The 227,979-nt window shown below is 65.3% G+C and carries 202 protein-coding genes, 4 tRNA genes, 2 pseudogenes and 1 riboswitch (2 of these 209 only partly in view); of the genes and pseudogenes, 76 read left to right on the top strand and 132 right to left on the bottom strand.

Annotated elements, in window-relative coordinates; translation table 11 throughout:
* A protein-coding gene (gene lysM / locus VSR72_RS06935; RefSeq protein ID WP_342951680.1) for a peptidoglycan-binding protein LysM crosses the window boundary here: on the top strand, window positions 1-234 show its final stretch. 276 nt of this gene lie to the left of the window's left edge; only the last 234 of its 510 coding nucleotides appear in the window; its start codon lies off the left edge, out of view; the stop codon is at window positions 232-234.
* 88 nt (window positions 235-322) lie between these two features.
* Here the strand turns inward: lysM and VSR72_RS06940 are convergent, their stop codons facing one another.
* From VSR72_RS06940 to VSR72_RS06965, 6 genes are all read right to left on the bottom strand, one after another.
* Window positions 323-1,351: an asparaginase gene (locus tag VSR72_RS06940; protein ID WP_342951681.1), complete on the bottom strand. Its 1,029-nt coding sequence runs from the start codon at window positions 1,349-1,351 to the stop codon at window positions 323-325.
* A 50-nt stretch (window positions 1,352-1,401) separates the two neighbouring features.
* Window positions 1,402-2,328 (bottom strand): CysB family HTH-type transcriptional regulator, encoded by a 927-nt coding sequence (locus VSR72_RS06945; protein ID WP_342951682.1) that lies wholly within the window; start codon window positions 2,326-2,328, stop codon window positions 1,402-1,404.
* A 76-nt stretch (window positions 2,329-2,404) separates the two neighbouring features.
* The gene (locus VSR72_RS06950; RefSeq protein ID WP_342951683.1) at window positions 2,405-3,460 is read right to left on the bottom strand and encodes a sulfate ABC transporter ATP-binding protein; all 1,056 of its coding nucleotides are present in this window, start codon (window positions 3,458-3,460) and stop codon (window positions 2,405-2,407) included.
* Between the two features lie 2 nt (window positions 3,461-3,462).
* Complete coding sequence (cysW, locus tag VSR72_RS06955) at window positions 3,463-4,443, bottom strand: sulfate ABC transporter permease subunit CysW (protein ID WP_342951684.1); 981 nt, start codon at window positions 4,441-4,443, stop codon at window positions 3,463-3,465.
* Entirely contained in the window at window positions 4,440-5,339 is a 900-nt protein-coding gene (cysT, locus tag VSR72_RS06960; RefSeq protein WP_342951685.1) for a sulfate ABC transporter permease subunit CysT, read from the bottom strand. Before cysT ends, cysW begins: the two co-directional genes overlap by 4 nt.
* Window positions 5,340-5,464: 125 nt before the next feature.
* Window positions 5,465-6,523 carry a sulfate ABC transporter substrate-binding protein gene (locus tag VSR72_RS06965; protein ID WP_342951686.1) on the bottom strand — a complete coding sequence of 353 codons (1,059 nt, stop codon included), beginning with the start codon at window positions 6,521-6,523 and terminating at the stop codon, window positions 5,465-5,467.
* A 292-nt stretch (window positions 6,524-6,815) separates the two neighbouring features.
* Between VSR72_RS06965 and lexA the strand changes: the two genes are divergently transcribed.
* From lexA to VSR72_RS06980, 3 genes are all read left to right on the top strand, one after another.
* Entirely contained in the window at window positions 6,816-7,466 is a 651-nt protein-coding gene (gene lexA, locus VSR72_RS06970; RefSeq protein ID WP_254345208.1) for a transcriptional repressor LexA, read from the top strand.
* A gap of 54 nt (window positions 7,467-7,520) precedes the next feature.
* Window positions 7,521-7,898, top strand: coding sequence for a hypothetical protein (locus VSR72_RS06975; RefSeq protein ID WP_342951687.1), 378 nt, complete (start codon window positions 7,521-7,523; stop codon window positions 7,896-7,898).
* Window positions 7,899-8,005: 107 nt separating this feature from the next.
* On the top strand, window positions 8,006-8,689 hold the full coding sequence (locus VSR72_RS06980; protein WP_342951688.1) for a DUF2939 domain-containing protein: 684 nt from the start codon (window positions 8,006-8,008) through the stop codon (window positions 8,687-8,689).
* A 71-nt stretch (window positions 8,690-8,760) separates the two neighbouring features.
* Here the strand turns inward: VSR72_RS06980 and VSR72_RS06985 are convergent, their stop codons facing one another.
* Window positions 8,761-9,231 carry a universal stress protein gene (locus VSR72_RS06985; RefSeq protein ID WP_342951689.1) on the bottom strand — a complete coding sequence of 157 codons (471 nt, stop codon included), beginning with the start codon at window positions 9,229-9,231 and terminating at the stop codon, window positions 8,761-8,763.
* Window positions 9,232-9,552: 321 nt separating this feature from the next.
* On the opposite strand from VSR72_RS06985, the gene nodI reads away from it, so the two are divergent.
* Together nodI and VSR72_RS06995 are read left to right on the top strand one after the other, a co-directional pair.
* Complete coding sequence (gene nodI, locus VSR72_RS06990; RefSeq protein WP_342952027.1) at window positions 9,553-10,467, top strand: nodulation factor ABC transporter ATP-binding protein NodI; 915 nt, start codon at window positions 9,553-9,555, stop codon at window positions 10,465-10,467.
* Window positions 10,468-10,510: 43 nt separating this feature from the next.
* On the top strand, window positions 10,511-11,347 hold the full coding sequence (locus VSR72_RS06995; RefSeq protein ID WP_342951690.1) for an ABC transporter permease: 837 nt from the start codon (window positions 10,511-10,513) through the stop codon (window positions 11,345-11,347).
* Window positions 11,348-11,373: 26 nt separating this feature from the next.
* Here the strand turns inward: VSR72_RS06995 and VSR72_RS07000 are convergent, their stop codons facing one another.
* The 3 genes from VSR72_RS07000 to VSR72_RS07010 form a co-directional block, all read right to left on the bottom strand.
* Window positions 11,374-11,796: a hypothetical protein gene (locus tag VSR72_RS07000; protein ID WP_042268617.1), complete on the bottom strand. Its 423-nt coding sequence runs from the start codon at window positions 11,794-11,796 to the stop codon at window positions 11,374-11,376.
* A gap of 104 nt (window positions 11,797-11,900) precedes the next feature.
* On the bottom strand, window positions 11,901-12,962 hold the full coding sequence (locus VSR72_RS07005; RefSeq protein WP_342951691.1) for a permease: 1,062 nt from the start codon (window positions 12,960-12,962) through the stop codon (window positions 11,901-11,903).
* 210 nt (window positions 12,963-13,172) lie between these two features.
* Entirely contained in the window at window positions 13,173-14,225 is a 1,053-nt protein-coding gene (locus VSR72_RS07010; protein ID WP_342951692.1) for an NADP(H)-dependent aldo-keto reductase, read from the bottom strand.
* Between the two features lie 177 nt (window positions 14,226-14,402).
* Between VSR72_RS07010 and VSR72_RS07015 the strand changes: the two genes are divergently transcribed.
* On the top strand, window positions 14,403-14,645 hold the full coding sequence (locus VSR72_RS07015; protein ID WP_342951693.1) for a hypothetical protein: 243 nt from the start codon (window positions 14,403-14,405) through the stop codon (window positions 14,643-14,645).
* Between the two features lie 119 nt (window positions 14,646-14,764).
* On the opposite strand, the gene VSR72_RS07020 is transcribed toward VSR72_RS07015, so the two are convergent.
* Complete coding sequence (locus VSR72_RS07020) at window positions 14,765-15,037, bottom strand: hypothetical protein (RefSeq protein WP_028204875.1); 273 nt, start codon at window positions 15,035-15,037, stop codon at window positions 14,765-14,767.
* Between the two features lie 418 nt (window positions 15,038-15,455).
* On the opposite strand from VSR72_RS07020, the gene dusA reads away from it, so the two are divergent.
* Entirely contained in the window at window positions 15,456-16,457 is a 1,002-nt protein-coding gene (gene dusA, locus VSR72_RS07025; RefSeq protein WP_342951694.1) for a tRNA dihydrouridine(20/20a) synthase DusA, read from the top strand.
* An 88-nt stretch (window positions 16,458-16,545) separates the two neighbouring features.
* Window positions 16,546-16,621, top strand: a tRNA-His gene (locus tag VSR72_RS07030).
* 871 nt (window positions 16,622-17,492) lie between these two features.
* On the opposite strand, the gene VSR72_RS07035 is transcribed toward VSR72_RS07030, so the two are convergent.
* A complete protein-coding gene (locus VSR72_RS07035) occupies window positions 17,493-17,699 on the bottom strand; it encodes a hypothetical protein (RefSeq protein ID WP_342951695.1) in 207 nt (68 codons plus the stop codon).
* 94 nt (window positions 17,700-17,793) lie between these two features.
* Window positions 17,794-18,129: a hypothetical protein gene (locus tag VSR72_RS07040; RefSeq protein WP_342951696.1), complete on the bottom strand. Its 336-nt coding sequence runs from the start codon at window positions 18,127-18,129 to the stop codon at window positions 17,794-17,796.
* 408 nt (window positions 18,130-18,537) lie between these two features.
* Between VSR72_RS07040 and VSR72_RS07045 the strand changes: the two genes are divergently transcribed.
* Together VSR72_RS07045 and VSR72_RS07050 are read left to right on the top strand one after the other, a co-directional pair.
* Window positions 18,538-18,858, top strand: a complete 321-nt coding sequence (locus tag VSR72_RS07045; protein WP_342951697.1) for a DUF4224 domain-containing protein — start codon at window positions 18,538-18,540, stop codon at window positions 18,856-18,858.
* A gap of 199 nt (window positions 18,859-19,057) precedes the next feature.
* Window positions 19,058-19,984 (top strand): DnaJ C-terminal domain-containing protein, encoded by a 927-nt coding sequence (locus tag VSR72_RS07050; protein WP_342951698.1) that lies wholly within the window; start codon window positions 19,058-19,060, stop codon window positions 19,982-19,984.
* On the opposite strand, the gene VSR72_RS07055 is transcribed toward VSR72_RS07050, so the two are convergent.
* The 5 genes from VSR72_RS07055 to ssuD form a co-directional block, all read right to left on the bottom strand.
* A complete protein-coding gene (locus tag VSR72_RS07055; protein WP_342952028.1) occupies window positions 19,981-20,229 on the bottom strand; it encodes a hypothetical protein in 249 nt (82 codons plus the stop codon). The two genes, VSR72_RS07050 and VSR72_RS07055, sit on opposite strands and share 4 nt — an antisense overlap.
* Window positions 20,230-20,316: 87 nt before the next feature.
* Window positions 20,317-20,532: a molybdopterin-binding protein gene (locus VSR72_RS07060; RefSeq protein WP_028204871.1), complete on the bottom strand. Its 216-nt coding sequence runs from the start codon at window positions 20,530-20,532 to the stop codon at window positions 20,317-20,319.
* A 52-nt stretch (window positions 20,533-20,584) separates the two neighbouring features.
* Complete coding sequence (locus VSR72_RS07065; protein WP_342951699.1) at window positions 20,585-21,466, bottom strand: ATP-binding cassette domain-containing protein; 882 nt, start codon at window positions 21,464-21,466, stop codon at window positions 20,585-20,587.
* Complete coding sequence (gene ssuC / locus VSR72_RS07070) at window positions 21,463-22,320, bottom strand: aliphatic sulfonate ABC transporter permease SsuC (RefSeq protein ID WP_342951700.1); 858 nt, start codon at window positions 22,318-22,320, stop codon at window positions 21,463-21,465. The genes VSR72_RS07065 and ssuC overlap by 4 nt, the downstream gene beginning before the upstream one ends.
* 38 nt (window positions 22,321-22,358) lie before the next feature.
* Window positions 22,359-23,516 carry an FMNH2-dependent alkanesulfonate monooxygenase gene (ssuD, locus tag VSR72_RS07075; protein WP_342951701.1) on the bottom strand — a complete coding sequence of 386 codons (1,158 nt, stop codon included), beginning with the start codon at window positions 23,514-23,516 and terminating at the stop codon, window positions 22,359-22,361.
* 420 nt (window positions 23,517-23,936) lie between these two features.
* Here ssuD and VSR72_RS07080 point away from each other — a divergent pair, with 420 nt between their 5' ends.
* A complete protein-coding gene (locus VSR72_RS07080) occupies window positions 23,937-24,362 on the top strand; it encodes a hypothetical protein (protein ID WP_342951702.1) in 426 nt (141 codons plus the stop codon).
* Between the two features lie 78 nt (window positions 24,363-24,440).
* On the opposite strand, the gene VSR72_RS07085 is transcribed toward VSR72_RS07080, so the two are convergent.
* From VSR72_RS07085 to VSR72_RS07105, 5 genes are all read right to left on the bottom strand, one after another.
* Entirely contained in the window at window positions 24,441-25,598 is a 1,158-nt protein-coding gene (locus VSR72_RS07085; protein ID WP_342951703.1) for an enoyl-CoA hydratase/isomerase family protein, read from the bottom strand.
* A 72-nt stretch (window positions 25,599-25,670) separates the two neighbouring features.
* Window positions 25,671-26,399, bottom strand: a complete 729-nt coding sequence (locus VSR72_RS07090) for a TetR/AcrR family transcriptional regulator (protein ID WP_342951704.1) — start codon at window positions 26,397-26,399, stop codon at window positions 25,671-25,673.
* A 78-nt stretch (window positions 26,400-26,477) separates the two neighbouring features.
* Complete coding sequence (locus VSR72_RS07095; protein WP_042268605.1) at window positions 26,478-26,762, bottom strand: DUF1488 domain-containing protein; 285 nt, start codon at window positions 26,760-26,762, stop codon at window positions 26,478-26,480.
* A gap of 146 nt (window positions 26,763-26,908) precedes the next feature.
* Window positions 26,909-27,256, bottom strand: a complete 348-nt coding sequence (locus VSR72_RS07100) for a multidrug efflux SMR transporter (protein WP_342951705.1) — start codon at window positions 27,254-27,256, stop codon at window positions 26,909-26,911.
* A gap of 4 nt (window positions 27,257-27,260) precedes the next feature.
* Window positions 27,261-27,758 carry a heme-degrading domain-containing protein gene (locus VSR72_RS07105; protein WP_342951706.1) on the bottom strand — a complete coding sequence of 166 codons (498 nt, stop codon included), beginning with the start codon at window positions 27,756-27,758 and terminating at the stop codon, window positions 27,261-27,263.
* A gap of 240 nt (window positions 27,759-27,998) precedes the next feature.
* Between VSR72_RS07105 and VSR72_RS07110 the strand changes: the two genes are divergently transcribed.
* The 9 genes from VSR72_RS07110 (at window position 27,999) to VSR72_RS07150 (ending at window position 37,429) form a co-directional block, all read left to right on the top strand.
* Window positions 27,999-28,075: transfer RNA gene (locus VSR72_RS07110), tRNA-Met, on the top strand.
* A 336-nt stretch (window positions 28,076-28,411) separates the two neighbouring features.
* Window positions 28,412-30,442 (top strand): S8 family serine peptidase, encoded by a 2,031-nt coding sequence (locus VSR72_RS07115; RefSeq protein ID WP_342951707.1) that lies wholly within the window; start codon window positions 28,412-28,414, stop codon window positions 30,440-30,442.
* A 52-nt stretch (window positions 30,443-30,494) separates the two neighbouring features.
* The gene (locus VSR72_RS07120) at window positions 30,495-32,033 is read left to right on the top strand and encodes a tetratricopeptide repeat-containing glycosyltransferase family protein (RefSeq protein ID WP_342951708.1); all 1,539 of its coding nucleotides are present in this window, start codon (window positions 30,495-30,497) and stop codon (window positions 32,031-32,033) included.
* A 255-nt stretch (window positions 32,034-32,288) separates the two neighbouring features.
* Window positions 32,289-32,834 carry an NUDIX hydrolase gene (locus tag VSR72_RS07125; protein WP_110384546.1) on the top strand — a complete coding sequence of 182 codons (546 nt, stop codon included), beginning with the start codon at window positions 32,289-32,291 and terminating at the stop codon, window positions 32,832-32,834.
* A 26-nt stretch (window positions 32,835-32,860) separates the two neighbouring features.
* Complete coding sequence (gene aat / locus VSR72_RS07130) at window positions 32,861-33,625, top strand: leucyl/phenylalanyl-tRNA--protein transferase (protein WP_342951709.1); 765 nt, start codon at window positions 32,861-32,863, stop codon at window positions 33,623-33,625.
* Between the two features lie 273 nt (window positions 33,626-33,898).
* Window positions 33,899-34,663 carry an arginyltransferase gene (locus VSR72_RS07135; RefSeq protein WP_342951710.1) on the top strand — a complete coding sequence of 255 codons (765 nt, stop codon included), beginning with the start codon at window positions 33,899-33,901 and terminating at the stop codon, window positions 34,661-34,663.
* A gap of 79 nt (window positions 34,664-34,742) precedes the next feature.
* The gene (locus tag VSR72_RS07140; RefSeq protein WP_342951711.1) at window positions 34,743-35,777 is read left to right on the top strand and encodes a quinone-dependent dihydroorotate dehydrogenase; all 1,035 of its coding nucleotides are present in this window, start codon (window positions 34,743-34,745) and stop codon (window positions 35,775-35,777) included.
* 83 nt (window positions 35,778-35,860) lie between these two features.
* Window positions 35,861-36,658, top strand: coding sequence for a transporter substrate-binding domain-containing protein (locus VSR72_RS07145; RefSeq protein WP_342951712.1), 798 nt, complete (start codon window positions 35,861-35,863; stop codon window positions 36,656-36,658).
* A gap of 111 nt (window positions 36,659-36,769) precedes the next feature.
* On the top strand, window positions 36,770-37,429 hold the full coding sequence (locus tag VSR72_RS07150; RefSeq protein ID WP_342951713.1) for an amino acid ABC transporter permease: 660 nt from the start codon (window positions 36,770-36,772) through the stop codon (window positions 37,427-37,429).
* Window positions 37,430-37,488: 59 nt separating this feature from the next.
* On the opposite strand, the gene VSR72_RS07155 is transcribed toward VSR72_RS07150, so the two are convergent.
* The 3 genes from VSR72_RS07155 to VSR72_RS07165 form a co-directional block, all read right to left on the bottom strand.
* Window positions 37,489-38,466: a Gfo/Idh/MocA family oxidoreductase gene (locus VSR72_RS07155; RefSeq protein WP_342951714.1), complete on the bottom strand. Its 978-nt coding sequence runs from the start codon at window positions 38,464-38,466 to the stop codon at window positions 37,489-37,491.
* A gap of 178 nt (window positions 38,467-38,644) precedes the next feature.
* Complete coding sequence (locus tag VSR72_RS07160) at window positions 38,645-39,364, bottom strand: FCD domain-containing protein (protein ID WP_342951715.1); 720 nt, start codon at window positions 39,362-39,364, stop codon at window positions 38,645-38,647.
* Between the two features lie 396 nt (window positions 39,365-39,760).
* Window positions 39,761-41,320, bottom strand: coding sequence for a mannose-1-phosphate guanylyltransferase/mannose-6-phosphate isomerase (locus VSR72_RS07165; RefSeq protein WP_342951716.1), 1,560 nt, complete (start codon window positions 41,318-41,320; stop codon window positions 39,761-39,763).
* A 769-nt stretch (window positions 41,321-42,089) separates the two neighbouring features.
* On the opposite strand from VSR72_RS07165, the gene VSR72_RS07170 reads away from it, so the two are divergent.
* Window positions 42,090-42,824 (top strand): Crp/Fnr family transcriptional regulator, encoded by a 735-nt coding sequence (locus tag VSR72_RS07170; protein ID WP_342951717.1) that lies wholly within the window; start codon window positions 42,090-42,092, stop codon window positions 42,822-42,824.
* A gap of 124 nt (window positions 42,825-42,948) precedes the next feature.
* Here the strand turns inward: VSR72_RS07170 and VSR72_RS07175 are convergent, their stop codons facing one another.
* From VSR72_RS07175 to rnr, 5 genes are all read right to left on the bottom strand, one after another.
* Window positions 42,949-43,560 (bottom strand): hypothetical protein, encoded by a 612-nt coding sequence (locus tag VSR72_RS07175; protein WP_342951718.1) that lies wholly within the window; start codon window positions 43,558-43,560, stop codon window positions 42,949-42,951.
* Window positions 43,561-43,631: 71 nt separating this feature from the next.
* On the bottom strand, window positions 43,632-44,216 hold the full coding sequence (locus VSR72_RS07180) for a hypothetical protein (protein WP_342951719.1): 585 nt from the start codon (window positions 44,214-44,216) through the stop codon (window positions 43,632-43,634).
* Between the two features lie 798 nt (window positions 44,217-45,014).
* A complete protein-coding gene (rpiA, locus tag VSR72_RS07185; protein WP_342951720.1) occupies window positions 45,015-45,710 on the bottom strand; it encodes a ribose-5-phosphate isomerase RpiA in 696 nt (231 codons plus the stop codon).
* A 104-nt stretch (window positions 45,711-45,814) separates the two neighbouring features.
* On the bottom strand, window positions 45,815-46,558 hold the full coding sequence (rlmB, locus tag VSR72_RS07190) for a 23S rRNA (guanosine(2251)-2'-O)-methyltransferase RlmB (protein WP_254314199.1): 744 nt from the start codon (window positions 46,556-46,558) through the stop codon (window positions 45,815-45,817).
* Between the two features lie 220 nt (window positions 46,559-46,778).
* Complete coding sequence (rnr, locus tag VSR72_RS07195) at window positions 46,779-49,241, bottom strand: ribonuclease R (protein WP_342951721.1); 2,463 nt, start codon at window positions 49,239-49,241, stop codon at window positions 46,779-46,781.
* Between the two features lie 394 nt (window positions 49,242-49,635).
* Here rnr and VSR72_RS07200 point away from each other — a divergent pair.
* The 3 genes from VSR72_RS07200 (at window position 49,636) to VSR72_RS07210 (ending at window position 50,510) form a co-directional block, all read left to right on the top strand.
* Window positions 49,636-49,722 (top strand) — tRNA-Leu (locus VSR72_RS07200).
* Window positions 49,723-49,896: 174 nt separating this feature from the next.
* Window positions 49,897-49,983: transfer RNA gene (locus tag VSR72_RS07205), tRNA-Leu, on the top strand.
* 221 nt (window positions 49,984-50,204) lie between these two features.
* Window positions 50,205-50,510, top strand: a complete 306-nt coding sequence (locus VSR72_RS07210; RefSeq protein WP_342951722.1) for a hypothetical protein — start codon at window positions 50,205-50,207, stop codon at window positions 50,508-50,510.
* A 26-nt stretch (window positions 50,511-50,536) separates the two neighbouring features.
* Here VSR72_RS07210 and oxlT read toward each other — a convergent pair whose 3' ends face one another.
* The 8 genes from oxlT to VSR72_RS07250 form a co-directional block, all read right to left on the bottom strand.
* A complete protein-coding gene (gene oxlT / locus VSR72_RS07215; protein WP_342951723.1) occupies window positions 50,537-51,862 on the bottom strand; it encodes an oxalate/formate MFS antiporter in 1,326 nt (441 codons plus the stop codon).
* Window positions 51,863-51,971: 109 nt separating this feature from the next.
* On the bottom strand, window positions 51,972-53,366 hold the full coding sequence (locus VSR72_RS07220; RefSeq protein WP_342951724.1) for an NAD(P)(+) transhydrogenase (Re/Si-specific) subunit beta: 1,395 nt from the start codon (window positions 53,364-53,366) through the stop codon (window positions 51,972-51,974).
* A gap of 9 nt (window positions 53,367-53,375) precedes the next feature.
* Entirely contained in the window at window positions 53,376-54,944 is a 1,569-nt protein-coding gene (locus VSR72_RS07225) for a Re/Si-specific NAD(P)(+) transhydrogenase subunit alpha (protein ID WP_342951725.1), read from the bottom strand.
* Between the two features lie 164 nt (window positions 54,945-55,108).
* Window positions 55,109-55,366, bottom strand: a complete 258-nt coding sequence (locus VSR72_RS07230; protein WP_342951726.1) for a hypothetical protein — start codon at window positions 55,364-55,366, stop codon at window positions 55,109-55,111.
* Window positions 55,367-55,384: 18 nt separating this feature from the next.
* Entirely contained in the window at window positions 55,385-55,819 is a 435-nt protein-coding gene (locus VSR72_RS07235; RefSeq protein ID WP_342951727.1) for a PAS domain S-box protein, read from the bottom strand.
* 156 nt (window positions 55,820-55,975) lie between these two features.
* Window positions 55,976-57,226, bottom strand: coding sequence for a formyl-CoA transferase (gene frc / locus VSR72_RS07240; protein ID WP_342951728.1), 1,251 nt, complete (start codon window positions 57,224-57,226; stop codon window positions 55,976-55,978).
* A 36-nt stretch (window positions 57,227-57,262) separates the two neighbouring features.
* Window positions 57,263-59,011, bottom strand: coding sequence for an oxalyl-CoA decarboxylase (gene oxc / locus VSR72_RS07245; protein WP_342951729.1), 1,749 nt, complete (start codon window positions 59,009-59,011; stop codon window positions 57,263-57,265).
* 342 nt (window positions 59,012-59,353) lie between these two features.
* Window positions 59,354-60,073: a GntR family transcriptional regulator gene (locus tag VSR72_RS07250; protein WP_342951730.1), complete on the bottom strand. Its 720-nt coding sequence runs from the start codon at window positions 60,071-60,073 to the stop codon at window positions 59,354-59,356.
* Between the two features lie 250 nt (window positions 60,074-60,323).
* Here VSR72_RS07250 and VSR72_RS07255 point away from each other — a divergent pair, with 250 nt between their 5' ends.
* Window positions 60,324-60,686 (top strand): hypothetical protein, encoded by a 363-nt coding sequence (locus tag VSR72_RS07255; RefSeq protein WP_342951731.1) that lies wholly within the window; start codon window positions 60,324-60,326, stop codon window positions 60,684-60,686.
* An 89-nt stretch (window positions 60,687-60,775) separates the two neighbouring features.
* On the opposite strand, the gene VSR72_RS07260 is transcribed toward VSR72_RS07255, so the two are convergent.
* Both VSR72_RS07260 and VSR72_RS07265 read right to left on the bottom strand, forming a co-directional pair.
* Window positions 60,776-62,503, bottom strand: a complete 1,728-nt coding sequence (locus VSR72_RS07260; RefSeq protein ID WP_342951732.1) for a long-chain fatty acid--CoA ligase — start codon at window positions 62,501-62,503, stop codon at window positions 60,776-60,778.
* A gap of 81 nt (window positions 62,504-62,584) precedes the next feature.
* The gene (locus VSR72_RS07265) at window positions 62,585-63,358 is read right to left on the bottom strand and encodes an SDR family oxidoreductase (RefSeq protein ID WP_342951733.1); all 774 of its coding nucleotides are present in this window, start codon (window positions 63,356-63,358) and stop codon (window positions 62,585-62,587) included.
* Window positions 63,359-63,728: 370 nt separating this feature from the next.
* Between VSR72_RS07265 and VSR72_RS07270 the strand changes: the two genes are divergently transcribed.
* The 4 genes from VSR72_RS07270 (at window position 63,729) to VSR72_RS07285 (ending at window position 70,079) form a co-directional block, all read left to right on the top strand.
* The gene (locus VSR72_RS07270) at window positions 63,729-64,835 is read left to right on the top strand and encodes a porin (RefSeq protein ID WP_342951734.1); all 1,107 of its coding nucleotides are present in this window, start codon (window positions 63,729-63,731) and stop codon (window positions 64,833-64,835) included.
* A 196-nt stretch (window positions 64,836-65,031) separates the two neighbouring features.
* Complete coding sequence (locus tag VSR72_RS07275; protein WP_342951735.1) at window positions 65,032-66,453, top strand: hypothetical protein; 1,422 nt, start codon at window positions 65,032-65,034, stop codon at window positions 66,451-66,453.
* A gap of 376 nt (window positions 66,454-66,829) precedes the next feature.
* On the top strand, window positions 66,830-68,047 hold the full coding sequence (locus tag VSR72_RS07280) for an MFS transporter (protein ID WP_342951736.1): 1,218 nt from the start codon (window positions 66,830-66,832) through the stop codon (window positions 68,045-68,047).
* Window positions 68,048-68,273: 226 nt separating this feature from the next.
* Window positions 68,274-70,079 carry an AMP-binding protein gene (locus VSR72_RS07285; protein WP_342951737.1) on the top strand — a complete coding sequence of 602 codons (1,806 nt, stop codon included), beginning with the start codon at window positions 68,274-68,276 and terminating at the stop codon, window positions 70,077-70,079.
* A 28-nt stretch (window positions 70,080-70,107) separates the two neighbouring features.
* On the opposite strand, the gene VSR72_RS07290 is transcribed toward VSR72_RS07285, so the two are convergent.
* The 5 genes from VSR72_RS07290 to VSR72_RS07310 form a co-directional block, all read right to left on the bottom strand.
* Window positions 70,108-70,380 carry a hypothetical protein gene (locus VSR72_RS07290; RefSeq protein WP_342951738.1) on the bottom strand — a complete coding sequence of 91 codons (273 nt, stop codon included), beginning with the start codon at window positions 70,378-70,380 and terminating at the stop codon, window positions 70,108-70,110.
* Window positions 70,381-70,546: 166 nt separating this feature from the next.
* The gene (locus tag VSR72_RS07295) at window positions 70,547-72,148 is read right to left on the bottom strand and encodes an FAD-binding oxidoreductase (protein WP_342951739.1); all 1,602 of its coding nucleotides are present in this window, start codon (window positions 72,146-72,148) and stop codon (window positions 70,547-70,549) included.
* 36 nt (window positions 72,149-72,184) lie between these two features.
* A complete protein-coding gene (locus tag VSR72_RS07300; RefSeq protein ID WP_342952029.1) occupies window positions 72,185-73,006 on the bottom strand; it encodes an anti-sigma factor in 822 nt (273 codons plus the stop codon).
* Window positions 73,007-73,077: 71 nt separating this feature from the next.
* Window positions 73,078-73,584, bottom strand: coding sequence for a sigma-70 family RNA polymerase sigma factor (locus tag VSR72_RS07305; protein WP_342952030.1), 507 nt, complete (start codon window positions 73,582-73,584; stop codon window positions 73,078-73,080).
* Window positions 73,585-73,653: 69 nt separating this feature from the next.
* Window positions 73,654-73,800 (bottom strand): hypothetical protein, encoded by a 147-nt coding sequence (locus VSR72_RS07310; RefSeq protein WP_342951740.1) that lies wholly within the window; start codon window positions 73,798-73,800, stop codon window positions 73,654-73,656.
* 555 nt (window positions 73,801-74,355) lie between these two features.
* Here VSR72_RS07310 and hfq point away from each other — a divergent pair.
* Window positions 74,356-74,856 (top strand): RNA chaperone Hfq, encoded by a 501-nt coding sequence (gene hfq / locus VSR72_RS07315; RefSeq protein ID WP_342951741.1) that lies wholly within the window; start codon window positions 74,356-74,358, stop codon window positions 74,854-74,856.
* A 216-nt stretch (window positions 74,857-75,072) separates the two neighbouring features.
* A complete protein-coding gene (locus tag VSR72_RS07320) occupies window positions 75,073-75,261 on the top strand; it encodes a hypothetical protein (protein ID WP_342951742.1) in 189 nt (62 codons plus the stop codon).
* A gap of 154 nt (window positions 75,262-75,415) precedes the next feature.
* Here VSR72_RS07320 and VSR72_RS07325 read toward each other — a convergent pair whose 3' ends face one another.
* Entirely contained in the window at window positions 75,416-76,153 is a 738-nt protein-coding gene (locus VSR72_RS07325) for a DUF2968 domain-containing protein (RefSeq protein WP_342951743.1), read from the bottom strand.
* Between the two features lie 87 nt (window positions 76,154-76,240).
* Window positions 76,241-76,333, bottom strand: a pseudogene (locus VSR72_RS07330) (helix-turn-helix domain-containing protein); the annotation flags it as partial.
* Window positions 76,334-76,569: 236 nt separating this feature from the next.
* Between VSR72_RS07330 and VSR72_RS07335 the strand changes: the two are divergent.
* The gene (locus VSR72_RS07335) at window positions 76,570-77,034 is read left to right on the top strand and encodes a DUF2147 domain-containing protein (RefSeq protein ID WP_342951744.1); all 465 of its coding nucleotides are present in this window, start codon (window positions 76,570-76,572) and stop codon (window positions 77,032-77,034) included.
* 120 nt (window positions 77,035-77,154) lie between these two features.
* On the opposite strand, the gene VSR72_RS07340 is transcribed toward VSR72_RS07335, so the two are convergent.
* From VSR72_RS07340 to typA, 6 genes are all read right to left on the bottom strand, one after another.
* A complete protein-coding gene (locus VSR72_RS07340; RefSeq protein WP_342951745.1) occupies window positions 77,155-77,610 on the bottom strand; it encodes a transposase in 456 nt (151 codons plus the stop codon).
* A gap of 148 nt (window positions 77,611-77,758) precedes the next feature.
* On the bottom strand, window positions 77,759-78,856 hold the full coding sequence (zapE, locus tag VSR72_RS07345) for a cell division protein ZapE (protein WP_342951746.1): 1,098 nt from the start codon (window positions 78,854-78,856) through the stop codon (window positions 77,759-77,761).
* Between the two features lie 115 nt (window positions 78,857-78,971).
* Window positions 78,972-80,402, bottom strand: a complete 1,431-nt coding sequence (gene lpdA, locus VSR72_RS07350; RefSeq protein ID WP_342951747.1) for a dihydrolipoyl dehydrogenase — start codon at window positions 80,400-80,402, stop codon at window positions 78,972-78,974.
* A 101-nt stretch (window positions 80,403-80,503) separates the two neighbouring features.
* Window positions 80,504-81,775 carry a 2-oxoglutarate dehydrogenase complex dihydrolipoyllysine-residue succinyltransferase gene (gene odhB / locus VSR72_RS07355; protein WP_342951748.1) on the bottom strand — a complete coding sequence of 424 codons (1,272 nt, stop codon included), beginning with the start codon at window positions 81,773-81,775 and terminating at the stop codon, window positions 80,504-80,506.
* Between the two features lie 117 nt (window positions 81,776-81,892).
* Window positions 81,893-84,757 carry a 2-oxoglutarate dehydrogenase E1 component gene (locus VSR72_RS07360; RefSeq protein ID WP_342951749.1) on the bottom strand — a complete coding sequence of 955 codons (2,865 nt, stop codon included), beginning with the start codon at window positions 84,755-84,757 and terminating at the stop codon, window positions 81,893-81,895.
* A gap of 338 nt (window positions 84,758-85,095) precedes the next feature.
* On the bottom strand, window positions 85,096-86,922 hold the full coding sequence (gene typA, locus VSR72_RS07365) for a translational GTPase TypA (RefSeq protein ID WP_342951750.1): 1,827 nt from the start codon (window positions 86,920-86,922) through the stop codon (window positions 85,096-85,098).
* A gap of 411 nt (window positions 86,923-87,333) precedes the next feature.
* Between typA and VSR72_RS07370 the strand changes: the two genes are divergently transcribed.
* The 4 genes from VSR72_RS07370 (at window position 87,334) to VSR72_RS07385 (ending at window position 92,559) form a co-directional block, all read left to right on the top strand.
* The gene (locus VSR72_RS07370; protein WP_342951751.1) at window positions 87,334-87,837 is read left to right on the top strand and encodes a MarR family winged helix-turn-helix transcriptional regulator; all 504 of its coding nucleotides are present in this window, start codon (window positions 87,334-87,336) and stop codon (window positions 87,835-87,837) included.
* A gap of 89 nt (window positions 87,838-87,926) precedes the next feature.
* On the top strand, window positions 87,927-89,540 hold the full coding sequence (locus tag VSR72_RS07375) for an efflux transporter outer membrane subunit (protein WP_342951752.1): 1,614 nt from the start codon (window positions 87,927-87,929) through the stop codon (window positions 89,538-89,540).
* A 77-nt stretch (window positions 89,541-89,617) separates the two neighbouring features.
* Entirely contained in the window at window positions 89,618-90,889 is a 1,272-nt protein-coding gene (locus VSR72_RS07380; protein WP_342951753.1) for an EmrA/EmrK family multidrug efflux transporter periplasmic adaptor subunit, read from the top strand.
* Window positions 90,890-90,993: 104 nt separating this feature from the next.
* A complete protein-coding gene (locus VSR72_RS07385) occupies window positions 90,994-92,559 on the top strand; it encodes a DHA2 family efflux MFS transporter permease subunit (RefSeq protein WP_342951754.1) in 1,566 nt (521 codons plus the stop codon).
* A 110-nt stretch (window positions 92,560-92,669) separates the two neighbouring features.
* Here the strand turns inward: VSR72_RS07385 and truB are convergent, their stop codons facing one another.
* The 9 genes from truB to VSR72_RS07430 all read right to left on the bottom strand — a co-directional run bounded on the left by truB (window position 92,670) and on the right by VSR72_RS07430 (window position 105,111).
* Window positions 92,670-93,629 (bottom strand): tRNA pseudouridine(55) synthase TruB, encoded by a 960-nt coding sequence (gene truB / locus VSR72_RS07390; RefSeq protein ID WP_342951755.1) that lies wholly within the window; start codon window positions 93,627-93,629, stop codon window positions 92,670-92,672.
* An 8-nt stretch (window positions 93,630-93,637) separates the two neighbouring features.
* Window positions 93,638-94,003 carry a 30S ribosome-binding factor RbfA gene (rbfA, locus tag VSR72_RS07395; RefSeq protein ID WP_201696748.1) on the bottom strand — a complete coding sequence of 122 codons (366 nt, stop codon included), beginning with the start codon at window positions 94,001-94,003 and terminating at the stop codon, window positions 93,638-93,640.
* A gap of 175 nt (window positions 94,004-94,178) precedes the next feature.
* Complete coding sequence (gene infB, locus VSR72_RS07400) at window positions 94,179-97,136, bottom strand: translation initiation factor IF-2 (protein ID WP_342951756.1); 2,958 nt, start codon at window positions 97,134-97,136, stop codon at window positions 94,179-94,181.
* A gap of 155 nt (window positions 97,137-97,291) precedes the next feature.
* Entirely contained in the window at window positions 97,292-98,767 is a 1,476-nt protein-coding gene (gene nusA, locus VSR72_RS07405) for a transcription termination factor NusA (RefSeq protein WP_116613786.1), read from the bottom strand.
* Window positions 98,764-99,222, bottom strand: a complete 459-nt coding sequence (rimP, locus tag VSR72_RS07410) for a ribosome maturation factor RimP (protein ID WP_110384653.1) — start codon at window positions 99,220-99,222, stop codon at window positions 98,764-98,766. Before rimP ends, nusA begins: the two co-directional genes overlap by 4 nt.
* A gap of 515 nt (window positions 99,223-99,737) precedes the next feature.
* Window positions 99,738-101,516 carry a 23S rRNA pseudouridine(2605) synthase RluB gene (rluB, locus tag VSR72_RS07415; protein ID WP_342951757.1) on the bottom strand — a complete coding sequence of 593 codons (1,779 nt, stop codon included), beginning with the start codon at window positions 101,514-101,516 and terminating at the stop codon, window positions 99,738-99,740.
* Window positions 101,517-101,578: 62 nt separating this feature from the next.
* A complete protein-coding gene (gene scpB / locus VSR72_RS07420) occupies window positions 101,579-102,553 on the bottom strand; it encodes an SMC-Scp complex subunit ScpB (protein WP_342951758.1) in 975 nt (324 codons plus the stop codon).
* Window positions 102,554-102,912: 359 nt separating this feature from the next.
* Window positions 102,913-104,112 (bottom strand): pyridoxal phosphate-dependent aminotransferase, encoded by a 1,200-nt coding sequence (locus VSR72_RS07425; RefSeq protein WP_342951759.1) that lies wholly within the window; start codon window positions 104,110-104,112, stop codon window positions 102,913-102,915.
* Window positions 104,113-104,208: 96 nt separating this feature from the next.
* Window positions 104,209-105,111, bottom strand: a complete 903-nt coding sequence (locus tag VSR72_RS07430) for a LysR substrate-binding domain-containing protein (protein WP_342951760.1) — start codon at window positions 105,109-105,111, stop codon at window positions 104,209-104,211.
* Window positions 105,112-105,537: 426 nt separating this feature from the next.
* Here VSR72_RS07430 and VSR72_RS07435 point away from each other — a divergent pair.
* A pseudogene (locus tag VSR72_RS07435) lies at window positions 105,538-105,924 on the top strand (transposase); the annotation flags it as partial.
* A gap of 306 nt (window positions 105,925-106,230) precedes the next feature.
* Window positions 106,231-106,518, top strand: coding sequence for a hypothetical protein (locus VSR72_RS07440; RefSeq protein ID WP_342951761.1), 288 nt, complete (start codon window positions 106,231-106,233; stop codon window positions 106,516-106,518).
* Window positions 106,519-106,756: 238 nt separating this feature from the next.
* Here the strand turns inward: VSR72_RS07440 and VSR72_RS07445 are convergent, their stop codons facing one another.
* On the bottom strand, window positions 106,757-107,071 hold the full coding sequence (locus VSR72_RS07445) for a hypothetical protein (RefSeq protein ID WP_342951762.1): 315 nt from the start codon (window positions 107,069-107,071) through the stop codon (window positions 106,757-106,759).
* Window positions 107,072-107,429: 358 nt separating this feature from the next.
* On the opposite strand from VSR72_RS07445, the gene VSR72_RS07450 reads away from it, so the two are divergent.
* From VSR72_RS07450 to VSR72_RS07465, 4 genes are all read left to right on the top strand, one after another.
* Window positions 107,430-108,080: a YdcF family protein gene (locus VSR72_RS07450; protein ID WP_342951763.1), complete on the top strand. Its 651-nt coding sequence runs from the start codon at window positions 107,430-107,432 to the stop codon at window positions 108,078-108,080.
* A gap of 159 nt (window positions 108,081-108,239) precedes the next feature.
* Entirely contained in the window at window positions 108,240-108,467 is a 228-nt protein-coding gene (locus tag VSR72_RS07455; protein ID WP_342951764.1) for a hypothetical protein, read from the top strand.
* Between the two features lie 243 nt (window positions 108,468-108,710).
* A complete protein-coding gene (locus VSR72_RS07460) occupies window positions 108,711-108,971 on the top strand; it encodes a hypothetical protein (protein WP_028212153.1) in 261 nt (86 codons plus the stop codon).
* 301 nt (window positions 108,972-109,272) lie between these two features.
* Window positions 109,273-110,568 carry an EAL domain-containing protein gene (locus VSR72_RS07465; protein WP_342951765.1) on the top strand — a complete coding sequence of 432 codons (1,296 nt, stop codon included), beginning with the start codon at window positions 109,273-109,275 and terminating at the stop codon, window positions 110,566-110,568.
* A gap of 4 nt (window positions 110,569-110,572) precedes the next feature.
* On the opposite strand, the gene arfB is transcribed toward VSR72_RS07465, so the two are convergent.
* The gene (arfB, locus tag VSR72_RS07470; RefSeq protein ID WP_342951766.1) at window positions 110,573-110,977 is read right to left on the bottom strand and encodes an alternative ribosome rescue aminoacyl-tRNA hydrolase ArfB; all 405 of its coding nucleotides are present in this window, start codon (window positions 110,975-110,977) and stop codon (window positions 110,573-110,575) included.
* 244 nt (window positions 110,978-111,221) lie between these two features.
* Between arfB and VSR72_RS07475 the strand changes: the two genes are divergently transcribed.
* Window positions 111,222-111,899 carry a VC0807 family protein gene (locus VSR72_RS07475; protein WP_342951767.1) on the top strand — a complete coding sequence of 226 codons (678 nt, stop codon included), beginning with the start codon at window positions 111,222-111,224 and terminating at the stop codon, window positions 111,897-111,899.
* A 107-nt stretch (window positions 111,900-112,006) separates the two neighbouring features.
* Window positions 112,007-114,544: an FUSC family membrane protein gene (locus tag VSR72_RS07480; protein WP_342951768.1), complete on the top strand. Its 2,538-nt coding sequence runs from the start codon at window positions 112,007-112,009 to the stop codon at window positions 114,542-114,544.
* A gap of 21 nt (window positions 114,545-114,565) precedes the next feature.
* Here the strand turns inward: VSR72_RS07480 and VSR72_RS07485 are convergent, their stop codons facing one another.
* Window positions 114,566-114,760, bottom strand: a complete 195-nt coding sequence (locus VSR72_RS07485; protein ID WP_342951769.1) for a hypothetical protein — start codon at window positions 114,758-114,760, stop codon at window positions 114,566-114,568.
* Between the two features lie 112 nt (window positions 114,761-114,872).
* Complete coding sequence (locus VSR72_RS07490; RefSeq protein ID WP_133184185.1) at window positions 114,873-115,334, bottom strand: Lrp/AsnC family transcriptional regulator; 462 nt, start codon at window positions 115,332-115,334, stop codon at window positions 114,873-114,875.
* A 125-nt stretch (window positions 115,335-115,459) separates the two neighbouring features.
* Between VSR72_RS07490 and VSR72_RS07495 the strand changes: the two genes are divergently transcribed.
* On the top strand, window positions 115,460-116,077 hold the full coding sequence (locus tag VSR72_RS07495) for a cysteine dioxygenase family protein (RefSeq protein WP_342951770.1): 618 nt from the start codon (window positions 115,460-115,462) through the stop codon (window positions 116,075-116,077).
* Here VSR72_RS07495 and VSR72_RS07500 read toward each other — a convergent pair.
* The 4 genes from VSR72_RS07500 to VSR72_RS07515 are packed head-to-tail and all read right to left on the bottom strand — an operon-like array spanning window position 116,074 to window position 120,808.
* Window positions 116,074-117,438 (bottom strand): MFS transporter, encoded by a 1,365-nt coding sequence (locus VSR72_RS07500; protein WP_342951771.1) that lies wholly within the window; start codon window positions 117,436-117,438, stop codon window positions 116,074-116,076. The two genes, VSR72_RS07495 and VSR72_RS07500, sit on opposite strands and share 4 nt — an antisense overlap.
* 60 nt (window positions 117,439-117,498) lie before the next feature.
* Window positions 117,499-118,596: a nitronate monooxygenase gene (locus VSR72_RS07505; RefSeq protein WP_342951772.1), complete on the bottom strand. Its 1,098-nt coding sequence runs from the start codon at window positions 118,594-118,596 to the stop codon at window positions 117,499-117,501.
* 36 nt (window positions 118,597-118,632) lie between these two features.
* Window positions 118,633-119,823: an acyl-CoA dehydrogenase family protein gene (locus tag VSR72_RS07510; RefSeq protein WP_342951773.1), complete on the bottom strand. Its 1,191-nt coding sequence runs from the start codon at window positions 119,821-119,823 to the stop codon at window positions 118,633-118,635.
* 37 nt (window positions 119,824-119,860) lie between these two features.
* A complete protein-coding gene (locus tag VSR72_RS07515; protein ID WP_342951774.1) occupies window positions 119,861-120,808 on the bottom strand; it encodes an IclR family transcriptional regulator in 948 nt (315 codons plus the stop codon).
* Between the two features lie 195 nt (window positions 120,809-121,003).
* Here VSR72_RS07515 and VSR72_RS07520 point away from each other — a divergent pair, with 195 nt between their 5' ends.
* A complete protein-coding gene (locus tag VSR72_RS07520) occupies window positions 121,004-122,260 on the top strand; it encodes a CoA transferase (RefSeq protein WP_342951775.1) in 1,257 nt (418 codons plus the stop codon).
* A gap of 23 nt (window positions 122,261-122,283) precedes the next feature.
* On the opposite strand, the gene VSR72_RS07525 is transcribed toward VSR72_RS07520, so the two are convergent.
* From VSR72_RS07525 to VSR72_RS07545, 5 genes are all read right to left on the bottom strand, one after another.
* The gene (locus VSR72_RS07525; RefSeq protein ID WP_342951776.1) at window positions 122,284-124,674 is read right to left on the bottom strand and encodes a mechanosensitive ion channel domain-containing protein; all 2,391 of its coding nucleotides are present in this window, start codon (window positions 124,672-124,674) and stop codon (window positions 122,284-122,286) included.
* Window positions 124,675-124,912: 238 nt separating this feature from the next.
* Window positions 124,913-125,557 carry an NAD(P)H-binding protein gene (locus VSR72_RS07530; protein WP_342951777.1) on the bottom strand — a complete coding sequence of 215 codons (645 nt, stop codon included), beginning with the start codon at window positions 125,555-125,557 and terminating at the stop codon, window positions 124,913-124,915.
* Between the two features lie 105 nt (window positions 125,558-125,662).
* Window positions 125,663-126,118: an Rrf2 family transcriptional regulator gene (locus VSR72_RS07535; protein ID WP_342951778.1), complete on the bottom strand. Its 456-nt coding sequence runs from the start codon at window positions 126,116-126,118 to the stop codon at window positions 125,663-125,665.
* Between the two features lie 124 nt (window positions 126,119-126,242).
* A complete protein-coding gene (locus tag VSR72_RS07540; RefSeq protein ID WP_342951779.1) occupies window positions 126,243-126,707 on the bottom strand; it encodes a hypothetical protein in 465 nt (154 codons plus the stop codon).
* Between the two features lie 2 nt (window positions 126,708-126,709).
* Window positions 126,710-127,246: a GNAT family N-acetyltransferase gene (locus VSR72_RS07545; protein ID WP_342951780.1), complete on the bottom strand. Its 537-nt coding sequence runs from the start codon at window positions 127,244-127,246 to the stop codon at window positions 126,710-126,712.
* A 59-nt stretch (window positions 127,247-127,305) separates the two neighbouring features.
* Between VSR72_RS07545 and VSR72_RS07550 the strand changes: the two genes are divergently transcribed.
* Both VSR72_RS07550 and VSR72_RS07555 read left to right on the top strand, forming a co-directional pair.
* A complete protein-coding gene (locus VSR72_RS07550; RefSeq protein ID WP_342951781.1) occupies window positions 127,306-127,887 on the top strand; it encodes a DJ-1/PfpI family protein in 582 nt (193 codons plus the stop codon).
* Window positions 127,888-128,032: 145 nt separating this feature from the next.
* The gene (locus VSR72_RS07555) at window positions 128,033-128,362 is read left to right on the top strand and encodes a hypothetical protein (protein WP_342951782.1); all 330 of its coding nucleotides are present in this window, start codon (window positions 128,033-128,035) and stop codon (window positions 128,360-128,362) included.
* Window positions 128,363-128,393: 31 nt separating this feature from the next.
* Here VSR72_RS07555 and VSR72_RS07560 read toward each other — a convergent pair whose 3' ends face one another.
* Entirely contained in the window at window positions 128,394-130,175 is a 1,782-nt protein-coding gene (locus VSR72_RS07560) for an ATP-binding protein (protein ID WP_342951783.1), read from the bottom strand.
* A gap of 445 nt (window positions 130,176-130,620) precedes the next feature.
* Between VSR72_RS07560 and VSR72_RS07565 the strand changes: the two genes are divergently transcribed.
* Window positions 130,621-131,823: an ammonium transporter gene (locus VSR72_RS07565; protein ID WP_133184177.1), complete on the top strand. Its 1,203-nt coding sequence runs from the start codon at window positions 130,621-130,623 to the stop codon at window positions 131,821-131,823.
* A gap of 65 nt (window positions 131,824-131,888) precedes the next feature.
* On the opposite strand, the gene VSR72_RS07570 is transcribed toward VSR72_RS07565, so the two are convergent.
* Both VSR72_RS07570 and VSR72_RS07575 read right to left on the bottom strand, forming a co-directional pair.
* Window positions 131,889-132,638 (bottom strand): SDR family oxidoreductase, encoded by a 750-nt coding sequence (locus tag VSR72_RS07570; RefSeq protein WP_342951784.1) that lies wholly within the window; start codon window positions 132,636-132,638, stop codon window positions 131,889-131,891.
* A 140-nt stretch (window positions 132,639-132,778) separates the two neighbouring features.
* Window positions 132,779-133,696, bottom strand: coding sequence for a LysR family transcriptional regulator (locus tag VSR72_RS07575; protein WP_342951785.1), 918 nt, complete (start codon window positions 133,694-133,696; stop codon window positions 132,779-132,781).
* Between the two features lie 216 nt (window positions 133,697-133,912).
* On the opposite strand from VSR72_RS07575, the gene VSR72_RS07580 reads away from it, so the two are divergent.
* From VSR72_RS07580 to VSR72_RS07600, 5 genes are all read left to right on the top strand, one after another.
* Complete coding sequence (locus VSR72_RS07580) at window positions 133,913-135,460, top strand: class I adenylate-forming enzyme family protein (RefSeq protein ID WP_342951786.1); 1,548 nt, start codon at window positions 133,913-133,915, stop codon at window positions 135,458-135,460.
* 486 nt (window positions 135,461-135,946) lie between these two features.
* Window positions 135,947-136,783, top strand: a complete 837-nt coding sequence (locus VSR72_RS07585) for an IclR family transcriptional regulator (RefSeq protein ID WP_342951787.1) — start codon at window positions 135,947-135,949, stop codon at window positions 136,781-136,783.
* A gap of 421 nt (window positions 136,784-137,204) precedes the next feature.
* Window positions 137,205-138,566, top strand: a complete 1,362-nt coding sequence (locus VSR72_RS07590; protein ID WP_342951788.1) for an MdtA/MuxA family multidrug efflux RND transporter periplasmic adaptor subunit — start codon at window positions 137,205-137,207, stop codon at window positions 138,564-138,566.
* Window positions 138,567-138,572: 6 nt separating this feature from the next.
* The gene (locus tag VSR72_RS07595; protein WP_342951789.1) at window positions 138,573-141,692 is read left to right on the top strand and encodes an MdtB/MuxB family multidrug efflux RND transporter permease subunit; all 3,120 of its coding nucleotides are present in this window, start codon (window positions 138,573-138,575) and stop codon (window positions 141,690-141,692) included.
* A 4-nt stretch (window positions 141,693-141,696) separates the two neighbouring features.
* Complete coding sequence (locus tag VSR72_RS07600) at window positions 141,697-144,996, top strand: efflux RND transporter permease subunit (RefSeq protein ID WP_342951790.1); 3,300 nt, start codon at window positions 141,697-141,699, stop codon at window positions 144,994-144,996.
* Window positions 144,997-145,047: 51 nt separating this feature from the next.
* Here the strand turns inward: VSR72_RS07600 and VSR72_RS07605 are convergent, their stop codons facing one another.
* From VSR72_RS07605 to VSR72_RS07630, 6 genes are all read right to left on the bottom strand, one after another.
* The gene (locus VSR72_RS07605; RefSeq protein WP_342951791.1) at window positions 145,048-145,311 is read right to left on the bottom strand and encodes a hypothetical protein; all 264 of its coding nucleotides are present in this window, start codon (window positions 145,309-145,311) and stop codon (window positions 145,048-145,050) included.
* Window positions 145,312-145,354: 43 nt separating this feature from the next.
* Complete coding sequence (gene bamE / locus VSR72_RS07610) at window positions 145,355-145,897, bottom strand: outer membrane protein assembly factor BamE (protein ID WP_342951792.1); 543 nt, start codon at window positions 145,895-145,897, stop codon at window positions 145,355-145,357.
* 36 nt (window positions 145,898-145,933) lie between these two features.
* Window positions 145,934-147,454: a hypothetical protein gene (locus VSR72_RS07615; protein ID WP_342951793.1), complete on the bottom strand. Its 1,521-nt coding sequence runs from the start codon at window positions 147,452-147,454 to the stop codon at window positions 145,934-145,936.
* Between the two features lie 145 nt (window positions 147,455-147,599).
* Window positions 147,600-148,067: a hypothetical protein gene (locus VSR72_RS07620; protein WP_342951794.1), complete on the bottom strand. Its 468-nt coding sequence runs from the start codon at window positions 148,065-148,067 to the stop codon at window positions 147,600-147,602.
* A 155-nt stretch (window positions 148,068-148,222) separates the two neighbouring features.
* A complete protein-coding gene (locus tag VSR72_RS07625) occupies window positions 148,223-148,786 on the bottom strand; it encodes a peroxiredoxin (protein ID WP_342951795.1) in 564 nt (187 codons plus the stop codon).
* Between the two features lie 166 nt (window positions 148,787-148,952).
* Entirely contained in the window at window positions 148,953-150,371 is a 1,419-nt protein-coding gene (locus tag VSR72_RS07630; RefSeq protein ID WP_342951796.1) for an EAL domain-containing protein, read from the bottom strand.
* Between the two features lie 410 nt (window positions 150,372-150,781).
* On the opposite strand from VSR72_RS07630, the gene VSR72_RS07635 reads away from it, so the two are divergent.
* Together VSR72_RS07635 and VSR72_RS07640 are read left to right on the top strand one after the other, a co-directional pair.
* Window positions 150,782-152,749 (top strand): GGDEF domain-containing protein, encoded by a 1,968-nt coding sequence (locus VSR72_RS07635; protein WP_342951797.1) that lies wholly within the window; start codon window positions 150,782-150,784, stop codon window positions 152,747-152,749.
* A 48-nt stretch (window positions 152,750-152,797) separates the two neighbouring features.
* Window positions 152,798-154,240 (top strand): HDOD domain-containing protein, encoded by a 1,443-nt coding sequence (locus tag VSR72_RS07640; protein ID WP_342952031.1) that lies wholly within the window; start codon window positions 152,798-152,800, stop codon window positions 154,238-154,240.
* A 60-nt stretch (window positions 154,241-154,300) separates the two neighbouring features.
* Here VSR72_RS07640 and VSR72_RS07645 read toward each other — a convergent pair whose 3' ends face one another.
* From VSR72_RS07645 to VSR72_RS07710, 14 genes are all read right to left on the bottom strand, one after another.
* Window positions 154,301-155,686, bottom strand: coding sequence for an EAL domain-containing protein (locus tag VSR72_RS07645; RefSeq protein WP_342951798.1), 1,386 nt, complete (start codon window positions 155,684-155,686; stop codon window positions 154,301-154,303).
* 320 nt (window positions 155,687-156,006) lie between these two features.
* Entirely contained in the window at window positions 156,007-156,807 is an 801-nt protein-coding gene (locus tag VSR72_RS07650) for an ABC transporter substrate-binding protein (protein WP_342951799.1), read from the bottom strand.
* Between the two features lie 299 nt (window positions 156,808-157,106).
* Entirely contained in the window at window positions 157,107-158,150 is a 1,044-nt protein-coding gene (gene astE, locus VSR72_RS07655; RefSeq protein WP_342951800.1) for a succinylglutamate desuccinylase, read from the bottom strand.
* Window positions 158,134-159,474, bottom strand: a complete 1,341-nt coding sequence (astB, locus tag VSR72_RS07660; protein WP_342951801.1) for an N-succinylarginine dihydrolase — start codon at window positions 159,472-159,474, stop codon at window positions 158,134-158,136. The genes astE and astB overlap by 17 nt, the downstream gene beginning before the upstream one ends.
* Before the next feature lie 9 nt (window positions 159,475-159,483).
* Window positions 159,484-160,947 (bottom strand): succinylglutamate-semialdehyde dehydrogenase, encoded by a 1,464-nt coding sequence (gene astD / locus VSR72_RS07665; protein ID WP_342951802.1) that lies wholly within the window; start codon window positions 160,945-160,947, stop codon window positions 159,484-159,486.
* 8 nt (window positions 160,948-160,955) lie between these two features.
* Window positions 160,956-161,984 carry an arginine N-succinyltransferase gene (gene astA / locus VSR72_RS07670; protein ID WP_342951803.1) on the bottom strand — a complete coding sequence of 343 codons (1,029 nt, stop codon included), beginning with the start codon at window positions 161,982-161,984 and terminating at the stop codon, window positions 160,956-160,958.
* Window positions 161,981-163,060 (bottom strand): arginine/ornithine succinyltransferase subunit alpha, encoded by a 1,080-nt coding sequence (aruF, locus tag VSR72_RS07675; protein WP_342951804.1) that lies wholly within the window; start codon window positions 163,058-163,060, stop codon window positions 161,981-161,983. The genes astA and aruF overlap by 4 nt, the downstream gene beginning before the upstream one ends.
* A gap of 47 nt (window positions 163,061-163,107) precedes the next feature.
* On the bottom strand, window positions 163,108-164,325 hold the full coding sequence (locus VSR72_RS07680; RefSeq protein WP_342951805.1) for an aspartate aminotransferase family protein: 1,218 nt from the start codon (window positions 164,323-164,325) through the stop codon (window positions 163,108-163,110).
* Between the two features lie 182 nt (window positions 164,326-164,507).
* Window positions 164,508-165,482: a GlxA family transcriptional regulator gene (locus VSR72_RS07685; protein ID WP_342952032.1), complete on the bottom strand. Its 975-nt coding sequence runs from the start codon at window positions 165,480-165,482 to the stop codon at window positions 164,508-164,510.
* Window positions 165,483-165,635: 153 nt separating this feature from the next.
* Window positions 165,636-166,424, bottom strand: a complete 789-nt coding sequence (locus VSR72_RS07690) for an ABC transporter ATP-binding protein (protein ID WP_342951806.1) — start codon at window positions 166,422-166,424, stop codon at window positions 165,636-165,638.
* Window positions 166,425-166,447: 23 nt separating this feature from the next.
* A complete protein-coding gene (locus tag VSR72_RS07695; protein WP_324154122.1) occupies window positions 166,448-167,161 on the bottom strand; it encodes an ABC transporter permease in 714 nt (237 codons plus the stop codon).
* Between the two features lie 13 nt (window positions 167,162-167,174).
* The gene (hisQ, locus tag VSR72_RS07700) at window positions 167,175-167,864 is read right to left on the bottom strand and encodes a histidine ABC transporter permease HisQ (protein WP_028204762.1); all 690 of its coding nucleotides are present in this window, start codon (window positions 167,862-167,864) and stop codon (window positions 167,175-167,177) included.
* Between the two features lie 316 nt (window positions 167,865-168,180).
* Window positions 168,181-168,933, bottom strand: coding sequence for a CbtA family protein (locus VSR72_RS07705; RefSeq protein WP_342951807.1), 753 nt, complete (start codon window positions 168,931-168,933; stop codon window positions 168,181-168,183).
* A gap of 13 nt (window positions 168,934-168,946) precedes the next feature.
* Window positions 168,947-169,165, bottom strand: a complete 219-nt coding sequence (locus VSR72_RS07710) for a CbtB-domain containing protein (protein ID WP_342951808.1) — start codon at window positions 169,163-169,165, stop codon at window positions 168,947-168,949.
* Between the two features lie 40 nt (window positions 169,166-169,205).
* A riboswitch (cobalamin riboswitch) is annotated at window positions 169,206-169,351 on the bottom strand.
* 44 nt (window positions 169,352-169,395) lie between these two features.
* On the opposite strand from VSR72_RS07710, the gene VSR72_RS07715 reads away from it, so the two are divergent.
* From VSR72_RS07715 to VSR72_RS07725, 3 genes are all read left to right on the top strand, one after another.
* Window positions 169,396-170,016, top strand: coding sequence for a histidine phosphatase family protein (locus VSR72_RS07715; RefSeq protein WP_342951809.1), 621 nt, complete (start codon window positions 169,396-169,398; stop codon window positions 170,014-170,016).
* A 187-nt stretch (window positions 170,017-170,203) separates the two neighbouring features.
* Window positions 170,204-170,491, top strand: a complete 288-nt coding sequence (locus VSR72_RS07720; RefSeq protein ID WP_342951810.1) for an AbrB/MazE/SpoVT family DNA-binding domain-containing protein — start codon at window positions 170,204-170,206, stop codon at window positions 170,489-170,491.
* Between the two features lie 7 nt (window positions 170,492-170,498).
* Window positions 170,499-170,837: a type II toxin-antitoxin system PemK/MazF family toxin gene (locus VSR72_RS07725; protein ID WP_342951811.1), complete on the top strand. Its 339-nt coding sequence runs from the start codon at window positions 170,499-170,501 to the stop codon at window positions 170,835-170,837.
* 15 nt (window positions 170,838-170,852) lie between these two features.
* On the opposite strand, the gene VSR72_RS07730 is transcribed toward VSR72_RS07725, so the two are convergent.
* From VSR72_RS07730 to hpnI, 6 genes are all read right to left on the bottom strand, one after another.
* On the bottom strand, window positions 170,853-171,890 hold the full coding sequence (locus tag VSR72_RS07730; RefSeq protein ID WP_342951812.1) for a patatin-like phospholipase family protein: 1,038 nt from the start codon (window positions 171,888-171,890) through the stop codon (window positions 170,853-170,855).
* Between the two features lie 43 nt (window positions 171,891-171,933).
* Window positions 171,934-172,515, bottom strand: a complete 582-nt coding sequence (locus VSR72_RS07735; protein WP_254335794.1) for an outer membrane protein assembly factor BamE — start codon at window positions 172,513-172,515, stop codon at window positions 171,934-171,936.
* An 81-nt stretch (window positions 172,516-172,596) separates the two neighbouring features.
* The gene (locus VSR72_RS07740; RefSeq protein WP_342951813.1) at window positions 172,597-173,697 is read right to left on the bottom strand and encodes a lysylphosphatidylglycerol synthase domain-containing protein; all 1,101 of its coding nucleotides are present in this window, start codon (window positions 173,695-173,697) and stop codon (window positions 172,597-172,599) included.
* Window positions 173,694-174,593, bottom strand: a complete 900-nt coding sequence (gene hpnK, locus VSR72_RS07745; protein WP_342952033.1) for a hopanoid biosynthesis-associated protein HpnK — start codon at window positions 174,591-174,593, stop codon at window positions 173,694-173,696. Before hpnK ends, VSR72_RS07740 begins: the two co-directional genes overlap by 4 nt.
* Complete coding sequence (hpnJ, locus tag VSR72_RS07750) at window positions 174,593-176,014, bottom strand: hopanoid biosynthesis associated radical SAM protein HpnJ (RefSeq protein ID WP_342951814.1); 1,422 nt, start codon at window positions 176,012-176,014, stop codon at window positions 174,593-174,595. Before hpnJ ends, hpnK begins: the two co-directional genes overlap by 1 nt.
* Window positions 176,015-176,086: 72 nt before the next feature.
* Entirely contained in the window at window positions 176,087-177,376 is a 1,290-nt protein-coding gene (gene hpnI, locus VSR72_RS07755; protein ID WP_342951815.1) for a bacteriohopanetetrol glucosamine biosynthesis glycosyltransferase HpnI, read from the bottom strand.
* A gap of 701 nt (window positions 177,377-178,077) precedes the next feature.
* Here hpnI and VSR72_RS07760 point away from each other — a divergent pair.
* Window positions 178,078-179,082 carry an LLM class flavin-dependent oxidoreductase gene (locus tag VSR72_RS07760; protein ID WP_342951816.1) on the top strand — a complete coding sequence of 335 codons (1,005 nt, stop codon included), beginning with the start codon at window positions 178,078-178,080 and terminating at the stop codon, window positions 179,080-179,082.
* 40 nt (window positions 179,083-179,122) lie between these two features.
* Here VSR72_RS07760 and VSR72_RS07765 read toward each other — a convergent pair whose 3' ends face one another.
* On the bottom strand, window positions 179,123-180,232 hold the full coding sequence (locus VSR72_RS07765) for an alpha/beta hydrolase (protein ID WP_342951817.1): 1,110 nt from the start codon (window positions 180,230-180,232) through the stop codon (window positions 179,123-179,125).
* 416 nt (window positions 180,233-180,648) lie between these two features.
* On the opposite strand from VSR72_RS07765, the gene glgC reads away from it, so the two are divergent.
* The 5 genes from glgC to VSR72_RS07790 all read left to right on the top strand — a co-directional run bounded on the left by glgC (window position 180,649) and on the right by VSR72_RS07790 (window position 186,598).
* Window positions 180,649-181,917 (top strand): glucose-1-phosphate adenylyltransferase, encoded by a 1,269-nt coding sequence (gene glgC, locus VSR72_RS07770; RefSeq protein WP_342951818.1) that lies wholly within the window; start codon window positions 180,649-180,651, stop codon window positions 181,915-181,917.
* A 69-nt stretch (window positions 181,918-181,986) separates the two neighbouring features.
* Window positions 181,987-183,477 (top strand): glycogen synthase GlgA, encoded by a 1,491-nt coding sequence (gene glgA / locus VSR72_RS07775; protein WP_342951819.1) that lies wholly within the window; start codon window positions 181,987-181,989, stop codon window positions 183,475-183,477.
* 163 nt (window positions 183,478-183,640) lie between these two features.
* Window positions 183,641-184,513: a pyridoxal kinase PdxY gene (gene pdxY, locus VSR72_RS07780; protein ID WP_342951820.1), complete on the top strand. Its 873-nt coding sequence runs from the start codon at window positions 183,641-183,643 to the stop codon at window positions 184,511-184,513.
* Between the two features lie 98 nt (window positions 184,514-184,611).
* Window positions 184,612-185,073 (top strand): hypothetical protein, encoded by a 462-nt coding sequence (locus VSR72_RS07785; RefSeq protein WP_342951821.1) that lies wholly within the window; start codon window positions 184,612-184,614, stop codon window positions 185,071-185,073.
* 301 nt (window positions 185,074-185,374) lie between these two features.
* Window positions 185,375-186,598, top strand: a complete 1,224-nt coding sequence (locus tag VSR72_RS07790; RefSeq protein WP_342951822.1) for a branched-chain amino acid ABC transporter substrate-binding protein — start codon at window positions 185,375-185,377, stop codon at window positions 186,596-186,598.
* A 7-nt stretch (window positions 186,599-186,605) separates the two neighbouring features.
* Here VSR72_RS07790 and VSR72_RS07795 read toward each other — a convergent pair whose 3' ends face one another.
* The 3 genes from VSR72_RS07795 to VSR72_RS07805 all read right to left on the bottom strand — a co-directional run bounded on the left by VSR72_RS07795 (window position 186,606) and on the right by VSR72_RS07805 (window position 190,906).
* The gene (locus tag VSR72_RS07795) at window positions 186,606-188,561 is read right to left on the bottom strand and encodes a DUF3857 and transglutaminase domain-containing protein (protein ID WP_342951823.1); all 1,956 of its coding nucleotides are present in this window, start codon (window positions 188,559-188,561) and stop codon (window positions 186,606-186,608) included.
* A 7-nt stretch (window positions 188,562-188,568) separates the two neighbouring features.
* Window positions 188,569-189,555, bottom strand: a complete 987-nt coding sequence (locus VSR72_RS07800; protein WP_342951824.1) for an AraC family transcriptional regulator — start codon at window positions 189,553-189,555, stop codon at window positions 188,569-188,571.
* A gap of 100 nt (window positions 189,556-189,655) precedes the next feature.
* A complete protein-coding gene (locus VSR72_RS07805; protein ID WP_342951825.1) occupies window positions 189,656-190,906 on the bottom strand; it encodes an aminotransferase class I/II-fold pyridoxal phosphate-dependent enzyme in 1,251 nt (416 codons plus the stop codon).
* A 130-nt stretch (window positions 190,907-191,036) separates the two neighbouring features.
* Here VSR72_RS07805 and VSR72_RS07810 point away from each other — a divergent pair, with 130 nt between their 5' ends.
* Entirely contained in the window at window positions 191,037-191,915 is an 879-nt protein-coding gene (locus VSR72_RS07810; RefSeq protein ID WP_254356146.1) for a LysR substrate-binding domain-containing protein, read from the top strand.
* Window positions 191,916-191,958: 43 nt separating this feature from the next.
* Here the strand turns inward: VSR72_RS07810 and VSR72_RS07815 are convergent, their stop codons facing one another.
* From VSR72_RS07815 to VSR72_RS07830, 4 genes are all read right to left on the bottom strand, one after another.
* Window positions 191,959-192,609 carry a hypothetical protein gene (locus VSR72_RS07815; RefSeq protein WP_342951826.1) on the bottom strand — a complete coding sequence of 217 codons (651 nt, stop codon included), beginning with the start codon at window positions 192,607-192,609 and terminating at the stop codon, window positions 191,959-191,961.
* Between the two features lie 224 nt (window positions 192,610-192,833).
* A complete protein-coding gene (gene hutC, locus VSR72_RS07820) occupies window positions 192,834-193,529 on the bottom strand; it encodes a histidine utilization repressor (protein ID WP_342951827.1) in 696 nt (231 codons plus the stop codon).
* Between the two features lie 29 nt (window positions 193,530-193,558).
* The gene (gene hutH, locus VSR72_RS07825; protein WP_342951828.1) at window positions 193,559-195,094 is read right to left on the bottom strand and encodes a histidine ammonia-lyase; all 1,536 of its coding nucleotides are present in this window, start codon (window positions 195,092-195,094) and stop codon (window positions 193,559-193,561) included.
* A 124-nt stretch (window positions 195,095-195,218) separates the two neighbouring features.
* Complete coding sequence (locus VSR72_RS07830; RefSeq protein WP_342951829.1) at window positions 195,219-196,151, bottom strand: LysR family transcriptional regulator; 933 nt, start codon at window positions 196,149-196,151, stop codon at window positions 195,219-195,221.
* A gap of 116 nt (window positions 196,152-196,267) precedes the next feature.
* Here VSR72_RS07830 and VSR72_RS07835 point away from each other — a divergent pair, with 116 nt between their 5' ends.
* Both VSR72_RS07835 and VSR72_RS07840 read left to right on the top strand, forming a co-directional pair.
* Window positions 196,268-197,173 (top strand): NAD-dependent epimerase/dehydratase family protein, encoded by a 906-nt coding sequence (locus tag VSR72_RS07835; protein WP_342951830.1) that lies wholly within the window; start codon window positions 196,268-196,270, stop codon window positions 197,171-197,173.
* Window positions 197,174-197,281: 108 nt separating this feature from the next.
* The gene (locus VSR72_RS07840) at window positions 197,282-197,464 is read left to right on the top strand and encodes a hypothetical protein (protein ID WP_342951831.1); all 183 of its coding nucleotides are present in this window, start codon (window positions 197,282-197,284) and stop codon (window positions 197,462-197,464) included.
* Between the two features lie 96 nt (window positions 197,465-197,560).
* On the opposite strand, the gene VSR72_RS07845 is transcribed toward VSR72_RS07840, so the two are convergent.
* Genes VSR72_RS07845 through VSR72_RS07855 form a run of 3 tightly spaced genes read right to left on the bottom strand, consistent with a single transcriptional unit; the run spans window position 197,561 to window position 199,126 of the window.
* Window positions 197,561-198,301 carry a thioredoxin family protein gene (locus tag VSR72_RS07845; protein WP_342951832.1) on the bottom strand — a complete coding sequence of 247 codons (741 nt, stop codon included), beginning with the start codon at window positions 198,299-198,301 and terminating at the stop codon, window positions 197,561-197,563.
* A 34-nt stretch (window positions 198,302-198,335) separates the two neighbouring features.
* The gene (locus VSR72_RS07850) at window positions 198,336-198,740 is read right to left on the bottom strand and encodes an SRPBCC domain-containing protein (protein WP_342952034.1); all 405 of its coding nucleotides are present in this window, start codon (window positions 198,738-198,740) and stop codon (window positions 198,336-198,338) included.
* A complete protein-coding gene (locus VSR72_RS07855; protein ID WP_342951833.1) occupies window positions 198,674-199,126 on the bottom strand; it encodes a metalloregulator ArsR/SmtB family transcription factor in 453 nt (150 codons plus the stop codon). Before VSR72_RS07855 ends, VSR72_RS07850 begins: the two co-directional genes overlap by 67 nt.
* Before the next feature lie 120 nt (window positions 199,127-199,246).
* On the opposite strand from VSR72_RS07855, the gene VSR72_RS07860 reads away from it, so the two are divergent.
* A complete protein-coding gene (locus VSR72_RS07860; protein ID WP_342951834.1) occupies window positions 199,247-199,642 on the top strand; it encodes a hypothetical protein in 396 nt (131 codons plus the stop codon).
* Window positions 199,643-199,768: 126 nt separating this feature from the next.
* On the opposite strand, the gene VSR72_RS07865 is transcribed toward VSR72_RS07860, so the two are convergent.
* Window positions 199,769-201,172, bottom strand: a complete 1,404-nt coding sequence (locus VSR72_RS07865) for an NCS2 family permease (protein ID WP_342951835.1) — start codon at window positions 201,170-201,172, stop codon at window positions 199,769-199,771.
* 473 nt (window positions 201,173-201,645) lie between these two features.
* Between VSR72_RS07865 and VSR72_RS07870 the strand changes: the two genes are divergently transcribed.
* A complete protein-coding gene (locus tag VSR72_RS07870) occupies window positions 201,646-202,671 on the top strand; it encodes a PRC-barrel domain-containing protein (protein ID WP_342951836.1) in 1,026 nt (341 codons plus the stop codon).
* 11 nt (window positions 202,672-202,682) lie between these two features.
* Window positions 202,683-203,933, top strand: coding sequence for an MFS transporter (locus tag VSR72_RS07875; RefSeq protein WP_342951837.1), 1,251 nt, complete (start codon window positions 202,683-202,685; stop codon window positions 203,931-203,933).
* A 280-nt stretch (window positions 203,934-204,213) separates the two neighbouring features.
* Here the strand turns inward: VSR72_RS07875 and VSR72_RS07880 are convergent, their stop codons facing one another.
* Together VSR72_RS07880 and VSR72_RS07885 are read right to left on the bottom strand one after the other, a co-directional pair.
* Window positions 204,214-204,687 carry a DUF3331 domain-containing protein gene (locus tag VSR72_RS07880; protein WP_158758087.1) on the bottom strand — a complete coding sequence of 158 codons (474 nt, stop codon included), beginning with the start codon at window positions 204,685-204,687 and terminating at the stop codon, window positions 204,214-204,216.
* A gap of 783 nt (window positions 204,688-205,470) precedes the next feature.
* Window positions 205,471-206,379 carry a LysR family transcriptional regulator ArgP gene (locus tag VSR72_RS07885; protein WP_342951838.1) on the bottom strand — a complete coding sequence of 303 codons (909 nt, stop codon included), beginning with the start codon at window positions 206,377-206,379 and terminating at the stop codon, window positions 205,471-205,473.
* Between the two features lie 143 nt (window positions 206,380-206,522).
* Between VSR72_RS07885 and VSR72_RS07890 the strand changes: the two genes are divergently transcribed.
* A complete protein-coding gene (locus VSR72_RS07890; RefSeq protein WP_342951839.1) occupies window positions 206,523-207,140 on the top strand; it encodes a LysE/ArgO family amino acid transporter in 618 nt (205 codons plus the stop codon).
* Between the two features lie 59 nt (window positions 207,141-207,199).
* Here VSR72_RS07890 and VSR72_RS07895 read toward each other — a convergent pair whose 3' ends face one another.
* The 5 genes from VSR72_RS07895 to wecB form a co-directional block, all read right to left on the bottom strand.
* Window positions 207,200-208,132: a hypothetical protein gene (locus VSR72_RS07895; protein WP_342951840.1), complete on the bottom strand. Its 933-nt coding sequence runs from the start codon at window positions 208,130-208,132 to the stop codon at window positions 207,200-207,202.
* A 9-nt stretch (window positions 208,133-208,141) separates the two neighbouring features.
* Entirely contained in the window at window positions 208,142-210,640 is a 2,499-nt protein-coding gene (locus VSR72_RS07900) for a tetratricopeptide repeat protein (RefSeq protein ID WP_342951841.1), read from the bottom strand.
* Between the two features lie 74 nt (window positions 210,641-210,714).
* Window positions 210,715-212,895 carry a glycosyl transferase family protein gene (locus VSR72_RS07905; protein ID WP_342951842.1) on the bottom strand — a complete coding sequence of 727 codons (2,181 nt, stop codon included), beginning with the start codon at window positions 212,893-212,895 and terminating at the stop codon, window positions 210,715-210,717.
* Window positions 212,892-215,207, bottom strand: coding sequence for a cellulose synthase (locus VSR72_RS07910; RefSeq protein WP_342951843.1), 2,316 nt, complete (start codon window positions 215,205-215,207; stop codon window positions 212,892-212,894). The genes VSR72_RS07905 and VSR72_RS07910 overlap by 4 nt, the downstream gene beginning before the upstream one ends.
* 126 nt (window positions 215,208-215,333) lie before the next feature.
* Window positions 215,334-216,563 (bottom strand): UDP-N-acetylglucosamine 2-epimerase (non-hydrolyzing), encoded by a 1,230-nt coding sequence (gene wecB, locus VSR72_RS07915; protein WP_342952035.1) that lies wholly within the window; start codon window positions 216,561-216,563, stop codon window positions 215,334-215,336.
* Window positions 216,564-217,016: 453 nt separating this feature from the next.
* Between wecB and VSR72_RS07920 the strand changes: the two genes are divergently transcribed.
* The 3 genes from VSR72_RS07920 (at window position 217,017) to VSR72_RS07930 (ending at window position 219,943) form a co-directional block, all read left to right on the top strand.
* Window positions 217,017-218,009, top strand: a complete 993-nt coding sequence (locus tag VSR72_RS07920; RefSeq protein ID WP_342951844.1) for a ferritin-like domain-containing protein — start codon at window positions 217,017-217,019, stop codon at window positions 218,007-218,009.
* Between the two features lie 224 nt (window positions 218,010-218,233).
* Window positions 218,234-218,983: an electron transfer flavoprotein subunit beta/FixA family protein gene (locus tag VSR72_RS07925; protein ID WP_342951845.1), complete on the top strand. Its 750-nt coding sequence runs from the start codon at window positions 218,234-218,236 to the stop codon at window positions 218,981-218,983.
* A gap of 24 nt (window positions 218,984-219,007) precedes the next feature.
* On the top strand, window positions 219,008-219,943 hold the full coding sequence (locus VSR72_RS07930) for an FAD-binding protein (protein WP_342952036.1): 936 nt from the start codon (window positions 219,008-219,010) through the stop codon (window positions 219,941-219,943).
* An 86-nt stretch (window positions 219,944-220,029) separates the two neighbouring features.
* On the opposite strand, the gene VSR72_RS07935 is transcribed toward VSR72_RS07930, so the two are convergent.
* From VSR72_RS07935 to VSR72_RS07970, 8 genes are all read right to left on the bottom strand, one after another.
* Complete coding sequence (locus tag VSR72_RS07935; RefSeq protein WP_342951846.1) at window positions 220,030-220,833, bottom strand: CoA ester lyase; 804 nt, start codon at window positions 220,831-220,833, stop codon at window positions 220,030-220,032.
* The gene (locus VSR72_RS07940; protein WP_342951847.1) at window positions 220,830-222,209 is read right to left on the bottom strand and encodes an MmgE/PrpD family protein; all 1,380 of its coding nucleotides are present in this window, start codon (window positions 222,207-222,209) and stop codon (window positions 220,830-220,832) included. Before VSR72_RS07940 ends, VSR72_RS07935 begins: the two co-directional genes overlap by 4 nt.
* 45 nt (window positions 222,210-222,254) lie before the next feature.
* A complete protein-coding gene (locus tag VSR72_RS07945; RefSeq protein ID WP_342951848.1) occupies window positions 222,255-223,433 on the bottom strand; it encodes a CaiB/BaiF CoA-transferase family protein in 1,179 nt (392 codons plus the stop codon).
* A gap of 15 nt (window positions 223,434-223,448) precedes the next feature.
* Window positions 223,449-224,612: an acyl-CoA dehydrogenase family protein gene (locus tag VSR72_RS07950; protein ID WP_342951849.1), complete on the bottom strand. Its 1,164-nt coding sequence runs from the start codon at window positions 224,610-224,612 to the stop codon at window positions 223,449-223,451.
* Between the two features lie 38 nt (window positions 224,613-224,650).
* Window positions 224,651-225,496, bottom strand: a complete 846-nt coding sequence (locus VSR72_RS07955) for a MaoC family dehydratase N-terminal domain-containing protein (RefSeq protein ID WP_342951850.1) — start codon at window positions 225,494-225,496, stop codon at window positions 224,651-224,653.
* Window positions 225,497-225,654: 158 nt separating this feature from the next.
* On the bottom strand, window positions 225,655-226,443 hold the full coding sequence (locus VSR72_RS07960) for a citryl-CoA lyase (protein WP_342951851.1): 789 nt from the start codon (window positions 226,441-226,443) through the stop codon (window positions 225,655-225,657).
* Between the two features lie 32 nt (window positions 226,444-226,475).
* Window positions 226,476-227,345, bottom strand: coding sequence for a MaoC/PaaZ C-terminal domain-containing protein (locus VSR72_RS07965; RefSeq protein ID WP_342951852.1), 870 nt, complete (start codon window positions 227,343-227,345; stop codon window positions 226,476-226,478).
* 33 nt (window positions 227,346-227,378) lie between these two features.
* Window positions 227,379-227,979, bottom strand: partial view of an enoyl-CoA hydratase/isomerase family protein gene (locus VSR72_RS07970; RefSeq protein ID WP_342951853.1) — the 3' portion only. The gene runs 191 nt beyond the window's last position; 601 of the gene's 792 nt are visible here — the last part of the coding sequence; the start codon falls outside the window, past its right edge; its stop codon occupies window positions 227,379-227,381.

Here is a 227,979-nt window from a genome sequence, read left to right on the forward strand (position 1 = left end):
GCCGGTAACGTGCAGAACGTCGACAAGGTCGACGACCAGATGACGGTGACGAACCCCGCGCCCGAAGCGCAGCACCACACGGTCGCCTCCGGCGACAACCTGTGGAAGATCGCCGAAAAGTACTACGGCAGCGGCGCGAAGAACGACGTGATCTTCCAGGCGAACACGCCGATGCTCAAGAGCCCGGACAAGATCTATCCGGGTCAGGTGCTCGTGATTCCGCCACTGCAATAAGCGCGACAACACAGAAAGCACGCTCAAAAGCGAAACGGGCTTTGCGGATCGATCCGCAAAGCCCGTTTTCTCTGTGCGCTGCCAGCGCTTAGTACGTGTCGAACACGTCTTGCAGCCCTGCCTTGTCGGTCATGCCCGCTGCCAGCGCGAGCAGCAACAGCACACGCGCCTTGTACGGGCTGAGCGTGCCAGAAGAGACGAAACCGAGCGCGTCGTCCTTCGCCGCACCGTTGTGCATCACGTGTCCCGAGCCGACGCGTGAGGCGCGCACGACCGCCACGCCCTTCAAGGCCGATTCGGCTAGCGACTGCTGCAATGCGCCGTGAATCGAACCGTTGCCGGTGCCGGCCACGACGAGCCCATCCACGCCCGCCGCAACGAGTGCTTCGACCGCGGCGCGCGACACGCCCGCGTAGCTCGTCACGATCTCGACCTGCGGCCATTGAACCGACGCCGTGAACGGCGCATCGACCGTATGCGGGCGCAATGCGCGGCGCTGGAATTCCACGCGTCCATCCTGCACCCAGCCCAGCGCGCCGATTTCGGGCGACTGGAACGCATCCACGGCGTAGGTGCTGGTCTTCGTGACGTCGCGTGCGCAATGAATGCGGTTATTGAACGCCACCAGCACGCCCTGCCCCGCTGCCGCCTCGCTCGCGGCAAGCGTGACGGCGTTGAGCAGATTGAGCGGCCCGTCGGCCGAAAGCGCCGTGGCGGGCCGCATGGCCGCCGTCAAAACGCATGGCTTCGCGCTCTTCACCGTGAGATGCAGCAGATACGCGGTTTCTTCGAGCGTATCCGTGCCGTGCGTGATCACCACGCCGTCGATCTCGTCGCTGGCCAGCAGTTCGTTCACGCGCTGCGCGAGCGTGGACCACAACGCGAGCGACATGTCCTTGCTGTCGATGCTCGCGATCTGTTCGGCCTGAATCTGCGCGATGGCGTCGAGGCCCGGCACGGCTGCCAGCAGTTGCGCCACGCCGATCACGCCGGCCTGGTAACCGGCGGTGTTCGCGGCGTCAGCAGCAGAGCCCGCGATCGTGCCGCCGGTGGCGAGCACGGCGATACGCGGCAGCGCCTTGGGCGCCGCCGCGAAAGAGGAAGTGGATGTGTTCATGGCGGCGATTTTAAGCGATTCGCCGGCCGCCGAGAAAATCAGCCCGTTCTTCAGGTTGCCTCACGCAACTGGCTCGCGATCTGCTGCTCGGTGAGTTGCGGCGCGAACATTTCGATGAGCCGGTACGCGTACTGGCGCAGGAACGCGCCCTTGCGCAGGCCCACTCGCGTCGTGCTCGCATCGAACAGGTGCTCCGTGTCGAGCGCGACAAGTTCAGTGTCACGCTTCGGGTCGTAGGCCATCGCTGCGACGATGCCCACGCCCATGCCGAGTTCGACATAGGTCTTGATCACGTCTGCGTCGATGGCGGTCAGCACCACGTCGGGCACCACGCCCGCTTTCGCGAACGCCTGGTCGATATGCGAGCGGCCCGTGAAGTCCTGGTCGTAAGTGATGATCGGATACTCGGCCACATCTTCAAGCGTGAGATTTTCGCGGCCCACGAGCGGATGCGTCTTCGGCACCACGACCACGTGATGCCACGAATAGCACGGGAACGTGACGATATCGGGGAAACGGTCGAGCGCTTCGGTCGAGATGCCGATGTCGGCCTCGCCGTTGATGATCATCTGCGCGATCTGCTGCGGATTGCCCTGGCGCAGCGCGAGGTGGACTTTCGGAAACACTTCGCGGAACTGGTGCACGACCTTCGGCAGCGCGTAACGCGCCTGCGTATGCGTCGTCGCGACCACGAGGTGACCGCTGTCCTGATCCGCGAACTGGCGGGCCACGCGGCGCAGGTTCTCGGCGTCGAGCAGCATGCGCTCGATCAGCTGATGCACGGCCTTGCCCGGCTCCGTAAGACCCGTGAGGCGCTTGCCGCGGCGAATGAAGATGTCCACGCCGAGTTCGTCTTCGAGATCCTTGATCTGCTTGGAGACACCCGACTGCGACGTGTAAAGCACGTTCGCCACTTCGGTCAGGTTCATGTTCTGACGCACGGCTTCGCGCACGAAACGCAACTGCTGAAAATTCATGGTCTTCTCTCCGAGACTGCTGACCGATTATTCGTTTTTGTCGATGTGAGCACTGTAACGCGCATTGCCGCGCAATTTAAACCGGGAACACGCGCAGGCCGCGCGGCACCGCCGTCACGCCCTCGCCGACCGAAAGGCCCAGCGCGCGCCACGACTCGCGGTCGAGCTCGGCTTCGAGCGCGCCGCCCGTGCGGCTTTCCAGCTCCACGCGCACCGAGCCGCCCAGCGTCACGACGCGGCGCACGTCGACGACAATGCCGTCGCGATGATCGCTTGCTTCGCGGTGCAGCACGAGGTCGTGCGGCCGCACGTAGGCGAGCGCCGGGCCTTCGAAGCTGGCGCGCACCGAGATTGGCTGCGCCGCGCCCTCGGCCACGAAGCCGCGCGCATCCACGCTGCCGCGCAGCCGGTTCGCGGCGCCGAGGAACTCGTAGACGAAAGCCGTCTGCGGATGATCATAGACGTCCTGCGGGCTGCCTACCTGCTCCACGTGCCCGTGATTCATCACGACGATGCGATCGGCCACTTCGAGCGCTTCTTCCTGGTCGTGCGTGACGAAGATCGTCGAGATGTGCAGGTCGTCGTGCAGGCGGCGCAGCCACGAGCGCAATTCCTTGCGCACCTTGGCGTCGAGCGCGCCGAACGGCTCGTCGAGCAGCAGCACCTTCGGCTCCACGGCGAGCGCACGCGCGAGCGCGATGCGCTGACGCTGGCCGCCCGAAAGCTCGGACGGAAAGCGTTGCGCGAGCCAGTCGAGCTGCACGAGCTTGAGCAGCTCATGCACCTTCTCGCGAATCACGGCCTCCGAGGGCCGCTCGCTGCGCGGCTTCACGCGCAGGCCGAACGCCACGTTCTCGAACACCGTCATGTGACGGAACAGTGCGTAATGCTGGAACACGAAGCCCACCTGACGCTCGCGCGCACCCACCTCGCCCACGTCCTGGCCTTGCAGCACGACCTGGCCCGCGTCCGCGTATTCGAGGCCCGCGATCACGCGCAGGAGCGTGGTCTTGCCACAACCGGAAGGTCCGAGCAGCGCAACCAGTTCGCCCGGCGGAAAGTCGAGCGACACGTTGTCGAGGGCGGTGAAGTCGCCGAAGCGCTTTTGCAGATTGCTGACGGTGATGCCCATGGTTACTGCTCCCCCACTTGAATCGGTTGGCGCACGGCGCGCGTCGTTGCGTGTTGCGCTGCGCGTTGTGTAACTTGTTGCGCGGCCGCGGGCTGCGGGCCGGCGTAGGCGGGAATGTCATCCGCGCCGCGCAGTTGCGCCGAAAGGCGGCGCTCCGCGAGCAGTTTCAGGCCAAGCGTGACGAGCGCGAGCAACGCGAGCAGCGATGCCACGGCAAACGCCGCCGCGAAGTTGTACTCGTTGTAAAGGATCTCGACGTGCAGCGGCATCGTGTCGGTCTGGCCGCGAATATGGCCCGACACCACCGAAACCGCGCCGAACTCGCCCATCGCGCGCGCATTGCAAAGAATCACGCCGTACAGCAGGCCCCAGCGGATATTGGGCAGCGTCACGCGGCGGAACATCTGCCAGCCCGAGGCGCCCAGCACATGCGCCGCCTCTTCTTCGTCGTTGCCTTGCGCCTGCATCAGCGGAATCAGTTCGCGCGCGACGAACGGGAACGTCACGAAGATCGTGGCGAGTACGATGCCCGGCACAGCGAAGATGATCTGCACGTTATGGTCTTCGAGCCACGGCCCGAGCCAGCCCTGCGCACCGAACAACAGCACGTAGATGAGACCCGAAATCACGGGCGAAACCGAAAACGGCAGGTCGATCAGCGTGGTGAGCAGCGCCTTGCCGCGAAACTCGAACTTGGCGATCGCCCATGAAGCCGCGAGACCGAACGCCAGGTTCAACGGCACCGCGATCGCCGCGGTGATGAGCGTGAGCTTGATCGCGGAGAGCGCATCAGGATCGACGAGCGACGTGAAGTAGAACCCGATGCCCTTCGAAAGCGCCTGCCAGAACACGGCGACGAGCGGCACTACCAAAAAGAGCGCGAGAAACGCGAGCGCGATGCCGGTCAGCAGCCAGCGCACCCAGGCCGCTTCGGTCACAGGATCTGGCCGGCGTGTGCTTCGTTGTTGCGGCAGCGCACTCATTGCACACCTCCCGCGACGGTTGCGCCCACAACGGCATTCGGCGCGCTGCCGGCCGAGACGCCGCGGCTCGTGCGGCGTTGCAAATACCATTGCAGCGAATTGATGAGAAGCAGCATGACGAACGAAACGCAGAGCATCATCACGGCGAGCGCCGTCGCGCCGGCGTAATCGTATTGTTCGAGCTTCGTGATGATGAGGAGCGACGTGATTTCCGACTTCATCGGCACGTTGCCTGCGATGAAGATGACCGAGCCGTACTCGCCCAGCGCGCGCGCGAACGCGAGCGCGAAACCGGTGATCAGCGCCGGCAGCACCGCGGGCAGCACGACGCGGCGAAACGTGAGCCAGCGCGAAGCGCCGAGGCAGGCTGCGGCCTCCTCCTGCTCACGCTCGAAGTCTTCGAGCACCGGCTGCACCGTGCGCACGACGAACGGCAAGCCGATGAAGGTCAGCGCCACGAGCACGCCAAGCGGCGTGAACGCGATCTTCAGCCCGAGCGGCTGCAGGAACTGGCCGATCCAGCCGTTGCCCGCATACACGGCGGCGAGCGAGATGCCTGCCACGGAAGTCGGCAGCGCGAACGGCAGATCGACCAGCGCATCGATCACCCGTTTGAACGGGAACGTATAGCGCACGAGCACCCACGCGAGCAGGAAGCCGAATACCGCATTCATCAGCGCCGCGCCGAGCGCAGCGGTGAACGTGAGCCGGTACGACGCGATCACGCGCGGCGACCACACAGCGCGCACGAACTGGCTCCAGTCGAGCGTCGCCGTCTTGAGGAAAGTGGCGGCAAGCGGAATGAGCACCACGAGGCTCAGGTAAGCCACCGTGATGCCTAGCGTCAAGCCGAATCCAGGCAGCGCACTGGGCTTGCGCAATCGAAACGTTGTCATGCTCATCGTCCAGACATGGGTTGCGCGCTGGGTTCCCAGGCGGCGCGGAAAAGCGCGCCCGTGGGCGCGCTTCGTTGTTATGCGGCCGTGTCGTTATCGACTTCTGACCGGTGCTGCATGACGGCTTACTGCGGCTGATAGATCGAATCGAACACGCCGCCATCCGCGAAATGCGTCTTCTGCGCGTTGGTCCAGCCGCCGAACGTGTCGTCGACCGTGTACAGCTTCAGCTTCGGAAACTTCGCCGTGAGCGCCGCCGGCACCTTGTCCGAACGCGGACGGTAGAAGTTCTTCGCAGCGATCTCCTGGCCCTCTTCGCTATAGAGGAACTGCAGGTAGGCCTCGGCCTCCTTGCGCGTGCCCTTCTTGTCGACGACCTTGTCCACCACGGCAACCGGCGGCTCGGCCAGAATGCTCACCGAAGGCACCACGATCTCGAACTTCTCCGGGCCGAATTCCTTGAGCGAGAGGAATGCTTCGTTCTCCCATGCAATCAGCACATCGCCAATGCCACGCTGCACGAAGCTCGTCGTCGCGCCTCGCGCGCCCGAGTCGAGCACGCCGGCGTTCTTGTAGAGCTTCGAGACGAAGTCCTTCGCCTTCTGCTCGTTGCCGCCCGGCTGGTGCAGCGCATACGCCCACGCCGCGAGATAGTTCCAGCGCGCGCCGCCCGAGGTCTTCGGATTCGGCGTGACGATCGAGACGCCCGGCTTGGTCAGATCGTCCCAGTCCTTGATGTGCTTGGGATTGCCCTTGCGCACGAGAAACACGATGGTCGACGTGTACGGCGAAGCGTTGTCGGGCAGACGCTTTTGCCAGTCCTTCGCGACGATGCCCTTGTTGGCGAGCGCGTCGATGTCCCATGCCAGCGCGAGCGTCACGACGTCGGCTTGCAGGCCGTCGAGCACCGAGCGCGCCTGTGCGCCCGAGCCGCCATGCGACTGCTTGATGGTGAGCGTTTCGCCCGTCTTGCCCTTCCACTGCTTGATGAAGGCCTCATTGATGTCCTGGTACAGCTCGCGCGTCGGATCGTAGGAGACGTTGAGCAGCGATGTATCCGCGTGAGCGGCTACAGGCGCCATTGCCGCCACTGCCGTGACGCCGACGAGCGGCGCAACGCCGATAACCAGTTTTGCCGCCAGTGTTTTCAGCCAGCCCGCGCGCCCCGTATGTGTCGTGCTCATCTATCTGTTCTCCGTTTTCGTGTGTGCTCGTTTGCGCTGAGTGATGAATTGCAGCTAACGATGGAGGCCAGTCTAGCGATCTGCTTACATTATTAAAAATGATGTTTTTTCATTTTTTAATACGCAAAAGTGGTAAGGGCAGAGGAAGTCGCCGCTGGAGCGCGGTTTCGTCCGCACAAACACGGGAAAGCGGCGTGATAGCAACGCTCAATTGATGAACTTCAAGTAACACTTGAAAAGTGGCGAGTACTGTATAAAAATACAGTTACCTGTTCAAACATACAGTGGCGCCATGACCAAACTCACCGCACGACAGCAGCAGGTTTTCGATCTGGTTCGCCGGGCCATCGAGCGCACGGGCTTCCCGCCCACGCGCGCCGAGATCGCGGCGGAACTCGGCTTCAGCTCGGCCAACTCCGCGGAGGAGCATCTGCGCGCGCTGGCGCGCAAGGGCGTGATCGAACTGGCTGCGGGCGCCTCGCGCGGCATCCGCCTCATGCCGGGGCCCGACGACCTGCCGCACCAGTTCACGCTCCCGCACCCGAGCATCATGCAGCTCTCGCTGCCGCTCGTTGGCCGCGTCGCGGCGGGTAGCCCGATCCTCGCGCAAGAGCACATCTCGCAGAACTACATGTGCGACCCGGCGCTCTTCTCGAGCCGCCCCGACTACCTCTTGAAGGTGCGTGGCCTTTCCATGCGCGACGCCGGCATTCTCGACGGCGACTTGCTCGCCGTGCAGAAGAAGGCCGAAGCGAAAGACGGGCAAATCATCGTGGCGCGCCTTGGCGACGACGTCACCGTGAAGCGCCTGAAGCGCCGTCCGAATGGGCTCGAACTGATCGCCGAGAACCCCGATTACGACAATATCTTTGTCGAGGCCGGCAGCGCGGAATTCGCGCTGGAAGGCATTGCGGTCGGCCTGATCCGCCCCACCGAATTCTAAGAAATCCGTCCGCGCGCAGTTCGCACATCGTTTGCGCACAACCTGGAGAGAGTCATGGAACGCCTTGCCCGCTTGCTGCCCTTCCGCCAATTCGGCCGTCTTCGCCACCTCCGTGGCATCGCTTCGTGCGCAGTGCGCGAAGTGCGCGATTCGGCCGCCGCACTGAGCGGCTCGCTCTTCGAAGACTCGCCTGAGATGGTGGCGGCCAGCACGGCCGACTTGCCTGTGTTGCCCTCGGCACAGCCGGCATTTGCGCGCGTTTCGCTCAACAGCACGCTCAACACCGAACAGCCCATGCGCCGTGCGCCCGTGCGCGTCTACCAGGGTCCTTCGCGGCTGATTCTCGTCGGCACGGTTGACGCGGTGTGCAGAGCGATCGACCGCTGCATCGCCGAGCAACAGAGCGACCTGCCTGCAGCGCTGGCGAAGTAAGCACGAGTTGAACCAAAGCGCGGCTCAAATGTGAGAAGAGGTTACGGTCGGGATCGTTTGGCCCGGTTTGCGGTCAACACCGTGTTTGAACGACTTAGCCTATGCCGATGAAGGAATCTCTCTCGACCCCGCGTAAGACCCAAGGCTGGAAGAAGCCCGTCGCGATCACGGTTGCGGTCGCCATGGTGGTTGCCGCGCTTGGCTACGCGTATGCGTCGCCCTATATCGCGGTCAAGCACATGAAAGCCGCCGCTGACGCCCGCGACGCCGTCGCGCTCAACGAGTACGTCGATTACCCAGCGCTGCGTTTGAGCCTCAAGCAGCAGGTTGGCGACGAACTGCATCGGCGCGTCGAGGGGCAGCACAGCAGTAATCCGCTGCTGATCCTCGGCGCCGTGATTGGCGCGGCATTGATCGGTCCGCTCGTGGATGCTTACGCGACACCGGAAGGTGTGGCCGCACTGCTCAGTGGCATGCCGCCGACGGGCAAACCCGGCGACCGGCCGCACGCGCCGCCGCCAGCGGAATCCGGCGCGCAATCGACGCAATCGGCGCAATCCACCCAATCGGCACCGGCGCCCGCCTCGCCGCCCGGCCCTGCAGCATCGGGCAATCCCGCGCCCGAGGCACGGCCGGTTGCCACAGCCGGCTATCGCGGCCTCAACGAATTCGCGCTCACGTGGGACCGCAGCGATACGGGCGAGCACTATGCCGCCATCCTGCAGCGTCACGGGCTGTTTTCGTGGAAACTCTCGGCTGTCGAACTAAACGAAGGAAACGTCTCGAACTGAGACAAATTTGAAGTGAAAGCGGAAACAGGCCGGTTCGTGCGAGCCGGCCTGCTGGATCCGTGCTTGACCCACTAAGCGGCAGCTTGTTGCTGCTTGTCGTCAGCCGCCGACGAACACGCCACCAGAATGCTGCACGACACGCGGTCGAGCAGCGGCGTGTTGCCCGCGCCCATCCACCAGCGCGAAAGTCCCGTGCGGCAGCGGTGCCCCACCACCACGAGGTCGGCATTGAGTTCGTTGGCCAGATTCGCGATTTCGTCGATCGGATGACCGAACGCGAAGTGCCCCTGGGCGCGCACGCCGCGCTCGGTCAGCCAGTCCACGCCTTCCTGAAGGATTTCGCGCGCCGTTTCCTCAAAGCGGCCGCAGGCCACATCGGTCAGCAGGCCGGCGCTCTGGGCGATCGTCGAACGCATGTCGACTACCGAGAGCAGATGCGTTTCGGCCTGTAGATCGAGCGCAAGATCGGCACCGCAACGCAGTGCCTTGCGGCCTTCGCGCGAGCCGTCGTAACAGAGCAGAATTTTTTTATAGCTCGCCATGATCGCTTCTCCCCGCCCGCGTGATTTGCAGGCTGTGCGATTCTCATGATGGTGCGCCGCAATTCCACACGCAAGGGCTGGAAAACGCCAGGTGTGCATCGAATTACGCCAGATACGTTTTCCACTGCGATCGCGTCTTGCGCAATGTTGAATGCTTGCCGCGACATGTATTCCACTCGCCCGACGTCAACCGGCTTCGAAGCGGCGCCCGACCCGCCAGGCGGCAATGCACTAAAATGGGCCGCCTTGTTTCGCGCGATTTGTCGTTCGATGCTTCGTTCGATTCGCGCGACACCCGTTCGACTCACGTTCAACTGGTCCATGCCCGCACCCGCCATCGAATTCGAGCAGGTCATCAAACATTACGGAGACAGGACGGTCGTCAATGGCCTGTCGTTCGACGTCCTCCCCGGCGAATGCTTCGGGCTGCTCGGCCCGAACGGCGCGGGAAAAACCACGACGCTGCGCATGCTGCTCGGCATCGTTTCGCCCGATGCGGGGCGCATCAGCCTGTGCGGCGAACCGGTGCCGGCGCGCGCACGCCACGCACGCCAGCGCGTGGGGGTCGTGCCGCAGTTCGACAATCTCGACCCCGACTTTACCGTCCGCGAGAACCTGCTCGTGTTCGGCCGATACTTCGGCTTGTCCGCTCGCGAAACGCGCGACCTCGTCGCGCCGCTGCTCGAATTCGCGCGCCTCGAGAGCAAGGCCGACGCGCGCGTGGGCGAGCTCTCCGGCGGCATGCGTCGTCGTCTCACGCTTGCGCGCGCGCTCGTGAACGACCCCGACGTGCTCGTGATGGACGAGCCCACCACGGGCCTCGACCCGCAGGCGCGGCATCTGATCTGGGAGCGGCTGCGCTCGCTGCTCGCGCGCGGCAAGACGATTCTGCTCACCACGCATTTCATGGAGGAGGCCGAACGGCTTTGCAATCGCGTCTGCGTGATCGAGGAAGGCCGCAAGATCGCCGAGGGCGCACCCAAGGCGCTGATCGAATCGGAGATCGGCTGCGACGTGATCGAGGTGTACGGCCCGGACCCGGCCTCGCTGCGCGACGAACTCGCAGCCGATGCGAAGCGCACGGAGATTAGCGGCGAGACGCTGTTCTGCTATGTCGACGACCCCGCGCCCGTGCATGCGAAGCTACGGCATCGATCCGATTTGCGCTACCTGCACCGGCCCGCGAATCTCGAAGACGTGTTCCTGCGGCTCACCGGCCGCGAGATGCAGGATTAACTGCGGCAAGAACAACGGCGGCCTACGAATCGCCAAGGACACCATGCAGACACGCACCAACGACCCGACGCCCTCGCGCCCCGCGCATGAGCCCATACGCGAACCACGCGCCGCGCTGCCTTCGAACGCCACGCACTGGGTGGCCGTGTGGCGGCGCAATTATCTGGTCTGGCGCAAGCTCGCTCTCGCCTCGATGTTCGGCAATCTCGCCGACCCGATGATCTATCTGTTCGGTTTGGGCTTCGGGCTCGGGCTGATGGTCGGCCACGTCGACGGCGTCTCGTACATCGCGTTTCTCGCGGCAGGCACGGTGTCGTCTTCGGTGATGATGTCGGCGAGCTTCGAGTCGATGTACTCGGGCTTCTCGCGCATGCACGTGCAGCGCACGTGGGAAGCGATCATGCACACGCCGCTCACGCTCGGCGACGTCGTGCTCGGCGAGGTGATGTGGGCCGCGAGCAAGTCGATGCTCTCGGGTGTGGCGATCATGGTGGTCGCGGGCCTGCTCGGCTACGCAAGCTTTCCTTCGATGCTGCTTGCGCTGCCCGTGATCGCGCTAGCAGGCCTCGCGTTCGCAAGCTGCGCGATGATCGTCACCGCGCTCGCGCCGTCCTATGACTTCTTCATGTTCTATCAGACGCTCGTGCTGACGCCGATGCTGCTGCTCTCCGGCGTGTTCTTTCCGATCGCGCAACTGCCTGCCGCCGCGCAGCACATCACGCTGATGCTGCCGCTCGCGCATGCCGTAGCGTTGATTCGCCCCGCCATGCTCGACCGGCCTGTCGAGCAGGCCGGCCTGCACCTGCTGGTGCTCGCGATCTACGTGGTGGTGCCTTTCGCGATCGCTTCGGTGCTGTTTCGCCGGCGCATGATGCGCTGAAACCGCACCGCGAGGCACACGGACGCTTAGTCCTCGTCATCCCCCCAGGGAATATCGACGTCCGAAATAAATGCGACCGTCGCGAAGGGGCCGCCTTCCTGACGTCCGACCTTGCCGTCTGCGCGATGCCATTCCACGCGGAACATCGTCGATTGGGTCTGGGCGAGCAAACGCACCGTGCGGATCTCCTCAGGATCCGACTCTTCCACCGGGCCATCGAGCGAAACCAGCAGCGACTGCGGCCAGAGACCGTCGGCCGGGTCGTAGATGCGATCGCCGTCGGGAATCGAGGTGTCCGCCTCGACACCGATCGTCGCCGAAGCCTCGACGATCATCTTGCCGAGCGCGCGCAGCACCGCCGTGGCGCGAGCCGAATTGGCCTGGCGAATGGCGAGATCGCCGCGCGTGAGCGCCTGCTCGAGTTTCGGATTGGTTTTTTGCTTTGCCATGCTGGTTTTCGGGCCTCGGCCCGCTCCGTGGCGGACGGCGAACCGCCCGCGTATTACAAGAATGCCAACGCCGAACGCATGGCGCTTGCCTCGTCCCGGCGTCCCTAGAATCGCAGGGCCACCGCCGCAAGCCCGGCAGCGATCCCGAAGAACACCACCGTCGTGCCGACGACTGCGAGCATGCGCGGCCGGAACGAGCCCGCCAGCATCGCGAACGACGGCACGCTCACGGGCGGCAGCGTCATCAGAAGCGCGCCCGCGGGCCCCACGCCCATGCCGAGCGCGAGCATCGCCTGGATGATCGGGACCTCGCCGGCCGTGGGAATCACAAACAGCATGCCGACCACCGCGAACGTGACGATCCAGCCCAGGCTGCTCGTAACCTCAGGGCCGATGTGCGGGAAGAGCCACGCGCGCGCGGCGCCGAGCAGCAGCACGAGCACGATGTACTCCGGCACGAGACGCCCGGCCATACGCGCAAAGATGCGCGCCCAGCGCACGAAGACGTTACCCCCTTCGGCCTGTTGCTGGGCGAGTTGCGCCAGGCGGTCGTCGGCGGCACGCGATTCCTCGGGCGTGACGAGCCGGTTGCAGACCCAGCCAAGGCCAAACACCATCAGCAGGCCCAGCGTGAGGCGCAGCGCGCTCCACTGCCAGCCGAGCACGAAGCCCATGAACACGAGCGTGGCGGGATTGAGCACGGAGTTGCCGAGCCAGAATGCAATTGCACCGCCCGCCGACGCATTGCGCGCGCGCAGGCCCACGACCACGGGCGCCGCGCAGCAGGTGCACATCATGCCGGGCACCGCGAGCAGGCCACCTGCTGCCACGCTGCCAAAGCCGCGTCGGCCGAGCACGCGCGCGACCCATTGCACGGGCAGCAGCGCCTGCACACCGGAGCCGAGCAACAGACCAAGCACCATGGCCTGCCAGATCGCCTTGCCGTAGGCGAAGGCGTAATCGAGCGCGGCGGAGAATGAGGGATCGGGAGCCGTGGCCGCGCCGCCCATCAGGATCGATTTACCGATGGAATGGGTTTCTTCGGCGGTGAATGCGCGGTGATAGTACGGAAACCACTTCACGTAGAAGAGGCCGGCCACCGCCAGCAAAATAAAAATGGGCCAACCGTAAGACGGGGGCGATTGCGCTGGACGTGCGCTCGTCATTGTGAAAATTCTCCGGGATTGAGCGTGTGGACGGCCGATCGGGGCGCCATCACGCTGCGCGCTTACTGAGCACGTCGCGTGATGGCGCCCCGACCGGCGCATGCTGGATCGTAGTGTATGCCTTGCGAATCGCCAACGATTTTGCTGGGTTGGCGTTGGCGCGGCGCCGCGCGGCCCGGCAAGGGGCCGTGCGGCACGCCTGCGTCCCCCTTAAGGGGCAGGATTGGGCTGCTGCTCGTGCAGCGCGTCGATCTGCGCGAGCAGTTCGGGGCTGAGCTTGACGTCGGCGCTGCCGATATTTTCCTTCAGCTGGTCGAGCGAGGTCGCGCCGATCAGATTGCTGGTGAGGAACGGCCGGCTGTTGACGAACGCTAGCGCGAACTGCGCGGGCGTATAACCATGCGCCCGTGCGAGTTCCACGTAACGCGTCGTCGCGGCCACCGATTCCGGCTTGCTATAGCGCTTGAAACGCTCGAACCGCGTGATGCGCGCACCTTCCGGACGCGCCCCGCCCTCGTACTTGCCCGAAAGCCAGCCAAACGCGAGCGGCGAATACGCGAGCAGGCCCACGCCTTCGCGGTGCGCGAATTCGGACAGGCCGCTCTCGAACGTGCGGTTGAGCAGGCTGTACGGATTCTGGATGCTGACGATACGCGGAAGACCAAGCTTTTCGGAGGCGCGCAGGAACTGCGAGACGCCCCACGGCGTTTCGTTCGAAACGCCGATATGGCGGACCTTGCCCGCCTTGACGAAATCGGCGAGTACGCTGAGCGTTTCCTCGATCGGCACCGTGTAGGCATCGTCGAGATACGGATACATGTTGCGGCCGAACGTCATTGTGCTGCGATCGGGCCAGTGCAGTTGATACAGATCGACGTAATCGGTCTGCAGGCGCTTCAGGCTGCCGTCGAGCGCTTCGGTCAGATTCTTGCGGTCGAACTGGTTCTGCGGCCCGCGGATGTGCTGTGGGTTGTGCGGCTGGCGCGCCGGGCCCGCAATTTTGGTGGCGAGCACGATGCGCTCGCGCGCCGCGCGATGCTGCGCGAGCCAGGTACCGATGAAGCGCTCGGTCTGGCCCTGCGTCTCCGGGCGCGGCGGCACGGGGTACATTTCAGCGGCGTCGATGAGCGTCACGCCCTGGTCGAGCGCGTAGTCGATCTGCTCATGCGCCTCGCGCTCCGTGTTCTGCTCGCCCCACGTCATCGTGCCGAGCCCGATCAGGCTCACCTTGACGTCGGTATCGCCGAGTGTGCGGTATTCCATGGAAACGTTGTCCGTCAGTTCGGTTGGAAAACGCCGAAACTATCACGCCGCGGGAATTTTTTCAGGAAATGCTGAATGCGGCCGAATGCAGCGTAAACGCGCGCCCCGGTTGGTCACGGCGCCGTTCGCCCGGAGACGTGCCAGAATCCGCACAAGCGCCTACGAGGAGACACCGTCATGGAAAACCGCCGCAGCTACGAGTACATGGGCTTCGACATGACCGCTGGCGTGGACGGCGACCACGAAGCCGGCTTTTTCGTCTCGACGCAAATCATCCAGAGCCTCACGGACGCCGAAAACGCGAACGTGCCGGTCGACGGCATCGCCGCCGGCCGCTTCCCGACCCAGGACAACGCCTTTGACGCGGCCTTCGACCGCATGCGCGAGGCTATCGACCAGCGCGTGCGCGCCGCTTCCTGAGCGTCAGCCAGGAAAAAAGCGGGCCCTGAAAAGCAAAAAGCCGGATGTCGAACGACATCCGGCTTTCAGGCCGCCCGTCTGCCGGGCGGCCAGGCAACGAATCGGAAAACCGGCTCGACTTACTGGCCGAAGAAAACCGATTGGGGGCCCGTGGCCTTCGCGTGGCTGCCCGACTGCGAAGCCGAACCGGCAACGCCGCCGTATGCCGTTTGGGCGCCTTGTTCCTGAACGCGCTCGGCGGCCACGGTCTGGACGCTCTGGCCACGCTGCGAAGCCGGCGCGCCGACGTCCGGGCGATAGAACGGTGCCGGGCCGTAGCCGCTGGCGAACGCCGGAGCGGCAACAGAAGCGGTAGCTGCGACGAGCAGCGCTGCGATGAGTTTGGTCTTCATGGTGGACTCCAATATCAGGTTCAATGGCGGATCGGGAAGGCGCCGCGCCTGGGAGGTCAGTGCCCACGAGCTGCGTCAACGAAACTCAGTGTATACACCTACTATCGAAAAATAATCTCGATAATCCGAATTTACTATTCTGCATCTAGCAACAATCGCGTCAGGCAATTCTGACGGGGCTGAGCGACGAACAGACCCTAAAAGCGCCCTCAAAAAAATTTGCGCAACGCAGCAAATTCCATCGGGATTACATAATGCGAGCAGGGTTTTTCGGCTCAAAATGGCTACCTGGCGCGCTTCCTGCGGGGGCTATTTGGCAAATTGGCGCAGTGCGCAAAGGGCACGAAGAGGCGAGTCCGTATGCGTTAAAATGCAAGGTTGATCCACGTCAGCCGCTCATCACCGGTTTTCCATCGCCATGTCCGCCAACCGTCAAGCCAGCCCCCGCCGCGTTTCCGTCGCGCCGATGATGGACTGGACCGATCGTCACTGCCGTTCGCTGCATCGCTTCATCTCCCGGCACACGTGGCTGTATACGGAGATGGTGACGACGGGCGCCCTCCTCCACGGCGACGTGCCGCGCCATCTCGCGTTCACGCCGGCCGAAGCGCCGGTCGCGCTTCAGTTGGGCGGCAGCGAGCCCGACGATCTCGCGCGCGCCGCGAAGCTCGGCGAACAGTGGGGTTACGACGAAATCAACCTGAACTGCGGCTGCCCGTCCGAGCGCGTGCAGCGCGGCGCGTTCGGCGCATGCCTGATGAACGAGCCGCAACTCGTGGCGGATTGCGTAAAGGCGATGCGCGACGTCGTCTCCGTGCCCGTGACGGTCAAGCACCGCATCGGCGTGGATACGGTCGAGGACTATGCGTTCGTGCGCGACTTTGTCGGCACGATCGCCGAAGCGGGCTGCGACGTTTTCATCGTGCACGCACGCAATGCGATCCTGAAGGGCTTGAGCCCGAAGGAAAACCGCGAAATCCCGCCGCTCAAGTACGACTACGCGTACCAACTCAAGCGCGACTTCCCGCAGCTCGAAATCATCATCAACGGCGGCATCAAGACGCTCGACGAAGTCGAGCAGCACTTACAGCATGTCGATGGCGTGATGCTCGGACGCGAGGCTTACCACAACCCCTACGTGCTCGCCGACGTCGATGCGCGCTTCTATGGCGCAACCGATGCCGCGCTCACACGCGAGGAAGTGGAAGCGAAGCTCATCGAATACTGCGCGAGCGAGATTGCGCGCGGCACTTACCTGGGTGCGATCGTGCGCCATGCGCTGGGCCTCTATCGCGGCGTAGCCGGCGCGCGCGGATGGCGCCGCATCCTCTCGGACAGCCGCAAGCTCGCGAAAGCAGATCTCGCGATCTTCGACGAGGCCCGCGAATATCTGCGCGTTCCGGATGAAATTCTTGAATAAAGGGCTAGGCAAGTCAGCTTTGATATGTATATAATCTTGCTTCTTGATTGACGCCGCTTTCAAAGCAGCGCCGGTTGAGAAAACAGCGGTGGCTGTAGCTCAGTTGGTAGAGTCCAGGATTGTGATTCCTGTCGTCGTGGGTTCGAGTCCCATCAGCCACCCCAAAGAATTCAGCAAGATCAAGCAGTGAGCAAAGTCCGGTGATTGCGTAATGTGAAAATCGGAGCGAAATTAAAAGTTTCGGAATCGAGCCCGCAGATAAAACTGCGGGCTTTTTTCGTTTTGCCGTGCGCAAGGCGATGCTCACCACTGCCGCTGGAGGCGCGATGATCGGAGAAGTCACAAAGGAATAGCGCGAGAACATGGCCCGCCGTTTGCACAGCGCGTCCGTACAGCTCGATGTCGCGTGCAACGAGAAAGCTTGGTTGCGTGCGAGGGATTTGCCGGAAGGGTTTTACGACAACGCTGGGCCAATCACGTACTCCGACATGCAGAGGGCAGAAGAGTGGTTCGGGTTGAATTTGATGGCGTCGTGGAAATGGGCGCGCTGTATGCGCGTTCCGAGTCCGGTCGAAATCCCACGGAAAGCGAGTGCTTTGTGATGGTCGGCAGCGGCTTGACCTGCTCAACTCGGACGCGTCGTTTATGACATCCGAGGTAATCAACCCAACGCATTGGCGCGCGTCACGAAACGCGGACAAGCTTAACAACGTAACTGATAGCAAGCCGAGCCAGAAATAATGGCGCGGCCGGGTGCTTCGCGATACCGGGACGATCACGTTCCGCGGGATAGAGACGGCGCAAAATATTACCGACATAAGGCCGCCGCATTCCAGGAATCGGTGGCCTCTTTTCATTGATCACTGTGCAGCCGATGCACCGAAGCACCACTTGCCGAGCTATCGGCGGCGGCTTCGTTGTAAATGGCCGCAATGGCGTGCCTCTCGATCATGGGCTGTTCGCTGTCACGCGCCGCCGCCGTCCGTGAGCCGCTCGAGCCTGTGACCATTCACTCGTGAGCAAATCATAAAAGCACTATTGAACCGCCGCTTGTGTGACCTCGTTTGCCCGATCGAGTGCATCAACGTAGAGCCTGTGTGCCGCTGTTTCCAGAGCGATCAACGCGCGGATCAAATCGTCGTTTGAATGATCAAGGATCAGCGGTGGCAGTTCGCGCGCCACCTTTTCGCGAGCAACAACCCAAGCCTCATGCGCGACTTCCACCGCCTTATCTATTTCCATAGCTTATCCCCGTCGCTCAGTAATGATTGTTTTGACTATTGAGCCAAACTCGCTCGCAGTGCCTCGTTTATGGGCGAGTGCCGCCGCAAGTTGATCACAGGTGATTGGCAGAAACGAACGAAAATATGGAGGCAGCGTTCAGTACATTCATGCGCCCCCACCACGTCGCCGCAGACGTCTCGTTATAGAGGCGCAACTGCGTGAAGTAAGAAAGCGCCATTGCGGCGCCGGCAAGCGCAAGGCCCACGACAAGCAGGTCAACGCGTCGCGTATGGCGTAGCGCCACATTGCGTGTTGAAAACTTGTCGATCGCAACGCCGCCCCCGTCGCCCCTGCTGCGGTAGCGCAGTCCACCGGGCATGAAGGTTTGGAAACCGCCTCCAGGTTGTCCACAGATACGGTGGCGCAGTTCTCCAAAAAAACCGCGCAAAGGATTAGCGACGCAGAGCGCGCTGGAGGCAGCAAATGAGCTGCGTCGAGCCTAGCCCATCAAGATTTCATCGACCATCGCGCGCCCCCAGGCGAACCCGGCGCTTTCCGCATCGTCCCGAGTCCTGTAGCTCGTCTCCAGGTCTTGACTCGAAGCAATGCCGCATTCTGCGCCCCTGCTTACTTTCGCGCGCCAAACCCACATTTCATTGGGGCACTCAAGGGTTTCCGAATGAAGGTCATAACCACGGTAGTCCGTAAAGCGCATGTTCCAACCCATCAGCCGCCTCCTTTCAAATTGAAAGGAAATAGTAGCATGGCCGACGCTGTCACTATGTATGTAACAGCTAACCACACGCCTATCGACGGGAACCGACGCACTCAAGGCAAGTAGCGAATGGAGCAAACGATGAGCGACTACCTGACCACGAGCGAACTAGCCGACCTGATCGGCTGCAAGCTGAACCAGCGCACGAGCATGATCAACTGGCTTTCGGACAACCGCTGGAAGTTCGTCATCGATCGCAACGGCATTCCGAAGGTCGCACGCGTATTCCGCGATTTCCACCCAGCGGCCGTCCCAAACCGGCGCCATCCACCCCAAGCACTGTATAAATATACAGACCCACTAGCGACGGAACCGGCTAAAATACGCCGGAAATTTCGGAATGCCTCGTCGCAAACCCGCGCCAATGCTGGGTCGATAGAGTTCGGTCTCTTCCGAATCTGAATCACAGGGCATTGATTTTGAACCGTAAATGGCTGTTCGGCGACTCGATTGTGATTCCTCTTGTCGTGGGTTCGAGTCCCATCAGCCACCCCAAAGATTTCAGCAGTGAACGAATTAGCCCGCACTGGTTGCGGGCTTTTTTGCGTCTACACTCCTGGAAAACTCGCAGGAAAACTCTCAGGAACCCCCGGGAACGCGTTTGAGCTTCGAGCAATACTACAGGCGGCTGCAACTGCCGGAGACTGCGTCGCCGGCAGAGATCAAGCGCGCCTACCGTCAACTGCGGGCGCAGTACCACCCCGACCGCAACAAAGGGCGCGAGGCGGCGGTCGAGCCGGTGTTCAAGCTCATTCAGGAAGCGTTCGAGATTCTGAGCGGCAGGCGCGTCGCGCCGACGACCAGGACAGCTAGCGCCGCAGGGCCGGTTAGCAAAACCCGCAGTGGAGAAGCGCCGCCCCGACAACGTCGCGCGGCGCCGCCCATGCGCGGCGCGAACTGCCTCGTCGAGCTATTCGTGCCGCTCGAAGTCGCGCTCGATGGCGGCGGCGTTCAGGCCCACTACCCCGTCAAAGGTCCGTGTCCTGCATGCGAGCAAGAAGATCGCGGCGCGCTTTGCGAGCAGTGTCACGGCACGGGCGTGAAGACATGGCGCAAGACCGAAGTCGTCGAGATTCCGCTCGGCGCGTGGAACGGCCAGCGTCTGGTGGTAGAAGGCGGCGGCCACCCCGGCGTGAACGGCGGGCCCCCGGGAGACGCCACTTTCTCGGTCTCCATCGTTTGCGGCCCGGGTTTTACGCGCAACGGGCTCGATCTCACGTGCGAGCTTCCAATCGACTTCGTAACGGCCATGTTGGGCGGCGGCGTTCAGGCGAAGGTCCTCGGCCGCACATTCGAAGTGAAGATTCCGGCGAACGCAAATTCCCGCACGCCGATCCGTGTGCCCGGCCTCGGGCTTGCGGACCGCAACGGCACGCGCGGCAACCTCACGCTGCACCTGGTGCTCACCATGCCGGCCGGCGCCGCACATCTGACCGGTGCGGAGCGCCAGCAACTACGCGACCTGTTCACCACTGCAGAGCGCCGGGCAAGCCAGGCACCTGCTGCGGGTTCGCAAGGCAAACGCTAGCGCGCTTGTGTGCCGCGCGCATCGATCCACGCGCGCGCCGCTTCGAAGCCCGCCTCGGCCGCCGCGTGCTCGGTGGACCACAGGCGCGTGATGTGCACGAGCTGCCAGTCCTCCACGACCGTTTCGCCCTGCAGCACGCGATAGTGCGCTTTCACGCCCGTGAGCACCTGCTCGACTGCGACTTCGATGTCGTAGTCCTTGTAGCGCTCCTGGTAGTCGCCCATGTCGATGCCCTTCGGCTCCATGCTCGCCTCTTTCGTCTTCCGCTGACGGTTCATGCTAGCACTTCCGCCCGCCGCGACTCGCAGGCGGCGCCCACACGCGAGCGACCGTCACAGACGCGCGATCGACACCTCCGTCGACTTCACCAGTGCGACCACCTCCGATCCCACTTTCAATTCGAGCTCGTCGATCGAGCGCGTGGTAATGACCGAGGTCACGATGCCGAACGCCGTGTCGACGTCGACTTCGGAAACGACTGGCCCGCGAATGATCTCCTTGATCTTGCCGCGAAACTGGTTGCGCACGTTGATGGCGGTAATGCTCATAGGTTCGACTCCGTGAACTCGTGTTTAAAAAGAAGGATTCCTGATAATTAATTCAAGCCACTGCGCCCGAAGGTCGCTCGGCTGCTTCCTGCAAGCCTTGGCCAAGCAGACGCTGCAGCACGCTCTCCTCTAGCGCCGCGAAGCGCGCATCGACGCGCGCACGCGGGCGCTCGAGCGGCACGTTCTGATCGAGCGCGATGCGCCCCGCCTCGACGAGCAAAATGCGGTCGCCCAGCGCAACGGCTTCGTGCACATCGTGCGTCACCAGCAGCGCGGTGAAGCGGTGCTCGCGCCAGAGACGCTCGATCAGTGCATGCATCTCGATGCGCGTGAGCGCGTCGAGCGCCCCGAGCGGCTCGTCGAGCAGCAACAGGCTCGGACGGTGTACGAGCGCACGGGCGAGCGCCACGCGCTGGCGCTGGCCGCCCGAAAGCCGCGCGGGCCACTCGTCGGCGCGCGCGAGCAGACCCACCTCGTCGAGCACCGCGCGTGCGTCGTCGCGTGCGCTGCGCCCGAGGCCGAGCATCACGTTCTGCAACACGGTCTTCCACGGCAAGAGGCGCGCGTCCTGAAACATGATGCGCGTATCGAGCGCCGCGCCACCGGCGCCGCGCCGCTCCACTGCGCCTTCATCGGGCGTTTCGAGGCCTGCGATCAGCCGTAGCAACGTGGACTTGCCGCAACCGCTGCGTCCAACGATCGAGACGAAGCTGCCGCGCTCGATCGCGAGGTCAAAGCCGTTCAGCACAGCACGTTCGCCGTAGCGTTTTCCTACGCCGCGAAGTGCAACGGCGGCGTCCAGTTCATGCGTATGCGCGCGCAATGCTGCGCCTTCACGCGCGACTTGCATCCTGCCATTGCGTTCGCGCGCCTGCACGCGTTCGAAGCCGTCCCGCCCCGCGCCGTAGTTCGGCGCCAGTTGGCTTGCGCTCATGCTTCGTTCTCCTGTTGATAAGCGGGATGCCAGCGCAGCGCCACGCGCTCGAGCGACTTTGCAAGCCAGTCGGCGAGCTTGCCGAGCGCCGCGTAAAGCAGGATGCCGACCACCACCACATCGGTTTGCAGGAATTCGCGTGCGTTCATCGTCATGTAACCAATACCCGACTGCGCGGAGATCGTCTCCGCGACGATCAGCGTCACCCACATCAGACCGAGTGCGAAGCGCACGCCAACGAGAATCGACGGCAGCGCCCCCGGCAAAATCACCTCGCGATAGAGCGCGAAGCCCTTGAGCCCATAGCTGCGCGCCATCTCGACAAGATTGGCGTCCACCGAGCGGATGCCATGGAACGTGTTGACGTACACGGGAAAGAACACGCCCAGCGCGACGAGAAAGACCTTCGCTTCCTCGCCAATGCCGAACCAGAGAATCACGAGCGGAATCATGGCAAGCGCCGGAATATTGCGGACCATCTGCACGGTGGAATCGAGCGCGGTTTCAACGGGCTTGAAAAGCCCGGTGGCCAGTCCGAGCACGAGCCCGATGCCGCCGCCGATCGCGAAACCCGAAAGCGCCCGCCAGGTGCTCACGCGCACGTCCGCCCACATTTCGCCCGACTCGATCAGCGACCAGGCCGCTCGCACCACGGCAAGCGGTTCGGGCAGCACGCGCGTCGAGAGCGCGCCGCTCTTTGCGGCGATCTCCCAGATCACGAGCACCGCCAGCGGCACGAGCCAGGGCGCGAGCCGCCGCCGGCTCGCGCGTACAAGTGCCCTTGCGGTTCGCCGCGTGCTGCCTGGGCTGGCGGAGCCGCGCGCAGGCGCGGCCGCTACTATCGATTGCGTCATCGTTGAGTCCTCCACGATTGCTGTCTTGTTCGAGCGTCTCAGCTCTGGCTTACTTTCGGCAGATAGTGATTGCCGACCACCTCGCCGAACGGCCCCGAAAGCGGGCCGCCCGCACCCTTCGCCGCGCGCCCCGGCAGCAGCGGGAACACGAGTTCCGCAAACCGGTAGGATTCCTCAAGGTGCGGATAGCCGGACAGAATGAAGGTTTCGATGCCAAGCGCCGCGTATTCCTTCATGAGCGCGGCTACCTGTTGAGGATTGCCCACGAGCGCCGTGCCCGCGCCGCCGCGCACGAGGCCCACACCAGCCCACAGGTTCGGATACACCTCGAGATCCTCGCGCGTGCCGCGCTTGCCGCCATGCAGCGCGGCCATGCGGCGCTGGCCTTCCGAATCCATTTTTGCGAACGCGGCCTGGGCGCGCGCGACCGTGTCGTCATCGAGGTGGCTGATGAGCTTGTCGGCTGCGGCCCATGCTTCCTCTTCGGTCTCGCGCACGATCACGTGCAGGCGGATGCCGAAGCGGATCGTGCGGCCATGCTCGGCCGCACGTGCGCGAATGTCGGCGATCTTGCGCGCAACGGCTTCAGGCGGCTCGCCCCACGTCAGATAGGTGTCGATGTGCGCGCCCGCCATGGCGTGCGCGGCCGGCGACGAGCCGCCGAACCACAGCGGCGGATGCGCGTGCTGCACCGGCGGATACAGCACCTTCCCGCCTACCGACCGCAAATGCCGCCCCTCGAAGTCGATCGCCTCGTTCGCGTGCGATGCTGAGAGCAGCTTGCGCCAGATGTGCAGGAATTCGTCGGTGATTTCGTAGCGCGTGTCGTGATCGACGAAGAGGCCGTCGCCTTCCAGCTCGGCCGTATCGCCGCCTGTCACGACATTGATGAGCAGGCGGCCATTGGACAGGCGGTCGAAAGTAGCGGCCATGCGCGCCGAAAGCGCCGGCGACGAGAGACCTGGACGGATCGCCACGAGAAACTTCAGGCGGCGCGTTGCGGCGATGAGGCTCGACGCCACGACCCACGCGTCCTCGCACGAACGTCCGGTGGGCAGCAGGACGCCCTCGTAGCCGAGCGTATCGGCGGCGACGGCGATCTGCTGGAAGTACGCGAGATCGGCCGCGCGCGCACCCTGGGTCGTACCCAGATAGCGGCTGTCGCCGTGGGTCGGGATGAACCAGAACACATTCATGCATTGCTCCTGCCGGGCATCTCGAGACATGGGGAGCGAATTGCTGCAAACGCGCGTGGGCACGCCGCGCAAACGAACGCGCCGCTCATGGCTCAATTGAAAGGATTCGAAAACTGACGGAATGCGCCGGCGCGCTTTCAGGCGAACTCCCCGGGGCGCCTCGCGAGAGCGCCCGGCGACGCCGGCGCCGTCTTCATGGGGAACCAGTCTAGGGACGGCTCGCACCCTTTAGAACGATTTTTTTGAGCTTAGGTTTTCCACTTTCGTGCTTTGCCCGACGCTTTAGCATACGGTGCGCCTCGCGCGCACCGCGCGCCGATATAATGGCGCACGCACCCACAAAAACACCGGCACACCGCGCGCAGAACGTTCCACAAGACCCCTTGCGCAGCGAGGCCAAGCAAGCTCTCGCAAGATTCCATGCAAAAACTGATTCTGCCGTTCGTATCCGGCTTCCTGGCGTCGCTCTTCTTTCGCGAGGCGACGCTCGCGCTCCTGCATGCCGCGCAGGTCACCGACGCGGCCGGTTTTTCAACGGACCCGTTCCTGCCGCTCGGGCTGCCCGAGTTCCTCGTGAACGCGATCTGGAGCGCCATCTGGGCCGTGCTGATGGCGTGGCTGCTGCGCGTGTCGCCTTCGCGGCCCGCGCCGTGGGTTCAGGCCTTCGTGTTCGGCGGCATCGTGCTCACCGCGGCGATGGTATTCGTCGTCGATCCGCTGCGCGGCATCTGGCCGAGCGGCAATATGCTGCCGCGGCTCGCCACGGGCTTCGCCTCGAATGCGATGTGGGGCTGGGGCGCGCTCGTTTTCATGCGCGCGTTCATGAGCGAAACACCCGAAGACTGACCGCGCCTGCGGGCCGTGCGCAACGCGCGGCCCTGTTTTCCCGCCGCCTCCCCTCGCCCCTCTCCCGCGCGGGTCGACTCAGCCGTTGAGTTCGCGCAGCGGATGCTCCGTCAAGCTCCAGGGACTTTCGAACATCCGCTCGACATCTTCGCGGCGCAGGTCTTCGATACTCGCGAAGCGCCAGTGCGGATGATTGTCCTTGTCGATGATGCGCGCGCGTATGCCCTCCATCACGTCGCCAATCGCAAAGCTCGAGCGCGTGAGGTCGAGGTCGCGGCGCAGACAATCGGCCATCGTGCCTTCCGCGCGCGACACCACCTCGAGCGACACCGCCATCGAAAGCGGCGAACGCTCTCGCAGCACGCCCACCATCTGCGCGGCCCATTCGGCTTGCGCGCCCTCACCCGCGCGCTGCGCGGCTTCGAGCGAAGCCAGCATGGCCGGCACATCGGCGAGCGAGAAATGCCGGTCGATCCAGCCGCGAACCGAGGCCAGCGACGAACCGTCGGCGAGGCGCTGCAACTCGGGCGCGGGCAGCGCCGCCTGCCGGATGCGCGCGACTACGTCCGCGCCGCTCGCAAACGGCTCGCTCTCGAGCGCGTCGAGCAGCGCAGGCCACGCTGCCTCGTCGAGCGACGTGTCGGCGAGGCCCGCATAAACCGCGCTGGCCTGATCGAGCGTCTCGCCCGTCACCGCGAGATAGCGGCCGATCGCGCCAGGCGTGCGCGCGAGGAACCAGCCCATGCCGACATCGGGAAAGAGGCCAATGCGCGTCTCCGGCATCGCCATGCGCGTGGTCGACCCCACGAGCCGCAGCCCGCCCGTGCGATGCGCGCCCTGGGATATGCCCATGCCGCCGCCCATGACCACGCCGTTGAGCATCGCAATGTACGGTTTCGGAAAGGTGAAGATCGCGTGGTTCAGGCGATATTCGTCGGCGAAGAACGTGTCGAGCGCGGCCTGCTCGCCCGCGCGATACGACTCGTACAGAAAGCGAATGTCACCGCCAGCGCAAAACGCACGCGCGTGACGCGTGCGCACGATCACGGCAAGCACGCCCGGGTCGTCGCGCCAGCGATCGAGCGCCGCGTGCATCGTGCGGACCATGGCGGTGGTGAGCGCATTGAGCGCCTGCGGGCGCTCGAGTTCGATATAGCCGATGCCGTTCGCTACGCGCGTCAAGACATGCGCGTCGGTATCGGCTGCGGCCGGGCTTGCGTTGGCTTCGTGTGACATGGCGATTGGCAAGACGAAACGATGGACGGCGTGCGGATCGGATGAGGCGCGATCGCAGACCTACTGAGGCTATCACGACGCCACGCGAGGCGCTTGCACGGCCGACAACGTGGACGCAGCGGCGCGCGCACCGAACCAGGCATCGAGCGTGGCATCGATCAGCGGACCGGGTGCCGTGTGCTCAAAGCCTGCACGCGCCAGCGTGAGCATCACTACACCGTGCAGCGTTGCCCAAAGCGACTGGGCGAGCATCGCGCTGTCGACGCGCATCCCGCTCGCCGGCATCAGCACGGACAGCGTGGCGGCAAAGAACGGCACGCCACAACCCAGCGCGACGCTAGTGTCAGGTACGCCAGCCGCGTCGGGCTCATCAGGCTCGTCAGGTGTTAGACGTTGCCGGCGGGCGGCGGGCCCAACGTGTTCCGTGCGGGCCTTATGCGCCATGAAGATGAGTTCGTAAGTCTGCGGATGGTCGCAGCCGTACGCCACGTAGGCGTGCGCGAGCGCATGGAGCCGCTCGCGCGCATCGGCGATCAGCGTGAGCGGTTCGAGCTGCGCGAGCAGTTGCGCGTAACCTTCGCGCCCGAGCGCCTCGGCAATCTCGTCGCGGCCGGCGAAATACAGGTATAGGGACGCAGGCGAATAGCCGATCGCGTCGGCGATCTTGCGCATCGAGAGCGCAGCGTGGCCTTCGCGCATGACGATGCGGCGCGCAGCGTCGAGAATGCGCTCGCGCTGGTCGTGCGCGCGCGCTGCGTGCTTCGCGGATAGTTCGCGGTCTTTGCGTTCGACGATGCCCATGGCGACGCCAGACGGGTTGCTGCAACCGAAAATTCCAATGGCGCCCCGGCGGGCGCGCCCTTTACTGCGCGTATGGCCTTACGAGTCCAGGCGTCCCGGCGGAAAGTGACCGCTCTTGAGCAGGACCGGCGTGCCGTTGCTGAGTTCGAGATGAGCGCGCGCCACAGCCTCGATGCGCGGACGGCCGGCGTCGAACGCCTGCATCCACGCGTCGCGGTTCGCTGGCAGCGCGCCGAAATGGTCCTCGAGCGCTTCGACGGAAATCGCGCACGGTACGCGTGTGCCGTCGACGAGTGCCGGAAAGACCACGGTCAGATTGGCGTCGCGATAGAGCGGCGCGTCGGCGGGAAAACGAATGATCATGTCCAGCCCCAGTGGGGAAAATCAGCAGAAAGCACTGCCGCCGGACGACGGCGCGGCGCACGGCGGTAACCGGCCATCTTACGCGCGAGGCGAAATGCCTGGCGCGAATGTGTCCGCCACGGTCGCCGCCGATCCTCTACCGGCTTTCAGTGCGCCTGCATCTTCGAGAACAGATTGAGCACGACCACACCGGCCACGATAAGGCCGAGGCCGAGCACGGCCGGAAGATCGGGCACCTGCCGATAGAGCGCCATCGCCACGAGCGTGATGAGCACGATGCCCACGCCCGACCACACCGCATAGACGATACCCACCGGCAAACTGCGCAACGTGAGCGAGAGACCGTAAAACGCGATGCCATACCCCACCACGACGATCGCCGAGGGCACGAGCCGCGTGAAGCCATCCGAAGCGCGCAACGCGGAAGTGGCGATGACTTCCGCGACGATCGCGATGACGAGCCAGGTCCAGGCTGAGAATGCAGGAAAGCGCATCGTGTCAGACCTTCGCAAGCGCGAGTTGCGCGTAATCGACGTCGAGATGCGCGCAGAGTGCTTCGACCACGAGTTCGTGATCGCCACGCTGCGGCAGGCCCGAGACCGTGACCGAGCCGATCACGCCCGCACCCGCCACCGTGAGCGGGAACGATCCGCCATGCGGCGCAAAATCGGTGATGGGCAAGCCATGCTTGTCGGCGAGCGTCGAGCCGGTTTGCTGCATGCGCAAGCCGATCGCATAGGAGCTGCGGCGAAAGTGTTCGACCACACGCGACTTGCGGCGCACCCAGTCTGCGTTGTCGGGCGTGGCGCCGTCGAGCGCACAGAAGAAGAGCTGCTGGCCGAACGTGCGCACATCGATGGCGACAGTGAGCGCTCGAGCCCGCGCGAGTTCATGCAGATGCGAGCCGAGCTGCCAGGCGCGATCGGCGTCGAAACGGGGAAACACCAGCGCGTGCTCCTGCGCGGCTATCGATTGCAGATCGAGGGAAATGTCCATGGAAGAGGCGTGTGAAGAGGCATTTGAAGCGCAGTGCGCATGAATAGCAACAGCGGCAACGGCGCAGCGTGAACCACACAAGGAACGTGCACTGCGTCGACCGAGCCCCGATTCTATCCTGACGGCCTCAGAAGCCATTGCGCGGGCGTCCTGCAAACATTTTGCAACCGCACGGAAAGGCGGTCGTCATTTGTTGTTGCAACGCGGCGCGAACTGTCATATAATCTTTTCTTCGACGGACGCGGGGTGGAGCAGTCTGGCAGCTCGTCGGGCTCATAACCCGAAGGTCGTAGGTTCAAATCCTACCCCCGCAACCAAACGTCTTAAGCAGCATGGCTTCGCGCCAACCAATGAACCCGCCTCGAGCGGGTTTTTTGTTTTCTGTTTCCTGCGCGCCCTGCGCCGAATCCCTCCCCTATCGCGCTGCCTCCTCGTACGCGAGCGAGTGCCTCGTGCACTTCGTCAATGCTCCCCAGATATCCGAATGCGGCCGCCGCTAGCCCGTCGAGTTCATGGTGCGCATGCCTGTTTTCGGAGCAGTCCCATAGCATTCTCCTGAACAAGCTAAAACAATCTCAATCAAGCGAATTCTTCACCCATCGTGCCGCGCGACCCGTCTACGGGACGCGCCAGATTGAGAACAAGGAGAACAAATGCAGACTTCGAAACTGCGAGCAGTGCCGTTGCATTGTGTACTGGTCATCGTGTTGCTGACCGTTGCGGCCTGCGGCGGCGAAAATAGCACTGGCTCAGCATTAACCACATCGAAGTCCGAAGAGATACCGCTAGAAGCCAAAGCGGAAGTCGCCGCAGCAGCCAGTGCTGCCGCCACTGAAAATCCTCCGTCAACCATCGCCATGAAGGTACACGCGAGCGCGATCGAGGACGAAACTGATCGCTTTATCGTCAAATACAAGAATGGGAGTACGGAGCGCAAGGACGCGAACGCTGTCCAAACGAAACTGAACCGCCTGGCATCCGCGTTTCCCGCAAAGACGCGTCACACGAGGCGCATGGGTATTGGTGCCGACGTGGTGACGAGTGAGCGCAAGCTCAACGCTGCAGAGGCAAAGGCATTCATGCGCGCCATTGCTTCGGACCCCAACGTCGAATACGTTGAGCCAGACGTCGAAATGTATGCGGTTTCCGCGCCAAACGATCCGCTCTATTCCACGCAATGGCACCTGCAATCCAAACCGGCCGGAATTGGAGCGGAAGGCGCCTGGGCGATCGCCAGCGGCGCGGGGCAAGTTATCGCGGTGGTCGATACCGGAGTCACCCGTCATAGCGACTACAACGCTAATCTGTTGCTGCCTGGCGCTCAAATCGCGAATACCGGCACCCCTGATGGAATGAATTCAGGCGCGCCCGGCTCGTCGTGCGTGATATGGCACGGTACACACGTTGCCGGAATCGCCGCAGCCCAAACGAACAATGGCGTTGGCGTGGCCGGTGTTGCGCCAGACGCCAGGATTCTCTCTGTCAAAGTCTTGACGCCGTGCGGCAACGGCGCGATGTCCGATGTTGCCGACGGCATTGTGTGGGCTGCGGGCGGCGTGCTGGCAAACAAGCCGGTCAACAGCAATCCCGCTACCGTAATCAACCTGAGTATCGCATCGAATAATCCGTGCTTCGATACGATGCAAAGCGCAATCGACTACGCAACAAGCAAAGGTGTCGTGGTTGTCGCTGCGGCGGGGAATAACCGTAAGGATGTCGCATCCTATCAGCCTGCAAATTGCCACAACATTATTAGCGTTGGCGGCACCGATGGTGGGGGCAACAGCTATGTAAGCTCAAACTTCGGGCCGGGCATCGACATCTCCGCGCCCGCCATGGAAATTATGTCCACCTACGACGCAGGAACGGATACACCCACCGGCGACGACTATCGGTTTGTCTCGGGAACATCCATGGCCGCCCCAATGGTCAGCGGCGTCATTGCGCTCGCACAATCCGTTGCGCCCACGCCTTTGACCGTAGCGGAATATCGAACGCTTCTGCAGCAGAACGTAAAGCCATTTCCAACCGCTCCTGATCGCGCTCTCGGACCTGGCATACTCGATGCGACGAAAACGGTCGCAGCGGCTAAATCAGGCGTCATCCCGGTTGCGGCGGAATTTACGTGCCTACAAGATGATCCGCAATACATGTCGGTCCGTTGCAAGGACCTGTCTACTGCGAGGGGTGGACTCACAATCCGTGCGCGGAAATGGAATACAGGTTCCACGAGTTCGTCGACTGATTTTCAGGACCCACAACACTTCGGATATAAATATAGCGGCACTTATCCCGTAACACTGACCGTCACGGATAACAATGGCAATACGAGCGCCGTGACACGTTCCGTTAGGGTATTTCCGCCACCCGTTGTCAATCTTCCCCTGGATACTCCGGTGCCGTTCTCCGGCAGCTATGGAGACTACATCTGGTATCAAATGACGGTCGCCCCGGGAACGAAGAGCCTCACGCTTTCATTGAATATTCCGAATGCTCGCGAAGCGGCATCTATCTACGTCAACGATTCGCCGTCGTATATACAGCCTGCTTGTGCGAAATCGTTCGAAGGTCCACTGCTCTTTTCCTGCACCGTAAATAATCCAACGCCGGGAGTGTGGTATGCCAGATACTTTGTGAGTTCATCGAAACTCACGGGAGCGACGGCAATGGCGACCGTTAACTAATCATCGATGGTTTAGGTGGTATCCCCTGGTCAGATCCTGGAGTGCCTTAAGAATGAATACTCCGACACGACGAATTGCACTCCAGGCAGGGACTCACGGGCTTGCCCTCCATGAAATCGGCCACGCCCACTATCGCCGTGGCGACATTGAATCCGCCGAAGTTGCGTTTCGCCAGGTCATGGAGGTCGAGCCGGACTGCCTGCGGGCAAAGCTCGATCTGGGCTGCATCCTCCAAAAACGACGCTCGTACGCCGAAGCAGAGATCCTGTTGCGGCAGGTGCTCGCCGAAGACCCTGACGCCGAATATGCCCACAATGCGCTAGGACTTGCGCTCTGGGACACAGGACGATCAGGAGAAGCCGAAGTGTACTTTCGGGAGGCGGTCCGACTCAAACCCGATTTTTATCAGGCACACAATAATCTCGGACTACTCTTAACGGTCGCCAACAATCTGGAAGAGGCGGAACGTGCGTTTCGGCGTGCGCTATCGATCAACGCAACTTCGCACCAGATCTTCAGCAACCTTGGAAGCGTCCTATGTCAATCGGGCAAGGTTGAGGCGGCGATTCATGCGCATCGTCAAGCGCTAACGCTGAAGCCCGATTTTGCTGAGGCAAAGATCAATCTCGCACATGCGCTTCTGGCAATTGGTGAGTATGACGAAGGTTTGGCCTGCTATGAGTCGCGGTACGAGGCAACGTCGAGGAAACACTACACCACAGCGCCGCCGGATACGTGGGCAATGTGGAACGGTGAATCTCTCATTGGAAAATCGCTTCTGATCTGGCCTGAGCAGGGATACGGCGACATTCTTCAGTTCTGCCGCTATGCACCGATGCTGAAATCACTTGGGGCGCACACAGTTTCGATTCTCTGTCCGCCTGCGCTTGCCCGCCTGTTCGGACGTCTGGATGGCGTCGATTTCGTTTATGTGGCCAACGGCGAAGGCACGATCCCGCAGCATGACTATTGGTGTTTCGTCATGAGCCTTCCGCATCGATTCGGTACAACGGTGGAAACAATTCCGGCTGCATTGCCGTATCTTCGCCCACCCGCTGGCCTGGTTTCGGCGTGGCGAAAGCGGTTGCCGGAAAGACACTTTCAAGTCGGCGTGGTCTGGGCTGGCGATCCGCGACCGGATCAACCCGCATCGAACGCAATGGATCGGCGTCGCTCCATGACAGCGGAATCGCTGCTGCCGATCTTGCGAGTCCCAGGCGTCAATTTTGTCAGCCTCCAGAAGGGCGAGAGCGCGCAACGACAAATCGCCGATATTCCTCCCGAGTTACGGCCTTTCGATCCCATGAACGAAGTTGAGGATTTCGCCGATACTGCCGCGATTATTGAACTGCTGGATCTCGTAGTCACGGTAGATACGTCGATAGCCCATCTCGCCGGGGCGCTTAACAAGCCCGTATGGATACTGTCTCGTTACGACGCTTGCTGGCGTTGGCTTCGCGATCGTGAGGATTCACCCTGGTATCCGAGTGCACGACTGTTTCGGCAGCTTGCGCCGGGAGACTGGGACGAAGTGGTGTCCAGGGTAGCACGGGCGCTCGGGAACGAATCGGGAACGGTTGAACCCCAATAAATCGAAGTGCACGGGCTACAAGAACCAGGCTCGCAACCACAAAGTCGCACGTTCAGATCCTGCCACTGCAACCCGCGGAATGCGAAAGGGTCACAGGTCATCGGCCTGTCACCCATTTTGTGTTTGCGGTTTTCTCCGCGGCCTTCACCGCGTTCTTGCCGTCTTCGTCGGTCGCTCCCGGCCGGCACGTAGCGGCACGTGAGCGATAGCACTGAGCGGTGATAAACTCGCATCACCCTTCCCCTTATCGTGCCCATGAAATTCTGCTCGACTTGCGGTCAGGCGGTCAGCCTGCTCATTCCGCCCGGCGACAATCGCGAACGCTACGTCTGCTCGCACTGCGGCACCATCCACTATCAGAATCCGCGCAACGTGGTCGGCACGGTTCCGGTCTGGGAAGACAAAGTGCTGCTGTGCCGCCGCGCAATCGAGCCGCGCTACGGCTACTGGACGCTGCCCGCCGGCTTCATGGAAATGGGCGAGACGACCGCCGAAGCCGCGGCGCGCGAAACGCTGGAAGAAGCCGGCGCGCGCGTCGAGGTGCAGAACCTCTTTTCGCTCCTGAACGTGCCGCGTGTGCACCAGGTGCATCTGTTCTATCTCGCGCGCCTGCTCGACATCGATATCGCTGCCGGTGAGGAAAGCCTCGAAGTTCGGCTTTTCGAAGAGCACGAGATTCCCTGGGACGACATTGCGTTCCCAACGGTCGGGCAAACGCTGCGCTGTTTCTTCGCCGATCGCCAGTCGGGCAGCTTCGGGCTGCACACCGGCGACGTCCTGCGCTCGCTGCGCGACGGCTGACTGTTCCACTGACTGCGCCCGCGACGATGGTCCCCTGGCTCTCGCCCGACGAACCGTTTCCCGCCGTCGAGCGCGCACTCGGCGCGTCGAGCGGCGCGCCGGGGCTGCTCGCCGCCAGCGCGGACCTGCTCCCCTCACGTCTTATCGACGCCTATCGGCGCGGCATCTTCCCGTGGTACTCCGACGGCCAGCCGGTGCTCTGGTGGAGCCCCGACCCGCGCATGATCCTGCGCCCCGACGAGTTCAAGGTCTCGCCCTCGTTCAGAAAAACGCTCAAGCGCGTGCTGCGCGATGACGCATGGGAAATTCGCGTCGACAACAATTTCGCCGCCGTGATGCGCGCGTGCGCGAATGCGCCACGGCGCGGCCAGCGCGGCACCTGGATCACCGCCGACGTGATCGACGCCTACTCCACCCTGCACCGCGTGGGCGACGCTCACAGCATCGAGGCCTGGTTCGGCGGTGAACGCGTGGGCGGACTCTACGGCGTGGCGCTCGGCACGATGTTCTTCGGCGAATCGATGTTCGCCTCTGTCACCGACGCCTCGAAAATCGCGCTCGCGGCGCTCATCGCGCATTTGCGCCGCCACGGCGTCGAGTTGATCGACTGCCAGCAGAACACCGCGCATCTCGCCTCGCTCGGCGGGCGCGAAATCTCGCGCAAGGCGTTCATCGCCCACGTGCGTACGCATGTGAACACCGCGCCCATTCCCTGGAAATTCGACAAAGCCGTGCTCGCCGATCTGCTCGGCGGCTCAGGCGCGCCAGACGAGTTCCTGCCCGCCGCGTGAAGTGCCGGTGAGCGGCAAATGCGTGGCAAATAAGTGGCACATGAGCGGCGGATGCGCGACGACTGAACCCCGCGTGCGCGCTTGCGACAGCCCGCGCAATTCGATGGATACATGTTCGGCGTCAATGTTAGACTCGATGAAGAACCCGTCGCCGCCCTTTTCCCTGGCACGCCAAGTGCGGCGCGCCATGTGGTCAGGCAAGGCTTACGCGCGAAGCTGGGTGCGCCACGCGCGCGCCACGCGACGATCCGAACTGCTACGAGAGCTGCCAACGTGACGCATCCGAACGAGCTGCCGCTTTCACCGCTTTCCGCGCTGCAATTCTATGCAACGGCGCCCTACCCCTGCAGTTACCTGGAGGGGCGCATCGCGCGCTCGCAGGTGGCAACGCCCAGTCATCTCATCAATTCCGACGTCTATACCGATCTCGTGAAGGCCGGCTTCCGGCGCTCGGGCGTGTTCACCTATCGCCCTTATTGCGACGGCTGCCGCGCGTGCGTGCCCGTGCGCGTGCCGGTCGAGCGCTTCACGCCGAGCCGCACGCAGCGCCGCGCGTGGAAGCGCCACGGCGATCTCATCGCCACGGTCGCGCCGCTGCACTACGACGAGGCGCACTACGCGCTCTATATGCGGTATCAGTCCGCACGCCATGCAGGCGGCGGCATGGACCGCGACAGCCGCGACCAGTACGAGCAATTCCTGCTGCAAAGCCGGATCAATTCGCGGCTGGTCGAATTCCGCGAGCCGGACCCCGCGCATCCGGACGAGCCCGGCGCGTTGCGCATGGTGAGCATGATCGACATCCTCGGCGACGGGCTCTCCTCGGTCTATACGTTTTTCGACCCGGACGCGCTCCACACGAGTTACGGCACCTACAACATCCTCTGGCAGATCGAGCAGGCGCGCAGCCTTCAGCTGCCTTATGTCTATCTCGGCTACTGGATCCGCGAGAGCCCGAAAATGGCCTACAAGGCGCGCTTCCAGCCGCTCGAGGGCCTCTTCGACGGCGCATGGGCCGCACTCACGCCCGAAGCCTGAACCGCCGGCGCATCACCCCGGGCTCGCGTTGCCGCTAAAATAGCGGGTTCCCATTTTCTGGCGCCCGCGCCTTCTTCCCGTGTTCAGCACCCTTTATCCGTTCGTCCGCGACCAGCTCTTTCGCATGGACGCCGAAGACGCCCATCACCTTTCGCTGCGCATGATCGGCGCCGCCGGCCGCACCGGCATGGCGGGCCTGCTCGCCCCGCGAGTGCCCGATTCGCCGCGCACCGTCATGGGGCTCACCTTCCGCAACCCCGTGGGGCTCGCCGCGGGCCTCGACAAGGAAGGCGCCGCGATCGACGGTTTCGCCGCGCTCGGCTTCGGCTTCATCGAGGTGGGCACCGTCACGCCGCGTCCGCAGCCGGGCAACCCGCGCCCGCGCATTTTCCGGCTGCCGCAGGCGGGCGGCATCATCAACCGCATGGGGTTCAACAATCACGGCGTCGAGCAGTTCGTGAAGAACGTGCAGGCTGCGCGATATCGCGGCATTCTCGGCCTGAACATCGGCAAGAACGCCGACACGCCGATCGAGCGCGCCGCCGACGACTATCTCTTCTGCCTCGAGCGTGTCTACCCGTTCGCGAGCTACGTGACGATCAACATCTCGTCGCCGAACACGAAGAATCTGCGCCAGCTGCAGGGCGGCGGCGAACTCGACGCCCTGCTCGCCGCGCTCAAGGACAAGCAGCAGCGTCTGGCCGACATGCACGGCAAGCTCGTGCCGCTCGCGCTCAAGATCGCGCCCGATCTCGACGACGAGCAGGTCAAGGAGATCGCGGACACGCTGCTGCGCCACAAGATCGAAGGCGTGATCGCGACCAACACCACGCTCTCGCGCGCGGCGGTGGAAGGCATGCCAAATGCGAACGAAACAGGCGGACTCTCGGGACGCCCGGTGTTCGACGCCTCGAACAACGTGATCCGCAAGCTGCGTGCCGAGCTGGGCGGCGACGTGCCGATCATCGGCGTGGGCGGCATCTTTTCGGGCGACGACGCGCGCGAAAAGATCGCGGCAGGCGCGTCGCTCGTGCAGATCTATACGGGCTTCATCTACCGCGGCCCGGCGCTCGTTGCCGAATGCGCGCGGGCGCTGGCCTCGGGCCGCGCGTAAAGCTATAGTGGCAGGCTAGTCATGGCGCATCGGAGGCGCTGTGCACTAGCACCAGAATCGCAGCAGCAGAACAAGAGGAAAACATGAAAGCCGGTTTGCTGAAAAAACTCCTTGCACTTGCAATCGTTGGCGCATCGTTCGTCGCAGCCAGCGCCCACGCCGACGACCTGCTCGACCAGGCCAAGGCGCGCGGCACGCTGCGCATCGGTCTCGAAGGCACGTTCCCCCCGTTCAACTCGAAGGCGCCCAACGGCGAGCTGGTCGGCTATGACGTCGACATCGCCAAGGCTGTGGCCGCGAAAATGGGCTTGAAGCCCGAATTCGTCACGACAGAATGGAGCGGCATCATCGCGGGCCTGCAGGCCGGCAAGTTCGACGTGATCGTGAATCAGGTCGGCGTGACCGACCAGCGCAAGGCCGCGCTCGACTTCTCGCCGGCGTACACGTACTCGGCCGCGCAACTCATCCAGCGCAAGGACGACACGCGCCAGTTCAAGACGCTCGAAGACCTGAAGGGCAAGAAGCTCGGCGTCGGCCTCGGCACCAACTACATGGATATGGCCAAGTCGGTGCCGGGCATCGATGTGAAGACCTATCCGGGCGCGCCCGAATATCTGCGCGACCTCGCAGCGAACCGTCTGGACGCGGCGCTCAACGACCGCCTGATGCTCGCCTACCTGCTGAAGAACTCGCAGCTGCCGCTGCGCACGGGCGCGATCGTCGGCAACGGCAATCCGTCGGCGATCCCGTTCAAGAAGGGCAATCCGAAGTTCGCCAAGGCGATCGACGACGCAATGACGCAACTCGAAGCCGATGGCACCTTCACGAAGATCTCGGACAAGTGGTTCGGCATCGACGTGACCAAGCCGATCGCACAATGATCCTGAGCGACGCACAGTCAGGCTGAGGCGAAGGGCGGCATCCTGCGATGCCGCCCTTCGCACATAGGCGGTCATTGCAAAACGCGCCACTTCACCTCGTTACCTACGCCCATGCCCATCTATACGCTCATCATCCAGTCGCTGCCGGTGCTCGCACAGGGCGCGGTGCTGACGGTCAAGTTCGCCGTGCTTTCGATGATCTTCGGGCTCATCGGCGGCGCCGTGCTCGCGCTCATGGGCATCAGCTCGAACCGCGCGCTCATCTTCATCGCACGCGTGTACGTGAGCTTGATGCGCGGCACGCCGCTGCTCGTGCAGATCTTCGTCATTTATTACGGGTTGCCGAGCGTTGGCATTTCGCTCGACCCGACGCCCGCGGGCGTGATCGCACTTTCAGCGAACGTAGCGGCGTATCTCTCGGAGAGCATGCGTGGCGCGATTCTCGGCATTCATAGCGGCCAGTGGCTCGCGGCTTATAGCCTTGGTCTGTCGCGCACCCAGACGCTGCGCTACGTAATCGCGCCGCAGGCGTTGCGCATCGCCGTACCGAGTCTCTCGAACAGCCTCATCAGTCTCATCAAGGACACGTCGCTCGTGTCGGTCATCACCGTGACGGAGCTGCTGCGCAGCGCGCAGGAAATCATCGCCTCGACGTATCAGCCGCTGCCGCTCTATCTCGCTGCCGCCGCCGTGTACTGGGTGCTCTGCCAGGTGCTGGAATGGATCCAGCACTGGTACGAAAAGCGCCTCGCGCTGCCATCGCGTCATTGATACCAACACTGATGCCCAACGCTCTCGCACACGGCCCGCACATGCGGGCCGTGTCGTTTTCACTCGCAGGGAAAGCGCAGTCCTAGCGCCGCGCGTGCGGCGTCGGCCATGGCGAGCATGCGGCGCGAAGTGTCGTGCGTCATCACCGGGCTTTCGAGCGCGCCCGTGCGCAGCAGTTCGCAGAAGTGCGCGGTCTCGTAGTTGAGGCCGCCGCCCTCGAAAGGTTCGTCGAGTTCGACGACGCGGCCATCCACATAGCGCACCGTCGCGCGCACCGGGTTCCACCAGTTCGCGTGTATCGTCACATTGCCGAGCGGCCCCGCCAGCAGTGCGTCGCCATAGCCGTGCAGATCGAGCCCGCAGAATAGCTGCGCAATGCCGTGCTCATGCTGGCAGTTCAGACTCGCGAACGTGTCCACGCCGGTCGAGCCGAGGCGCCCGACGGTTTGCACCTCACGTGGCGCGCCGAGCCAGTCGACGGCCAGAAACATCTCGTACACGCCGATGTCGAGCAGCGCACCGCCCGCTTGCTCGAACGACAACGACGGATGGTCTGCGGGCACGCTCGCCACGGAACAGCCCGCGCGCACGAGCCCGACCGGACCGATGGGATCGGCGTCTAGTTGCGCGCGCAACTTTTGATAGAGGGGATAGAACGGCGGCTTCATCGCCTCCATGAAGAGGCGCTGCGTGCGCCGTGCCGCGTCGAGCACGCGCTCGAGCTGCGCGCCGTTCACAGTGGCGGGCTTTTCGCACAGCACGGGCAGACCCGCTTCGAGCGCGGCAATGGCGTACTGGGCGTGACTGTCCTGCATCGTGGCGATATACACGGCGTCGATACCGCTCGCAAAGAGTGCATCCACGCTCTCGCACGCCTTCGCGCCGCAGGTCGCGGCAAGCGCCTGTGCAGTCGTCGCGCGCCGCGACCAGACCGCTTCGACGCGTGCATGCGGCACGTGCGCGACGCCCTGTGCGAAGCGGTGCGCAATGCGGCCCGCGCCGACGATGCCCCAACGTATCGTTTGTGTTTCGCTCATATGCTGCGTGCTCCGGCTGTGAGGTCGAGGGCCGCCGCGTGCTGTATGCAACATACGTCACGCGCGGCGCGCCCAAAGACACGCACGATACCGGCAGGCGCAGCGCGCCGCAATGCGCTCGCATCAATCCGCGCGCATCAAGCGGACTGATGGAAGCGAAGCGGCGCTGCGAACGGCCTTAGCGCTGCTCCAACGCCTCGGGCGCGAGCGCGCGGGTGAGTTCGTCGGCGGTGTATTCGATCATCGCGAGCGCAGCCGCTTCGGCTTCTTTCGGCGCACGCCGCTCGATCGCTTCGACGATGCGCCCATGCGCCGCCACGACGTTGCTCCAGCCGCCGTCACGCGTGCTGAGAATCGGATTCACGAGCGAGAGTGCGCCGCGAATGATCGCCGCCATCTGCTGGTAAAACTGATTCCCGCTCGCCGCGAGGATGCGCGTGTGCAAAAGCGCATCGGCGGTCTGGAAGTTCGGATCGTCGGTGCTCGTCTGGTGCAGCGCGTCGAACGCCTCACGAATGCCGGCTATATCCGCCGCGCTGGCGCGAGTAGCCGCAAGCGCGCACGCCGCCGGTTCGATCAGGCCGCGAAATTCGATCACGTCGCGCAAGAACGTCTTGTCCGGTTTCGAACGAAAACGCCAGTTCACGACGTCCTCGTCGATCATGCGCCAGTCGCGCATAGGCCGGATGCGCGTGCCTATTTTCGGCCGCACGTCGAGCATGTGACGCGCGAGCAGCATGGAGAGCGCCTCGCGCATCACCGTGCGGCTCACGTCGAACTCCTTTGACAGGATGTCCTGCGGAGGCAGGACCGCGCCGTAGCGCTCCTCGACGATGCCTGAAATCAGCCCGTCCATCACCTTGCTGACGAGCGAGCGTTCCTTGTTCCCCAGTTCCATGACCCTACCCCCCCGATGTGGGCGTTATCACCCATGTTTGCCGGATACAGCGTGGGCCCTCGTGCGTCGTCGAACTTATGTGCTACGTTGCCATGCGCTTCGCATATTTCGCCAGCCAGGATATCTCCTGACATGATGCTTGCGCGCATGCGCATTGTTCGTATTTACGCGTGCTACGTCGGCCCGTGCGCTGCTGTTTTCGTAAGGCGATCGTATGAATCGCCCGCTTACTTCAATCGCTACGCTTTCATTCCGCTTTTAAGACCACCTGCAGATCAATCGGTAGTCCCTGGCTGTGCATATGCAGGGTTGCCGGCGCGCATGTTTCTCGCATGTTTCTTCTACGCACGCTTTTCGCACGCGGCCCAGCGTCGTGCTTTTCAACGTTGCGCTTCTTCAACGTTGTATCCGGCCGTACTCATCGTCGAAGCGCACGATGTCGTCTTCGCCCAGATAACCGCCCGACTGCACCTCGATGATCTCGAGCGGCGTCTTGCCGGGATTCTCCAACCGGTGCTTCACGCCCAGCGGAATGTAGGTCGATTCGTTTTCCGAAAGCAGGAAGACCTCCTCGCCGCGCGTGACGCGCGCCGTGCCACGCACCACGGTCCAGTGCTCCGCGCGGTGATGATGCATCTGCAGCGACAGCCGCCCGCCCGGCTTCACGACGATGCGCTTGACCTGAAAGCGTTCGCCCTGATCGAGCGAGTCGTAGCAGCCCCACGGCCGCTCCACGCGCCGGTGATGCTGCGCAACCGCGCTGCGCTCTTGCCTCAGCTTGCCGACAATCGCCTTCACGTCCTGCACGCGATCCCGCGCCGCGACGAGGACTGCGTCGGCCGTCTCGACCACCACCACGCCGTGCACGCCCACGCAGGCCACGAGCCTGCCGTCCGAATGCGCGAACGTGTCCGTCACGTCGTTGAACATGACGCGGCCGCGCGCCACGTTGCCGTTTTCGTCCTTGTCCGACACCTGCCACACCGCGTCCCACGCACCCACGTCGGACCAGCCGGCGACCAGCGGCACGACCACGCCCGCGAGCAGCGCGCCCGCGCCCAGCGATTCCATCACCGCGTAGTCGATCGAATCGGACGGGCACACGGCGAGCGCCGCGGCATCGAGATGCACGGTGCCGTCGGCATCGACCGCGGCTGCCTCGAACGCCGCCGCGCATTGCGCCGCGATGGCCGGCCGGCAATGCGCGATCGCGGCGAGCCAGACCGATGCGCGCACCACGAAAATGCCGCTATTCCAGAGGTAATCGCCAGAGGCCACGTAACTCGCCGCGAGTTCGGGGCCTGGTTTTTCCACGAAGCGCTCGATCACGCGCGCGCCGCTTGCGCCAAGTGGCGCACCCGCGCCGATGTAGCCGTAGCCGGTTTCCGCGCGCTGCGGCGGCACGCCGAGCGTGACGATCGCGCCGCGCGCGGCGTAGCCCACCGCTTCTTCGAGCGCGACGGCAAACGCCGCGCGATCGGCAATCAGATGATCGGCCGGCATGGCGATGAGCACCGGGTCGCTGTCGCACGCGGCGCCGGCGCCATCGCGTGCGAGTGCCGCCTCGTGCCCGGCGCGCGCCGCGAGCGCCGCCACCGTGAGTGCGGGCGCCGTATTGCGGGCAACCGGCTCTAGCACGACGCGCGCAGGCGTGCCGCTGCGGCCAAGCCGGTCGACAGTCATGAGCCGTAGCTCCTCGCTGCTGACGACAACGGGCGGGGCCTTGCGGATTGCTGCGCTCGCCTCGGCATACACGCCATCGAGCCGCCGCACGGTGGCTTCGAGCAGCGATTCGCCGTCGAGCAGATCGATCAGCTGTTTCGGGCAATGCTCGCGCGAGAGCGGCCAAAGCCGCGTGCCCGAGCCCCCGGCCAGCACGACGGGCTGAACGATGAGCGCCACTTCGGGTTCATTGGCTGCCGCCATCAAGCCGGCAGGCGTCACGAGCTGGTTCATGCAGTGAACTCCCCGTTGAAATACATCGGGTCACGTTGACGAACACCGCACCTGTCTGGCGGCGGGTTCGCCCGAGACGGCGCGCGCCTCCCTGACCTCTCACAAAGCTTTGAGACCTTTTCCGGACCTCATTGGAGCAAACCTCGGCATGCCAATCTGTACGCAGACCCACACTGATCGCGTGCGCCGTGGCGAGCGCGCAGCCAGGCCGCCCACGCGCGACGTTTCAGCGCCGAACGCTTTTTTGCCGGCAGCGTATGCGTTGCAACAGAACTGAATCAAAAACGCTTGTTTTTTGGGTCGGCGCCCGAATCGCCCCCGATGGATGTTTCAACGAGGAGCCATTTCTGAATCACCCCTTAATCACGGGAAATAACTCAATAAAATCATCGGCTTGTCGCTTTCAAAAAGGTAAGGCGCGGCGCGGCGGCCCGCAAAGTCGCCGTACAAAACTGAAACAAAAATGCAGCGTTACGCCGCGCTGCCGCAATGCCGACTCGCGCTCAGCCGCTTGAATGCGTGCTTTCGCACCGACTGGCACACACCCTGCTAAAGAGAGATCGCCACACCAGCGCAGACGCGGACAACCAATACCGCGCACGCAAGCGCGAGAGAGTGGGACCAGGCAGGAAACAGTTGGAACTAGCGGGACTATGGGGCCGGCACGACGAACACAAGAGCCGTACGGGAAACGGCGAACAACAACGAGTTCGGCGAACGGAATCAAAAAACAGGAGGCGGTTTGCGCCGCTTCGCACGAGGACCAGTCATGTTAACCCTTCAATCCGATCTTCACGGCAACCATTTGCTGGGCGCCCTCCCGTCGCATGAATGGCAGGCTCTCGCCCCGCACCTCGAACTCGTTCATCTGCGCACCGAACAGTTGATCTGCGATTCCGGTCAGCGCATTCACCACGTGTACTTTCCGACGACAGCGATCGTCTCGCTGCTCTCGACGATGGAAGACGGCAGCTCCGTCGAAATCGCTGCGGTTGGCCGCGAAGGCATGACGGGCGTGCCCGTGCTCACCGGCGGCGAAACGATGCCGAATCGCGTGCAGGTGCAATGCGCGGGCTTCGCCTATCGCATGAGCGCGCAAGCCCTCAGGCAACAGTTCGCGCGCTCGGACTTCCTGCGCCGTCTCATGCTGCTCTATATGCATGCGCTGCTCACGCAGGTCGCGCAAACCGCTGCGTGCAACCGTCACCACTCGCTCAACAAGCAGCTGTGCCGCTGGCTTCTGATCGAAGTGGATCGCGTGGCTTCCAACGATCTCAACGTCACGCAGCAACTGATCGCCGACATGCTCGGCGTGCGCCGCGAAGGCATAACCGAAGCGGCCGGCAAACTGCATGACGAAGGCCTGATCCATCACAGCCGCGGCCATATCCGCGTGCTTGATCGCGAGGGCCTCGAAGCCCGCGCCTGCGAGTGCTACGGTCTCGTTCGCCGCGAATTCGACCGGCTTCTGCCGCGCCTGCATCAGGCGGAAACGGTCGAGTGAGATCGTAGCTGCGCGACCGCTCAGGCAAGGATCCTGTATCACACAGGATTCCGAATGAACTCGATTTCACCGCTTTAGCTGGAGAGAACAGGGGCGCGCCCTCTTCTCTTCAGCCTTGCGGGACTCAATGGGCCGAAGGCACGAGCGCCTGCGCAAGCGGCAAGGCGGGCAGATGCTCGCGTTCGCGCACGAACGGGTCAGTCGGTTCCTGAGCCTTCGAATCCGGCGTCGTGTCGGCGTTACGCAATTGCACGGGCGCGCCATCGTTCTTCGCGACCTTGCGATTGTCGCCGCAAGGATGATCGGTCTGTGCGGCAGCCTCGCGGAAGTCGTCTTCCTGACACATGATATTGAACGCGATGTCCTTGCGGTCCATGCGCCATGCCACGGCCGCATTCAGGCGTTTGTTGCAGTCCAGATCCTTGATGGTGCCTGCGGCCGTCGCGCCCACGCCCACCACCGACACCGCAGCGGAAACGCTGCCCCAGCAGGTCTCGGTCACCGAGGCCGTCAACGCCGGCGCGTAGACCGTGGGCGTCGTACGCACATCGTAGGCGCCGTGGTACGTCACGTCCGACGCACCGCCGCTCGGCAGCACGACGGTATTGGAAACAGTGCTCGACTGGCTCGACGTGGACGTGGTTCCGGACGTCATCGTCGGCGTGGTTTGCGCCCACGCTGCGCCTGCAAACAGCAACACCCCGGCAACGACAATTTTTTGTTTCAGCTTGCTCATTCTTCTCTCCGTGAACGCAGAAGGGGCAGCGCCCCCCCTGCGACGAGCCACTGAACGGCGACCCGTTCGGATTACCAGTGCATGCCGCCCGTGAGCGAACCCGAACCGCCCGCAGCGACGATGCCAACGTCACCATTCGCATTGGCCGTGCCGCTGCCGTTCGCGCTTGCCGTCGACGTGAAGCCCGAGCCGCCGTAGCTGCCGCTCGAACCGTCGAACGACGTGTTGATCACCGACGAGTTGAAGTTCTGCGAACCCGACTGCGTGGCGCTCGTGAAGCCGAGCGTCGACGAGTTCTGGTTCGTGGTCGTCGTGCCGGTCTGGCCGACGTAGCCGTTGGCCGTCTGGCCGTACGTTTGCGAGTTACCGTTTTGCGTCGTCGAGCTCGAGCCGAACGTAAGGCTCGCGTTCGAGAACGACTGGTTGCCTTGCGACACGGTGGCGTCGATATGGCCCGGCACCGTCAGCGTCGAGGCGAAACCGCCGCTGACCGACGAGGTCGAGTTCGACGTCAGCGCCGTTGCGCCAAAGCCAACGCCCGCGGCGCCCACCGCCGACGTGGTGGAGGACGACGGCGCGCCCGCACCACCGGCAAATGCGGCTGCCGAACCAAAAGAGAGCATGACGGCGAGCGAAATGGCCTGAATCTTCTTCATGATTGTGGTCTTCCTGATAAAGCAGGGGAACGTTGGATGAACGCGCGCGCACTCCCCCTGCTAGCGCGGGCGCATTTAACACGACTTCAACTGAAATGCTTTTAAAATCACCGCATTTACGACGCGCGAATATCCCCGCGGACCAGCCCGATATCGGGAAGACCGTCTAACTGGATTTACCAGATTGATAATCGCGCGCAGGACGCCCTTACGCTTTATGCATCCGCGCAAATCAGGCAGTCATGCAGAATTGAAAATCCGGAGAACGGAAAGGAATGCCCCGCAAAACTCTTTTTTATCGGACTCCATTGTGTAGTAGTCCGATTCAAATCGCGCAACACCCGCTGCTGCCATTATTTCCTCGTGTACCGCGCGGCGTGCGTCACTACTCTCGCGCACTGCCTGACAGAAACCCTCGAGCTGCTGTGCGCTTTCGCGCGCCGCCCTTCCCCAGTCCGGTCTTTTCGACGTCTCTTTTAGCGAACCGTTTGCATAACATCGCCGGACGGTGAATTTATATCTCAGACAGTCAGACTATTGCTACGTCATTCGCATTTTTGTGTGCGGTTCTCAACGTAGTGAATTGCGAAGATCTTGAAATCGGAGATTTCCTTTCAAATATGATTGAAAGGCGAATTGAAACGTCAGATAGATGCGCTGACAACCAGATACAGAAAATCGCGTTCTTTTAATGATTAATAGCGAATTTCGGTTCGGCAGGCCACGCAGGCCTGCCAGTAAAAAGAGCGGCAGCGCACAGGCAAGAGCCCAATGCAACTGCCGCTCGCGCCAGACCGCTCAGGCCTTGCGGTATTCGATACGCTCGACGCCGTTTTCACCGCCGAGGAGGCAGAAGTCCGCGCCGCGTGCGGCGAACAGTCCGACCGTCACCACGCCCGGCCATGCGTTGACATGCGCCTCAAGCGTGCGCGGGTCGCCGATGCGCAGGCCCTTCACGTCGAGGATCTCGTTGCCGTTGTCCGTGATGAAGGGCGAGCCGTCCTTTTGCACGCGCAGCACCGGGACACCGCCGAGCGCCGTCACGCGGCGGCCAATAGCCGTGCGCGCCATCGGCACGACTTCGATGGGCAGCGGGAACTGGCCGAGCACGTCGACGCGCTTGCTCGCATCGGCAATGCAGACGAACACGTCCGACACGGAAGCGACGATCTTCTCGCGCGTGAGCGCGCCGCCACCGCCCTTGATCATGGCGCCCGAGCCGTCGATCTCATCGGCGCCGTCCACATACACGGGCAGCGATTCGATTTCGTTGAGGTCGAAAATCTTGAAGCCATGCGCTTCGAGGCGCGCGGTGGTCGCGACCGAGCTCGACACGGCGCCACGGTAGCGGCTCTTGCTTGCGGCGAGCGCGTCGATGAAGCAGTTCGCGGTGGAGCCCGTGCCGACGCCGATCACGGCGCCTTCCGGCACATTCGCGTTGACATAGTCGGCGGCGGCCTGGCCGACCAGTTGCTTGAGTTCGTCTTGAGTCATGGGAGTACAGCCCGAGGAGGAGAAAAACGCGGATTACGCATAGTTTACCGGAGATGCGGGCACGGGCTGCCCGCATCTCGCAGGATCGCGCGATCAGCCGCCGATCAGCGCGCAGCCGAGCGTTGGCGCACCGCTTCGAACAGGCAAACACCCGAGGCGACGGAAACGTTCAGGCTCTCGACCGTGCCCGCCATCGGAATCTGCATGACTTCGTCGCAGGTTTCGCGGGTCAGGCGGCGCATGCCCTCGCCCTCAGCGCCCAGCACGAGCGCTACAGGACCATCGAGCTTCGTCTCGTAGAGGCTCGCGCTCGCGTCGCCGGCGGTGCCCACCACCCACACGCCCGCTTCCTTGAGCTCGCGCAGTGCGCGCGCGAGATTCGTCACAGTGATGTAAGGCACGGTGTCCGCTGCGCCGCTCGCCACCTTCGCGGCCGTGGCGTTCAGGCCCACGGCGCGGTCGCGCGGGGCGATCACCGCGTGCGCGCCGGCCGCATCGGCCACGCGCAGGCACGCGCCGAGATTGTGCGGATCGGTCACGCCGTCGAGCACGAGCAACAGCGGCGAGCCCTGGATGCCGTCGAGCAGTTCCGCGAGGTTTTGCGCCAGCGCCAGATCGTGCACGCGGGCCACGACGCCCTGGTGGCGCTCGGTGTGCGCGAGGCCCCAGAGGCGCGTTTCGTCGGCTGCGATCACGCGCGCGCCCGCTTCCTTCGCGGTGTGCAGGAAGTCCTGCATGCGGCGGTCGCGGCGCGTCGGATCGTAGTAGACATCCTCGACCGTGGACGCGTCGTGCCGCAAGCGTGCGATCACCGCATGAAACCCGTAAAGAACCTTGAGACGTGACATGACTGAGACAACCCCTGATGAACGTTTTGCGGCGCAGACACAGCGCCGCCGGCAACGATAGTCGGCCGGCCGCGTCGTGCGGTCCGGCATTTGCAAGCCGCGCGCCCGTGTGGCAAAACGCGGCGCGGCATGCAAGTGAAAAAACCGGGCACGCGCACGACGGCGCGGCCCGGGTATGTAACGGCTACGGAGCGCGTCTGGCGCCCCGCACGCATGGCGCTCAGCGCTTTTTGCGCGTCGCCTGCTTCTTGGGCGTCGGCTTCACGGCCGAGCGCTTCTTCGCGGTCTTGGCGGCGCCGCGCGCCGTGCGCGCCTCCTTCACTGCAACGCTCTGCGCCGGCGCGGCCTTCTTCTGGCGCGCCATGTCGCCGCCCGGCAGCGCGCGCACGCGCGGACCGCCGTCCATGCCGCCCTTGTCGACTGGCATCGGCCGGCTGCCGCCTGGCTTCACCGGCGTGTCGCGCACGAGACGGAAGTCGATCTTGCGCGCATCGAGATCCACGCGGCTCACCTGCACGCGCACGCGGTCCGACAAACGATAGCGAATACCGGTGCGCTCGCCACGCAGTTCGTTCTTGATCTCGTCGTACTGGAAGTAATCCGAGCCCAGTTCCGTCACGTGCACGAGGCCTTCGATGAAGAGCGCGTCGAGCTGCACAAAAATGCCGAACGACGTCACGCCGCTCACCATCCCGCCGTACTCTTCGCCGAGCTTGTCGCGCATGAAGTAACACTTGAGCCACGCTTCGACGTCGCGCGAGGCTTCGTCGGCGCGGCGCTCGTTCGCCGAGCAGTGCAGGCCCAACTCTTCCCAGATCGCCGTGTTGGCGCCCCGTGCGCGCTTGCCGCGCTTCTCTTCGTCTTCGGCCTGCATTGCGCGGGCGCGCGGCGAGAGCGCGGTGTTGAGCTCGACGCCTTCCGGCGCCTGCGGCTGGTACTTCTTGCCCTGCAGGATCGCGTAGATCGCGCGGTGCGTGAGCAGGTCGGGATAGCGGCGAATCGGGCTCGTGAAGTGCGCGTAAGCCTCGTACGCAAGACCGAAGTGACCGATATTGTCCGGGCTGTACACGGCCTGCTGCATCGAGCGCAACAGCATGGTCTGCAGCATCTGCGCGTCGGGCCGGTCGCGAATATGCGCCATCAGCGCGGCGTAGTCGCTCGCGTGCGGCGTGTCGCCGCCGCCGAGCGAAAGCCCCATGCCGCGCAGGAAGGTGCGCAGGTTTTCGAGCTTTTCGGCCGTTGGGCCCGCGTGCACGCGGTACAGGCCCGGGTGCTTGTGGCGCTTCATGAAGTCGGCCGCACACACGTTGGCCGCGAGCATGCACTCCTCGATCAGCTTGTGCGCGTCGTTGCGCTGGCGCGGTACGATCTGCTCGATCTTGCCTTGCGCGTTGCAGACGATATAGGTCTCGGTCGTGTCGAAATCGATCGCGCCGCGCTTCTGGCGCGCGGCGAAGAGCGACTTGTAGACGCCGTAGAGATTCTGCAGTTGCGGCAGCAGCGCCGCGCGGCGCGTCGCCTCGGGGCCCTTGGTGTTGGTAAGCACCGCCGCGACCTCGGTATACGTAAGCCGCGCCGCCGAGTGCATCACGCCCGGATAAAACTGGTATGCCTTGATCTCGCCGCGCGCGGTGATCACCATGTCGCACACGAGCACGCAACGATCGACGTGCGGATTGAGCGAACAGAGCCCGTTCGAGAGCTTCTCGGGCAGCATCGGAATGACGCGGCGCGGGAAGTACACCGACGTGCTGCGCTCGATGGCGTCCACGTCGAGACCGCCGCCGGGCAGCACGTAATGCGAGACGTCGGCGATGGCGACGATCAGGCGGAAGCCCTCGCCACGGCCGACCTGCATCGGCTCGCAGTACACCGCATCGTCGAAGTCACGCGCATCTTCGCCGTCGATCGTGACGAGCGGCACGTCGCGCAGATCCACGCGATAACGAATGTCCGTGGGACGCACGGCGTCGGGCAGCTTCGCGGCTTCGTCGAGCGCGGGCTTGCTGAACTCGTGCGGGACGCCGTACTTGCGCACGGCGATTTCGATCTCCATGCCCGGATCGTCGATGTCGCCCAGCACTTCCATCACACGGCCGAGCGGCTGCGAGTGGCGGCTCGGGAAGTCGGTGAGTTCGACGACCACGACCTGGCCGACCTTGGCCTTCTTGGGATTCTGCGTGACGAGAATGTCGTGGCCGATGCGCTTGTCTTCGGGCGCCACGATCAGCGCGCCGTTTTCGTTGAGCAGGCGCCCGATCACGCTGCGATTCGCGCGGTCGGTGACTTCGACGATATGCCCTTCCGGCCGCCCGCGGCGGTCATAGCCGACGATGCGCGCGAGCACGCGGTCGTTGTGCATGACCTTCTGCATTTCGCCTTGCGGCAGGAACAGATCGTCCTGCCCGTCGTCGCGCACGAGGAAGCCGTAGCCGTCGCGATGCCCCTGCACGCGCCCCGCGACGAAATTCGAAGGGTGGGCGAGCTGGTAGTGGCCGCGCGAGTCGAGCCGGATCTGCCCGTCGCGCTCCATGGCGGCGAGCCGCCTGAAGAACCCTTCACGCTCCTGGCGCTTGATGGAGAGCGCCTCGGCGATATCGTTCGCGGTGCAGGGCGAGTCGCTGGTCCGCAGCACGCCGAGAATCTCTTCGCGGCTGGGAATCGGGTACGGATATTTGCTCAAGGGCTTGTCGATGGTTGTTCTCGTTGCGTGGACGTCGGATTTCGCGCGGCCCGGATCTGCAATACATGCGGACGGCGCCCGGTCTTCGAGTGCTGCAATCTGCCGGCCCGTACGTGGACTGCCTGACTGCTCGCACTGCGTGCGCCACGCTGCACGCAGCACCTGAACCCCGTACTTTTGCCGGCGGAACTTCTGCGAGGCATTCTAACACCCGCATCGCACCCTACGAGCCGTGGGAGCGGCCTCGCGGCGCGACGAGACGGCCATTCCACGCGGTCGACGACGCTTCGACAGCCGCGCTTTATCGCCCTCCACAAAACGCTTGACAGCCGTTCCGAGCCCGCTATAATTTCCGTCTTTGCTGCACAACACGTTGAGCAGCAAACGACACCTTGCCCAGGTGGCGGAATTGGTAGACGCACCAGGTTCAGGTCCTGGCGGTGGCAACACTGTGGAGGTTCGAGTCCTCTCTTGGGCACCAGATTCAAAAGGCCGGCTTCATGCCGGCCTTTTTCATTTCCGGCACAGCAGCGAGTACAACTGCCCTGTTATCGCGCATAACGCAGCGGTCGCATTCCCGGGATGAAGTTTTTTGAAAAGATCTATTGACGGTCGCGTTAAATCGCGCCATAATCTTCTTCTAGCTTGAAGACGTGCCCAGGTGGCGGAATTGGTAGACGCACTAGGTTCAGGTCCTAGCGGTGGCAACACTGTGGAGGTTCGAGTCCTCTCCTGGGCACCACGTCTCGTCAAGCAGAACTAGCAGCACACAGGATTCATCGAAAAAGCCCGCAAATTTGCGGGCTTTTTTGTTTTGCGGCTTCCCCTCCTCTTCTGCACGCATTCTCCGCGCAAGCCGGCAACGGAATCGCCAGTCAGTCCCATGGCTGGGGGCGGCGCAATGCGTTATATTTCACGGTATACATTGAATCGCGCCGTGAAAAACCGATTGAGGAATGCCGAATGGAATTCGTTGTCATCGCAGCGATCGTCGCGGTGAGCTTTGGCGCCGCCGCGACCTGGCTGCTCGCAACCCGCCTGCCCGAGCGCTGGCTCGACAAGAGCGCTGCTGAGGGCCGTTACGCGCATCTCGGGCTGGAAAACGAGCGAGCCGCCGAAACGGACCTGCGGCGCGAGCAGGCCCGCATCGATATGCGGCGCGTCAGGCGCTCACGCGTGCGCGCGAGACTGCAAGGCGCGGCGCGCGTGATACGGACTCTGCGCTCCGCGACCGCTCGCAACGATCAGGACAGCACCGCCCGCCCGTAACGCTTACGAGCGCGCATCAACCGCGCTCACTCATGCGACCCCAGCGGCGAAGGCACGAACGCCGAATCGGCAATCTTCGCCTCCTCTCCCGACTGAAAAATCCAGCGCCGGCGCATGGGCTGCAAGAACACCTTGGCGCTCACGCCCGCCACCATCGCCACGCAGGCGACCATATCGAACACCAGGTTCCAGCCGCTGTGTAAGGCGAGCAGCGTAGCGACCGGCACGAGCATCGCCGCGGTCCCCTTCGCGGTGTACAGCGTCCCTGCATTGCCGGCCGCGTATTTCGCTCCAAACGTGTCGGCGCAGGTCGCCGGAAAGTTCGAGAAGATGTCGCCGTAGAACAGGAACACGAGCCCCGAGAACAGCATGAAGAGATACGGGTCGTGGCCGAACGCACGCAAACCCAGCAGCGCAAGCCCTTCGCCGAGAAACGTGATGAACATCGTATTCTCGCGGCCGATGCGATCCGAAATGAGCCCGCACAGCGGCCGCGTAAAGCCGTTGCACAGATTGTTGATCGAGAGCGTCATGGTGAGCAGCGGCAGCGTCGCCGCCACGAGCGTGACCGGCATCGAGGCGAAGCCGTAGCTCTTGGCGATCGGACCGATCTGCGCCGTCGCGATGATGCCGCCCGCCGCCACGCACACAAACATCGCGTACATCACCCAGAATACGGGTGCGCGCACCATTTGCCTCGTCGTGTAGTCGGTCTTCGTCGCCACGATGCGCTTCATGCCGGCGGCGTGCGCCGGCGGCTTCGGCCGCACCATCACGAGTGCGAGCGCCATGATGCAGGCACCCTGCAGGAGTCCGAAGAACACGAACGCGCTCTCATAGCCTGAGTGCTGGATCATGTTGGAGATCGGAATGACCGTGAGCGCCGCGCCCGCGCCGAAGCCTGCCGCGGTCATGCCGGCGGCGAGCCCGCGCCGGTCAGGAAACCATTTGAGCGCCGTACCGACGCACGTGCCGTACACGCAGCCCGCGCCGATGCCCGATATGACTGCCGCGACGTAGAGCACCGGCAACGCAGGCGCCCACGCGTCGAGCACCCAGCCAAGCGCCACGCAGCACGCTCCGCCCATCACCACGGGGCGCGGGCCGAAGCGGTCTACGAGCCAGCCCTCAACGGGCACGAGCCATGTTTCCGTCACGATGAAAATGGAAAAAGCGAGCTGGATTGCAGCCTGCCCCCAGTGATGCCGTGCGTCCATCGGCACGACGAAGAGCGTCCACGCGTACTGCAGGTTCGCCACGAGCCCCATGCAGAGAATGCCCGCCACGAGTTGCACCCAGCGGTTGTGCCGCCGGGCCGTGTAGCCGCCTTCTAGTCGATCGGTATGTGCCACGTTGTCTGTCTCCGTCCAATATGATTGCGCGCGGGGTTTCCCACATCGCCTCTTTCCCGCGTTACAGCCAGCGCGGCAGAGATCTGTCCGCCGCGCCTTGCCTCAAACGTCAAGCCGCTTCGAGTTGCCGCAGCAGCGCATCGACGCTGCCCTTCGCATCGCCAAACAGCATTCGTGTGTTGTCCTTATAGAAGAGCGGATTGTCCACGCCCGCGTATCCCGTCGCCATGCTGCGCTTGGAGACGACCACGGTGCGCGCCTTCCACACCTCCAGCACCGGCATGCCGGCGATCGGGCTGCCCGCGTCCTCCTGCGCGCCCGGATTGACGATATCGTTCGCGCCGATCACGAGCACGACGTCGGTGCTCGTGAAGTCTTCGTTGATCTCGTCCATTTCGAGCACGATGTCGTACGGCACCTTGGCCTCCGCGAGCAACACGTTCATGTGCCCGGGCAAACGCCCCGCAACGGGATGAATGCCGAAGCGCACGCGTATACCCAACGCCCGCAGCCGCCGCGTGATCTCGCTGATGGTGCCCTGCGCCTGTGCGACGGCCATGCCGTAGCCCGGCACGATCACGACCTCCTGGGCGTCGCGTAGCAGCGAACCCACTTCGTCCACGTTGGTCGCCACGACTTCGCCCTGCGGCGCTTCGCTCGCCGTAGCGCTCACCGCACCGAAGCCGCCGAGGATCACCGAAACGAAGCTGCGATTCATCGCGCGACACATGATGTAGCTGAGAATCGCGCCGCTCGAACCGACGAGCGCGCCCGTCGTGACGAGCAGATCGTTGTCGAGCATGAAGCCCGTTGCGGCCGCCGCCCAGCCCGAATAGCTGTTGAGCATCGAGACCACCACCGGCATGTCCGCGCCGCCGATCGCCATCACGAGGTGCACGCCGAGCGCCGCTGCCAGCACGCACATGACGATGAGCGCGTACAGCGCATCGCCGCCATCAGGAGCACTGACGAAGCGATAACCGAGCGCGATGCACGCGCCCAGCACGACCGCGTTGAGCAAATGCCGCGCGGGCAGCACGAGCGGCTTGCCGCTCAGCGTGCCCTGCAGCTTCAGGAACGCGATGATCGACCCGCTGAACGTGACCGTGCCGATGAAGGCGCCGACATAGATCTCGGTGTCGTGAATCGCGCGCTCGACACCGCTCATCGCGGCCTGGGGCGAGAGAAAGTTCGCAAAGGCGATGAGCGTGGCCGCAAGACCCACGAAGCTATGCAGCACCGCGACGAGTTGCGGCATCTGCGTCATCTCCACGCGGCGCGCGAGCATCGCGCCGAGCCCGCCGCCTACCAGCGCGGCGATCAGCGCGATTTGCAGGCCCGCGCCGCCCGTCACGAGCAGCGTGGCGAGCACCGCGATCACCATGCCGGTCACGCCGTACAGGTTGCCGCGTCGCGCACTCGCGGGATGACTCAGCCCGCGCAGGCTGAGAATGAAGAGCGTCGCCGCGCCGAGCCACGCCATGTTGCCGATTCCAATAAGCATGACGTCTCCTCAGGTCCGTTGGAACATCTTCAGCATGCGCTGGGTGACAAGAAAACCACCCGCGATGTTGATGGTCGCGACGACGAGCGCAATGCCCGCCAGCACGGTCACGATCGTGCTGGCATTGCCTGGATGCAGCAATGCGCCGATCACGATGATCCCGCTGATCGCATTCGTCACGCTCATGAGCGGCGTATGCAGCGAGGGCGTGACGTTCCAGACCACCTGATAGCCGACGAACACGGCCAGCACGAACACGGTGAAGTGCGCGACGAACGCCGGCGGCGCGACCGCGCCGAGCGCGAGCAGCAGCAACGCGGCGATAACGAGCGCCACGAGCGACCAGACGCCATTGCGGCGCGCGGCCTGCGCATTTTCTTCTTTCGCGTCGGCATTCGCGACAGCAACGGGCAACGCCCGCGCAGCCGCTTGCGGCGCGGCCGAGACCTGCACCGGCGGCGGCGGCCAGCACACCTGGCCACGCTGCATGACGGTGGTGCCCCGCTGCACGACGTCGTCCATGTCGAGCGTGAGTTCACCGTCTTTCGCGGGCGTGAGATCGGTCAGCAGATGGCGGATGTTGGTCGCATAGAGCTGGCTCGACTGGTTCGCCATGCGGCTCGGCAGATCCGTGTAACCGATCACGGTCACGCCGTTCGCGTTCACCACTTGACCCGGCCGAGTGAGTTCGCAGTTGCCGCCCTGCTCGGCCGCCATGTCGACGACCACGCTGCCAGCGCGCATGCATGCAACCGTCTTTGCGTCGATAAGGCGCGGCGCCGGTTTGCCAGGAATGAGCGCCGTCGTGATGATGATGTCCACCTCGCGCGCCTGGGCTTCGAAAAGCGCCATCTCCGCTTCGATGAACTTCGCGCTCATCTGTTTGGCGTAGCCGCCCGAGCCGCCGCCCTCCTCCTCGATGTCGATGCTCAGGAACTCCGCGCCCATGCTCTCGACCTGCTGACCGACTTCGGGTCGCGTATCGAACGCGCGCACGATCGCGCCGAGTCCACGCGCGGCGCCGATTGCGGCGAGCCCCGCCACGCCCGCGCCGATCACGAGCACCTTGGCGGGCGGCATCTTGCCGGCCGCCGTGATCTGCCCCGTGAAAACGCGGCCGAAGTGCTGGGCCGCTTCGACGACCGCGCGATAGCCGGCCATGTTCGCCATCGAGCTCAACGCATCGAGCTTCTGCGCGCGCGAGATGCGCGGCACGCAGTCCATCGCCAGCACCGTTACCTCGCGCGCCGCCAACTGCTCGAGCAGCGCCGCGTTCTGCGCGGGCCAGATGAACCCGATCAGCGTCGCGCCGGGCTTCAGGCGCTGCACTTCTTCGCTCGACGGCGGACGCACCTTGACTACGATATCCGCACCGCTCAAGAGCGCTTGCGCGTCGTCCACAACCTGCGCGCCCGCTGCGCGGTAGGCGTCGTCCGGGTAGGATGCGTTCACACCCGCCGCAGTTTCGACCTCCACGGCATAACCCAGCTTGATTAGTTGTGCGACACTTTCTGGCGTCGCCGCTACGCGTCGTTCGCCTTCGAGTGTCTCGCGGGGAACCGCAATCGTCATCGCCATGATGCGCCTCCGTGCTTCACGAAAGCGCGCGAGGCGGCGAGAGCATACGGAATGGGCGGCGCGCCAGTGCATCTGGCGCGCCGAAAGCGTAGCCACGACTTCATGAAACGTCTCCTGCTGAGTTTGGAATTCTTTATGTGCCGCGGCTCGATGAGGGCTTTGCCCTATGACACGCCCTGGCTGGGCGAATTGCCGCTCTTGAGAAAAGCGAGCGCCGCCTCACGCGCACCGGCAATGGCGGCGGCCTCACTTTCGAATACGGTTTCGTCGACGACCCATTGACGGGGAAAAACAGCCGCCGCCGGTTCGTCGGCAACGGCCTCGACCGCATGGATAGCCGCGAACGCGGCCCAGCCGCCGTTGTGAATCATTTGACGGGCCGAGAGTTCGACCTCGAAATGTCCGAGTCTTTCGGTGTGCATCGAAGAGCTCCCGAGGGTTCAGGATTGCTGGGCCTGTGCTTCGAGTTCGGTGATGCGTTTCTTGAGCGCGCGCTCCTCCTGGAAGCGCGTCGTCTCGTCGCGGATCACAGCGACGATGCCGTTGAGTTCGCCCTGCGGCGAGTGCAGCAACGCCACGGTGAAGGCGATAGAAAGCGCCTTGCCCGCCTTGTCCACGGCCGGCACGCGCAGCACGTCGTTGCCATAGCGCGTCTGACCGGTCGCCATCGTCTTTTGATAGCCCTCCCAGTGACGGCCGCGCAGCCGCTCGGGAATGATCACGTCGAGCGTCTTGCCGAGCGCTTCTTCCTGCGTATACCCGAACATGCGCGTTGCCGCCGGATTCCAGTAGGTGATGTCGCCGGCTGCGTCCGAGATGACGATGGCGTCCCCAATGGCGTTTGCGAGTTGCTCGAAATCGATGGCGGATTGCATGGCGATGACTATGTGGGGTGAGTCGTTTATCGTCGTCGCGCGGCACGCATTGCACATGCCGCGCGGCGTCTTGCCTGCCAGTCTGGTATTGCAGTGATGCACGGGCGCAGCGCTCGCCGCGCCCGTTTTCTGCGTACTGCTTTCAGCTCATGGAACTCAAACCGCACGCGTTTCATGCAGCGCCGCGATCTGCTGCGGCGTGTAGCCGAGGTCGGCCAGCACCTCGTCGGTGTGCTCGCCGAGCAGCGGCGAACCCGTGATCTCCGGCTTCAGCTCCGAGAACTTGATCGGGCTGCCCACCGTGAGGTACGAGCCGCGCTCCTTGTGCGGCACTTCGACGATAGTACCGCTAGCCCGCAGCGACGGGTCATTAGCAATTTCCTTCATGCTGAGCACCGGCGCGCACGGAATGTCGAACTTGCGCAGGATGTCGACCGCTTCGAACTTGGTCTTGTCGGCGAGCCACGCTTCGATCGTCGCGAAAATGTCGAAGATATGCGGCTGACGCGCTTGCGCCGTAGCGTAGTTCGGGTCGTTGATCCATTCGGGTTTGCCCAGTGCGTGGCAGATCGGCTCCCACGCATGGCCCTGCACCGTGAAGTAGATGTACGCGTTCGGGTCCGTCTCCCAGCCCTTGCACTTGAGCACCCAGCCCGGCTGGCCACCGCCGCCCGCATTGCCGCCGCGCGGCACGACGTCGCTGAACGTGCCGTGCGGGTACTGCGGGTATTCCTCGAGGAAGCCCTGGCGATCGAGACGCTGCTGGTCGCGCAACTTTACGCGGCACAGGTTGATCACGCTGTCCTGCATCGACACGGCCACCTTCTGGCCCTTACCGGTTTTGTCGCGGCCGATCAGCGCCGTGAGAATGCCGATGGCGAGGTGCATACCCGTGTTGCTGTCGCCGAGCGCGGCAGCGCTGACCGTGGGCGGACCGTCCCAGAAGCCCGTGGTCGAAGCCGCGCCGCCCGCGCACTGCGCAACGTTCTCATAGACTTTCAGGTCGTCGTAGTGGTGGCCTTCGCTGAAGCCCTTCACCGAAGCGACGATCATCTTCGGATTCAGTTCCTTGATGCGCTCCCACGTGAAGCCCATGCGGTCCAGCGCGCCGGGGCCGAAGTTTTCGACCATCACGTCCGACTCCTGAATCAGCTTCTCCAGCACTTCCTTGCCTTCGGGCTTCTTCGTGTCGAGCGTGAGCGAGCGCTTGTTGCTGTTGAGCATGGTGAAGTACAGCGCATCGGCTTCGGGGATGTCGCGCAACTGCGAGCGCGTCACGTCGCCGGCGCCCGGGCGTTCCACCTTGATCACGTCCGCACCGAACCACGCAAGCATCTGCGTGCAGGCGGGACCGGCCTGTACGTGCGTGAAGTCGATGATCTTGATACCGTCGAGGGGTTTGCTCATTTGTCGTATCTCCTGATCTACCTGATCTATGGGGGCTTATTTCTTCATGGCCGCGCTTTGCGGATTCAGATTCGTGAGGCGACCGCTTTCGGTCCCGGCCGCTTCGTCGATGACTGCGTTGATCAACGTGGGCTTGCCCGAAGCAATCGCTTCGAGCAGCGCGCTCGTGAGTTCTTCGGGCGTCGTCGCCTGATAGCCGACGCCGCCGAAGGCCTCGATCATCTTGTCGTAGCGCGCGTTCTTCACGAACACCGTGGGCGCGACGTCGCAGCCGCCGGTCGGGTTCACGTCCGTGCCGCGATACACGCCGTTGTTGTTGAAGACGATCGTGCAGACCGGCAGGTTGTAGCGGCAGATCGTTTCCAGTTCCATGCCCGAGAATCCGAACGCGCTGTCACCCTCGATCGCCACGACCTGCGTGCCGCTCGTCACCGCTGCGCCGACTGCGAAGCCCATGCCGATGCCCATGATCCCCCACGTACCCGAGTCGAAACGCTTGCGCGGCTGGTACATGTCGATGATGCTGCGCGCGTAGTCGAGCGTGTTCGCGCCTTCGTTGACCACGTTGATGTCGGGGCGCGTCTTGAGCACGTCGCGAATGGCGCGCAACGCGCTGTGGAAGTTCATCGGCGACGGGTTCTTCGCAAGCGTCGCGGCCATCTTTTCCAGGTTCTTGTTCTTGCGCTCGGCCACGGCGTCGAGCCACTCTGCCGGCGGCTTCGGGAAATCATTGCCGATGCCTGCGACGAGCGCTTCCACGCATGAACCGATGTCGCCGATCACAGGCGCTTCGATGGCGACGTTGCTGTCGATCTCGGTCGGCGCAATGTCGATCTGCACGAACTTCTTCGGGCCGGCGGCCGCGCCCCAGGTCTTGCCCTTGCCATGCGAGAGCAGCCAGTTCAGACGCGCGCCGATCAGCACCACGGCGTCCGACTCGGCCAGCACGAACGAGCGCGCGGCCGATGCCGACTGCTCGTGCGTGTCGGGCAAGAGGCCCTTGGCCATCGACATCGGCAGGTACGGAATACCGCTCTTCTCGACCAGCTCGCGGATCTGCGCATCGGCCTGCGCGTAGGCGGCGCCCTTGCCGAGCAGGATCAGCGGACGCTTCGCATTCCTCAGCACATCGATAGCGCGTTGCACTGCATCCGGTGCGGGGATCTGGCGCGGCGCGGCGTCGACTACCTTGATGAGCGACTGCTGGGCCTTCACGGCGTCGATGGTCTGCGCGAGCAGCTTCGCCGGCAGGTCGAGATACACGCCGCCCGGACGGCCCGAGACGGCAGCGCGAATCGCACGCGCCACGCCAACGCCGATGTCCTCGGCGTGCAGCACACGAAACGCAGCCTTGGCATAAGGCTTCGCGGCGTTGAGCTGATCCATCTCTTCGTAGTCGCCCTGCTGCAGGTCGACGATCTCGCGCTCGCTCGAACCGCTGATGAGGATCATCGGGAAGCAGTTCGTGGTCGCGTTGGCCAGTGCCGTCAGGCCGTTCAGGAAGCCCGGCGCCGAAACGGTCAGGCAGATGCCCGGCTTCTTCGTCATGTAGCCCGCCACGGCTGCGGCGTTACCGGCGTTCTGCTCGTGCCGGAAACCGATGAAGCGCATGCCCTCGGCCTGCGCGAGACGCGCGAGATCGGTAATGGGAATACCGACGAGACCGAAGATCGTGTCGATATCGTTGAGTTTCAGCGCGTCGATGACGAGATGAAAACCATCGGTCGTTTGCTGCGCTTCCGGCACAGGGTTCTGCTGTGCCTCGTTGATGCCTGCTTCTGCCATGACGTCTCCTCTTTGGCGGGGCGTAGTGTGATTCGTGATATACAATATTCCACACACAATATTAGTCAAGACGTTTTTTTACCCATGCCGTGTTTGCTGCACTGCATCGCGCCGTACCGCACCGTTGCCGTCTCGTGCGATCGCTCGCCAAACGGGAAACTTTGATGCGGCACACCATGGGCAAGCACATTCAATCGGCCCAAACGTCCCAACAAATTTGTTACGTAGTCCATACTTTTCTTTCAGCATCGCCGCGCTCATTCAGACGAAACGCGCATCGATACCGCTTGTTCATGCGTCGAGCCGCTATGAATCGGCAGATCGACGCAGCATGCCCTCACCTCAATCGAGGAAATCGCAATTCGCTTCCACGAACAGTGCGAGTTCAATCGAGTGCTGCCGCACGAGTTGCTCGACGCGCTCGGTGTCGCGCGCCTCGAGCGCCTCGATGATGCGCATGTGCTCCACAATCGAGCGCGACGCACGATCGCTCTGCGCGATCGTCATGCGCCGGATCGCGCGCACATGCATGAAAATGTTCTTGATGGTGTCGACGATGATGGGCGACTTCGACAGCTCCACCAGCGACTGGTGAAACATGATGTTCGCTTCCGAGTATTCCTCTATATGGTCCGAGGGCGTCGAATCGCCGAAGGTCGCGAACATGCGCCGCAGTCCTGCGATGTCGTCGTCGGAGGCGCGTTGCGTGGCCAGGCGCGCGGCGATGCTTTCGAGCGCGGCCCACATATAGATCATCTCCACGATCTCCTTGCGCGTCTTGCGCAAGATGTAAACACCGCGTCGCGGCACCGTGCGCAGAAAGCCCTCCTGCTCCAGCAGCGTCATCGCTTCGCGAACAGGCGTTCGACTCACGCCCAGCTTCTCGGTCAATTCCTTCTCGTCTAGCCGGATCTCGTCTCGCGACCGGTAGATGTCGGTTTCGGCAATGGCCTGCTTGAGCTTCGCGTAAGCCTGATCGCGCAGCGAAGCGGTTGCGTTGATCGGCTCCAGCGTCAAGGTAACCGGGGGCATCCCGGCGACTAATTGTGTTTCGGCGGACATCGGTCGTTTGTCTCCAACGTTCTGTTTAGCCGGCGCTGCTGGGGAATTTCATATTTCCAATACAATATATCAGCAACACGCTCGTAGCTAAGCGGGGTTTACGCGTACCGGAGCGCGTGTCTCGCAAGATTCGCGGGCTTACCCGCAATCCATTCATCTTTACTTATATTTTTCGAAAAAAACTTTAACTATCGTTTATTCATTGGCGCTTCTACTCTTGCTTCACGCCACTCGACATGAGGAGACAGCCATGAGCCACCTGGACACCCGCCACGATCATCAACTGGAAGCGCAGTTGTGCGCGTTTAATACGGCATTCGCCGACCTCGGCCTGCGTTTTCGCTGGGATGCGCGCACGCTCTACTCGCTCGCATCGATCGCCGGAGAACATGCGCGCGTCGCCGCTTATATCGAGACGAATCACCCGCATCTGCTGAAGGCGTACAGCATGGAATTTCTGTGCGAGGCGATCCTTGCTCGCAAGAACGCGCAGGCGCCGGGCGAATGGCCGCTCGCGGCGCCCGCTGCGCGCGGTTCCCAGGAATGGGGCATGGCAGCCGCCATGGAACTGGATTGGCGCGAAGGCGGCTTGCCCGCTCTCGCAGGCGCCTAAGCCCAATAAAGACGAAACCCGTCTGGATTGGCGCGCACCAGCGCGCTATCCAGACGGGCTCGACGTAGGAACGCAGAAGTGCTGCGCGCTCAGGCGTTGCCGCGGGCCTCGGCCTCTTCTTCCTGCAGCTTGCGCCACAGAATCTTGCCGCTGCCCGACTTCGGCAGCGCGTCGACGAACTGCACGATGCGCGGCGCTTTGTACGCGGCCATGTTGTCATGCGCCCACGCGATGATGTCGTCTTCGTTCACGCTGCCGACCTGCTTCGGATCGAGTACGACCACGGCCTTCACGGTCTCGCCGCGGCGCGCGTCCTGGGTGCCGATGATGCACACCTCGTTGATCGCCGGGTGCCGGTACATCAGCGCCTCGACTTCGGCTGGCCAGACCTTGTAGCCCGACGCGTTGATCATGCGTTTGAGGCGATCGGTCATGAAGTAATAGCCTTCCTCGTCGCGCCGCACGAGATCGCCCGTGCGCAGGAAGCGCTTGCCGTCGCGTTCGACGAACGCTTCGCTCGTCGCCTTCGGGTTGCGCCAGTAGCCCTGCATCACCTGCGGCGCATGCATGATCAGCTCGCCCGAAACGCCTGGCGGCACTTCCTCCAGCGTGATCGGATCGACCACACGCGAGTCGACGTCGAATACGGGAATGCCGAGACACTGCGGTTTGGGGCGCTGGGGCGGATTGATATGGGTGCCCGCCATGGTTTCCGACATGCCGTAGCCCTCGACGAAGTCGAGCCCGGTGAGATCCTTGAGTTTCTTCACCACCGCGTCCGGCATCGTCGCGCCGCCGCCGCGCATCCAGGCGAGGCTCGACAGGTCGTACTCGTGAATGCGCGGGTTCGAGATGAAGTCCACCACCATCGTCGAGATCGCCTGCCAGCCGTTGATGCGGTAGTGCTCGATCGCGCGCGCCGCGGCGTCGCGATCCCAGCGCGGCAGCAACACCACGGTCGAGCCGTTGTAGATCGGGCTGTTCATGCCGCCCTGCATGCCGGTTACGTGAAAGAGCGGCAACACGGAGAGTTGTACGGCATCCTGATTACTGCCGAACCAGTTGCAACCGCCCACGGCCGTCGCCATCACGCTGCGATGCGTATGCATGCAGCCCTTGGGCTTGCCCGTGGTGCCCGAGGTGTACGGCATCACGCAGAGGTCGTCGGGGCCGGCAGTCAGCGCGCCGGGTATGCAGCGCGCCTCGAGCACGTCGACCCAGTGCGCCACGCCCGGACCGCTCACGGAGCGCGGCGCGCTCACGAATTCCGGCGGCGGCGAAAACGGTTCGCACTTCAAATAGTCGCTATACGTCGCAACAAGCAGATGCTTGAGGCCCTCACCCTCGCCTTCCTGCGCGAGCGGCGCAAGGCGCGGGTAGAGATCCTGCGCGACGAAAGCCGTCGTCGCGCCGCTGTCTTCCACGTAATGCGAGAGCTCCTCGGTGAGGTTCATGGGATTGACCGGCACGACCACGGCGTTGGCGCGCAGGATGCCGTAGTAAGCAATGACCCACTGCGGGCTGTTCTGCATGTAGAGCAGCACACGGTCGCCGGCCTTCACCCCGCATTCCTGCTGCAGGTAGCCCGCCACGCGCTCGGCCTCGTCCTTGAACTGCGCGAAAGTCACGGGCGTGTCGTAGAAGACGATGAACGGCTTGTCGGGATAGCGCGCCGCCGAGACCTCTGCGTTATAGAAGAGGTTCGTTTGCGGAATGCTCAGATGCGGCGAAAGATGCGCGGGCCAATGTGGCGAAGTCGTCTGTGGCGATGACGACGACGGCGAATTTGCGGAAAGCGTAGGGGCGGGCGTGGACATGGCAAGCTCCGTCGGGCAAGACGTGTGAAGAACGCGGCCGCCAGCGGCTCGCTGAGCGCTGGCGCCACCTACCATGCATGATCAGACGATGCTCGCACCGCCATCGACGGCAAGATACTGGCCTGTCATATGCCGCGACGCCTGACTCGCGAGAAACACCACGGCGCCCTTGAGATCGTCGTCGTCGCCCAGACGGTGCAGCGGCGTGTGATCGATCACCATCTGCCCCAGTTTGTCGAGCAAGCCGGCTGACATCTTCGAGGGAAAGAAGCCCGGACAGATCGCATTCACATTGATGTTGTACTTCCCCCATTCGGCAGCGAGCGCGCGCGTGAAATTGATCGCCGCCGCCTTCGAGGTGTTGTACGCAATGGTCTGCATGGGCCCAAGCGACCCCTTCAGGCCGGCAATGGAAGCCACGTTGATGATCTTGCCTCGCTGGCGCGGGATCATGCTGCGCTTGCCCACTTCGCGCGCGAGGAAGAAAGGCGCGTTCACGTTCAGGTTCATGACCTTGTGCCACGCCTCGTCGGGGTAGTCCTCAGCGGGAGCGCCCCACGTGGCGCCCGCATTGTTCACGAGGATGTCGATCTGGCCGCAGGCCGCCAGCGTTTCGTCCACGAGCGGCTTCACGGCCTCCGGTCGCTGCAGGTCGCTCACGATCGTGGTCGCCTTGATGCCGAGGGCCTGCAACTGGCTCGCCGCCTCGCCGAGTTCGTCCGCCTTGCGCGCCGTGATCACAACATGGCAGCCCATCTCGCCGAGCGCCTGCGCCATCTGCAAACCCAGCCCGCGCGAACCGCCGGTGATGAGTGCGACCTGACCGTCCAGCTCGAACATTTCCCTGACCCGCATGCTTTCGTCTCCTTGATGTCTATCGACCGGCCGACGTTCCGCATTTCGGAACGCGATGAGATGCCAACGATTCTAGCGAGGCCCTTACGCCAGCAATATAGGGAAAAGCACGACCGTTCATTAAATAGCATTTGTGCTTTTTCGGCTGACGTTATGCGGGCTGGGTCATCTCGAAACGAGGCGCGCGGCCGTCGGCATGCGCGCGTAACCGTTGCAATCGCGCGACAACCGGCGTTTTCACCCCTTCGCCAAGGGTCTATCATCGCCCCCCAGCCAGCACCCACTGGCTAGACATACAAGAAACGCGGGCCCTGGTACCCCGGCGGTCCGACGAACTTACAACACTCAGCAGAAGAAAAAGGATCACAACGTGAGACATACCCAGATCGCATCGGCAGTGGGCGGCCTCGCCCTCGCCCTGGCTTGCCAGCACAGCTTCGCGCAAAGCTCGGTCACCCTGTACGGCATCGTCGACACCAGCATCCGCTACCTCACGAACGCCAACTCGCACAACGACAACGAGCTGCAGATGACGCAAGGCCCGATCACCGGCAGCCGCTGGGGCCTGAAGGGCAGCGAAGATCTGGGCGGCGGTCTGTCCGCGGTGTTCCGCCTCGAGAACGGGTTCAACCTGTGGAACGGCCAACTGGCGAGCTCGAATACGCTGTTCAACCGGATGGCGTACGTTGGCGTTTCGAGCGACAAGTACGGCACGGTCACGATGGGCCGCCAGAACACGCCGCTGTTCGACCAGTTGGGCAACACCTTCGACCCGCTGACCGTCGGCAACTTCGACCAGGACGGCTGGCTGCCTGGCGCACTCGGCTATGGTCTGCGTGAGAACAACTCGGTCAAGTACGACGGCAAGTTCGGCGGCCTCGAGGTCGAAGGCATGTACAGCTTCGGCGGCGTGCCGGGCAGCGTTGGCGCGAGCAACATGTACGGCTTCACGGCGACCTACGGAGCCGGTCCGGTCCAGCTGCTCGCCGGCTACCAGCAAAACAGCGACGCGCACAACAACAAGTACCGCGTGGCCAACCTCGGCGCGGTCTATGCGATCGGCCCGGTCCACCTGTACGGCGGCTGGCTGTGGGGCCAGGACAATACGGGCGTGGTGGATCAGTACATGGCGGCCGCGAACTCGCCTGCTGCGATCAACTTCGTGACGCCCGTGACGAAAACCAACCGCATCGACAACGGCCTCTATGCCGGCGCAACGTGGCAGGTTACCTCGCCGCTGCAACTGACCGCGGCGTACTACTACGATCACGCAAAGAACGGCCTGAACGCAGACGGCGAGACGCTCAGCACCGGCGTGCGTTACTCGGCGGTGCTGCTGGCTGAGTACTCGCTGTCCAAGCGCACCGAAGTGTACGGCACGGTCGACTTCATGCGCGGCACCGGCTCGGCAACCGCCGACTTCCCGGGTCGCAACAATCAGACCGGCGTTGCTGTCGGCTTCCGCAACATCTTCTAATTGCGGGTTGCATCGCCGGGTCTGACGACCGGCTCAACGGCGGCGCGGCGCTTCAAGCGCGGCGCCGCCGTTTTTTTCGCTGGGGCGCGCTGACAGCGCCAGCCCACGCGATATCTCAGATTTGTCTGATTCCCTTGCGGGATGGCGTCGATAGAATTTTTCTGTCTCCCGGAAACATTCGACGTTCGCCCGCACCATGTCCCCATCCCCCCAGCAGCAACTTCTCGAAGCCTTCGCGGCCCACGCACGCGCGCCCGACAATACGGACCTGCTCATGCAAATCTGCCAAAGGCTGGTCCAGTCGCGGCGCGACGAGCAGATGCTGCCTTGGGCCGACAAAGGGCTCGCGCTCGAACCCGACAATCGCGGGTTCATTCACGCGCGAGGCCGCGCGTTGCGCCTGCGAGGACGCCACGCCGAAGCGGCCGCCAACTGGCTCGCGCACCGGTCATTGCCGTGGAGCCCGCTTTTCTGCGAAGCACGGATCGGACGCGACCTCTACCTGAGCGGCGAGACTGAGCGCGCCATCGAGCACCTCGACACCGCGTTGAGCAATCATCCGGCCGATCTCTCACGAGACGCGCAAAAAGCGCGCAAGTGGCTGGCCGAAGCCTTGCTGAGCCTCGGCGACACGCGCGGCTTCACACACTGGCTCGAACGCAATCATGGCGACAGCGGCAACTATCGTTACGCCGACGCGCCGATGTGGAGCGGTCAACGCGACCTGCGCGGCGAGCGCGTGCTCGTGACGCATCAAATGGGCTTTGGCGACCAGTTCCTGCTGTTCGCGTCCGTGCGCCAGTGGCGCGACGCGGGCGCCGAAATCATGCTCACGTGCGATCACGCGATTCACAGCCTCATGCAGGCTTCCTTGCCCGAATGCACCGTGCTGGCCAGCACGCGCCCGCTCGCGGTGAGTGCGCCCTTGCCGCCCGAAGCGCTCGACACGATCGAGGCATTCGCGCCCACCCTCCAGGCCACGCTGCTCCATCTCCCGCTGCTCGCAGCTGAAGATTCGCCGCAGCCTCAACCCTATTTCGACGCTTATCTGCGTGCGCCCGCAGCGGCGCGCGAGCGTGCGTCCGCATGGTCGCAAACGCTGCGCTCGCGCGAACCTGGCAAACGGCTCGTCGGCCTCTTCTGGGACTGCGCGCAACAGCACGCCGCGGAAATCGGCAGCAAGGAGCGCTGCTGGGCCGGCTTGCGCAGTGTGCCGCTCGCGCAAATCGAGCGCCTCACCGCCCACCCGTCGCTCACGCGCGAAGTTCAGTTCGTGAGCCTGCACCACCCCCTTGCCGAGCTGTCGAACGGCACGCCCCGAGGCGCTGTGAGCCATTACGGGCCCGGCATCGCCAGCTTTGCCGATACGGCGGCCTGTATCGAGCAGCTCGACGCCGTGGTGAGCGTGGACGCCGTCGCCGCAAACCTGAGCGCAATGCTGGGCAAGCCAACCGCCGTGCTCGTCAATCCAACCGGCGAATGGCGCTGGGGCCAAACTGCCGCGCGCACGCCGTGGATGAGCGCGGCAACGGTCCTGCGCCAAACGCAAATGGGCGAATGGCACGACGTCATTTCGCGCGCGATCGGCTGGCTGCTTCGCAGCCAGGCTACGCGATAGACATCACGTACTTTTCAATGCAAATGAGCGGGCAAAGCCCGCTCGTTTGCTTTCGCGCAGCGATACCCGTTTAGCTATTCACACATTTAATTGCCTGCACATTAATTACATTTAAATTACTAATAAAACAAAAAGCTTTCGCTTAAAGCCCAGCTTCCCAGGGATTACTACGGGTTGTAGTCGAGAAGCATGCAAATGTTTAATGCCGGGCGTACACTGCTCGCGCGCGGCCCGTTACGGGGGGGCCGCTCAAGCGACACAATCAAGCCACACAACGCAATGCCGGCAGTACATGCGATTGCAGTGAGCGCTGAAGCGCTAACTGCGACCGACAGGAGACATGGCATTGCCCCAGTTTCAAAGGAGAACAATCAACATGAGCTGGACGCGTGAACAGAAGAACGTCACGATCGCGGCGTACCTCGGCTGGACGCTCGACGCATTCGATTTCTTTCTGATGGTTTTCGTTCTGAAAGACATCGCCACCGAATTCAACACCAAAATCCCGGCAGTGGCTTTTGCCATTACGCTGACGCTGGCCATGCGCCCGCTCGGCGCGCTGATCTTCGGCCGACTCGCCGATAAATATGGCCGCCGTCCCACGCTGATGATCAACATCGCGTGCTATTCGATACTCGAACTGCTCACGGGCTTCTCGCCCAATCTCGCGACCTTCATCGTCCTGCGAGCGCTCTTCGGCGTCGCGATGGGCGGCGAATGGGGCGTAGGCTCCGCGCTCACCATGGAAACCATCCCGCCCAAGTCGCGCGGCATCGTTTCCGGCCTGCTGCAGGCGGGCTATCCGAGCGGTTTTCTGCTTGCCTCGATCGTGTTCGGCGTGCTGTATCAGTACATCGGCTGGCGTGGCATGTTCTTCGTCGGCGTGCTGCCCGCGCTGCTCGTGGTCTATGTGCGTATGCACGTGCCCGAGTCGCCGGCCTTCAAGGAGATGCAAAAGCGCGCGCGTCCGACCCTGCTCACGACGCTCAAGCACAACTGGAAGCTTTCCCTGTATGCCATCGTGCTGATGACGGCGTTCAACTTCTTCTCGCACGGCACGCAGGATCTGTATCCGACCTTCCTGCGCGAACAGCATCACTTCGACCCGCACACGGTTTCGATCATCACCATCGTGCTCAATCTCGGCGCGATCGTGGGCGGCCTCTTCTTCGGTCAGGTTTCCGAAAAGATCGGCCGTCGCAAGGCAATCTTCATCGCCGCGCTGATCGCGCTGCCGGTGCTGCCGCTGTGGGCCTTCTCGCAAGGCCCGGTGCTGCTCGCGCTCGGTGCGTTCCTCATGCAGATTTCGGTGCAAGGCGCCTGGGGCGTGATCCCGGTACACCTCAACGAGATTTCGCCTGACGAAGTGCGTGCGACCTTCCCGGGCCTCGTCTACCAGCTCGGCAATCTGTTCGCGTCGGTGAACGCCACGCTGCAGGCGTCGCTTGCCGAAACGCACGACCAGAACTACGCAATGGCCATGGCGATCGTCGCCGGCACGGTCGCCGTCGTGATCGCGGTGCTGATCCCGTTCAGCCGCGAACGTCGAGGCATCGACATGACGCAGACTGCAAAAGCGGTGTCGGACGCCTGACGTGCCGCACGCGGCGGCCCCCGCAACGAAACGCCGCCGCACCGCAGCAACGCAATGAAAGGCCGTGCCGGGTTCTTCGCCCGCACGGCCTTTTTGCTGGTTCTGACTACTGCCGAGCGCGCGCTCGCACACCGGGTAAGACCTCCTGGCCCTGCGGCGCGCAGCGTTGCATGATGAAGGCGCACACGCATTCGCACTCGGTCGCCCGACCGTCCGGAGATCCACAATGAACGAAACGCCCCAGCCTGATCCGGCGAGTCCCGTGGCAGCCTCCGCACCTCAGGCAGCCCAATCTCAGCCGGCCCCACCGAACACCGACGGCATCTGGTACGCCTCGTACCCTCCCGGCGTGCCGCGCGAAATCGCCGCCAGTCAGTACGCCTCGCTCACCCATTTCTTTGACGACTGCACGGCGCGCTTCAGCGATCGCGTCGCCTACGTGAGCGCCGGCTCGCCAATGACCTATGCTGCGCTCGCCCGCAAGGCCACTGCGTTCGCGTCGTGGCTGCAAGGCGCGGGCGTGCGCCCAGGCGACCGTGTCGCGATCATGCTGCCCAATACGCTGCAGTATCCGGTCGCCCTCTTCGGCACGCTCAAGGCCGGTGCCGTGGTCGTCAACGTCAACCCGCTCTACACCGTGCGCGAGCTTGCGCATCAGTTGCAGGACAGTGGCGCGCAGACCATCGTCGTGTTCGAGAATTTTGCGGCCACACTCGAAACGGCGCTGCCCGGCACGCAGGTGCAACGCATCGTCGTGACGGCGCTCGGCGACCTGCTGGGCGAAGGACTGAACCTCAAGGGCCGCTTCATCAACGCCATGCTGCGCCATGTGAAGAAGATGGTGCCGCCCTACCACCTGCCGCAGGCGGTGCGCCTTCTCGACGCACTGGCGCTTGGCGCGCGCGCGCCACACGCGCCGCTCGCGACCCACGCCGACGATCTCGCGTTCCTCCAGTACACGGGCGGCACCACCGGTGTCGCGAAGGGCGCGATGCTCACGCACGGCAATGTGCTTGCGAACGTGCAGCAGGCAAAGGCCTGGGTCGGCAACCAGCTCGACGCCAAAGCCGAAACGGTGCTCACGCCGCTGCCGCTCTATCACATCTATTCGCTCACTATCAACGCGCTGATCTTCCTCGCGCTCGGCGGACGCAACATCCTGATCGCCAATCCGCGTGACGTGAAGCGCGTGATGAAGGTGCTGCGGCATGAAACGTTCAGTTGCATCAGCGCGGTCAACACGCTCTATAGCCTGCTGCTCGATAACGCGGAATTCCGCCAGCGCGACTTCTCGGGCCTCAAGCTCGCGATGGCGGGCGGCATGGCCATGCAGAAGGCCGTCGCCGACCGGTTCCGGGCCGTGACGGGCAAGCCGGTCGTGGAGGGCTACGGACTCACTGAATGCTCGCCTATCGTTTCGATGAATCCCGTCGATGTCGAGCGTACGGACGCGGGCCAGGCGCATCCCGAAGGCTCGATCGGACTGCCCGCGCCTTCCACGCAGGTGCGCTTTCGCAGGGACGACGGCACATGGGCCGGCATCGGCGAAGCCGGCGAGCTTTGCGTGAAGGGCCCGCAAGTGATGAAGGGCTACTGGAACCGCCCGGACGAAACGGCAAAGGTGTTCGCCGATGGATGGCTCACGACCGGCGACATCGGCGTGATGGATGCGCGCGGCTATATCCGGCTCGTCGACCGCAAGAAGGACATGATTCTCGTGTCGGGCTTCAACGTGTATCCGAACGAGATCGAAGACGTGGTGGCGATGCACCCTGGCGTGCGCGAGGTGGCGGCGATCGGCGTGCCCGATCCGGTACAGGGCGAGCGCGTGAAAGTGTTCATCGTGAAGCGCGATCCCACGCTCACAGAGGCCGCGCTGATCCAGTTCTGCCGCCAGCAGCTCACGGGCTACAAGGTGCCGCGCATCGTGGAGTTCCGCGAGTCGCTGCCGCAATCGACCATCGGCAAGATCCTGCGCCGTCAGTTGCGCGACGAAGAAATCGCGAAGACCGCGAAGAAGCCGCAGACGTGATACATCGATGCGATATCGCTAAGGTTTGCTAAGCAAAGTCGCGCAGCGTCACCCCGCGCGCGCCTGCGAGCCGAGCGAGCACGAAACGGTCCGAGGCACGCAACGCGCCAATCAGCGCAGTGCCTGGCTCGAGCCGCCGCGCGATACGCGCGTGCCAAAGGGTGCCGATGTCGGTATCGGCCACGTCGGAGCAACGATCGCCGATGGCCCACGCAACACAGCCCGCCCGCGCCGCTTCGCGCGCGAGCACGCGACCCCGCGCGAGCGCCGGGTCGAACACCACGGCAACCGGCGCACTCAACGCTGCGCTCGCACGAGGCGCGCGTTCTCCAAACGCAACCCCGAGCGGATGCGCCTGCCAAGCCGCGCCTAGCGCTACTGCACCTGCATCACAGAGAAAAGCCCGCCTGTCCATCGCATCCTCCGCACGTCTTTCTGCAATCGATACGTAGTCTTAAGCAAATCGATCACGTATAGCCGCGCTGCGCACGCCACGCTTCGGGCCAGATGCCCTGCTTGCCCGGAGAGAGCACGCCCTGCGGATCGAGCGCGTCTTTCACGGTTTGCGCGAGGCGCAACAGCGCGCCGTCGTTGAAGGCGTACTGCGCCGCGGCGTAATCCATGTAGAGCAAATGCGAGCGGTAGACGCCGTAGCCAGCCGCGCCCGCGTCGCTCATCAGCGCCCGTAGCAAGTCGCCCGCGCGCGCGGCGTCGTCACGGCGCTCACGCGCGAAGATCGCCGCGAATACGTGATGCAGATAGCGCCCCGCCGCAGTAAAGCCCCCGTAGTAGTCGAAACCGTACTCGGCCGCGCGCGCCTTGACGAGTGCGTACTGGCGCAGCGCGTCGCGGCCGTCGGCGGGACACAGCGGCGAGAAGTCCACGTGCGCGCCCTCGCCGCCGCGCCAGTCGAGCATGCGAAACGCGCTCATCGCCGGGATGCCGGCGAGATTGCGGTCGGCGCCGCCTTGCGGTTCGTCGCCTTCGGCATAGCGCCGCGACGAGAAACGCACACCTGGCACGCCGGCGAACGCACGCTCGACCATGCGCCGCTCGATCTCGATCACTTCGGGCGCGCCATACAGCGCGTAATGCAGATTCCAGCGGCCCACGCCCAGATCGCGCTGCATAGCGGCAACTGCGGCCTCAGGCATCGCGCCCTCGCCTTCGTACCAGCGCGAGCGCGGCGCGAGGCTCGCGGCACGCCGGATCGCGCCTTCGATCGCCGCATGCTGGCGTATCGTGCCGCCGAGCTGCAACGTGCGCAGCGTATCGACGAGCACGCCGAGATCTTCCTCGCGCGCGAACTGGATCTCGCCAATCACGAACGCCTGCGGCGCCGGCATGAGCCAGAGCCCCATCTTGGTGACGACGCCGTAATTCGACTGCGTAAAGAGCGCATCGAACGAAGGCCCATAGCCCGGCCGGTAAAGTTGCCACGCCGTCCCGTTTTCGATCGCGCCCATGCCGGTGCGCACCACGTCGCCGTTGGCAAGCACGACCTCCATGCCGCACTGCGACGCGGCGTGGTCGCCGTAAGCGCTCGTGCCGAAGCCGCGCTCGAGCGTATTGCCGACCACGCTGCCCCAGCCCGCCGCGGGCGGATCGACCCACAGGCGCAGATGCTGCTCGCGCAGGTGCGCGTGCAGGTCGAAGTAACTCACGCCGGGCTCGACGCGTGCCCATGCGAGGCGCTCATCCACCTCGAGGATGCGGTTCAGGCGCTGCAGGTCGAGCACGACCGAGCCCGCCAGACGCGGCGCGGCGCCGCCATAGGCGAAGTTGCGCCCCGTGGAGACGGTCCAGAGCGGCACGCGCGTTTCGTTCGCGACGCGCAGGATCGCGCGGATCTCTTCGACACTCGCGGGGAGGATCGCTGCTGAAGGTGCGAAGGCATGCGCATCGGCGAGCGGCACGAACGGGTCGAAATACGGGTCGAGCGATGCGCCGCCACGGCAGACGTTCGGCGCGCCGACGATGCCTTCGAAGGCGGCGAGCGCACGCGCGAAACGCGCCTCGTCGATGCCGGGCGGCAAGGTGGGCGCGGTATGGCGCGCGGCGTCGCTCATGGGTACGCTCCGCTGACGTCGCTCATCGTGCCTGCCTCACCACTGGCCCGGCTTGCCGCCCAGCGCGCCGCACACGTCCAGCGCAATCTCGCGCAGCTTCGGTTCGGTCTGCGGCCCCGAGAGCGCATAGCCCGTGCGTTCGGTGCTCCAGTAGAACGTGCGCCGGTTGCCGTCGCGCAAGAGGCGCACGGGGTCGCGGTCTACGGCCGAACTGGCCACGTAGAGCGTGAGGCGCTCGCCCGCATCGTTCTCGTACATGAATTGCGCTGCCGGCCCCGTGTTGCCGGGCAACAGACGCCCGCCCACGAGCGTATAGCCATACTCGGCAAGCGACGGCACCGAGAGCGGCTTGCCCAGCCGCCTGGAAAGCCACGCGACGAGATGCGCCTCGTCGGCAGCGCCAACTTCCACAGGATGCCGCTGCTCCGGCGAATACACGGCATAGGCGATGTCGGCGCGGCGCGCGAACGCCTCGGACGTTTCGCTGCGTGCGGCCGTCGGCGCGGCACCGGCCATGAGTTCCGGAGCGAGACCGGGCGCGAGCCGCGGCACGAGCATCGTAGCCGCCACAGCGAGCCCCGCGCCCACCGCCACCCACGCCGCCGCCATGCCGGCGCGCCACCACCACGACCCGGACGGACGCAAGATGAGTACGGCGGGCTCGGCGCCGGCCTGCCCGGCATCGGGCGCCGCATCCTCGCCAGACACCCGCGCGCCTTCGCACAACGCCCGCAGCGCAGCCTTCTGCGCACGCCAGGCCGCGACGCGCGCCGCCGCGCGCGGATCGTCCGCGAGACGCGCCTCGAGCGTTTCGCGCGCGCTCGCCGGCAATTCGCCGTCAACGAAAGCGCCCAGCATCGAAAGATCCTCTTCAGCGGAGCCAGGCGGCGCGCCTTCGCCTTTGCGTTCGTGGCCGAGATCGTCGTCGTTCATCGTAGCTTCCCCACCACCCTGAGCGGCGCGGCGCGTTGCGCCGCATCGCGCCCCGGATCCTGCACCGGCCCCGTGTCGAGCAACGCTCGCAAATGCTCGCGCGCCCGCGAAAGGCGCGACATCACCGTACCGGCCGGCACCCCGAGCACCGCCGACGCCTCGCTGTAGCTTAACTCCTCCACGCACACGAGCAGCAACACCTCGCGCTGGGCGGCCGGCAGCGCATAGAGCGCGCGCTGCAGATCGCGCAGCACGAGACCGTCCACTTCGCCGTGCGGCGCTTCGAGTGTGCGCCACGGCGCGGCTTCGTCGTCGACGGCAATTTCGCGCCGGCCGCGCAACTGGTCGATGTAGATATGGCGCAGGATCGTAAGCAGCCACGCGCGCAGATTGCTTTGCGGACGAAACGAAGTCCAGCGTGAGAGCGCGCGCTCGGCGGCGTCCTGTACGAGGTCGTCAGCCCAGGCGGCGTCGCCGGTCAGGGCGCGCGCATAGCGGCGCATTGGCGCGAGTTGCGCCACGACCTGCGCTTCGAACTCCGGCGACGGATGGCGGAACACGCCGCACGCCGCTCAGTAGCCGCCGCCCGACGAGCCGCCCGAACTGCTCGACGAGGCTCCGCCCGTATTCATGTCGCCGCACGCGCTCAGACCTGCACCCGCAACGCCGGCCAGCGCCGCACAAACGAGACACGCGAGTACTTTGCGAAACCGCTCCATGATCACCTCCGTTGAGGATCATTGCCGATATCGCGTTAAACGTTGCGGCGGGTAGGCTTATTCCGGGCACGCGGCGATTTCGCCTTTCGTGCGCCTGCGCACGGAACAAAGCGCCCGTGGACCGCGAGAATCGTCGCAAGCGAATCGAAATACATCGTGCAAGCGTGCCGACCAGGCGGGTCACCACGTGCAAGCCAGCCGCGAATCGGTCGAGCATGGGGCGCCGTCATGGACTACGCTGTTGAGGTGAGCGCATGTGCGTCGCAAGGTCGCGGGTCTGCTGGCCCGCGGGCGTCACGTCGGCGTGCCGCTCTCCGAAGTCCGCAGTCGCTGCACGTCGCAACCTGTCCTCCGGATGCGCCCGCTCTCCGGCCGCCGACGACAAGGGACGCAACGATGCATTTTTCGTCAATCTGCCGTTGCAGCCGTGAGCCGGTATAGTTCTGCAGTAAGCTTACTTCCCCGCACGCGCGCTTCGCCGACACAAGGTAGAATCGCGGCGAGCAAACGTTTCCAACTGATTGCGGCATTGCGCCGCCTGGCCAAATCTAGTCCATGCCTTCCGCAGAATCGCACCCGCAAAACGACTTCATGAACGCCGCGCGTAAGGAAAGAAAGCGCGTCGAAATCTATCTGGTCAACGGCATTCGCCTGACCGGATGCATCGAGTCGTTCGATCAGTACCTGGTGATGCTGCGCACGCCCGTCGGCCTGCAAGGCATCTACAAGCGCGCCATCTCGACCATCCAGCTCGACACCGGCACCCGTCCGGGTCCGCGCCCAGGCGGCCCTCGCAGCTCGCACGGCGAGCATACGAGCCGCGGCCCGCACGGCAGTCACGGCGGTCATGGTCCGCGTGAACAACGAGAACCGCGTGAATCGCGCGAGCCGCGCGAGAACTGGTCGGCGCCGTCCGGCGCGCCCTCGGGCGCATCGGGCGCGCCCGGCAACGACCGCGGGTCGCAAGACGGCCCGGTCGTCGTCACGCGCCGCCGCCGCCTCTACGGCGCGGTGAACAACGGCGGCAACGGCGGCGAAGGCTCGGGCAACAGCTAAGCTGCTGCTGGCTGGCGCCCTCGCTGCACTGCGCGCCAGTCACGTCGATCTTCAGCACAGTACGGGCGCGCCTTGGCGCGCCCGCTCGTTTTGCGCGCGCACTCCGTTCGGCTTTCATTGCGCTGCGTTTCGAGGCGGCCTCGCGGCCGGCGCTCGCGGTCATGATTTTGGCTTTGCGTTATTCTGAGCGTGACGCATATCGCCACGGAGACCGCCATGAGCGCATCCAAGCCGAAAGCCCCACAACCCTCGCAGGAAGACCCGCTCGACGAAGCACTCGACGAGACTTTCCCCGCGAGCGATCCGATCGCCGTGGACCCCTCGCCCACCGGCTCTCAACCGAAGCCCCATTCGGCAGACAAATCCCACAAGGACCGCGACGCGCATCGCCACGGCAAGCATTGAGCGAGCTCTCGACGATCGCACCATGAAAAAAGGCGGGGCGTCCATGACGCTCCGCCTTTTGCGTGCCGCATCTGCGTGTAGCGCACAACCAGACGCGCAACCGGTCGAACGGCCAGGCGCCGACCGAGCGTCAAGGTCATGGTCCTGCCGCCGATCAGTGGATTGGCAGGCCGCCTTCCACCTGTTGCTGAAGCTCGCGCACCTGACGCTGCACCGTGCGCAGTTGCGCCTGGGCGGCCGTCTTCTGCGCCTGCAATGCGTTCGCCTGGTCGCGACCCTGCTTCTGCTGGTCCGCGACAAGCGCCTGCTGCTCGCGCGCGATGGCCAGATCCGCCTGGAGCCGGTTCGCGTGGTCCTGTGTAAGCGCGATCATGCGATCCGTGAACGCTTTCTGCGCCTCGAGGCGCGTACGGCGGATTTCCACTTCGGCAAGCTGCCCCGACTTCATCGCGAAGTCGCGATAGATCGCTTCAGCGCGCGTCTCGTCGCTCGTCTTGATCACGCGCCAGAACGTCTTGTTCTGGAACAGCGTGACGTAGTACGTCATTTCCTTGCCGTAAAACAGCAAGCTTGCGCCATACGAGCCGTTGTAGGTCGTGCGCAGTTCGGCGAGCTCCGAGCCTCGCAGCATCTGCTGCAGCTCGGCAACATTGCCCGCGGCGTTCTGCTTCGCTTCATCCGGCGTGAGTACGCTCGGCTGGCTCGCGGCCAATGGCAGCGCCGGGGCTGCCGCCTGCTCTTCCTGCACTGCGGGTGCGGCGGTGGTCTGTGCTACGGGCGCCGCTACTGCTGCTGAATTGTCAGGCGGCGTCTGTGCGCAGCCCGTACCGATTCCCCCGATTAATACCAGCGCCGCCAAGGCGGTGCGACGAACTCTCCACTTGTAGTCCATGTAGTACCTGCTTTGAACAGTTCTAATTTTTACAAATCGGCACAATTATTACTCACTTTCACGTATTTCGGGCCCCTCGTAGAAAATTTACCGATTACGTATCTTTTCCCACAACACTTTGCGAGAAATTCCCAGGATTTGCGCGGTGCCCTTGCGTCTCCAACCGTTTTGGTCCATCGCGGGTGGAGGTAAAACGCTGGCCGACGCATTGATCGACAGCACAGCTCGCGCGGGACGCACGTGACTAGCTGGATCACGCACCGGCAAGTGAAGGCGGTGCACGGCGCCTGGTCAAACTAGAGTTCCTTCTCTCAAACGCGCACGGTGCTTTCCAGTATTCTGCCCTGACCTCGTGGCGCGCCAGGTGCGCCGCAGGGGCAGCATCACGACGACAAACAAGATCAGTGGAGGAAGACATGAACCAATTCATAGTACGCACGGCGCGCCAGGCCGCACTAGCGAGCGCACTGCTGTGCGGCGCCTTCGCCGCACACGCGCAGACCGACTCGGCAGTCGGCGTGTGGCAGACCATCGACGACCACACCGGCCAGCCGAAGGCGCTCGTCCAGATCAGCGCCGACGCCAACGGCGACCTGAGCGGCAAGGTGATCAAGGGACTCGGCGCGAATGACCAGCCCGACCGGCGCTGCACGGCCTGTAGCGACTCGCGCAAAGATCAGCCGATCCTCGGCATGACGATCATCGACAGCATGAAGAAAACCGGTGAGGGCTATGACGGTGGCCACATTCTCGACCCCGAGAACGGCAAGGTGTACCGCTGCAAGATGCATACGGAAGACGGCGGCCAGAAGCTCGTCGTGCGCGGCTATATGGGTATTTCGCTGCTCGGCCGCTCGCAGACGTGGGTGCGTCAGCAGTGAGCGATTGACCTGAGGACCGGTGTGCGAACCGGTTAGAGGAGCGGTTAGAGAACCTGAGAGACCAAACCGGCCGAAGCGGACGTAGAAGCCGCTTCGGCCGGGACAGCGTAAACGCCGGTATTACGCCGTGTGGCGATACACCGAGCGATAGTTGAACGGCTGCGACGACGCGGGTGCCGGCGCCGCCGGTACGAACGGGGAATTGCGCGGCGTGTTGCGCGCGGCTTCCTGCCTGCGCGCCGCTTTTTCTGCGCGGCTCGCGTGCTTGCGCATGCGCGTTTCGATGGTGTCGCACAGCGTCACGCCCTCTACGCCGAACAACTCTCCCATCACGCGCTTGAGTGCGCCGTTGTCGTGCCACGTTTTGAACCGGCGATGGCAGGTTTGATACGAAGGGTAGCGACGCGGCATGGCCGACCAGGTTGCACCGCTATACATGACCCACAGCACGCCGTTGAGCACCGAGCGCGTATTGGCGAGCGGCCGGCCGCGCAACTCGGTGCGTGGGCGCAGTTCGGGTAGCAGCAGCATCACGCGCTGCCATTCTTCGTCGGTAATATCGCGATGCGGGGTCATGGAAGGTCCTTTGTCAGAAGCTGTACCGACAAACGATATCCACTCGCCCCCGCCGTCCATATCAGACGAGTCCGAATCCTGAAAAAGGTGCCGCAGAGCTATTTTGAGACTAGCCTGCGGATGCGCCCGAGGCACGGGCGCCGAGCGATCAGGTCAGCGCCGTATCGACGATGCGTCGCGGTGTTTCGAGATATTCCTTTGACTGCATTTCGACGATACGCGACACCGTGCGCGTGAACTCGTTGGCCATCGGGCCTTCCACGTAGAGCTCTTCAGGCGGCACGGCGGCCGACATCAGCAGCTTGACCTTGTGGTCGTAGAACACGTCGATGAGCCAGGTGAAGCGGCGCGCTTCGGACTGCATACGAGGCGTCATTTGCGGCACGTCGGAGAGGATCACGGCGTGAAAGCGGCTTGCCAGCTCCAGATAGTCGTTCTGCGAGCGCGGACCGCCACACAGCGTCGCGAAATCGAACCACACCACGCCATCGGCCTTGCGCAACGCCTTGAGTTCGCGTTTCTCGATACGCAGCAGCGGGCTTTCGTCGGGCACCGCGGCAAGCTCCGCGAACGAGTGGCGCAACGCCTTGTCGGCGGCCGCGCCGAGCGGCGTGTGATAGACCTCGACCTGCGCAAGCGTGCGCTGGCGATAGTCCACGCCCGCATCGACGTTGAGCACGTCGAGCTTGCTCTTGATCAACTCGATCGCAGGCAGCATGCGGTCGCGATGCAGGCCGTCGGGATAGAGCAGATCGGGATCGTAGTTGGACGTCATCACGAACTGCACGCCGTTCTCGAAGAGACGATCGAGCAGACGGTAGAGGATCATTGCGTCGGCGATGTCCGAGACGTGGAATTCGTCGAAGCAGATCAGGCGATAACGCTTCGCAATGCGCCGCGCGAGTTCGTCGAGTGGATCGGCCTGGCCCTTGAGCTCTTCGAGCTCACGGTGCACCTCGCGCATGAATTCGTGAAAGTGCAGACGCGTCTTGCGCTGCAGCGGCACGACAGCATAGAAGCTGTCCATGAGGAAGCTCTTGCCGCGCCCGACTCCGCCCCACATGTACACGCCGCGCGGCAAGTCCGGGTGAATCAGAAATTTCTTGAATGCGTTCGAACGACGCGACTTGTATGCGACCCACTCGTCGTAGCACCGCTGCAGCCGGTCGATCGCGACGCGTTGCGCCGTATCGGGCTTGTATCCCCGCTTCTGCAGTTCGTTTTCGTAGTATTCGGTGACGTTCATTTTCTGGGCCGCAAATGAGGAAAGGCGGGAGAGCAAAAGCCCACCCGCCTCCGTACGTGATGCTGGTACTGCAAGGCAAAGCGGCCCAAAAAATCGGCCGCCCTGCCCTTGGCGCTTACATGTTGAGCGCGCGCTTGTCAGTGGCGAGTGCAGCTTCGCGCATGACTTCAGACAGCGACGGGTGCGGATGGCAGATGCGGCCGATGTCTTCGGCGGCAGCCTTGAATTCCATCGCCACCACGGCTTCCGCGATCAGGTCCGATGCGTTGGCCGAGATGATGTGCACGCCGAGCAGTTCGTCGGTCTTGGCGTCGGCGATCATCTTCACGAAGCCGTCCGACTTGTTGATGCCAAGTGCGCGGCCGTTTGCCATGAACGGGAACTGGCCCGTCTTGATTTCACGGCCTTCAGCCTTGAGCTGCTGCTCCGTCTTGCCGACCCATGCGATTTCCGGCTCGGTGTAGATCACCCACGGAATGCAGTTGTAGTCGATGTGCGGCTTCTGGCCGTCGATGATTTCGGCAACCAGCACGCCTTCGTCTTCGGCCTTGTGCGCGAGCATCGGGCCACGCACCACGTCGCCGATCGCGTAGACGTTCGGCACCGACGTTGCGCAGTGATCGTCCACGTCGATGAAGCCGCGCTCGTTGGCCTTCAGGCCGATCGCTTCGAGCCCGAGGTTGTCGGTGTTCGGCACGCGGCCAACCGACACGATCAGGCGGTCGGCTTCGAGCACTTGCGCGTTGCCGTCCTTATCCGTGTAGTTGATCGTGACGTTCTTGTCGGTCGCCTTCACTTCGCCGACCTTCACGCCAACGTGAATGTCGAGACCCTGCTTCTTGAAGAGCTTCGCCGCTTCCTTCGCGAGCGCCTGGTCAGTCGCGCCGAGGAATTCCGGCAGCGCTTCGAGGATCGTGACGTCGGCGCCGAGGCGGCGCCACACCGAGCCGAGCTCCAGACCGATCACGCCTGCGCCGATCACGGCCAGCTTCTTCGGCACGGAGTCGAACGTGAGTGCGCCTTCGTTGTCCGAGACGATCTTGTTGTCGACCGGAATGCCCGGGAGGTGACGCGCCTTCGAACCCGTCGCGATGATGACGTTCTTCGCCGTGACGACTTCGGTTTCGCCTTCGCCGCTCACTTCGATCTGCACGCCGGCGTCGGTCTTGCCGGTGAACTTGCCGTGGCCCTTGAGCCACGTGATCTTGTTCTTGCGGAACAGGAACTCGATACCCTTCGTCATCTTCTCGACGATGCCTTCCTTGCGGGCGAGCATCTTCTCGACGTCGATCTTCACGTCGCCCACGTTGATGCCGTGGTCTGCGAGGTGATGCTGGGCGTTCTCGAACTCTTCCGACGAGGCGAGCAGCGCCTTCGACGGAATGCAGCCGACGTTCAGGCAGGTGCCGCCGAGCTTCAGCGCGCCGGCCGGGTTCTTCCACTTTTCGATACACGCAACCGACTTGCCGAGTTGCGCGGCGCGGATCGCCGCGATATAGCCGCCGGGGCCGGCGCCGATCACGACGACGTCAAATTCTTTGGACATGGTCATCCTTTCGAGACGTGAGCGCGGCACGCGGAGCCCGGTTTCCGGAATCCGCGCGCACGGCGCTCAGTGTGAGACTTGATACTTGATGAGGCCGATCTTTACAGGTCGAGCAGCAGACGAGCCGGATCTTCCAGCGCATCCTTCATCGCGACCAGCGACAGGACGGCTTCGCGGCCGTCAATGATGCGGTGGTCGTACGACATCGCGAGGTAGTTCATCGGACGGATCACGATCTGGCCGTTTTCCACCACAGCGCGTTCCTTCGTGGCGTGCACGCCGAGGATCGCCGACTGCGGCGGGTTGATGATCGGCGTCGAGAGCATCGAGCCGAACACACCGCCGTTCGAGATCGAGAACGTACCACCCGTCATTTCTTCGATCGACAGCTTGCCGTCCTTGGCCTTCTGGCCGAATTCGGCGATCTTCTTCTCGATGTCGGCGAGGCTCATCTGGTCTGCGTTACGCAGGATGGGCACCACCAGACCACGCGGCGAGCCGACAGCGATACCGATGTCGAAGTAGCCGTGGTAGACGATGTCGTTGCCGTCGATCGACGCGTTGACGAGCGGGAACTTCTTGAGGGCGTGAACCGCGGCCTTCACGAAGAACGACATGAAGCCGAGCTTCACGCCGTGTTCCTTCTCGAACTTGTCCTTGTACTTGTTGCGCAGGTCCATGACCGGCGCCATGTTCACTTCGTTGAACGTCGTGAGGATGGCGTTGGTTTGCTGCGACTCGAGCAGACGCTCGGCGATACGCGCACGCAGACGCGACATCGGCACGCGCTGTTCCGGACGGTCGTTGAGCCAGTTCGCAGCCGATGCCGGTGCGCTGACTTGCGGCAGCGACGGCTTCGCAGCAGCAGCGGCCTTCGATGCCGGTGCAGCAGCCGGAGCGGCCTTCGGTGCGCCTGCGCCGAGCACGTCCTGCTTCGTGATGCGGCCGTCGCGGCCCGTGCCGGCGACGTCGCCGCCGGCCAGACCCTTCTCTGCCATCAGCTTCGTCGCTGCGGGCGAAGCAACCGTGCTGCTTGCCGTCGTTGCGGCGGCAGCAGCAGCCGGTGCAGCGGCGGGAGCCGCAGCAACCGGAGCGGCTGCGGCTGCGGGAGCAGCCGCGGCGCCAGCCTTGGCTTCCGTGTCGATCTTTGCGATCACCTGCTCGCTCTCGACGGTTGCGCCGTCGCCCACCAGGATCTCGGTCAGCACGCCGGCTGCCGGCGCGGGCACTTCGAGAACGACCTTATCGGTTTCGATTTCGATGACGACTTCGTCCTGGGCGATCGCTTCGCCCGGCTTCTTCTTCCACTGCAGCATCGTGCCTTCAGACACCGACTCCGAAAACTGCGGGACCTTCACTTCTACGATAGCCATGTGATTTTCCTGAATACTTTATCGGGGACATCCCCGTATGACGAACCGGTCGCGCACTTGAGCGCGGGAAAGCGCGCTTTCCATTCGCGCGCTTTCCCGGTTCGGTTGCTCTAGTGCTTACTTCGCGACCTGCGCGCCCTTCAGGCGGCCGAATGCACCTTCGATCAGCGCCTTCTGCTGCTCGTAGTGCTTCGCGTAGTAGCCAACAGCCGGCGATGCGGAAGCAGGACGGCCGCTGTACGCGAGCTTCATGCCTTCCTTCATGCCTTCCTTCAGGTGGTGCTCGATGTAGAACCACGGGCCTTGATTCTGCGGCTCGTCCTGCACCCAGACCACTTCGGTCGCGTTGTCGTACTTCTTCAGCTCCGCTTCGAACTGCTTGTGCGCGAACGGATAGAGCTGTTCGATACGGATGATCGCGACGTCGTTCGCCTTCGCTTCGCGACGGTGCGCGACGAGGTCGAAGTACACGCGGCCCGAGCAGGCGACCACGCGCTTGACCTTCTTCGCGTCGATGGCTTCGTCCACTTCGCCGATGACCGGCTGGAACGTGCCCTTCGCGAGTTCGGACAGATCCGACACGGCTTCCTTGTGACGCAGCAGCGACTTCGGCGTGAAGATGATGAGCGGCTTGCGGAACAAGCGGATCATCTGGCGGCGCAGCACGTGGAAGATCTGAGCCGGCGTGGTCGGCTGAACGACCTGCATGTTGTGCTCGGCGCACAGCTGCAGGAAACGCTCGATACGCGCCGACGAGTGCTCCGGACCCTGGCCTTCATAGCCGTGCGGCAGCAGCATCGTGAGACCCGAAACGCGGCCCCACTTCACTTCGCCCGACGAGATGAACTGGTCGATCACGACCTGCGCACCGTTGACGAAGTCGCCGAACTGGCCTTCCCACGCGACGAGCGTGTTCGGCTCGGCGGTCGAGTAGCCGTATTCGAAGCCGAGCACGGCCTCTTCCGACAGCACCGAGTCGATCACCGTGAACTGCGCCTGGTTCTCGCCGATGTTCTGCAGCGGCACGTACGTGCCGTCGTCCCAACGCTCGCGGTTCTGGTCGTGCAGAACGGCGTGGCGGTGCGTGAACGTGCCGCGGCCCGAGTCCTGGCCCGTCAGGCGAACTGCGTAGCCCGAAGCGACCAGCGACGCGAACGCGAGGTGCTCGCCCATACCCCAGTCGAGCTTCGCTTCGCCCTTGCCCATCGCGCGGCGGTCGTTGATGACGCGCTCGACCAGCGGGTGAACCTTGAAGTTCTCAGGGACCGTGGTGATGCGCTCGGCCAGACGCTTGAGTTCGGCGAGCGGCACGGCCGTGTCGGCAGCGTCGGTCCACTTGCGGTTCAGGAACGGAACCCAGTCCACCGCGTACTTGCTCTTGTAGTTCGAGAGCACGGGGTCGACCGTGTGGTGGCCTTCGTCCATCGCGGCGCGGTAGGCCTTGACGTAGTTGTCACCGTCTTCAGCCGTGATCACGCCCTGCTGCACGAGCTTCTCGGCGTACAGCGCACGGGTGCCCGGGTGCTTCGCGATCGTCTTGTACATGAGCGGCTGCGTGACCGCCGGCGTGTCCTGCTCGTTGTGGCCGAGCTTGCGGAAGCAGATGATGTCGACCACGACATCCTTGTGGAACTGCGTGCGGAAGTCGACTGCGAGCTGGATCGCCAGCACGACCGCTTCCGGATCGTCGCCGTTCACGTGCAGCACCGGCGCTTCGATCATCTTGACCACGTCGGTACAGTAGAGCGTCGAACGCGCGTCGCGCGGGTCCGAGGTCGTGAAGCCGATCTGGTTGTTGATGACGATGTGCAGCGTGCCGTGCGTGCCGTAACCGCGCGTTTGCGCGAGGTTCAGCGTTTCCATCACGACGCCCTGGCCTGCGAAGGCCGCATCGCCGTGGATCTGCACCGGCAGAACCTGCAGGCCGTCTGCATCGCCGCGGCGATCCATACGGGCCTTCGCCGAACCCTCGACCACCGGGTTGACGATTTCGAGGTGCGACGGGTTGAACGCGAGCGACAGGTGGACCGGGCCGCCTTCGGTTGCGACGTCCGACGAGAAGCCCTTGTGGTACTTCACGTCGCCTGCCGGCAGGTCGTCGACGTGCTTGCCTTCGAATTCGGCGAAGAGGTCAGCCGGCATCTTGCCGAGCGTGTTGACCAGCACATTCAGACGGCCACGGTGAGCCATGCCGATGACGATTTCCTGCACGCCCTTCGCGCCTGCGTGACGGACGACTTCGTCCATCGCGGCGATGAAGGACTCGCCGCCTTCGAGCGAGAAGCGCTTCTGGCCGACGTACTTGGTGTGCAGGAAACGCTCGAGGCCTTCGGAGGCCGTCAGGCGCTGCAGGATGTGCTTCTTCTTGTCGTTCGAGAAGTTCGGCGTCGAGCGGATCGACTCGAGACGCTCCTTCCACCAGCGCTTTTGTTCAGGATCGCTGATGTACATGTACTCGGCGCCGATCGTGCCGCAGTACGTGTCGCGCAGCGCCTTGACGATCTCGCGCAGCGTCGCGCGCTCGAACCCGAAATACAGGTTCGTGGCGCTGAACGTCTGGTCCATGTCGGCTTCGGTGAAGTCGTAGAACGCAGGCTCGAGTTCGGGAATGGCGGGACGTTCGCGACGCTTGAGCGGATCGAGATTCGCCCATTGCGAGCCGAGGAATCGATAAGCGCCAATCAGGGACTGAACGTAGACTTGCTTGCGTGCCGTGGCGAGATCTTCGCCGCCGCCCTTGGGGACGAATGCGTTGGCTTTCGCGCGCTGTGCGAACGACTCGACGATCGGCCCGTGGGCGATGTCGTTGTCTGCCGTGCCACTCGACGACGGCACGTTTTGCAGTGCGTCGAAGTATTCACGCCAGGTGTCCGGAACGGACGCAGGGTTGTCAAGATATGCTTCGTATAGCTCTTCGACATACGGAGCATTGCCGCCGAACAAATAGGAGTTCAGCTGGAATTGCTTCATCGTTTCCGACATTTACGCTCACCTTTCTTCGAGTTTCTCGAGAAATAGCGGGTTACTCAACCTTCCGCGCCACGGCCTGACCGTTTAGCGGATTGCGAATCAAGTCTGCTTGGAAGGACCTAAATCATGCATCCGCGGAGTATAGCGCATATGCGCATCTCTCCACAGGATGCAATGCGACCGAACACCACGCGGGAACCCTTTTATATGGGCCTTTGCGGCATTCGCAACGCTCTCTTCCTGCACCGCAATGCAATCCCCGCCAGACGCAAAAAAGCCGCCCATAAAGCGGCGGCTTTTCTGTGAGTCTGTTTGCATTGCAGTGCGGAAAAAAGCGCTAGAACTGCAAATTACTCGGCAGCGCCTTCGCGGCTCGCGCGGCGACGCTCGTGTTCCTTCAGGTGACGCTTGCGCAGACGGATCGACTGCGGCGTGACTTCCACGAGTTCGTCGTCGTCGATGAATTCGACTGCGTATTCGAGCGACATCTGGATCGGCGGCACGAGGCGCACGGCTTCGTCGGTGCCCGAGGCGCGCACGTTGGTGAGCTGCTTGCCCTTGATCGGGTTCACGACGAGGTCGTTGTCGCGGCTGTGAATGCCGATGATCATGCCTTCGTACAGCGCGTCGCCCGGCTTCACGAACATGCGGCCGCGGTCCTGCAGCTTCCACAGCGCGTAGGCGACAGCGGCGCCGTCGTCCTGCGAGATCAGCACGCCGTTGCGGCGCTCGCCGAGCGTGCCTTCCTTGATCGGGCCGTAGGCGTCGAACACGTGGCTCATCAGGCCCGTGCCGCGCGTGAGCGTCATGAACTCGCCCTGGAAGCCGATCAGGCCACGCGCCGGAATACGGTACTCCAGACGCGTGCGGCCGCGGCTGTCCGAAGCCATGTCGAGCATTTCGCCCTTGCGGCGGCCCAGTTCTTCCATCACGCCGCCCTGGTGAGCGTCTTCGACGTCCACCGTCAGCATTTCGTACGGCTCCTGCTTCACGCCGTCGACTTCGTGCAGCACCACGCGCGGACGCGACACGGCCAGCTCGTAGCCTTCGCGACGCATGTTTTCGATCAGGATCGTCAGGTGCAGTTCGCCACGGCCCGACACTTCGAAGGTGGTTTCGTCGCCGGTGTCCTTCACGCGCAGCGCCACGTTGTGGTTCAGTTCCTTCGTGAGACGGTCGCGGATCTGGCGGCTCGTCACGAACTTGCCTTCGCGGCCGGCGAGCGGCGACGAGTTCACGAGGAAGTTCATCGTGAGCGTCGGCTCATCCACCGTGATCATCGGCAGCGCTTCGGGCGTGTCGACCGCGCAGATCGTCGCGCCGATGCCGATGTCTTCAATACCGTTGATCAGCACGATGTCACCGGCTTCAGCCGATTCGACCTGCACGCGCTCGAGGCCGCTGAACGACAGCACCTGGTTGATCTTGCGGTTCATCACCTCGCCGTCCGGGCCGAAGCGCAGCGCCACCGGCTGACCCGGCTTGATACGGCCGCGCTTGATACGGCCCACGCCGATACGGCCGACGTAGGTCGAGTAGTCGAGCGAGGTGATCTGCAGCTGGAGCGGACCTTCCGGATCGGCGTCGCGAACCGGCACGTGTTCGAGCACGGCTTCGAACAGCGGGCGCATGTCGCCTTCGCGCGCGTCCGGCGACAGCGAAGCGTAGCCGTTCAGGCCCGAAGCGTAGACCACCGGGAAGTCGAGCTGCTCTTCGGTCGCGCCGAGCTTGTCGAACAGGTCGAACGTCTGGTTGATCACCCAGTCGATACGGGCGCCCGGACGGTCGATCTTGTTGACGACGACGATCGGCTTGAGGCCGAGCGCGAGCGCCTTCTTGGTCACGAAGCGCGTTTGCGGCATCGGGCCCTCGACGGCGTCGACGAGCAGCAGCACCGAGTCGACCATCGACAGCACGCGCTCCACTTCGCCGCCGAAGTCGGCGTGGCCCGGGGTGTCGACGATGTTGATGTGGGTGCCTTCGTACTCGACCGCGCAGTTCTTCGAGAGAATCGTGATCCCGCGCTCTTTTTCGATGTCGTTCGAGTCCATGACGCGTTCGGCGATCTGCTGGTTGTCGCGGAAGGTGCCGGACTGGCGCAGCAGTTGGTCGACGAGCGTGGTCTTGCCGTGGTCGACGTGGGCAATGATGGCGATGTTGCGAAGAGCGCGGGACATAGGAACCTGGGTACAGTTGAGTGCGCCGCGCATGCCCTGCTGGCAGGCCCGGCGAGGGCGCGCGGCCGCCGCTTCGATCCGCCCCGCAATTACTGCCGGCGGGTCAATTCAGCATCGCTGCGATGACGCACTTTGGGAACCTGAAATTATAGCACGCGCAGATGAATTGATCTTGCGCATATCAGGGAGCACCCTGGATTGGGGCGGCCGGCGTCGTAACCGCGCAACGCGGGCAAAGGCGCGAGGCGGCGTAGCGGCGCGCCGTGCAGCCCGAATTTTCTCATGCCTGCAGAGCCGCATTAAGCCCCTACTCAGCAAAGGTTTCTCGGCGAATGCAGAATAAACCTTGCCGCGTCAACTAACGAACCCTATAATCCCTGCCTGGTCAACCATTGCAGTCGCAGCAGAATCATGACGGATCCGACTCCTACGCCCCCACCCGAAGTCCGCGATTACGACCTCGGCGAGAGCGTCGGCTACCTGATCTCGCGGGTGAAATCGACCATGTCGAACATGGTCACCCAGCGCGCCGTTGCCGAACTCGGCGTCACGAGCCAGCAGGCCAGCATCCTCTTTATGGTGGCGAGCGGCAAATGCCTGCTCGCGGCCGAACTCGCCCGCGAGTACGGCATCGACGCGAGCGCCGTCACGCGGCTCGTCGACCGGCTGGAGAAGCGCGGGCTCCTGAAGCGCGTGCGCAGCTCCGAAGACCGCCGCGCAGTTCACCTCGCGCTGACGCCCGAAGGTCTTGCCATCGCCGCGCGCATGCCGGCGATTTTCCGCAGCGTCACGGAGCATCTCTCCGCCGGATTCACGCCGGAGGAAGTCGGTTTTCTGAAGAGCATGTTGCGGCGGATTCTTTCGAATAGCTGCGAAGCTAGCCAGAGTTCGAACCCGAATTCGCCCGAGAATTGATGTCGGGGCAAGCAAATTTGAGATCGCCAAACAAGAAAATAGCTGCATCGTCCAGTATCACTACACACTCTCACGCATCGAGACGAGCAATGAAATCCCAAACCGAGTTTGCGCCAGTTCCGGCCGTGCGGGCGCTGTCCTGCCGGGCGGCGGTCGCCGCCGCGGTCGCGGCGCTCGCCCTTTCGGGTTGCGCGAACTACATCGGCATCAAGAGCGACAAGACCATCGATCAGCCGCAGCAGTTCGAAAGCTCGCAGAGTATTCCGTCGCAGGGCGGCCAGTGGCCCACGCTCGACTGGGCGAACCAGTTCGGCGACCCGCAGCTGCCCAAGCTGATCGACGAGGCGCTCGAAGGCAGCCCGACCATCGCTCAGGCGCAGGCGCGCCTCGCCAAGGCTTCGTCGTATATCGAGACCTCGCGCTCGGCGCTCTTCCCGAAGGCCAACCTGAGCTATTCGTGGACCCGCGAGCTGTATTCGGCCAACGCCCTTTTCCCGCCGCCGTACGGCGGCACCTGGTATAGCGAGAACAATGTGCTCGCCAGCGCCTCGTGGGATCTGGACCTCTGGGGCAAGAACCGTCAGCGCCTCGCGCAAGCCGTGTCCGCACAGCGTGCGGCCGAAGCGGACATGCAGCAAGCGCGCGTCACGCTCGCCTCTTCGGTTGCGCGCACGTACAACCAGCTCGCCCAGCTCTACGAACTGCGCAGCATCGCGCAGCACGAGATCGACAATCGCAAGACCATCGGCACGATCACGAACGGCCGTGTGGTGGCGGGGCTCGACACCAACGTCGAGAAACAGACCGCCAACGGCAACATCGCGACAAGCCAGGCGAACCTCTCGCAAATCGACGGCCAGATCGAAACCACGCGCTATCAGCTCGGCGCGCTGCTCGGCAAGGGCCCGGACCGCGGCCTGCAGATCGCGCAGCCGGTGCTCAATCCGGTTGCCAAAGTGGCGCTGCCCGACAATCTGCCCGCCGACCTCCTCGCGCGCCGCCCCGACATCGTCGCCGCGCGCTGGCAGGTGGAAGCCGCGATGCACGACGTGAAGGAAGCGAAGGCCGAGTTCTATCCCGACGTGAACCTCGCGGCCGGCTTCGGCTTCGATGCGTTCGGCTGGGGCAAATTCCTGAACTTCACGAGCCGTCAGGCAAACATCGGCCCGGCGGTGCATTTGCCGCTCTTCGACGCGGGCGCATTGCGCGCTCAACTGAAGGGCCGCTACGCCGACTTCGAGCTCGATGTCGCGAACTACAACCAGACGCTCATCGGCGCGTTCCAGGACGTGGCGACCGACGTGTCGACGATCCGCTCGGCCGACAAGCAGCTCGTGGACGCCGACCGCGCGCTCGACGCTTCGACCAAAGCCTGGCAGCTTGCCGTGATCCGCTACAAGGCGGGCCTCTCCGAGCAGCTTCAGGTGCTCAACGCCGACCAGAACCGCCTCGCCGCCGAGCAGACGGTGTCGAACCTGAAGGCGCAGCGCCGCGACCAGCAGATGGCGCTGATCAAGTCGCTTGGCGGCGGCTTTGAAGCGCAAAGCGCCGGGCTCACGCCGCCCGCCGACGTCGGCAGCGAAGCGGGCAGTGAAGCACGCGGCCAGAGCGACGTGAACGGCGCACCGTGGCGCGGTACGCGCTCGCCGCAGAACGCGGCGGCATCGACGAGCGCAGCGAACGCTGCGCCTGCGTCGAACTAAGCGTCGAACTACGCGCCGAGCCGCACACGAACATCAAAAACTGAACGAACAGCACGCAAGCATCCGGAGATCCTTCCATGAGCACCCCCCAGCAGCCGGCAGCCAATCCGCAGCCGAACGCGAACAGCGGCAAGCGCAAGCGCATGATGACGCTGCTTGTCCTCGTGATCGTGATTGCAGCCGTTGCCTACGGCCTCTACTACTTCCTCGTCGCGCGCTTCACCGAAAGCACGGACGACGCCTACGTGAACGGCAACGTCGTGCAAATCACGCCGCAGGTCACAGGCACGGTGATCGCACTGAAAGCGGACGACACGCAAACGGTGAACGTCGGCGACCCGCTCGTGCTGCTCGACCCGGCCGACGCGCGCGTCACGCTCGAGCAGACTGAAGCGCAACTCGCGCAGACGGTGCGCCAGGTGCGCGGTCTCTTCGCCGACGACAGCCAGTACGAAGCGCAAGTCGCGCAGCGTCAGTCCGACCTCTCGCGTGCGCAAGACGACCTGCGCCGCCGCATGCAGGTCGCGCAGACGGGCGCCGTCTCGCAGGAAGAGATCTCGCACGCCCGCGACGCCGTGCGCAGCGCCGAAGCCGCGCTCGAAGCCGCCCAGCAGCAACTCGCCGCTAACCGCGCGCTGACCGCGAACACGACCATCGCGAATCACCCGAACGTCGAAGCGGCAGCCGCCAAGGTGCGCGACGCCTATCTGGCGAATGCGCGCAACACGCTGCCCGCACCGGTTACCGGCTACGTGGCCAAGCGCTCGGTGCAGGTCGGCCAGCGCGTCTCGCCGGGCAATCCGCTCATGTCGGTGGTGCCGCTGAACTCGCTGTGGATCGACGCCAACTTCAAGGAAGTGCAGCTCAAGCACATGCGCATCGGCCAGCCGGTCGAGATGACGGCCGACGTGTATGGCTCGTCGGTGGTCTATCACGGCAAGGTGGTGGGCTTCTCGGCGGGCACGGGTTCGGCCTTCTCGCTGCTGCCCGCGCAGAACGCCACGGGCAACTGGATCAAGGTGGTGCAGCGCCTGCCTGTGCGTATCTCGCTCGATCCGGAAGACCTGCAGAAGCACCCGCTGCGTATCGGCCTCTCGATGCAGGTGGACGTGAACATCCGCAACGACTCAGGCAGCCAGCTCGGCAATGCGCAGAACACCGTCTACGAGACCGACGTGTTCGCCAAGTACGGCGCAGAAGCCGATGCGGAAATCGCGCGCATCATCGCCGAAAACGCCGGTCCGAATGCGCACAAGGCGGCCAGCAGTGCGAGCAATAGTGGCAACAGCGCAGCCGCCAAGGCGCAGATGTCGTCCGCTCCGGCGGCCAGGTCCGGCGCAAAAGGCTGATTGAAGCCCTGATAAAAGCACTCGCAAACGCCGGCGCGGGCTGATCCTCAGCCCGCGCCGCTTTGTTTCGGGTGACCTCCAGCAGGTCAACAAGAAAGGACGCAATGGCAGCAGCACAACAACCCGTCGCGCATCCGCCGCTACAGGGCGCGCAACTCGTGATCGGCACCATCGCCGTGTCGCTCGCGGTGTTCATGAACGTGCTCGACACCTCGATCGCGAACGTCTCGATCCCGTCGATCTCGGGCGACCTCGGCGTGTCGTCGGACCAGGGCACGTGGGTCATCACCTCGTTCGCGGTGGCCAACGCGATCTCCGTGCCGCTCACCGGCTGGCTCACCGACCGCATCGGCCAGGTGCGCCTTTTCATGGCGTCGATCATTCTGTTCGTGATCTCGTCGTGGATGTGCGGCCTCGCGCCCACGCTGCCCTTCCTGCTCGCCTCGCGCGTGCTGCAAGGCGCCGTGGCCGGCCCGATGATTCCGCTCTCGCAAACGCTGCTGCTCGCGAGCTATCCGCGCGCGAAGGCGCCCATGGCGCTCTCGATGTGGTCGATGACCACGCTGATCGCGCCGGTGGCCGGCCCGATTCTCGGCGGCTGGATCTCCGACAACATCTCGTGGCCGTGGATCTTCTACGTGAACATCCCGGTCGGCATCGTCGCGGCGATCGCCACGTGGGCGATCTTCCGCAACCGCGATTCGGTCATCAAGAAAGCGCCGATCGACGGCGTGGGCCTCGCGCTCCTCATCATCTGGGTGGGCTCGCTGCAGGTGATGCTCGACAAGGGCAAGGACCTCGACTGGTTCTCGTCCACGACCGTCGTCGTGCTCGCGCTCACCGCCGTGATCGCCTTCGCGTTCTTCGTGGTGTGGGAGCTGACCGCCGATCACCCCGTGGTCGACCTGTCGCTGTTCGCGCGGCGCAATTTCACGGGCGGCACGATCGCGCTTTCGGTGGGCTACGGTCTGTATTTCGGCAACCTCGTGTTGCTGCCGCTGTGGCTGCAGACCTCGATTGGCTACACGGCCACCGACGCGGGCCTGGTGATGGCGCCCGTGGGCTTCTTCGCCGTCCTGCTCTCGCCGATCACCGGCAAGATCCTGCCGCGTACCGACCCGCGCTATATCGCGACCTCGGCTTTCCTTGTGTTCGCGCTGTGCTTCTGGATGCGCTCGCGCTACACCACGGGCGTGGACACCTGGGCGCTCACGCTGCCCACGCTCATCCAGGGCATAGGCATGGCGGGCCTCTTCATTCCGCTCGTTTCGATCACGCTATCGGGGCTGCCCGGCCATCGCATTCCGGCGGCCTCGGGTCTGTCGAACTTCGTGCGGATCATGTGCGGCGGTATCGGGACCTCGATCTTCGAGACGGCGTGGGATCACCGCACGACATTTCACCACGCACGCCTGACCGAAGTAGCGACGCCGACCAACCCGGTCTTCAACCAGTCGATGCAGCAGTTCCAGGGCGCGGGTCTCGATCCTTCGCAGGCGCACGGGCTCTTCGACCGGATGCTCTCGCAGCAGGCCGCGCAACTTGGCGTGAACGATCTGTTCTGGATTTCCTCGGTGATCTTCATCGTGCTGATCGGACTCATCTGGATCACGCGGCCTGAGCGCGCCAGTAGTGCGGACGCGGGTGCGGCAGCATCGGCCGCGCATTGAGGCTCATGCGCTGAAACGCTAGCGGCTGTCGAAAAGCAAAACGGCACGTCTGGTCATTCACCAGCGTGCCGTTTTCGTTTGTGCGCTCCGGGCGCTCTGCGAGAGTCCGCTCAGGCCGCGCCGCTAACCACCAGCCGCTCCGGCGCAAGCACGCCGTTCGCGGCCTTCGCGACGCCAAGCAAGCGGCCATCTTCCGCGTACACGCGCACGCGCTCGGCGGCTTCGCAAGCCGCGCGATCGAGCACCAGCTCGTTGAGCGGCAGGCGCTGGCCGTGCGTGAAGCGGCGCGCCGCTTCTTCGTTGAGCGTCAAGGCGGGGAACGTGGAGAGCAGCGCATCGACGGGTCGCAGCCATGTGTCGCGCGTGGGCTCGTCGGCGGCAGTGAGCGCGTCGAGCGTCACTGCGTGCTCGAGCGTGAGCGCGCCCACACCCGTACGACGCAGCATCACGAGATGCGCACCGCAGCCGAGCGCCTCGCCGATATCCTCGGCCAGCGTGCGGATGTACGTGCCCTTGCTGCACGTCACGCGAAACGTAACGTCGGGAAGCGCGCACGCGATCATCTCCAGCGCCAGGATCTTCACCTCGCGCCCTTCGCGCTCGACCGTCTGGCCCGCACGCGCGTATTCGTAGAGCGGTTTGCCGTCGCGCTTGAGCGCGGAATACATCGGCGGCACCTGCACGATGTCGCCGAGGAATCGCGTCATCGCCTCACGCACGGCGGCTTCGTCGCACTTCACCTCGCGCGTTTCAATCGCCTCGCCTTCGGCGTCGCCGGTTGCCGTGCGAATGCCGAGGCGCATGGTCGCCTCATAGGTCTTGTCGGCTTCGAGCAGATCCTGCGAAAACTTGGTCGCCTCGCCAAAGCACAGCGGCAGCAGGCCCGACGCGAGCGGATCGAGCGTGCCGGTGTGGCCCGCCTTCTTCACGCGGTACAGACGCTTCGCGCGGATCAACGCGTCGTTGCTGGAAAGGCCAACGGGCTTGTCGAGCAGCAGCACGCCGTCGAGCAGGCGGCGCGGCACCTTAGGCCGAGCTTCGCCCTGATTCTTTTTCGGTGATGCAGTCATTGCCCGCGTCAGTCGTCCTTCGCGCGCGTCGAGTTCGCCTCGTCGATCAAGCGCGACATCTCGACACCCTTCTCGACCGACTGGTCATAGTGGAAGTGCAGCGTCGGCACCGTGTGAATGTGCAGGCGCTTGAAGAGCTGGTTGTGCAGGTGACCTGCGGCGTGATTGAGCGCTTCCTGCGTGGTCTTCGGGTCGCCCGTGAGGGTCGTGAAGTAGACCTTGGCGTGCGCGTAGTCGGGCGTGAGTTCCACGCTCTGGATCGTCACGAGCCCGATGCGCGGGTCCTTCACTTCGCGCATCAGCTCAGACAGATCGCGCTGGATCTGATCCGCGATCTGCACGTTGCGATTCGGAGAAGTACGTTTTTTCGGCATGATGGTTCCACCTCTTGATCTGCGAGGCATTCAGGCGGCGTTGCGTCCACGGAGGCGCACACGGCCGCACAAAAACAAAACGGGCGGGGCTGGCCAGCGCCTGCCCCGCCCGTTTATCGGTCAACCCGCGGGTGTCCGCGAGCGGCCCGTAGGCCGGCCCGCGAGCGCCGCTGTATTACAGCGTACGCGCGACTTCGGTGATCTCGAACACTTCGAACTGGTCGCCTTCGACGATATCGCTGAAGTTCTTGATCGACATACCGCACTCGAAGCCTTGCTTGACTTCCTTGACGTCGTCCTTGAAGCGCTTGAGCGAGTCGAGTTCGCCGGTATGGATGACCACGTTGTTGCGGATCACGCGCACCGACGACGAACGCTTGACGAAACCGTCCGTGACCATACAACCCGCGATCAGGCCGACCTTCGGCACGCGGATCACCTGACGCACTTCGGCCATACCCGTGACCGTCTCGCGCTTCTCCGGCGCCAGCATGCCCGACATCGCCGCCTTCACCTCATCCACAGCGTCATAGATGATGTTGTAGTAGCGGATGTCGATGCCGTTCGCCTCGGCCACCTTACGCGCCTGCGCATCCGCACGCGTATTGAAGCCGATGATGACCGCCTTCGAAGCCGTTGCCAGGTTGACGTCCGACTCGCTGATCGCACCGACCGCGCTGTGCACGATCTGCACGCGCACTTCGCTGGTCGACAGTTTGAGCAGCGATTGCACCAGCGCTTCCTGCGAACCCTGCACGTCGGCCTTGACGATGAGCGGCAGGTTCTGCACTTCGCCTTCCGCCATCTGCTCGAGCATGTTTTCGAGCTTCGCGGCCTGCTGCTTCGCCAGCTTGACGTCGCGGAACTTGCCTTGACGGAACATGGCGATTTCACGCGCCTTGCGTTCGTCCGGCAGCACGATGACTTCTTCGCCCGCGCCCGGCACTTCCGAGAGACCCTGGATTTCGACCGGGATCGACGGACCCGCTTCCTTCGTGGGCTTGCCCGTTTCGTCGAGCATGGCGCGCACGCGGCCGTAGGCGCTGCCTGCCAGTACGACGTCGCCGCGATTGAGCGTACCCGACTGGACGAGGATCGTTGCAACCGGACCCTTACCCTTGTCGAGCTTCGCTTCGATGACGATGCCCTTGGCCGGCGCCTCGACCGGTGCCTTCAGTTCCAGCACTTCGGCTTGCAGCAGTACGTTTTCGAGCAGGTCGTCGATGCCCGCGCCGGTCTTCGCCGACACCGGCACGAACGGCGAGTCGCCGCCGTACTCTTCCGGCACCACGCCTTCCGCGACGAGTTCCTGCTTGACGCGATCGAGGTTCGCATCCGGCTTGTCGATCTTGTTGATCGCCACGACGAGCGGCACGCCCGCGGCCTTCGCATGCGCAATCGCTTCCTTCGTCTGCGGCATCACGCCGTCGTCGGCCGCCACCACCAGAATGACGATGTCGGTGGCCTTCGCACCGCGGGCACGCATGGCCGTGAAGGCCTCGTGACCCGGCGTGTCGAGGAACGTGATGACGCCACGCGGCGTTTCGACGTGGTAAGCGCCGATGTGCTGCGTAATGCCGCCGGCTTCGCCCGCTGCGACCTTGGCGCGGCGGATGTAGTCGAGCAGCGAGGTCTTGCCGTGATCGACGTGACCCATGACGGTGACGACCGGCGGACGCGGCAGTTGCTCGGCGTCCGTGCCCGTTGCCTGGCCTTCGACCAGCAGCGCTTCCGGGTCGTCGAGCTTCGCGGCAACCGCACTGTGGCCCAGTTCCTCGACGATGATCATCGCCGTTTCCTGGTCGAGCATCTGGTTGATGGTGACCATCTGGCCCATCTTCATCATCACCTTGATGACTTCCGATGCCTTCACGGACATCTTGTGCGCGAGGTCGGCCACCGTGATGGTTTCCGGCACGTGCACTTCACGCACGATCGGCTCGGTCGGCGCCTGGAACGTCGAAGCGTCCTGGTGACGGCCACGGCCCTTCGGGCCGCCGCGCCAGCCGCGGTCCACGCCGCCCGACGAGTCGCCGCGCGTCTTGATGCCACGGCGCTTGGCCGCGTCGTCCTGCCAGCCGCCCTTGCCTGCGCCCGGCTTCTTGTTGCGGTCGCCCGCGCCTGCACCCGGCGCGCTCGTGGAGGGCGCGGCCGTCGTGGCCGGCTTCTTCGCCGCGGCGCCTGCACCGCCGGCCGGACGGGCCGGTGCACCTTCCGGACGGGCCGGCTTGTGCAGCGTGCCCTTGGCTTCAGCGGGCTTGGGCGGCTCGACGGGCTTGGGCGGCTCGGGCTGCTTCACCTGCGCCTTGCGCGGCGTGTTCATCATTTCGCGGATCGCGCGCGCTTCGGCTTCGGCAGCCGCGCGGCGGCGAGCGATCTCGTCCTGTTCCTTCTGCGCCTTATCGGCGGCTTCGCGCGCGGCGACTTCGGCCTTCTGGGCCGCTTCGCGCTGCGCGGCGCGCTCGGCTGCGGCGCGCTGTTCTTCTTGCTGGTCCTGCTGTTGCTTCACTTCTTTCGCTTCCGCTTCGGCGTTGCGCTGCGCGGCCACGGCCTGGGCGGCCAGCTCGCGAGCGGCGGTATCGGCCGCTGCCTTCTTCTTTGCAGCTTCTTCCTCGGCACGGCGGCGCTCGGCCTCGGCGGCCTCTTCGCGCGCGCGGCGCTCGGACTCTTCACGCGCGAGCAGTTCCTGGCGCTCCTTGAGCTCCTGGGCCTGACGCTCGAGCAGTTCTGCCTCGCGGCGCGCTTCTTCCTCGCGGCGCTGCAGCTCCGCCTCTTCGGCGGCAGCGGCTGCGTCGGCTGCATGATTCGATGCCTCCGCCTCACCGGCGGACTCGTCGCGGCGGACGAACGTGCGCTTCTTGCGCACCTCGACCTGAATGGTGCGTGCCTTACCCGTCGAATCAGACTGCTTGATTTCCGACGTATGCCGTTTCGTCAGCGTGATCTTGCGCTTGTCCGCATCAGTCGAGCCGTGAGACTTGCGCAAGTGATCGAGCAGACGCGCCTTGTCGGTCTCCGACAATGCATCGCTCTCGCTCGCTTTCGTGACACCTGCCGCCTGCAGCTGCTCGAGCAGCACGCCGGCAGGCATCTTCAGTTCCGCGGCAAATTGGGCTACGTTGTTACTCGCCATTCATTCCTCTTAGTGCAAGGACCGATTCCTTGCGGTTGACATCGGGTCATGCGGCCTTCGGTGCCTCGCGTCCTGCAAGGCTCCGCCGCGTTCAGTTCAGTGGGTCATGGTCGCTTCCTGCTCGTCGCGCCCTGATGCAGTTTCCCGTTGCCGGGTCACTGGAACCAGTGCTCACGCGCCTTCATGATCAACGCCTTGGCGGCGTCCTCTTCCATTCCCGTCATTTCGACCAGTTCGTCCACGGCCAGCTCGGCGAGCTCGTCGCGGGTGTGAACTTCATGCTGCGCCAGTTTCGCGAGCAGGTCCGGGTCGATACCGTCCAGACTCTTCAGGTCCAGCGCGGCGCTTTCCACCTTCTCCTCGTTCGCGATGGCCTGCGTGAGCAGTGCGTCGCGAGCGCGGTTGCGCAGCTCGTGCACGGTGTCCTCGTCGAAGGCCTCGATTTCCAGCATTTCGTTGAGCGGCACGTAGGCGATCTCTTCGAGGCTCGTGAAGCCTTCGTCGATCAGGATGTCGGCGACTTCTTCATCCACGTCGAGACGCGCCATGAACAGGTCGCGCAGCACCGTGCGCTCCTGATTCTGCTTTTGTGCAGATTCGTCCGGCGTCATGATATTGATTTGCCAGCCGGTCAGCTCGCTGGCGAGACGCACGTTCTGGCCGCTGCGGCCAATGGCGACCGCGAGCTCGCTCTCGTCGACCACGACGTCCATCGAGTGCTTTTCTTCGTCGACGACGATCGACTGCACGGCAGCCGGCGCGAGCGCGCCGATCACGAACTGGGCGGGATCTTCCGACCATAGCACGATGTCGACGTTTTCGCCACCGAGCTCGTTGCGCACGGCCTGCACGCGCGAACCGCGGATGCCGACGCAGGTGCCGATCGGGTCGATGCGCTTGTCATAAGCCACCACGCCGATCTTGGCGCGTACGCCCGGATCGCGCGCCGCCGCCTTGATCTCGAGGAGACCCTGTTCGATTTCGGGCACTTCCATTTCGAACAGCTTCATCAGGAACTCGGGCGCCGTGCGCGAGAGTTCGATCTGCGGGCCGCGCGCGGTGCGGTCGACCTTGCCGATCCAGGCGCGCACGCGGTCGCCCACGCGCAGGTTTTCCTTCGGAATCAGCTGGTCGCGGCGCAGCAGCGCTTCCACACGGCCGGATTCGACGATGAAGTTGCCCTTGTCCATGCGCTTGACCGTGCCGGTCATGATGCTTTCGCCGCGCTCGAGGAAGTCGTTCAGGATCTGCTCGCGCTCGGCGTCACGCACCTTCTGCAGGATGACCTGCTTGGCGGCTTGTGCGCCGATACGGCCGAACTCGACCGAAGGCACCGGCTGCTCGACGAAACTGTCGATCTGCGCTTCAGGATCTTGCTCGCGTGCTTCGAACAGCAGGATTTCCTGGTCCGGCTCCTGCAGTCCCGCTTCGTCCGGCACGACGCGCCAGCGGCGGAACGTTTCGTGTTCGCCGCTTTCGCGGTCGATATGCACGCGGATATCCGCATCCTCGTCGAAGAGTTTCTTGGAGGCCGACGCAAGCGCCGCTTCAAGGGCGGCGAACACCACGTCCTTGTCGACATTCTTCTCGCGTGCCAGCGCATCCACCAGCATCAACACTTCGCGACTCATTGTTTGCGGCTCCTAAAGTCAACTTTGGGGATAAGGCGTGCTTTATCGATGTCTGCGAGCGTGAAATCGAGCATCGCAGGACCCGCCTTCCCTTCGAATTCCAGACCGATGGATTCGCCTTCCGGAGCATGCACGATACCCCGGTACGATTTCCGTCCGTCCAATGGCTTTTTCAACGTGATTACCGCTTCGCAGCCTGCGAAGCGTTCGAAGTCCGCCAGTTTTTTCAGCGGACGGTCGAGGCCGGGCGACGAAACTTCGAGCCGCTCGTAGTCGATGTTCTCGACCGTCAGAACGTGCTGCAGCTGACGCGTGACCTTCTCGCAGTCCTCGATCGCGATCCCCGCGGGCTGATCGATGAAGATGGTCAGCATGCCGCGCCCGGTGCGCTCGAGGTCGACCAGCTCGTAACCGAGCCCGGTGACCGTGGTTTCAATCAGTTCCGTCAGTTGCACAATGCCCACTCCAGATGTTCTGCGCAGCGGGCCAGCAACTTCCTTAGCTTTATTTCTTGCTTCGCCAGGGATTCGCGGGCCGCGCGCCAGGTGAGCGCGCGCGCTTCCCACCTACCTGCCCCACGATGACGAACGACCCGGATGGTTAGACGGCCCCCAAATTGACAATGCCGAACGTCAAACGTCGGCATCTGTTGGTAACCAATTTGGGGCGAACCAAAAAAAAATGGGCGAAACGCCCATCTTCTCACTTAGCCAGGTGGTCGCACCTGGGGCGCGTATTACAGCGCAGATAAATAGCCGCACGCCCAGCGACTTTGTGATTCTAGCCTTTTTTGCACATTAACGCAAATCGACGGTCAAGCCCCAGCCGCCTTTTGCCGTTATTTATGGGCTCGCAAGGGGGATTTGCCGGCGTTTTGCGCGCTGTTTTGTGCGCTAACGACGCGAATCGTCGCCGTTGCACAGCCGCGACGCCCGCCGCATGGCGCGGCCGGACGTCGCGCGCCTCGCGATCAATGACCGCGTGTGCGGTTGCGCGGCGTGCCTCGCTGGCCGCCACGGCTGTTGCCGCCTGCGCGGTTGCCGTTGGGGTTGCCATTGCCACCATTGCCGCCGTTGCCGGGACCGCTGCGGCGATTGCCGTTGCCGTTGCCGTTCCCGCTGGCGTTGCCGCCGGCACGCTTGCCCCCCGCGCCCGGGGCGCGGTTGCCGTCCACATCGCGGCCGCCCGCACGGTTGCCGCCACGTCCGCCGAAGCCCGAGCCCGCACCGAAATTGCCGTGACCGGCACCTGCGCCGCCGCCGAAGCCGCCCGCCGCGCCGCGCCGCCCCTGGCCTTGACGCGGCTGCCCCATCGCACCGTGCGAGCTCAGCACCGGCTCGCGGTTGATGAAGCCCATCGACGTCTGCATCGGATCGGGCTGGCGACGCTCCTGCTCCTTGCCGCCGCGACCGCCCTTCTCTTCGCTCGGCGCCTTCAGGCCAACCGCCGCCATCAGCGCGCGCACCTGGTTGTCCTCGAGCTCTTCCCAGCGGCCGCGCTTGAGGCCCTTGGGCAGCGCGATCGGGCCGTGGCGCGTGCGGATCAGACGGCTCACCATCAAGCCCGCGGCTTCGAACATACGGCGCACTTCGCGGTTACGGCCTTCGGCCAGCGCGACGTGATACCAGTGGTTCGTGCCTTCGCCGCCACCGTCGCGGATGCGCAGGAAGCTCGCGGGGCCGTCTTCGAGTTCGACGCCCTTGAGCAGCTTCTGACGATTGCCCTCAGTGAGCTCGCCCACCACGCGCACCGCGTACTCACGCTCCACGCTGTAGCGCGGGTGCATGAAGCGGTTTGCGAGATCGCCCGAGGTCGTGAGCATCAGCAGACCTTCGGTGTTGAAGTCCAGACGGCCGACGGCCAGCCACTTTGCCGTTTTCATCGGCGGCAGGCGGTCGAACACCGAGGGGCGGCCTTCCGGATCGGCGTGACTTACGATTTCGCCGGTCGGCTTGTGATAGATCAGCACGCGCGGCGGCTTGTTCTGCAGCTTGCGCTTGATCGGCTTGCCGTTGATACGGACCTGATCGGTCGGCAGAATGCGCTGGCCAATATGCGCCGGCTCGCCGTTTACCGAGACGCGCCCGGCGATGATCAGCTCTTCCATGTCGCGGCGCGAGCCCATGCCAGCATCCGCCAGCACCTTGTGCAGCTTCGGCGCGTCGTCGTCCGGGCTCAGCACGCGCTTGGGCTGCTGGGCGTGGCCGCGGCGCAGCATCGGTGCGCGCACGCCGGAACCGGCGCCGTTGTCGGCGTCGAACGCCGGCGACGTCACGTAGAGAAACAGGTCGTCCTGCGTGGACTCGCTCGCGGCCGCTGCCGGCTGGCCTTCGCCCCGGCCCTGGCCCTTCTGGCGCTTGCCCGCACCCTGTTGGCGCTCACCCTGGCGCTCGCCCTGGGCGGCACCGCCCGCGGTCTGCCGGCGGCCCGGCTTTTTCGCGCCGGCGTCCTTGCGCGGCGCGCGGCCAGCGGGAGCGCGCTCGGGCGCCGCTTCCTGGTCGGCAGCGGGCGCTGCGGGGACGTCGACGCCTTCCGCGCCTTCGGCGGTCTTTGCCTTCGCGCCCGCGCGGCGGCGCGCGATCAGGCTGCGCGGCCCGCGACGCAGACCGCGGCGCGGACGCTCTTCGCCCTCGCCGCCCTGTGCTTCGCCTTCGACCTGCGAGGCACGCGTGTCGTCGTCGCGCGCGGAGGACGCGCGGCGCGCGGATTCGGGCGCGTCGGTCGAATCGGTGTCGTGGATATCAGTCAAAACAACCTCAAAATGTCAGGTTGCGCGCCCGCTTGCGGGGCGCGTCAAAAATGCTTGTTACGTCAGATGCCGCGTCGTGCGGCTTCGTCGTCCGTCGTCGAGACGGGGTCGTCCTGCGCCGCGTCGCGGCGGTCTTCGTATTCTTCTTCGCCCGCCGCATCTGCTGCGTGCGCGGCATCCTGCACGTGAGCGTCCGGGACGGACCCGGGCTGCGCGAGGCTTGCTTCGTCATGTACCGCGTCGTCCGAGGCAACCGCTCCGTATGCAACGTTTGCGCCTGCCACCTCGTGCGCTTCTTCCGCTTCTTCCGCTTCGTGCGCCTGGTGCAATTCGTGCGTTTCGCTCCCGGGCTGCGCGGCCGTAGCAACGTCCGACGCTGCGCCCTCTGCTACCTGCGCCAGCGCATCTTCCGCGCCTGCCGCATCGGCAGCAGCCTCGGGCTGGCCTTCTGCGACGAACTGCGCCGCGGCGCTATCGGGAAACTCGATCGCATGCTGCGCAAGCAACTGCTCGCCGAACTGGTTCGACGGATCGTCGAGCGGCGGCAATTCGTCGAGCGACTTCAGTCCGAGATCGTCGAGAAACTCCCGCGTCGTTGCATACAGCGCCGGGCGGCCCGGCACGTCACGATGACCGATCACTTCGATCCAGTTACGGTCCTCGAGCTGCTTGACGACCTGCGTATTGACCGTGACGCCGCGAATTTCCTCGATGTCGCCGCGCGTGACCGGTTGCCGGTACGCGATGATCGCGAGCGTTTCGAGGACCGCGCGCGAATAGCGCGGCGGCTTTTCGGGATGCAACCGGTCAAGGTACGTCCGCATGGCCGGCTTGCTCTGAAAGCGCCAGCCCGACGCGAGCCCCACCAGCTCGACGCCGCGCCCGGACCATTCATGCCGCAGGTCTTCGAGCAGGTTGCGGACCGTGTCGGCCGAAATGTCGTCGGCAAACAGTTTGCGCAGTTCGCCGATCTTCAACGGCTCCTGCGTGCAGATCAATGCAGTCTCGAGGACGATTTTCGCCTCTTGGGTATTCATGCAGCCAGGTCAGACCCTAAGTAAGGTAAATCAGGTTCAAGGAACCGGATCAGACAGACGAAAGACGATATGGAACTTGGAGACGCGCTCGCCCGATTCTGATCGGTCATATTGATGGGAGCACGCACCGGGGGGCCGAAATACAGGCACAGAGCCAGACCCAGCCGGAGGGAGCCGCGAAATTCCCGCAGGGAATCGCTTGACTGAGCGCCATATTACGCAAAAACGCTGGGTGCGTAAAGACGCCATTCCGCATGAGCTGCCGCATTTTCATCCGGCCGTGCTGCCGCTTTCTGCTTGCGCGCGCCACGCCGGTGCATGGCGCTGCCAGTACCGCGCTAATTGTGCCTGGCAGAGCCTCAATGCGCTCCCACCGTCTCCAGGTAGCGCGCGAGCCGCTCGACGCCCGCGTCGAGCCGCGCGGGATCGCACGCATAGCACCAGCGTACGAAACCTTCCCCTTGCGGTCCGAACGCACTGCCCGGAGCGAGCCCCAGGCCCGCGTCGCGCACCAGCGCCTTGCACAGTTCAAGACTGTTCTGCGCGCCCGCGAGCCGGAAAAAGAGATACATCGCGCCATGCGGCACTTTCACGTCCACGCCGGGGAGCTTCGCGAGCGCGGCGGCAAGATGGTCGCGCGAAGCACGCAGATCGGCCACGAGCGCGCGCGTGAACGGCTCGCCGTGCTCGACGGCGGCAATGCCGGCCTGCTGCACGAACGACGGCGCGCACGACGTGTTGTACTCGACCAGCTTGCCGAGATCGTCGGTCAAGGTGCGCGGCACGACCATCCAGCCGAGCCGCCAGCCGGTCATGAGCCAGGCCTTCGAAAACGAATTCACGCAGATCAGCCGCTCTTCGCGCGACGCAATGTCGAGAAACGAGGGCGCGGTGCGCTCGCTCGCGTCGCCATAGTAAAGGCGCTCGTAGACCTCGTCGGCGACGATCCAGATGCCGAGGCGCCGGCAATGTTCGAGCACCGCGCGCTGCTGGTCGCGCGTCATCACCCAGCCGGTCGGATTGTTCGGCGAGTTGATCATGAGCAGGCGCGTGTCGGGCGTGAGCGCCGCCAGCAGCCGGTCGAGATCGAGCGTCCAGCCGTGCTCGCCGTAGCCAAGCGAAACCGTTTCGACCGTGGCGCCGAGAATCTTCGGGATTTCGACGAGGTTCGGCCACAGCGGCGTCACCGCCACCACCCGGTCGCCCGCGCCTATGACGAGCTGCGCCGCCAGCATCAGCGCATTGACGCCGGCGCTCGTCACCGCGAGGTTGTCCACGGGCGTGGCGCCATGCAGCTCGCTCACGTAACGCGCGAGCGATTCGCGCAGCGGCGCGATGCCGAGATTGTGCGTGTAGAACGTGTCGCCGCGCCCGAGCGCCTCGGCGGCAGCCTCGCGGATGAACGGCGGCGTCACTCGGTCGGACTCGCCGAACCAGAACGGCAGCACGTCGGGAACGCCGAACCCGGCATTCGCCACTTCGCGGATCTGCGACGAGCGCAACGCACGCACCGCTTCGCGCGGCAGGGAAACGGAGGACGACGGTTCGAAATCGCTCATCGGGGTTCCGGGTGACACAGAATGTGGGAAAACGTGAAGTGTAGCGCGTGGCCCGGCGCCGCGAGGTCGACGCCTCCAGGCGCCGGCACGGCGGTTCTAGCGCTGCGTTTCGGGCCGCCCGGCAAGTTGACGGATCAGCGACCAGACCGCCTCGGCTGCCGGGGAAAGCGAGCGGTCGCGCCGCCGCACGAGCTCGACGGTGCGCTCCGCGCGCGGCACGAGCGGCCGCGCCAGCAAGGGCGCGCCCGCCGGTACGGGCAGCGCGAGCCAGGGCAGCACGCTGATGCCCACGCCCGCCTCGACGAGGCCGAATACCGTAGCGGGATGGCCCAGCTCCTGCACCACGCGTGCGCTCACGCCCTGCTCGCTCATCACGGCGTCGATGAGCGGGCGGCTGCCCGAGGCGTAGTCGAGCATCACGAGTCGCTCGCCGTCCAGTTCCTTCCACGAGACTTCCTGACTCAGCGCGAGCGCATGATCGCCGCGCACGACCACGCAGAACGAGTCCGTGGTCAGACACTCCGTTTCGAGATCCTCAGCGGCAAAGGGCCCGATGATCACGCCGAAGTCCACCTCGCCCGAGCGGATCTTGCGCACGACGTCGCTTTGCACGTCGTCGCGCAATCCAAGCGTGATGTAGGGGAACTGCCGCCCGCACGCGGCCACGACTTGAGGCATCAACCGGCACGCGACCGTCGGGCTCGCCGCCACGACGACGCGGCCGCGACGCTGCTCGCCGATCTCGCGAATCTCGCGCAAGGCGTCGTCCAGATCGCCCAGCAGGCGCGGAATGCTCGCGATCAGATTCGCACCGACATCCGTGAGCTGCACCTCGCGCGTGGTCCGGTCGACGAGCTTCACGCCGATCTCGGCTTCGAGTTCGCGCACGCAGCGGCTCACGGCGGACTGCGTAAGCCCGATTTCGTCGCCTGCCCGGCTAAAGCTCTGTAGCCGGGCGACCTCGATGAACACCCGCAACTGCCGCAGCGTCACATTCATCCATTCGCCTCATGAATTGTCCACTTTCATGCAATTCTATGCCGGACACCGAGCGTTACGGGTAACAGCGCATCAGGGCTCATTGTTCGCCGCAATGCAGCAATACGGCGCAAACGCACGCAGGACGGGCTTGGCTGCACAAGATTGGTGATTCTCCCGATTTTCTCGACAAGTGTTTTCGAGTCTTATACGCCCCTGGCAATCTCCCGCGCGGGCTTGGCGCCACGCGGCTTCAAGACGAGAACGTACGTGCTGGCACGGTTTTCGCATTAAGGCACGCACAGGTTCGATGGACGTACCGGCAAGCATGCAGTCCGGGACGATCCAGCCGGGCCCGCCTGGTACTCCGGCATCCGGCCGGGAGTACATGAAGAGTGCGCAGCGCGGGGCAGCGCACCGGAGATAGCTTCGCTGAGGTGAAACATGATGCTGTTCGACGATTTGAGAGACAACGAATGGGCGCTGGTCGAGGCGTTGTTCTGTGCTGAACCGGCACGGAGCGAACGGCGCGGACGGCCTCGCGTCGAAGCGCGTGCTGTGGTCAACGCGGTGCTCTGGGTGCTTTCGACGGGTGAAGGCTGGTCCAAGCTGCCGGGCCGCTACCCCTCGCCGCCGACCTGCCGCCGCCGTTTCGACGAGTGGCAGGCAGACGGCACGCTTGCAGAGATCGTCAAGCGACTGGGCTCGAACGGGCGTGAGATTTCGCTGCGCGGCCGTATCGGCGCCACGGCGACCAAGCCGCCCGCACCGCCCAGCCGCGACCGCCTGCGCGGTGCGTTCTGGACCAACCCGGAATCGTGGCGCGCGCCGGTCAAGATGGCCTGAGCCACGCTTCAGTTGCTTTACGCCGGGCGCCTCGTGCGCCCGGTGTGTTTTTCTCCCACGCCTTCCACACTCCGGGCCACGGCAGACCGCTGTCTGGAGCCCGGCCAGCGCCGCCGCCCTCTTCGGGCCAATGTACGGCCAATGCGGGCCGCATTGACATCGCTGCGTCCGCAACCAGGCGATCGGCATCGCGCGATACATCTCTTTACTAATATTTACAGCGTGCTTTCGCGTCCGACGTTAGCTTAGAAGCATCTCCACTAACGTCAAGAAACTGGATTGACGGGAACCACCATGAAATCCATGAACCTGTACATCAGGGGCATCATGGTTTCGCTGTCCGCCCTTGCTCTTTTTGCGCCCACGGCGTCGTTCGTGTCGTTCAGCGCCGCGGCCCAGCCGCCGCATCCCTCCGTACCGACATGGTCGATGTCGCAAACCGGCGCGCATGCCCTGCCGCCCGCAGCGCCTGGCCCGAATGCGGGCAATCCGCCCGTGCCGCGCGGCGACTTGCGCGGCGACATTGCGGACAATGCCCGCCGCAGCGCGCCGCAGAGGCAGGAACCGACGCAGCGGCGCTGAGCCGGCCAGCGAAACACCGTCGAGGGGACCGCCGGAACGATGAAAGAACTGCGATGACGGAGGGTGCCAGCACCGCCCTGCAACGCAGCGGCTCAGCATATACCCTGCCCCGGGGAACCACCGCGCCTTACGTGCGGTCTATTCTTACGCCATCAAGCACAGCGTGGCAGCAGTAATTCCGGTAAGCCCGTATCTTTCGATGCGGGCTTTTTTTTGGCGGGACGAAGAAGATAGCGTGCTACTGGCTGGCTTCGAGGCCGGATTGGGGCACGAGCTGCGCGACGTAGTCGGCCACGCGATGCGCGCTCCACTGCAACGTGCGCTCGTCGCGCGCGAGCCGGGCGAATTCGGCGCGGCCGCGATCGGTCAGCACCGCGATATCGACCGGCGCATGGAAACCCGGCGCCGGCGCGACCGTGCGCTGCCGTACGATGTCCATCATCCCGAGATCGCGCAAATACTGGAACACTTCAGGACGACGCGCCCACGGGACCTGCCGATACTGCACCCGCCGTAGCGCTTCGAGTACTGCTTCGTTGGAATACGTGGTCATCTCACTTCTTTCTTAAAATGCAGTCCTGCGATCATCGAGCCTCGCGCGTACCGGCTGCGGCGCAATGCGGACCTGAGAACGGCGCACTCTGTGCCCTGGCGGGCCCACGCGCCCTATCCGTGCGCTATGCAGCGGCAGGGACTGCAGGTTATCCGGGCCCCCGAGAAAGCGGCTTCACCGCTTCCCGCACGGCCAACGCCGCGCCACGCTCGCGGCGCAAAGGTCGGTTGGACGTACATTTTCCCGAAAACAATACGTTACCTCATCCAAATTGATTCTAATCGTTTTGTTTGCGCTATTTATTGCGCTGGCCCTGGTGTGGCGTAGCGCGCGCTGGCGTGTCGCAGCCTGCGCGGCCGTGGTCTTCTGGCTGCTCGCCACCGGCTGGCTCACCGGCGCGTTGCTCGATTTCGCCCAGCCGGAGTTGTATCGCACTCCCTACGATCAGGCGAAGATCGGCCCGGCGCGCTTCGGTGCGCGTACCGCCATCATCTTGCTGGGCGGCGGCACCGAATCCCGCGATGGCAAACTCGGCCCCGCGCGCGACGTCTACGCGCGCATAGCCCTTGCCGCCGAGCTGCACGCGCAGTGCGCGCGCGCGGGCGGCACGTGCCGCGTGATCGTGAGCGGCGGCAACCCGGAACACCATGCGAGCGCCGAGGCCGACAACTACGCACCCTACCTGTTGCGCGCCGGCGTACCGAGCGCCGATCTCGTGCTCGAGAACCAGAGCCTCACGACGTATCAGAACGCGCGCAACGTCGCGCCCATCGTCCGGGCCGGAAGCGATGACACGCTCCTGCTCGTGACGTCGTCTTACCAGATGCGCCGCGCGATGCTCGATTTCCATCGCTTCGACATGAACCCGCTGCCCGCGGTATCCAGCGTGCGCCGCGTCGAACGCGGCCTGCTCCCGCGCGTGTCCAATCTCAAGTCCGCGGAAACCGCGCTCCACGAATCGATTGGGATTGCCCAGTTTTATGTGTATCGGATGATCGGTTGGTTCTAGTATGACCGTATGGCGGCACCAGATGTAACGAGATGTAACTCCCGTGCGAACGGCTTACGCGATGTCATCTGGAGCGAGTATTTGATCGTTAGAATGGCATGTCCATCCTGCTTGGACAGGTACCGGCTGGGTCCATAAACCGCTCCTTCGGAGGTAGAGATGAAAAAAGTGTCCCTCGCAGTCCTGATTGCACTTTCCGCACTGACGGGCGCTGCCTATGCGCAGTCGGATAACGGCATCACGATGAGCACCGATCCGGCCAAGGCCGACGACGTCCTGCAACGCGCGCAGGCCCTGCAGCAGCAGCAGGCAGCCGCGCCCGCGCCGGCACCCATGCCGCAACACAAGTCGGGACATCCGCATCACAAGAAGGCCCCCGCCCAGTAAGAGCGGGCTGGACCAGGCCGCGCGCAGCCCAGCGCACGCGGCCCGCCTTCCCCGGGAACAAAGCCGATGCCGGTCTTGCCGTCATCGGCTTTTTTATTCGCCGCGCCACTCGCTGCACTTGTTGCCTCGCGCGCATCGCCACCGCGACGGCGCGCGGGCGCGGTATGCTAAAGTCGCGCACCTCGAAAACGCCCCGGTCGGCGAAACCCAACCTTTTGTGCGCGCCACGCGCGGAGAAACGCAATGAGCAACATCCAGCTCGATATCGAATGGACCGAAGCGGCCTCACGCAAGATCGAAAAGCTGATGCCGCGCGGCGGCAACCAGGACGCGTATCTCGCGCTGCCCCCCATCGAATGCCTGCCGATGGAAGGCGACGTGCTGTTCCTCGGGCCGGCCGGCAAGCAGCAGCCGTTCATCGTCGCGGAGCGCCAATACCATCACGAAGGCGACGCAGACTGGACCATCATCCTGATTCTCGACGTGCCCAACACCGCGCACTAAGCAGCAAATGCTGCCGCCAGCAGGCGGTATACGAGGCGCCCGCACCTGACGCGGGGGCCTCGTCAGACACCCTCGTCCCGCTTCGCCCCTCCCCGCCTCCATCGGCACGCACCGTCGGGCCAGGCACGACTCGTGCGCACAGTTTCTCCCGCAGTCTCTTCCGATAGTCCGTACACTTGACGACAGGCCCCGCCGGTTACCGCCGTCGGCCAAGCGCCTGCGATAAACGGCAGTAGTGCGGCCCACGGGCCTGCGGTTTCAGACGCCCACGAACCGCGTGCGCCGCCACGCGTGCCGAGCCATGCCGAACGATCCGTCGAACGCAAAGGCGGCGCCAGCCGCCAGCCTGCTCGCCCAACTCCAGCCGCGTGCTGCCGGCTGGGGCGCGCAATGGCGCGGTTGCGCGCTCGGCAGCGCATTCCAGCCGGTGCTCTCCATCACGCATCAGCGCGTTGTCGGCTATGAGGCGTTGCTGCGCGCCACCGACGGCTCGGGCCACACCGTCGCCCCGGCGGATCTGTTCGCCACGGTCGCAGGCGCCGAGGCACAGCAGCTCGACGAGCTCGCCCGCTGCCTGCACCTCGCGAATTTCGTCCAGCAAGGCGTGGAGACGGGCTGGATCTTCCTGAACACGCTGCCGCGCAGCGCACGTGCCGCCGACCCCGCGCAAGCCGCGATCGATGGCCTGTGCCGATACTTCGACTTCCCGCACGAACGCGTGGTGATCGAGGTGCTCGAGCAGCGCGGCGGCGACGAGCACAGCTCGTTCGTCGACGAACGGCCGCCTGCCGGCAGCCGCGACTTTCTCGTCGCGCTCGACGACTTCGGTGCGGGTTTTTCCAATTTCGATCGCGTCTGGCGCTACCGGCCCGACATCGTCAAGCTCGATCGATCGCTCGTCACGCGCGCGGCCAGCGGCGAGAACCACGTGGCCTTCATCTCCGAACTCGTCTCGATCCTTCATCACGCCGGCACGATGGTGCTGGCAGAAGGCGTCGAGACCGAGATGCAGCTCATGGTGCTGATGCAAGCCGACATCGACCTCGTGCAGGGCTTCTGGTTCGGCAAGCCGCAAGCTTCGGTACGGGAAGCCAGTGCGGCTGCGCCCGCGCTCGCGCAGTCGATGTGGCGGCGCTTCGCCGACTACCAGCGCAGCACCGAGATCATCGAGCGGGTCAATTTCGGCGCGCTCTCGCACGCCATGCTGTGCGGCGCGCGCGTGCTAACGGGCGGCGGTACGCTCGAAGCGGCCGCGCAGGCGATTTTCGGCGACGGCGCCAGCCACGCGCAGCGCGTATTCACCGCGGACGAACACGGCGAGCAGCACGAGCCTTCGATTGCCACGCCCGGCGTCGGGCCGCCCGCGCGCCTCGCGCCTTTCTATCCCGACACCGACAGCAACTGGTCGCGCCGCGAGTATTTCCGGCGTGCGCTCGCCGCACCCGGACGGGTCGCGGTAATGGGTCCGCACTATTCGCTCAATGACGGCGAGCTCTGTTACACGGCTGCTATCGCGCTCGACTACGGCGGCGCAACGCATGTGTTGTGCGCGGACTTTCCGCCCGAGCACGGGACACGCGAGCGCCCCTGGCGCTAGCCGGCTATTCGGAAACGCGCCGCCGCCCCGCCTTCAGCTCGCCGGTGCGCGCCTTGCTGTCGAGCCGGCGCAGCTTCGACGCGCGCGTGGGACGCGTCGCCACGCGCGCCTTGCGCGTCACGCTCACGCTGTCGACCAGCTCCTCGAGGCGCGCGAGCGCGGCCATGCGGTTCTGTTCCTGGGTGCGGTATTCCTGCGACTTGATCACCACGACGCCCTCGCTCGTAATCCGCCGGTCGGCGAGCGCGAGCAAGCGCATCTTGAGCACCTCAGGCAAGGACGAGGCGCGAATGTCGAAGCGCAGATGAATCGCGCTCGACACCTTGTTCACGTTCTGGCCGCCCGCGCCCTGTGCGCGAACGGCGACGAGTTCGATTTCCTGCAATGGAATGGGCGCGCGTGCGGTCATAAGCGAAAAAATGAAAAGCTGGCCGCATCGGGCCGGGCACGCGGCAGTGTCGCACAGCGCGGACTGGTTGACACAAGCGCGAATTGCACGCGACACGCTCCGGCGCAAGCGGCAATCCGGTCCGCAGCGGGCATGCAAAATGCCGCCACGCTGTCAGGCGGTTGCGCAGCCAGTTTGCCGCCGCGCGGCGCATGAACCATACTGGCGTCATTCCCTTGGGCGAACCCTCAGGAGCACGCACCCCATGAAGCTGCGTCCTGCATTCGTTGCCGAACTGGCGGTCAACCTGCTGCTTCCCTGGGTCGCCTACCGTCTTGCCGAGCCGCACTGGGGCGAAGTCGGCGGCCTCATTGCCTCAGCCGCGCCGCCGCTTGCCTGGAGCATCGTCGAACTGGTGCGCTTTCGGCGCGTGGATGCGCTCTCGGCCGTCATTCTGCTCGGCATCGTGCTCTCGCTGCTCGCCGTGGCGTTCGGCGGCGGCCCGCGCGTGCTGTTGATGCGCGAGAGCATGGCCTCCGGCGCGATCGGCGCCGCGTTCCTGATCTCGCTATTGGCGAAGCGCCCACTCGTGTTCTATCTCACGCGAGCCACGGTCGCGCGCGAGACTCGCGAGGGCGTCGCGCGGCTCGAACGGCTCTGGATCGAGAATGCGAGCTTTGTCGCGGCCATGCGCCTGCTCACGTTCATCTGGGGCTTCGGGCTTTGTCTGGACTCCGCGCTGCGCACGTATCTGGCCGCCACCTGGCCGATCGAGCGCTTTCTCGTCGTCTCGCCGATCATCGGCTATGGCGTATTCGGCGGCCTGATGGCCTGGACCTTCTGGTATCGCACGCGCATGCGGCGCATCCACGGCACGCACGGCCTGCTCGGCGACACAGCGGCAACCACTGACGCGAGCACGAGCACGCTCAGCGTGGACTGACGACACCCGGCCCGGCACGCATCGTCGGTCAGATCGTGCCCGAAATACGTTAGACTCAGCGCCACAGTCCGCGGCGTACCGTCCGCTCTCGAACTTCCCGGCAGTCGATGCGCTACTCCGTAGAAATCAGGAAATTCCTCTATAGCCAGTACTTTTACGGCGGCCTGCGCATCGCGATCGGCATCTCGCTTCCGGCCGTCCTGTGCCTGTTCGTCTTTCACAAGAGCGAGCTGGGGTTCACCATCTCGACCGGCGCGCTCGGCGCCTGCGTGGTCGACATGCCAGGGCCGCTCAAGTACAAGCGCAACGAAATGCTCGCTTGCAGCGTGATCGGGTTTCTCTCCGCCTACGCGACCGGTCTCGCCACCTTCAGCCCCATCGCGCTATGGGCCACCGTGGTGCCGCTCACCTTCGTGCTTTCGCTGATCGTGGTCTACGGCAACCGCTGGCCGCAGATCAGCTTCGCCACCCTCTTCATGATGGTGATGACGCTCGAAGAGCATTTCACGCCGCACCTCGCGCTCGTCAACGCACTGTGGATCCTGCTGGGCGGCCTCTGGTACACGGCGTGGTCGACCTTGATCAGCCGGCTCATGCTCGATCGCATCGAGCAGCAGGCGCTCGCCGAAAGCGTGTTCGCCTGCGCCGACTATCTGCTCGCGCGCGCCCAGTTCTTCGACCTCGACAACGATCTCGACGAGTGCTATCGCAACCTCGTCGCGAAGCAGATCGCCGCCGTCGAGCGTCAGGACGCGGCGCGCGACATCGTGCTGCGCAACCTGCCCAAGCTCAGGGCCGGCAAGATCGATGCGCGGCGCGCCATGCACTTCAACCTGTTCATCAACACGGTCGATCTGCACGAGCTGTTCGTGGGCGCGCACACCGACTACCCGCTCGTGCGCAACACCTTCGGCGGCTCGGACCTGCTCGTGTTCTACCGCGACCTGATCCGCAAGGCCGCCGCCGATCTCGAAGACATCGGCCTCGCAGTGCTGCAAAACGAAGCGCCGCGCGCGAGCGTGAACGTGAAGGCCGAGCTGCGCGCCATCGAATACGAACTCGAGCTGCTGAAAAAGCGCGACCTCGCCGCGACCGACCCGGAGGCCTACGCGGCCATCTCGGCGTCGTTCCGGCGCATCTGGAGCGCCACGCGCCTGATCGACCGCATGCGCCGCAGCCTCGCGAGCGAAGTGCCGACCACCGAAACCGAGGTGCGCATCGACGAGGCGCTCACACGCTTCGTGACGAACCGCCGCGTGTCCTGGCTGCAGATCTTCTCGAATCTCACGATGGCCTCGCCGAGCTTTCGCCACGCGCTGCGCGTGACGATTGCCGTGGCGGTGGGCTTCTGGCTCGGGCGCCTGCTGCCGCTCACCAACGCCTACTGGATCGTGATGACGAGCATCATCATCCTGAAGCCCGGCTACTCGCTCACGCGCCAGCGCAACGCGCAGCGTATCGTCGGCACGCTGATCGGCTGTATCGCGAGCATTGCGCTGATCCTGCTCGTGAAGCAGCCGCTCGTGCTGCTCGTCTCGATGTTCGCGGCCATGGTGATGAGCTACAGCCTCCTGCTCTTCAACTACACGGCGAGCGTGGTGTTCACGTCGGCCTATGTGCTCCTGATGTTCCATCTGCTCGCGCCGGGCAGCATGCGCATCATCGGCGAGCGCGCGATCGATACGGTGGTGGGCTGCATGATCGCCATCGCCGCGAGCCATCTGTTCCCGTACTGGGAATACCGCCTGATGGGCAAGCTCGTGCACGACATGATCGCCGCGACGCGCAGCTATCTCGAGGCGAGCTGGTGGTGGAGCGGGCGCACCGGCGCGCCGCAGCCGGCGTTCGCGGGTGGCGTGGTGAGCGAGGCCGGCGCGCGCGTGGCGGCCCACGCGGCGCCCGCGACGGTGATCCCAGCAGATGCGGCCGTTGTGACGAATAACGTGTCGAGCGGCGTGAGCGCAATGGCAAGCGCCTCTGCGAACGCGGTGACGGTCGTCGACGAGCCTGTCTCCGCCACGCTCAACGTTGCGACGATCGACGACTCACCCACGGCCGGTGCGCCCGGCTCGCCTGTGTCAGCCGTGGGCGCGAAAGCCACCGCACAGGCCGCACAGGCCACTGCGAGCGCAGCCGCGACCGCACCCTCGCTCGCGCGCGACTTCCGCTATCGGCTCGCGCGCAAGAACGTGCACGTGGCGTTTGCGAATCTCGGTCAGGCGTTCCAGCGCATGATGCTCGAACCGAAGGCCGCGCAGAAGTTCGTGCCCGAACTCAACGACCTGCTCGTGCGCAGCCACGTGCTCGCCTCGCAGATCACGGCCACCGCGCCGCTTTTGCGCAGCACGGCGCGGCCGGACCAGCCGGAGGTCAAGCTCGACGCGCTCGAGCGCGCGCTTTCCTGCGTGCGCGAGAACCTCGTCGCCGCCGAAGCCGGCACGCCCGCGCCCCTCGATCAGGCCGACATTACGAAGCAGCTCACGCGCGAACTCGACGCGATGGTGGTGGAAGCCGAGCGCGCGCTCGGCGCCACGGCGGAACTGCCCCAGGAGCTCAAGCTGCTCGCACACCAGTGCAAGCAGATGATCACGGCGTCCTGGCTGATTCGCCGGGACGCGAGCATCATCCGGCTACCGGACGAATAAGGAGGGAGACGGCCCGGCGCGTCACTGCGTCGAGCCGCTGGCCTGCGAGGCGGCCGTGCTTGCGGAGGCATGCGCCGCGCTGGCGCCCACGGTCTCTTCGTACTCGCGCTTGCTCTTCAGCGCGTTGAACAGCACAGTGCCGATCACGAACAGCACCACCACGACGATGAACACGGCAACGCCAACGGTGGGGTTCTTCTTGCGCGGTTGGTTCATCGGTCGTGCCCAGCCTCGAATTGAAATTGGATGACAGGAACGGGCATTCTACGCTGCCATGCCTTGCAGACGGCTTGCGCCGCGAGGTTGCGCTTCGTGACGCTGTGTGCCCTCAAGCGCCGCTGCGCACCGGCAGCGCGGTCGAATACTTGAGCTGCTCCATCGCGAAGCTCGAACTGACGTCGAACAGCGGCACGGCGCGAATGAGCTGCTTGTAGACGCGGTCGAAGTCGTCGATATCGGAGACCACGATGCGCAGCAGGTAGTCGGTCTCGCCGCTCATGCGATACGCCTCGACGATCTCGGGGATCTCCTGAACCGCGCGCGTGAAGGTCTGCGCCCATGCTTCGGTGTGCTGGTTGGTGCGCACGGCGACAAACACCGTCGTACCCACCCCGAGCTTGCGCGGGTCGCACAGCGCGACCTGCGCGCGGATCACGCCCGTTTCCTTCAGGCGCTGCACGCGCTTCCAGCACGGCGTTTGCGAGAGATTGACGCGCTGCGCCAATTCGGCGACGGGCATGGTCGCGTCCTGCTGCAGCAGCTCAACCAGCTTTCTGTCGATGAGATCCATTTCCCCACTCCCCGAAGTGTAGAAATTTATTCTACACGATGGGCAAACGAGGAAAGAATAGGAAAACTCTTTCTAGGCGCGAACAGCTATAAATCTTCCTATAGGAAACGGAAGAAGAACACGCCATGAACGCCCCAGCCGAACTCGCCCTGCTGAGCGCCGTGCACACCGCGGAGCAACACGCCGCTGCCGTCGCGCGCTTCACCGCCGCACTCGACGCCGCCTTCGATGCCTGCGCGACGCCCGCCGACCCGTCACGCTGCGCGCGTTTCGCGCGCGGCATGCGCGCGGCGCTCACGCGTGCGCTCGCCGACCCGGCGCTCGTCACGAGCGCGCAGCGCGAAGGCAGCGCCGAGCGGTATCGGCGTCATGTCATCGCGGCCGACAGCCGTGGCCGCTACACGGTCGCAGCGCTGGTCTGGCAACCGGGCCAGGCGAGCCCGATCCACGCGCATCACACCTGGTGCGGTTACGCCGTGCTCGACGGCACGCTGACCGAAACGCTTTACGCGTGGGACGACGCACGCCAGGGCGCCGACGTGGTTCGCTCGCATCCGCGCGCGAGCGGCGCGGTATCGTTCGGCGGACGCGGGCGCGCCAGCATCCACCGGCTATCGAACGGCAGCGACGCGCAGGCCGTTTCGCTGCATGTCTACGGCGTCGCAGCCGAGGACATCGCCACGCAGGTCAACGACGTGCTGCCGCTCGTGAGCAAAACGGCGCTCGCGCCTGAACACAATTAACGCGGCTGCCCCATATCCATCGAAGGCGCCATCGCGCGCTGCTGGACGCCCTCGTCGACCGAGGACTGCCCTACATCGCGCCGGGCCGCTTCGAGAATGCGCTGGCGCGATTGCTCCGGATTCAGCAACACGAGACCGAGCGCGCCGCTCGCAAGTAGCAGCGCCCCCACCACAATGAAACCGTGCTCGTAGCCGAGCGCCGGGTTGCCATGATTGGCCTGCACGATGCCGCCCATCAGCGCCGGCGCGATCAGGCCGGCTAGTGTGCCGATCGAGCTGTTGATGCCGAGCAGCGCGCCACGCTGCCTGACCGACACGATATCGCTAATCATCAGTGGTCCGAATGAAAACACGAGCTGACTGAGTGCACCGCCAATCGCGAGGCATGCCACCTTGAGCGCGGGACTCAAGCCGCTCGACGTCGCGAGGAACAGCACACCGCCGAGCATGGCAAAGCCGCTCACCATCGCGCCGCGCGCGAGACGCGAACTGACGCCCTTGCGGATGAGCCGCTGCGAGACCCACGCGAGCAGCAGCGTGACCGGAATGAACGAGCCGACGATGGTCGAAAAAAGCCAGCCGGTCACGATGGGGGCGTAGCCGAGTCCCAGCCGCAGATACACCGGAAACCAGGTGAACGCGAGCGAAATGACTGCGTACTCCACGAAGTAGATGACGAGCACGCCGATGAACGTGCGATTGAGCAGCAGGTGCCGATAGGCGATGGTTTCGCCCGCGCCGTCGTGCGCAACTCCCGGCGCATGCATCGCTGCGCCCACCGGTCCGTCCCGGCCGATCACGAGCCACAGCGCCGTCCACACGAGGCCGACGATCCCCAGCGCGAAGAACGCCATGTGCCAGTCGTAACGCACGATGAGGTACGAAAGAATCGGCCCTGCGAGCATGAGGCCCGCGCTCGCGCCCTGCTGAACGATGGTGTTCGGCACGTTACGGTGCGCATTGTCGAACCACTTGTAGCAGGCGTGCTGCGCGAGCGGAAACGCGGGTCCCTCGCCAACGCCGAGCAGCACGCGCGAGGCGATCAGCATGGGCAAGGTCACGCTCGCGCTCACGAGCGGAAACTGAACCGCACTCCACACCACGGCCAGCAGCGCGAGCAGCCACTTGCTCTGCACGCGGTTCGCGACGAAGCCAAAGCCGATGCCCGAGAGCGAAAACAGCAGGAAAAAGCTGCTGCCGACCAGCCCGAATTCGCGCGGGCTGAGATTCAGGTCGCGCATCATCGGCACGGCCGCGAGACCGAACACGGCTTTGTCGGCGAAATTGATCACCATGAACAGGAACAGCATGGCGACGATCAGCCACGCGCGTATCGATCCGCCTGATGCTTTTGCATCCATTGTCGTCTCCGTGTCGTTTTGTTTTCGTTTGGCGTCTGTGCTTGCGCCAGCGCCAACGCTTCAATCGGCCATCGCCGCTGCGAGCGTCGCGAGCGCCGCATTCGCGTCCGCGATCAGCGTGGCCATTTGCGCCGCGACCGTTGTGGGCGCATCGATCGCGAAGACGCTCTGCCCCGCCGCCTCGTAGATGAGATCCGCCCGGTCGTATTCGTGCATCGCGCTGAAGTCGCCGCCCGTGAGCGCCTGCTGCTGCGGCATGGGCAGCGGCGCGGGCGCACCGCTCGCCTGCCACGCATCGATCCATGCGCTGCGCACGACGCGGCACGGCTTGCCGCTGTGTGCGCGCGTGACGAGCGTGTCGTCGCTGCTCGCTTCGATCAGACGTTGCAGCAGCGCAGGCGGCGTATGGTTCTCTTTCGCGGCGAGCCACAGCGTGCCTAGCCACGCCCCTTGCGCGCCCATCGCGAGCGAGGCCGCCACCTGCGCGCCCGTGCCGATGCCGCCCGCCGCGAGCACGGGCCGCCCGGCCGCTGCGGCCACGATTTGCGGCACGAGCGAGAAGGTGCCGATCGGGCCGGTGTGGCCTCCCGCATCGGCGCCTTGCGCGACGAGCGCATCGACACCGAGCGCGAGCGCCTTTTGCGCGTGGCGCGGCGAGCCGACGAGCGAGATCGTGTACTTGCCCGCGGCTTTCGCGCGCGCAATCAGTTCGGGCCGGATGCCGATCGCCGTCGCCACGGCGCGTGCCTTCGACGCGAGCACGGCTTCGATCTGCGCGTTGAAGAGCGCCTCGCTGCGCACCTGCGTCGTAAAGAAACTCGGCCGTGTGGGGGCGGCGAGTCCAAAGCGTTCGCGCAATCCTGTGACGAATGCAACGTGCTCAGGCGGCAATCCAGCGCGCACGCTGCCGATATCGGCATGCTCGGGCACACCCGCGGGCAGCATCAGATCGATGCCATAGGGCTTGCCCGCGAGTCTCTTCTCGACCTCCGCGATGATCGGCGCGATGTCGTCGGGCATCTCGCGCGCGAGGCCCAGCACGCCAAAGCCGCCGGCCTGCGCGAGCGCGACGATCACGTCGGGCGAATGCGAAAAGCCGAAGACAGGATAGCGCGCGCCGAGTTCGCGGCAAATGGCGGTGGGACCGAGTCGGACCATGAGGCGTCTCCAGTGAGGCTCTTTCTGCGCTAGCGCTTACTCGGCGCTCTGATGCAGCTGGTGATGGCGAGCGTCGTGCAACGGCGCGCGCAGCGTCTGCTTTGCGATGTTGAGTTCGTGAATCTGCGTCGTGCCCTCGTAGAGCCGAAACAAGCGCACATCGCGATAAAGACGCTCGACGGGGTTATCGGCGACATACCCGCCGCCGCCATAAACCTGCACGGCGCGATCGGCCACGCGGCCGCACATTTCCGATGCGAACAGCTTGCACATCGACGCCGCCATCGTCACGTCCTCGCCGCGATCGCGTGCACGGGCCGTCTGAAGCACGAGCGCGCGTGCCGCATGAATGTCGGTGTTGCTTTGCGCAATGAGCTGCTGCACGAGCTGGAATTCGGCGATCGGCTTGCCGAACTGTTCACGCGCCTTCGCATGGGCCAGCATTTCGTCGAGCAGGCGGATCGCCGGCCCTACGCACAGCCCCGCCAGATTGATGCGCTGCTTGTTGAGCGCCTTCATCGCACTCTTGAAGCCTCGTCCAGGCTCGCCGCCAAGCACCGCCGACGCGCTCACGCGGCATTCCTGCAAATGCACTTCGCCCACGGGCGAACCGCGCTGCCCCATCATGCGATAGCCGGCCGAAGTCGTGAGCCCTGGCGTGCCGCGTTCGATCAGGAATGCTGAGATTCCACCGGCGCCTGAGTCGTTCGGGTTCGTGCGCGCGAATACGGTGAACAGGTCGGCGATCGGCGCGTTCGTGATGTAGCGCTTGCTGCCATTGAGCACGTATTCATCGCCTTCGCGGCGCGCCGTGGTGGTGAGCGCGGTGGCGTCCGAGCCGGCATCGGGTTCGGTCAGCGCGAAGCAGCCCGTTATTTCGCCGCTTGCCAGACGCGGCAGGTAGCGCCGCTTCTGCTCCTCGGTGCCGTCGGCGATCAGCGCCTCGGAGCCGATGCCGGTATTGCCGCCAAAGCGCGCCCGGAAGGTCGGCGCGGCCTGGGACACCACCATGTTCACGCACGCGAGTTCTTCCGTCGTGAGGCCCGCGCCGCCGTATGCTTCGGGAATGCTATGACCGAAAAGACCCAGCTCGCGCATGCGTGCGACGAGCGCTTCGGGCAGCACATCGGTGCGGTCGATTTCCGCCTCGAGCGGGATGCATTCGTCGTGCACGAAGCGATAGAGCTGCGTGAGCAGTCGGTTCAGGCGTGCGGCGTCGCGAATCATCGTGTCTCCATTCAGTTTGCGTTGAGTTCGTTCGGTATCAGCGCGGCCCCGCCGCCGCGCTCGCATCCGTCACGCCGCACGCGCGCTCGATGCGCAGCGCCGCTTCGAGCAGCAGCGGCGCGACCGTACGCTCGATCCAGTCGTCGGCGAGACGGCGGCTCACGATCGTGCAGTTGAGCGCGATGCGCTCGTCGTCGGGCGGTTGGCGCACCGGCACGGCAATGGCGTGAATGTCGCGGATCCAGTCGCCGCGGCTCAGCGTGTAGCCGCGCGCCGCGAAGGCAGCCTGGTCGGCTTCCCACAACGGCCGGTCGGCCGCGTAGCGTTCGGGGTCGTCGAGGCGCAGGCGGTTCAGCACGGCCTGGCGCTCCTTCGCGTCCTCGCCGATCAGGAGCGCGCGGCCAATCGACGTGGCCAGCAGCGGCCGCGTGCTGCCGATGTCGGGTTGCGCGTTGTTGTCGCGGCCGGGGCGGCAGCTATCGACGTAGACCACGCTGAGCCGGTCGCGCATGCCGAGGTTCACGGAGCAGCGCGTTTCGCGCGCGAGCTTTTCCATATAAGGCCGCGCGATCTGGCGAATCTGCATGGCCGCGAGCATCGGATAGCCCAGCGTCAGCACGCCCGCGCCGAGCCGGTAGCGCTGGTACTTCTCGCTGCGGTTCAGATAGCCGAGCAGCGTGAGCGTGTAAGTGAGCCGCGAAATCGTGGCCTTCGGCAGCCCCGTGCGGTCGGCCAGCTCGCGGTTGCCGAGCATCGGCTCGGCCGGCGTGAACGCGCGCAGCACCTGCAGGCCGCGCGCGAGGTTGATCGCGAACTGGCGATCGGTCGATTCGGCGTCGGGCGGTGCAGGCAAAAGCGGTTCGCGCTGCGCATGCGTGCCGCTCTCGCCATGTACGCCAGCGGCGGCAGGCCGGCTCGCGCGACTGCGCACGCCGGTGGCGTGGGCGGCGCGGCTTTCGGTGACGGATGACGTAGGCGTTTGCATCTGCGTAGTCTGCGTAGGCGGGCGACGAGCCGGTTTGGACGATCGGGAACGGGACGAACTCATGGTCGATAAACGCCTTCCAGGGGTCAAGAAAATCAGCATAGTGTTTCGCTCTGCGGTACGCCAGTTGAACGCAAGCGGCGCTCTCGCCTACTGTTGCGGGCAGACAATTCCCATTCGGCATGAGGAGACACCATGCTCACTGACAGCGCTCTCGCCACCGCCAGCAGCGCGCCAGAAGGCACGCCGCGCGGCCCGTTTCAAGGCCCCCTTTCCGGTGTGCGCATACTCGACCTCTCGACGGTCGTGGCCGGTCCGTTCGGCGCCACGCTGTGCGCCGATCTCGGCGCCGAAGTCACAAAGATCGAACTGCCCGACGGCAGCGACGCGCTGCGCAAGCTGCAGCCCGTCAAGGACGATATTTCGCTCTACTGGAAAGTGACAAACCGCGGCAAACGCGGCATCACGCTCGACGTGCGCAAGGCCGAGGGGCGCGCGCTGCTGCTGCGGCTCGCGGCGCAGGCGGACGTGCTCGTCGAGAACTTCCGCGCGGGCAAGCTGGAGGAATGGGGGCTCGATTTCGAGACGCTGCACGCGGCCAATCCGCGCCTCGTCGTGCTGCGTTTGACCGGCTTCGGCCAGACCGGCCCGTACCGGCAGCGCGGCGGCTTCGCGCGCATCTTCGAGGCCATGAGCGGGCTCACGCAGCTCACCGGCGAAACCAACGGCGCGCCGCTGCACATGAACTTCCCGATGGGCGACACGGTAGCGGGCCTCTTCGCCGCGTTTTCGATCGCCGCTGAAATGGTGCGCATGCGCTCGGACCCGGCGGCACGCGGCGTGGAAATCGATCTCTCGGCCACCGAGGCGCTCTTTCGCATGCTGGAGCCGCTCGCCGTCGAGCGCGAACAGCTTGGCCTCGTGCGCGGCCACCATGGCAACCGCGCGACCTATACCGCGCCCTCGAACATGTATCGCAGCGCGGACGGCGTGATGTTCTCGCTCGTGGCGTCGTCGCAGCCGATCTTCCGGCGGCTGTGCGCGGCGCTCGAGCTGCACGACGTGCCTGAGGACGCACGCTTCGTCGACAACGTGAGCCGCGTTGCGCATGCGGCAGAACTCGACGCGCGTCTGGAAAAGGCTTTCGCTTCGCTTTCTTTCGCAGTGCTTACCGCCCGCCTGACCGAGGCTGGCGTGCCGCACACGAAGATCTACACCATCGACGACATCGCCGCGGACCCGCATTTCATCGCGCGCGAGGCGATCATTCGTCTACCCGATACGGATCTGGGCTCGGTGCCCGCGCCCTGCGTGGTGCCGCGCGTGAAGGGGCGGCCTGCCGGCGTTCCGCGCAGCGGTCCGGCGCTTGGTGAGCATAACGACGCGGTCTACGGCGCGCTGGGACTGAGCGCCGAAGCGCTCGCGCAACTGCGGCGCGACAAGGTGATTTGAGTTGGCGTGAGCGGCGCAGGCGCTCAGCCGCGGCTGCCCGCCGTGGGAATCTGCGGCGGCGCGCCCTCGGGGCCCGCAGTCGGCGGCGGCGCGGGCCGCGGCTCGTGCGAAGCATCGCGCGCGACACCGCCAGCCGCGCGAGCGCCAGACTCATGCGGATGACCGTGCGCCGCCCCGTGCGGCTCCTCGACATCGCCGCTGCGCGCGGACATGTGCACCTGCATCTGCGGCACCGGCATCTCGATGCCCGCTTCGTCCATGTGCCGCTTCAGCCGCGCATTGAACGCGCGCGCCACGCTCCACTGCTGCAGCGGCCGCGTCTTGATCTGCCCTTTCACGACCATCCAGTTCGGGTCGAAGCGGTCGAGCCCCCACACCTCCACGGGCCCGAGTATTTCGCGGCGATAGCGGAAGTCGGCCACGAGTTCCGCGCCGGTCTCGCGAATCATGCGCGTGACTGTGTCGAGATCGACCGAGAACGGCACGCGCACTTCGAACACGGCAAACGCGAAATCGCGCGAGAGGTTCTTCACGATCTTGATCTGCGAGAACGGAATGGCGTGGATCGCACCCTGCCCGTCGCGCAGCCGCACGGTGCGGATCGACAGATGCTCGACCGTGCCCGCATGGCCGTTGTCGATGTCGATCCAGTCGCCCACCGAGATGGTCTCCTCGATGATGATGAAGAGGCCCGTGATGAGATCGGCCACGAGCGACTGCGCGCCAAAGCCAATGGCAAGACCGATCACGCCCGCGCCCGCGAGCAGCGGTGTCACGTTGATGCCGAGATTCGCAGCGGTGACGATGCCCGTGATGGTGAGGATCGTCACGAGCACGGCGTTGCGCACGAGCGGCAGCATGGTGCGCGCGCGCGTGCTGGGCGCTCGGCCCTTGGTGCGCGGGCCGCTCGGATTGAGCGCTTCGAGAATCGCGGTATCGACCGTGATCCAGACGAGCCACGCGAGAAACACCGTCGACACGATCGCGAAAATGGCGTGCGCGATGCCGCGCGCGGCCACGCTCGCCTCGATGATGGCGGCAAGCGAAATGTCCCAGAGCCGCGCGCACGACTCGAAATACGCGAACCAGATGAACACCACGAGCAGCGTGCCCGCAAAGCGCAGCAAACGCCGCAGATATGGCGAGCGCCGCCGCACGCGCGCGGGGTTCGGGCGCGTGATGCGCAGCACGACCGCGGAGAGGAAGAACGCGAGCACGAGCAGGAGCGCGGAGACGACGGAGATCTGCAGCACGTCGTCGCGGCTGCCGATGCCGCCGAAGGTGGCGACGATCGAGGCGCCGGCGAGCAGCAGCATCGGCAGTTGCCAGAGCGAGGCGAGCACATCCAGGACCTCGGTGAGCGCCTTGTGGCCGTGGCGCAGCGTATAGCTGCGGTTGCGGATGAGATGCGCGACCGGCCGCCGGAAGCCGATGGCGAATATGACCGTGAGCACAGCGGCTGCCATGTTCGCCGCGGTGCTCACCAAGGCGGAGAGGTTCACACCCAGCTGACGCGCGACTTCGAAATTGGTCGCGGCGTCGCCGAGCGCGGCCAGCACGCCGATCGCGAACAGCAGCCGGCGCGAGCGCGCGATCAGGAGACGCACGGCCGCGCGCCGGTGCCCCGCGCCGAACAGCGAAAACATGATCAGGCAGATCGACGAGAACACCGCGCCCGCCACGATCGCGTAGGCGATCACGAGGGCGAGCGTGCGCCCGAGCGCGTCCGGCATCGAGCGCTCGACCACGAGCGCGCCGAGGAACGCCACGATCCATGGCGCCGCGCGATGCACGACGAAAATCAGCAGATCGATGGTGCGCGGATCGGGCCGCAGGCCCGTTTCGACATCGAAACGCCTGAGCAGCCGCCGCTCGAGCCAGCGCAGCACCGCTGCGCATGCGCCCCAGCCGGCCAGCATGGCGAAGAGGTCGAACACGACGCGGCCAAGGCTTTCGCCTTCCCCGCCCGAGGCGATGTCATAAAGCTCGATGCCGGCCGCCCTGAAGCGCCCGGCCCAATAGTGAAACGGACTGCGGCCGCGACGCGCGTCCGCTTCGACCGAAGCGAGACCCGACGCGATCGCACCAAGCAGACCCGAAGCCCCCGCCGCGCCCGAAGCGGGTGCGGGCGCCACATTTTGCGACGCGCTGCGCAGTTTCTTGAGCTGGTTCAGGAGCGCGGTGCGCTGGCGCTCGTTGTCGAGCGTGGCGATGACGCTATCGAGCGAGCGCGTGAACTCGGCCTGGCTCGCCGGTGACGGCGCCGAGGCCGCCTCGGCTGCGGAAGCGCCCGAAGCTGCGGCAGGCGCCCCGGTGATGATGCTCTTGAGCACGGGCAGCACCGGCGCCGGTACGGCTTGTGCGACAGCCCGCAGCGGCGTGGCAAGACACGCGGCGACGCATGCGAGGAGCATCAGCGCGCGAAGGAAGGCGCGAACGCAAGAACGCGCCGATGCGGCGCGAGAAAGTAGTGCACGATCCGCCGCACCGCAGCGCATGCGCGACGGCCCGGCGCCCGCGCCATCGCGTCCGATGCTGGTATTCATGGCGGAGGGGCAAAAACAGGACCATTCAGTGTAGCCGCACTCCGCCTTCCCGCGCCTCGCGCGTGCGTAACAGTTTGTCAGCGCCAGGCGAGCGCGCTGCCACCGCTCAGTAGGCCACCGTTGCGATCTGACGAATGAAGCGGCCCTGCTCCAGCTCGTCGACGAAGGCGATCGCGTAATCCTCAGCCGAGATGCGGCTTTCGCCCTGCGCGTCAGCGATCAGCGTATTGGCGCCCGTGCGGAACGTGCCCTTGCGCTCGCCGGGCGCGATGATGGCGGCCGGCGCGAAGAAGGTCCAGTCGATGTCGGTGACCGTGCGGTAGTAGTCGAACGCTTCGCGGTGAGCAAGCGCGATGGCCTTATAAGCGTCCGGGAAACCGTCGGTATCGACGAGCTGCTTGCCAGGCGCAACCTCGAGCGAGCCGGCGCCGCCCACCACCACGAGACGCTTGAGCCCCGCCGCGCGCACGCCGTCGACCAGCGCACGGCTCGCAACCAGCAGATCGCCGAGCTGGTCCTTGGGCGGCGCGTAGGCGCTCGCCACCACGTCATGGCCGCGCACGGCTGCGGCGACGCTCGCCGCGTCGAGCAGATCGGCCTTCGCCGCGTGGATGTTCGGCGCGGCCGCCACCCGCTCGGGCTGGCGCACCAATGCGCTCACCTCGTGACCGCGGCGCGCCGCTTCGGCGGCAATGCGCGAACCGACCATGCCCGTTGCGCCAAAGAGGGCGATTTTCAGCGTCTTGCTCATGAACTGACTCCTGTTTTCCGTATTTATGTAACTAACAAAGTTACACTTCAGAGGTAAAAAAACGGGGCAATGCCCCGCTGATGAATCTGACAGCACGCAACCCGCTCAGGCTCGCCGCGCCCTTGCGCGTTCGAGCTTGCGCTCGCTGCGCGCCATATCGTCGACGACGTCCGCGAGCGTGCGGGCGGCGAGCGACGCCTCCATGGCGCGCTGCGCGTCGTCGATCACGCCACGCAGCGTCTGCTGGATATGCCGGCCGACCAGGCAAGCCGGATTCGGCTCCTCGCGGTGCATGGCGAACAACTGGGCGTCGTCGACCGCACGGTAGACGTCGAGCAGCGTGATCGCCTGCGGCTCGCGCGCGAGCAGCGCGCCACCGCCCGCCCCAAGTTGCGACGCCGTGAGGCCCGCATTGGCCAGCATCGACAGGAGCCGGCGAATGAGCGCGGGATTCGTGTTCACGCTGCCCGCGATGATCTCCGACGACAGCGGCACGCCCTCCTGCTGCGCAAGCAGCGCGAGCACGTGAACGGCGAAGGCGAAACGGCTACTCGTATTCACGGCGAACCTGCCACTGCTGAGCGGCGCGCGAATGGTTCGAACCCCATGCGCCAAAAAGTGTAACCATCATAATTACATTAATCCGTACCGTCAACCGGTCAACCCGTCGCGCATGACTGCGGCCTTACTTCGACGCATCCGACGCCTGCCCCGGCGCCGATGCGGCCTCGGCGGCATTGCTCGCCCAGCGTTGCAACGAGTGCCCCGCATTGGTCAAGCCGGTGCCGGTGGTCGCGGCGGCCTGCCCGAGCAAGGCTTGCGCCGTGCTTGCCGCGCCGCGCAACTGGCCCTGCGCCGCCGAAGCCAGTTGGGCCGTGGATGCGCTCGCCTGCTGACCTTGCGACGCCGCCGAATCGAGCTTCTGCTGCACCGCACCGAGTTGCTGGTTCACAAAGCTCGCCGCTTTGTTGAGCGATTGCGCCGCCTGCTGCGCGGCCTGGTTGGCGGCGTCCTGCGCAGCCTGCTTCGCAGCGTCGGCGGACTGCTTGCCCAGATCGGAAGCGTCGTGCTTGTTGCAGCCGGCGGCGAGCGCCGCACACACGAGCAGGGAGGCAAGCGTCAGCCTTTGCGTCGATACCTTCGAAAACATGGTCATCCTGAAAAATTCGCCGCATGAAGCGGCTTGCATAGATGAAAACGCGGCAATGATACGCCGTCGCGCAACACCAACTCTGATGAAATGAGCGAAAAACCCGCGCGCTCGAAAACCGGCCGCGACACCGCGCTCGCATCGGCGCTCAATACCGACGAACGCGCCTCGCGCGCGAGCGCTTCGAGCCGCGCCAGCAGCGCCGTCGCGAGGCCGCGGCGCGACCATTGCGGCGCGACGTAGAGCATCTCGACGTGATCGCGCGGAAAAAGCTGCCCAAACGCGGCGGCCACCTCGCCACACTGCGCGACGAGCGTCACGCCGCGCGCGAGGCGCGCGTCGAAAGCCGCGAGATCGTCGGCGGCCGCGGCCCACGCGGCGCGCTGCTTCGCGTCGTAGCGCGAGGCAGCGAGTGTCGTCACGGACGCGCGAAACAAGGCGGCAAGCGCAGGTGCGTCGCGGCCCGGCGCGTAGCGCCGCCAGTCGATGGATGCCAGTGCGTCGCGCGCGACGCCATGCTTTGCGAAATCGTCAAACATGATGGAGTAGACTGCCCTCGCGCATGATCTGTTCCACCGTCCACCTCTGGAGACAATCGATGGCCGTCAAGAAGATCCTGTTCCTCACCGGCGATTTTGCCGAAGACTATGAAACGATGGTGCCGTTCCAGGCGCTGCAGGCCGTCGGCCACCGCGTCGACGCCGTGTGCCCCGGCAAGAAGGCCGGCGAGCGCATCAAGACCGCCATCCACGATTTCGAGGGCGACCAGACCTACACCGAAAAGCCAGGGCACCAGTTCGCGCTCAACGCCACCTTCGACGAAATCGACGCCGCCAGTTACGACGCGCTCGCCATCGCAGGCGGCCGCGCGCCCGAATACCTGCGCCTCGATCCGAAGGTCATCGAAATGGTGCGTCACTTCGCCCAGTCGAACAAGCCCATCGCGGCGATCTGCCATGCCGCCCAACTGCTCGCCGCGGCCGAGGTGATCCGCGGCAAGCGCATTTCGGCCTACCCGGCCTGCGCGCCCGAGGTGCGGCTCGCGGGTGGCGAATACGCCGACATCGCCATCGACAGCGCCGTGACGGACGCCCCCTTCGTTACCGCGCCGGCGTGGCCCGCTCACCCCGAATGGCTGCGCCAGTTCCTCGCGCTGCTCGGTACGCGCATCGAGCCGTGAGCGAGCGCTGATCCACTCGCGCGCCGCGCCTGCCTTGCAGGGGGCGCGGCGCGCGCCGACCGCCAATTCGGACTGGTCTGATTTCACCGCACTCCGCCGCTCGCCAGAATAGCCGCCAGTTATTCTGGAGTACGGAGTGCGCGTCATGGATCTGACGGACTGGCTGGTAATACTCGCGATCGCCCTGGCGGCGATCCTCTTTTTTTGCAAGCGTGGCGGCCGCAAAGGCAGCTTGACCGACCGGGCGCGGCACCTGCACGGTACGCGTCTGCTCCTGCAAGGGGCGTTTGCGCTGTGGGCCGCGCTGCTCATGCTCGACCGCAGCTTCGTCTTGCCGCTCCACGTGCCCTTCGGCGTCGCCATCAGTCCTCACACCATGCTGGCCACTGCGCTGGCGCTCGCCGGTGTGGGCGCCATCTGGTCGTTTCGCGCGAGCCGCCTGCTCAAGCCACGCCGCATCTTCAGCACGTGCTGAGCGCACAGCGAGCGCGCTTGACTGACCGTGTCTAGGCGCCTGCGGGTGGTCGCAACGCCGTTGAGGGTGTTGCCCGCACATCGCCTCGAACGTTGGCTTTCGCGTTCGCGCCACCCGCGTTATCGCTCGCGCCACATCCTGCAAGGCTACCCGGCGAGCCTTCCGTACGCTCCGCGCGTTCGAGCGCACTGATGATCTGCTCGGCGTCGCCGGGCAAAGGCGGCGCAACCGCAAGTGCATCGGGCAGCGACAGATAGAACGTCGTGCCCTCGCCTTCCAGCGACTCCACCCACACGCGCCCACCGTGCCGCTCCACCACGCGGCGCACGAGCGCGAGCCCAATGCCCTCGCCAGGCGCCACATTGCCGTGCATGCGCTGAAACGCCTGAAAGAGCCGCGGCAGGCCCACCTCGGGAATGCCGAGTCCGTTGTCGCGCACATAGAAAATCTGTAGCGACTCGACGCCCGGCGGCGCATGAGCGGTGCCGATCTCGACGCGCCCGTCGCGTGCCGGATCGAGATAATTGAGCGCATTGCCGATCAGGTTGGCAAATACCTGTTCCAGCGCCGTCGGGTCGCCCCATACGTCGGGCAGCGTTTGCACGTTGACCTGCGCGCCGCGTGCGCGAATCGAGGCGTGCATCGCGTCGACCACACGCTGCACCAGCTCCTGCACGCTCACGCGCTGCCGCCGGTATTCCACGCGCCCCACGCGCGCGAGGCGCAGCAACGCGTCGATGATGTGCGATGCGCGCAGCACGGCGGTTTGCAGATAGCGCAGCGCCTCGCCGATGTCCTCGTTGATGGTCCGCTCGATGCGCGCGCGCGCTTCAGGTGAGAGCGAAGAATTCGCGATGCGATCGCGCAGGTCGTTGCAAGCGTGATTGAGCTCGCGCGAGAAGCCCTGCAGATTCACGAGCGGCGCGCGCAGATCGTGCGACACGCCGTGGATGAACATCTCGTTTTCCTGAGTCTGCTGGCGCAGGTTTTCGTTGATGCGCGCGAGCTGGTCCGCGCGCCGTGCGAGGTCGGCCTGAAAGCCCAGACGCAGCCGCTCGGCTTCGATCAGGCGCTGGCTGATCTGGTGCAGCGTGAGGTCGAGCTCGGCGATTTCGTCGCTGCCCGCCGAAAGCGGTGCGAGTGGTTCGTTTGCGGCCAGCCGGTTCGCGTTGTCGGAAAGCGCATTGAGCCGCCCGCGCACACCGCGCGTAAAGACCCAGACAGCGAGCGCGACCAGCACGAGCGAGCCGAGCACGGCCGTCATCACAAGCGTCTGCTGCTGGGCGCGCGCCGCTTCGGCGGCGGAAACCCGCATGACGTCGAGGCGGCGCTCCTCGGTCTGAAACGAGACGATCTGCGTGCGCACGCGGTCGAGCACGTCCGCGGCCATGAGCGCGCGAAAGCGCTCGGCAAGATCGGCGCGGCGGCCCGAGCGCAACAGGTCCTGCACACGGTCCGACCATTGACGATAGTTCTGCACGGCGTGGCGAATCTGCACGGCGCGCTCGACCTGCGAGGGGTTGTCGGAGACGAGATCGACGAGCCGGTCGATGCGGCGGTCCACGTCCATCCACATCGAAACGGGCGTGGAGTAGCTCGTGTCGTTGGCCGCCACCGCGCCACGCAGCTTCACCGATTCGACCAGCACCGGTTCGAGCACCCGCGAAGCCTGCGCGAGCACGGCCTGGCTGTGCTGCCCCCAGCGCTCCGCGGCGGCAACATCGGCCTCGGCCTTCACGATGGCCGACAGCAAGCTCAGTTCGAATACGGCGGGAATCGCGATCAGCAAAAGCCCTTTGGTCGTGAGGCGCATTGCGTGGCGGGTACCGGGCGACCGGACGTGCGTGAGGTGGCAATGCGGCCATTATGTCGGCGTTTGCGCCCTATGTGCACATCACGTGCGGCCCACGTGCGACCCACGTGCGCCCGACGTTTGGCCGTCACGAAAACGAAAATTCGAATTTATTTCGATTAGCCGACAATTCATTGATACAGAAAGCAAAATCGAATTAATCGCCCAATTCTGGCGCGCGATTTCCCCACCTTTGCGCGCAAGCCTGAGATTGTGCCGGGGCGTGGTGCATGCGCCCCAGATATCAGCACCCAGGACCGGCGACGCGGCATGCACGCTCTCCCGCATCGGTGCACGGCCGCACCGGCTTGACGCCTGTAGTGGCGGCGAATTCACCAGTTTGGCGCTGAAGCTGGCCCGCATCTTGCTGTGTATGCGCCCATTTTGGGCAAACTGGGTACGCCAGATGGACAATCTCAAGACCGGCACCGACACGCTATTCCTGCTGCTAGGCGCCGCCATGGTGCTCGCCATGCACGCGGGGTTCGCGTTTCTCGAACTCGGCACCGTGCGCAAGAAGAATCAGGTCAATGCACTCGTGAAGATCCTCGTCGATTTTTCGATTTCGACGATCGCCTACTTCTTCATCGGCTATACGCTCGCCTACGGCGTGCAGTTCTTCTCGCACGCCGACGTGCTCGCCGAGCACAACGGCTACGCGCTCGTGCGCTTCTTCTTCCTGCTCACTTTCGCGGCAGCGATTCCGGCCATCGTGTCGGGCGGTATTGCGGAGCGCTCGAAGTTCAATCCGCAGCTCTTCGCGACCTTCGTGATCGTCGGCTTCATCTACCCGTTCTTCGAGGGGATGGTGTGGAACAACCGCCTCGGCTTCGAAGATGCGATGACGCACGTGTTCGGCGTGCCGTTCCATGACTTCGCGGGCTCGGTGGTCGTCCACGCGTTCGGCGGCTGGATCGCGCTGCCGGCCGTGCTGCTGCTCGGGCCGCGCCACGGCCGCTATACGCGCGACGGCCGCATCGCCGCGCATCCGCCCTCGAACATTCCGTTTCTCGCGCTCGGCGCATGGGTGCTCGCGGTGGGCTGGTTCGGCTTCAACGTGATGAGCGCGCAGACCATCGACAAGATCAGCGGCCTCGTCGCCGTCAACTCGCTCATGGCGATGGTGGGCGGCACGCTCGCCGCCTGGTTCGCGGGCCGCAACGATCCGGGCTTCACGTACAACGGGCCGCTCGCGGGGCTCGTGGCCGTGTGCGCGGGCTCGGACATCATGCATCCGCTCGGCGCGCTCGTGACGGGGGCGGTCGCCGGTGCGCTCTTCGTCTATATGTTCACCTGCGTGCAGAATCGCTGGCGCATCGACGACGTGCTCGGCGTGTGGCCGCTGCACGGCCTGTGCGGCGCGTGGGGCGGCATCGCCGCGGGGATTTTCGGCCAGCGGTGGCTGGGCGGGCTGGGCGGCGTCTCGCTCGGCGCACAGATCGTCGGCACGATTGCGGGCATCGTAATCGCGTTCCTTGGCGGTCTCGTCGTGTACGGCCTGCTGCGCAAGTTCGTCGGGCTGCGCATCGACCGCGAACAGGAATTCAACGGCACCGACCTGTCTATCCACAAGATCACGGCCACGCCGGAACGCGAAACAGTTTCCTGATCGCGGTGCAATACCGCGACGCGGGCGGCGCCCTGCCGTCCGCACCGCGCATCATCGACTGACCATCAAAGCTGGCCCATGCCGCCGGCAACGATGACTTCGGTGCCGATCATGAAGGCCGATTCGGCCGCACTCAGATGCAGCACCGTCGAGGCGATTTCCTCCACCGTCGCGAAGCGCTTGAGCGGCACCATCCCACGGATCGATTCCTCGGCCGCTGCAAGCGCGGCGGCGTCCATGCCGAACTTATTGTAAAGCGGCGTCTTCACGGGCCCGGGGCTCACCACGTTCACGCGAATGCCGCGCGGGAGCAGCTCGGCCGAAAGCGTCTTCGCGAACGAGATCAGCGCGGCCTTGCTCGCCGCATACACCGACGAAGTGGGCATGCCGATATGCGCGTTGATCGAGCCGTTGAGCACGATGGCCGCACCGTCGTTGAGCACCGGCAGGAGCGACTGGATCTGGAAGTACGCGCCCTTCACGTTGGTGTCGAAGGTGACATCCCAGAGGGCTTCGTCCACTTGCTCGAACGGCGCGAGCTTCGCCACGCCCGCGTTGATGAACACGGCGTCGAGGCGCAGGCCCGCGTCGCGCACGGCGGCGGCCAGTTCGCGCGCGCCGGTGATCGAAGCCGCGTCGTTGCGCCAGGCGTGCGAGTTCGGGCCGAGCGCTGTGCGCGCGGCTTCGAGGCCGGCTTCGTCGCGGCCGGTGACGATGACATGCGCGCCTTCGGCGGCGTAGGCCAGCGCGGCAGCGAGGCCGATGCCGCTGGTTCCGCCGGTGACGAGGACAGTTTTGTTGGCAAAGCGGTTCATGACGTTCTCCTTGAAGGGGTAGTCTCGATCTGAGGCTGTGATGGCATAGTGCCGGCCGGCGCACCGCCTGCCGTACGACGGTCCTGGCGCAAACGTTCGATGCCGTCGAACGTTTGCGCAGGGTGTGCTGCAAGCTTGCTTCAACCTGTGAGCGCAATACCTTCCACGAGGCGCTTCGCAAGGCGCGGCTCGCGCAGCTTGTCGATCCACCATTGCAGTGCGCGCCCCACATGTTCGCCGCGCCACGCCACGTAAAGCACGTTCGGCTCGCGCGGGTTCGCCGTGGCCTTCTCGACCAGTTCGCCGCGCTCGATCAACTTCGCCGCGCGCTGCCGAGGCACCCAGCCCACGCCCAGCCCATCGCGCTGCGCGAGGATCTTCGCGCGCATCGACGGCACCGCCAGCACCTCCTGCGCACCGAGCAGCCCGTAGCCGCGGCCCGGCGTGTGCCGCGCCGAATCGCCCACCGCCACGCCCCGCTCGGCCAGCATGCGCTCGCGCGTGAGCGGCGCCTTCTCGCGCGCGAGCCGATGCCGCGGCGCCACGGCGAACACCCACTCCATCACGCCCAGCTCGAACCAGTGCAGGCCGTCGATGGCCGGCGGCTCGTTGGTCGCGCCGACGACGAGATCGGCGCGGCCGTCGCGCAGCGCCTCCCAGGTCCCGGAGAGCACTTCGTGTGTGAAGCGTAGCTTGACGCCTGACTGCAACGCGTCGAAGTCGCGGATCACCGGCATCAACAGTTCGAATTCGAGAATCTCGTCGGTGACGATCCACAAGCGGTCTTCCCAGCCGTTCGCGACCTGCCGCACGCGCTGCGTCATGCGCGCGACGTCCTGCATCAGGCGGCTCGCCTCCTCGGCGAGCAGGTGCCCGGCCGGCGTAAGCTGCAGCCGGTAGCGGCGGCGGTCGAAGAGGAGCGCATCGAAGCGCGCCTCGAGTTGGCGCGCGGCATGCGAAATCGTGGAAGGCGCCTTGTGCAAACGCGCAGCCGCGCGCGACAGGCTGCCGGTTTCGCGGATCGCGTCGAGCAACGCCAGTTCCTCTTCGGAAAGCATGTGCGACTCCATCGAACGGGTGATCCGGCGATGGTATGGCAGAAACGGGGCATGAGGCAGGTTACGTGACGCCGCTTGCCAGCAGACTGTCAAAGCGGCCTTGACGGTCTGTCCAGAAAATTTGTCGTTGTCTGGTGTCGTAGCCCGACAGAGAATCGAACGCGCGTTCACAAACTATCAAGCGTGGTCGGGCCAATCCGAAGGGAGAGCATTGCCATGTCCGTGAAGTTCCCGTCACTTGATTCACCGTTCGTCGACTTGACCGCCATGATTCGCCGGCGTGCGGCGGAGCACGGCGCGCGTGCGGCAATCGTCTGCGAAGACGAAACGCTCACTTTCGCCGCGCTCGAGGCGCTGATCGACCGCTGTGCGGCCTCGCTGCAGCGCGATGGACTGGCGCCCGAGGACGTCGTTGCCATCTGCGCGTCGAGTTCCATTCCCTATGCCGCCGTATTCTTCGGTGCGCTCAGGTCAGGACTGGCAGTCGCCCCGCTTTCGCCCTCCACGCATCCAGACAGTCTCGTCGCCATGCTGGAGAACTCCCGGGCGCAAATTCTTTTCGTCGACGACGCAGTTTGCCAGCTGCTTGCGAGCGTCACGTTGCCGCCTGCGCTGCGCGTCATCAATATCGGCGCAACCGGGCAATACGATGCCTGGCTGGCGCCCGCGGGCGCTACGCCCTCCCACGTGGAGATTCAGCCGGAGTGGGCGTTCAACATCATCTACTCGTCCGGGACGACGGGAACGCCCAAAGGCATCGTCCAGTCGCACGCGATGCGCTACGCCTATACGCTGCGAAGTCTCGAGCGCGGCTACGGGCCGGACGCCGTCACCTTGATTGCGACGCCCCTCTATTCGAACACGACGCTCGTGAGCTTCTTCCCGACGCTCGCGCTCGGCGGTACGGTCGTCCTCATGCCCCGGTTCGACGCGAAGCAATATCTCGAGCTTGCGCAGCGGCAGCGCGTCACGCACACCATGCTCGTGCCCGTGCAATACCAACGCATCCTCGGCCACCCGGACTTCGATCGCTACGACCTCTCCCGCTTCCGCGCGAAGTTCTGCACGAGCGCCCCGTTCCCGGCTGCGCTCAAGGCGGACGCCCTGCGCAGATGGCCGGGCAAGCTCACCGAGTTCTACGGCATGACCGAAGGCGGCGCGTCCTGCGAGCTTTGCGCCGACGAGTTTCCCGACAAGCTCCACACCGTGGGCCGCCCGCTGAACGGCCATGAAATGCGCCTGATCGATGCCGACGGCCGCGAGGTCGCCGCCGGAGAGACGGGCGAAATCGTCGGCCGTTCGCCGGCCATGATGACCGGCTACTACCGGCAGCCCGAAAAGACGGCGCAAGCGGAGTGGTACGACAGCGACGGCCGGCGCTTCATCCGAACCGGCGATGTCGGCCGTTTCGACGAAGACGGCTTCCTCGTGCTGATGGACCGCAAGAAGGACATGATCATCTCCGGCGGGTTCAACATCTACCCAAGCGACCTGGAACAGGTGCTCGCCCGCCACCCCGACGTCGTCGAATCGGCGGTGGTTGGCGTGCCTTCGGAACGCTGGGGCGAAACGCCGGTGGCGTTCGTCACGCTCAAAGGCGGTTCGGCGTTGGCCGCCGAAGACCTCATCGCCTGGGCCAATGGCCAATTGGGGAAAATGCAACGACTTGCCGACGTGGTAATTGTCGACGCGCTACCGCGCAGCCCGATCGGCAAGGTGCTCAAACGCGAGTTGCGCGAGCGCTTTAGCGGCGAGGTCGCCTGATCCACCGCCAAGCGCCCGCTTGCGCCAGCTTATGCCCGCTTGTGGCCGCCTGGAACCGGGCGAAAAAAAAGCGCCACGTATGCACGTGGCGCTTTGAAAAGTTCTAGCCATTCCGAGGGCCGTGCTAGAACCTGAGAGACGGTATTCGGCTCAGCCGTGCCGTCGGAAAAACCGCGCAATTATGCGAATTGCATAGCGCGAGGCACATTAAAACCCCGCAATTATGCGGGGTTGAGGCGTATTACCGAAATCGGGTTCCATTTTTTACCTACATGCTGACTAAGTCAAGCAAAATCTCGCCAAAATGCGCCAATCGTCGAGCATCTGGCATCCATTACAATCGTCCGGAAAATTGCGCCCTAATTTATGGAGCGCAGCGTTGATCGAGCGCAAACCGCCGTACCGCGCGGCAAGCCCGCGTTGACATGTAACGGCCCGCGCGAAATCTAAAAAACTGAAATCCTGTTTCGGAAAATTGTTCCGCCAATGACTTTCGCACCCGATTCGCGCCAACCTGACGAAATCCCGCGCGACAAAGAGAGCGGCGCCGACGAAGTCACTGCGCTCGCGCGCGGTCTCGCCGTCCTGCGCTGCGTCGCGGCCGCCGACGCGCCGCTCAGCAATCGCGAACTGACCGAGCTGACGGGCATTCCCAAGCCCACGCTGTCGCGGCTCACCGGCACGCTCGTGAGCACCGGCTTTCTCGCCCGGCTGCCCGACAGCGAACGCTTCGTGCTCACGTCGTCGGTGCTGGAGCTCTCCAACGGATTCCTGCGCAACTCCGACATCCGCAGCCGCGCGCGGCCGTTCCTCACGCGGCTTGCCGAGCGCACTGCGCTCTCGGTGCACCTCACCGTGCGCGACCGTCTGGACATGGTGGTGATCGACGCGATCCGCCCGCGCACCGCGGTGCTCGTCACGCGCCTCGAGGTCGGCTCGCGCATCGACATGGGCCGCACCGCCGTCGGACGCGCCTACCTCGCCGCGCTCGATCCGCATGCGCGCGCCGAACTCACCGCCGCGCTGCAGGCCTCGAACGGCAACGACTGGGGCTTCGTCGGCAGCCGGCTCGACGCCGCCCTCGCCGAAACGGCCGTTCATGGCTACGGCCTCGCGATCGGCGAGTGGTACGAGGGGCTCAATGCCATTGCAACGGCGTTCGCCGGTCCGAACGGCGAGATTTACGCCATCAACTGCGGCGGCGCCGCCCAGCAGTGCCCGCGCGAGTGGCTCGTCACCCACGTCGTGCCGCTGATGCGCGAGTGCGTCGCGCACATCGTCGACGAAATCGGCGGCGCCCTGCGCCTGCCCCACGCTACCTGACAGCACGAGCGCACTCGCCTTACAGAAATCCCACGAAGCATGTAACGCTCGTAACGTCTCGAAAGAAACGGCACTGGACTGTAACGGAGGGGGCAACGTAGCATCATGCTTTTTGGCGGCAAGGACCTGCTGCGTCGCCCTTCGTGCATAACGCCAGCAAACCGCCAGCGAACCGCCAGTGAAGCCGTCCATGCCCGCGACCTCGTGGCGCGGCATTCGGGCCGGCGCGCAGCGACGCCTGACATCCTGCTTGCGCACGACATGCGTAGCATCGGCGAGCGCGCGGCGCGTCCGCTACGCCGGCTCCGTGCGCTTCGCGGCCGGCATCCCCTGATCCGTTCCGCCAGGAGTCTTCGAGAACCTCGCTTCGAGAAACTCGCTTCAAGAACCACGCTTCAAGAACCTGTTACCGACCTGACCGATGGATCAACAAGAAAAGCGCCCGGATTCCCCTCGTAAAGAAACGCCGCAGTCCCCCGCTCCGGTCGCCGCGAGGCGCAGCAAGGGCAAGTTCATCGCGCTGGGTGTGGTCATCGTGATCGCCGGCATCGTGCTCGCGCGCTGGCAGCCATGGAACAAGGCGCTCTCGGGCGGCAACGCGACACCCGCGGCCGGCGCGCGCATGCGTCACGGCGGCCCAGGCGCCATGGCCAACATGCCGCAGCCCGTCAGCGTGGCCACGGCCAAGGCCGGCGACATGCCCATCGTCATCACCGCGCTCGGCACGGTCACGCCGCTAGCCGACATCACGGTGCGCACGCAACTATCCGGCACGCTCCAGGATGTGTACTTCCAGGAAGGCCAGATGGTGAAAAAAGGCGACGTGCTCGCGCAGATCGACCCGCGCCCCTACCAGATCTCGCTCGCCAATGCCGAAGGCCAGCTCGCCCGCGACCAGGCACTGCTCGCCACGGCGCGCCTCGACCTCAAGCGCTACCAGACGCTGCTCTCACAAGACTCGATCGCGAGCCAGCAGGTCGACACGCAGGCCTCGCTCGTCAAGCAGTACGAGGGCACCGTCAAGTCCGATCAGGCCAACGTCGATACCTACAAGCTCGACCTCACCTACGCACGCATCGTCGCGCCCGTCTCGGGCCGCGTGGGCCTGCGCCAGGTCGATCCGGGCAACTACGTGACGCCCAGCGACACCAACGGCATTGTCGTGCTCACGCAGCTCGAACCGATCAGCGTGATCTTCACGACCTCGGAAGACAACCTGCCGTCGATCATGAAGCAGCTGCGCGCGGGCACAAAGATGTCCGTCACGGCCTACGACCGCAGCAACACCACGATGCTGGAAGCCGGGTCGCTCCAGACCATCGACAACCAGATCGACACCACCACGGGCACCGTCAAGCTGCGCGCAAGCTTCGTGAACCACGAGCAGATGCTCTTCCCGAATCAGTTCGTGAACGCGCGCCTGCTCGTCGATACGCTCCACGACGCCGTGATCGTGCCCACTTCGGCGGTGCTCAACGGCTCGCAGGGTCAGTACGTCTATGTCGCGAAGCCCGACAACACGGTGAGCGTGCGGCTCGTGAAGGTCGGCCCGGTCGATGCCGAACGCACCAGCGTCGCCTCCGGCCTCGCGGTGGGCGAGCGCGTGGTGACCGACGGCTCCGACCGCTTGCGCGAAGGCGCGAAGATCACGATTCCCGCCGAGCATCCGCAGCACACGAAGGGTGCCTCAGGTGCATCGGGCGCAAGAGGCGCGTCGTGGGCCGGCGCGGCCTCGGGCGCGCGTCATGGCCACCGTCACGCATCGCAGACGCAAGCCCAGTAAGCCAGCATGAATCCATCCCGCGCCTTTATCCTGCGGCCGGTCGGCACGGCGCTGCTCATGGCGGCGATCATGCTGGTCGGCCTCGTTGCGCTGCGCTTTCTGCCGCTTTCCGCCCTGCCCGAAGTCGATTACCCGACCATCCAGGTGCAGACCTTCTACCCGGGCGCGAGCCCGGACGTGATGACGTCCTCCGTCACGGCGCCGCTCGAGCGCCAGTTCGGGCAGATGCCGTCGCTCAACCAGATGTCGTCGCAGAGTTCGGCGGGCTCTTCGGTCATCACGCTGCAGTTCAGCCTCGACCTGCCGCTCGACGTAGCCGAACAGGAGGTGCAGGCGGCCATCAACGCGGCCGGCAACCTGCTGCCCTCCGACCTGCCCGCGCCGCCGATCTACGCCAAGGTCAACCCCGCCGACGCGCCGATCCTGACGCTCGCGATCACCTCGAAAACGCTGCCGCTCACGCAGATCCAGGATCTTGCAGATACGCGCCTCGCGCAGAAGATTTCGCAGGTGGCTGGCGTGGGCCTGGTGAGCCTCTCGGGCGGCCAGCGCCCGGCCGTGCGCATCCAGGCGAATCCGCGCGCGCTCGCGGCCTACGGCCTGAATCTCGATGACCTGCGCACGAGCATCTCGAACCTGAACGTCAACACGCCGAAGGGCAACTTCGACGGCCCCACGCGCGCCTACACGATCAACGCGAACGACCAGCTGACCGACGCCGACGCGTACAAGGACGCCGTGATCGCGTACCGCAACGGCCGCCCCGTCATGCTCACGGATGTCGCGAACATCGTGCAGGGCGCGGAGAACACCAAGCTCGGCGCGTGGGCGGACGGCACGCCGGCAATCATTCTGAACGTGCAGCGCCAGCCGGGCGCGAACGTGATCCAGGTGGTGGACAGCATCAAGGCGCTGCTGCCCCAGTTGCAGGAAGCGTTGCCCTCCTCGCTCGACGTGCAGATCGTCACCGACCGCACCACCACGATCCGCGCCTCGGTGCGCGACGTGCAGTTCGAGCTGCTGATGTCGGTGGTGCTCGTGGTGCTCGTGATGTACCTGTTCCTCGCGAACATCTACGCCACGATCATTCCGAGCCTTTCGGTGCCGCTTTCGCTCATCGGCACGCTCGCGGTCATGTACCTGTGCGGCTTCTCGCTCGATAACCTGTCGTTGATGGCGCTCACCATCGCGACAGGCTTCGTGGTGGACGACGCCATCGTCATGATCGAGAACATCGCCCGCTATGTCGAGGATGGCGAAACACCGCTCGAAGCGGCGTTGAAAGGCTCGAAGCAGATCGGCTTCACCATCATCTCGCTGACGGTGTCGCTCATCGCCGTGCTGATACCGCTCCTCTTCATGGGCGACGTGGTGGGCCGCCTCTTCCACGAATTCGCCATCACGCTCGCGGTGACGATCGTGATCTCGGCCGTCGTCTCGCTCACGCTCGTGCCGATGATGTGCGCGAAGATGCTGCGCCACACGCCGCCGCCCGAAAGCCACCGCTTCGAGGCGCGCGTGCACGCGTTCTTCGACTACGTGATCGGCCGCTACGGCGTGGCGCTCGAATGGGTGCTCGCGCGCCAGCGCCTCACGATGATCGTGTTCCTCATCACGCTCGTGCTCACCGGCATTCTCTACGTGATCGTGCCCAAGGGCTTCTTCCCCGTGCAGGACACGGGCGTGATCCAGGCCATCACGCAGATGCCGCAGTCGGTGTCCTATGCGTCGATGGCCGAGCGTCAGCAGGCGCTCGCCGCAGAGATCCTCAAGAACGAGAACGTCGAGAGTCTGACCTCGTTCATCGGCGTGGATGGCACCAACATCACGCTCAATAGCGGTCGCATGCTCATCAACCTCAAGCCGCGCGACGACCGCAGCGAAACGGCGAGCGAGATCATCCGCGACCTGCAAAAGAGCGTGGCCCACGTGACGGGCGCGACGCTCTACATGCAGCCGGTGCAGGACCTCACGATCGACTCGACAGTGAGCCCGACGCAGTATCAGTTCATGCTCACCACGCCGAACATCCAGGACTTCACGACCTGGGTGCCGAAGCTCGTGCAGCATTTGCAGCAACTGCCCGAACTCGCCGATGTCGCGACCGACCTGCAGGACCAGGGCAGCTCGGTGTTCATCGAGATCGACCGCGCAAGCGCCGCTCGCTACGGCATCACGCCCGCGACCGTCGACAACGCGCTTTACGACGCCTACGGCCAGCGCATCATTTCGACGATCTTCACGCAGTCGAACCAGTACCGCGTGATTCTCGAAGCCGATCCGATCCTTCAGCACTACACCGATGCGCTGAACTCGATCTACCTGCCCTCTTCGACCTCCACGACGGGCCAGGTGCCGCTCTCGGCCATCGCGAAGTTCCACGAGCGGCCGTCGCCGCTGCTCGTTTCGCACCTCTCGCAGTTCCCGGCCACGACGGTGTCCTTCAACCTGGCTCAGGGCTCGTCGCTCGGCGCGGCGGTCAAGGCGATCCAGCAGGCGGAAAAGGACATCGGCCTGCCGGGCTCGTTCCAGACGCGCTTCCAGGGCGCGGCGCTCGCGTTCCAGGCGTCGCTCTCCAACGAACTGTTCCTGATCCTCGCGGCCATCGTCACGATGTATATCGTGCTCGGCGTGCTCTACGAGAGCTTCGTGCATCCGATCACGATTCTCTCCACGCTGCCATCGGCTGGGATCGGCGCGCTGCTCGCGCTCATCCTGACCGGTCACGATCTCGACATCATCGGCATCATCGGCATCGTGCTGTTGATCGGTATCGTGAAGAAGAACGCCATCATGATGATCGACTTCGCGCTCGAGGCCGAACGCCATGAAGGCAAGCCGCCGCGCGAGGCGATCTATCAGGCGTGTCTGCTGCGCTTCCGTCCGATCATGATGACGACGATGGCGGCGCTGCTCGGCGCCGTGCCGCTGATCCTCGGCTATGGCGCGGGCAGCGAATTGCGCCGGCCGCTCGGCATTGCGATCGCGGGCGGCCTGATCGTGAGCCAGGCGCTCACGCTCTTCACGACGCCTGTGATCTACCTCGCGTTCGACCGGATCGCGCGGCGTCTGCGCGAGCGCTTCGGTAGCGGCTCGCAAGGCGCGCCGTCTTCGTCGGAGAGCTGACGCGATGAATCTCTCGCGCCCGTTCATCTCGCGCCCCGTCGCGACCACGCTGCTCGCCGTCGGCATTGCGCTGGCCGGCCTCTTCGCGTTCACGAAGCTGCCGGTCGCGCCCTTGCCGCAGGTGGACTTTCCGACCATCTCCGTGCAGGCCACCTTGCCGGGCGCGAGCCCGGAAACCGTGGCGACCAGCGTGGCGAGCCCGCTGGAGCGGCACCTGGGCTCGATCGCCGACGTGAGCGAGATGACCTCGCAAAGCTCGGTGGGCAGCACGCGCATCACACTGCAATTCGGCCTGAACCGCGACATCGACGGCGCCGCGCGCGACGTGCAGGCGGCGATCAACGCCGCGCGCGCCGACCTGCCCACGAGCCTGCGGCAGAACCCGACCTACCACAAGGTCAATCCCGCCGACGCGCCCATTCTGATTCTCGCGCTCACCTCGCCTACCTTGAGCGCGGGTCAGCTCTACGACTCGGCGGCCACGGTGCTGCAGCAGTCGCTCTCGCAGGTGGACGGCGTGGGCGAAGTCGACGTGAGCGGCTCGGCGAACCCGGCGGTGCGCGTCGAGCTTGAACCACACGCTCTCTTTCACTACGGCATCGGCCTCGAAGACGTGCGCGCGGCGCTCGCCTCGGCAAACGCGAACAGCCCGAAGGGCGATATCGAATTCGGCCCGCAGCGCTTTCAGCTCTACACCAACGACCAGGCGAGCAAGGCGAGCCAGTACAAGGATCTCGTGATCGCCTACCGCAACGGCGCAGGCGTGAAGCTCTCGGACGTAGGCGAAGTGGTCGATTCGGTGGAAGACCTGCGCAACATCGGCCTCGCCAACAGCAAGCGCTCGGTGCTCGTGATCCTCTACCGCCAGCCGGGCGCGAACATCATCGAAACCGTGGACCGCGTGGTCGCGATGCTGCCGCAGTTGAAGGCCTCGCTGCCCGCCGACGTCGAAGTGATCCCCACATCGGATCGCTCCGTCACGATCCGCTCCTCGCTCAAGGACACCGAGCACACGCTCATCATCGCCGTGGCGCTCGTCGTGATGGTGGTGTTCCTGTTCCTGCGCAACTGGCGCGCGACGCTCATTCCGAGCGTGGCCGTGCCCATCTCGATCATCGGCACGTTCGCGGCCATGTACCTGATGGGCTTCTCGCTCGACAACCTCTCGCTCATGGCGCTCACCATCGCGACGGGCTTTGTCGTGGACGACGCCATCGTCGTGCTGGAGAACATTTCGCGGCATATCGAGAACGGCGTGCCGCGCATGAAAGCGGCACTGCTCGGCGCGCGCGAGGTGGGCTTCACGGTGCTCTCGATCAGCGTCTCGCTCGTCGCCGTGTTCCTGCCCATTTTGCTGATGGGCGGCATTGTCGGGCGGTTGTTCCGCGAGTTCGCGCTCACGCTCTCGCTCGCGATTGCGGTGTCGCTGGCCGTCTCGCTCACGCTCACGCCGATGATGTGCTCGCGCCTGCTCGAAGAGGCGCACGAGAAGAAGGAAGAAGGCCGCTTCGCGCAATGGCTCGAACGCGGCTTCATGCGCATGCAGGGCGGCTACGAGCGCACGCTCGGCTGGGCGCTGGCGCATCCTTTCCTCATCCTCCTCACGCTCATTGCGACCATCGCGCTGAACGTCGCGCTCTACGTGATCGTGCCCAAAGGCTTCTTCCCGCAGCAGGACACGGGGCGCCTGATCGGCGGCATCCAGGCCGACCAGGCCACCTCGTTTCAGGCGATGAAGGTGAAGTTCGCCGAGATGATGCGCATCGTGCAGGCGAACCCGGCGGTGGAATCGGTTGCGGGCTTTTCAGGCGGACGCGCGACGAACTCGGGCTTCATGTTCGTCTCGCTCAAACCCAAGGGCGAGCGCAAGCTTTCCGCCGACGAGGTGATCGCGCAGCTGCGCGGGCCGCTCTCGAACGTGGCGGGCGCGCGCACCTTCCTGCAAGCGGTGCAGGACATTCGCGTGGGCGGCCGGCAGTCGAACGCGCAGTACCAGTTCACGCTGCTCGCGGACAACACCGCGGACCTCTACAAGTGGGGGCCGAAGCTCACTGAGGCGCTGCAGGCGCGCCCCGAACTCGCCGATGTGAACTCGGACCAGCAGCAAGGCGGCCTCGAGTCGATGATCAACATCGACCGCGCGAGCGCCGCGCGGCTGAACATCACGCCTTCGCAGATCGACAACACGCTTTACGACGCGTTCGGCCAGCGCCAGGTCTCGACGATCTACAACCCGCTCAACCAGTACCACGTGGTGATGGAAGTCGCGCCGAAGTACTGGCAGAGCCCGACGATGCTCAACGAAATCTGGGTGAGCACCTCGGGCGGCACGGCGAGCGGCGCGCAGAGCACCAACGCGACGGCGGGCACCGTGACCGGCCCGACCACTGCCTCCACGGGCGGCACGACGGCCACCACGGCGTCGAGCGCAGCAACCATCGCCGCCGACTCCGCGCGCAACCTCGCGACCAACTCGCTTGCCGCGAGCGGCAAGTCGAGCGCGTCGTCGGGCGCGGCCGTTTCCACGTCGAAGGAAACCATGGTGCCGCTCTCGTCGATCGCCTCGTTCGGCCCCGGCACGACGCCGCTTTCGGTGAATCACCAGAGCCAGTTCGTGGCCTCGACGATCTCGTTCAACCTGCCGCCCGGCAAGTCGCTCTCCGACGCCACCCAGGCGATCTACGACACGATGGGCGCGATCGGCATGCCCGCGACGATTCACGGCAGCTTCCAGGGCACCGCGCAGGCGTTCCAGCAGTCGCTCGACAACCAGCCGCTCCTGATTCTCGCGGCGCTCGCGGCCGTGTATATCGTGCTGGGCATTCTGTACGAGAGCTACATCCATCCGCTCACGATTCTCTCCACCTTGCCCTCGGCAGGCGTGGGCGCCCTGCTCGCGCTGCTGCTCTTCAAGACGGAGTTCAGCATCATCGCGCTGATCGGCGTGATTCTGCTGATCGGCATCGTGAAGAAGAACGCGATCATGATGGTGGACTTCGCGATTCAGGCCTCGCGCGAGGGCCTGAGTTCGCACGATGCGATCCGTCAGGCGTGTCTCCTGCGCTTCCGTCCGATCATGATGACGACCTGCGCGGCGCTGCTCGGCGCGCTGCCGCTCGCGTTCGGGCGCGGCGAAGGCGCGGAGCTGCGCGCGCCGCTCGGCATCTCGATCGTGGGCGGGCTGATCGTGAGCCAGATGCTCACGCTCTATACGACGCCGGTCGTGTACCTGTACATGGACCGGCTGCGCGTGTGGTGGGATGCGAAGCGCCGGCGCGGAGCGCCCACCGCTCAGGTGGAATAGGCGGTCGCGTTAGCGCATTGGAAAAAGGCTGAAGCTACGCTTCAGCTTTTTTTATGCCCGCGCGCTTCGAGTTTGAGGCTGCCGCAAATGCACCGGCAGGCAACGCACGATCAGATGCAGCACCAGCGGCACGATGATCCCATCGTCCACGACACCAGCCACCGGCAGCGCGATATTGAACGGGTCGAGCGCATAGAGCGCGAGTAGCGCCGTGGCGGGCATCAGCCACACGGGGCGTTCCGGCTGGCGCAGCGCGTGCCACAGCACGCGCACATCGCCCTTCACGACATTCCAAAGCAACGCGATACGTTTCATCTGCTTCCTCCTCGCGGCTGGTGCAATGGATGCACTTGCCGCCTCAATGCTGCTCGTGACCCGGTGCGTCCGAGCGCGACGTCCTGATCACGAGACCGTCCGGCGCAAAATGGGCGTTGAACATGCCGTCGCCCGCCACGCCGCCTTCGGCCCAGTGCCAGCTCCACACTTCCTCGTGGCTGAGCGCATATTTTGCTACCGTGGCCGGCTTGCCGAGCAGGCGACGCACTTCGTCCTGCGTCATGCCCGGCACCACCTGCGCGATATTCTGCGCCGTGAGCGCCTGGGTCATCGCCACGAGTTTGCCGTTCGCGTCGAAGTCGAGCATCCACGTGGTGAGGCCATTCGGGCCGCGCGGGTATTCCAGGCGCTGCGCGCCATCGTCGTCCTCCCACACCATTTCGGGCTTGCCCGCCTGCTGGCGTACGTCCTCGACGGTCGAGACGCCAATCTTCAGGCCGCCGAACGCCATCGAATCGGGCTTGATCGCGTTGACCGCGTCGGCGACCTTTTGCTGGTCGCACGCGGCAAGCAGCGTGGCGCAGAGCGCAATGAGGATCGCGGCGATCCAGGGTTTTCGTTTCATATCCACCTGACGTTGCGGCTCGAAAGCGCCGGGAAGTTATTCGGACAAGGCGGCACTGGCAACGTTCGCAGCTGCGTCGCGCCAGGCGCCACGGTGCATTGCCAACGCTGCTTCGCGTTCGGACTCTGTAAGCATGCGCTTGACGAGTACGGCCTCCATGGCGTCCACGGCGCGCGGCGTGCGCAATATTTCCTCGTCGGCAACGCCACGCGAACGCAGTTCAACGCCAATCGGACTGAACGTCATGCCAAGCCTGCCGAGGTCGAAGCGCGCCTCCATCCAGCCCAGATACCAGTGCCACTGCGTGTAGTACCACCAGCTGCGTTCGTTGAACGCGCGAACGTGTGTCGGATCCTGCCATGCGCCATACGAAAGGTCGTAGGGCACGACCACGCGCATTGCGCCGCCATCGCGCAGCAGTTCGAGGCAGTGCGTCATGAGCCTGGTGAGAGCCGGCACGTGTTCGAGCACATCCGTCGCCTCGATCTCGTCGAACTGCCCCGCTTCAAGGCGCGTCAGGCCGTATGTGGGGCTGAAAAAGATCTGCTTCAAGCCTGCCGGGTGCGCAAGATCGCCAAGAATATCGGGCTGCCATTTCGGGTCGATGTCGATATTCAGTCGCTCGGGGTCGTAAGACTTGCCGCTGCCAAGGTTGATGCGGCGCGGCACCGGCAACGAGAGTTTCGGCAGCAGCGCCGCGAGCATCGCGGCCTGATCGCGGCGCGCGAAGATCTCAAAGCCGCGCTGCTCGATTTCGTGGCGGCGCGCGTCGTCTTTCACCAGCGCGATGCAGGTCTGCACGAGGTCACCGTAAGGAACGGCGACGACGGCTTCGCGCAAATCGTCGGCGATTTCAGTATCCGGCTCGCACTCGCTCACTACGGCCTTGCGGTTGGCAAGCAGCCAGGACGTGCGGACGACTTCGTGAATCTTGTCGTCGTAAAAGTGGACGTTGAGGACGACCTTGCTGCGCGCGATCCACTGATTGCGCCCGGCGCCGTAGACACCGCGCAAATGCTGCACAACAAGGCCCGCTGCGCGCAGTGCTTCGAGAATCTTGTGCCGGCGCTCGTTCAGGGAGCCGTAAAACAACACGTCGACGTCCTGTTGCTGCGCCGTCGTGATGCAGGTGAGTTGCGGTACATAACCGGGCGTGAGCACGTGCACGTGCGCATTGCCCGTGAGTTTGCGGATGCGCTCGACATTCGAGGGAGAGTAGTCGAGCACGGGATGATGCCGCAACATCTCGAGATAGTGCGGCATCTGGGCGGCCCAGCCGGCGCGCATCTGCTCGAGGTTGACGATGACGGTATTGGACGGCAGCACCGTCCCGGGCGCGAGCAGATGCGCGCCCAACACGAAGTTCACGCCATCGCCCGCGAGGAATTCGTTGTCGGCAGCGTCAACCTGCGCGCCGAGCGCCGCAAAAGCGGCCCGCAACCCGAAGGCATATTCCTGGAATGCCGCGCTATGCGCATAGCCCGCGGGCTGGGCCGTGACGATACGCACGCGCTCGAACAGGCGCGGCGGACGAGGGAAAATGGGGACGTTCTGCATCTGGATTGGCTCCTTGGTGCGCCCGGACGGGACGCCACCAAGCGGCGATCTCGAAGTATCCATTGACGCAAAACCATCCTATCCGCGCCCTCCTGCGATAGAAATCAGACTTATCTCAATTCCTGACAGATCTGTCCTGCAGCCCTCACAGCTTCTGCGCAATCGCGAGCGTGAAAATGCGCGCCCAGCGCTTCGCTTCGCGCTCGCTTGGCATCGGCAGTTCCCAGAGTGGGCGCTTCGGATCGGCTACGCGCAGCGCCACGTGCCATCCATTGGCATTGCGCGCCGGTTGCGCGCCTTGCAGGTCAGCGAAGATGTACGCGCCATGCGCCCCGCCCTGCGTCAGCTCGCAAAAACGCTTGCCCGCGGCCAGACGAGCCTCGCCCCATGCGCCGGCCACGCGATGCGTCCAGTCGCCTTCGCCGCGCACATTGGGGGCGACGTCGCGCATGCGACGCCACCACCAGGCGATGAGCGCGACGAACAGCGCCGCGGCAATCACGGCTGCGCCCACGGCAACGCCCGTGCCGAATTGCGCCGCGATGGCGTTGAAGGACCAGTACGCGCCATAAACGAGCGCGGCAAAGGCAAGGAGAACAACGACGATCGGCATGCGGGTATTCCTGGTGGCGGGAGAGAAATGCGAGGGAGAGGTGTCGGCTCGCCATTGCCGGCATGCCAGGACGAAACGCGCAGGGGGAATCGGGAAAGATCGCTGCGGGGCCCGCGCGCGTGGCCGGCCCCGCCTTTGACTACGGATTGCGGCGACTACTGCTGCGGATGCTGCGCGGCCCATTCCTTCAAGGCGCGCAACGTGTTCGCGACGTGCTGGTCCGGCGAGAGGCTCGTGTATTCGTAGATGATCTTGCCGTCCGGCGCGATCACATACGAAACGCGGTTGGCCATCGACTCGTGCATCGGCATCGACGCATCGTACGACTTGATGATCTTCGAATCTTCGTCGGCGGCCACCGGGAACTTGCTACGGCACTCGCTCACCGAGAACTTCGTGAGCGTGTCGATGTTGTCGTGCGAAACGCCGATCACGGTCGCGCCATACTGCTTGTATTGATCCACCGCATCCGCGAACTCGTGCGCTTCGATCGTGCAGCCCTTCGTGAACGCAGCCGGATAGAAGTACACCACCACGGGGCCCTTCTTCAGTTCCGAAGCGAGCGAATAGGTGTAGGTCTTGCCGCCCAGCGACGCCTGGGTCGTGAAGTCGGGGGCTGGATCGCCCGGCTTGAGTGTTGCCTGTGCAGACAGCGTAAAGAGCGCAAGCCCGGCGCAGACGAGCGCCGCGGCTCCCGCCGCAAAGAACCTCGGTTTCATATCAAATGCCCTCGAGTTGAATCGCCACGCCGGCGCGCGATTTGCCCGCGCATTTTGCCCATCATGCAAATGAGACTCATGACGGCGCGCGTCCGGCGATGCCGTTATTCAATCACACAATTGCGGCGCTCGCAGCGCACCTCGATGGCCGCCTTACGCCCCGCTTTCAGCCCTCAGCGTAGGCCGTGAACCACGCGCCGGCCCACAAGTTCAGCTCGCCCAGTAGCGGCGGCGTCAGCGCGTTGAACATGCCGCCCGCCTCGCTGGCAAGGCGCTGTGCGCCGTCGTGATCGCCGCGCTCGGCCGCGGTCGCGATACGCAGCAGCGTGCCCAGTTCACCGCGATGGTCATCCACGGCCTCGACGATCTCGCGCGCAAGGCCGAGGCGATCGAGCGTGTGCTCGGGCGTCGAGCCCACCAGCACGTGCACGAGCGAGAAGATGCCGGTCATGAAAGCGGCATCGGCGAAATCGGGGTCCTGGGGGCTCAGGCTGCGCGCGGCAAGCTCCATGAAGTGCGAGCGCGTGCCCGCGAGTTGCACCAGCGGGTCCGAGCCCCAGGGCAGATCGCGTCCGCTCGCGTAGAGCAGCAGTTGCGCCCAGCGTGCGATCTGGCGCGTGCCGGCCGCGAGCACCGCCTCGCGCAGCGAGGAGATCGGCCGCCCTGGCGAGTACGCGCTCGAATTGACGAGACGCAACAGTTGCACGACTACGCCCGGGTGGCTGCGCAGTTCGCGCTCGAGTTCGGCCGTGCCGACGTCATTCGCCACCAACGCGAGCAGACGCACGAGCGCAAGGCGCGATGCGCGCACGCGCGGCGCGCGCAGCACCTGCGGGCGCGCGAAGAAGTAGCCCTGGAAAAGTTCGAAGCCGAGCGACGAGGCCAGCTCGAAGTCCTCGCTCGTCTCGACCTTCTCGGCAATCAGCGTCTTGCCGTGCGCGGCGAGGCTCGCGACCAGCTCGGGCAGCGCGGCGCGCTCCGTCTGCATCAGGTCGACCTTGATGATGTCCGCGTAGGGCAACGCACGCAGCAGGTTCTCCGTGATCTCGCTCACGTCGTCGAAAGCAATGCGGTAGCCGGCGCGGCGTAGTTGCGCGAGGCGCTCCAGCACCGCGGCGTCGAAGCGCACGTGTTCGAGCACCTCCAGCACGAAGCGGCCAGGCGGCAGCAGATGCACGATGTCGTCGAACAGCAGCTCGCGGCTGATGTTGACGTAGCCGTAGTGACGGCCGAGCACCGCGGGCACGCCGAGCTGGCCGATCGTGCGCGTCATCACCTGGGCCGTGGCGAGCGCGTCGTCGTCGACGTCGGCGCGGTTCTGCGCACCGCCGCGAAACAGCAGCTCATAGGCGTTGAGCGCGCCATTGCGATCGAGAATGGGCTGCCGTCCGAGATAGACGAACGGCTGCGCGGCGCCCGAGCCCGCGCCGGACGCGGGTTGCGCCTGCTGGCGCGACGGCGGCTCAGGTGGCCGCTCAGCTTGCGCCGCGAGCGGCGGCCCGGACGGCTGCGGCACGGGCGCGGCATCGGCCTGCGAACCGGTGGATGTCCCGGGCGCAAGGCCGGGTTGTGAGGCTGACGGCATAGACGGCGCGGAACCAGGGGTGCCCCTGCCCGCATCGTCTCGCGCAGCCTCGCTTGCCGGCGCGGCAAACGCTGACGATGAATCGGACATGGCGGATGACTCGTACGGATGGAATAGCCGGTAATGGCCGCCGACGCGCCGGGCCGCCCCTGCGGCCCGCAAGACGGGGCGCTTTACGCGCGCCGACCTATCGCACATGGCGAACGGCGTCTCGACCGGCGCCACTTTAACCGAATCTGGACGCCGCCGCACCGCTCTCCCGTCACGTTTATGCGTTAGGTGTTTTTTCCATCACTGCCGCTAAAGATTTCCCGTCCGAGGTCGATAACTTGCTCTGATGGGCGGCTTCAGCCGGACATGGAAACCGGCCGGGACGCCAGAGAACGAACAAAGGGTTGCCAGCGACAGACATGGAAGCGAACAGGATCTCCGCGCCCCGCCAGGGCTGGTTGCGCACGGTCGTCGACCGGCTCTACGCGCTTGCCGGCCTGAAGGGCATTGCCGGCGACCCGTCCATGCCTGGCAACGCTCTTGCCGCTCAAGCAGCGCACGCACAGATCGCAACCGGCGACGAAGGCGCCGCGCCACTCGTACCGCCTTCGCCCCCCTCCGCCGGGCCCGACTACGCCGACGCCGTCTCGCTCTCGTTCGAGAACACGGCCGCCGCCGTAGATTTCCTCGTGCACGTGGACGCGAGGCTCCACTTTCTCTACGTCTCCGACGCGAGCCTGCGCTTTGCGGGTTATCACCGCGAGTTCCTGCTCGGCGCAACGCTCGCCGACATCGTCACGCCCGACGACCACGAGCGCCTCGAGGCGCTCTTTGCGCGCGCCGCCCACAGCGGCGCCGTGGAAAAGGACACGATCGAGCTCGTCAAGGCGCTCACCTACCCGCTTCCCGTGGAGCTGCGCGTGCAGCGCGCCCAGTATGGCGAGACGAGCGGCTTCGCGGTGGCGGGCTTCGACGTCTCCGGCTGGCAGGGCACCGAGGCCGCGCTCACCCACGCGCTCCATCACGATCCGCTCACCGGCCTGCCCAACCAGACCGCGCTCGCGCCCGCGCTGCAGCGCGCCCAGGCCGATGCGGACCATTTCGGCGTGCCGGCGGCGCTCCTGCTGCTCGACCTCGACGACTATCAGCGCGTGAACCGCGCACTCGGCTACGACGCCGGCGACGAGCTGCTGCGCGAGACCGCGCGGCGCCTCACGCACCTCGCACTGCAAGGCGAGATGATCGCGCGCATCGGCAGCGACGAGTTCGCCATTCTGATCACGCCGCAACGCCACACCGCACCCGACGAAGTGCGCGCCGCCGCCGAAGCGCTCGGCCGGCGCCTGCTCACCTCGATCCTGCAGCCGTACTCGTTTCGCAACCAGCCCGTACACCTTTCGGCGAGCATCGGCATTGCGTTCCATCCGGACCAGCGGCCGCACGCATCCGGCGCGAGTCACACCGACGACAGCGACGATGCCGGCGCCGACACCACGCCGCTCATCCGCCGCGCGGACCAGGCGCTCCAGCAGGCCAAGGCCATCGGCGGCAACACGCTGACGTTGCACGTGCCCGTCGACGATCCCACCGACGCCATGCGCCTGAAGCTGGAGTCGGACCTCTACGACGGTGTGCGCAACGGCGAATTCTCGCTACACTTCCAGCCCATCACGAGCAGCGCGTCGCGCGGCGTCGTGGGCGTGGAGGCGCTGATCCGCTGGCAACATCCATTGCACGGTCTGGTGCCGCCATCAACATTTATTCCTCTTGCGGAATCCGTCGGCCTGATTAATTATCTCGGCAATTGGGTTTTGAAGGCTGCCTGTATGCAACTGACCCAATGGGACGAACAAGGCATCGGGCTGCAATACGTGGCGGTCAATGTCTCGCCCCAGCAGTTCCGCAATCCGCGTTTCAGGGAAAGTGTCGAGGAGGCGATCGAGCTGACCGGTGTCGATCCGCGCCGGCTCGTGTTCGAGATCACCGAAAGCCTGCTGATGCACGATCCGCAGCATGCGAAAACGCTGCTCGAAGAACTGACCTCGCTTGGCATTCGCTTCGCGGTGGACGACTTCGGCACGGGGTATTCGAGCCTCGCGTACCTGCAGCGCTTCCCGCTTTCGAAGCTGAAGATCGATCGAAGCTTCGTCGAGAACCTCATCACTTCGCGCAACGATCAGGCGATCGTGAACGCGGTGGTGGGACTCGCGCGTACGCTCGATCTCGAGCTCGTGGCCGAGGGCGTGGAAACGGAGGCGCAGCGCGAGCTGCTGACGAACATGGGTTGCGAGCACATCCAGGGATGGCTCGTCTGCAAGGCGCTGCCTTCGGAAGAATTGCAGCAGCGCTTCGTTTCGGGTGCGTTGCACGTGCACGAGGTGCAATGATGCGGGCATCGCAAACCGCAGGGCTTTCGCGAAATTGACATGGTTCAGATGGTAAAGGCCGTTCTGCTAGACCGCTTGTGGGCCCGCATGAATGAACGCGGAGACTTCCCCTTGCTGTCGCAATCGCTGCGTACCACGGTCGCGGCGATGACGAACGACGACTACGATTTCAGCGCCCTCGTGAAGGTCGTGCTCTCGGATTTCGCGCTCACGCAGAAAGTACTGCGGCTCGCGAATTCGGCCATGTACATGGCGTTCGGCGGCAATATCACGACCGTCACGCGCGCGCTGATGGTGCTCGGCATGGACGCGGTCGGCCATCTCGTCGTCGGCCTGAAGATCGTCGATCACTTTCACCACAGCGCGCCGCGCCGCATCGACGCCAAGCTCGAACTGAACCGCACCATGCTTTCCGGCTGCGTCGCCCGCAAGCTCACCGAGCACGGCGACCTGCGTGCCGGCGAAGAAGCCGTGGTCTGCACGCTCATGCGCCAGGTGGGCAAGCTGCTCGTGGTGTTCTATCTCGAACCCGAGTGGGACCAGATTCGCCGCGAGATCGAAGAAGGCGCGAGCGACGACGAGGCCTGCCTCGGCGTGCTCGGCGTGACCTTCGAGGAACTCGGCCTCGAGGCCGCCTCGCGCTGGCGCCTGCCCGACACGATCCGCGCGGGCATGCGCCAGTACGACCCGGCCGACAAGGAACCGCGCGACGTGCAATGGCTGCGCGCCATCACCAACTACTCGACCGAAGTCGCGCGCGTGCTGACCACCGCGGGCCTCTCCGACGAAATGCGCGAAGTGCATATCGCGGAGCTCGCGCAGCACTACGGCCGCGCGCTCTCGACCGACGCCGACACGCTCGTGCAAATGAGCCTCGCGCTCGCGCGTGAGGAAGCCGAAGACGGCGTAATGCGCGAGATCGTCGAATTGCGCGCCAACGCCGACGCCATCGCGCGCGAGGCGCTCGATCCCGAGGCGCGCATTGCGGCCGGCGTTGAAGACTTGCGCGCGCTGCCACCCGATAGCGCGCTCAGCACCGCCCTCACGCTCGCGACCGAAACCGTGCTCGCGGGCCTGGGTTTCGCACGCAGTGTGGTGTTCGTGCGACAAGGGGCAAACATGTTCGTGGCGCAACACGGCTTCGGCCCGCACGTGGGCGACGTGCTGCCCAAGCTGTCGTTTTCCGCTGCGTTCCAGCCCGACGTGTTCCACCTCGCCATCGCGAACAAGGTGGGCATCTTCATCGAGAATGCGCGCGACACGAAGATTCTCGCGCGCCTGCCCGACTGGTATCGCTCGCGCTTCGAAGACGCGCGAGCGTTCGTCCTGCTGCCCGTGGGGGCGCCCGGCGTCGAGCCCGTTGCCCTGATGTACGGCGACTGGCTCGTGAACCAGGAGCCGCGCCGCATTTCGCAGAAAGAGATGAGCGCGTTGAACGATCTCGCGCAGCAACTCGCGCGCTTCTTCACGCACGCGCCGCAGACAGCCTGAGCATCAACTGACTCTCGACTGCGCGCGGCGCCGCGTTCCTTCGCGGCGCCTCCCTGCCCGTTAGTCTTCGATCCGTTCCAGCCCCTCGTCCTCCGCGTCGCGGCCGGACGTGCCCGCCCATTCCGCAGCCGCGAGCGAGATGGCCGCGACCGTCGCGGCGTCGAGCGGCGCGAGTTCCGCGCACAGCGCATCGACGCGGGCCCAGTCTGCGCGCTCCAGCGCCTCCGAAAGTTCGAGCAGTCGCCCGAGCGCGCCCTCGCGCTTCACGATCGCCGTGCGAATCGGCCTCGCCAGCGTGAGCACTTCGAGCGTGCTTTCGAGCGGACCGCCGAACACGGCCTCGACGAACGAGAACACCCCCACGAGAAACGCCGCGTCTTCCTCTTCGAGGTGGGCCTTGGCGAGCTTCGTCACGGCAATTTCCATGAAGCGCGCGCGCGTCGCCACGAGTTGCAGCAACGGGTCGTCTTCGGCGGCGATCTTGCGGCCGTCCGCGTAGAGCAGCAATTGCGTCCAGCGCGCGATGGCGTTGGTGCCGGTCGCATTGATCGCCTCGCGCAGCGTTGTCACCTTGCGGCCGATGTTCATGCTGCCCGAGTTGGCCAGCCGCATCAGATGCATCACGAGCACCGGGCTGAGCTTCAGTTCCGCTTCGAGCTGCGCAACCGTGGGCTCGGCTGCCAGCAGATGCAGCAGGTTCAGCAGCGCCTGGCGCGGGGCGCTCGAGCGGCGCGCGCCGCCGTGCGGTTTCGCGAAGAAGTAGCCCTGGAAGCGGTCGAAGCCGAGCTCGTGCGCGCGCTGATAGTCTTCCTGGGTCTCGACACCCATCGCCACGAGAATCTTGCCCGCCGCCTTCATCACGCTCGCGAACTTCGGCAGCACAGCGGGCGCGATCTCGCGAATATCGATCTTGATGGCGTCCACATACGGCAGCAGTTTCGCGAGCGACTCGTCCGCCTTCGACACATGGTCGAGCGCGAAGCGGTAACGTCGGCGATGCAGCGCGACGAGACGCGCGATCAGCTCCGGGTCCGCACCGATGTCCACGGGCAACTCGAGCATGACGCGCTCGGGGCTCACACGCTGCAGTCCGTCGTGAAAAAGCATGTCGCGCGTCATGTCGAGCCAGGCCGGATGGCCCGCGAGCGAGGCGCGCAAGGCAGGCGCGGCGAATTCCTTGATGAGCGCCGTGCTCGTGGCGGAAGGCTTGGGCGTCAGGCCCGAGGCCAGGTCTTGCGCGGCGGTCTGCGCCTCCTGCTCGATTTCAGCGCTTTCGCGCCGGTCCACGAGGCGTGGCGATGTCTCGAACGCGCAGAGGAGGCCTTCCCGGTCGAGTATCGGCTGGCGCGCGAAATACACGTCGATGGGCGGGCCGGCGTGTTCCGGCGACTGCGTGCTGCCCGCGACTCCTGACATCTGCGGCCGGTCTGCGGCGTTGAAGCTCATGGGGTCCCCCGCGCGGCGCCGCACGCATGGCGGCACCCTGGTCTTGTTTCTTGGCATGCCGCTGGCGTTTGCGCTTCGCACACGTTACGCACCGGACGCGGCACTTTCTTATCCCGATTTTATCCTGGCAAGTAAGGCGCGGAAATGAAGTTCTTCGTGTTCTGCGGGATTTTTTTCCGATTTTTGCGGTGCCATATCCATCACCGGCGCGGCCTCCTTTCGAAACACGAATGATTTGATATGCAATCCGAAGCAAATGCACACAAAAAAACCGGCCGGCTGGATTTCCTCCGGCCGGCCGGTCTATCGGTTCGCGCCGATTACTTCAGCACGACCTTCACATCGAAATACTTCGCCGCGAGGCGGTCGAGCGTGCCGTCCGCCTTCAGGTCCTTGAGCGCGCCGTTCAGCGCGGCCTTGAGCGCCGGATCGTTCTTGCGCACGCCGTAGCCCACGCCTTCGCCGAGCAGTTTGACGTCCACGACCTGCGGGCCCGCGAACGCAAAAGCTGCGCCCTGCGGCTTGTTCAGGAAGCCCTTGGAAGCGGCTTCGGCGTCCAGGAACGAGGCGTCGAGGCGGCCCGAAACGAGGTCCGCATAGATCTGGTCCTGCGTCGGGTACGGCACGACGTCCACGCCCGCGGGCGCCCACTTCGCCTTCGCGTAGGTTTCCTGGATCGTGCCCTGGAGCACGCCCACGTGCTTGCCCTTGAGCGACTCGGGCGTGGGCTGGAGCGTGCTGCCCTTCTTTGCGATCATCTGGTTCGGAATCGCGTAGATCGGGTCGGTGAAGTCGATGGCCTGGCGGCGCTGGTCCGTGATCGACATGTCGGAATTGATCGCGGCGAACTTGCGCGCCTGCAGCGCCGGAATCAGGCCGTCGAACGAGTTTTCCACCCACACGCACTTTGCCTTGAGCTTCGCGCAGACGGCATTGCCCACGTCGATATCGAAGCCCTGCAGTTCGCCCGCGGGCGACTTCGATTCGAACGGCGCGTACGACGCTTCCACGCCAAAGCGGATTTCCTTGATATCGGCGGCGCGTGCGGCACCTGCCGCGCCAGCCGTCATGGCAGCCGCGCAGAATGCGAGCGTTGCCAGCTTGTTCCAGTTCGTCTTCATCAGTGTCTCTTTCCAGTCAGATTGGGTGCGCCGGCGAGGCCCGTTCGTGCAGCTTCGTGCTTCGATTCGCCGCTAAAAAACGGCATCCCGGCGCGGGCACAGGATCGCTGCGCCAATATCACGGCTCAATTGCGCGCACCATGTGTGGTGCGCCGCAGCAACCGCGAGGGCGCGATTGTACCGCGATGGCGCGAGCGCCCCGCCGCGCGGACAGCTAGCGGCGAGCCGGCGCGGGGCGCTCGAACATGCAAATGGATGTCGTGGATGCGCACGCGCGCGAATGCGCGTGCGGCAAGCGCTCAGGCGAGCGCGGCGAGCGTCTCCCGGGTGGTATCGACGACGAGCAGGCCCGCGCGCAAACCCGGCTTCACGCCCGGATTCGGAAACACGATGCGCTCCTCGTCGTGCTGCACCACGTAGCGGTAGGCGCCATCTTCGGCCAGCACCTCGCCGCGCGGGAACGGCGTGAAGTTGGGCACGTCGGCGGCCACGTTAAGCTTGAGTGCGTCGCTCTGCTTCGTGATCTGGCCAATCACCGTGAAGATGCGCGGCATCTGCGCGCCCTTTGGCAGCGACAGTTCGCCTGCAACGAGGCGACGCACCGCGGCGTCGCAATTGGCGAAGCGCGCCAGGTCGTTCTGGCCGAACGAACGCACCTTGCCGAGTTCGAGCGTGCAGGCGAGCGCGCCGCACGTTTCGGCCGTGAACGACGACAAGGTCGCGCCCTTCTCCGTGTGGATCAGCACGGCCGCGATGTGCGCGTCGGCGAGCCATTCGAGCAACGCGCGCGCGGGCGGCTCGCCCGTGTGCGGCAGCAGCGCGAATTGCTCGAACGCCGAGGCGCGGATCGCCGTATGCATGTCGAGATGCCAGCGCGCGAGCGGTCCGTTCGACGCCTTCGCGAAGAACCGTTGCGCCTGTGCTTCGAGCGCCGCAGCGCGCGGCGCCTCGCGGCTCTGCGGCACACGCTCATGGCGGCCGCCGAACAGGCGGTTGAGATCGTCGTCGAGATAACGCTCGCCAGCGCGCATCGCGCCCGCGTTGCCGAGCACCGCGAGCACGCGGCAGGCTAGCGGCGCGCGCCCCGCCGCGATGTCGGCCACGAGTTGCGAGAGCAGTTCGATCGGCGCGGTCTCATCGCCGTGCACACCTGCCGAAAGCAGCACGCTGCGTGTCGTATCGTCCACGCGTGCCGGTTCCAGCTCCAGCACGCCTTCGTCGAGCCATTGCCAGCGCACGCCGCCCGCGCATTCGCCGCGCGCCGCTTCGGGCGTGGCTGGGCGATTGCCCGCCAGCGTGTACGCAAGAAAACCGGCGAGCGGGTGATCAACGCTGGAAGTCATAGAGCGATCCAAGGCCGAGAATCTGCGTGAGTTCGTCGAGCGCCGTGCGCGATTCGACGAGCAGCGCCGGATCGGTCAGATCCTGCGGCGCGAGCCGGTCGCGATAGTGCCGCTCGATCCAGCCGTCGAGGCGCGTGAAGAGCGCGTCGTTCATCCACACGCCGGGCGCCGTCGCCGCGCGCTCTTCCTCGGTGAGCACCACGCGCAGGCGCAGGCACGCCGGGCCGCCGCCGTTCTTCATGCTTTCGCGCAAGTCGAACACGAGCACTTCGTCCACCGGCCCGTTGCTCGCGGCCAGTTCGTCGAGATAGATCGCCACGTGCGGATTCTCGCGGCATTCCTGCGGCACGACGAGAATTTGCGTGCCATCGGCGCGGCTCAGCAACTGGCTGTTGAAGAGATACGACGACACCGCGTCGGCCACGCTCACGCGCGCCTCCGGCACTTCGATCACGTGGAACGGCGCATCGTGCGCCGCGAGTTTCGTGCGCAGTTCGTCGTACACCGCTTTCTGCTCGACGAACGCGCGCTCGTGGCAGAACAGCGTGCTGCGGTTGCCCACGGCGATCACGTCGTTATGGAACACGCCCGCATCGATCACATCCGGGTTCTGCTGGGCGAACACGGTACCGGCGTCGGCCAGGCCGTGACGCTGCGCAATGGCGCGGCTCGCCTCGAACGTCTGCCGCGCCGGAAAACGCTTGGGCTCCGGCCCGCGCCGGTATTCGCTGCGCCCGTACACGAAGAACTCCACGCCGCGCTCGCCGTACTGCGCGCTAAAACGCGTATGGTTGGCCGCGCCTTCGTCGCCGAGCGCGGGCGTGCCGGGCAGCGCCTCGTGCACGACGAAGTGCGACGGGTCCGCGAACACCGTGGAGAGCGTGCGGCGCGTGGCCTCGTGCTCGATCGCGCGATGCAGTTTGCTGCACAGATTCGCGGGCGTGAAATGCACGCGCCGGTCAGGCGTATCCGCCGAAGGGCTCACCGTGGCCGCATTGGCGGTCCACATGGCCGACGCGGAGCTTGCCGCTGCGAGCAGTTCGGGGGCGTCTTTCGCTGCGCGCGCAATCGCTTCGGCATCCTTACCGCCGAAACCCAGTTCGCGCAGCAGGCGAATGGACGGCCGCTCCTGCGGCGGCAGCACGCCTTGCGCGAAACCGAGGTCGGCGAGCCGCTTCATCTTGCGCAAGCCCTGCTGCGCCGCGGCGCGCGGGTTCGCTACGGACTTTTCGTTGCTCTGCGAGGCGACGTTGCCGAACGACAGCCCGGCGTAGTTGTGCGTGGGGCCGACGAGTCCGTCGAAGTTGGCTTCAAGGGTTTGCATCGTCGTTCCTTAGAAGTGAAGACCCGGCGAAACGCTCGCGGGCATCTGCAGTTGCGCGCTTTCCACCGAGGCCATCGGATAGGCGCAGTAATCGGCCGCGTAATACGCGCTGGGCCGGTGGTTGCCCGAACGGCCCGCGCCGCCGAACGGCGCGCCGCTCGAAGCCCCGTTGGTCGGGCGGTTCCAGTTCACCACGCCCGCGCGGATCTCGCGCGTGAAGCGCTGCCACAGCGCTTCGTCGTCGGCGAGCAGGCCCGCCGAGAGGCCGTACGCCGTGTTGTTGGCCTGCTCAATGGCGTCGTCGAAACCCGCGTAGCGGATGATCTGCGCGAGCGGCCCGAAGTGCTCCTCGTCGGGCAGATCGGCCACGCCGGTCACGTCGAGAATCGCGGGCGTCACGAAACCGAGCGCCGGGTCGCGCTGCTCCATTGGCAGCAAGGCGTGCGCGCCGCGTTCGAGCAACTGCGCCTGGGCGCTCATCAGCTTGCCCGCCGCGCGCGCCGAAATCACGGCTCCCATGAAGGGCTGCGGATCGGCGTCGTACTCGCCCACGGTGATGCGCGAACTCACTTCGACGAAGCGCGCGAGGAAACGCTCGCCGAATGCATCTGCGGGCACCAGAATGCGGCGTGCGCACGTGCAGCGCTGCCCTGCCGACAGGAACGCCGACTGGATCGTGTGATGCACGGCGGCGTCGATATCTTCGACCGGTGCGACCACGAGCGGATTGTTGCCGCCCATCTCCAGCGCGAGCACAATCTCGGGGCGCCCGCCGAACTGGCGATGCAACAGCGTGCCCGTGTCCGAACTGCCCGTGAAGAAGAGTCCATCGATCTGTTTATGATTCGCAAGCGCAATGCCTGTGTCGCGTTCGCCCTGCACGAGATTGAGCACACCTGCAGGCAAACCGGCTTCGTGCCAGATCTCGACCGTTGCGCGCGCAACTTCAGGCGCGAGTTCCGAAGGCTTGAACACGACAGCATTGCCCGCAATCAGCGCGGGCACGATATGGCCGTTGGGCAGGTGGCCCGGGAAGTTATACGGACCGAACACGGCAACGACGCCATGCGGGCGATGACGTAGCACCGCCACGCCGTCGGCCATCGACGCGCGCTTCTCGCCGGTGCGCTCGCCGTAAGCGGTGATCGAAATCGCGACCTTTGCCGCCATCGACGCCGCTTCGGTGCGCGCTTCCCAGAGCGGCTTGCCGGTCTCGCGGCCAATGGCCTGGGCGAGCGTTTCCTTGTTTTCGGTGACGAGCGCGGCGAAGCGCTTCACAATCTCGCAGCGCGCTTCGAGCGGCGTTTGCGACCACTCGGCGAACGCGCGGCGCGCGGCGTTGACGGCGCGATCGACATCTTCGGCGCTCGCGGCATTGCCGCTCCACACGGTTGCGCCGGTGCCGGGGTTGCGCGAAGCGAACGCGGGGCCCGAGGCCGCGCACCATTGTCCATCGATGTAAAGCTCGTTCATGGTCATCCTTATTTCTGCTTCGATGCGGGCCCAAGGACGCGCACCGGATCGCCCGCCGCGACGTTCAGCGCCGCCGCTTCTCTCGCGCTCAGCGTGAACTTGCCGTCGTGCACGACTCCCGGCGCGAAACCCACGCGAAAATCGCCGAGCGACGTGTTGGATACGAGTGAGCGCACACCCTCTTCGGCATGTGCTTCGCCAATTTCGACCGGCACCACCACGCTGTCGCGCACCGTGCGCAAGTCGCCGGTATGGCATTCGAGCACCGGGCCCGCGTCGAAAATATCGACGTGATTCTCATAGCGCAGCCCTTCGGCTTCGAGCATGCGGCGCGCGGGAATCGTGTCGGCGTGCGTGAGGCCGACGCACGCCTGCGCTTCCTCGGGCAGCAGTTCGACGTACACCGGGTAACGCGGCATCAGTTCCGCGAGGAACGACTTGCGTCCGTGCGAGCTGAGGTAGTCGGCGGCATTGAAATCGATCTGGTAGAAGTGCGAACCGACCGCGCGCCAGAACGGCGACGTACCTTCCGCGTCGAAATGGCCGCGCAATTCCGCGCAAAGCCGTTCGGGAAAGCGCTCGCGAAACTGCGCGATGAACATGAAGCGCGAGCGCGAAAGCAGCCCGCCCACTCCGCCCGTGCGATAACGCGGCGAAAGAAAGAGCGAACACACCTCGGCATAGCCCGTGAGATCGTGCGAGATGTTGAGCGCGCGCATGCGCGTCCAGATGCCGAGTTCCTGGCTTGCGTGCACCACCGTGCTCACGCGGTAGTTGTAGAACGGCTGCTCCAGCCCCACGGCCGTTTCGATGCCGCATACCCCGGCCACGTCGCCAGTGGCCGTGTCTTCCATCACGAAGAAGTAACCCGCTTCGCGCAGTTCAGCCTCGCCCGCCAGCGTGCGCCGCGCGCGCTCGATGCGCGCCTTCAGCGCCTCGCGATCGGGCTTGAAGGTGGTGAGGCCGGGGCCCGTTTCCTGGGCGAGCGCGACGAGCGCGTCCACGTCGCCCGTTTGCACAACGCGTACCACGATCATTGTGCGTCTCCCATGTATGCGTCCTCTGTTTGTGGAGTGGCGCGATATAGCGGCGCACACCGCACCGGCTCGCCGTCCTGCACGCCGAGTGCGGCACGCGCGGCGGCGTCGAGCGGCGCGATGATGCCCGCGCCCTGCTCGCTTTCCGGCAGCGTCGCGAGCACGCAGCGGAATTCGCCCGCGTGCTGGCTTGCGACCAGATACGCTGCGCCTTCCTGGTTCGTTGCGCTCGCAACCTCTCGCACCGTGCGCGTCTCATTGCCCGCTACCGAGGCCGTGCGGTCCACTTGCGCGGTCAGCACCGGGCCCGCATCGAAGATATCGACATAGCGGTCCGGCTCGAAGCCCTCTTCGAGATGAATCTCGTAAGCGAGCAAGGCGCTCGGATCGGGCTCGCCGAGCACGCGCTGCGCCGGCTCCGGCAGCAGCGGCACATAGAGCGGATAAGCGGGCATCACCTCAGCGATGAAGGTGCGGCTGCGTCCGCCCGAGGCCAGTTCGATGTCCTTGAAATCGCGCCCGAAGAACTTGCGCCCCACGGCTTCCCAGAACGGCGAGGCACCCGTTTCGTCGGTCACGCCGAGCAGCAGCGTGAACACTTCGGGGGTGAAGCGCCGGCGGTTCATCGCGACGTACATCATGCGCGCGCGCGACATGAGATGCGCGGCCGCTTCGCCGCGCAGCGAAGGCTCGATGTAAAAGCCCGCAAGACGGCTCTTGCCCGTGAGTTCATGCGACATCGTGAGCGCGTGAATCTTGCGGTTCACGTGCAGCTCGCGCGACGCATGAATGAGCGCATCGTTGCGAAACGCGTAGAACGGCTCGGCGTAGCCGGCCGCCGCCACGATGCTCGAGGTGCCGACGAGCCGCCCGGTGGCAGAATCTTCGAGCACGAACAGATAGAACTCCTCACCGGGGAAGTCCACGTCCGCGCGAAACGAATCTTCGGAAAGCGCGATGCGCGCTTCCAGCGCCGCGCGGTCGTGCGGCAGCGAATGCAGCACCGGCTGCGCGGTGCGCGCCATAAGGGCGATCGCATCGAGATCGGAAAGCCTGGCGGGGCGAACGAATAGCATCGTCGGTCCTGTGTGTGCGCTGAATTGCGGTTAAGCGTGTGCCCGGATCAGCGTGCGCCGATCACGTCTGCGCACGCCTGCTCGAAGCGAGCAAAGCCTTCGTCGAGGTCCGCTTCGGGAATGATGAGCGACGGCGCGAAGCGCAGCACGTCCGGCCCGGCGATCAGCATCATCACACCGCGATTCGCGGCCGCCCCGTTGAAGTCCTTGGCGCGTCCAGTGAAGCGCGCATTGAGTTCAGCGCCGATCAGAAGACCCTTGCCGCGCACTTCCTTGAACATGTCGAAGCGCTCGTTGATCTTCGCAAGCTTGCCGCGAATCGCCTCGCCGCGCGCGCGCACGCCAGCGAGCACTGCCGGATCGCTCACCAGTTCGACCACCTTGCCCGCAATCGCGGCGCCCAGCGGATTGCCGCCATAGGTCGTGCCGTGCACGCCCACCTTGAAGTGCGCCGCAATCGCTTCGGTCGTGAGCATCGCGCCGATCGGGAAGCCGTTGCCGAGCGCCTTGGCCGTCGTGAGGATGTCGGGCGTGACGCCCGTATCTTCGTAGGCGTAGAAGTGGCCCGTGCGGCCCACACCGGTTTGCACTTCGTCGAAAATCAGCAGCGCACCGTGCGCGTCGCACGCTTCGCGCAGCGCGCGCAGGAACGCGGGATCGGCGGGAATCACACCGCCCTCGCCCTGCACCGGCTCGACGATCACAGCGCAGGTCTGCGCGCCGATCGCGCGCTTCGCGGCTTCGATATCGTTGTACGGCAGATGCGTGATGCCGCCCGGCACGGGGCCGAAGCCTTCGGAATACTTGGGCTGGCCGCCCACGCTCACGGTGAAGAACGTGCGGCCGTGGAACGACTGCGTGAACGAGACGATCTCGGCCTTGTCGGCGCCGTGCCGGTCGAACGCCACGCGGCGCGCGAGCTTGAGCGCGGCCTCATTGGCTTCCGCGCCCGAGTTCGCGAAGAACGCGCGGTCGGCGAACGTGAGCGCTTCGAGTTGGCGCGCGAGGCGCAGCACCGGCTCGTTGGTGTAGCCGTTGCCGATGTGCCACATCCTGCTGCCCTGCTCCTGCAGCACGCGCAGCAGTTCCGGGTGCGCGTGGCCGAGCGACGTCACGGCGATGCCGCAGGCAAAGTCGATGTAATCGCGGCCCTCGGTGTCCCACACGCGCGAGCCAACACCGCGATCCGGCACGAACGGCGCGGGCGAGAAACACGGCACCATCACTTCGTCGAAGGTCTTGCGGCTCACAGTCTGGTCGTTCATGGCGATTCCTCTATTACTCAGTGCGTGTCGAATTCGGGGTCGATGTGCGTCGGGGCCGCGCCCTTTCGCTCAGGTAACTCGTGCAGTGTAGGCAAGCTGGGCGCAAACGTCTTGCGCAGGCGCGACGCGTTTTTTCGTACGGAACCTGCAAGGTCCGCTCGCTTGCTGCGCCGCGGCTAGATTTACTGGACTTCCGGCGGCTCGACGAGCGCGCCCGCGCGCGGCTCGGCGGCGGCTGTGCCGCCATGCTGGCGCTCGATCCAGTTGCGGCGGTCCTCGCGCGGCGTCACGCCGAAGCGCTCGCGGTAGGCATTCGAGAAATGCGCCGCCGAAGAAAAACCGCACGCAAGACTGATCTGCACCACAGACTTGCTGGTGCGCTGCAACTGCGAACGCGCCTTGGCAAGACGCAGGCCCAGGTAGTACTTGGAAGGCATCGCGCCGAGATACTGGCGAAAGAGCCGTTCGAGCTGGCGCCGCGAGACGCCCACGAGATTCGCGATATCGTCGGTCGTGAGCGGGTCCTCGATATTCGCTTCCATCAGCTTGAGTGCGTCGTTCAGGCGCGGATGGCGCTCACCGGGCGCGGTCACGAACGGAATGCGCTGGCGCTCGTCGCCGCTGCGCAATGTGCTTGCGCCCAGCGCGTCGGCAATGCGCTCGGCGAGTTCCGGGCCGTGGTCGCGGCCGATCATCGCGAGCATGAAGTCGAGCGTGGCCTGGCCGCCCGAGCAGGTGGCGCGATCGCGATCGATTTCGTAGATGTGCTGCGTGACGATGGTGCGCTCGAACTGCTCGGCGAACTGCTGGAACGTCTCCCAGTTCGCGGCCACGCGATAGCCCTGCAACTGCCCCGCCATCGCGAGCCACCAGATGCCGTGGTGGATGCCCGTGACGAGCGGCGTGCGCTGGCCCACGCGTGCGAGGCTCGCGAGAAAGAGCCGGTAGTCGGCGAACTGCTGGTAGCGCTCGGTCACGACGATGAGCCAGTCGGCCGCGACGGCGTCGCCGAATGTGCAGTCGGCGGGCCATTGCGCGCCGCCCGCGAGCGGCACGGGCCGGCCGTTCCACGAGCACATCTGCCAGCGGTACAGCGCGCGGCCGTCGATCTCGTTGGCGAGATTGAGCGCGTCGACGATTGGGCCCACGCCCGACATCGACACGGGCGGGAGCGCGACGATCGCCACCTGGGTCGTGCGGCCGGCGCGCGCGAGCGGCGCCTGGCCGCCGGGCGCGGCGGCAGGAACGGAAGCGGGAGGGAGAACGGTGGAACGGACCATCGGCAAGACGAGGCGCTGAAAACGCGCCGCTTACTTGAGACTGCCCGAGAGGAACTGGCGCAGACGATCGCTTTTAGGCGCGCCGAGCACATCGGCCGGTGCGCCCTCTTCCTCCGTGCGCCCCTGGTGCAGGAACATCACATGATTCGAGACGTTGCGCGCAAAGCCCATTTCGTGCGTCACGACGATCATCGTGCGGCCTTCTTCGGCGAGCTTCTGCATCACCTTGAGCACTTCGCCGACGAGTTCGGGGTCGAGCGCCGAAGTCGGCTCGTCGAACAGCATCACGTCGGGATGCATGGCGAGCGCGCGCGCAATCGCCACGCGCTGCTGCTGGCCGCCCGAAAGATGCGAGGGATATTGCTTCTCCACGCGCGGCGCGAGACCCACTTTCTCCAGATACTGGCGAGCGCGCTCCTCGGCTTCCTTGCGCGGCACGCCGAGCACGTGGATGGGCGCTTCCATCACGTTCTCGAGCACGTTCATGTGCGACCACAGGTTGAAGTGCTGGAACACCATCGCGAGCTTGGTGCGGATGCGCTGCAACTGCTTATGATCGGCCACGTCGAGATCGCCGTTGCGGCCTGCTTTCGTGCGCACGGTCTCGCCGTCCACGACGATCTCGCCCGCGTTCGGCTTCTCGAGGAAATTGATGCAGCGCAGGAACGTGCTCTTGCCCGAGCCGCTCGCGCCGATGATGCTGATCACGTCGCCCTTCTTCGCGTCGAGCGAGACGCCTTTGAGCACCTCGTTGTCGCCGTAGCGCTTGTGGATGTCGCGCGCGACGAGCTTGCTATCTGAGGATTGCGTCTGAGCCAAGATGGTCTCCAGTTTCCAGTGAATCAGCGGGTGCGCACGGCGAGATGGCCGAGCCAGCGTTTTTCGGCGCGGCGAAACGCAGCCACCAGCACGAACGATACCGCACAGTAGATCAGCGCCGCGAGGCCGAACGATTCGAACGAGCGATACGTAGCCGAGTTGGCGTCGCGCGCGACCTTGAGGATGTCGGGCACCGTCGCGGTGAAGGCCACCGTGGTCGCGTGCAGCATCAGGATCACTTCGTTACTGTACAGCGGCAGTGCGCGGCGCAGCGCGGAAGGCAGGATCACGCGCCAGTACATCGTGAACGGGCTCATGCCGTAGGCGCGCGCCGCTTCCACTTCGCCGTGCGAGGTGGCGCGAATCGCGCCCGCGAAAATCTCCGTCGTGTAGGCGCAGGTGTTGAGCGCGAACGCGAGCACCGCGCAGTTCAGGCCGCTGCGAAAGAACGCGTCGAGCAGCGGCTCCGAGCGGATGAACGCGAGACTGTACACGCCGGTGTAGATGAGCAGCAACTGCACATAGAGCGGTGTGCCGCGAAACACGTAGGTGTAGAAACGCACCGGCAGCGAGACCCAGCGGCGGCTCGACACGCGCGCCACGGCGAGCGGCACCGCGCACACGAAGCCGAAGGCCACGGAGATCACGAGCAGCCACAGCGTCATCGCGAGGCCGGAGACATGCTCGCCGTCCCAGTAGAGGAACGCGCGACCGAATTGCTGAATGATTTCGTTCATGGCGGGCGTTTCCTCAGAGTTGCGCGTGACGCACGCCGACCGAATAGCGGCGTTCGAGCCAGACGAGCGCGAAGTTCGAAAGCGTGGTGATCGCGAGATAGATGAGCGCCGCAATCACGAGGAAGAAGAACAGGTTGAAGGTGCTGCGGCCCGCGTCCTGGGCGGCCTTCACGACATCGGCGAGACCGATGATCGAGACGAGCGCCGTCGCCTTCACGAGCACCTGCCAGTTGTTGCCGATGCCGGGCAGCGCGAAACGCATCATCTGCGGAAAGAGGATGCGGGCGAACACGCGCGCGCCGCTCATGCCATACGCGTGGCCCGCTTCGAGCTGGCCGCGCGGCACCGCGAGAAACGCGCCGCGAAACGTTTCGGTGAAGTACGCGCCGTAAATGAAGCCGAGGGTGACGACGCCGGCCACGAACGGATCGATATCGATCTGCGCCATGCCGAGCGCGTCGGTGGCTTCGTTCACGCCGATCTGGATGCTGTAGAAGAGCAGCAGCATCAGCACGAGGTCGGGCACCGAGCGGATCAACGTGGTGTAGGCCGTGGCCACGGCGGCGAGCGGCCGGTTGAACGAGAGCTTGGCTGCTGCGCCGGCAAGTCCTAGCAGGACAGCCACGCCGAGCGAGAGAAGCGAAAGTTCGATCGTCTGGATCGTGCCGGCGAGCAGCACCGGGCCAAAGCCGTAAAGGATCACGCGCGTCTCCGGATCAATTCGTTTTGTCGTTTCGGGCGGCCTCGCGCGGCATGTGGGCGCCGCGCAAACCGATGAACTGGCGCGGATCGTCTCAGTGCAAAATGGATTGCTCAAACTAGCGCGGCGCGGATATTGCAGTGCAACATCGCGCTGCGGCACGCAGCCGCACGGGGACGAGGCCCGCACGGACATAGGCGAGATGCATTTGAAAGGCGAAAAAAAACGCCCCGGCTAGCGGGGCGCGTGGGGCATTTTCGCAAGTTTGGGGTCGCTTTTTCGATAGGCGCGCAGGGTACGCCCGGCGACCCGGCAGCGCTTATGCAGCGCGCGTTTGCGTGCCGCGGGCGTTGCCCGCACGGGCGTTCGCGCCGAGCAGCTTTTCGGCGAGCGCGCCGAACAGCAGGCCGATCGTGGTCCAGAGGATGACCTGCATGCCGATCGAGACGGTGCGGAACTTCCACAGCAGCACGGCCGGGAAGGTGGCGGGCACCTCGTTGATCGTCGGCAGCGCGAGCTGGATCGCGCCGATCACGACGACGAACAGCACGAGCGCCGCGATCGATGCGTTCCACACTCCAAGGCGCGGCACGAACGCGGCGCGCACCTTGAGCGAGAACACCGACACGGCGATCGAGATCGCGATCATCAGGAAGAAGAGTCCGGTGCGATAACCGATCGTCTCCGGGTCGCCGACCGAGGGCGGATTCGCCGGGTATTTGATGTTCGGCACCAGGTAGATCGCGACGAACGCCGCAAGCGCGAGCCATGCCGAAAGCGCGCGCGGCGAAAGACGCCCCACGCGGCCATTTGCATACGCGAAGACGAGCGCAAAGAGCCCGCCGATCGATGCGCCATAGACCATCACGCCCGTGAAGAGACCCAAACTCGCCTGGGTCTTGCGGCTCACGATTTCGGGCTCGGGCGCCTCCCCCTTGGCGGCGTCGGCTTTTTCCTCTAAGGAAATCGCCTGATCGACCTGCGGCTCGCCCACGATCTTCGCGAAGCCGAACGTGAGGAGTCCCGCGGCGATGCCTGCGAGCATGCCGCGTACCAACAACTTGCCAACCATGTTCAGCTCCCGGTCAGTGGCAGGGAAAGCCGAGCAGATGGCGGCCGTCGTGAACGAATTCGTGGACGTACATCCCCGGGAAGATCGACGTGGCGCCCTGCTCCGCGCCGACGAAGTACAGCGCCAGCAGCAGCATCAAGCCGCCGAAGATGGCCCAGGGGAGGATGTCTCGCAGCGGAATGGGCGCCGGGGCGGCCGGCGCATGCTGCAAGGGGAATGCGGTTTCGGACATGCTGACTTCTCCTGGGGTTACGCGCCCCGCTTGGTCGTTCAAAGAGTGGTTCACGACGCGCAGGTCTGACTCCCGTTGCACCGATTCAATCGACGGCAACCAGTTACAGTGGCGCGACCGCGCCGGACTTGCACCGGCTTCCGCGTGTCGTGGAGCCTGTATTCTACGCGCTGCGAAGGCTGGCCGCGGTCCGAATGTCAGCCACAGAGAAGCGACGCGTAAGGAAAAGCATGCCGACGACAGTCTGGCTGGTCAGTCATGCGGCGAACGCCGCGCTGCGCTCGGGTACGTTCCCGCGAGCGCCGGTTGCTGGCGACGACGCCGAGGAAGCGCTCGAAGCGCGCGCACTCGCGGCACTTGCCGCCTGGCGCGAGCGCTGGCATGCGCGCCTCACCGGTGATGAGTGCGATGGCGAGGCGCTGCGCGCGTTCACGAGCCCCGCCGCGATCGCGCGCGCCAGCGCATACGCAGCAGGCTTCGCCGGCGCAACCCAAAGCGACGCGCTCGCCGACACGGCCTTCGGCGAGTGGCAAGGCAAGCGCCTCGCGCAGCTCGCGCGTGAAGCGCCTGAAGCGCTCGCGGCCTGGACGCGCGATCCTGCCTTCAGGCCGCCGGGCGACGGCGAATCGTTCGACGATGTCCGCGCGCGCGTCGGCGCCTGGCTCGATGCGCTCCCCGACACCGGGCATGACGTGATCGCCTTCACGCATGCGAGCGTGATGCGCGCGGCCATTCTTCACGCGCTTGCCGCACCGTCGTCGAGTTTTCGATCGATCGAAATCGCGCCGCTTTCCGTGACGGCGCTACGCCGTACGCAGCACGGCTGGGTGTGGCTCGCGGCAATAGACTGAGGATAGGGACGGCATATCTTGATCTGCGTACATGGGCCGCGAACTTAGCGCGTATCAACGCGTTGACACATACAGATTTGAAGCCTAGCATCGGGGCTGTATCAACCACGTAGATACATCGCGATCAGGTATGGACATCAAACTCAATACGTTATTGGCCAGACGGCTAATTCAGTACGAGGACGAAATGGCGATACAAACCCTGAAGCGTTGGGGAAACAGCCTTGCGGTGCGCATCCCGGCCAGCCTCGCCAGCAAGCTGGCGTTGGCGGAGGGGCAGGAAGTCGAGGTGGAAGTCGAAGATGGGTCGCTCACGGTTCGCCCGCATACGGCGATCCGGCGCTTCTCGCGCGAGCGCTATTTGCAGCAGTTGCGCGAGAGGAAGCTCGAGCCGCACCCGCTCGTCGACCTCGGCCAGCCGCAAGGAACCGAAATCGGCGGACCCGATGACCCCACGCGTTTCGACCCATGGTAAGGAACGCATGAAGAACGGAACACCGGACGCCGGCGACATCCTCTGGCTCAACGTTGGGCCAGGCGCTGGCAGCGAGCAGGACGGCTATCGCCCTGTACTTGTCCTCACCGACGCCGAATTCAACGAACTCACGAGCCGCTTCGTCGGGCTGCCCATTACCAGCACCATTCACGGGTGGGAGTCGGAAATCCCGATCAGCGGACTGTCCAGGCCCTGCGTCGCAATGACCGACCAGGTCACCACGCTATCGCTCGCGGGCCGAGTCTGGCGGCACAAGGGAGAAACGGCGACGCCCGAGGAGCTGGAGGCGGCGAAATTCGCCGTCGCCGGCATTCTGGGCCTCTAGCGGAAGTCGTCGGGCCTAGTCCAGCCCCAGTTGCGCCTTGATGGCCGGCATCATGTACTGCACGGCTGCGCGCCCTTCCTCGATGGCGGGCCCGGCGCGATGAAAGTCGAAAATCCCCATGCCGCCCAGGCGCGGCTGGATCAGCACATCGGCTGGCTCGCCTGCCAGGCGGCTGCGCGTAATGCGCACCTGCATGATGTCGATGCTCTGGGCGACCGAACTCAACACGGAAGGCACGCGCGTGCTTGGCGGCGGGGCCACGCGCACGTCCGGTCCGCCAGCCGCGCCGGGGCCTGCCGGCTGCAGCCAGCGCGGAAAACGCTTGCCGTTGCGGCGCAGGAGCGGTTCACGCGCGGCTTCGCTGTTTTCAGCGCCATCGGCTCCGTGATTCGCCGCCGCCGCGGCCGATGCCGCCGTCGCCGCGTCGCTCGCTTCCACGGGCAACTCGCGCGGCATCGTGTCGATCGCGCCGCCCAGGTCGCGGCCGTTGAGAATGTCGTGATTGAGGTCAATGGCGATCACGGTGTCGGCGCGCATCGCGCGCGCGGCGGAGACTGGGACCGGATTGCTCAGCCCGCCGTCCACGAGCCACACGCCGTCATGCCAGATCGGCGTGAAGATGCCGGGAATCGCAATCGAAGCGCGCACGGCGTCCACCACGCCGCCCTCACGCAGCCAGACTTCGCGCCCCGTGTCGAGCTCGGTGGCGACCGCAGTGAACGGCAGCGTCAGGTCGTCGATCGAGCGGCCGTTGAACTGGTGCGCAAAGAGGTCGATCACCTTGCGCCCGCCGAGCAGCCCGCCCGAAAAACGCAGGTCGAGCAGCCGCACCACGGTCTGCCAGGTGAGCTTGCCCACCCAGTCCTCGAGCCAGTCGAGATCGCCGTTCGCGTACACGGCGCCAACCAGCGCGCCGATGGACGTGCCGCACACCACGTCGGGCTTGATGCCCGCTTCCTCGAGCGCGCGAATCGCGCCAATATGCGCCCAGCCGCGCGCCGCGCCGCCGCCGAGCACGAGCCCTACACGCTTGGGCCGTCGCCGGTTCATCATGCGCGCCTCCTTGCGTGGTCATGCGTCGATTGAGTCAACGGGGTCAGCGCCCGCGAATGATGTCCGAGCGCGAGGTCGTCGTGACCCGCCCGTCCGGCCCGAAATGCACGTTGAAATACGCTTCGGGCGTCACGCCCCCTTCCAGCCACTTCCAGCTCCACACCGTCTCCTTCTTCAAGCGGTAGCCCGCCACCTGCCCAGGTTTACCGAGCAAGCGCCGAACCTCGTCCTCACTCATGCCCACGCGGATCTTCGCGAAGTTTTCCGCCGTGAGCGCCTGGGTAATGGCCACGAGCCGCCCGTTCGGGCCGATGTCGACCATCCAGGTCTTGAGGCCCTGCGGGCCGCGCGGATATTCGAGGCGACGCGAGCCGTCGTCGAACACACGCTCGGTTTCGGGCTTGCCCATTTGCTCGCGCACCTGCTCGAGCGTGGAGACGCCGGGCGTGAGGCCCTTGAGCAGCAGCGCGTCGGGCTTCACCGAATCGAAGAACGCCTTGAATCCCTGCCGGATGGTGTCGAGCATGGCATCGAACTGGCGGTCGTCGCAGCCGGAAAGCGTGAACGCCGCCGTGGCGGCGCACGCGAGCGCGAGCGAGCGCGTGAGTGAAAACGTGGGCTTCATGTCCTTGCTAACGCATCAGCATGGGCTTGCGTCTACGCGCGCCGAAGGTCCGGCGCGCATCGACATGTCCACAATGTACCGTCAATGGACCTGATCGTGCTGCGAGCCCCGCTTCGGGCGGGGGTTGTTTGCGGGCACGCTCGCCACGGCGGGCTGCGCATCTGCGGACGGCGCGTCGGCGTTCGCGTCGGCGTTCGCGTCGTGACGCAATGCGCGACGCGCGCGAACGATTTCCGCGGCCTGCCACGTGATCAGCGCGAGCACGCCGAACACCACCTCGCGCATGCGCTTGACGAGCGCGAGCGAGAACGCCACCTCCTGGCTCACGCCAAAGACCTGCGCGAGGAGCACCACGGCGACTTCCTGCACGCCGAGGCCGGCAGGCACCATGAAAGCGGCATGGCGCACGGCCTGGGTGATGGCCTCGATGGCAAGCGCATCGCCCACTGAGACCGGATGGCCGAGCAGCGTGAGCGCCCACCACGTCTCGAACGCACCGAGCATGTAGCCGCCAAGCTGCCAGAAGAAAGCGCGAACCATGAGGCCGGTACGCGACATCAGCGCGTCGAGATCGGCGTCGAGCTGCTTGCCGTCGAGGCCGAGCATGAGCGGGTTTTCGGCGCCGAGCAGGCGCGCGGCCCAGCGCTCGATCGCATGGAAGACGCCGCCGCGGCGCAGCAGGAACACGGCGAGCACGGGCAGCGGCGCGGTGAGCACCAGCGCGAGTGCGATCGTGACGATGGTGCGCAGCGAACCGCCGTCGCCGGTCGCCGCGACGATCAGCACGACGCCGAGCGCCGAGAACGCGTATTGCACGGCAATCGTCACGAGCACTTCAACGATCACCGAAGCCGTGACCTCGCTCGCGTTGCGCACCTTCCAGCGCGCGAGGCGAATGCCGACGAGCTCGCCCCCCACGCCGACCACGGGCAGCAGCCGGTTCACGGCCTCGCGCACCGTCGCGGTCCACCAGAGGAAGCCAAGCGGTGCGCGCTTGTCGAGCAGGAGACGCCACGCGTGCGCGTCGAGCAGGAGCGGCAGCGCGTGGAATGGCACGAGCCAGAGCAGCATGGGGCCCGCCGTGCCGATCACGCGCAGCACGTCGTGCGCGCCGTTATGGACAACGAGGCCGATCAGGATGGCGATCCCGACCGGCAGGCCCAGCCATTGCAGCCACTTCATGACACCTGCACCTCGGGGCCGCTTGACGCGGCAGGACCTGCGCCCGAAGCCGCGCCGAAGAATACGTCGGTGAAGCCGCCACGACGCACGCCCGACTGCGCGAGCGCCGCGGCCACGCGCGGCGAGATCAGCGCGCCGAATTCGTCCGCGTGGCGATACGTCTGCATCGACCGCGTGATGGGCGCCTCACCCGCCTCATCGGCGAGCGCCGGATGGCAGTAGATTTCGCCCACACCCTGCGCGGGCAGATGCGCGAGTGCGTCGAGCACGGCGGCCTCGTCCATGGCGCCCGTCTTCGCGATACCGACCACGTAGTCGTTGTGCACGACGCCCGCACGCGCAAGCCGCGCGCGCACGAGCGCAAGCCAGGGCTTGAGCGCCAGCGGCGCGCCATCCTCGAGCGGCAGACGCACCGCGCGCAAACCATAGTCGCGGCCAATCTCGAGGATCAGCGCGAGCACCGTGGGATGCAGATGAAAATGCTTGTGCGTGTTCACGTGATCGAGCGCGAGCCCGGTCGCCGCAAACGCTTCGAACTGCGCGCGGATCTCCTTCGCGAGCTGCCTGCGCACATGCGGCAGGAAGAAGAAGCGCACGCCGTCGCGGACCATGTTGTCGCCGAAACGCCCTTGCGCATCGACGAGCGCAGGAATCTGCGCGCGCGGCAACATCGCGGCGCCGTCCGCCAGCACGAGATGCAGCCCCACGCGCAAATCCGGCGTGCGGCGCGCGCGCGCCACGGCGTCGGCCACGGCCGGCGCGGCTACCATCAGGCTCGCGCAGTCGAGCACGCCCTCGCGATGCGCGCGCTCCACCGCCGCATTGACCCGCTCGTGCAGGCCAAAGTCGTCGGCGGTGAAGATGAGCGCGCGCGCATCGGAGGGCGAACGGTCCATCATGCCTCGTGCGCGCGCAGGAAGCGGAAGAACTCCACGCCTTCGCGCAGACGCCGCTTCATCATGTCCCAGCTCGTGAGCATCTCGCGCACGATCTCCCAGATCTTCGACGGCCGGAAATAGAACTGGCGATAGAACTGCTCCAGGTGGTGATAGATCTCCTCGCGCGACAGGTGCTTGTAGCCGATCGCTGCGAGCTGCACCCCTTCCTTGCTCACCAGGTTGATGGTCTTGTTCTCTTCCATCCAGCCGTTTTCCACGGCCTGCTTGTAGAGCGTCGTGCCCGGATACGGCGCCGCCAGCGACACCTGAATCGTGTGCGGATTGATTTCCTTCGCGTACTCGATCGTCTTTTTGATCGTGTCCTGCGTCTCGCCCGGCAGCCCCAGAATGAAGGTGCCGTGAACCTTGATGCCCAGATTCTTGCAGTCGGCGCTGAAGCGGCGCGCGAAGTCCGTGCGCACGCCCTTCTTGATGTTCACGAGAATCTGGTCGTCGCCCGACTCGAAGCCCACCAGCAGCAAACGCAGGCCGTTTTCCTTCATGACCTTCAGCGTCTTGTACGGCACGTTCGCCTTCGCGTTGCACGACCACGTCATGCCGAGCTTGCCAAGGCCAATGGCGATCGCTTCGGCGCGCGGCAGGTCGTCGGTGAAGGTGTCGTCGTCGAACATGAGCTCCTTGACTTCCGGCATGTTCTCGCGGATCCACTTCGCCTCTTCCAGCACGTTCTCGACCGAGCGCGTGCGGTAAACGTGGCCGCTCACCGTCTGCGGCCACAGGCAGAACGTGCAGCGCGACTTGCAGCCCCGGCCCGTGTAGATCGACACGTACGGGTAATTCAGGTAGCCGATGAAGTAATTCTCGATCTTCAGGTCGCGCTTGTAGATGGGCGCGACGAACGGCAGCGAGTCCATGTCCTCGAGCACCGGACGGCCCGGGTTGTGCTCGATCGAGCCGTCCTTGGCGCGCCACGAAATGCCCTTCACTTCGGACAAGGGCACGCCTTCGGCGATTTCCTTGCAGGTGAAGTCGAATTCTTCGCGGCAGACGAAATCGATCGCCTCGGACGCGGTCAGCGAATTGTGCGGATCGACCTGCACCTTCGCGCCCACGAGGCCAATGACGACCGACGGCTTACGCTTCTTGAGGTCTTCGCAGAAGAGCGCGTCGGTCGGAAACGACGGCGTGCTCGTGTGGATGATGACGAGGTCGTATCCGGCTGCGATCTTCAGCGTCTCTTCAACGCTCATGCCGTCGGCCGGCGCGTCGAGCACGCGGCTGTCGGGCACGAGGGCCGCGGGCTGCGCAAGCCAGGTGGGATACCAGAACGAGCGGATCTCGCGCTTTGCCTGGTAGCGCGAGCCCGCGCCACCGTCGAAGCCGTCATACGACGGGGCCTGCAGAAACAGCGTTTTCATGCGATGAGTGCTCCGGGTACCCGTAGTGTGTCGGGTGATGATTGAGGTGATATTCGGTAACAAGCGACGCGCTCAGCGAGCGTCCGATCCTTCGACGGCAGGCCGCCGCGTACTCGCGGGCCCGGTCATGGCCCCAGGCGCTTCGGCCTCGGGGTTCGCAACGCTCACGCGCACGCCGCGCCAGATCACGTGCGAGCCGAACACCGCGGAAAGCCACTGCAGGGCCAGCAGCACATCGCGCAGCGGCACGAGCGGCAAATCGCGCCAGAACGCGCGCCAGCTTCCGCTCGCTCGCGCGTGGAGGATCAAACGCGCAATGATACCCGCCATCGTCGCCGTGGCGAGCGAGGCCAACGCGGCGCGCGTCGTCGCGCACGCACCGATGCCCGCGCCCGTCGCGAGCAGCCCGTAGAACAGCGCGCCCAGCACGAGCCACGGCGTGGGAAACGTAATGAACAGCGAAGCGAAGCCCGCCGGATTCACCGAACGGATGGTGCGCAGCCAGCGCGTCTCGCGCAGCCACAGCGAACCGAAGGTCGGCTCGATCACGTCGGTGGCGACCACCACGGGCGCGAGCACCGTGGCGAGGCCGTGATCGCGCGCGTAACGGGCGAGCAGATAGTCGTCGGCGAGGCAGTCCTTGAGTGCGGCAAAGCCGCCGATGCGCTCGAGCGTCGCGCGGGAAAGCGCGAGCGTCGCGCCAAAGCCGAACGCGCGCGAGCCCGTGGAATGCGCCACGCGCACCGAAGGCGCGAACCACTCGTTGATGAAGAGCGCACCCACGCGCGGCCAGAAGCCGCCAATGCTGCGGGCGCTGTAGAGGCACGTCACGACACCCACGTCCGGGTCGGCGAGCGGCGCGGTGACGATCTCCAGGTAATCGGGCTCGACGGCGATATCGCTGTCGGCCACGACGATCGCGTCGTACCGTGCGCGCGCCGCCAGATTGATGAGGTTGCTCACCTTGAGATTGCTGCCGTGCACGCGCGGGTCGATCACGAGTTCGATGTCATGGCCAGGATAAGCCGCCTGCAACCTGCGCACCACGGCGATGGCCGGATCCGCCGCCGACGAGACGCCGAACAGCAACTGAAAGCGCGCATGCCGCTGCTCGCAGAAGGTCGCAAGATTCTCGTAGAGGCGCGGCTCCGCGCCGCACAAGGGCTTGAGCACGCTCACAGGTTGCGGTTGCGCACGGCGTGCGCGGCGCGCGGCTTCGCGCACGAGCGCGGCCGAGCCGAGGCGCGGCATCGTCAGCGCGGCAACGAGGCCGTAGAAAGCGGCAACGCCGCACAGCACGACCACGACCCAGACGAACGCGGGCCAGGGTGCTGGCAAGGCGAAAACCTGCGACACCGTCATGACCCGCCGCCGTGCTGCGTCACGTGGGCGAACCCGCGCTCGCCGCCGGCCGCGCGCAAGGAGTGAAGCTCCTGCCGTACCCCGACCGGAACTCGCGTTTCACCACGTACCATTTCCCTGCCCTGAAAATCCAGAAATAAGCCGCGCATCGTAGCCTCAACACATATTCGAGGCTAGAAACCGAACAATTGATGCCGATTTGCATGACACCAGGCAATTGATCAAACAACGAATGGAGATAAACAATCGTATGAAACAACTGGATATGGTCGATCCCCGATTCGACGCGGAAAATTGTAGCAGCAAGCTCTGACGGTTGCTTCCGACGGACGCGGGAAAATGCGTTGCCAAAGTTGCAAAAGCGTAACTATTTCAGCGATTAAACAGCCGCCTTCCAGAGCATTTCCGCCCCGAAAAAATTCGGTAAGCATATAGAAATGAATTTTTAATAATTCTGAATTAAATGTGCGAGCTTTGCATTTAAACAGGAGTGGTTCTCGTTAATATTCAAATCGGCTGAGCGTAAAGGCAATCAGCCGTGATTGAACCCACGCCGCCGGCATGGGTTCCCGAAGGCCCCCAGCACGAACGAAAGTGCTTTGGCACAATGGCCGCACCTTGCGACTGCCTTGCGGCCTCGCGCCCGGAAGCCGGCGCGCCGCGCGCGTCGCCGTTCCTATACGAGGCCCCAGGCTGTGTCCATGATTCCCTTTTCCGTACTCGACCTCTCGCCCATCCCGGCTGGCTCCCACGCCGGCGCCGCCCTGCACAACACGCTCGATCTCGCCCGCCACGCCGAACGCCTCGGTTACCAGCGTTTCTGGTTGGCCGAGCATCACAACATGACGGGTATCGCCAGCGCGGCGACCTCGGTCGTGATCGGCTTTGTTGCGGGCGGCACGCAATCCATCCGCGTGGGCTCGGGCGGGATCATGCTGCCGAATCACGCGCCGCTCGTGATTGCCGAGCAGTTCGGCACGCTTGAAGCGCTCTACCCGGGCCGCATCGACCTCGGTCTCGGGCGCGCGCCCGGCACCGACCAGACCACGGGGCGCGCGCTGCGCCGCGACCTGCAGGGCAGCGCCGACAGCTTCCCCGACGACGTGGCCGAACTGCAGCGCTATTTCGCCGCGCCCGTGGAAGGCCAGCGTGTGCGCGCCGTGCCCGGCGCGGGGTTGAACGTGCCGCTCTATATCCTCGGCTCGAGCCTGTATGGTGCACAACTCGCGGCGGCCATGGGCCTGCCGTTCGCCTTCGCCTCGCACTTCGCGCCGGACCATCTGCTCACGGCGCTGCGTCTCTACCGCTCGCAGTTCCGCCCGTCTGCCGTGCTGGCCAAGCCGCATGCGATGGTCGGCGTGAACGTGTTCGGCGCACCCACGAACGAAGAAGCGCGCTTTCTCTTCACCTCGCTACAGCAGCAGTTCGTGAACTTGCGGCGCGGCACGCCGGGGCAACTGCCGCCGCCGGTCGAGCAGATCGCGGCGAATGAGTTCGAACTGGCTGGCGTGTCGCACTCGCTCGCCTGCTCCGTGGTGGGCGACCAGGAAACCGTGCGTGCGGGCCTCGCCTCGGTGATCGAGCAAACCGGCGCGGACGAACTCATCGTCACCGCGCAGATCTACGACCACGCGGCGCGTCTGCGTTCGTTCGAGATGGCGGCACAGGCTCGCGAAGAACTGAAGGAAGCCGCCGCAGGACGGTAACCGCGCGAGGCTCGCCTCGCGCGCAGTGACGCAAGCGACCTCAGTGCGAGGTGTTCAACGCGTCGAGCCCCTTGAGCAGCGCGGCGTGAAACGCCTGCGGATCCTGCATCTGCGGCGCGTGTCCGAGATCGGCGAACTCCACGAGCGTCGCGTGGGGAATGGCGCGCTGCGCGGCTTTGGCCAGCGCGGGATAGTGCCCGAGCTGCGCACGCACTTCGGGCGGCGCGAGATCCTTGCCGATGGCGGTCGTGTCCTTGTCGCCGATGAGCAGCAGCGTCGGCATCTGCAACTGGCCGAATTCGTAGATCACCGGCTGCGTGTAGATCATGTCGTAGAGCAGCGCGGAGTCCCACGCCACCTGCGCCTTGCCGGGCCCGCGATACATGCCCGCCAGCATCTGCACCCACGGCTCATACGCGGGCCGCCACTGGCCCGCGTAATAGGTGGCCTGCTCGTAGCGGCGAATGCCGTCGGCGTTCGTCTTGAGCTCCTGCGCATACCAGTCGTCCACCGAGATCGACGGCACGCCCTTCGCCTTCCAGTCTTCGAGGCCGATCGGGTTCACGAGCACAAGCTGCTCGGTCTCGCGCGGATACATGAGCGCGTAGCGCACCGCCAGCATGCCGCCCGTCGAATGGCCGATGATCGTCGCGTCATGCACGCCGAGCGCCGCGAGCAGCGCGTGCGTATTGCGCGCGAGCTGCTGGAAACTGAACTGGTACGAAGCCGGCTTGCTCGACTTGCAAAAGCCGATCTGGTCCGGCGCGATCACACGGTAGCCCGCGGCATGCAGCTCGCGGATGGTGGCGTCCCACGTCGCCGAGCAAAAATTCTTGCCGTGCAGCAGGACTGCGGTGCGTCCGTTTGGCCTCGCGGGCTGCACATCCATGTACGCCATGTGCAGCGTTTGCCCCTGCGAAACGAACGCAAAGTCATGCACGGAATGCGGATACTCGAAGCCCTGCAGCTCCGGGCCATACGCGGGGCCGTCGGGCGTCTGGCTCGCAGTTTGCGTTGACGACGCGGCCAGCGGCGCGGCCCCGCTCGCCTCGAAGTCGGCGGCGAAAGCGGTGTGACAGAGCGCGGCCGCACTCAGTGCTGCAACGAAGGGCGCAAAGCGGATCAGCGTGGAGTTCAGGATGGCTCTCATCGACTAGGAATTGGGCAGAAGGTCGGACGCAATCGGGACGACTGGCATGAATGGCACGAGCGGGTCGGCGAAACTGCGCCGGTACAGCCAGCGATTCTAGCGGTCCCGCCCCGCTCTTGCCGCGTTTCGCGCCCGTGGAACGTGTGCGGCATGCCGTTTGCTGCTCACGAACGCCGCGCACGAATGCGGCGCGCATGTCCGGCGCAGCGAACGGGCAATTCGCGCTACGCTGCATTCGGTGCTAGAACAGTCATACAGGACGCACGAGACGTCCGCGACGCACGACACGCGATGCTGCACTGCGAAACGCGCCGCATCAGGGACGTGACAGGCACACCAGAGAAGGACCGCACAAGCCCGTGCAGGACGAGACGGCGCGCGGCGGCCGCACCGGGGGGCACAACAAGGAGACGACCATGGAAACTCCGGCAAGCCTCAACGATCTGCAACGCACCACGCTCGCCATCGTGCTCGCTGGCGGCCGCGGCACGCGCCTCGGGCCGCTCACCAACAAGCGCGTGAAGCCGGCCGTGTACTTTGGCGGCAAGTACCGCATCATCGACTTCGCACTCTCGAATTGCCTGAATTCGGGCATCCGCCGCATTGCGGTCGTCACGCAGTACAAGGCGCACTCGCTCCTGCGCCACCTGCAGCGCGGCTGGGGCTTCCTGCGCGGCGAATTCAACGAGTTCCTCGACTTGTGGCCCGCGCAGCAGCGCGTGGAAGGCGCGCACTGGTATCGCGGCACCGCCGACGCCGTGTACCAGAACATCGACATCATCCGCTCGATCAGCCCGAAGTACGTGGTGGTGCTGGCCGGCGACCACATCTACAAGATGGACTACACGCGCATGATCGCCGACCATGCCGCGAGCGGCGCCGACTGCACGGTGGGCTGCATCGAGGTGCCGCGCATGGAAGCGACCGCGTTCGGCGTGATGGCCGTGGACGAGGCGCGCCGCGTGACCGGCTTCGTCGAGAAGCCCGACGATCCGCCCGCCATGCCGGGCCGCCCCGACATCGCGCTCGCGAGCATGGGCATCTATGTGTTCGACACAACCTACCTCGTCCATTTGCTCGAAGACAACATCTCGCGCTCGGCCACCGACCACGACTTCGGCAAGGACATCATTCCGCGCGTGGTGAGCGACGGCACTGCGATCGCGCATCCGTTCAGCATGTCCTGCGTGTCGTCGGATGCGAGCGCCGAGCCCTACTGGCGCGACGTAGGCACGGTCGACGCCTACTGGTCCGCCAACCTCGACCTCGCCTCGACTATCCCCGCGCTCGATCTCTACGACCGCAACTGGCCGATCTGGACGTACCAGGAACAGTTGCCGCCCGCCAAGTTCGTGCGCGACCTGAACGGCCTGCAAGGCTCGGGCACCAACCTGATCGTGTGCGGCGGCAGCGTGATCTCCGGTTCCCAGATCTCGCGCTCGGTGCTCTCGTCGAATGTCGTCGTGCAGTCGTTCTGCAACATTGCCGAGGCAGTCTTGTTGCCACAGGTGACGGTGGGCACGAGTTGCCGGCTGCGCAAGGTCGTCGTGGACCGCGGCTGCACGATTCCCAACGGCACCGTGATCGGCGAAGACGCGGCGCGCGACGCCGAACGTTTTTATCGCACCGAGAGCGGCGTCGTGCTGGTCACGAGCGAGGCGCTGGCGAAGTTGCCAGCTAGCTGACTGCCCGGATCTTCGTTTCAGGACGCGCCAACCCAAAAGAAACCCGAGCACCGAGAGGACTGACTCCCGATGACTATTCGCGTCCTGCACGTAGCCAGCGAGCTGTATCCGCTCCTGAAGACCGGCGGCCTCGCCGACGTCACCGCCGCCCTGCCCGCCGCACTGATCGAACTGGGCGCCGACGCGCGCCTGCTGCTGCCGGGCTTCGCGCCCGTGGTGGCGGGCCTCGAGGACCTGCGCCCCGTCGCGCGCCTTGCGCGCACCTTCGGCGCACCCGAGGCGACGCTGGAACTCGGGCGCCTGCCCGGCAGCGAACTTGCCGTCTACATGATCCGCGCCGATGCGTTCTACGCGCGCCCCGGCAACCCCTACCTCGACGCCGAGCATGTGCCTTACGGCGACAACGCGCAGCGTTTCGCGCTGCTCGGGTGGACCGCCGCGCAACTCGCGCTGCATCTCGATCCCGACTGGGCGCCCGCCATCGTGCAGGCGCACGACTGGCACGCGGGCCTCGCGCCGGCCTACCTGCGCGCGGCGGCGCACGAACGCGGCACAAACGTGGCGCCCGGCGGCGCGCGCTCGATCTTCACGATTCACAACCTCGCTTACCAGGGCATTTTCCCCGCCCAGCAATTCGACTCGCTCGGCCTGCCGCGCGACTTCTTCGACATGCATGGCGTGGAGTTCTACGGCCAGCTTTCGTTTCTGAAAGCCGGCCTCTATTTCGCCGACAAGATCACGACGGTGAGTCCGACCTACGCGCGCGAAATTCAGACGGTCGCCCAGGGCGGCGGCCTCGAGGCATTGCTGCGCGGACGCGCACACGACCTCGTCGGCATTCTCAATGGCGTGGACTACGCCGTGTGGAATCCGTCGAGCGACTCAGCCATCGCCACGCGTTATTCCGCCACGCGCCAGAGCGGCAAGATGCGTTGCAAGGCGGCGCTGCAGGCGCGCCTGAAGCTCGCGCAGAAACACGACGCTCCGGTGTTCGGCGTGGTGAGCCGGCTCACCGAGCAAAAGGGCCTCGACCTGCTGCTCGCGGCGCTGCCCGAGATCGTCGCACGCGGCGGCCAGCTCGTCGTGCTCGGCACCGGCGACACCAGCCTCGAACAGGGCTACGCGCGCGCCGCGCATCAGCATCCCGAGTCGGTGGCCGTGGAGCTGGGTTTCGACGAGACGCTCGCGCACGAAATCGTCGCGGGCGCCGACGTGATGATGGTCCCCTCGCGCTTCGAGCCGTGCGGCCTCACGCAGCTCTACGCGCTCGCTTATGGCGCGCTGCCGCTCGTGCACCGCGTGGGCGGACTCGCCGATACGGTGGTCGACGCCTCGCTGGAAAATCTCGCCGATGGCCTCGCCACCGGCTTCGTGTTCGAGCGCTTCGAACCCGACGCGCTCACGGCCGCGATCCGCCGCGCCTTCGCGCTCTATGGGCGCAGCCGCGACTGGCGCGAGACACGCTCGCGTGCGATGCAGCAGGACTTCGGCTGGGCGGCGTCGGCGCAACGCTACATGACGCTCTATCGCGAGCTGGCCGGTCAAAACGCTGTGGCTTAGCGGCTCCTGACGCAAATCACAGGCGCTGGAAGCAGACGCGCGCGCAACACCGCGCCCACGCATCCATCGACTGGGCGCAGCGAATTCGGTTATCGTTGCTGCACCTGCGCAAAGGTGCGCCCCTCGAAGCGCGCCGCAAGCCATAACGAAATCTGGACCGGCCATGAAAAACGTTTTGAGCATCCAGTCGCACGTCGTGTTCGGTCACGCGGGCAACAGCGCCGCGGTGTTTCCCATGCGCCGCCTCGGCGTGAATGTCTGGCCGCTCAATACGGTGCAGTTCTCGAATCACACGCAATACGGCCACTGGACCGGCACCGCCATCGGCGCGGACGAGGCCGTGGATCTCGTCGAAGGCATTGGCGCGATCGGCGTGCTGCCGCGCTGCGATGCCGTGCTATCGGGCTATCTCGGTGCGCCCGAGCAAGCCCAGGCCGTGATCGACGTGGTGCGCGCCGTGAAGGCCGCCAACCCGCAGGCGCGCTACTTTTGCGACCCGGTGATGGGCACGCTCGACACCGAGAAAGGCTGCCGCGTCGAGCCCGGCATCCAGGAGTTCCTCGTGCGCAACATGCCCGAGGTCGCCGACGCGATGATGCCCAATCACAGCGAGCTGCAACGGCTCGTCGGCCGCGAGATCGAGACCGCGGAAGAAGGCGTGCTCGCGTGCCGCGAAGTGCTGCGCCGCGGCCCGAAGCTGATCCTCGTGAAGCATCTGCTCGACCGCAACAGCCCCGCCGACCGCTTCAACATGCTCGTCGTGACCGAGCACGAAGCCTGGCTCGGCCAACGCCCGCTCTACCCGTTCGCGCGCCAGCCCGTGGGCGTGGGCGACGTGACGAGCGCGGTGTTCGTCGCGCGCCTGATGCTCGGCGACTCGCTGCGCCGCGCGTTCGAACACACGCTCGCGGCGGTGAACGCCGTCGTGAAGGCGACTTACGACGCGGGCCGTTACGAGCTGGAGATCGTCGCGGCGCAAGACCAGATCGCGCGCCCGCGCGAATGGTTCGACGCCTGGTCGGTGGAAGCCGCCTAGACTAAAAACGAGCGGGCGCGCGGCCTATAATGCCAACCGCATGACTTGCTGCGGCAGTCCATGCAGCCGCCGCGCCCACCGTTTTTAGAGAATGACCGATGTCCGATTCAATCCGTAGTGAACAGGAAGAGTATTTCGAGCAGCTATGTCTGGCCGTCGACGCCGGCGAGACCCACGAGCAGGAAGCGATCGAATACTTCGAGGAACAAAGCCACGAAAGCGATTTCGATGCCGCCGTGTGGCTCGACATCGCGCTTTACCATGCGCCCGACGTCGCGCGCGGCATCATCGATTTCGTCGACGAGAGCGACCGCCAACGCAGCGACATCGCGCAGACCATTGCCGATACGCTCGACATCTCATATGGCGACGACGAATGCGAACGCTTCGAAGCGACGCTTCGCTTTGCGCTCGGCAACGGCATTCCCGTCGATCTCGATGTGGTGCTCGACGGCTGCAACCGCGCGCTCGACGACCTCGAAGGCTGGGCGAGCGCCGACACGATGGCGCCGCTCGTGCGCCTGCGCGAAGCGCTCTTCGAACTGCAACGGGACATGTAGTTCCACCCGCGCGCGACATTGCGTGAGCGGCTAGCCGGGCGGCCTGATATATTGCTCGCCAACCGCCGCCTCACGAAGGCGCGCGCCCAGCCGGCGCAGCATGGGGAGCCGGCTGCCACCCCGCCCACGCGCGCAGCCGTTCGCACAGCACGTCCTGGCAAGCCGCAGCCGCAAACAGCACGACTCGAGCAAGACCCGAAGACGAGACGCCCCGCATACGCGCCGCAGCCCGCGCGCGATGCGGCGTACCCGGAATAAACGCACACAAGAACACCGCGCCGCTGTCGCGCAAGGAGTCACGATGAGTCTCGCCGCCACGCTCAAGACCGCTGCTGCCTATGCATTTGCCACACCGTGCAGTGCGTGCAGCAAGCGCCGCCCATTCGCCAGGCTTGCGGCTGGGCTCCTGATCGGCACACTGTGCGCGCTCGGCGCCAGCCACCACGCCCTGGCCGCCGGCCCGCTGAACGTGCGCATCGGTTTCGTCTCGCCGCTCTCGGGCGACTACGCGAACTACGGCCGCGATCTGGAAAACGGCGTACAGCTCGCCCTCGACGAAGCGAACGTGCAAAACCTCAAGATCGGCGAGCAGACGGCGCACTTCGAACTCGTGCCCGTGGACGACCGCAGCGACCCGCGCCTGGGCGTTCAGGCCGCCGCGACGCTCGCGAACCAGGGCGTGAATGCCGTGGTCGGCCACTTCAACTCGGGCTCGGCCATTCCGGCCTCGCGCATCTACGAGAGCGCCGGCATTCCGATGATCAGCCCAGCGGCCACCAATCCCGTCATCACGTCGCAAGGCTTCGCCAACACCTTCATGGTGATTGCAAACGACGCGCAGAACGCAGGTCTCGCCGGCGCGTGGGCCGTCGATGTGATGAAGGCCAAACGCGTGGCCATCATCGACGACCGCACCGCCTTCGGCCAGGGTGAAGCCGATGTGTTCGAGCACGCGGTGCGCGAACATGGCGGCAACGTGGTCGCGCGCGAATTCGCGGAAAGCATTGCGACCGACTTCGGCCCGCAGCTCGGGAAAATCAAGGCCGCCAACGCCGACCTGCTCTACTTCGGCGGCCTCGCCCGCCAGGGCGCGGCGCTCGTGAAGCAGATGAAGGCACGCAGCATGAACGCGCAGTTCGTGGGCGGCGGCGGCGTGGCGAACGCCGACTTCACCCAGGGCGCGCTCGCAGCCGCCGAAGGCGCGATGGCCTGGGAATACGGCCGCCCGCTTGCGCAATTGCCTGATGGCCCGCGCTTCGAACAAGCCTATAAAGCCCGCTTCGGCACCAGCGTGCTCGCCTACGCGCCGTTCGGCTACGACGCGGCGTGGGCTGCGATCCACGCGATGGTCAACGCAAAATCGGCGAACCCCGAGGTGTACCGCAGCGCGCTCAAGACGCTCGCCTTCGACGGCGTGACGGGCCGCATCGCCTTCGAGCAGGACGGCTCGCTCAAGAACGGCGCCTCCACGCTCTGGCAGGTGAAGAAAGGCGTGTGGGTCCCGGTGACGACGCGCGGCGGCTGAGCGCCGCTCATTGCGCCTGCGGCGCACGCGCTGCACGCACGACGATCTGCGCGTGCGTGTCGCGCTCGATACGCACGAGCGCGTCGCGCATCTGCGCGAATTCGCCGGCGGTGCACATCTGGTGGCCAAAGCGCGCCGACAGCCGCCGCTCGATCTGCAGTGTGCGCGAGCGCGCGTCGAACACGTAGTGCGACGTGTAGTCGAGAAACGCGTCGCTCACTTGCGTGTCTTGCGGCACGTCCGTCACGCGCGCGAACGCGGGCAGCGCGATCTGCGCGCTTTCCGTGAACTCCCCGCCGATGCACGCCCAGGGCTGCGTGCGGCGCGGCTGCGCGAGCCAGCTGTCGATCTGCGTGGCGATGCCGCCCGTGAAACTGCTCGTCGTGGGGATCGCGGTCGTGCCGTCACGCCAGACCACGTGATCGAGCGTGCCTTCCATCGTCACCGAAAACGGGCCGTCGGTCACGGCCGTCGGGCTCGTGCTCACATGTGCAGTGCCGGCCATTCCGCTTAGCCGCAGGCGCTGCGCTGCGAGTTGCTGCGCCCCCGCATGCGTCGCGCGGCGAAACGCATTGCGCTCGGGCTCCGCGCCCGCGCCTTCGTCCTTCACGTAGTAGCTGTAGGCGGCGTCGCCGGTGGTTCCCACGTCGAGCGAAAGGCGCGCCGTGCGCTCGCGCCGCTCGGTCGCGGGCGTGCGTGAGAGCACGCCGTCGTCGACGAGCAGAACGGGCCGGTCCATCACGCCCGGCGGCAGGTAACCGAACGCGTAGCCGCCCGAGGACGTGTCAGCATATACGCCCAGGTCGGGCAGCCACGCGATCGCGTGGTTGATTGCATGCGCCCCGTAGCCCGGCACGTCGGGCAGCGTGTAGACGGGGCCGAGGTTCAGCAGCACGGGTTCGGCGCGTATGCCGACCGCCGCCAGCAGCGCGCTGAAGAGCGCCACGTGGTCCTTGCAGTCGCCGTAGCGGTTGCGCAGGATATCGGTCGCGCGATGCGGCACGGCCGCGGTCTCGCCAAGAAAGAGCGCGACGTAGCGAATGTTGAAGCGCATCCAGTCGTAAATGCGGCGCGCCTTCTCGCGCGGGTCGCTCACGCCTGCCGTGAGCGCTTGCGCAAGCGATGCGATGGCCGGATCGGTCGAAGTGGGATCGGCGGCGGCTTCGCGGTAGCGCGCGGCGAACCCGGCGAAGTCGGGCACCGTCGTTACCATCAGCCGGTCGCCCCAGTTCACGTAGGCCACCGCCCCCGCTTCGAGCGGCGCATAGGGGCCGTGCTGGTAGTCGAACGCGTAACGCGTGCGGCCGTTCGCGGTTTCCGGGGCAAGCGCCGTGTAGCCGCGCGCATCGGCGTGAAGCGGCACGTTGGCGGGCAGATCGAAGATGAGACGCTGAGACTCGACCGGTTCGCCTGTCGGCTCGACGAAGTATGCGAATGTGCCTGCCTCGAGCGCCTTCGTGCGACGCTTCGCGAAATGCAGATGCACACGCGAACCGACCTGTACGCCCGGAAAGATCACCGTGCGCAGCACGCCGTCCTCGAACGTCGGCGCGCCCGCCGAGCGCGGCTCCTGCACGTCGCGAATGCCGTTTGCGCCGACCGCGTGCCTGGTGCCGTCCGGATCGATGGTTTCGGCTGAGAGCTGCGTAATCGTTTCGATATCCTTATTGAACCAGACGTAGCGCTGGGCGATCTCGTCCACGCCTGCCGTGGTGTTCGCACGCAGCACAGTGTCGTCGTCCTCGACGACCGAGCCGTCCTGCTGTACGACGAAAAGATGCACGTCGCGCTCGAGCGTGTACGGCGGGATGTCGTTTTGCGCTGGGGTGTCGGTGCGAGCGGCGCTATCGGGACTTCGGTCGCTCGCTTGTGCCTGGGCATGGCCGCTACCGATAGCCAGGGTCAACGCAAGGCACGACGCGACGCACAGGGTGGCGCGCCTGAACCCTTCGCCTCGCGTCATGGACGGCTCAGCCGCGCGCCGCCGCAAGCGCTGCGTCCGGCCATGAAGTCTGCGCGAGATAGCGCTCGCGCTGCGCGGCGCGCCATGCGCGCGGACTCGCGCCGAACTCCGCGCGAAACGCCGCGTTGAAGTTCGACAGGTCGTTGAAGCCGCTCGCGAGCGCGACGTCGACGATCTTCGCTTCGTCGTCGGCGGCCAGACGCAGCGCGGCGGCGCGCAGTCGCGCACGCAGCACATATTGATGCGGGGTCACGCCGGCAACCGCCGAAAAGGTGCGCAGAAAATAGAACTCGCTCACGCCCGCCACGCAAGCGAGGCTGGCGAGCGTATGGGCCTCGTCGGGCGTTTCGTCGATCAGGCGCAGCGTCGCGACCACGCGTGCCGCCGCGGCGGCGCCCGGCGTGGGCGGCGTGAGCGCGTCCTTGCCGCTCGCCACCACGCGCAGGGTCTTTAGCGCCAGTTCAAGGGCGATTTCATCCCATGCTGCGCCGCCGAACCCAAGCGCGTTACCGCGTTCCTGCGCGAGCGCGTCGGCGCAAGCGTGCGCCACGAGCGGCGCGAGCGCGCGCACCGGCGGCACCCGCGCGGCCCGCCAGCGTCTGGCGCCTGGAGCAAGGCCCGCGGCCGCGGCCTGCTCGTCGAGCCAGGCTGCGTCGTAGTGGAACGAGAGACAGCGGTCGCCCGCCGCATGGCGGTGGCCGCATTCGAAACAGGCGCCGGCTTCGCCCAGCATCAGCGCGCCGGGCGTCATGAGCGCGCGTGCATTGCCGCTGCGGTAGCCGAACACGCCGGCAGCCACAACGGCGAGGCACGCGCTCGTGTGGCGCTCCTCGTAGGGCCGGTCGCCGGGGCCGAGCGTGCAGACGACATCGTCGACCGACCAGCCCGCGCCCGCCGCGAGCGCTCGCGCCGTGGGCGCACGGCCGCTATCGGCGCGGCCTTCGCGCTCACGCTGGGCGAGCGCGCGTTGCAGTGAAACAGCGAGACCTTGCACGGCAACCTCGCGAGAAGTTGGCTACGTCTGCCGTTGTAGCACATCGACGCGCGCGCCGCCGACCCGGTCCTTACCCTCGCGCTGGCCGCTATCCTGGCCCTTACGCCCGCCGTTCGTCGATGGCGCGCAGCAGCGAAAGCGCGATCCCCTCGGCAGCAAGACGCACTTCGTCCAGCGCCGGAAACGACGGCGCGATCCGCAAATGGCTGTCTCGCGCATCGACGCCATACGGAAACGCCGCGCCTGCGGGTGTGAGGACGAGTCCCGCCGCCGCCGCGAGCTCGACGGTGCGGCGAGCGCAGCCCTCAGGCGCATAAAGGCTGATGAAATAGCCGCCGCGCGGCACATTCCAGCTCACGCCGGGCACGGCAGCCAGGCGCGCGCGGAACACCTCGTCTACCGCATCGAACTTCGGCTTGAGGAGCGCGCGGTGGCGCGCCATCAGTTCGGTGAGCGTCGCGCGGTCGCGCAGCAAGCGCACATGGCGCAACTGGTTGAGCTTGTCCGGCCCGATCGTGCGCACGGCCGTGTGCTTCTGCCACCAGGCCACGTTGCGCGGCGCGGCGGCCAGCCACGCGAACGCCCCGCCGCCGAACGTCACCTTCGAGAGCGAAGCGAACATCAACGCGCGCTCCGCGTGGCCAGCGGCCGTGCAGGCCTCGAACACGTCGAGCGTCGCGAGCGCTTCGTCGGTGAGATGGTGGAAGCGGTAGGCATCGTCCCAGAAAAGCCGGAAGTCGGGCGCCGCGGGCATGGCGGCAAGACGCCGGATCACCGCGTCGGACCAGATCGCGCCCGTCGGGTTGCTGTAGAGCGGCACACACCACATGCCCTTGATCGAGGGATCGTCGCGCACAAGCGCTTCCACGCGATCCATGTCGGGACCGTCGTCGTGCATCGGCACGGCGATCATGCGCACGCCCAGCGCCTCGCAGATCGCGAAGTGGCGGTCGTAGCCCGGCGCCGGGCACAGGAAGGCGATCTCGCCTTGCGCGCGCCACGGCGTGCCAACGTCTGCGCCCTCGCCCACCGGCACGCCGTGCAGCAGCGCAAAGGTCAGCGCGTCGTGCATCAGTTCGAGGCTCGAATTGCCCGCCGCGATGACCTGCGCTGCCGGCACGCCGAGCAACTGCGCGCCCAGCTCGCGCGCCTCGGGCAAGCCGCTCGCAAAGCCATAGTTGCGGCAATCGAAGCCGTCGCGCGCGAGATAGCCCGCCTGCCCCGCGTCGTCGATGAGCGCCTGCGAGAGATCGAGCTGCTCGGGCGAAGGCTTGCCACGCGACATGTCGAGCCGCATGTTCAGTTGCTGGAATCGTTCGTAGGTCAAATCGACGGGCGGCGACATCAACATGGGCTTCTCCGGAAGCGAAGAACAACGCAGGGGAACGACGCGAAGGGTCGGTACGGCCCCAGTATCGGCCTCTCCCCGCGTTCAGACAAACGCGTTATATTGAAGCCTTCGATCAATTTTTCTTATACCAATGAAGACCCTCGACCTCGACGTGCTCGCCATGGTGGTGGCCGTCGCCGACGCCGGCAGCTTCGTGCGCGGCGCCGCGCTCGTGCACCGCTCGCAGGCGGCGCTCAGCATGCAGATCCGCGCGCTCGAGGAATCCATCGGCAAGCCGCTGTTCATCCGCGCGCCGCGCAGCGTCACGCCCACGCCCGACGGCCAGACGCTCATCGCCTACGCGCGGCGCATGCTCGCGCTGCGCGACGAGGCATGGGCCTCGCTCGCGCACCCGGAAGTCACGGGCCGCGTGTCGATCGGCGTGCCCGACGACTATGCGTCCTCGCTCATGCCGCCGGTGCTGCGCAAGTTCTCGGCGAACTGGCCGAAGGTGGAAATCCAGGTGATCGGGCTGCCGAGCAGCGCGCTCATGCCGCTCCTGAAAGACAACAAGATCGACCTCGCCTGCATCACGCGCACGCGCGGTCTTGCGGGCGAGTTCATCCGTTTCGAGCCGATGGTGTGGGCTGCGCCCCCCGCCGCGGTGAGCGCGGCGAGCGGGCGCGAGATCTGGCGCGAGCGACCGCTGCCGGTCGCCCTCTTCGGCGGCGGCAGCGTCGCGCACACGAACGCGATCCAGGCGCTGGAGCGCGCGAAGATAGCCTATCGCACGTCCTATGAAAGCCCGAGCTTGATGGGCCTGTGCAGCATGGTGGCCGCGGGTCTCGCCATCGCGCCGCTCGCGCGCTGCGCGGTGCCCGAGACCTTCGTCACGCTTGGCCGCCAGCATGGCCTGCCGGCACTCCCCGAGCTGGAAGTGGTGCTCGCGCGCAGCGCACGCTCGAACCGTCCGCCGTGCGACTTTCTGGCCGACCAGATACTCGCGGAGCTGCGCGTCCAGGAGCGTTGATTCATCAGACGATCATCCGGCAAACGATGCTTCGGGCAACGAATCAATCGTCGCCGAGCCGCGAAAGCAGCGCGTAGAGGCGCGAGACGTGCCGCAGCAGCATTTCGCGATGCTTCTCGATCTGTTCGAGGCGGCCTTCGAGATCGGCGCGCACGCGCTCATCGGGGTCGGCATAGTTGATCACATCTTCGATGCGCGAGCGCAACACCGCCGGCTCGACCGGCGGCACACTCAGGTAGCGCTCGAGCTTGCGCACGTCCTGCGCCGCGAGATCGCGGATCTTGCGCATGCCCGCGAGACGCCGGTGCGCCTCAGGCGTAGCCGTCACCTCCTCGCGCTTCGCGCCCTGGCCGAAAATCGGCTCCACGCGCAGCACGGGCGCCTTGCGCACCGGGTGCGCCGTGCCGCGAAAGCGCGCGCGCGGCGTCTCGCTCGCGATCGCTTCGCGCGTCTCGTCGGGCACGTCGGTGCTCTCGTGCTTCACGTCCATCCAGCCTTCGGGCAGGCCCGTGACGGCTTCCACGCCGCGCACGAACTCCGCGCTGAAGTCGCGCTCGCCCGACACGATCAGCTTCATGTGGCTCGCGGAAAACGTCATCATGCGCGCGAGCCTCGTCGCGGACCCGACCTCGCGCGTGAGCAGCGCGAGATTGGCCCGCCACATCGGCATGAGCGTGGCGTTGGCATCGTCCATTGCGGAGCTCCTCCTTCGTTCGCATCACCTGCCAATGATACGGGCTGCGGCGCACCATGCGCGCTTTCTCGGGCCGTCTGGCCCCATCTGCGTGCGGTTGTCAGCAATCTGAAGGGGTCAGCAAGACGCATGCCGACGACCCTCGGCGATGCACAGGGAAAAAGCTGAGGAATGCGGCGGGACCCGGGCGTCCCCACCCGGGCGGCCCCACCTAGGCGGCCCCGTTAGAAATGCCCTGTGAAGCGGTAGCGGCTGCCCGGATGCCAGAGATTGGCGACCGAAGCCACGAGCCCGCGCGAGCGCGTGCGCCGGTGCAGCACGAGGCACGGCTCGGCATCGCCCATGGCGAGGTGCACGCGCGTATCGGCTTCAGGCGCGAGCGCCTCGATGCGGTACTCCACGCCCTGCAGCGGCGCGACATGCACGAGGTACTGGTTCGGCGTGATGTGCGTAAAGTCCTGCGCCGCGTAATCGGGCGCGATGGCGGGATTGACCCAGCGCTCTTCGAGCTGCACGGGTTCGTCGTTCTCGAAGTGGAGCACGCGCGAGTTGAACACCTGATCGTTCGCGGCGAGCCCCATTTCGACGGCGAGCGCCTCGTCGGCGCGATGCACGCCGATCTCGAGCACCTCGGCGCGGTAGCGGTGCCCGCGCGCGAGGATTTCGTCGGAGATGCTGCGGATGGAAACGAGCGTCGACTCGTACTTGGGCCGCGCGACAAAGGTGCCCGCGCCCTGCACGCGGGTGAGCACCTGTTCCGCGGTGAGTTCGCGCAACGCCCGGTTCACGGTCATGCGCGCGACCTTGAACTCGCGCGCCAGTTCGTTCTCCGAAGGCACCTGGTCGCCCTCGCTCCACTCACCTGCGTGAATGCGCGCGAGAATGAAGTCCTTGATGCCCTGGTATGCGGGAGCGTTCATCGCGTTGGCCCGTGCCGCAGCAACGCGGCTTAGCGCGCCTCGGACTCGAACGCAAGCGGGCTGTGCGAAGCGATCGCGCCGTTCTGCACGAGACGCGTGATCGCTTCGATGTCCGGCGCGAAGTAGCGGTCGAGGTCGTAATGCGGGACTTCGGCGCGCACCGACTGCATGACGTGCGCGAGCGCCGGGCTCGTGTGGTGCGGCGCTCGCAGGTCCACGCCCTGGGCTGCGGCGAGCAGTTCGATCGCGAGAATGTTGGCCGTGTTGTCGGCGATGTCGGCGAGCTTGCGCGCGGCGAACGTCGCCATCGAAACGTGGTCTTCCTGGTTCGCGGAGGTCGGCAGCGAATCGACCGAAGCCGGATGCGCGAGCGTCTTGTTTTCCGAAGCCAGTGCGGCAGCCGTGACGTGCGCGATCATGAAGCCGGAGTTCACGCCACCGTCCTTCACGAGGAAAGGCGGCAGGCCCGAAAGCGTCGCGTCAATGAGCAGCGCGATGCGGCGCTCGGCCAGTGCGCCGATTTCGGCTGCGGCCAGCGCGAGATTGTCGGCGGCGAAGGCCACCGGTTCTGCGTGGAAGTTGCCGCCCGACAGCACTTCGTTCGTTTCCGGGAAGATCAGCGGATTGTCCGACACCGCGTTCGCTTCGATGAGCAGCACTTGCGCTGCGTGACGCATCTGGTCGAGACACGCGCCCATCACCTGCGGCTGGCAACGCAGCGAGTACGGGTCCTGGACCTTGCCGCAGTCGCGGTGCGAGAGGTTGATCGCCGAGCCTTCGAGCAGCGTGCGATAGGCCGCGGCTGCATCGATCTGGCCGCGATGGCCGCGCAGTTCGTGAATGCGCGCGTCGAACGGCTTCACCGAACCAGCGGCCGCATCCACGCAGAGCGCACCCGAAACGAGCGCCGTGCGGTAGAGGTCTTCAATCGCGAACATGTTGTAGAGGGCAAGCGCGGCGGAAGCCTGCGTGCCATTGAGCAGCGCGAGACCTTCCTTGGCTTGCAGCGCGAGCGGCTTGAGGCCCGCAGCGGCGAGACCCGCTTCTGCGCTGGCGCGCTCGCCGCGGATGAACACTTCGCCAATGCCGAGCAGCACCGCCGACATGTGCGCGAGCGGCGCGAGGTCGCCCGAGGCGCCAACCGAGCCCTTCACGGGAATGAGCGGCAGCACGTCGGCGTTGAACAGCGTGATGAGCGCGTCCATCACTTCGCGGCGGATGCCCGAATAGCCGCGGCCGAGGCTCGACAGCTTCAGCGCCATCAAGAGACGCACGACGGGACGCGACATCGGCTCGCCCACGCCCACGGCGTGCGAGAGCACGAGATTGCGCTGCAGCAGTTCGAGCTGGTCGTTCGGAATGTGGGTGCTCGCGAGGCGCCCGAAGCCCGTATTGATGCCATAGGCCGGCTCGCCCTTCGCCGTGATCTCGGCAACGGCGCGAGCGCCCGCGTCGATGGCGGCGAAGCTGGCCGGATCGAGCTCGAGCCGCACTGCCTCGCGCGCGATCTGGCGCAGTTGGGGCAGGGTCAGATGGCCGGGCGTGAGGCGGAGGGTCGGGAGCATGGTCGAATCCTGTCTATACAAGTCGCGAAAGTGGCCGAAGTCTAGCCTGGCGCGCCTGTCTATACAACTCCCCTTTGCCGCACTTGTAGCCTGGGACTATCCACGAGAGCGCCGCAATCGTCCGTCACGCGTCGAGTTGCAGCCTGCCCCCAATAAATGCGAGAAAGCATTGCACGCGCGCCGCGAGCGCCGCGCTGCGGTAGTACACGGCGTGGATCGGCTGGCGCGATTCAACGAGCGCGTCGTCCAGCACGGTGACGAGGCGGCCGGCCTCGCGGTCGGCCGTGGTGAGGAAGTCGGCGAGGCACGCAATGCCGCTTCCGGCGAGCGCGAGCTGACGTATCGTCTCGCCGCTCGACGCCGAAAGCGTCGGTGCGATCGTGTAGCCGTGCTCGGACTCCTGCGTCTTCGTGCCTGCGTGCGTTTCATCGCCGCCAGCCAAACGCAACGGCCAACCGTTGAGATGCACGGGCGCCGTAAAGCCGATCAGCCGATGTTCGCGCAACGCGGCGACGCTGCGCGGCGTGCCGTGCGCCGCGAGATAGCCAGGACTCGCCACGATGCGCAAACGGCTCGTGCCGAGCGAGCGCGCATGCAGCGTGGAGTCCTGCAGCGTGCCGATGCGAATGGCGATATCCACGCGCTGCTCCAGCAGATCGACGATGCGCTCGTTGTTCGTGAGTTCGAGTTCGATATCGGGATAGGCGTCGGCAAACGCCGCGACGTGCGGCACGATGCAGTGGAGCATGAACGGCGTGGCGGCATCCACGCGCAGCCGCCCCGAAGGCCGCTCGCGGTGGCGCGTGACAGCCTCTTCCGCGTCGGCCAGCGCCGCGAGAATCGCGCGGGCGCGATCGAGGAACAGTTCGCCCTCCTCGGTGAGCTGCAAGCGCCTCGTGGTGCGCAAAATCAGCGCGACGCCCAGCTGCTTTTCGAGCCGCGTGAGCGCGCGGCTCACACCCGATACGGTTTGCTCGAGCTTTTCCGCGGCGGCGGTGATCGACCCTGCGTCGATCACGGTGACGAATACGCGCAGTTCGTCGGTCGACGTCTTCATCGTGGCTATTCTTGATCTGAAGTCAATATTCATTTGAGACTAACACGGTTTTTGCAAAACCCGGATACCCCGATACTGCCTTCCATCGCAATCGAAAACAGGACCAGGAGCAACCCATGAAAGTATTCGTGACAGGCGCAGGCGGTTTTATCGGCGGGACGATCGCGGCGCATCTCGTGCGCGCTGGTCATTCGGTGCGCGGTCTCGTGCGCCGACCCGAGCAGTTCGCCGACCTCGAAAAGCTTGGCATCGCGCCCGTGCAGGGCGATCTGGACGATCACGCGACGCTCATGGCCGAAGCGCGCGCCGCCGATGCCGTGATCAACGCGGCGAGCAGCGACCACCGCGGCGCGATCGAGGCGCTCATCGACGCGCTCGAAGGCTCCGGCAAGACGCTCCTGCACACGAGCGGCTCGAGCATCGTGGGCGACGCATCGGGCGGCGAGGCGACCGAGCGCATCTACCGCGAAGACGCCCTGCCCGAGCCGACCGCCGACAAGGCGCCGCGCGTGGCCATCGACAATCTCGTGCTCGCCGCCGCGGCGCGCGGCGTGAAGAGCGCCGTGCTCTGCAACACGCTGATCTACGGCGTGGGCGCGGTGCCGGGCGCCGCGAGCGTGCAACTGCCGCGGCTCATCCGCCAGGCGCAGAAGAGCGGCGTGATGCGCCACGTGGGGCGCGGCCTGAACATCTGGTCGAACGTGCATGTCGACGACGTGGCCGAACTCTATCGCCTCGCGCTCGAAAACACGCCGGCGGGCACGTTCTACTTCGTGGAAAGCGGCGAAGCGAATTTCCGCGACATGACCGCGGCACTCGCCGAAGTGATGGGTCTGGGCGCACCGCAGGACTGGCCGCTCAAAGCCGCGATCGAGGAATGGGGCTACGAAATGGCGTCGTACGGCCTCGGCTCGAACAGCCGTGTGCGCGGCGAGCGCGCCCGCACGCTGCTCGGCTGGCAGCCGCAGCGCACCTCAGTCACCGACTGGATCCGCGCGGAGATGCCGAAACCGCAAAGATAAGTGTTGTAGAGCACGTAATTGTTGCGTATCCGTAAGGTCGATCCGCTAGAATCCGGGCGGTTTGCACTACCCGCCGGCGCACGCCACGCGCCGGCACCGGATACGCCGATGCTCTTCGCGCTCAACTTCGACTGGCTGACCAATCTGCTCGCCATTCTGTTTGTCATCGCGTGTCTCTACGACGCGCGCTACGACGAATATGGCACGTTGACGCTCGCCGCCGCCGCGATGGGACTCATCGTGATGGCGATCGAAGTGCTGCTGCGCCCCGCGTTCGAAATGTCGCTGTAGCTAGCGCATTTCGTTCGCTGCTTCCTACGCCGATGGCGCAGCACGCTTTCGTTGTGCTAACAACCGTCTGACTATATTGCCCGCGTGGCGCGACAATTACTGCTTCTCGTGCGCACAGCACGACGATTGCGCGGGGGCGTCTTCATAGCGATCGTGGTGGCGCATCCACTCGCGCATGTCCTTCTCTTCGTTGCGGCCCTTTGCGGTCAACTCCAGCATCGCATACGTGCCGATCAGCATCTCCCCGCCGCGCGCGTACGTCGAATACGTGTGGTACACGTCACCCGCCTCGTCGCGATAGAACGCGCTGACGCCGGGCAGTTCATCGCTCATGTAGTCCTGCTCAGCGTAGTTGTAGATCGCCTTGCCGCGCGCCTTATCGGCCTCGCTGAACGACACGTGGTAGTCGAAGTTGAAGTCGCTGTCATTCGACGACACCCACGGAAAACGCCAGCCCATGCGCCGCTTGAACGTCTCGATCTTCGCGAGCGGCGCGCGTGAAACGGCCACGTACGTCACGTCGTGATGCTCCAGATGCGGCAGCATGCCGTCCACGTGATCGGAGAGAAACGAGCAGCCAGGACACCCCTCTTCCCACTCCGGCCCGAGCATGAAGTGATAAACGATCAACTGGCTGCGCGGCCCGAATAGCTCGGCGAGCGTGCGCTTGCCTTGCGGTGTATCGAAGGTGTAAGTCTTGTCGACCCGCACCCACGGCAGCGCCTGACGCCTCGCCACCAGCGCGTCGCGTGCGTGCGTGAAAGCGCGCTCTTCGGCGAGCAGCGCCTTGCGGGCCTCCAGCCATTCGGTCTGCGAAACGATCTTGTGCGGCTCCATCGTCGAATCCTCCTTGCGGTTGAATCAGCGCCGTTTACTCGAACAGCGCCACCAGTTTGTCGATCGAACTCGTCCAGCCCTCGTTGTGCGAATCGCGCGCCGCTTCGTCGAAGAAGCGTTCGTGCTTGAGCGTGAGGTCAGTGGCGGGACCGTCGGCGCGCAGCGTCACCGTGACGAGCGATTCACGCTCCGGCGTGCTGCGCCACGCCCACGTGAATACGAGCTTCTGCTCAGGCACGACTTCGAGATACGTGCCGCTCACGTCGTGGTCCTCGCCGTTCGCTGCGCGCATGATCACGCGAAAGCGGCCGCCCACGCGCACGTCCGCCTCGGCGTGGATGCAGGTCGTGTCGAGCGGCTGCATCCAGCGCATCAGTTGCGCCGGCTGCGTCCACGCGGCGTAGACCTTTGCGGCGGTGGCGTTGAGGCGTCGCCGGATGGTGAGGCCTGGAGCTTGAGGGGCAGTTCCTGGTGCGGCTGCGGGTTGGGTAGACATGCATCTTCCTCCACGAAAGCGGCGAGTCGATCGAGCGCTTCACTCCAGAAGCGTTGATAGTGCGCGAGCCACTGCATCGCGTCCTCCATCGGCCCCGCGGCGAGCCGGCACGCGACGGTGCGGCCGGTTTTCGCGCGCGTGACGAGGCCCGCCTGAGCGAGTACGTCCAGATGCTTCATGACCGCGGGCAGCGACATCGCGAACGGCTGCGCGAGCGCGCTCACCGAGAGTTCGTCGTGCTGCGCGAGGCGCGCGAGCAGCGCGCGCCGGGTGGGATCGGCGAGCGCGGCGAAGGTGCGGTCGAGGGTGGCGTCTTGATACTTAACCATGTGGTTTAGCATAGGTGACGAGCGAAGGATGTCAAGGAACGCGTAAGCCGTTACACGGAGGCATCGCCGCCACTAGAATGGCGATTTCTTCGCGCCGCGACTTACTACGTCTGCCAAGCCATGCCGTCCAAAATCCGCAACTCGCTGCTCTGGATCTTCGACGCCTTCGAGCGCGAGCCCGGCTACGTCTGCAAGGCCATGTTCGGCTGCGACGCAGCGTATCTGGACGGCCTGCTGTGCCTCGTGGCCGCCGACCGCGACCCGCCATTCAACGGCGTGCTGGTGTGCACGTCGCGGGAGAACCAGGCGTCGCTCATCGAAACGATGCCGGCGTTGCGGGTGCACCCGGTGCTCGGCAAATGGCTCTATGTGCCGCAGGCCGATGCGGCGTTCGAAGATACCGCTGCGCAGTTGAGCGCGCTCGTCCTCGCGCGCGACTCGCGCATCGGCGTGGAACCCAAACCGCGCAAGCCGCGCAAATCGGGTAAAGGGCGCAACAGCGTGCTGCCCGAGTAACGCGCGAAAGCCCTCGTCCATACGCCAAACGCCACACGGCCCGCGCCGCCGTGAAGCGACGCGGGCCGTGCAGCCGCCCGGACGGGCCGCCATGGCCACCGGGCGAATGACCGGGTCATCCGAGCATCAGATGGCCCAGCCGCCCAGGTAGAACGCGGCCAGCACGCCGGCGATCACCACCGTGCCCACGTTCAGCTTGCGAATCTCGCCGCTCACCACGCGGCCGATCACGAGCGTGCAAAAGCCCAGCATGATCCCGGTGACGATGTTCGCCGTCAGCACGATGAACACGGCGCACACGAGGCCCGACATCGAGTCGACCATATCGGCCATGTCGAGACGGCTCACGCTAGAAAGCATCATGAGGCCCACATACATCAGCGCGGGCGCCGTCGCATACGAGGGCACGAGGCCCGCGAGCGGCGCGAAGAACATCACCGCCAGGAACAGCACGCCGACCATGGCAGCGGCGAGACCCGTCTTCGCGCCCGCTGCCACGCCCACCGTCGATTCGATATAGGCCGCCGCCGGTGCGCCGCCGAGGAAGCCCGAGAAGATCGAGCTGACCGAGTCGGCCGTAAGCGCACGCCCGCCGTTGACGATGCGTCCGTTCGCGTCGAGCTGGCCCGCCTGCCCTGCCACGGCGCGGATCGTGCCGGTGGCGTCGAACACGGCCGTCATCACGAGGGCCAGCACGCTCGGCAGCACGGCGAGTGAAAGCGCGCCCTTGACGTCCATCGCGCCGATCAGCGAGGCATGGCCCGGCGCCGAAAGCGAAGGCCACGCGAACACGCCGTGAAAGGCCACAGCCGGGTCGATGGCGAGGCCGAGCGCCGAGATCGCGACGATCACGATCAGGATCGAGCCCGGCACGCGGCGGCGCACGAGGCCGAAGATCGCGGCGAGGCCGACCACGGAAAGAATCACCGGCAGCGATGTGATATGGCCGAGCGAGACCGGCAGGCCCGCGCCCGGATTCTTGACGACGAGGCCCACGTCATTGGCGGCGATCAGCAGCAGGAAGAGGCCGATGCCGATGCCCGTGCCATGCGCGATGCCGTGCGGCAGGTTGCGCAGGATCCAGGAGCGCACGCCCGTGACCGAAATCCCCGTGAACACGAGCCCCATGAGGAACACCGCGCCGAGCGCGACTTCCGGCTTCAGACCCTTGCCGAGCACGAGACCGAAGGCCGTGAACGCCGTGAGCGAGATGGCGCAGCCGATGGCGATCGGCAGGCGCGCCCACAGGCCCATGAGCAGCGAGCCGAACGCCGTGGTCAGGCACACGGCCACGAACACGGCGCTGGTGTCGAAGCCCGCCTTGCCGAGCATGCCCGGCACGACGAACACGGAATAGACCATCGCGAGGAAAGTCGTGACGCCCGCAATCGCCTCCTGGCGCAGCGAGCTGCCGCGCGCGGCAATGTCGAAATAGCGGTCGATGAAACCGGAAGCCTGGCCCAACTCTATAGGCTCGGCTTCGGCGGCGGCGGTCGTGCCGGCGAGCGGCTGCGCGTGGGGTTCGATCATGGTGAGTGCCTCCTTTATCAGCATGCTGAAACGGCTCCCGGCTCACCAGCCGATCCGTCGTCAGGTTTGTCTCGAATGATTTAGTCGTGTCGACGCGTTGCCGGCGCCTGGCTCAACGTCCGGCGCTCATCGTTTTGACATCTCTTTATGGATGGAGCGAAGGTTAGGCGAACACGATTAGCGCTCCCATCGCACGAGTCGCATTGAGTTCATGCCGCGATGCTTATATGCCCATGAACAGGGCGCGCCGCGCCGGGCCGCCTCGCGTTTACACCTGGAAGCTCCTGGCCGTCGCCCGGCCGTCGTGCGGGCACCCTGCCGCGCCCGGCTCGGCGCTTGCGGCACCTCGCACGTCTCGCCGCCGCGCCGTCGTTAAGCGGATCGGCCCCGTGCGCGGGTTACACTCACGCATCCCGACCCGGTTTCCCCCGCCGCGCGCGCGTCGCGCCGGCTGCTCCAAGGAGTTTCAGTAGATGAGACGCGGCATCTTGCGTTCCGCACGTCCTGTTTTTCACTTTCCGTACGCCCTGACGCTGCTGATGCTGCTCACGCTCTCGGGCTGCAGCCTGTTCCGGTCCGCCCCGCCGCCCGAGCCGGAGGCGCCTGTGGCCACGGAGCCCGAGCCTGCCGCGAGCGAACCCGAGGCCGCGTCCGCGCCGGAAGCCGCGAGCGAGCCGGAAACGGAGGCCACCATCAAGCCTTCGCCCAAAAAGCCGCGCCCCGCGCTGGTGCACCGCCGCCGTCCGGTGCCGCCGCCGCCCGCGCCCGCAAGCGCCCCGCCCGCGCCGCCCCCCACGCCGATCGTGCAGGTGCGCACGCTCGAGCGCGGCACCTTCCGCACACTGCTCGACAGCGAAGTGCAAAAGACCGACGGCAAGGTCGTGGGCCGCGCCGTCGACATGGTCACGGGCCCCGGCGGCAAGCCGGTCGACGTCGTGGTGAACCTGCAAGGCTTCATGGGCATTGGCGACCGCAAGGCCAATTTCCCGTGGAGCGGCGTGCGCGTGAACACGCAGCCGAAAACACCCGCCATCACGCTCGCCCTGCCGGCGAACCAGCTGCAGTTGCCCGACCGCCCCAAGGCCGGCGCGCCGCAGCCCGGCAACCCCGAGGCGAGCGCGACGCGCCTGCCCATGCTCGACGCAGACGTGGCGCGCGCCAACGGCGCCAAGGTGGGCCGCGTGGTGGACGTGCTGCTCGACGGCAGCGCCGCCCCACAAGCCGTGGTGCTCGACGTGAGCGGCACGCTCGAAAAACGTCATACGATCGCGGCCGACTGGTCCGCGCTGCACTTCGTCACGAAGAACAATGCGCTCGAAGCGCAACTCGAAATGAGCGACCAGCAGGTGGATGCGTCGCCGCCCTACTCGCCCGACCAGCCGGTGCGCGCCGTGACGCCCGCGGCCCCGCCGCCGCCGGCCTCCGCCGCGCCGGCAGCGCAGGCCGCGCCCGCCGCATCGCCCGTCGCCTCCGCAGCCAATGCCCACGGTGCCAAATGACGGACGGCACTATGCAACACACCACTCCAGACCCGCGCAGCGTGCGCGCGCTCGACTGGCTGAACTTCTTCGTGGCGAACGTGCAAACGGGCTTCGGGCCGTTCATCGCCTCGTATCTGGCATCGCACAAGTGGACGCAGGGAGAGATCGGCCTCGCGCTTTCGGTGGGCACGATCAGCGCGATGGTGAGCCAGGTGCCGGGCGGCGCGGCTGTGGACGCCCTGCGCAACAAGAAGGCTGCCGCCGCGTGGGCGATCATCGCGATCATTATTTCGGCCGTGCTGCTCGCCTCGAGCCCGACCGTCGTGGCGGTCATGGCCGCCGAGATCTTCCACGGCTTCGCGAGCTGCATGCTCGTGCCGGCGATGGCTGCGCTCGCGCTCGCGCTGGTGGGCCGCCAGAACCTGGGCGACCGGCTCGGGCGCAACGCGCGCTGGGCCTCGATCGGCAGCGCGGTGGCCGCCGGGCTGATGGGCTTGTGCGGCGAGTACTGGTCGCCGCGCTCCGTGTTCTGGCTGACGGCCGCGCTCGCGCTGCCCGCGCTCGTCGCGCTCGCGATGATCAAGTACGACCAGAACGCCGCCTACGCCAAACCCATGGCCAAACCCGGCAAGGCTGGCGCCGCGGGCTCCAGCGAATCTCGCGAGACGATCTTCGACCTGCTGCGCGACCGGCGCATGCTGACCTTCGCGGCCTGTGTGGTGCTGTTCCACCTCTCGAACGCCGCGATGCTCAACCTCGCCGCCGGCGAAGTCACGGCCGGCATGGGCGACAACGTCCAGCTCGTGATTGCGGCGTGCATCATCGTGCCGCAAGCCATCGTCGCGCTGATGTCGCCCTGGGTGGGCCGCACAGCGCAGGCCTGGGGGCGCCGCCCCGTACTGATTCTCGGCTTTTGCGCGCTGCCGCTGCGGGCGCTGCTCTTCGCCGCCGTCGGCAACCCGTACTTCCTCGTGCCGGTGCAGATGCTCGATGGCCTCTCCGCCGCCGTGTTCGGCGTGATGCTGCCGCTCATCGCCGCCGACGTGGCGGGCGGCAAGGGCCGCTACAACCTCTGTATCGGGCTCTTCGGACTTTCGGCGGGGATCGGGGCGACGCTTTCGACGGCGCTGGCCGGTTTCATCGCCGATCACCTGGGCAATACGGTGAGCTTCCTCGCGCTCGCGAGCGCCGGCGCCGCCGCGGTGCTGTTGGTTTGGCTCGCGATGCCTGAGACGCGCGACGCGCTCGAAGAGGAAAACGCCCGCGACGCCACCGTGTGAGCGGTGCGCCGCTTTCGCGGGCGCCGGTTGCGCCTGCGAAGGTGGGCGGTGGCAACCCGCTTTGGTTACTGCGAACGAACGCCGACGCCCCTTGGGGCGCCGGTTCGCGCAGCTTCATGACGTTGGAATGACTAGCTTGTGACCTGCCGCGCCCGCGCGCCTTGAAGAAGGCGGCAGGACGGCGGTGGATGACGAGGTGTGACCAGCCTTGCGACACGAGGACAACGAAAGACAAACTCGGCAAACCCGCACGGGCGCCGGGTAAGTGACGCCGGCGCGCTCAGGCGGCCAGCGCCTCGTCCAGCCGCGCCGCGACGACGGCGTTGGGAAGGTTGTCGAGCTTGCTCGCGAGGATCATCGCGTCGGCATTGGCCGGGCGATGACGGCGATTGGGGCTCGGCCGGAACACCGCGTCGCCGCGGCGGATCTTCTCGCCGGTCAGCGCGCAAACGGCGCTGCGTCGCGCCGTGCAGACCCGCCACAACTGGTCGGAGTAGCGGCCATAGGTGGCGTCGCTCCAGCAAACGGTGATGCTGTCCGGATCATGCCGCCGGATCAAGGTGATGCCCTGCGCATCCCACGAACGGACGGTGGCGCGCCGCCGGTTGGCCGCCTCCGAAGCGCCGCGTGTGATGGGTACCGGTTTGCAGCTTCTGCCGCCTTCGAATTCGGTGTCCAGGCTGAGCGGCTCGGAAGCCGCGGACAGAAGGTCAATGGTTTGTTGCCAAACGCTGCCGGTATCTAATTTCGTCATAATGCACCTCGTGCACGTGGAAACGATTCAAATATGCCGGTCGAATAAGCACTCTGCCACGTCCGGATTATAGCGTGTTCAACTCGCAATCCACAGGAAAAACGCAATTTTCACACGATAATGCCGAACGCAAAAAACGAGTTGGCGGAGCTTTCAGTTCCGACTGTAAGCCTCCAATGTTGGTTTCTTTACATCCGTGAACTTTTTTGCCGATTTGATGATACTTAACAATCCAACTGCGGAAAAAATAACCGGTTTCACGCCTCATGTCACTAGTGGCGTGACTTTTCAACATAACTGAATTGTTACAGCGCCCGCTGCGCCCCGTGGACGCATAAAGTCTGAAAAGCCCGCCCAGAGCCAATCTAGCGGCCTTCTCCGGCATCACACGGGCTCCACTCTTACACACCGGCCGTGACCGATCAATGAAACGCAATGCCCTATTTGACATAGGTGCATCAGACGGATCACATACTAAACGTCAGTCTATTGACGATGAATGGATGCGGAATTCTCGCACGAAGCTTGCATCCTTCACACGCATGGAATATCGAGACATTCCACTATTCGGAATAGCAATTAATGGATTTTGGATATTGCTTTAGACGCTTGCCGCCCATCAATGAGGACATTGTGCAACTCGCACAAGACAAATGGCAACTATGCGGTGATCTTACAAGCGCTGTCATCTGCACCGAAAGTCCGCACCGAAAGTATGCACACTAAACCGTCATTGAATCCGCGGATAAAGACAAACGAATGAAGATATCGCGCGGCGCGGTCTTAAGCGCCACGGCCTTGATCGAGAAATTCGCCGGCGCGCACCCTTAGCATCGCGCCAAAGTCGTCGAGCCAGCCAATCGAAAGCCGCCAGCTCTGCCAGTAGAGTTCGACGTCGAGCGCGCGGCCCGGCGTGAGCGCGACGAGTTCGCCGCGCGCGAGATGCGGCGCGATCATGCGCTCGGGACACATGCCCCAGCCCAGGCCATTGAGGCAGCAGCGCAGAAAACCGGCCACATGGGGAATCCAGTGCAGCGGCGCGTCGATCTGCGCGCGGGTGATACGGCGAATGAAGCGCTTTTGCAGCTGATCCTTGGGATTGAACTCGACGCACGGCGCGTGGCGCAGCGTGTCGCGCGTCACGCCCTGCGCGAAATGCCGCTCGAAAAACGCCGGCGAGCACACCGCGAGATAGCGCATGCGCCCAAGGCGTGTCGAGCGGCAGCCCTGCACGGGCTCGGCCTGCGTCGTGACGGCGCCCTGCACGCTGCCGTCGCGCATGCGTTGCGCGGTGTGATCCTGGTCGTCGATCACCAGATCGAGCAGGATGCCGCGCTCGACGCAGAAGCCCGCCACGGCGTCAATGAACCAGGTGCCTACGCTGTCGTCGTTGACGGCCACGCGCAGCGTCGGCCGCGCGGCGCCCAGCGCACTTGTGAAGGTCGGCATCGCCCCGCCCAGTTCCGCCTCGAGCAACTGCACGCGCTCCGTGTGGCGGCACAAGAGCGCGCCCGAAGCGGTCGCGACGCAAGGCTGGCCGCGCTTCACGAGCACGGTGCCCACGCGCTCCTCCAGCAGCTTCACGCGCTGCGAAACCGCCGAAGGCGTGACGTTGAGCGCGCCTGCGGCGCGATCGAACGAACCATGCCGCACGACGGCGGCGAGCGCATCGAGCAAGGCATAGTCGAGCATTAGCGTTCCTTAATCCGGTTAATGAATATGAGCTTTGCTTATGCGGCCCATGGCGGCAGACTAGCGCCATTCCCTGTCGATGTCCAATGAACGCAGGCGCCGCGCACCGCGCCGCCCGCGCTCCTACCTTTCCCGCTACCGTCATGAACTGGCTCGCTTTCACTCACGGCGCGGCGCTCTGCGCCTCGCTCATCGTCACGATCGGCGCACAGAATGCGTTCGTGCTGCGTCAGGGCATCTTGCGCTCGCACGTCGGCAAGATCGTCCTGCTCTGCACGCTGTCCGACTTCATCCTGATCGGCGCGGGCGTGGGCGGCGCCTCAGCGCTCGTCGAGCGCTATCCGACCTTCGTGCACATCGTTCTATATGTGGGGCTCGCGTGGCTCGTGTGGTTCGGCATCGGCGCGCTGCGGCGCGCGGTTCGCCCTTCGCACGCGGTGCTGGAAAGCAACGCCGCGGCAGATGCGCCCGAGCAGCGCGCCTGGCCGATCATCCTCATGACGCTCGCGTTCACCTGGCTCAATCCGCACGTGTATCTCGACACCTTTCTGCTGATCGGCACGGCCGGCGCGCGCGAGCCGCAGGGCAGCCGCCTTGCCTTTGCGATCGGCGCGATGTGCGTGAGCGCGGTATGGTTCGTCGCGCTCGGCTACGGCGCGCGGGCGCTCGCGCCGCTGTTCCGGCGTGCGAGTGCGTGGCGCGTGCTCGACGGCGCCATCGGCGGCATGGTGCTGTTGATCGCCTTTGCGCAATTGCGCTAGCGCCTGAGAACGCCCGTCGAGCCCGCCGTGCGCGGGTCATGCGTTTGCCGTATGACCCGCTACTGCGCGGCGCCCTTGGCCTTTAGCTGTTGCAGCAGGCCCTCGACGAGTTCCGGCGACATGTAGTGCGGCCCGTCGAAGAGATACACGCGATAGCCGTGATAAGCCTCGAGCTGCGGCGCCAGTTCGGCTGCCGTGGCCGCGCGAAAGCCCCCGCCCTGCTTCGGACGAAACGCCTCTGCGATGATGCGCACACGCTTGTGGCCCAGATGCGCGGATAAGGCATCCGCGTATTCGCGCGCCGCCGCCGGGCCGCGCGCGTAGACGCCGCAGCCGTCCTGCAGCAGCACGCCGACATCGCGCGGCAGCCAGGTGTCGAGCCATTTCGCGAGCGCTTCGCCGCCGATGTTGCTGGTGTCGTACACGCTGATCCACAGCGGATGCGGCAGCTTTTCCAGCAGCGGCGCCATGCGCGGCGCGTCGGTCCAGGTGGGATCGACTTCGACGGGGAAATACCAGCCCGTGATGTGAACCGGCGGGCGCACGGCCGCGAGCTTGAGCGAGCGATCCACCAGCGTTTCGAGGTTCTCGCGCGCTTTCTTCTCATCCGAATAGCCCGCAAGGCCGACGATCACGCCGCGCGCCCAGGGTTCGTTGGCGATGCGCACCCAGTCGGGCACGCGCGGCGCGGGAATGCCCGCGCCCGCCATGAACGCGACGTCGTCGACGGCGATCCATTGCACCAGCAGCTCGTTCACGCCCAGCCGGTCCCAGTCGCCGCGCAGGTCGAGATGGTCGTTGTCGGGCTGCCAGACGATGCCTTGTGCGAGGGCATCCGCGTGCGCGGGCACCTGCAGCGTGCAACCGGCCGCGGCGAGCGCGCACAGTGCGGTGCATGCGAGACGCGCGCATCGCGGCAAGCGGCGCAAGCGCGTTCGCCCGGCTTCTTCTGCATGGCCTGCGCTACGTTGCGCCTTTCTCCGCACGATCATCAGGTTTCCTCAATAAGAAAGCACGGCGCCGAAGAATACGCCACCCGCACGGTCGTCGCCCGTGATGCGCCAGCGATACTGCACCGACACGTCGACATACGAGCGCGGCGCGTCGTAGAAGCTGTCGCGGAACCAGTAGCGCGTCGAGACACCCACGCCCATGCCCACCGGCACACTGTGGTTGATGCTCGAATCGTAGTCCACGCCGGCCACCGCGTACGGAAAGACCGTGAGCTTCGGGCTGATGGTGTCGAGCCGCCACGTGCGCCCTGCCTCGATATAGCCCGTGCCGTAGTTCCAGCCGTTGCTCACGTAATGGCCGACTTCGCCGTAGTCCTGCACCGTCCACCACGACGGCACGTCGAGCCGCCGCTCGGTGCCGATGCCGCCCGAGTAGGCCAGGCGCAGCAGCCAGTCGGACGGCGCGCGCGAGCCAATCGGAATGAGCCGCTCGAACGCTATCACCGCGTTGATCGATTCGAACGGCTTCGCGCGCGCGCCGATCGCCCCGAGCGCCGTGGAGATGCCGCTTGGCGCATCGCCCTTCGCGCCGACGTCCTGATAGACGCGCGCGTACACCTCGAAGTTGCGGTCGCCGAGCGTGCCGAACGGCCGCCAGTAGCCTTCGAGGCCCATCTGCCAGTTGTTGTACGAGCCCGGCACTGCGCCTGTCGACACGCCAGGCTGCAGGCCCGAGCCGCGATAGTTGACCGAAGCGATGGCGCCCCAGTCGCGCGTGACGTCCGCGTGCGCATTGCGCAGGTCCTGCAGTTGCACGAGCGTCGCGGGCGCGACGCCCTGTGGCGGCGAGGTGCCGTAATCGATCGCGCGTTTGAAATAGCTTGCGGCCAGCGCGTCGAAAGTCGCGCGGTATGCGCTGTAGCCCGCGTCGCCCGTGGCCTGCGGCGGCAACTGGCCGGCTTCGTCCGCCTGTGCGAAGTACGTGGAAGCGCGGCGATCGTCGCCCGCGCGTTGCGCCACGTAGGCGGCGGAAAGCGGCGGCAGCGCGTCGAGCAGGCCCGCATCAAGCATGGCGCGAGCTTCGCGCTTTGCGCCCTCTGTGTCGCCCGCGGCGGTAAGCGCGTCGATCAGTTCAAGCCGATGCTGCGGATTGCGCGGGTCCGCGGCTACGGCGCGTCGCTGCGCGTCGAGCGCGGCCGCCTGATCGCCGCGTTCAGCCGCGACGATCGCGGCACGCCGGTCAGCGAAGCCGGGATCGGCCGCGTAGACGTCACAGGCGCTGCCGTACTGGTCCACGGTGCAGTCGAGCACCGGGCGCGCCGTCGTGGCCACCCGCGCGCCCGGCGCAGTAGGCGTGGACGGCGCGGCGGACTGCGCGAGCGCCGCACGCGCGTAGTAGCGGCGCATGGCGATCAGGGCGTCGGTGTCGTCGCCCGCGGGCGGCAGCGTGGCGAGGAGATCGAGCGCGCGCTGCGGTTGGCCTTCGGCCGTCCACACATCGGCGATGATCGCGTGCGCCACCCGTTCGTCGCGCACTGAGGCGCCTTCGCTCAACAGCGCCTGCGCAAAATCGTCGTTGGCTTCGGCCGGGCGCCCTTGCGCCGCGCGAGCGTAACCTCGCAACACATAAGGCATCAGTTGCGGCGTGGCGCCCGACGCAATGGCATCGCCCGCGGCGGCTTCGAGGCCCGCCATGTCGTTCTGCTCGAGCAGCATCTCGCTGAGCAGCAGCCAGTTGCCAAGATGAGTCGGCGCGTAGCCGATCGCCTCGTGCATGAGCGCGATAGCCTGCGCGGTGTCGCCGCGCGTGCGCGCCGCCTGGGCCGCCTGCACCGCCGCAGGCGCGAGCCGCGCGCCGATCTGCGTGCGGCGCTCGCTCAACGCCTGGCTGTCGCCGAAACGCCGCTGCGCCTCCTGCGCGGCCTGCCAGGCTTCGCGGTCGTGGCCGCCCGCGGCGGCGGCGTCGATGGCGAGCAGCCGCAGACGCAATATGTCCGGCCGCAACGCGATCACAGCGCTCGCCTCGCGCCATGCGGCATCGTACTGCTTCGCGCCGTACGATTTGTAGGCATCCTGAGCAAGCTGCCATGCCCGGCCGGTCAGATAGTCGGGCGGACCGGAACCCGGCGGCGGCGCGGCGCGCTCCGCACGGCCGCCACTTGTTGGCGCACCTGGCCGCGCCAGCGCCGCCACCTGCGTATCGACTTCGCGCCTTCGTGCCGTGAGCGCCGCGTCCGGACCGATCTGCGCGATCGCGTCGGAGAGCGTGCGGCTCGCCTCGCGCCACTGCCCGCGCGCCGCCTGGGAATTCGCGAGCAGCAAGCGTAGCGACGCGAGATCGGGCCGCTGACGGATCGCCTCGCGCGCGTAGCGCTCGGCCGCCGCGTAGTCGCGGCGCGCATAGGCGTCGTAACCCTGCTGGGCGACGCGATACGCAGCACCGCTCAAAGGCAACGGTTGCGTGCCCTGCGGCAGTGCCTGCGCCTGCGCGCGCCCGGCGCCCGCGAGCGCGGCCCACAACGCGGCGAGCACAAGCGCACGCGGCATGGCTGCACGAAACGGCGCGCTTGCGTCAAAGCCGGATGAAGATCGCATCGCCAGAAATGGCTTTGGAGTGCGTCTCATGGCGCAGATGCACCTTCGGCGCGCAGGCGCTCCTGCTCCGCGATCGCCGTGGCCAGCGCATCGCGCGTGATCACGCCTTGCTCCACCATGAAATCGCCGATACGTCCATGTTCCGCGGGCCGATAGCGCTGCAATGCGCCGTCGAACGCAGCACGCTTCACCGCGCCGCGCTCGATCAGCAGATCGCCCAGCAGCGGTACGCCCGGCGTCGCGGCTCCGTGCATTTCGGCGTTCGCTTTCGCCTCATGCGCGTCGCGCACCTGCCCCGGCGGCACGCCGCGCAGCAGGCGCAAGCCGTCCGCCACCTCGCCCTCGCGCACGATGCGCTGCACGATCGGCAATGCGCATTGGGCCTGCAACTCCGCGAGCGAAGGTTCCGCAAGCGGACTCGCGCAGAGCACCACCTCATGCCCCTTGCCGTCGTCGCCTTGCGGCAGCACGCGGTAACGCACCGCGAGTTCGAGTGGCAGATCGCCCGCGTAACGCGTGAGCCGCTCGCGATCGAGACGGCCGCGCGGCAGATCCGCCTGAAACGCGATGGCCTCCGCGAGCGTCTCCTCGTCGAGCCAGCCGTGCGCCATCAGCACGCGCCCGAGCGGCGCTTCATTCGCGTGCTCCTCGGCTAGCGCCTGCTCCAACTCTTTCGGCCCGATCGCCTGCCACGAAAGCAGCAGTTCGCCCAGGCGCTGCTTGCGATCCGTGAAGCCGTCCGACGAGGGAAAGTCGTGCATGGTCTTGTCCCACACGAGCCGCTTGCCGGTGACGAGATACGCGAGATACATCTTCCACGCGCGCGAGACCGCCATGAAGTTCACGAAGTTGCCGATCACCATGCGCGGCACCGAAAGCACGCCATGCTCCCAGCCGTAGAGCCGCGAGACGAAGTACACGCGCTGGATCACGCGCAGCAGCAGCGCGACGCCGTTGGCCCACAGCACGATGGTGAGAAAGCGGGAGCCCGCAAATGGCGACGCGATCAGATCGGGCCGAATGCCGAGAAACTCAGCGTACGCAAAGAGCAGGAACTGCGCGAGCAGCACATAAGCAATGATGCCGACGAACGCCGTGACGATGCCCTTGCGGTCGCGCGCGAGCAAATAGCGGTTCGCGAGCGTGCCGACCCAGCCTGTCTGCTCCCAGCCTTGCAGGCCGATGCCGAGTGTCCAGCGCGCACGCTGACGGTAAGCGGTCCGAAACGTATCGGGGAAGAACTCGCGTACGCACAGCGGCATGGTCAACGTGACGTCGCGCTCGGGCCCGAAGCCGAACCACGACTTGCGCCGCGTGGCGAACTCCACGGGAAAGCGCGCAAAGATCGAATGCATGCCCATGCGGCCCAGGCGCTCGCCCACGTCGTAGTCTTCGGTCAACGTCTCCGTGTTGAAGGGCTGGTTCTGCGTTTGCTCTGCGAGCCCGGCCAGCGCGCGGCGCGAAAAGCACGTGCCCACGCCTGCGGAAGGCACGGTACCGGCAAGGCTCTCGCGCACCACGAGATCTTTCGCATGCCATTCCGCGAACTCGTCCATATAGGTGCCCGCAACGAGCTCGTACCATTCGCGCTCGAGCGAGGCGACCGGCAGCTGGATCATGTCCTTGCGCGGCAGCAGATAGTTGAAGAAGCGCAACTCGAGCGGATGCAGCACATCCTCGCTGTCGTGCAGGATCACGCCCGCGAACTCGATGCCGGTTTCCTTCTCCATGCGAAAGATCGCCTGCACGATCCAGTTCAGGCAATCGGCCTTGCAGGTGGGGCCATCGTGCGGCACCTCCACGCGGTGGAGCTGCTTGTAGCGCCGCCGCATGCGCTCGACTTCGGCAATGGTCGCCGCATCGTTCTGGTAGGTGCCGGCGAACACGACATAGTTCTTGTAGTCGAGCACACGCACGAGGTCGGTGACCATCGAGGCGATCACGTCCTCCTCGCGCCACGCGGGCACCATGATCGCGAGCGGCTGTTGCTCGCGCGTGTAGAGCTGCTCGGCGCGCAACGGCTCGTAGCGCCGCTCGATCGTGAAGTGGCGGATGATGCGGCGCACCCAGTACCACGCGTCGATGAACAGATCGTCGATGCTCGATAGCAGGATCACCACCGCAACCACAGCCGCGAGATACTCCATGCCCTCGTAGTAGCGGCCGGCGTAGTAGTTGAGCCACCAGTCGATGGCGTTCGTGCTCACGATCCGCTCTGCTTGTTGTCCGGGTTCTCGGCGCTCTCCTGCGCCGCACGCGCCGCAGCGGCCGCCGCCGTTCTCGCCCTCGCCCGCCTGCGCGCCAGGGCCGCCGCGAGCAGCAGCAACACCAGCACGGCAACTGAAATGCTCGGCACGCCCCAACCCGCCCAGTGACGCGTGAGCCACGCGCGCTGATCGTCCGTCGGCGGCACGCCGCCGGGGTACTGCGTGTCGAAAGTCTTGAGCACGCCGCTCGCATCGACGATGGCCACGTCGCCCTGCTGCAACTGCATCCCCGGCGGCAGAACGGGCGCATCGCCCACGCTGCGGTAGACGACGCCAGGCGTCGTGCCCGAGCGCACCACCTGGATCAGGCCGAGATTCGCGAGACCCGACATGTCGACGAGCGTCGAGCCGCCGCGCCCCTTGAGCGTGAGCCGGCCGTCCGCAAAGCTCGCGTGACCCGCCTCGCTATCGAGCGCGACATCGGTGGCGAGGAACGGGTCTTTCGGCTGCGCGTTCTGGCCGTTCGGCACCACCTGGAGCGTCGCCCGCGTGGGCGCGACGCCCGCCGCGTTCGCAAGGCGCGCCACGCGCGGCAGCGTCGTGACCGGGTCAGCCAGATAAGCGTCGGGCACGAGAACGTTTGCCGTGTGCGAAAAACGCGCCACCATGCCCGTGAAGTTTTCGCCGAGCGGCCCCTGGCCGATGACCAGATGGCTACCCGGCAGCACGGCTGCGGGATAGCCCTGCTCGCGCGGGCGGCATCCGCCCGCCGGCTGGCGCTGGAACAGCACGCGCAGCGTATTGGTGGTGCCGAGCGCATAGACGGGGATGTCCGCGCTCACGCGCTGCGCGTGGCCATCGGTGTCGAGGAGATGCGAGCCGATCAGCACGCCATTGAAGAAGATCGACGCCGTCTGGCCATTGCGGTCCGCAGCGGGCGCGGCAGCGAGATCGAGCACGACGCGGCGTGGAATCCGCCCATCGCCCGAGACGGCGGCGAGATCGAAGTTGGCGTCCCACGCCGCACTCGTCAGCACATCTAATGTTCTGGGCGTGCCACCGATCAGCGAAAGTGCGATACGGTCGCTCGAACCACCCGCGCTCAAGTTTGGCGATGCGGCCAGCTCGTGCACGACGAGCCGGCGTGACACATCGATGCCGCTCCACGTGCGCGAAAGCGCGCTCACGCCCGTGTCGTCGCCTACGACCACGGTGGGCAGGCCGCCCAGATGTGCGAGGCGCAATTCGCCCTTCTCGAACGGCGTGGCCAGCGCGCCGCCGGAATGCGTGCGCCACGCATCGAACGCGCTCGCGGCATCGGCGGAGACGGCCAGCACTTCGCCGCGCAACGCGTCGAGCGCTGTGCCCGCTTGCGCGCGCAGCGCGTCGTCGGCTACCACGACGTTGGGCTCGAACGCGCCCGCCGGCGCGAGGGCGATGAGCGCACCGAGTTCGGCGGGATTCGCGATTCGGTGCGAGCCGCCCCCTGCAAGCGCGGCGAAAGCGGGCACCGCCTGCAATGCGCTCGGCACCTGAATCGTGCCGAGATTCACGGTGTCGCCCACCGCGGGCATGCGCGTCGTGACGGGCGAGGCGCCGCCGCGCATCAACAAAGCTTCGAGCCGCCACGCCACGTCGTAAGCCGCGGCATCGAGCTTGCCGCCGCTCACCAGCACCACGGGTTTGGCCGGCAGCGCGCTCCACGCGGTGCGCACGTCGTTCACGGCCGAGGTGTCGAACTGATACGTGAGTCGCGTGGTGGGCGCGACCTTCCAGACGTTGCCGATCGCCGTCTGGTCCGTGCACACGTTTTCGTTGAGCACCGACGACCATTGCAGTCCCACGCGCACGAAGCCCGAGGGGCGCGGCGCGCCGTCCACGCCGATGCTGAGCGAGCCGTCACCCTGCGCGTCGGTGACGTTGCGCGCCTGCACGGGCGAGCCGTCGAGCGAGAGCAGGAAGGTCGTGCGTCCGCCGTTGCCGCGCAGATAGTTCGCGTCGAGCTGCAGCGTCGCGTTGCTGATCGGCAAGCCTGCGGGCACCGGCAAATAAAGCTCCTGGGTCGCGTCCGGCGCGCGCAGCACGACCGGATCGCGCACGCCGAGATCGGCCAGCGACACGCTGCGCGACTCCACACGCCCAGCACCGAGCTGCGCGAACGCACTGGCCAGATCGCCAGGCGCCGCATACGCACAACGGGCGAGCGCCGCGAGAAGCGCTGCGGCCACATATGCGAAATGCTGCGCACCCAGCGGCGCGCCCACGCCCTTGCGCCCCGCTGCGCGCATCTGCCGGATCGGATCGAATCTCACGTGTCATGCCTCTTGGTGTCGGCGCGGCGGCGCAACCGCCGCGTGGCGGTTCTTGCCTTCCCGCCTTTGGAATATCCTGATTGCCTGGCACTGCGATGTAACTGATACGGTGGCACAGCGCCGCCGTCAAGACGCCGCGTCGGCCTCGTCCGCTTCGCTGGGCTCAGGCCGCATGGCGACCACCGGATGCCGGTAGCCAGGCAACTCACGGCTAGGGAAAGGTTCGAACGGCTTGCCGGTGAGCGCCGCGACGATGCGCTCCGATGCGTGCCCGTCGCCGTAGGGATTGACGCGCCTCGCATAGGCGCGCCGCTCGTCCTCGTTCTCGACGAGTTCGAGCACCGCGCGCACGATCGCCGTACGGTCGGTGCCGATGAGCTTCACGGTGCCCGCGGCGAGCGCCTCGGGCCGTTCGGTCACGTCGCGCATCACGAGCACAGGCTTGCCGAGCGCGGGCGCCTCTTCCTGCACGCCGCCCGAATCGGTCAACACGATCGAAGCGCGCTGCATGAGACGCACGAACTCGGGGTAGTCGAGCGGATCGGTGAGGTGAACGTTGGGCGCGTTGCCGAGCGTGGCGAGCACCGGGCCACGCACATTGGGATTCAGATGCACGGGATAGACGATCTGCATCTTGCCGGAATGCGCGAGCGAGGCGAGCGCCGCGCAGATATGCTCGAAGCCCTCGCCGAAGCTCTCGCGCCGGTGGCCGGTGACGAGCAGCAACGGGCGGCCGGTCTCCGCAGGTTCGAGAAACGGAAACTGCGCATCGAGACGCTCGCGCAGCGCAGCGTCATTGTCGAGCCGCTCGCACATGAGGTGCAGCGCGTCGATCACGGTGTTGCCCGTCACGACCACGCGCCCGGCCAAGGCCTCCGCTTCGAGGTTCGCCCGCGAGCTTGCCGTGGGCGCGAAGAGCAGATCGCTCACCACGTCCACCACGCGCCGGTTCATTTCCTCGGGCCACGGCTCGAACAGATTGCCGGTGCGCAGCCCGGCCTCCACGTGCCCGACCGGTATGCGCCGATGAAAGGCGGCTATGGCACCCGCCATGCTTGTAAGAGTGTCGCCGTGCACGAGCACACGCTCGGGCTGCTCGGCCGCGAGCACGTCGTCGAGCCCGGCGAACAGGCGCCCGGCGAGACCGTTGAGCGTCTGGTTCGCCGTCATCGCTCCGAGATTGTGGGCCGGCACGATGCCGAACAGATCGAGGACCTGCTGCAGCATGGTCTGATGTTGCCCCGTCACGCAGACAATGGACTGCACGCCGGGTTGTGCTTCAAGACGTTTGACGAGCGGCGCCATCTTGATGGCTTCGGGCCGCGTACCGAATATCGACAGAATGCGCACAGGCAGGTTTCCGGTTAGCTGGAGTGTCCAGGCGCCGCGGCGTTGCCCGCTTGCGACGCCCCCTTTTACCGACTGTCTTCATGCCGTTGCCGCCGGTCCTCTGTTGCGCCGCCTGTATCAAGGCGGCGATGTGGCCGTGCAGCAGTACTCTACCTGCTTAATTAGACCATTGCGCGTATTCGTGCCGCGCCCCAATGCTCATGCTCCGTGGCTCACGGCGCGATTGTTCAACGATTCGATATGGACCGAGCGATTATTACGTCATACAAGACAGACTTCATCGATCGACGTCGCGTTATTTTTCATGCGCAGAGCATGAACGATAGCTAACGATTCAATAAAACGTCACACTCGTCGCGTTTTGCGCGGGTTCGAAGTAAGCTCGTGCGACGACTGCAATCTCTTATGCATCACGGCGTGCACGCATGGCTGCACCCCCACCAGCAAAACAACAGCGAGATGGACGACCTGATACTGGACGCCTTCGATGCGTCGCAAATGATTCCCGGCTTCAATGCGCCAGCGTTACCGCTCGAGCGACCGGACCGCGAGACGCTCGACGCGGCCGAACGCAACACGCGCCACTGGACAAGCCGTGTCACCGGCGCGATCACACCCGGCACCGACGTTCATCGCGACGAAATGTGCCGGATGTTCCGCGAGACCTTCAATCCTTACCGGCCATCGGTGCTCGACTGGCCGCAGCTCGAACCCGCAGCGCTCAAGCGTGTGACCGATCTGCCCATCTGGGACATCGCCGTGCAAACGGAAGGCCGCGCGCGCCTGCGCATGGCCGCCTATGCCGCCTCGCTCGACGACGCGGTGATGCGCGACGCGCTCGCGCTCAACGCGTGGGAGGAAAACCGCCACAAGGAAGTGCTCTCGCGCATGGTGGCGGCGTACGGCATCAAGCTCGCGAGCGAGCCGCCCTACGTCTACCCCAAGGACGCCGAATGGGCCTACCTTGTCACCGGCTATAGCGAGTGCGTGGACAGTTTCTTCGCGTTCGGCCTCTTCGAGGTGGCGCATCGCTCGGGGCTTTTCCCGCCGGAACTCATCGACACGTTCGAGCCCGTCATGCAGGAAGAATGCCGCCATATCCTGCTGTTCGCGAACTGGGTGGCCTGGCACCGCGCCGGCCTCTCCTGGTGGCAACGCATCCGGTTCGAAATCAAAGTGGCCGGCGTCTGGGCCTTTCTGGCGTGGGAACGCATTGGCCTCGCGCGCGCCATGGATGCCGAAGGCAACGAGCACAAGCACGACAACAACTTCACGATGAACGGCGCGCAACAGGTGACGGACGTGGACATCAGCGTACCGGACCTCATGCGCCTGTGTCTCGCTGAAAACGAGCGGCGCTTTGCGGGCTACGACAAGCGTCTGCTGCGCCCGGAAACCATGCCGCGGCTCGTGCGCTTCGCACTGCGCTTCGCGCGCGACAAGAAAAGCTGACACTCCCCTCACTATTGCACGCGCGCCGCTTCGTTCGAATGGACGATTGCGGCGCGCGCGGCTTTCGTGCGACGCTTCGCGCCCATGCAGCCTGCGCGGCGCTGCTTCAGCACGCTCGAAGAACGCCTTCCACAAAGCTGAATTCCACGCCGCTCACGCGTCTGTCACAGTGACGAAGGTCTTCGTCAGCGACGAAAGCATTGCCCCTATCGAGGAGAAACAGCTTGAAAATTCTGGTGCCCGTCAAGCGCGTGGTCGATTACAACGTAAAGGTTCGTGTGAAGTCGGACGGCACGGGGGTGGATATCGCCAACGTGAAGTTTTCGATGAACCCGTTCGATGAAATTGCCGTTGAAGAAGCGGTACGCCTGAAGGAAGCGGGCGTGGCCACTGAGGTCATCGCCGTTTCGTGCGGTGTTTCGCAGGCCCAGGAAACACTGCGCACGGCATTGGCTATCGGTGCGGATCGCGCCGTGCTGATCGAGTCGAATGACGAACTGCAACCGCTCGCGGTGGCGAAGCTATTAAAAGCGCTCGTCGACAAGGAACAGCCGTCACTGATCATCCTCGGCAAACAGGCCATCGACGACGATTCGAATCAGACTGGCCAGATGCTTGCGGCACTCGCAAATCTGCCGCAGGCGACGTTCGCGTCGAAAATCGTTGTCGCCGATGGTAAAGCCACGGTGTCGCGCGAAGTGGACGGCGGTGCAGAAACGCTCTCTCTCAAGCTGCCCGCTGTGGTGACGACGGACCTGCGCCTGAACGAGCCGCGCTACGTCACGCTGCCGAACATCATGAAGGCGAAGAAGAAGCCGCTGGAGACAATCCAGCCTTCGGCTCTGGGTGTCGATGTCGCGCCGCGTTTGAAGACGCTCAAGGTCGCGGAGCCGCCTAAGCGCAGCGCAGGCGTGAAGGTGCCAGACGTTGCGGCGCTGATCGAGAAGCTGAAAACCGAAGCCAAGGTGCTGTAAGGGAGCGATTTGAAAATGACGAATCTGGTGAATCTGGTAATAGCTGAACACGACAATCACGCGATCAAGGCCGCGACGCTGAACACGGTTGCAGCGGCACAGAAGATCGGCGGCGACGTGCATGTGCTGATCGCGGGCCACGACGCGCAAGCCGCAGCGGACGCTGCCGCGAAGATCGCAGGCGTTGCGAAGGTGCTGCTCGCCGATGCGCCGCAACTCGAGCAAGGTCTCGCGGAAAACATCGAAGCAACGATCCTCAGCATTGCGAATCACTACTCGCACATCCTGGCTCCCGCAACGGCATCGGGCAAGAACGTCACGCCGCGCGTTGCAGCGAAGCTCGACGTCGCGCAGATCAGTGACATCACCGCCGTGCACAGCGCCGACACGTTCGAGCGTCCGATCTACGCGGGCAATGCCATCGCGTCGGTGCAATCTCAAGACGCGATCAAGGTCATCACTGTGCGCACGACGGCGTTCGATCCAGTCGCGGCCGTAGGCGGCAGCGCAGCAATCGAGAAGATCGAAGCCGCAGCAGACAGCGGCCTCACGCAATTCGTGAGCCGCGAAGTCACGAAGCTCGATCGTCCGGAACTCACGAGCGCGAAGATCATCGTCTCCGGTGGCCGCGGTCTAGGCAGCGGCGAGAATTACACGAAGGTTCTCGAACCGCTCGCCGACAAGCTCAACGCCGCACTCGGCGCATCGCGCGCAGCCGTGGACGCGGGCTTCGTGCCGAACGACTATCAGGTCGGCCAGACCGGCAAGATCGTCGCGCCGCAACTGTATGTCGCGGTAGGGATCTCCGGCGCGATCCAGCACCTCGCAGGCATGAAGGACTCGAAGGTCATCGTCGCCATCAACAAGGACGAAGAAGCGCCAATCTTCAGCGTGGCCGATTATGGCCTCGTGGGCGATCTGTTCACGGCCGTGCCCGAACTCGCCGGCGCAATCGGCTAATACCGGCCCCAAGCCAGCAGCAAAAGCGAAAGGCGCCTTTGTGGAAACAAAGGCGCCTTCGTTACTTCCGATTCATCGACAAGCGTTCAAACACCCAAAATCCGCTGCGCCTTGAGGATAACCGGCATGTCCACCATCTTGCCGTCCAGCGCCACAGTCGCGCCGCCGCTCGCCTGCACCGCATCTAGCACGCGTCGCGCCCACGCGCGTTCCGCCTCGCTCCACGCGTACGCGCGATGCACGGGCTCGATCTGCTTCGGATGAATGCAGAGCTTGCCGCCGTAGCCGAATCGCCGCCCGCGCCTAGCTTCACGCTCAAGCCCGTCTGCATCGTCGAAAACCGTTGAGACGCCGTCCACGGGCGCAGCAATACCCGCGAGCCGCGAGGCCAGCACGATCTGCGAACGAAACGCGTCGAGTTCTTCGCCGTCGCCGTCGATGCCCATGTCAACCTGAAAGTCGAGCGTGCCGAACGCCACGCGCAGCACACCTTGCGCGCCACACAGCGCATTCAGGCCCGCGATGCCGCGCGCAGTCTCGACGATCGGCAACACCTGCAGCGCGCCGTGTGCGCCTGAGCGCACGGCCGCAACCTGTTCCGCGCTTTCCGCCTTCGGCAGCATGATGCCCGCCACGCCCGCATGTCTCGAGAGCGCGGCGGCGTCATCGGCGAACCAGGGCGTGTCGGTACCGTTCACGCGCACCCACACGGGGCGCGCAGCGTCCAGCGCCGCGAACACGGCGTCGCGCGCCGCGCCCTTCTCCGCCAGCGGCACCGCATCTTCGAGATCGACGATCACGGCGTCGGCACCTGCGCTGCGAGCCTTCTCGAAGCGCTCAGGACGGTTGCCCGGCACGAACAGATACGAACGGGACAGCGCCGTGCTCATGCGGGCGCTCCGTCGCCGAACAGCGTGCCGACGCGCTGCGCCTCGGCAATGCCCCACGCCGCGTCGAGCAGGCGCTGCGCGCCGCTCTCGCTCGCCGCGCCCGAAAATGCCGCGAGGCGCACGAACTTCGCTGCGATCTCCTCGCGCGAGAGCGTATTGCCGGGGTCGCCCTTGGGCTCGTCCACGCGGCCTTGCAACGTGCGGCCGTCGCGCGTCGTGACCGTCACCTTGCCGATCCAGCGCGCGGGATACGCGCGGTCAACCTCCTCATCGAGCGCCATCGCCACGCGTTCGCGAAACGCAGCGATCTCGTCCGCAGAATAATCGCGCTCGAACTCGTTCACACCGGCATAGCCGCGATAGGCGACGAGGCCCAGCACGGTCCCCATGTTGAATTTCGCCTGGTGCACGGTGCTCGGCACGACCACGCTGCCAAGCACGTCGATCGCACCCTGATGCACATGCGCCGTCACGCCCGCAATGTCGTCGGGATTCAGGCGGTGCGCTTCGATCACGGAGAGCAGCGCATCGGCGGCGGGATGCGTGTGCCGGCATGCCGCGTGATACTTGAACGACGTTTCGACCGTGGCCCAACGCTCGCCCAGGCGATCGCCCAGCTTTGCGGGATCGGCGTCGCTCGACATGCCCGCCGCCATACCCTGTGCGCCTTCGAGAATGCGCTGCGCGCCGCGAAAGCCATCCGCCGCGAGCTGGGCCGCCATCAGGCCGTTCGCCGCCGCCATCGCCGTGTGCAGTTGCTTCGAATCGGCCGCGTCGCGCAGGAACTCCCACAACCCGCTCGCCTGCGTGCCTGCCGAACCGAACGCATCGAGCATCTGCTCGGGCGTGAGCTTCAGCAGACGGCCCGCGGCGGCCGCAGCCGCGACCGTGCCCACGGTGCCGGTGGTGTGAAATATCTTGTAGTGCGAACGACCCATGAATTCGCCCACACGTATGCCCACTTCGTAGCCCGCCACCGAAGCCGCGATGAACTCCTTCCCCGAGGCGCCCAGCGCCTGCGCGAGCGCAAGCGTCACCGGAAACACAACGGTGGCCGGATGCAGCACCGAGCCGTTGTGCACGTCGTCCTGTTCGACGAAATGCGAAGCGGCGCCGTTGATCATGGCGGCGAAATACGCCGTGGCGCGTGTGCGGTCGATGACGATATCGCACGGGCTCTGCGCGTCGGGCGCGCCGCGCGCTGCGCGGGCGAAGCGCGCAATCGTTTCGACGGGACGCGCGCCCTTGCCGCCCAGCGCGGAGCCGAGCCAGTCCACGTAAAGATTGACGGTGCGCTCGACCACGTGAGCCGGGATCGAGTCGAAGCGCAGTTGCGAGGCGAAGGCCGCGAGTGCGCGGCTGGAATGATCTGTCATGGCAGCGGTGTTCAGTGAAGTCGGGTTGCGATGGGCCGAGCGCGGTCAGATTGCGCCGGACTCCCGCAGCGCATCGATGCGCGCCGCGTCGAAGCCAAGCTCTTGCAGAATTGATTCGGTATGCTGACCGAGTGATGGCACCGCGTCCATGCGTGCATCGAACGCGCCAGGCGCGCCTGGCGGCAGCAGCGCCGGAACGGTTCCCACCGAAGTCTGCACCTCGCGCCAACGCTCACGCGCCTGCAGTTGCGGATGCGCCCACACATCGGCCATCGTGTTCATCTGGGCGTTGGCGATGCCGGCGCGGTCGAGCCGTTCGATGACCTGGGCCGCGCTCAGCTTCGAGAACGCCTCGACGATCAGCTCGCGCAATTCCACACGGCGCGCGGAACGCTGGGAGTTCGCGGCAAAGCGTTCGTCGGTGGCCAACTCGGGCTGCGACAGCACCTGCTCGCAAAAGAGTTTCCATTCGCGATCGTTCTGCAGGCCGAGCATGACCGACTTACCGTCGCCCGCTGGAAACGGCCCATACGGATAGATCGTCGCGTGCGAGGCGCCTGCGAGCGGCGGCGGCGTTTGCCCCTCGATCGCGTAGTAAAGCGGATAGCCCATCCACTCCACCATGCTCTCCAGCATCGAAACGTCGATACGGCAGCCGCGCCCGGTACGCCCGCGCATGAGCAACGCGCTCAGGATGTTCGAATAGGCGTACATGCCCGCGGCGATGTCCGCGATCGAGCAACCCGCCTTCGCGGGTTCGCCGGGCGACCCCGTTATGGAGAGAAAGCCCGACTCGCTCTGGATCAACAGATCGTAGGCCTTGCGCTCGCGGTAGGGACCGTCGTCGCCGTAACCGGAGATATCGCACACGATCAGTTTCGGGTAACGCTCGCTGAGCGCCTCGTAACTGAGCCCGAGCCGCGCCGCAGCGCCTGGCGCGAGATTCTGCACGAGCACGTCGGCGTCGGCGAGCAGCGCGTCCAGGATCGGCGCGGCCTCCTTGTGCTTCACGTCGAGCGAGAGGCTCTCCTTCGAGCGGTTCGTCCACACGAAGTGTGAAGCGAGTCCATGCACGCGCTCGTCATAGCCGCGCGCGAAGTCGCCCACGCCGGGCCGCTCGATCTTGATGACGCGCGCGCCGAGATCGGCAAGCTGGCGCGTGCAAAAAGGGGCTGCAATCGCGTGTTCGAGCGTGACGACCTTGATTCCGTCGAGAGGTCTCATGGCGCGCGCCTCCGGTCAGAACGAACGCGGCAGGCCGAGCACATGCTCCGCCACGTACGAGAGGATCAGGTTCGTCGAGATCGGCGCGACCTGATAGAGGCGCGTCTCGCGGAACTTGCGCTCCACATCGTACTCGCAGGCGAAGCCAAAGCCGCCGTGGAATTGCAGGCAGGCATTCGCGGCTTCCCACGAGGCGTCGGCCGCGAGCAGTTTCGCCATGTTGGCCTGCGCACCGCAGGCCTCGTGCGCGTCGAAGCGGCGCGCGGCCTCGAATCGCATCAGGCTCGCGGCTTCGACGTTGACGAACGCGCGCGCGATGGGAAACTGCACGCCCTGGTTCTGCCCGATGGGCCGCCCGAACACGATGCGCTCCTTCGCATAGGCGCTCACCTTGTCGATGAACCAGTAGCCGTCGCCGATACATTCGGCCGCAATGAGCGTGCGCTCGGCGTTCAGGCCGTCGAGGATGTACTTGAAGCCCATCCCCTCCTCGCCAATCAGGTTTTCCGCCGGAATCTCGAGGTTGTCGAAGAAGAGTTCGTTGGTCTCGTGATTGACCATGTTGAGAATCGGCTGCACGGTGAGGCCGTGGCCGATCGCCTCGCGCAGGTCAACCACGAAGATCGACATGCCTTCGGACTTCTTCTTCACGTCGGCGAGCGGCGTGGTGCGCGCAAGCAGGATCATGAGGTCCGAATGCTGCACGCGCGAAATCCACACCTTTTGCCCATTGATCACGTAGCGGTCGCCCTTGCGCACCGCCGTGGTCTTGATCTTCGTGGTGTCGGTGCCGGTGGTGGGCTCGGTCACGCCCATCGACTGCAGGCGCAGTTCGCCGCTCGCGATCTTCGGCAGGTATTTGCGCTTCTGCTCGGCGGAGCCGTGGCGCAGCAGCGTGCCCATGTTGTACATCTGGCCGTGGCAAACGCCCGAGTTGCCGCCCGACCGGTTGATCTCTTCCATGATGACCGAAGCTTCGGTCAGGCCCAATCCCGATCCGCCGTACTCCTGAGGAATGAGCGCTGCGAGCCAGCCGGCTTTCGTGAGCGCATCGACGAATTCCTCGGGATAGCCGCGCGCCTCGTCGATCTTGCGGAAATATTCGCCGGAGAACTGCTGGCACAGATCGCGTACGGCTTCGCGGATGTCCTGAAACGAATCTTGTTGCGTGGTTTGCATGATCGATATGAAGTTGCTATGAATGTTCGTGCTGCCCTTCAGGCCAGCGTGGCGGTGGCCTGCATCGTCAGATAGCCGTCGTGGTCTTTCGCCCAGAGTTCGACCGAGCGCCCGTCGTCGGCGAGCTTGCCGCACAGCGTGAACGCGTTGCCTGCGAACGTGGGCCGTACCGCGCGAAACGCGTACGTCGCGATGGTGGCGTCGGGCCGCTCGCGGTGTACGAGGTCGAGCAGCAGTGTCGCGATGAGCGGGCCGTGCACGACGAGACCCGGATAACCCTCTTCCTGCGTGACGTACGGGAAGTCGTAGTGAATGCGATGGCCGTTGAAGGTCAGCGCGGAATAGCGGAACAGCATGAGCGCGCTCGCGGTGAGCGTGCGCGACCACGTTTCCCCTTGCGGCGCCGCGACCGGCTTGGGCGCACTCGCACCGGGCTGCGGCGCGTCGCGATAGACGATGTCGTGCTCTTCCTCGATGCACAGCGCCCCGTCGCTCTCGTAGCGATGCTGCACGGTCACGAACACGAGGCGGCCGCTGCGGCCGGTCTTGTCCTCGATGTTCGCGATGGTGGAAGTGCGCGCGGCCTCGCTGCCCGCGTGCAGCGGCGCGTGAAAGGTCAGGCGCCCGCCTGCCCACATGCGGCGCGGCAGCTCAACCGGCGGGAGGAAGCCGCCGCGCTTCGGGTGTCCATCGGGGCCTGCTTCCGCAAGCGGGGAGACGGGCAGAAAATAGAGCCAGTGCCACAGCGGCGGCACAGCGCTAGCGGGCGCCTCGCGGTCGAGCGTGGCGGCGAGCGCGCGCAGCGGAAACGCGGTGATGTCGTCGGTGAGCGTTTCGGTCTTGTCGAGCCACGCGCTGAGCGATGGCGTTTGCGATTCCGGCATGGCGTTTCTCCGTTGCGAGACTGGTTGCCATACTATGAACGGCCCGTGCCGTTTCGCGAAGTTGCCTTTGCCGAATCAGCCCTTTCGCTTTCGTTAATCCCCCGACCATTGGTGCGCAATACTTGCACGCGGCTTTCAACGCAGACCGCGTGCAGGCCTCACACTTCTCCGCGCAGATGCGCTGAGGCTTCGTCTTCCACACGCTGCCACAACTCGAACGACATGGGGCGCTCGCCTTCTTCGAGCAGATGACCCACGAGGCCAATCGCGCGCGCCATCACGCCAAAGCCGCGCACGATGCGCCAGGGAAAACCGAATTCGCAGCAGATCGCACCGATTGCGCCCGTGGCATTGATCGGCAGTGCCTTGCCCGACGCACGCTCCGCCTCGGCGCCGATCAACTGCATGAGCTTCACGTAGCGCCCCGACATGCCGTTTTGCGCCGCCAGTTCAAAAAGGCGCGGCGTGCGGGGATCGATGGGTTTGTGCAGCGGATGACCGAGCCCCGGAATGGGCGTGCCGCGGGCGCGCCATGCGGCAACGGTATCCACGGCGAGCTTTTCGAGGTCGTCGCAGTGGCCGTCATAAGGCAGCGTTTCGGAGAGCATGCGGCAAGCGCCCTCCATGCTGCCGACGAACACCGAGCCAAGCCCGCATAGCCCTGCTGCGACGGCCGCCTGCAGCGACTCGGGCGCGCCCGCGTACGTCATGCGCGCGGCGATGGCGCTCGGCGTCATCCCATGCTCGACGAGCGTGATGACGATGGCGTTGAACATCGCAGACTGCTGCGGCGTCGCGGCCTTGCCCGTGAGTTGCAGAAACGCGAAATCGCCGAGATTCATGTGGCCGAGCACTTCGTCGGGCAGGCTCTTGCCGCGCACGACGATACGATCTGGCGTGCTGTAAGCGATATCGGAGCGTACGAGCGGTTTCGGTTGACGGGCCATAGTCTTGATTCCTTCGTTATACAGAATAGCGTTCAGCGCAGTTGCGCGCGGCCATGGTTGAGGACGAGCACGTCGCGTTCCAGCACGCGCGCGCGAAAGCTCACCTCGTTGCCGTCGCGCCACATCTCGGTGCGGATCGTCTCGCCCGGATAGACCGGCGCGGTAAAGCGCGCGTGAAACGCCGCGAGGCGGTGCGGATCACTTGCGCACGACGTCTTGAGCACGGCGTGCGCGGCTACGCCCCACGTGGCGAGACCGTGCAGGATGGGCCGCTCGAAGCCCGCCGCGCGCGCGACCTGCGGGTCGGCATGCAACGCGTTGTCGTCGCCGCACAGGCGATAGATCAGCGCCGTTTCCGGGCGCGTAGGCAGATCGCAATGGTGATCGGGCGCGCGCTCGGGCATCGGCGGCGGCGGCGCGGGCGCTTCATCGCTCAAGCCGCTGTCCGCGCTGAAGCCGCCGTCGCCGCGGCAGAAAGTGAGTTGCGTGACGGTCGCATATCGCTCGCCGCTTGCCTTGTCCGTAATGCTACGCTGGATTTCGAGCAGCGCGCCCTTGCCTGCGCCTTTGTCGACCACGCGCGTGATGCGCGAGCGGCCGATCACGGTTGCGGCGGACGGCAACGGCTTGTGCATCACGAGGCTCTGCTCACCGTGCAATAGCCGTACCCAGTCGATGCCCGAGCGCGGGTCGCGCGCCCAGAAGCCGGGAAAGCCGAGCACGACGGCCAGCGTCGGCGGCACGCGCAGCGCTTTTTCGTAGACGAATGCCAGGTCGTCCGAATCAATGGGATTCGCGCCGTAGCCCACGGCGAGGCTGTAGAGCATCGCGTCGCGCGCGGTATAGGTCTGCTCGACGTCCTCGAACGGCCAGTTGCGCAGGGTGTGATAGTCGATCGTCATGGCGGTGTGTGTTTGTATCGAACCAATGCGAGATCAGGCCTCGGCGGCAGGCCACTTGAAGAGCGGATCGGCCTTCTCGCGAAAGCGCTTCACGGCTTCGCGATGGAACTCGGTCGTGAACGCAATGCCCTGCGCCGCCGACTCGATTTCGAGCATCGCTCGCAGGTCGCTGCCGAGCGACTGGTTCAGCGCACGTTTTGCGAGACCGAAGGCGATGGGAGACGCCGCGGCAAGGCCGGCCGCGACCTGCGCGGCGCGCGCATGAAGCTGGTCCGGCTCGACCACTTCGAGCACCGCCCCCGTCTCCTTCGCCTCGGCGGCGCGAATCTCGCGTGCCGTAAAAACGAGGTCCTTCGCGCGCGCGAGTCCCACCACGCGCGGCAGCGTATAGAACGCCCCGCAATCGGGCACAAGACCGACTTTCATGAAAGGCATGCAAAAGCGCGCGCGCGTGCTCGCGATCACGAAGTCGGCCGCAAGTGCGAAGCTGAAGCCCGCGCCGTAGCACACGCCATCCACGGCCGCGATCACCGGGCGATCGAGGTCGATCAGCATGCTCACCCAGCCATGCAGGTCGTCGATGCGATCTCGCCCTGCCTCGGCGCTCGTCACGTTCATGCCGCGCACGTCGCCG

This window comes from Paraburkholderia sp. JHI869, from assembly GCF_038900775.1.
GTDB lineage: Bacteria > Pseudomonadota > Gammaproteobacteria > Burkholderiales > Burkholderiaceae > Paraburkholderia.

Excerpts from the sequence above, each read along its gene's own strand:
- VSR72_RS07715 (WP_342951809.1), top strand. The coding sequence starts at position 169,396 with ATGCCGACGACAGTCTGGCTGGTCAGTCATGCGGCGAACGCCGCGCTG.
- VSR72_RS07630 (WP_342951796.1), bottom strand. The coding sequence starts at position 150,371 with ATGCCGTCAGCCTCACAACCCGGCCTTGCGCCCGGGACATCCACCGGT.
- VSR72_RS07445 (WP_342951762.1), bottom strand. The coding sequence starts at position 107,071 with ATGACCACGTATTCCAACGAAGCAGTACTCGAAGCGCTACGGCGGGTG.
- scpB (WP_342951758.1), bottom strand. The coding sequence starts at position 102,553 with ATGAATACCCAAGAGGCGAAAATCGTCCTCGAGACTGCATTGATCTGC.
- VSR72_RS07920 (WP_342951844.1), top strand. The coding sequence starts at position 217,017 with ATGGACGACCTGATACTGGACGCCTTCGATGCGTCGCAAATGATTCCC.
- VSR72_RS07685 (WP_342952032.1), bottom strand. The coding sequence starts at position 165,482 with ATGTCGGGCGTGGGCCCAATCGTCGACGCGCTCAATCTCGCCAACGAG.
- VSR72_RS07010 (WP_342951692.1), bottom strand. The coding sequence starts at position 14,225 with ATGGAATACCGCACACTCGGCGATACCGACGTCAAGGTGAGCCTGATC.
- VSR72_RS07285 (WP_342951737.1), top strand. The coding sequence starts at position 68,274 with ATGAACGAAACGCCCCAGCCTGATCCGGCGAGTCCCGTGGCAGCCTCC.
- VSR72_RS07555 (WP_342951782.1), top strand. The coding sequence starts at position 128,033 with ATGGATCTGACGGACTGGCTGGTAATACTCGCGATCGCCCTGGCGGCG.
- VSR72_RS07960 (WP_342951851.1), bottom strand. The coding sequence starts at position 226,443 with ATGGCCCGTCAACCGAAACCGCTCGTACGCTCCGATATCGCTTACAGC.
- VSR72_RS07425 (WP_342951759.1), bottom strand. The coding sequence starts at position 104,112 with ATGAGCGATTTCGAACCGTCGTCCTCCGTTTCCCTGCCGCGCGAAGCG.
- VSR72_RS07105 (WP_342951706.1), bottom strand. The coding sequence starts at position 27,758 with ATGGACATTTCCCTCGATCTGCAATCGATAGCCGCGCAGGAGCACGCG.
- VSR72_RS07260 (WP_342951732.1), bottom strand. The coding sequence starts at position 62,503 with ATGTCCACGCCCGCCCCTACGCTTTCCGCAAATTCGCCGTCGTCGTCA.
- VSR72_RS07785 (WP_342951821.1), top strand. The coding sequence starts at position 184,612 with ATGTCCGATTCAATCCGTAGTGAACAGGAAGAGTATTTCGAGCAGCTA.
- VSR72_RS07835 (WP_342951830.1), top strand. The coding sequence starts at position 196,268 with ATGAAAGTATTCGTGACAGGCGCAGGCGGTTTTATCGGCGGGACGATC.
- VSR72_RS07175 (WP_342951718.1), bottom strand. The coding sequence starts at position 43,560 with ATGAGCAAGCTGAAACAAAAAATTGTCGTTGCCGGGGTGTTGCTGTTT.
- VSR72_RS07065 (WP_342951699.1), bottom strand. The coding sequence starts at position 21,466 with ATGAGCGCAAGCCAACTGGCGCCGAACTACGGCGCGGGGCGGGACGGC.
- VSR72_RS07625 (WP_342951795.1), bottom strand. The coding sequence starts at position 148,786 with ATGAAACCGAGGTTCTTTGCGGCGGGAGCCGCGGCGCTCGTCTGCGCC.
- VSR72_RS07165 (WP_342951716.1), bottom strand. The coding sequence starts at position 41,320 with ATGAACCAGCTCGTGACGCCTGCCGGCTTGATGGCGGCAGCCAATGAA.
- VSR72_RS06995 (WP_342951690.1), top strand. The coding sequence starts at position 10,511 with ATGCAGACACGCACCAACGACCCGACGCCCTCGCGCCCCGCGCATGAG.
- glgC (WP_342951818.1), top strand. The coding sequence starts at position 180,649 with ATGGAAACTCCGGCAAGCCTCAACGATCTGCAACGCACCACGCTCGCC.
- lpdA (WP_342951747.1), bottom strand. The coding sequence starts at position 80,402 with ATGTCCAAAGAATTTGACGTCGTCGTGATCGGCGCCGGCCCCGGCGGC.
- VSR72_RS07305 (WP_342952030.1), bottom strand. The coding sequence starts at position 73,584 with ATGCGCCGCTATGCGCGCGCCCTGACCGGCGACGCCGCCTGGGCTGAC.
- VSR72_RS07500 (WP_342951771.1), bottom strand. The coding sequence starts at position 117,438 with ATGGATGCAAAAGCATCAGGCGGATCGATACGCGCGTGGCTGATCGTC.
- VSR72_RS07380 (WP_342951753.1), top strand. The coding sequence starts at position 89,618 with ATGAGCACCCCCCAGCAGCCGGCAGCCAATCCGCAGCCGAACGCGAAC.
- VSR72_RS07155 (WP_342951714.1), bottom strand. The coding sequence starts at position 38,466 with ATGAGCGAAACACAAACGATACGTTGGGGCATCGTCGGCGCGGGCCGC.
- nusA (WP_116613786.1), bottom strand. The coding sequence starts at position 98,767 with ATGAGTCGCGAAGTGTTGATGCTGGTGGATGCGCTGGCACGCGAGAAG.
- VSR72_RS07735 (WP_254335794.1), bottom strand. The coding sequence starts at position 172,515 with ATGAAGCCCACGTTTTCACTCACGCGCTCGCTCGCGCTCGCGTGCGCC.
- VSR72_RS07965 (WP_342951852.1), bottom strand. The coding sequence starts at position 227,345 with ATGACGATCGACTATCACACCCTGCGCAACTGGCCGTTCGAGGACGTC.
- VSR72_RS07710 (WP_342951808.1), bottom strand. The coding sequence starts at position 169,165 with ATGTCCGAAACCGCATTCCCCTTGCAGCATGCGCCGGCCGCCCCGGCG.
- VSR72_RS07235 (WP_342951727.1), bottom strand. The coding sequence starts at position 55,819 with ATGCAATCCGCCATCGATTTCGAGCAACTCGCAAACGCCATTGGGGAC.
- VSR72_RS07550 (WP_342951781.1), top strand. The coding sequence starts at position 127,306 with ATGGCCGTCAAGAAGATCCTGTTCCTCACCGGCGATTTTGCCGAAGAC.
- aruF (WP_342951804.1), bottom strand. The coding sequence starts at position 163,060 with ATGCTATTCGTTCGCCCCGCCAGGCTTTCCGATCTCGATGCGATCGCC.
- VSR72_RS07705 (WP_342951807.1), bottom strand. The coding sequence starts at position 168,933 with ATGGTTGGCAAGTTGTTGGTACGCGGCATGCTCGCAGGCATCGCCGCG.
- VSR72_RS07000 (WP_042268617.1), bottom strand. The coding sequence starts at position 11,796 with ATGGCAAAGCAAAAAACCAATCCGAAACTCGAGCAGGCGCTCACGCGC.
- VSR72_RS07160 (WP_342951715.1), bottom strand. The coding sequence starts at position 39,364 with ATGGAACTGGGGAACAAGGAACGCTCGCTCGTCAGCAAGGTGATGGAC.
- VSR72_RS07525 (WP_342951776.1), bottom strand. The coding sequence starts at position 124,674 with ATGCTCCTCGCATGCGTCGCCGCGTGTCTTGCCACGCCGCTGCGGGCT.
- VSR72_RS07480 (WP_342951768.1), top strand. The coding sequence starts at position 112,007 with ATGCGCTACTCCGTAGAAATCAGGAAATTCCTCTATAGCCAGTACTTT.
- rbfA (WP_201696748.1), bottom strand. The coding sequence starts at position 94,003 with ATGCCGAAAAAACGTACTTCTCCGAATCGCAACGTGCAGATCGCGGAT.
- astE (WP_342951800.1), bottom strand. The coding sequence starts at position 158,150 with ATGACTTCCAGCGTTGATCACCCGCTCGCCGGTTTTCTTGCGTACACG.
- VSR72_RS07080 (WP_342951702.1), top strand. The coding sequence starts at position 23,937 with ATGCAAAAACTGATTCTGCCGTTCGTATCCGGCTTCCTGGCGTCGCTC.
- rpiA (WP_342951720.1), bottom strand. The coding sequence starts at position 45,710 with ATGACTCAAGACGAACTCAAGCAACTGGTCGGCCAGGCCGCCGCCGAC.
- VSR72_RS07230 (WP_342951726.1), bottom strand. The coding sequence starts at position 55,366 with ATGCACACCGAAAGACTCGGACATTTCGAGGTCGAACTCTCGGCCCGT.
- VSR72_RS07090 (WP_342951704.1), bottom strand. The coding sequence starts at position 26,399 with ATGGGCATCGTCGAACGCAAAGACCGCGAACTATCCGCGAAGCACGCA.
- VSR72_RS07935 (WP_342951846.1), bottom strand. The coding sequence starts at position 220,833 with ATGAGCACGGCGCTGTCCCGTTCGTATCTGTTCGTGCCGGGCAACCGT.
- VSR72_RS07890 (WP_342951839.1), top strand. The coding sequence starts at position 206,523 with ATGAACTGGCTCGCTTTCACTCACGGCGCGGCGCTCTGCGCCTCGCTC.
- VSR72_RS07045 (WP_342951697.1), top strand. The coding sequence starts at position 18,538 with ATGAGCGACTACCTGACCACGAGCGAACTAGCCGACCTGATCGGCTGC.
- VSR72_RS07170 (WP_342951717.1), top strand. The coding sequence starts at position 42,090 with ATGTTAACCCTTCAATCCGATCTTCACGGCAACCATTTGCTGGGCGCC.
- VSR72_RS07475 (WP_342951767.1), top strand. The coding sequence starts at position 111,222 with ATGAAGCTGCGTCCTGCATTCGTTGCCGAACTGGCGGTCAACCTGCTG.
- VSR72_RS07635 (WP_342951797.1), top strand. The coding sequence starts at position 150,782 with ATGGAAGCGAACAGGATCTCCGCGCCCCGCCAGGGCTGGTTGCGCACG.
- VSR72_RS07485 (WP_342951769.1), bottom strand. The coding sequence starts at position 114,760 with ATGAACCAACCGCGCAAGAAGAACCCCACCGTTGGCGTTGCCGTGTTC.
- glgA (WP_342951819.1), top strand. The coding sequence starts at position 181,987 with ATGACTATTCGCGTCCTGCACGTAGCCAGCGAGCTGTATCCGCTCCTG.
- hutH (WP_342951828.1), bottom strand. The coding sequence starts at position 195,094 with ATGCTCCCGACCCTCCGCCTCACGCCCGGCCATCTGACCCTGCCCCAA.
- arfB (WP_342951766.1), bottom strand. The coding sequence starts at position 110,977 with ATGACCGCACGCGCGCCCATTCCATTGCAGGAAATCGAACTCGTCGCC.
- VSR72_RS07560 (WP_342951783.1), bottom strand. The coding sequence starts at position 130,175 with ATGCGCCTCACGACCAAAGGGCTTTTGCTGATCGCGATTCCCGCCGTA.
- frc (WP_342951728.1), bottom strand. The coding sequence starts at position 57,226 with ATGAGCAAACCCCTCGACGGTATCAAGATCATCGACTTCACGCACGTA.
- VSR72_RS07605 (WP_342951791.1), bottom strand. The coding sequence starts at position 145,311 with ATGAAACGTATCGCGTTGCTTTGGAATGTCGTGAAGGGCGATGTGCGC.
- VSR72_RS07255 (WP_342951731.1), top strand. The coding sequence starts at position 60,324 with ATGAGCCACCTGGACACCCGCCACGATCATCAACTGGAAGCGCAGTTG.
- VSR72_RS07275 (WP_342951735.1), top strand. The coding sequence starts at position 65,032 with ATGTCCCCATCCCCCCAGCAGCAACTTCTCGAAGCCTTCGCGGCCCAC.
- VSR72_RS06950 (WP_342951683.1), bottom strand. The coding sequence starts at position 3,460 with ATGGGCATCACCGTCAGCAATCTGCAAAAGCGCTTCGGCGACTTCACC.
- rlmB (WP_254314199.1), bottom strand. The coding sequence starts at position 46,558 with ATGTCACGTCTCAAGGTTCTTTACGGGTTTCATGCGGTGATCGCACGC.
- astD (WP_342951802.1), bottom strand. The coding sequence starts at position 160,947 with ATGAACGAGCTTTACATCGATGGACAATGGTGCGCGGCCTCGGGCCCC.
- VSR72_RS07325 (WP_342951743.1), bottom strand. The coding sequence starts at position 76,153 with ATGGACTACAAGTGGAGAGTTCGTCGCACCGCCTTGGCGGCGCTGGTA.
- VSR72_RS07465 (WP_342951765.1), top strand. The coding sequence starts at position 109,273 with ATGCCGAACGATCCGTCGAACGCAAAGGCGGCGCCAGCCGCCAGCCTG.
- VSR72_RS07595 (WP_342951789.1), top strand. The coding sequence starts at position 138,573 with ATGAATCCATCCCGCGCCTTTATCCTGCGGCCGGTCGGCACGGCGCTG.
- cysW (WP_342951684.1), bottom strand. The coding sequence starts at position 4,443 with ATGAGTGCGCTGCCGCAACAACGAAGCACACGCCGGCCAGATCCTGTG.
- VSR72_RS07580 (WP_342951786.1), top strand. The coding sequence starts at position 133,913 with ATGTCCGTGAAGTTCCCGTCACTTGATTCACCGTTCGTCGACTTGACC.
- VSR72_RS07895 (WP_342951840.1), bottom strand. The coding sequence starts at position 208,132 with ATGATCGTGCGGAGAAAGGCGCAACGTAGCGCAGGCCATGCAGAAGAA.
- VSR72_RS07100 (WP_342951705.1), bottom strand. The coding sequence starts at position 27,256 with ATGCGCTTTCCTGCATTCTCAGCCTGGACCTGGCTCGTCATCGCGATC.
- pdxY (WP_342951820.1), top strand. The coding sequence starts at position 183,641 with ATGAAAAACGTTTTGAGCATCCAGTCGCACGTCGTGTTCGGTCACGCG.
- VSR72_RS07900 (WP_342951841.1), bottom strand. The coding sequence starts at position 210,640 with ATGCCGCGTGCGCTTGTGCTCGCCGCGTTGTGGGCCGCGCTCGCGGGC.
- zapE (WP_342951746.1), bottom strand. The coding sequence starts at position 78,856 with ATGAACGTCACCGAATACTACGAAAACGAACTGCAGAAGCGGGGATAC.
- VSR72_RS07880 (WP_158758087.1), bottom strand. The coding sequence starts at position 204,687 with ATGACGAAATTAGATACCGGCAGCGTTTGGCAACAAACCATTGACCTT.
- VSR72_RS07845 (WP_342951832.1), bottom strand. The coding sequence starts at position 198,301 with ATGGAGCCGCACAAGATCGTTTCGCAGACCGAATGGCTGGAGGCCCGC.
- VSR72_RS07540 (WP_342951779.1), bottom strand. The coding sequence starts at position 126,707 with ATGTTTTCGAAGGTATCGACGCAAAGGCTGACGCTTGCCTCCCTGCTC.
- VSR72_RS07460 (WP_028212153.1), top strand. The coding sequence starts at position 108,711 with ATGAGCAACATCCAGCTCGATATCGAATGGACCGAAGCGGCCTCACGC.
- VSR72_RS07530 (WP_342951777.1), bottom strand. The coding sequence starts at position 125,557 with ATGAGCAAGACGCTGAAAATCGCCCTCTTTGGCGCAACGGGCATGGTC.
- odhB (WP_342951748.1), bottom strand. The coding sequence starts at position 81,775 with ATGGCTATCGTAGAAGTGAAGGTCCCGCAGTTTTCGGAGTCGGTGTCT.
- dusA (WP_342951694.1), top strand. The coding sequence starts at position 15,456 with ATGTCCGCCAACCGTCAAGCCAGCCCCCGCCGCGTTTCCGTCGCGCCG.
- VSR72_RS07620 (WP_342951794.1), bottom strand. The coding sequence starts at position 148,067 with ATGCCGATCGTCGTTGTTCTCCTTGCCTTTGCCGCGCTCGTTTATGGC.
- VSR72_RS07085 (WP_342951703.1), bottom strand. The coding sequence starts at position 25,598 with ATGTCACACGAAGCCAACGCAAGCCCGGCCGCAGCCGATACCGACGCG.
- VSR72_RS07640 (WP_342952031.1), top strand. The coding sequence starts at position 152,798 with ATGGTAAAGGCCGTTCTGCTAGACCGCTTGTGGGCCCGCATGAATGAA.
- hfq (WP_342951741.1), top strand. The coding sequence starts at position 74,356 with ATGCCTTCCGCAGAATCGCACCCGCAAAACGACTTCATGAACGCCGCG.
- VSR72_RS07570 (WP_342951784.1), bottom strand. The coding sequence starts at position 132,638 with ATGAACCGCTTTGCCAACAAAACTGTCCTCGTCACCGGCGGAACCAGC.
- astA (WP_342951803.1), bottom strand. The coding sequence starts at position 161,984 with ATGATCGTGGTACGCGTTGTGCAAACGGGCGACGTGGACGCGCTCGTC.
- VSR72_RS07645 (WP_342951798.1), bottom strand. The coding sequence starts at position 155,686 with ATGAGCTTCAACGCCGCAGACCGGCCGCAGATGTCAGGAGTCGCGGGC.
- aat (WP_342951709.1), top strand. The coding sequence starts at position 32,861 with ATGGTCCCCTGGCTCTCGCCCGACGAACCGTTTCCCGCCGTCGAGCGC.
- VSR72_RS07680 (WP_342951805.1), bottom strand. The coding sequence starts at position 164,325 with ATGAACGACCAGACTGTGAGCCGCAAGACCTTCGACGAAGTGATGGTG.
- nodI (WP_342952027.1), top strand. The coding sequence starts at position 9,553 with ATGCCCGCACCCGCCATCGAATTCGAGCAGGTCATCAAACATTACGGA.
- VSR72_RS07875 (WP_342951837.1), top strand. The coding sequence starts at position 202,683 with ATGCAACACACCACTCCAGACCCGCGCAGCGTGCGCGCGCTCGACTGG.
- VSR72_RS07220 (WP_342951724.1), bottom strand. The coding sequence starts at position 53,366 with ATGCTTATTGGAATCGGCAACATGGCGTGGCTCGGCGCGGCGACGCTC.
- VSR72_RS07360 (WP_342951749.1), bottom strand. The coding sequence starts at position 84,757 with ATGTCGGAAACGATGAAGCAATTCCAGCTGAACTCCTATTTGTTCGGC.
- VSR72_RS07320 (WP_342951742.1), top strand. The coding sequence starts at position 75,073 with ATGAGCGCATCCAAGCCGAAAGCCCCACAACCCTCGCAGGAAGACCCG.
- VSR72_RS07545 (WP_342951780.1), bottom strand. The coding sequence starts at position 127,246 with ATGTTTGACGATTTCGCAAAGCATGGCGTCGCGCGCGACGCACTGGCA.
- VSR72_RS07120 (WP_342951708.1), top strand. The coding sequence starts at position 30,495 with ATGAATACTCCGACACGACGAATTGCACTCCAGGCAGGGACTCACGGG.
- VSR72_RS07510 (WP_342951773.1), bottom strand. The coding sequence starts at position 119,823 with ATGATTCGCGACGCCGCACGCCTGAACCGACTGCTCACGCAGCTCTAT.
- VSR72_RS07180 (WP_342951719.1), bottom strand. The coding sequence starts at position 44,216 with ATGAAGAAGATTCAGGCCATTTCGCTCGCCGTCATGCTCTCTTTTGGT.
- VSR72_RS07490 (WP_133184185.1), bottom strand. The coding sequence starts at position 115,334 with ATGGATCTCATCGACAGAAAGCTGGTTGAGCTGCTGCAGCAGGACGCG.
- VSR72_RS07790 (WP_342951822.1), top strand. The coding sequence starts at position 185,375 with ATGAGTCTCGCCGCCACGCTCAAGACCGCTGCTGCCTATGCATTTGCC.
- VSR72_RS07210 (WP_342951722.1), top strand. The coding sequence starts at position 50,205 with ATGGAATTCGTTGTCATCGCAGCGATCGTCGCGGTGAGCTTTGGCGCC.
- VSR72_RS07870 (WP_342951836.1), top strand. The coding sequence starts at position 201,646 with ATGAGACGCGGCATCTTGCGTTCCGCACGTCCTGTTTTTCACTTTCCG.
- typA (WP_342951750.1), bottom strand. The coding sequence starts at position 86,922 with ATGTCCCGCGCTCTTCGCAACATCGCCATCATTGCCCACGTCGACCAC.
- VSR72_RS07495 (WP_342951770.1), top strand. The coding sequence starts at position 115,460 with ATGAACGCCCCAGCCGAACTCGCCCTGCTGAGCGCCGTGCACACCGCG.
- VSR72_RS06985 (WP_342951689.1), bottom strand. The coding sequence starts at position 9,231 with ATGGCGAGCTATAAAAAAATTCTGCTCTGTTACGACGGCTCGCGCGAA.
- truB (WP_342951755.1), bottom strand. The coding sequence starts at position 93,629 with ATGACTGCATCACCGAAAAAGAATCAGGGCGAAGCTCGGCCTAAGGTG.
- VSR72_RS07805 (WP_342951825.1), bottom strand. The coding sequence starts at position 190,906 with ATGTTGATGTCGCCGCCCGTCGATTTGACCTACGAACGATTCCAGCAA.
- hpnK (WP_342952033.1), bottom strand. The coding sequence starts at position 174,593 with ATGGACCGTTCGCCCTCCGATGCGCGCGCGCTCATCTTCACCGCCGAC.
- VSR72_RS07740 (WP_342951813.1), bottom strand. The coding sequence starts at position 173,697 with ATGAAGTGGCTGCAATGGCTGGGCCTGCCGGTCGGGATCGCCATCCTG.
- VSR72_RS06980 (WP_342951688.1), top strand. The coding sequence starts at position 8,006 with ATGAAGGAATCTCTCTCGACCCCGCGTAAGACCCAAGGCTGGAAGAAG.
- VSR72_RS07430 (WP_342951760.1), bottom strand. The coding sequence starts at position 105,111 with ATGAATGTGACGCTGCGGCAGTTGCGGGTGTTCATCGAGGTCGCCCGG.
- VSR72_RS07250 (WP_342951730.1), bottom strand. The coding sequence starts at position 60,073 with ATGTCCGCCGAAACACAATTAGTCGCCGGGATGCCCCCGGTTACCTTG.
- VSR72_RS07340 (WP_342951745.1), bottom strand. The coding sequence starts at position 77,610 with ATGACCCCGCATCGCGATATTACCGACGAAGAATGGCAGCGCGTGATG.
- VSR72_RS07600 (WP_342951790.1), top strand. The coding sequence starts at position 141,697 with ATGAATCTCTCGCGCCCGTTCATCTCGCGCCCCGTCGCGACCACGCTG.
- VSR72_RS07840 (WP_342951831.1), top strand. The coding sequence starts at position 197,282 with ATGCTCTTCGCGCTCAACTTCGACTGGCTGACCAATCTGCTCGCCATT.
- ssuD (WP_342951701.1), bottom strand. The coding sequence starts at position 23,516 with ATGAATGTGTTCTGGTTCATCCCGACCCACGGCGACAGCCGCTATCTG.
- VSR72_RS07035 (WP_342951695.1), bottom strand. The coding sequence starts at position 17,699 with ATGGAAATAGATAAGGCGGTGGAAGTCGCGCATGAGGCTTGGGTTGTT.
- VSR72_RS07505 (WP_342951772.1), bottom strand. The coding sequence starts at position 118,596 with ATGGTCCGACTCGGTCCCACCGCCATTTGCCGCGAACTCGGCGCGCGC.
- VSR72_RS07795 (WP_342951823.1), bottom strand. The coding sequence starts at position 188,561 with ATGACGCGAGGCGAAGGGTTCAGGCGCGCCACCCTGTGCGTCGCGTCG.
- VSR72_RS06965 (WP_342951686.1), bottom strand. The coding sequence starts at position 6,523 with ATGAGCACGACACATACGGGGCGCGCGGGCTGGCTGAAAACACTGGCG.
- VSR72_RS07280 (WP_342951736.1), top strand. The coding sequence starts at position 66,830 with ATGAGCTGGACGCGTGAACAGAAGAACGTCACGATCGCGGCGTACCTC.
- VSR72_RS07855 (WP_342951833.1), bottom strand. The coding sequence starts at position 199,126 with ATGGTTAAGTATCAAGACGCCACCCTCGACCGCACCTTCGCCGCGCTC.
- cysT (WP_342951685.1), bottom strand. The coding sequence starts at position 5,339 with ATGACAACGTTTCGATTGCGCAAGCCCAGTGCGCTGCCTGGATTCGGC.
- VSR72_RS07650 (WP_342951799.1), bottom strand. The coding sequence starts at position 156,807 with ATGAAGACGAACTGGAACAAGCTGGCAACGCTCGCATTCTGCGCGGCT.
- oxc (WP_342951729.1), bottom strand. The coding sequence starts at position 59,011 with ATGGCAGAAGCAGGCATCAACGAGGCACAGCAGAACCCTGTGCCGGAA.
- VSR72_RS07375 (WP_342951752.1), top strand. The coding sequence starts at position 87,927 with ATGAAATCCCAAACCGAGTTTGCGCCAGTTCCGGCCGTGCGGGCGCTG.
- VSR72_RS06975 (WP_342951687.1), top strand. The coding sequence starts at position 7,521 with ATGGAACGCCTTGCCCGCTTGCTGCCCTTCCGCCAATTCGGCCGTCTT.
- VSR72_RS07575 (WP_342951785.1), bottom strand. The coding sequence starts at position 133,696 with ATGCTTTCCGAAGAGGAACTGGCGTTGCTCGACGCGATCCGCGAAACC.
- VSR72_RS07865 (WP_342951835.1), bottom strand. The coding sequence starts at position 201,172 with ATGATCGAACCCCACGCGCAGCCGCTCGCCGGCACGACCGCCGCCGCC.
- VSR72_RS07385 (WP_342951754.1), top strand. The coding sequence starts at position 90,994 with ATGGCAGCAGCACAACAACCCGTCGCGCATCCGCCGCTACAGGGCGCG.
- VSR72_RS07310 (WP_342951740.1), bottom strand. The coding sequence starts at position 73,800 with ATGGAGCGGTTTCGCAAAGTACTCGCGTGTCTCGTTTGTGCGGCGCTG.
- VSR72_RS07760 (WP_342951816.1), top strand. The coding sequence starts at position 178,078 with ATGATTCCCTTTTCCGTACTCGACCTCTCGCCCATCCCGGCTGGCTCC.
- VSR72_RS07720 (WP_342951810.1), top strand. The coding sequence starts at position 170,204 with ATGGCGATACAAACCCTGAAGCGTTGGGGAAACAGCCTTGCGGTGCGC.
- VSR72_RS07830 (WP_342951829.1), bottom strand. The coding sequence starts at position 196,151 with ATGAAGACGTCGACCGACGAACTGCGCGTATTCGTCACCGTGATCGAC.
- astB (WP_342951801.1), bottom strand. The coding sequence starts at position 159,474 with ATGCAAACCCTTGAAGCCAACTTCGACGGACTCGTCGGCCCCACGCAC.
- VSR72_RS07860 (WP_342951834.1), top strand. The coding sequence starts at position 199,247 with ATGCCGTCCAAAATCCGCAACTCGCTGCTCTGGATCTTCGACGCCTTC.
- infB (WP_342951756.1), bottom strand. The coding sequence starts at position 97,136 with ATGGCGAGTAACAACGTAGCCCAATTTGCCGCGGAACTGAAGATGCCT.
- VSR72_RS07950 (WP_342951849.1), bottom strand. The coding sequence starts at position 224,612 with ATGCAAACCACGCAACAAGATTCGTTTCAGGACATCCGCGAAGCCGTA.
- VSR72_RS07590 (WP_342951788.1), top strand. The coding sequence starts at position 137,205 with ATGGATCAACAAGAAAAGCGCCCGGATTCCCCTCGTAAAGAAACGCCG.
- VSR72_RS07730 (WP_342951812.1), bottom strand. The coding sequence starts at position 171,890 with ATGATGAACCGGCGACGGCCCAAGCGTGTAGGGCTCGTGCTCGGCGGC.
- VSR72_RS07295 (WP_342951739.1), bottom strand. The coding sequence starts at position 72,148 with ATGAGCGACGCCGCGCGCCATACCGCGCCCACCTTGCCGCCCGGCATC.
- VSR72_RS07370 (WP_342951751.1), top strand. The coding sequence starts at position 87,334 with ATGACGGATCCGACTCCTACGCCCCCACCCGAAGTCCGCGATTACGAC.
- VSR72_RS07725 (WP_342951811.1), top strand. The coding sequence starts at position 170,499 with ATGAAGAACGGAACACCGGACGCCGGCGACATCCTCTGGCTCAACGTT.
- VSR72_RS06940 (WP_342951681.1), bottom strand. The coding sequence starts at position 1,351 with ATGAACACATCCACTTCCTCTTTCGCGGCGGCGCCCAAGGCGCTGCCG.
- VSR72_RS07125 (WP_110384546.1), top strand. The coding sequence starts at position 32,289 with ATGAAATTCTGCTCGACTTGCGGTCAGGCGGTCAGCCTGCTCATTCCG.
- VSR72_RS07055 (WP_342952028.1), bottom strand. The coding sequence starts at position 20,229 with ATGGAGCCGAAGGGCATCGACATGGGCGACTACCAGGAGCGCTACAAG.
- VSR72_RS07955 (WP_342951850.1), bottom strand. The coding sequence starts at position 225,496 with ATGCCGGAATCGCAAACGCCATCGCTCAGCGCGTGGCTCGACAAGACC.
- VSR72_RS07005 (WP_342951691.1), bottom strand. The coding sequence starts at position 12,962 with ATGACGAGCGCACGTCCAGCGCAATCGCCCCCGTCTTACGGTTGGCCC.
- VSR72_RS07940 (WP_342951847.1), bottom strand. The coding sequence starts at position 222,209 with ATGACAGATCATTCCAGCCGCGCACTCGCGGCCTTCGCCTCGCAACTG.
- VSR72_RS07585 (WP_342951787.1), top strand. The coding sequence starts at position 135,947 with ATGACTTTCGCACCCGATTCGCGCCAACCTGACGAAATCCCGCGCGAC.
- VSR72_RS07225 (WP_342951725.1), bottom strand. The coding sequence starts at position 54,944 with ATGGCGATGACGATTGCGGTTCCCCGCGAGACACTCGAAGGCGAACGA.
- hpnJ (WP_342951814.1), bottom strand. The coding sequence starts at position 176,014 with ATGAAAACGCTGTTTCTGCAGGCCCCGTCGTATGACGGCTTCGACGGT.
- VSR72_RS07300 (WP_342952029.1), bottom strand. The coding sequence starts at position 73,006 with ATGCTGGGCGCTTTCGTTGACGGCGAATTGCCGGCGAGCGCGCGCGAA.
- VSR72_RS07885 (WP_342951838.1), bottom strand. The coding sequence starts at position 206,379 with ATGCTCGACTATGCCTTGCTCGATGCGCTCGCCGCCGTCGTGCGGCAT.
- VSR72_RS07440 (WP_342951761.1), top strand. The coding sequence starts at position 106,231 with ATGAAATCCATGAACCTGTACATCAGGGGCATCATGGTTTCGCTGTCC.
- VSR72_RS07115 (WP_342951707.1), top strand. The coding sequence starts at position 28,412 with ATGCAGACTTCGAAACTGCGAGCAGTGCCGTTGCATTGTGTACTGGTC.
- VSR72_RS07015 (WP_342951693.1), top strand. The coding sequence starts at position 14,403 with ATGGAAAACCGCCGCAGCTACGAGTACATGGGCTTCGACATGACCGCT.
- VSR72_RS07615 (WP_342951793.1), bottom strand. The coding sequence starts at position 147,454 with ATGCAGAACGTCCCCATTTTCCCTCGTCCGCCGCGCCTGTTCGAGCGC.
- VSR72_RS06945 (WP_342951682.1), bottom strand. The coding sequence starts at position 2,328 with ATGAATTTTCAGCAGTTGCGTTTCGTGCGCGAAGCCGTGCGTCAGAAC.
- VSR72_RS07265 (WP_342951733.1), bottom strand. The coding sequence starts at position 63,358 with ATGCGGGTCAGGGAAATGTTCGAGCTGGACGGTCAGGTCGCACTCATC.
- VSR72_RS07145 (WP_342951712.1), top strand. The coding sequence starts at position 35,861 with ATGAAAGCCGGTTTGCTGAAAAAACTCCTTGCACTTGCAATCGTTGGC.
- VSR72_RS07815 (WP_342951826.1), bottom strand. The coding sequence starts at position 192,609 with ATGGACGATGCCAACGCCACGCTCATGCCGATGTGGCGGGCCAATCTC.
- VSR72_RS07520 (WP_342951775.1), top strand. The coding sequence starts at position 121,004 with ATGCTCACTGACAGCGCTCTCGCCACCGCCAGCAGCGCGCCAGAAGGC.
- VSR72_RS07945 (WP_342951848.1), bottom strand. The coding sequence starts at position 223,433 with ATGAGACCTCTCGACGGAATCAAGGTCGTCACGCTCGAACACGCGATT.
- VSR72_RS07765 (WP_342951817.1), bottom strand. The coding sequence starts at position 180,232 with ATGAGAGCCATCCTGAACTCCACGCTGATCCGCTTTGCGCCCTTCGTT.
- VSR72_RS07810 (WP_254356146.1), top strand. The coding sequence starts at position 191,037 with ATGAAGACCCTCGACCTCGACGTGCTCGCCATGGTGGTGGCCGTCGCC.
- VSR72_RS07695 (WP_324154122.1), bottom strand. The coding sequence starts at position 167,161 with ATGAACGAAATCATTCAGCAATTCGGTCGCGCGTTCCTCTACTGGGAC.
- VSR72_RS07060 (WP_028204871.1), bottom strand. The coding sequence starts at position 20,532 with ATGAGCATTACCGCCATCAACGTGCGCAACCAGTTTCGCGGCAAGATC.
- VSR72_RS07095 (WP_042268605.1), bottom strand. The coding sequence starts at position 26,762 with ATGATCATTCGTTTTCCCGCCGACGCGCCGCTCTATCGCGACGCCAAT.
- hutC (WP_342951827.1), bottom strand. The coding sequence starts at position 193,529 with ATGAACGCTCCCGCATACCAGGGCATCAAGGACTTCATTCTCGCGCGC.
- VSR72_RS07515 (WP_342951774.1), bottom strand. The coding sequence starts at position 120,808 with ATGCAAACGCCTACGTCATCCGTCACCGAAAGCCGCGCCGCCCACGCC.
- hpnI (WP_342951815.1), bottom strand. The coding sequence starts at position 177,376 with ATGACGGTGTCGCAGGTTTTCGCCTTGCCAGCACCCTGGCCCGCGTTC.
- VSR72_RS07565 (WP_133184177.1), top strand. The coding sequence starts at position 130,621 with ATGGACAATCTCAAGACCGGCACCGACACGCTATTCCTGCTGCTAGGC.
- VSR72_RS07335 (WP_342951744.1), top strand. The coding sequence starts at position 76,570 with ATGAACCAATTCATAGTACGCACGGCGCGCCAGGCCGCACTAGCGAGC.
- bamE (WP_342951792.1), bottom strand. The coding sequence starts at position 145,897 with ATGAAACGAAAACCCTGGATCGCCGCGATCCTCATTGCGCTCTGCGCC.
- ssuC (WP_342951700.1), bottom strand. The coding sequence starts at position 22,320 with ATGACGCAATCGATAGTAGCGGCCGCGCCTGCGCGCGGCTCCGCCAGC.
- VSR72_RS07020 (WP_028204875.1), bottom strand. The coding sequence starts at position 15,037 with ATGAAGACCAAACTCATCGCAGCGCTGCTCGTCGCAGCTACCGCTTCT.
- lexA (WP_254345208.1), top strand. The coding sequence starts at position 6,816 with ATGACCAAACTCACCGCACGACAGCAGCAGGTTTTCGATCTGGTTCGC.
- VSR72_RS07455 (WP_342951764.1), top strand. The coding sequence starts at position 108,240 with ATGAAAAAAGTGTCCCTCGCAGTCCTGATTGCACTTTCCGCACTGACG.
- VSR72_RS07150 (WP_342951713.1), top strand. The coding sequence starts at position 36,770 with ATGCCCATCTATACGCTCATCATCCAGTCGCTGCCGGTGCTCGCACAG.